Source organism: Robinsoniella sp. KNHs210, assembly GCF_000686105.1.
GTDB classification, from domain to species: Bacteria; Bacillota; Clostridia; order Lachnospirales; family Lachnospiraceae; genus Robinsoniella; species Robinsoniella peoriensis.
The window spans coordinates 2,710,001-2,940,686 of sequence record NZ_JMLZ01000002.1 but is presented as its reverse complement, the minus strand read 5'-3'; the positions used below and the strand labels follow the sequence as shown (position 1 = coordinate 2,940,686).

183 protein-coding genes, 1 tRNA gene and 2 riboswitches (1 of these 186 only partly in view) are annotated in these 230,686 nt (G+C 41.5%); of the genes, 145 read left to right on the top strand and 39 right to left on the bottom strand.

Annotated features, from left to right (window positions below; all coding sequences use genetic code 11):
* Positions 1–16 carry the 5' end (the start) of a YesL family protein gene (locus CD03_RS0119885; RefSeq protein WP_027295130.1) on the bottom strand. It extends 629 nt beyond the left edge of the window, so only the first 16 of its 645 coding nucleotides appear in the window; it begins with the start codon at positions 14–16; its stop codon lies off the left edge, out of view.
* Between the two features lie 710 nt (positions 17–726).
* Between CD03_RS0119885 and CD03_RS0119880 the strand changes: the two genes are divergently transcribed.
* From CD03_RS0119880 to CD03_RS0119870, 3 genes are all read left to right on the top strand, one after another.
* Positions 727–2,079 carry an ABC transporter substrate-binding protein gene (locus CD03_RS0119880; RefSeq protein ID WP_027295129.1) on the top strand — a complete coding sequence of 451 codons (1,353 nt, stop codon included), beginning with the start codon at positions 727–729 and terminating at the stop codon, positions 2,077–2,079.
* A 113-nt stretch (positions 2,080–2,192) separates the two neighbouring features.
* Positions 2,193–3,089: a carbohydrate ABC transporter permease gene (locus CD03_RS0119875; protein WP_027295128.1), complete on the top strand. Its 897-nt coding sequence runs from the start codon at positions 2,193–2,195 to the stop codon at positions 3,087–3,089.
* Between the two features lie 14 nt (positions 3,090–3,103).
* The gene (locus CD03_RS0119870; protein ID WP_027295127.1) at positions 3,104–3,934 is read left to right on the top strand and encodes a carbohydrate ABC transporter permease; all 831 of its coding nucleotides are present in this window, start codon (positions 3,104–3,106) and stop codon (positions 3,932–3,934) included.
* A 63-nt stretch (positions 3,935–3,997) separates the two neighbouring features.
* Here CD03_RS0119870 and CD03_RS0119865 read toward each other — a convergent pair whose 3' ends face one another.
* A complete protein-coding gene (locus tag CD03_RS0119865; protein ID WP_044289527.1) occupies positions 3,998–4,909 on the bottom strand; it encodes an AraC family transcriptional regulator in 912 nt (303 codons plus the stop codon).
* A 421-nt stretch (positions 4,910–5,330) separates the two neighbouring features.
* Between CD03_RS0119865 and CD03_RS34165 the strand changes: the two genes are divergently transcribed.
* Positions 5,331–6,236 carry a hypothetical protein gene (locus tag CD03_RS34165; RefSeq protein WP_044289526.1) on the top strand — a complete coding sequence of 302 codons (906 nt, stop codon included), beginning with the start codon at positions 5,331–5,333 and terminating at the stop codon, positions 6,234–6,236.
* Positions 6,237–6,404: 168 nt separating this feature from the next.
* Here the strand turns inward: CD03_RS34165 and CD03_RS0119855 are convergent, their stop codons facing one another.
* A complete protein-coding gene (locus tag CD03_RS0119855; RefSeq protein WP_027295125.1) occupies positions 6,405–7,727 on the bottom strand; it encodes an alpha-glucosidase/alpha-galactosidase in 1,323 nt (440 codons plus the stop codon).
* Between the two features lie 136 nt (positions 7,728–7,863).
* Here CD03_RS0119855 and CD03_RS0119850 point away from each other — a divergent pair, with 136 nt between their 5' ends.
* Positions 7,864–8,664 (top strand): AraC family transcriptional regulator, encoded by an 801-nt coding sequence (locus CD03_RS0119850; protein ID WP_027295124.1) that lies wholly within the window; start codon positions 7,864–7,866, stop codon positions 8,662–8,664.
* Between the two features lie 202 nt (positions 8,665–8,866).
* On the opposite strand, the gene CD03_RS0119845 is transcribed toward CD03_RS0119850, so the two are convergent.
* The 7 genes from CD03_RS0119845 to CD03_RS0119815 are packed head-to-tail and all read right to left on the bottom strand — an operon-like array spanning position 8,867 to position 13,792.
* Entirely contained in the window at positions 8,867–9,922 is a 1,056-nt protein-coding gene (locus tag CD03_RS0119845; RefSeq protein ID WP_027295123.1) for a type IV pilus twitching motility protein PilT, read from the bottom strand.
* 11 nt (positions 9,923–9,933) lie between these two features.
* Positions 9,934–10,452 (bottom strand): hypothetical protein, encoded by a 519-nt coding sequence (locus CD03_RS36275; protein ID WP_052377887.1) that lies wholly within the window; start codon positions 10,450–10,452, stop codon positions 9,934–9,936.
* Between the two features lie 14 nt (positions 10,453–10,466).
* On the bottom strand, positions 10,467–10,907 hold the full coding sequence (locus CD03_RS0119835; RefSeq protein WP_027295122.1) for a type IV pilus modification PilV family protein: 441 nt from the start codon (positions 10,905–10,907) through the stop codon (positions 10,467–10,469).
* Positions 10,908–10,924: 17 nt separating this feature from the next.
* Positions 10,925–11,422 carry a DUF4860 domain-containing protein gene (locus tag CD03_RS0119830; protein ID WP_027295121.1) on the bottom strand — a complete coding sequence of 166 codons (498 nt, stop codon included), beginning with the start codon at positions 11,420–11,422 and terminating at the stop codon, positions 10,925–10,927.
* An 11-nt stretch (positions 11,423–11,433) separates the two neighbouring features.
* Complete coding sequence (locus CD03_RS0119825) at positions 11,434–11,760, bottom strand: CHASE3 domain-containing protein (protein WP_027295120.1); 327 nt, start codon at positions 11,758–11,760, stop codon at positions 11,434–11,436.
* An 11-nt stretch (positions 11,761–11,771) separates the two neighbouring features.
* Positions 11,772–12,791 carry a type II secretion system F family protein gene (locus tag CD03_RS0119820; protein ID WP_027295119.1) on the bottom strand — a complete coding sequence of 340 codons (1,020 nt, stop codon included), beginning with the start codon at positions 12,789–12,791 and terminating at the stop codon, positions 11,772–11,774.
* Positions 12,792–12,826: 35 nt separating this feature from the next.
* Positions 12,827–13,792 carry a transglutaminase domain-containing protein gene (locus tag CD03_RS0119815; RefSeq protein ID WP_052377886.1) on the bottom strand — a complete coding sequence of 322 codons (966 nt, stop codon included), beginning with the start codon at positions 13,790–13,792 and terminating at the stop codon, positions 12,827–12,829.
* Positions 13,793–14,043: 251 nt separating this feature from the next.
* Between CD03_RS0119815 and CD03_RS0119810 the strand changes: the two genes are divergently transcribed.
* The 17 genes from CD03_RS0119810 to glnA all read left to right on the top strand — a co-directional run bounded on the left by CD03_RS0119810 (position 14,044) and on the right by glnA (position 39,939).
* Positions 14,044–14,691 (top strand): SipW-dependent-type signal peptide-containing protein, encoded by a 648-nt coding sequence (locus tag CD03_RS0119810; RefSeq protein WP_027295117.1) that lies wholly within the window; start codon positions 14,044–14,046, stop codon positions 14,689–14,691.
* 87 nt (positions 14,692–14,778) lie between these two features.
* A complete protein-coding gene (locus CD03_RS36270) occupies positions 14,779–15,579 on the top strand; it encodes a hypothetical protein (protein WP_156042968.1) in 801 nt (266 codons plus the stop codon).
* On the top strand, positions 15,580–16,560 hold the full coding sequence (locus CD03_RS0119800; protein ID WP_027295116.1) for a MucBP domain-containing protein: 981 nt from the start codon (positions 15,580–15,582) through the stop codon (positions 16,558–16,560).
* Between the two features lie 184 nt (positions 16,561–16,744).
* A complete protein-coding gene (locus CD03_RS0119795; RefSeq protein WP_160295874.1) occupies positions 16,745–17,965 on the top strand; it encodes a BTAD domain-containing putative transcriptional regulator in 1,221 nt (406 codons plus the stop codon).
* A gap of 11 nt (positions 17,966–17,976) precedes the next feature.
* Positions 17,977–18,420, top strand: a complete 444-nt coding sequence (locus CD03_RS0119790) for a hypothetical protein (protein WP_027295114.1) — start codon at positions 17,977–17,979, stop codon at positions 18,418–18,420.
* A gap of 141 nt (positions 18,421–18,561) precedes the next feature.
* A complete protein-coding gene (locus CD03_RS0119785) occupies positions 18,562–22,602 on the top strand; it encodes a fibro-slime domain-containing protein (RefSeq protein ID WP_027295113.1) in 4,041 nt (1,346 codons plus the stop codon).
* A gap of 12 nt (positions 22,603–22,614) precedes the next feature.
* The gene (locus CD03_RS0119780; protein ID WP_027295112.1) at positions 22,615–23,181 is read left to right on the top strand and encodes a SipW-dependent-type signal peptide-containing protein; all 567 of its coding nucleotides are present in this window, start codon (positions 22,615–22,617) and stop codon (positions 23,179–23,181) included.
* Positions 23,182–23,244: 63 nt separating this feature from the next.
* A complete protein-coding gene (locus tag CD03_RS0119775) occupies positions 23,245–23,760 on the top strand; it encodes a signal peptidase I (RefSeq protein ID WP_027295111.1) in 516 nt (171 codons plus the stop codon).
* Between the two features lie 121 nt (positions 23,761–23,881).
* Positions 23,882–24,502, top strand: a complete 621-nt coding sequence (locus CD03_RS0119770; protein WP_027295110.1) for a SipW-dependent-type signal peptide-containing protein — start codon at positions 23,882–23,884, stop codon at positions 24,500–24,502.
* Positions 24,503–24,610: 108 nt separating this feature from the next.
* A complete protein-coding gene (locus CD03_RS36265; RefSeq protein WP_052377884.1) occupies positions 24,611–25,219 on the top strand; it encodes a SipW-dependent-type signal peptide-containing protein in 609 nt (202 codons plus the stop codon).
* Positions 25,220–25,501: 282 nt separating this feature from the next.
* Complete coding sequence (locus tag CD03_RS0119760) at positions 25,502–25,681, top strand: hypothetical protein (RefSeq protein WP_027295109.1); 180 nt, start codon at positions 25,502–25,504, stop codon at positions 25,679–25,681.
* Positions 25,681–26,292: a TasA family protein gene (locus tag CD03_RS0119755; protein WP_027295108.1), complete on the top strand. Its 612-nt coding sequence runs from the start codon at positions 25,681–25,683 to the stop codon at positions 26,290–26,292. The genes CD03_RS0119760 and CD03_RS0119755 overlap by 1 nt, the downstream gene beginning before the upstream one ends.
* Positions 26,293–26,378: 86 nt before the next feature.
* Complete coding sequence (locus CD03_RS0119750; protein ID WP_027295107.1) at positions 26,379–28,118, top strand: S8 family peptidase; 1,740 nt, start codon at positions 26,379–26,381, stop codon at positions 28,116–28,118.
* 284 nt (positions 28,119–28,402) lie between these two features.
* Positions 28,403–36,088, top strand: a complete 7,686-nt coding sequence (locus CD03_RS0119745; protein ID WP_027295106.1) for an endo-alpha-N-acetylgalactosaminidase family protein — start codon at positions 28,403–28,405, stop codon at positions 36,086–36,088.
* Positions 36,089–36,454: 366 nt separating this feature from the next.
* On the top strand, positions 36,455–38,044 hold the full coding sequence (locus CD03_RS0119735) for a hypothetical protein (protein ID WP_027295105.1): 1,590 nt from the start codon (positions 36,455–36,457) through the stop codon (positions 38,042–38,044).
* A gap of 36 nt (positions 38,045–38,080) precedes the next feature.
* On the top strand, positions 38,081–38,425 hold the full coding sequence (locus CD03_RS36795; protein WP_063837253.1) for a helix-turn-helix domain-containing protein: 345 nt from the start codon (positions 38,081–38,083) through the stop codon (positions 38,423–38,425).
* Between the two features lie 83 nt (positions 38,426–38,508).
* On the top strand, positions 38,509–39,939 hold the full coding sequence (gene glnA, locus CD03_RS0119725) for a type I glutamate--ammonia ligase (RefSeq protein WP_027295104.1): 1,431 nt from the start codon (positions 38,509–38,511) through the stop codon (positions 39,937–39,939).
* Between the two features lie 84 nt (positions 39,940–40,023).
* Here the strand turns inward: glnA and CD03_RS0119720 are convergent, their stop codons facing one another.
* The gene (locus CD03_RS0119720; protein ID WP_027295103.1) at positions 40,024–41,316 is read right to left on the bottom strand and encodes a sensor histidine kinase; all 1,293 of its coding nucleotides are present in this window, start codon (positions 41,314–41,316) and stop codon (positions 40,024–40,026) included.
* Positions 41,309–41,989 carry a response regulator transcription factor gene (locus CD03_RS0119715; RefSeq protein WP_027295102.1) on the bottom strand — a complete coding sequence of 227 codons (681 nt, stop codon included), beginning with the start codon at positions 41,987–41,989 and terminating at the stop codon, positions 41,309–41,311. Before CD03_RS0119715 ends, CD03_RS0119720 begins: the two co-directional genes overlap by 8 nt.
* Positions 41,990–42,292: 303 nt before the next feature.
* Between CD03_RS0119715 and CD03_RS0119710 the strand changes: the two genes are divergently transcribed.
* The 8 genes from CD03_RS0119710 to CD03_RS0119670 all read left to right on the top strand — a co-directional run bounded on the left by CD03_RS0119710 (position 42,293) and on the right by CD03_RS0119670 (position 54,374).
* The gene (locus tag CD03_RS0119710; protein WP_027295101.1) at positions 42,293–44,656 is read left to right on the top strand and encodes an ABC transporter substrate-binding protein; all 2,364 of its coding nucleotides are present in this window, start codon (positions 42,293–42,295) and stop codon (positions 44,654–44,656) included.
* Between the two features lie 45 nt (positions 44,657–44,701).
* Positions 44,702–45,598: a carbohydrate ABC transporter permease gene (locus CD03_RS0119705; protein WP_242849129.1), complete on the top strand. Its 897-nt coding sequence runs from the start codon at positions 44,702–44,704 to the stop codon at positions 45,596–45,598.
* A 2-nt stretch (positions 45,599–45,600) separates the two neighbouring features.
* Positions 45,601–46,440 (top strand): carbohydrate ABC transporter permease, encoded by an 840-nt coding sequence (locus CD03_RS0119700; protein ID WP_027295099.1) that lies wholly within the window; start codon positions 45,601–45,603, stop codon positions 46,438–46,440.
* Between the two features lie 5 nt (positions 46,441–46,445).
* Positions 46,446–48,239: a hypothetical protein gene (locus tag CD03_RS0119695; RefSeq protein ID WP_027295098.1), complete on the top strand. Its 1,794-nt coding sequence runs from the start codon at positions 46,446–46,448 to the stop codon at positions 48,237–48,239.
* A complete protein-coding gene (locus CD03_RS0119690; RefSeq protein WP_027295097.1) occupies positions 48,236–49,258 on the top strand; it encodes an ABC transporter permease in 1,023 nt (340 codons plus the stop codon). Before CD03_RS0119695 ends, CD03_RS0119690 begins: the two co-directional genes overlap by 4 nt.
* 221 nt (positions 49,259–49,479) lie before the next feature.
* Positions 49,480–50,523 carry a tetratricopeptide repeat protein gene (locus tag CD03_RS0119685; RefSeq protein ID WP_027295096.1) on the top strand — a complete coding sequence of 348 codons (1,044 nt, stop codon included), beginning with the start codon at positions 49,480–49,482 and terminating at the stop codon, positions 50,521–50,523.
* An 11-nt stretch (positions 50,524–50,534) separates the two neighbouring features.
* A complete protein-coding gene (gene hflX, locus CD03_RS0119680) occupies positions 50,535–51,785 on the top strand; it encodes a GTPase HflX (protein ID WP_027295095.1) in 1,251 nt (416 codons plus the stop codon).
* 222 nt (positions 51,786–52,007) lie between these two features.
* Entirely contained in the window at positions 52,008–54,374 is a 2,367-nt protein-coding gene (locus CD03_RS0119670) for a ribonucleoside triphosphate reductase (RefSeq protein ID WP_027295094.1), read from the top strand.
* 267 nt (positions 54,375–54,641) lie between these two features.
* Here CD03_RS0119670 and CD03_RS0119660 read toward each other — a convergent pair whose 3' ends face one another.
* Positions 54,642–54,842 carry a cold-shock protein gene (locus CD03_RS0119660; RefSeq protein ID WP_027295093.1) on the bottom strand — a complete coding sequence of 67 codons (201 nt, stop codon included), beginning with the start codon at positions 54,840–54,842 and terminating at the stop codon, positions 54,642–54,644.
* Positions 54,843–55,166: 324 nt separating this feature from the next.
* Between CD03_RS0119660 and CD03_RS0119655 the strand changes: the two genes are divergently transcribed.
* The 6 genes from CD03_RS0119655 to CD03_RS34130 all read left to right on the top strand — a co-directional run bounded on the left by CD03_RS0119655 (position 55,167) and on the right by CD03_RS34130 (position 63,353).
* Positions 55,167–58,436, top strand: coding sequence for a PAS domain-containing hybrid sensor histidine kinase/response regulator (locus CD03_RS0119655; protein ID WP_044289525.1), 3,270 nt, complete (start codon positions 55,167–55,169; stop codon positions 58,434–58,436).
* 208 nt (positions 58,437–58,644) lie between these two features.
* Complete coding sequence (locus CD03_RS34140; RefSeq protein ID WP_081820308.1) at positions 58,645–59,184, top strand: shikimate kinase; 540 nt, start codon at positions 58,645–58,647, stop codon at positions 59,182–59,184.
* A gap of 256 nt (positions 59,185–59,440) precedes the next feature.
* The gene (locus CD03_RS0119645; RefSeq protein ID WP_027295091.1) at positions 59,441–60,733 is read left to right on the top strand and encodes a UDP-N-acetylglucosamine 1-carboxyvinyltransferase; all 1,293 of its coding nucleotides are present in this window, start codon (positions 59,441–59,443) and stop codon (positions 60,731–60,733) included.
* Between the two features lie 131 nt (positions 60,734–60,864).
* Positions 60,865–61,830: a Gfo/Idh/MocA family protein gene (locus tag CD03_RS0119640; protein WP_027295090.1), complete on the top strand. Its 966-nt coding sequence runs from the start codon at positions 60,865–60,867 to the stop codon at positions 61,828–61,830.
* Between the two features lie 124 nt (positions 61,831–61,954).
* Positions 61,955–62,914, top strand: coding sequence for a hypothetical protein (locus CD03_RS36260; protein WP_052377883.1), 960 nt, complete (start codon positions 61,955–61,957; stop codon positions 62,912–62,914).
* Positions 62,915–63,005: 91 nt separating this feature from the next.
* On the top strand, positions 63,006–63,353 hold the full coding sequence (locus CD03_RS34130; RefSeq protein WP_044289523.1) for a DUF1622 domain-containing protein: 348 nt from the start codon (positions 63,006–63,008) through the stop codon (positions 63,351–63,353).
* Positions 63,354–63,380: 27 nt separating this feature from the next.
* Here CD03_RS34130 and CD03_RS0119625 read toward each other — a convergent pair whose 3' ends face one another.
* The gene (locus CD03_RS0119625) at positions 63,381–64,208 is read right to left on the bottom strand and encodes a MerR family transcriptional regulator (protein WP_027295089.1); all 828 of its coding nucleotides are present in this window, start codon (positions 64,206–64,208) and stop codon (positions 63,381–63,383) included.
* 157 nt (positions 64,209–64,365) lie between these two features.
* Here CD03_RS0119625 and CD03_RS0119620 point away from each other — a divergent pair, with 157 nt between their 5' ends.
* Positions 64,366–65,697 (top strand): MATE family efflux transporter, encoded by a 1,332-nt coding sequence (locus tag CD03_RS0119620; RefSeq protein ID WP_027295088.1) that lies wholly within the window; start codon positions 64,366–64,368, stop codon positions 65,695–65,697.
* Positions 65,698–65,750: 53 nt separating this feature from the next.
* On the opposite strand, the gene pduB is transcribed toward CD03_RS0119620, so the two are convergent.
* Both pduB and CD03_RS0119610 read right to left on the bottom strand, forming a co-directional pair.
* Positions 65,751–66,464 (bottom strand): microcompartment protein PduB, encoded by a 714-nt coding sequence (pduB, locus tag CD03_RS0119615; protein ID WP_027295087.1) that lies wholly within the window; start codon positions 66,462–66,464, stop codon positions 65,751–65,753.
* 86 nt (positions 66,465–66,550) lie between these two features.
* A complete protein-coding gene (locus CD03_RS0119610; protein WP_027295086.1) occupies positions 66,551–67,147 on the bottom strand; it encodes a GNAT family N-acetyltransferase in 597 nt (198 codons plus the stop codon).
* 273 nt (positions 67,148–67,420) lie between these two features.
* A riboswitch (SAM riboswitch) is annotated at positions 67,421–67,519 on the top strand.
* Between the two features lie 171 nt (positions 67,520–67,690).
* Between CD03_RS0119610 and metK the strand changes: the two genes are divergently transcribed.
* The 7 genes from metK to CD03_RS0119575 all read left to right on the top strand — a co-directional run bounded on the left by metK (position 67,691) and on the right by CD03_RS0119575 (position 74,086).
* The gene (metK, locus tag CD03_RS0119605; protein ID WP_027295085.1) at positions 67,691–68,878 is read left to right on the top strand and encodes a methionine adenosyltransferase; all 1,188 of its coding nucleotides are present in this window, start codon (positions 67,691–67,693) and stop codon (positions 68,876–68,878) included.
* A gap of 102 nt (positions 68,879–68,980) precedes the next feature.
* Entirely contained in the window at positions 68,981–70,474 is a 1,494-nt protein-coding gene (locus CD03_RS0119600) for a sensor histidine kinase (RefSeq protein WP_027295084.1), read from the top strand.
* Positions 70,467–71,156, top strand: a complete 690-nt coding sequence (locus CD03_RS0119595; protein WP_027295083.1) for a response regulator transcription factor — start codon at positions 70,467–70,469, stop codon at positions 71,154–71,156. Before CD03_RS0119600 ends, CD03_RS0119595 begins: the two co-directional genes overlap by 8 nt.
* Positions 71,157–71,343: 187 nt before the next feature.
* Positions 71,344–71,712: a GntR family transcriptional regulator gene (locus tag CD03_RS0119590; RefSeq protein ID WP_027295082.1), complete on the top strand. Its 369-nt coding sequence runs from the start codon at positions 71,344–71,346 to the stop codon at positions 71,710–71,712.
* Positions 71,709–72,557: an ATP-binding cassette domain-containing protein gene (locus CD03_RS0119585; protein ID WP_027295081.1), complete on the top strand. Its 849-nt coding sequence runs from the start codon at positions 71,709–71,711 to the stop codon at positions 72,555–72,557. The genes CD03_RS0119590 and CD03_RS0119585 overlap by 4 nt, the downstream gene beginning before the upstream one ends.
* A gap of 11 nt (positions 72,558–72,568) precedes the next feature.
* A complete protein-coding gene (locus CD03_RS0119580) occupies positions 72,569–73,321 on the top strand; it encodes a hypothetical protein (RefSeq protein ID WP_027295080.1) in 753 nt (250 codons plus the stop codon).
* A 12-nt stretch (positions 73,322–73,333) separates the two neighbouring features.
* Positions 73,334–74,086, top strand: a complete 753-nt coding sequence (locus CD03_RS0119575) for a hypothetical protein (RefSeq protein WP_027295079.1) — start codon at positions 73,334–73,336, stop codon at positions 74,084–74,086.
* Between the two features lie 60 nt (positions 74,087–74,146).
* Here CD03_RS0119575 and CD03_RS0119570 read toward each other — a convergent pair whose 3' ends face one another.
* Complete coding sequence (locus tag CD03_RS0119570; RefSeq protein WP_027295078.1) at positions 74,147–75,082, bottom strand: calcium/sodium antiporter; 936 nt, start codon at positions 75,080–75,082, stop codon at positions 74,147–74,149.
* A 280-nt stretch (positions 75,083–75,362) separates the two neighbouring features.
* Between CD03_RS0119570 and CD03_RS0119565 the strand changes: the two genes are divergently transcribed.
* From CD03_RS0119565 to CD03_RS38960, 31 genes are all read left to right on the top strand, one after another.
* The gene (locus CD03_RS0119565) at positions 75,363–76,037 is read left to right on the top strand and encodes an RluA family pseudouridine synthase (protein WP_027295077.1); all 675 of its coding nucleotides are present in this window, start codon (positions 75,363–75,365) and stop codon (positions 76,035–76,037) included.
* A gap of 104 nt (positions 76,038–76,141) precedes the next feature.
* Positions 76,142–77,191 (top strand): AI-2E family transporter, encoded by a 1,050-nt coding sequence (locus CD03_RS0119560; RefSeq protein ID WP_027295076.1) that lies wholly within the window; start codon positions 76,142–76,144, stop codon positions 77,189–77,191.
* Positions 77,192–77,313: 122 nt separating this feature from the next.
* Positions 77,314–78,918: a response regulator transcription factor gene (locus tag CD03_RS0119555; RefSeq protein ID WP_027295075.1), complete on the top strand. Its 1,605-nt coding sequence runs from the start codon at positions 77,314–77,316 to the stop codon at positions 78,916–78,918.
* A gap of 3 nt (positions 78,919–78,921) precedes the next feature.
* A complete protein-coding gene (locus tag CD03_RS0119550; RefSeq protein WP_027295074.1) occupies positions 78,922–80,730 on the top strand; it encodes a sensor histidine kinase in 1,809 nt (602 codons plus the stop codon).
* Positions 80,717–81,703, top strand: coding sequence for a substrate-binding domain-containing protein (locus CD03_RS0119545; protein ID WP_044289522.1), 987 nt, complete (start codon positions 80,717–80,719; stop codon positions 81,701–81,703). The genes CD03_RS0119550 and CD03_RS0119545 overlap by 14 nt, the downstream gene beginning before the upstream one ends.
* Positions 81,704–81,761: 58 nt before the next feature.
* A complete protein-coding gene (locus CD03_RS38965; RefSeq protein WP_255348102.1) occupies positions 81,762–81,884 on the top strand; it encodes a hypothetical protein in 123 nt (40 codons plus the stop codon).
* Positions 81,885–82,570: 686 nt separating this feature from the next.
* Positions 82,571–84,064: a sugar ABC transporter ATP-binding protein gene (locus tag CD03_RS0119535; RefSeq protein ID WP_027295072.1), complete on the top strand. Its 1,494-nt coding sequence runs from the start codon at positions 82,571–82,573 to the stop codon at positions 84,062–84,064.
* Between the two features lie 18 nt (positions 84,065–84,082).
* Entirely contained in the window at positions 84,083–85,072 is a 990-nt protein-coding gene (locus CD03_RS0119530) for an ABC transporter permease (protein WP_027295071.1), read from the top strand.
* Positions 85,073–85,164: 92 nt separating this feature from the next.
* Positions 85,165–86,370 (top strand): ABC transporter substrate-binding protein, encoded by a 1,206-nt coding sequence (locus tag CD03_RS0119525; RefSeq protein WP_027295070.1) that lies wholly within the window; start codon positions 85,165–85,167, stop codon positions 86,368–86,370.
* 201 nt (positions 86,371–86,571) lie between these two features.
* On the top strand, positions 86,572–92,661 hold the full coding sequence (locus CD03_RS36790; RefSeq protein ID WP_063837252.1) for an Ig-like domain-containing protein: 6,090 nt from the start codon (positions 86,572–86,574) through the stop codon (positions 92,659–92,661).
* Positions 92,662–92,816: 155 nt separating this feature from the next.
* A complete protein-coding gene (locus CD03_RS0119515; RefSeq protein WP_027295069.1) occupies positions 92,817–93,257 on the top strand; it encodes an RbsD/FucU family protein in 441 nt (146 codons plus the stop codon).
* A gap of 334 nt (positions 93,258–93,591) precedes the next feature.
* The gene (locus CD03_RS0119510) at positions 93,592–93,822 is read left to right on the top strand and encodes an AtpZ/AtpI family protein (protein ID WP_027295068.1); all 231 of its coding nucleotides are present in this window, start codon (positions 93,592–93,594) and stop codon (positions 93,820–93,822) included.
* Entirely contained in the window at positions 93,815–94,204 is a 390-nt protein-coding gene (locus CD03_RS0119505) for an ATP synthase subunit I (RefSeq protein ID WP_027295067.1), read from the top strand. The genes CD03_RS0119510 and CD03_RS0119505 overlap by 8 nt, the downstream gene beginning before the upstream one ends.
* A gap of 79 nt (positions 94,205–94,283) precedes the next feature.
* A complete protein-coding gene (gene atpB / locus CD03_RS0119500) occupies positions 94,284–94,958 on the top strand; it encodes a F0F1 ATP synthase subunit A (RefSeq protein ID WP_044290142.1) in 675 nt (224 codons plus the stop codon).
* Positions 94,959–95,147: 189 nt separating this feature from the next.
* A complete protein-coding gene (gene atpE / locus CD03_RS0119495) occupies positions 95,148–95,414 on the top strand; it encodes an ATP synthase F0 subunit C (RefSeq protein ID WP_027295065.1) in 267 nt (88 codons plus the stop codon).
* Positions 95,415–95,454: 40 nt separating this feature from the next.
* Positions 95,455–95,970, top strand: a complete 516-nt coding sequence (gene atpF, locus CD03_RS0119490) for a F0F1 ATP synthase subunit B (RefSeq protein ID WP_027295064.1) — start codon at positions 95,455–95,457, stop codon at positions 95,968–95,970.
* Positions 95,958–96,509 (top strand): ATP synthase F1 subunit delta, encoded by a 552-nt coding sequence (gene atpH, locus CD03_RS0119485; protein ID WP_027295063.1) that lies wholly within the window; start codon positions 95,958–95,960, stop codon positions 96,507–96,509. The genes atpF and atpH overlap by 13 nt, the downstream gene beginning before the upstream one ends.
* Positions 96,510–96,596: 87 nt before the next feature.
* Positions 96,597–98,111: a F0F1 ATP synthase subunit alpha gene (atpA, locus tag CD03_RS0119480; RefSeq protein ID WP_027295062.1), complete on the top strand. Its 1,515-nt coding sequence runs from the start codon at positions 96,597–96,599 to the stop codon at positions 98,109–98,111.
* 29 nt (positions 98,112–98,140) lie between these two features.
* Positions 98,141–98,998 (top strand): ATP synthase F1 subunit gamma, encoded by an 858-nt coding sequence (gene atpG / locus CD03_RS0119475; protein ID WP_027295061.1) that lies wholly within the window; start codon positions 98,141–98,143, stop codon positions 98,996–98,998.
* Between the two features lie 74 nt (positions 98,999–99,072).
* On the top strand, positions 99,073–100,464 hold the full coding sequence (gene atpD / locus CD03_RS0119470) for a F0F1 ATP synthase subunit beta (RefSeq protein WP_027295060.1): 1,392 nt from the start codon (positions 99,073–99,075) through the stop codon (positions 100,462–100,464).
* Between the two features lie 54 nt (positions 100,465–100,518).
* Entirely contained in the window at positions 100,519–100,926 is a 408-nt protein-coding gene (atpC, locus tag CD03_RS0119465; protein ID WP_027295059.1) for an ATP synthase F1 subunit epsilon, read from the top strand.
* Positions 100,927–100,988: 62 nt separating this feature from the next.
* Positions 100,989–101,726, top strand: a complete 738-nt coding sequence (locus CD03_RS0119460; RefSeq protein WP_027295058.1) for a YwmB family TATA-box binding protein — start codon at positions 100,989–100,991, stop codon at positions 101,724–101,726.
* Between the two features lie 119 nt (positions 101,727–101,845).
* The gene (locus CD03_RS0119455) at positions 101,846–103,372 is read left to right on the top strand and encodes a hypothetical protein (protein ID WP_027295057.1); all 1,527 of its coding nucleotides are present in this window, start codon (positions 101,846–101,848) and stop codon (positions 103,370–103,372) included.
* A 247-nt stretch (positions 103,373–103,619) separates the two neighbouring features.
* Positions 103,620–104,771 carry a class I SAM-dependent methyltransferase gene (locus tag CD03_RS0119450; protein ID WP_027295056.1) on the top strand — a complete coding sequence of 384 codons (1,152 nt, stop codon included), beginning with the start codon at positions 103,620–103,622 and terminating at the stop codon, positions 104,769–104,771.
* A gap of 7 nt (positions 104,772–104,778) precedes the next feature.
* Complete coding sequence (locus CD03_RS0119445) at positions 104,779–107,220, top strand: hypothetical protein (protein WP_027295055.1); 2,442 nt, start codon at positions 104,779–104,781, stop codon at positions 107,218–107,220.
* 261 nt (positions 107,221–107,481) lie between these two features.
* Positions 107,482–108,597, top strand: a complete 1,116-nt coding sequence (locus CD03_RS0119440) for an aminopeptidase (protein ID WP_027295054.1) — start codon at positions 107,482–107,484, stop codon at positions 108,595–108,597.
* 78 nt (positions 108,598–108,675) lie between these two features.
* Positions 108,676–109,563: an AraC family transcriptional regulator gene (locus tag CD03_RS0119435; RefSeq protein ID WP_027295053.1), complete on the top strand. Its 888-nt coding sequence runs from the start codon at positions 108,676–108,678 to the stop codon at positions 109,561–109,563.
* Between the two features lie 173 nt (positions 109,564–109,736).
* On the top strand, positions 109,737–111,902 hold the full coding sequence (locus CD03_RS0119430) for a glycoside hydrolase family 3 C-terminal domain-containing protein (RefSeq protein ID WP_027295052.1): 2,166 nt from the start codon (positions 109,737–109,739) through the stop codon (positions 111,900–111,902).
* Positions 111,896–113,776, top strand: coding sequence for a sialate O-acetylesterase (locus tag CD03_RS0119425; protein WP_027295051.1), 1,881 nt, complete (start codon positions 111,896–111,898; stop codon positions 113,774–113,776). Before CD03_RS0119430 ends, CD03_RS0119425 begins: the two co-directional genes overlap by 7 nt.
* Positions 113,757–117,407: a glycoside hydrolase family 2 TIM barrel-domain containing protein gene (locus CD03_RS0119420; protein ID WP_044289518.1), complete on the top strand. Its 3,651-nt coding sequence runs from the start codon at positions 113,757–113,759 to the stop codon at positions 117,405–117,407. The genes CD03_RS0119425 and CD03_RS0119420 overlap by 20 nt, the downstream gene beginning before the upstream one ends.
* Positions 117,408–117,496: 89 nt before the next feature.
* A complete protein-coding gene (locus CD03_RS38960; protein ID WP_255348101.1) occupies positions 117,497–117,619 on the top strand; it encodes a hypothetical protein in 123 nt (40 codons plus the stop codon).
* 474 nt (positions 117,620–118,093) lie between these two features.
* Here CD03_RS38960 and CD03_RS38320 read toward each other — a convergent pair whose 3' ends face one another.
* Positions 118,094–118,291: a hypothetical protein gene (locus tag CD03_RS38320; RefSeq protein ID WP_156042974.1), complete on the bottom strand. Its 198-nt coding sequence runs from the start codon at positions 118,289–118,291 to the stop codon at positions 118,094–118,096.
* Positions 118,292–118,702: 411 nt separating this feature from the next.
* Here CD03_RS38320 and CD03_RS0119400 point away from each other — a divergent pair, with 411 nt between their 5' ends.
* From CD03_RS0119400 to CD03_RS0119380, 6 genes are all read left to right on the top strand, one after another.
* Positions 118,703–120,634, top strand: a complete 1,932-nt coding sequence (locus CD03_RS0119400) for an alpha-glucuronidase (RefSeq protein ID WP_044289517.1) — start codon at positions 118,703–118,705, stop codon at positions 120,632–120,634.
* Positions 120,635–120,678: 44 nt separating this feature from the next.
* Positions 120,679–121,656: an ABC transporter permease gene (locus CD03_RS0119395; RefSeq protein ID WP_242849128.1), complete on the top strand. Its 978-nt coding sequence runs from the start codon at positions 120,679–120,681 to the stop codon at positions 121,654–121,656.
* Between the two features lie 14 nt (positions 121,657–121,670).
* Positions 121,671–122,543 carry a carbohydrate ABC transporter permease gene (locus CD03_RS0119390; protein WP_044289514.1) on the top strand — a complete coding sequence of 291 codons (873 nt, stop codon included), beginning with the start codon at positions 121,671–121,673 and terminating at the stop codon, positions 122,541–122,543.
* 90 nt (positions 122,544–122,633) lie between these two features.
* On the top strand, positions 122,634–122,921 hold the full coding sequence (locus CD03_RS37295) for a group II intron maturase-specific domain-containing protein (protein WP_330377483.1): 288 nt from the start codon (positions 122,634–122,636) through the stop codon (positions 122,919–122,921).
* A 150-nt stretch (positions 122,922–123,071) separates the two neighbouring features.
* The gene (locus CD03_RS0119385; RefSeq protein ID WP_027295046.1) at positions 123,072–124,769 is read left to right on the top strand and encodes an extracellular solute-binding protein; all 1,698 of its coding nucleotides are present in this window, start codon (positions 123,072–123,074) and stop codon (positions 124,767–124,769) included.
* Between the two features lie 97 nt (positions 124,770–124,866).
* Positions 124,867–125,757: a helix-turn-helix domain-containing protein gene (locus CD03_RS0119380; RefSeq protein WP_027295045.1), complete on the top strand. Its 891-nt coding sequence runs from the start codon at positions 124,867–124,869 to the stop codon at positions 125,755–125,757.
* A gap of 13 nt (positions 125,758–125,770) precedes the next feature.
* Here the strand turns inward: CD03_RS0119380 and CD03_RS0119375 are convergent, their stop codons facing one another.
* Positions 125,771–126,673, bottom strand: a complete 903-nt coding sequence (locus CD03_RS0119375) for a helix-turn-helix domain-containing protein (protein WP_027295044.1) — start codon at positions 126,671–126,673, stop codon at positions 125,771–125,773.
* Positions 126,674–126,989: 316 nt separating this feature from the next.
* Here CD03_RS0119375 and CD03_RS0119370 point away from each other — a divergent pair, with 316 nt between their 5' ends.
* From CD03_RS0119370 to CD03_RS0119325, 10 genes are all read left to right on the top strand, one after another.
* The gene (locus tag CD03_RS0119370; RefSeq protein WP_027295043.1) at positions 126,990–127,739 is read left to right on the top strand and encodes an ABC transporter ATP-binding protein; all 750 of its coding nucleotides are present in this window, start codon (positions 126,990–126,992) and stop codon (positions 127,737–127,739) included.
* Positions 127,740–127,862: 123 nt separating this feature from the next.
* Positions 127,863–129,395, top strand: coding sequence for an AMP-binding protein (locus CD03_RS34115; protein ID WP_044289512.1), 1,533 nt, complete (start codon positions 127,863–127,865; stop codon positions 129,393–129,395).
* The gene (locus CD03_RS34110) at positions 129,392–130,480 is read left to right on the top strand and encodes an ABC transporter substrate-binding protein (RefSeq protein WP_052377882.1); all 1,089 of its coding nucleotides are present in this window, start codon (positions 129,392–129,394) and stop codon (positions 130,478–130,480) included. Before CD03_RS34115 ends, CD03_RS34110 begins: the two co-directional genes overlap by 4 nt.
* A gap of 18 nt (positions 130,481–130,498) precedes the next feature.
* Positions 130,499–131,284, top strand: coding sequence for an ABC transporter permease (locus tag CD03_RS0119355; RefSeq protein WP_027295042.1), 786 nt, complete (start codon positions 130,499–130,501; stop codon positions 131,282–131,284).
* A 36-nt stretch (positions 131,285–131,320) separates the two neighbouring features.
* Positions 131,321–132,754 carry an MBOAT family O-acyltransferase gene (locus CD03_RS34105; RefSeq protein ID WP_044289508.1) on the top strand — a complete coding sequence of 478 codons (1,434 nt, stop codon included), beginning with the start codon at positions 131,321–131,323 and terminating at the stop codon, positions 132,752–132,754.
* Between the two features lie 11 nt (positions 132,755–132,765).
* A complete protein-coding gene (locus tag CD03_RS38315) occupies positions 132,766–133,911 on the top strand; it encodes a hypothetical protein (RefSeq protein ID WP_027295041.1) in 1,146 nt (381 codons plus the stop codon).
* A 12-nt stretch (positions 133,912–133,923) separates the two neighbouring features.
* Positions 133,924–134,607, top strand: coding sequence for a response regulator transcription factor (locus tag CD03_RS0119340; RefSeq protein ID WP_027295040.1), 684 nt, complete (start codon positions 133,924–133,926; stop codon positions 134,605–134,607).
* The gene (locus tag CD03_RS0119335; protein ID WP_027295039.1) at positions 134,600–136,126 is read left to right on the top strand and encodes a sensor histidine kinase; all 1,527 of its coding nucleotides are present in this window, start codon (positions 134,600–134,602) and stop codon (positions 136,124–136,126) included. Before CD03_RS0119340 ends, CD03_RS0119335 begins: the two co-directional genes overlap by 8 nt.
* A 245-nt stretch (positions 136,127–136,371) precedes the next feature.
* Positions 136,372–137,163, top strand: a complete 792-nt coding sequence (locus CD03_RS0119330) for a ZIP family metal transporter (protein ID WP_027295038.1) — start codon at positions 136,372–136,374, stop codon at positions 137,161–137,163.
* A gap of 188 nt (positions 137,164–137,351) precedes the next feature.
* Positions 137,352–139,970, top strand: a complete 2,619-nt coding sequence (locus tag CD03_RS0119325; protein WP_027295037.1) for a diguanylate cyclase domain-containing protein — start codon at positions 137,352–137,354, stop codon at positions 139,968–139,970.
* Between the two features lie 82 nt (positions 139,971–140,052).
* Here the strand turns inward: CD03_RS0119325 and CD03_RS0119320 are convergent, their stop codons facing one another.
* The 5 genes from CD03_RS0119320 to CD03_RS0119300 form a co-directional block, all read right to left on the bottom strand.
* Positions 140,053–141,264, bottom strand: coding sequence for an ABC transporter permease (locus tag CD03_RS0119320; protein ID WP_027295036.1), 1,212 nt, complete (start codon positions 141,262–141,264; stop codon positions 140,053–140,055).
* Positions 141,265–141,266: 2 nt separating this feature from the next.
* Positions 141,267–142,040, bottom strand: a complete 774-nt coding sequence (locus CD03_RS0119315) for an ABC transporter ATP-binding protein (RefSeq protein WP_027295035.1) — start codon at positions 142,038–142,040, stop codon at positions 141,267–141,269.
* 18 nt (positions 142,041–142,058) lie between these two features.
* Complete coding sequence (locus CD03_RS36250) at positions 142,059–142,811, bottom strand: DUF3169 family protein (RefSeq protein ID WP_027295034.1); 753 nt, start codon at positions 142,809–142,811, stop codon at positions 142,059–142,061.
* The gene (locus CD03_RS0119305) at positions 142,798–143,016 is read right to left on the bottom strand and encodes a helix-turn-helix transcriptional regulator (RefSeq protein WP_027295033.1); all 219 of its coding nucleotides are present in this window, start codon (positions 143,014–143,016) and stop codon (positions 142,798–142,800) included. The genes CD03_RS36250 and CD03_RS0119305 overlap by 14 nt, the downstream gene beginning before the upstream one ends.
* Positions 143,017–143,157: 141 nt before the next feature.
* Positions 143,158–145,056 carry a PfkB family carbohydrate kinase gene (locus CD03_RS0119300; protein ID WP_027295032.1) on the bottom strand — a complete coding sequence of 633 codons (1,899 nt, stop codon included), beginning with the start codon at positions 145,054–145,056 and terminating at the stop codon, positions 143,158–143,160.
* Positions 145,057–145,456: 400 nt separating this feature from the next.
* Between CD03_RS0119300 and CD03_RS0119295 the strand changes: the two genes are divergently transcribed.
* From CD03_RS0119295 to CD03_RS0119280, 4 genes are read left to right on the top strand one after another with little or no spacing between them, the layout of a single operon-like run.
* Positions 145,457–146,407: a nucleoside hydrolase gene (locus tag CD03_RS0119295; RefSeq protein WP_242849127.1), complete on the top strand. Its 951-nt coding sequence runs from the start codon at positions 145,457–145,459 to the stop codon at positions 146,405–146,407.
* A 31-nt stretch (positions 146,408–146,438) separates the two neighbouring features.
* Entirely contained in the window at positions 146,439–147,890 is a 1,452-nt protein-coding gene (locus tag CD03_RS0119290; RefSeq protein WP_027295030.1) for a sugar ABC transporter substrate-binding protein, read from the top strand.
* A 19-nt stretch (positions 147,891–147,909) separates the two neighbouring features.
* Positions 147,910–148,803 carry a carbohydrate ABC transporter permease gene (locus CD03_RS34095; protein WP_052377881.1) on the top strand — a complete coding sequence of 298 codons (894 nt, stop codon included), beginning with the start codon at positions 147,910–147,912 and terminating at the stop codon, positions 148,801–148,803.
* The gene (locus CD03_RS0119280) at positions 148,800–149,648 is read left to right on the top strand and encodes a carbohydrate ABC transporter permease (protein ID WP_027295029.1); all 849 of its coding nucleotides are present in this window, start codon (positions 148,800–148,802) and stop codon (positions 149,646–149,648) included. The genes CD03_RS34095 and CD03_RS0119280 overlap by 4 nt, the downstream gene beginning before the upstream one ends.
* A 65-nt stretch (positions 149,649–149,713) precedes the next feature.
* Here CD03_RS0119280 and CD03_RS0119275 read toward each other — a convergent pair whose 3' ends face one another.
* Together CD03_RS0119275 and CD03_RS0119270 are read right to left on the bottom strand one after the other, a co-directional pair.
* The gene (locus tag CD03_RS0119275; RefSeq protein WP_027295028.1) at positions 149,714–151,870 is read right to left on the bottom strand and encodes a beta-propeller domain-containing protein; all 2,157 of its coding nucleotides are present in this window, start codon (positions 151,868–151,870) and stop codon (positions 149,714–149,716) included.
* Between the two features lie 24 nt (positions 151,871–151,894).
* Positions 151,895–152,398 carry an RNA polymerase sigma factor gene (locus tag CD03_RS0119270; protein WP_044289507.1) on the bottom strand — a complete coding sequence of 168 codons (504 nt, stop codon included), beginning with the start codon at positions 152,396–152,398 and terminating at the stop codon, positions 151,895–151,897.
* Between the two features lie 1,014 nt (positions 152,399–153,412).
* On the opposite strand from CD03_RS0119270, the gene CD03_RS37965 reads away from it, so the two are divergent.
* The 29 genes from CD03_RS37965 (at position 153,413) to CD03_RS0119115 (ending at position 185,738) form a co-directional block, all read left to right on the top strand.
* Positions 153,413–153,583, top strand: coding sequence for a hypothetical protein (locus tag CD03_RS37965; protein ID WP_156042966.1), 171 nt, complete (start codon positions 153,413–153,415; stop codon positions 153,581–153,583).
* A gap of 374 nt (positions 153,584–153,957) precedes the next feature.
* The gene (locus CD03_RS0119255; protein WP_027295025.1) at positions 153,958–154,698 is read left to right on the top strand and encodes a DUF445 domain-containing protein; all 741 of its coding nucleotides are present in this window, start codon (positions 153,958–153,960) and stop codon (positions 154,696–154,698) included.
* Positions 154,699–154,921: 223 nt separating this feature from the next.
* On the top strand, positions 154,922–156,010 hold the full coding sequence (locus CD03_RS34090) for a DUF2974 domain-containing protein (protein WP_052377880.1): 1,089 nt from the start codon (positions 154,922–154,924) through the stop codon (positions 156,008–156,010).
* A gap of 169 nt (positions 156,011–156,179) precedes the next feature.
* On the top strand, positions 156,180–157,004 hold the full coding sequence (locus CD03_RS0119245; RefSeq protein WP_027295024.1) for an undecaprenyl-diphosphate phosphatase: 825 nt from the start codon (positions 156,180–156,182) through the stop codon (positions 157,002–157,004).
* 53 nt (positions 157,005–157,057) lie between these two features.
* Entirely contained in the window at positions 157,058–158,383 is a 1,326-nt protein-coding gene (locus tag CD03_RS0119240; protein ID WP_027295023.1) for a CCA tRNA nucleotidyltransferase, read from the top strand.
* Positions 158,384–158,467: 84 nt separating this feature from the next.
* Positions 158,468–159,448 carry a CotS family spore coat protein gene (locus CD03_RS0119235; protein ID WP_027295022.1) on the top strand — a complete coding sequence of 327 codons (981 nt, stop codon included), beginning with the start codon at positions 158,468–158,470 and terminating at the stop codon, positions 159,446–159,448.
* A gap of 107 nt (positions 159,449–159,555) precedes the next feature.
* A complete protein-coding gene (locus tag CD03_RS0119230; protein ID WP_027295021.1) occupies positions 159,556–161,289 on the top strand; it encodes a phospho-sugar mutase in 1,734 nt (577 codons plus the stop codon).
* A gap of 1 nt (position 161,290) precedes the next feature.
* Positions 161,291–161,761 carry a MazG family protein gene (locus CD03_RS0119225; protein WP_027295020.1) on the top strand — a complete coding sequence of 157 codons (471 nt, stop codon included), beginning with the start codon at positions 161,291–161,293 and terminating at the stop codon, positions 161,759–161,761.
* 176 nt (positions 161,762–161,937) lie between these two features.
* Complete coding sequence (locus CD03_RS0119220) at positions 161,938–162,213, top strand: HU family DNA-binding protein (RefSeq protein ID WP_027295019.1); 276 nt, start codon at positions 161,938–161,940, stop codon at positions 162,211–162,213.
* A gap of 107 nt (positions 162,214–162,320) precedes the next feature.
* Positions 162,321–162,560 (top strand): RNA-binding S4 domain-containing protein, encoded by a 240-nt coding sequence (locus tag CD03_RS0119215; protein WP_027295018.1) that lies wholly within the window; start codon positions 162,321–162,323, stop codon positions 162,558–162,560.
* 150 nt (positions 162,561–162,710) lie between these two features.
* The gene (gene yabP / locus CD03_RS0119210) at positions 162,711–162,995 is read left to right on the top strand and encodes a sporulation protein YabP (protein ID WP_027295017.1); all 285 of its coding nucleotides are present in this window, start codon (positions 162,711–162,713) and stop codon (positions 162,993–162,995) included.
* A gap of 6 nt (positions 162,996–163,001) precedes the next feature.
* The gene (yabQ, locus tag CD03_RS36245; RefSeq protein ID WP_052377879.1) at positions 163,002–163,499 is read left to right on the top strand and encodes a spore cortex biosynthesis protein YabQ; all 498 of its coding nucleotides are present in this window, start codon (positions 163,002–163,004) and stop codon (positions 163,497–163,499) included.
* The gene (locus tag CD03_RS0119200; RefSeq protein WP_027295016.1) at positions 163,477–163,776 is read left to right on the top strand and encodes a septum formation initiator family protein; all 300 of its coding nucleotides are present in this window, start codon (positions 163,477–163,479) and stop codon (positions 163,774–163,776) included. The genes yabQ and CD03_RS0119200 overlap by 23 nt, the downstream gene beginning before the upstream one ends.
* Before the next feature lie 119 nt (positions 163,777–163,895).
* Positions 163,896–163,969: transfer RNA gene (locus CD03_RS0119195), tRNA-Met, on the top strand.
* Between the two features lie 222 nt (positions 163,970–164,191).
* Complete coding sequence (locus CD03_RS0119190) at positions 164,192–165,679, top strand: SpoIIE family protein phosphatase (protein ID WP_027295015.1); 1,488 nt, start codon at positions 164,192–164,194, stop codon at positions 165,677–165,679.
* A gap of 167 nt (positions 165,680–165,846) precedes the next feature.
* Positions 165,847–167,241 carry a tRNA lysidine(34) synthetase TilS gene (tilS, locus tag CD03_RS0119185; protein WP_044289505.1) on the top strand — a complete coding sequence of 465 codons (1,395 nt, stop codon included), beginning with the start codon at positions 165,847–165,849 and terminating at the stop codon, positions 167,239–167,241.
* Entirely contained in the window at positions 167,241–167,762 is a 522-nt protein-coding gene (hpt, locus tag CD03_RS0119180; RefSeq protein WP_027295013.1) for a hypoxanthine phosphoribosyltransferase, read from the top strand. Before tilS ends, hpt begins: the two co-directional genes overlap by 1 nt.
* Before the next feature lie 88 nt (positions 167,763–167,850).
* Positions 167,851–169,653, top strand: a complete 1,803-nt coding sequence (ftsH, locus tag CD03_RS0119175) for an ATP-dependent zinc metalloprotease FtsH (protein ID WP_027295012.1) — start codon at positions 167,851–167,853, stop codon at positions 169,651–169,653.
* Between the two features lie 290 nt (positions 169,654–169,943).
* Positions 169,944–172,079 carry a glycoside hydrolase family 13 protein gene (locus tag CD03_RS0119170; protein WP_081820300.1) on the top strand — a complete coding sequence of 712 codons (2,136 nt, stop codon included), beginning with the start codon at positions 169,944–169,946 and terminating at the stop codon, positions 172,077–172,079.
* A 237-nt stretch (positions 172,080–172,316) separates the two neighbouring features.
* Positions 172,317–173,741 (top strand): extracellular solute-binding protein, encoded by a 1,425-nt coding sequence (locus tag CD03_RS0119160; RefSeq protein WP_027295010.1) that lies wholly within the window; start codon positions 172,317–172,319, stop codon positions 173,739–173,741.
* A 72-nt stretch (positions 173,742–173,813) separates the two neighbouring features.
* On the top strand, positions 173,814–174,716 hold the full coding sequence (locus CD03_RS0119155) for a carbohydrate ABC transporter permease (RefSeq protein WP_027295009.1): 903 nt from the start codon (positions 173,814–173,816) through the stop codon (positions 174,714–174,716).
* Between the two features lie 3 nt (positions 174,717–174,719).
* On the top strand, positions 174,720–175,568 hold the full coding sequence (locus CD03_RS0119150) for a carbohydrate ABC transporter permease (RefSeq protein ID WP_027295008.1): 849 nt from the start codon (positions 174,720–174,722) through the stop codon (positions 175,566–175,568).
* Positions 175,569–175,688: 120 nt separating this feature from the next.
* Positions 175,689–177,551, top strand: a complete 1,863-nt coding sequence (locus CD03_RS0119145; RefSeq protein ID WP_152614291.1) for a sensor histidine kinase — start codon at positions 175,689–175,691, stop codon at positions 177,549–177,551.
* On the top strand, positions 177,551–179,110 hold the full coding sequence (locus CD03_RS0119140; protein WP_027295006.1) for a response regulator: 1,560 nt from the start codon (positions 177,551–177,553) through the stop codon (positions 179,108–179,110). Before CD03_RS0119145 ends, CD03_RS0119140 begins: the two co-directional genes overlap by 1 nt.
* Before the next feature lie 368 nt (positions 179,111–179,478).
* A complete protein-coding gene (locus tag CD03_RS0119135; protein ID WP_027295005.1) occupies positions 179,479–180,600 on the top strand; it encodes an RNA-guided endonuclease InsQ/TnpB family protein in 1,122 nt (373 codons plus the stop codon).
* A gap of 156 nt (positions 180,601–180,756) precedes the next feature.
* Complete coding sequence (locus CD03_RS0119130; protein WP_156042964.1) at positions 180,757–181,086, top strand: hypothetical protein; 330 nt, start codon at positions 180,757–180,759, stop codon at positions 181,084–181,086.
* A 243-nt stretch (positions 181,087–181,329) separates the two neighbouring features.
* Positions 181,330–183,450, top strand: coding sequence for a glycoside hydrolase family 3 C-terminal domain-containing protein (locus CD03_RS0119125; RefSeq protein WP_027295003.1), 2,121 nt, complete (start codon positions 181,330–181,332; stop codon positions 183,448–183,450).
* A 127-nt stretch (positions 183,451–183,577) separates the two neighbouring features.
* Positions 183,578–184,654: a DUF4340 domain-containing protein gene (locus CD03_RS0119120; protein ID WP_027295002.1), complete on the top strand. Its 1,077-nt coding sequence runs from the start codon at positions 183,578–183,580 to the stop codon at positions 184,652–184,654.
* 40 nt (positions 184,655–184,694) lie between these two features.
* On the top strand, positions 184,695–185,738 hold the full coding sequence (locus CD03_RS0119115) for an NAD(P)-dependent alcohol dehydrogenase (RefSeq protein ID WP_027295001.1): 1,044 nt from the start codon (positions 184,695–184,697) through the stop codon (positions 185,736–185,738).
* 177 nt (positions 185,739–185,915) lie between these two features.
* Here the strand turns inward: CD03_RS0119115 and CD03_RS0119110 are convergent, their stop codons facing one another.
* Complete coding sequence (locus CD03_RS0119110; RefSeq protein WP_027295000.1) at positions 185,916–187,466, bottom strand: nitrite/sulfite reductase; 1,551 nt, start codon at positions 187,464–187,466, stop codon at positions 185,916–185,918.
* A gap of 197 nt (positions 187,467–187,663) precedes the next feature.
* Between CD03_RS0119110 and tdh the strand changes: the two genes are divergently transcribed.
* Entirely contained in the window at positions 187,664–188,728 is a 1,065-nt protein-coding gene (gene tdh / locus CD03_RS0119105) for an L-threonine 3-dehydrogenase (RefSeq protein ID WP_044289502.1), read from the top strand.
* A gap of 1 nt (position 188,729) precedes the next feature.
* Positions 188,730–189,911 carry a glycine C-acetyltransferase gene (locus CD03_RS0119100; protein WP_027294998.1) on the top strand — a complete coding sequence of 394 codons (1,182 nt, stop codon included), beginning with the start codon at positions 188,730–188,732 and terminating at the stop codon, positions 189,909–189,911.
* Positions 189,912–190,005: 94 nt separating this feature from the next.
* Here the strand turns inward: CD03_RS0119100 and CD03_RS0119095 are convergent, their stop codons facing one another.
* Positions 190,006–192,099: an alpha-amylase family protein gene (locus tag CD03_RS0119095; RefSeq protein WP_027294997.1), complete on the bottom strand. Its 2,094-nt coding sequence runs from the start codon at positions 192,097–192,099 to the stop codon at positions 190,006–190,008.
* Positions 192,100–192,605: 506 nt separating this feature from the next.
* Here CD03_RS0119095 and CD03_RS0119090 point away from each other — a divergent pair.
* Complete coding sequence (locus CD03_RS0119090; protein WP_044289501.1) at positions 192,606–194,033, top strand: ABC transporter substrate-binding protein; 1,428 nt, start codon at positions 192,606–192,608, stop codon at positions 194,031–194,033.
* 29 nt (positions 194,034–194,062) lie between these two features.
* Here CD03_RS0119090 and CD03_RS40035 read toward each other — a convergent pair whose 3' ends face one another.
* A complete protein-coding gene (locus tag CD03_RS40035) occupies positions 194,063–194,140 on the bottom strand; it encodes a DUF6783 domain-containing protein (protein WP_377145986.1) in 78 nt (25 codons plus the stop codon).
* A gap of 122 nt (positions 194,141–194,262) precedes the next feature.
* Between CD03_RS40035 and CD03_RS0119085 the strand changes: the two genes are divergently transcribed.
* The 8 genes from CD03_RS0119085 (at position 194,263) to CD03_RS0119050 (ending at position 204,760) form a co-directional block, all read left to right on the top strand.
* Positions 194,263–195,246, top strand: coding sequence for a carbohydrate ABC transporter permease (locus tag CD03_RS0119085; protein ID WP_242849126.1), 984 nt, complete (start codon positions 194,263–194,265; stop codon positions 195,244–195,246).
* Complete coding sequence (locus CD03_RS0119080; protein ID WP_027294994.1) at positions 195,246–196,088, top strand: carbohydrate ABC transporter permease; 843 nt, start codon at positions 195,246–195,248, stop codon at positions 196,086–196,088. Before CD03_RS0119085 ends, CD03_RS0119080 begins: the two co-directional genes overlap by 1 nt.
* Positions 196,089–196,107: 19 nt before the next feature.
* Complete coding sequence (locus CD03_RS0119075; protein ID WP_242849125.1) at positions 196,108–198,810, top strand: glycosyl hydrolase; 2,703 nt, start codon at positions 196,108–196,110, stop codon at positions 198,808–198,810.
* Positions 198,811–198,925: 115 nt separating this feature from the next.
* Entirely contained in the window at positions 198,926–199,669 is a 744-nt protein-coding gene (locus tag CD03_RS34080; protein WP_052377877.1) for a FadR/GntR family transcriptional regulator, read from the top strand.
* Positions 199,666–200,847 carry a trans-sulfuration enzyme family protein gene (locus CD03_RS0119065; RefSeq protein ID WP_027294992.1) on the top strand — a complete coding sequence of 394 codons (1,182 nt, stop codon included), beginning with the start codon at positions 199,666–199,668 and terminating at the stop codon, positions 200,845–200,847. The genes CD03_RS34080 and CD03_RS0119065 overlap by 4 nt, the downstream gene beginning before the upstream one ends.
* 40 nt (positions 200,848–200,887) lie before the next feature.
* On the top strand, positions 200,888–202,009 hold the full coding sequence (locus CD03_RS0119060; protein WP_027294991.1) for a uroporphyrinogen decarboxylase family protein: 1,122 nt from the start codon (positions 200,888–200,890) through the stop codon (positions 202,007–202,009).
* 332 nt (positions 202,010–202,341) lie between these two features.
* Complete coding sequence (locus tag CD03_RS0119055) at positions 202,342–203,442, top strand: endonuclease/exonuclease/phosphatase family protein (protein ID WP_330377275.1); 1,101 nt, start codon at positions 202,342–202,344, stop codon at positions 203,440–203,442.
* A gap of 100 nt (positions 203,443–203,542) precedes the next feature.
* Entirely contained in the window at positions 203,543–204,760 is a 1,218-nt protein-coding gene (locus CD03_RS0119050; RefSeq protein ID WP_027294989.1) for a GNAT family N-acetyltransferase, read from the top strand.
* A gap of 23 nt (positions 204,761–204,783) precedes the next feature.
* Here the strand turns inward: CD03_RS0119050 and CD03_RS39575 are convergent, their stop codons facing one another.
* The gene (locus CD03_RS39575) at positions 204,784–204,963 is read right to left on the bottom strand and encodes a DUF6783 domain-containing protein (RefSeq protein ID WP_334291677.1); all 180 of its coding nucleotides are present in this window, start codon (positions 204,961–204,963) and stop codon (positions 204,784–204,786) included.
* A gap of 107 nt (positions 204,964–205,070) precedes the next feature.
* Positions 205,071–205,174: riboswitch (TPP riboswitch) on the top strand.
* Between the two features lie 139 nt (positions 205,175–205,313).
* Here CD03_RS39575 and thiC point away from each other — a divergent pair.
* From thiC to CD03_RS0119020, 6 genes are all read left to right on the top strand, one after another.
* Positions 205,314–206,627, top strand: a complete 1,314-nt coding sequence (gene thiC / locus CD03_RS0119045) for a phosphomethylpyrimidine synthase ThiC (RefSeq protein WP_027294988.1) — start codon at positions 205,314–205,316, stop codon at positions 206,625–206,627.
* Between the two features lie 101 nt (positions 206,628–206,728).
* Positions 206,729–206,923: a sulfur carrier protein ThiS gene (thiS, locus tag CD03_RS0119040; protein ID WP_197041680.1), complete on the top strand. Its 195-nt coding sequence runs from the start codon at positions 206,729–206,731 to the stop codon at positions 206,921–206,923.
* A gap of 3 nt (positions 206,924–206,926) precedes the next feature.
* Positions 206,927–207,748, top strand: a complete 822-nt coding sequence (gene thiF / locus CD03_RS0119035) for a sulfur carrier protein ThiS adenylyltransferase ThiF (protein WP_027294986.1) — start codon at positions 206,927–206,929, stop codon at positions 207,746–207,748.
* 59 nt (positions 207,749–207,807) lie between these two features.
* Positions 207,808–208,602, top strand: a complete 795-nt coding sequence (locus CD03_RS0119030; protein WP_330377274.1) for a thiazole synthase — start codon at positions 207,808–207,810, stop codon at positions 208,600–208,602.
* Positions 208,603–208,812: 210 nt separating this feature from the next.
* Positions 208,813–209,943 (top strand): 2-iminoacetate synthase ThiH, encoded by a 1,131-nt coding sequence (gene thiH / locus CD03_RS0119025; protein WP_044290125.1) that lies wholly within the window; start codon positions 208,813–208,815, stop codon positions 209,941–209,943.
* Between the two features lie 88 nt (positions 209,944–210,031).
* Entirely contained in the window at positions 210,032–210,640 is a 609-nt protein-coding gene (locus CD03_RS0119020) for a thiamine phosphate synthase (protein WP_027294983.1), read from the top strand.
* Here the strand turns inward: CD03_RS0119020 and CD03_RS0119015 are convergent.
* Positions 210,630–211,925, bottom strand: coding sequence for a sensor histidine kinase (locus CD03_RS0119015; RefSeq protein ID WP_027294982.1), 1,296 nt, complete (start codon positions 211,923–211,925; stop codon positions 210,630–210,632). The genes CD03_RS0119020 and CD03_RS0119015 overlap by 11 nt on opposite strands.
* Positions 211,918–212,598, bottom strand: coding sequence for a response regulator transcription factor (locus CD03_RS0119010; protein ID WP_027294981.1), 681 nt, complete (start codon positions 212,596–212,598; stop codon positions 211,918–211,920). Before CD03_RS0119010 ends, CD03_RS0119015 begins: the two co-directional genes overlap by 8 nt.
* Before the next feature lie 162 nt (positions 212,599–212,760).
* On the opposite strand from CD03_RS0119010, the gene CD03_RS0119005 reads away from it, so the two are divergent.
* The 3 genes from CD03_RS0119005 to CD03_RS0118995 all read left to right on the top strand — a co-directional run bounded on the left by CD03_RS0119005 (position 212,761) and on the right by CD03_RS0118995 (position 217,154).
* Positions 212,761–215,088 carry an extracellular solute-binding protein gene (locus CD03_RS0119005; protein WP_027294980.1) on the top strand — a complete coding sequence of 776 codons (2,328 nt, stop codon included), beginning with the start codon at positions 212,761–212,763 and terminating at the stop codon, positions 215,086–215,088.
* 97 nt (positions 215,089–215,185) lie between these two features.
* Positions 215,186–216,499, top strand: a complete 1,314-nt coding sequence (locus tag CD03_RS0119000; protein ID WP_027294979.1) for a hemolysin family protein — start codon at positions 215,186–215,188, stop codon at positions 216,497–216,499.
* 130 nt (positions 216,500–216,629) lie between these two features.
* The gene (locus CD03_RS0118995) at positions 216,630–217,154 is read left to right on the top strand and encodes a ferritin-like domain-containing protein (protein ID WP_027294978.1); all 525 of its coding nucleotides are present in this window, start codon (positions 216,630–216,632) and stop codon (positions 217,152–217,154) included.
* Here the strand turns inward: CD03_RS0118995 and CD03_RS0118990 are convergent.
* The 5 genes from CD03_RS0118990 to CD03_RS34075 all read right to left on the bottom strand — a co-directional run bounded on the left by CD03_RS0118990 (position 217,151) and on the right by CD03_RS34075 (position 222,115).
* Positions 217,151–217,948 carry an ABC transporter ATP-binding protein gene (locus tag CD03_RS0118990; protein ID WP_027294977.1) on the bottom strand — a complete coding sequence of 266 codons (798 nt, stop codon included), beginning with the start codon at positions 217,946–217,948 and terminating at the stop codon, positions 217,151–217,153. The two genes, CD03_RS0118995 and CD03_RS0118990, sit on opposite strands and share 4 nt — an antisense overlap.
* Positions 217,949–217,951: 3 nt before the next feature.
* Positions 217,952–218,956 (bottom strand): FecCD family ABC transporter permease, encoded by a 1,005-nt coding sequence (locus CD03_RS0118985; RefSeq protein WP_027294976.1) that lies wholly within the window; start codon positions 218,954–218,956, stop codon positions 217,952–217,954.
* A complete protein-coding gene (locus CD03_RS0118980) occupies positions 218,956–219,951 on the bottom strand; it encodes a FecCD family ABC transporter permease (RefSeq protein WP_027294975.1) in 996 nt (331 codons plus the stop codon). Before CD03_RS0118980 ends, CD03_RS0118985 begins: the two co-directional genes overlap by 1 nt.
* Complete coding sequence (locus tag CD03_RS0118975) at positions 219,948–221,024, bottom strand: ABC transporter substrate-binding protein (protein WP_027294974.1); 1,077 nt, start codon at positions 221,022–221,024, stop codon at positions 219,948–219,950. Before CD03_RS0118975 ends, CD03_RS0118980 begins: the two co-directional genes overlap by 4 nt.
* A 158-nt stretch (positions 221,025–221,182) precedes the next feature.
* Positions 221,183–222,115, bottom strand: coding sequence for a family 43 glycosylhydrolase (locus tag CD03_RS34075; protein WP_081820298.1), 933 nt, complete (start codon positions 222,113–222,115; stop codon positions 221,183–221,185).
* A 6-nt stretch (positions 222,116–222,121) separates the two neighbouring features.
* On the opposite strand from CD03_RS34075, the gene CD03_RS0118965 reads away from it, so the two are divergent.
* Positions 222,122–222,586: a hypothetical protein gene (locus tag CD03_RS0118965; RefSeq protein ID WP_027294973.1), complete on the top strand. Its 465-nt coding sequence runs from the start codon at positions 222,122–222,124 to the stop codon at positions 222,584–222,586.
* A 319-nt stretch (positions 222,587–222,905) separates the two neighbouring features.
* Here CD03_RS0118965 and CD03_RS0118960 read toward each other — a convergent pair whose 3' ends face one another.
* Complete coding sequence (locus tag CD03_RS0118960) at positions 222,906–223,298, bottom strand: DUF4279 domain-containing protein (RefSeq protein WP_081820297.1); 393 nt, start codon at positions 223,296–223,298, stop codon at positions 222,906–222,908.
* Complete coding sequence (locus CD03_RS0118955) at positions 223,295–229,924, bottom strand: RHS repeat-associated core domain-containing protein (RefSeq protein WP_027294971.1); 6,630 nt, start codon at positions 229,922–229,924, stop codon at positions 223,295–223,297. The genes CD03_RS0118960 and CD03_RS0118955 overlap by 4 nt, the downstream gene beginning before the upstream one ends.
* Between the last annotated feature and the right edge of the window lie 762 nt (positions 229,925–230,686).

The window sequence follows — 230,686 nt, the reverse complement described above, 5'->3', positions numbered from 1 at the left end:
GGTTTAAGAATCCCATAAATGGTCCCACCTTTCTGGTATCTCATACAGAATAACTGTATTTTTAATAAGAAATATAGTATAGCAGATGTTACAAATCATTGTCAAAAATTATAAGTACAATTTGGTAAAATAGCAATGGTATATTGTAAACAATCTATGTTAATTTGAAGAAAGATATATTCTTACACATTCTATAATATGTCCCGTTTATAATCAGAAATTGAAATTATGGCAGGTAATATGAGGAAAAACAGTATGATAAAGTATTTTATTTTGGAATCTGGCTAGAATAGTGATCAAGACGTGTGCCGTTTCTGTCAAAATATATTGTTCGATTGTGTAAAATGAAGAAGAATTTCAATAAAAATGCTATGGAAAAATGTCGGATATACATGGAATACAATAAAAAACATGGAAAAATGTGATATATACATGGTGCTAAAATATAAAAATGCACAAAAAAATATATGAAAGATAGCAATAATGTGCAAAAAACAAATGCACATTTTTGAAAATTTTAAAGGGAAACCCTTTGAGTGGTCAAAATGCACATAAAAAATAAGTTTATTTATGGATAAATAACATTTTGACATAAAAACACTACGATTAACCATTTAACATTTTACCATATTTGTTATAATAAGGACAAGTTAGAAAACACCGAATGAAAAATGGTGAGAAATTTGGAACTATAGACAATATTTATTTTTATAGGAGGAAATAAGTATGAAATTGAAAAAGGTAGTAACTTTAACTATGGCAGCAGCAATGGCTTTATCCCTTACCGCATGCGGCGGTGGTTCCGGAAGTACGGAAGGAACAAAAGCACCGGAGACACAGGCTGCGGGTGAAACTCAGGCAGCAGGTGACAGTGAAGCAGCATCAGAGAATACTGCTTCCGGAGATACATTATCCGTTATGATCTGGGATGCAAACCAGGAACCGGGTATCAATGAGATTCTTGGCGACTTCACAACAAAGACCGGAATTAAGACAAACCTTCAGGTAGTAACCTGGGACGAGTATTGGACACTGTTAGAAGCAGGTGCCCAGGGCGGAACATTACCGGATGTATTCTGGATGCACTCTAACGAAAGTTCCAGATATATGTCCAACGACATGTTATTAGATTTAACAGATAAGATTTCAGGCAGTGATGTGATCGACCCGGCGAACTATCCGGAAGATATCTGGGGCCTGTATACTTATGACGATAAGTATTATGCAGTGCCAAAGGACGTGGATACCGTAGCATTGGTATATAATAAGAAAATGTTTGATGACGCAGGAGTTGCTTATCCGGATGACAGCTGGACCTGGGATACTTTTGTGGAAACTGCTAAAAAACTCACGAAAGAGGATGGCAGCCAGTATGGTACCGCGATTCGTAATTCCAATAACCAGGATGGTTATTACAATATGATTTATGATATGGGCGGTAAAGTTATCAGCGATGACAAGAAAACTTCCGGCTATGACGATCCAAATACAATCAAAGGTATGCAGATTATCGAACAGATGATTAAAGATGGTTCTATGCCAAGCCAGGAGACAATGTCTGAGACAAATCCGGAAGCATTATTTACTTCAGGTAAAGTTGCAATGATTCCGCAGGGTTCCTGGATGGTAGCGTACTACCGTGACAATGAATATTCAAAAGCTAATGCAAGTTTTGCCGTTATTCCAAGTGCTGCAGACGGAACAAGAAAAACGATCTATAACGGTCTTGGATGGGCAGCTTCAGCAAATGGTTCCCATACAGATGAAGCATGGCAGTTAATCGAATATTTAGGTTCCAAAGAAGCGCAGGAAAAACAGGCTCAGTTAGGTGTAACCATGTCTGCTTATAACGGAACCTCTGATGCATGGGCACAGTCTGTACCGGAATTCAATCTCCAGTCTTTCCTGGATGTTATGAAACCGGAAAACATGGTTATCAGACCATATTCTACAAAGACAGTTACCTGGGAAAATAAAGTAAATGAAGTATTAAAGAGTGCATGGACCAGTGAAAAGAGCATGGAAGATGCTTGTAAAGAAGCAGCATCAGAAATGAATGCAATTCTTGCCGAAGAGTAATTGTTTTTACAAATAATGATATAGCTGAGAGCGTGGTGCTGGCGTAGTGGTAGAGCTGACGCCGGCACGTTTTCTCAGGATGAAATGCAATACATAGAAAGAGGAGTGAGAATATGGCAAAACCAGGAGCTAAAGGAACCGCACGTGCCCGCAATGAGTTTTTATGGGGCTGGGCATTTATATTACCAACAATGATAGGTTTGATTGTTTTGAATATTATCCCGATCATTCAGACAATTTATCAGAGTTTTTTCAAGACGGGTGATTTTGGTAAAGGTAATATTTTCGTTGGTGCAGCCAATTATACAAAACTGTTTGCAGACGGACAGGTATGGCAGGCACTGTTAAATACCTTTAAATATGCAATTGTAGAAGTACCTTTTTCAATTGCAATTGCCCTTATATTGGCTGTTTTGCTAAATCGCAAGATGAAAGGGCGCAGTGTATACAGAACGATTTTCTTCCTGCCGATGGTTGCGGCTCCGGCAGCGATTGCCATGGTATGGAGATGGTTATATAACTCTGATTTTGGTTTGATCAATAATCTGCTTCATACAAAAACAAACTGGATTTCCAATCCTAAAATTGCAGTATTTGCAATAGCGGTTATCGGGGTATGGTCTATAATCGGATATAATATGGTATTATTCTTATCCGGTTTGCAGGAAGTACCTCATGATTATTACGAAGCTGCAGAAATTGACGGGGCAACCGGAATCAAGCAGTTTTTCCACATTACCATTCCACTGATCTCTCCAACCATTTTCTTTGTACTGGTAACAAGAGTAATCGGCGCATTACAGGTTTTTGACCTGATCTTCATGGTTATGGATAAATCAAATCCTGCACTGGAAAAGACACAGTCACTGGTATATCTGTTCTACCGCTATTCATTTACGGAGAAAAATCTCGGTTATGGTTCTACAATTGTTGTGCTGCTCCTGGTGGTAATCATGATTATTACCGTATTCCAGATGATTGCGCAGAAAAAATGGGTTCATTATAATTAGAAGGAGGGAAAGTGATGGAAACAAAGAAAAAAGCTGTTTCAGTATTGATTCACGTAATATTGATTTTAATTTCTATTACCATGCTTGTGCCTTTCCTTTGGATGATAATAACGGCATTTAAATCGGTAACAGAGGCAACACAGGTAGACCCGTTTGTAATTTTTCCAAAGGTGTGGAGAACAGACGCTTTTAAAGCAGTGTGGAATAATATGAATTTCCTGCTGCTTTATAAGAACACCTTATTATTGATTGTTGGAAGAGTCTTATGTGCAGTAATTACGGCAACCATGGCAGGTTATGCCTTTGGACGACTGAATTTTAAAGGTAAAAACCTGATGTTTTCATTAGTGTTATTCCAAATGATGATTCCGGCGCAGATTTTTATCATTCCTCAGTACTTAATGATCAGCAAAATGGGTATGATGAATACGATTTTTGCACTGGTTTTCCCGGGTCTTGTAACAGCGTTTGGAACATTCCTGTTAAGACAGGGATACATGGGTCTGCCAAATGACCTGGAAGAGGCAGCCAGACTGGATGGTTGTAATATAGGACAGACATTCCTGTTTATTATGGCTCCGCTGACAAGGTCAGCGATGGTTGCACTGGGTATCTTCACAGCAGTATTTGCATTTAAAGACCTGATGTGGCCAATGATTGTAAATACAGACAAGAACATGCTTACCCTGTCTGCAGCGCTGGCGAAAATGCAGGGGCAGTATGTAACGAAATTCCCGGAACTGATGGCAGCGTCTCTGATTGCCTGTCTGCCGATGATCGTTATTTATGTAATATTTCAGAAACAGTTCATCGAAGGTATTGCAACCTCCGGTGGTAAATTATAATAGAGAATTACAAAAGGGGACGCATAAAAACGCCCCCTTTTACAATCTGAAGTTTATCCCGGTTTACAATGATCGTACATTTACGTAATCATTTTTTTTCTCCAGCGTTACAAGATGTTCCGGAATTTCCCGAAAAGCTTTTGGGCTGACGCTGTATTTTTGTTTAAATATTTTGGAAAAAGCCAATGGGTCGTCATAGCCTACCTGGATCGCAATCGTACTGATGGGTAAAGTGGTTTTTTGTAGGAGAGAAGCCGCTTTATTCATGCGAAGGCTGACCAGGAATTCCTGTGGTGAGACACCCATTGCTTTTTTAAAACTATTGGTAAGATAGCTTCGGTTAATTCCGATATAATTAGCCAGGTCGTTTATTTTTATCTTTTTTGAGTAGTTATGGGACATGAAATTAATAGCATGTTTTACGTAGACAGCTCCCGAGTAATCGTAGTTAATATGTTCCTGATCCCGAAGGGAATAGTCTTCGATTATAATAGCCATAAACTGCATCAATAAACTGCCCCGCTTTAGTTCATTTGCGTAAGTAAGCTGACGTGCATCCAGCATTTTTGAAATACAGGTAATCAGCTTGTCCGTACAATTTAGTGAGATAGTTGGTTCTTCTTTTGAAAAACCGGCATTTGCAATGCATTCATAGGATTTTAAACCGTTAAATCCTATCCAAATATAAGACCAGGGATCTTCTTTATCAGCCTCGTAATAGCATTCTACACCAGGTATAATTAAAAAAGCCTGATCCTTTACCAGAGGATATATTTCTTTGCCCACTTGAAAAAAGCCTTTGCCCTTGGTAATGACATGTATCACATATTCCGTACGCTTCTGCGGTCCAAAGCCAAATCCGGCTTCACAGTTCTCAATCCCACAATAGCTCAGGTACAAATCAACATAGTCACGCTGCAGGTCTTCCAGACACTTGTAGTTGGCAGAGTCGGTATAACCAACCTGTAATTCCATGTAATCCCCTCCTCTATTTAACTGTATGTTTATTATAATATAGCGGGGGAATTGCGTCAACTTAAAGAAAAGGACGATTAGCTGCGATCCCGCAAAGTCAGAGGGATGGAGAGTGGGGGATTGCAAGGATTCTGTCGGCTGGCAGCAGAATAGTTATTGACAGCAAAGCATTAGTTTGCTATTATCTAAATAAGATAATGGTTCAGTGCAAAAATTTATCTATTTTTTGATTATGTATTTATATTTATTATTAAGTTCTTAGTTTTAATTTCTTATTAAATTCCACGCTTATTTTCAAAGCGAAATTCAATTATAGTATGTAAATAGGAAAACCATTATCTTATAGTTTGGAGCAATTTCTGCTATGCTCTGTTTTTGAAATAGGTAGATTTCTGCATTGGAGTATAGAAAGTGAGGTTATATGCAGGAAGTGAAGCAAAAGCAGACCGGTGCTAATCAGATTGAAGATTCAGTAATGAAAACAATGGTACGTTTTTTTGCAGATGAGCTGCTCCCTTATTTGGGGATTAAAGGAAAGGTGAAGATGATTGCACCAACAGAGGAAATACATATGGAGATAAAAAGGCTGTATGAAGATATGAATCTGATTATGGATGACGGAACCTGGAAACATTTTGAGTTTCAGTCAACTAATGGAGGAATTACGGATTTAAAAAGGTTTCGGGTTTATGAGGCATTAACCAGCCAGGAGAATAAAGTGCCGGTTGTGACTTACGTTTTGTTTTCCGGAAAGATTAAGAATCCACAATATCAATTTACGGAAGGCATTAATACCTATCGGGTAATCCCTATTATTATGCAGAATAAGAATGCAGACCGGATCATAAAAAAACTCTTGAAAAAGCAGAAATGTGGAAAGCCTATAGAAAGGCAGGAACTGGTTGCCTTGGCGCTGACTCCATTGATGCAGGGAAAAATACCAATGAAGGACCGGATTAAAAATGCGCTCCAGATTGTCAGTAAAGAGATTTGTTTAAGAGCAGAAGAGTCCCAAAAGATACAAGCGGTTATTTATGCATTGGCAGAGAAATTTTTGAAAAATGAAGAGATGGATGAAATTAAGGGGGTAATGAATATGACAAGATTAGGGCAAATGTTAGTAGATGATGGGATTTCCCAGGGAATAGAGCTTGGGCTATCCCAGGGGAAGGCGGAAGCGATCGTGGAATTTTTGGATATAAAAGGAACTGTTTCAGACGATCTGCGGCAGAGGATTATATCGGAGAAGGATGTGGAAAGATTATCCGGGTGGATTAAAATAGCAGCAGTAACTCATACTATTGATGAGTTTCAGAAACAAATGTAGATATATTTTATTTCATGCTGTAGTCGTATCTGTCATTATGATGAATAAAGTCAGTAAAAAGTATTGAAATAAGCAGGGGACCTCTTGAAGTATGCATTCAAGGTGTCCCCTGCCGAAGAAAGGGGGGGAATTTATTTCAACAATCTGCATGCCCCCGATTTTTAATTATTACTGGAAATCTTTCATATAATCTCCATGAGCTTCGATTAATTCATCACACATCTTTTTGATGTCAGTAATATTAAGTTCAGCACCGGTATGTGGATCCATCATGGCTGCCTGATAAATGTGGCTACGGTCTTTTGTAACGGCTGCTTCGATGGTCAGAAGCTGAGGATTAATATTGGTCATATTCATAGCGGCTAACTGAACCGGCAGGCGTCCGACATGGCAAGGTGTTACTCCACTTCCGTCTACCAGACATGGGACCTCTACGCAGGCATCTGCAGGAAGATTATCGATTAAGCCAGTATTTAATACGTTACCGCCTATTTTATATGGTTTGTTCGTAACTACAGCTTCCATGATGTAAGAAGCGTATTCCAGAGAACGTTCGTGGGTGATCTTGCCATCCTTTAAAATAGAAGCCTTTTCACTTTCCCATTCAGCGATCTGTTTGATACATCTTCTTGGATATTCATCTAAAGGAATATTGTATTCTTCAATCATTTCCGGATATTTGGATTTGATGAAGAAAGAGTTGTACTCGGAGTTGTGCTCGCTGGACTCTGTACAGTAATATCCTAAAGTTTTAATATATTCATAACGAACCATGTCATTATGCTTTTCTTCCGCATTTTTCTTAGCAGCCCGTTCACGAATTTCCGGATATAAATCATTTCCGTCTTTATCACGGAGCTCCAGAAGCCATCCCATATGGTTGATACCAGCGATGAGTTCACGTCTGTCATCCAGTTTATCTTCCATGCCAAGTGCTTTCATAAGATCCTCTGAGCATTTTTGAACGCTGTGGCAGAGTCCTACGGTTTTGATTTTTGTATAACGCTGCATATATCCTGTTAACATCGCCATAGGATTGGTGTAATTCATGAAAAGTGTATCAGGGCATACTTCTTCCATGTCTCTGGCGAAATCAGCCATAACCGGAATGGTACGCAGAGCTCTCATAATACCTCCGATTCCCAGTGTATCCGCAATAGTCTGTCTTAAACCATATTTTTTAGGGATTTCAAAATCAGTTATAGTACATGGATCATATCCGCCAACCTGTATTGCATTAACAACAAAATTAGCATTACGAAGGGCGTCTTTTCGATTTTCCACTCCTAAATAAGTTTTAATAGTAGCTCGTCCTTCATTTACGTTTTTGTTGATTGCCTGTAAAATAATCTCAGAATCTTCAAGGCGCTGTCTGTCGATGTCATAGAGTGCGATTTCACTTTCGCATAAAGCAGGGGTGCACATACAGTCACCCAGTACATTTCTTGCAAATATAGTGCTTCCGGCACCCATAAATGTTATTTTAATCATATAGGACCTCCTGGTTTTATGTGGATAATATTTGTTATCTGTTGTAATTTATTATATAATAAATCATATGGGCAGACTATCCAAATTGTTTCGTAAAAATTGTTGATTTGTTGAAAAGTAATAGGAAGGAGATGCTATGGAAAGCAGGTATTCAAAATCCTTGTCGGTATTTTATGCGGGGAGGGAGAAATGTGAATCCGGTCATTTTTTTGGACCGGCATTACGCCCACATTATCTGATGCATGTGGTAGTGAAGGGAAAAGGGACCTATGAAACAGGAGGTCAGAAAATGCATCTAAAGATGGGAGATGTATTTTTGATTTACCCAAACGAAATGACCCTGTACAGGGCGGACGATCAGGAACCATGGGAATATGCCTGGGTTGCTTTTGACGGTTATGAGGCAAAGAGAATCTTAAAAAGAACGGGATTTCAGGGGCATAAACTGACATTTCAGCCGGAGCAGACAGATTTATTTATAGAAAGAATGCAAAGATTAGCTCAGATATTTTTGGAGCATGAAGAAGATGAGTTTGAACTTACCGGAATGTTTTATCAGGTAATGGCACTTATGGTACGGGAGTCGGATGAGCCAAAGGAAAGCTATGAGCAGCAATATTTCCAGAAAGCAGTGGATTATATCTGTCATAACTATGGCTATCCCATTAAAATCAGCGATATAGCAAAGTACGTGGGGATTGACCGGACATATCTGTATAAGATCTTTATGGATGTAGAGCAGTGTGCGCCAAAGCAGTTTTTAATTCAATTTCGGTTGAAGACAGCGATGAATATGCTGGAAACGATGAAGTACAGTATTACAGAGACTGCGTATTCCTGTGGGTTTAAGGACGCAGCCTCATTCTGCAATCATTTTAAGAAGTTTACAGAGATGACGCCAAAGCAGTATCAGCGTTATCAGAAAAATGTCAAGTAAAAAAAGCAATATAGTGATAGAAGCAGCACAGTAAAAGAAGCAGCACAGTAAAAGAAGCAGAACAGTAAAAGAAACAGAACAGTAAAAGAAACAGTATAGTAAAAGAAGCAGTACAGTAAAAGAAGCAGAACAGTAAAACAAACAGTATAGCAAAAAGTACAGTAGCAGCGAGGTAAGGTAAGTATGTCAATTGGACAGCAGCCTACAATTTACGCTGCATCATATCTGGTTTTACTGCATATTCTAAGGCGGTTTTGGATGTAATCAGCCCCTTTTTGCAAAGGCTGACCAGACTGGCATCCATGGAGAACATTGTATCCGAGGAAGAAGAATATAATGTTCCGTCAATCTGGGGGATTTTATTCTCTCGGATCATATTCCGGATTGCCGGAGTTAATGTTAAAACTTCAAAAGCAGGGATAAGTTTCCCGCTAACGGAGGGAACCAGCTGCTGGGATACTACTGCCTGTAACGCCATGGATAATTGAACGGTAATCTGGGTCTGCTGGCTTGGAGGGAAAACATCAATAATTCTTCCCACTGTATTCACAGCGCCTATAGTATGGAGGGTGGAAAATACCAGATGACCTGTTTCAGCTGCGGTCATGGCAACCTGTATTGTTTCAAAGTCACGCATTTCGCCCAGCAGAATAACATCGGGGCTTTGGCGAAGGGCGGCACGCAGGGCTACCAGATAACTTTCGGTATCTGTGTTAATCTCCCGCTGGCTTACTATACTTTTTTTATGGCGGTGCAAATGCTCCAGGGGATCTTCCAGTGTAATGATATGACGTTCTTTGGAAGAGTTGATGGCATCAATCAGGCAGGCAAGAGTGGTTGATTTTCCGCTTCCCGCAGGTCCGGTAACCAGAACCAGACCCTTGTTAAAGTCTGCAAGCCGCAGTATATTATTCCCAATGCCAAATTCCTGGGGATCAGGAAGATTAAACCGCACAATTCTGATTACGGCAGACAGGGAACCACGCTGACGGTATGCATTGATTCGAAATCGGGACAGGCCGGTAATGGAAAATGAAAAATCGTCATCGCCTTTATCCAGCAAAATCTGCATAGATCTGTTTCCGGCCAGTTGATAAATTTCCGTTATAATATTTTCGGTATCATTAGGCATAAGTTTGTCTGAGTCATCATGTACCATAGTGCCATTGACTTTATAGGACAGGGGAAGCCCGGCTACAATAAAAACGTCTGATGCCAAGGCTTTTACCGCATGTTCCAATAGTTCATTTATTTCCATTAAAGTTCCTCCTAAAATTCAGATTCAAAAGATCCGTTGAATACAGGTACATTACTTTCCGGTGCCCAACTGCCATCAGATTCGCTGTTCCAGGTTATAATGCGATAGAAGCGCTCTCCCGACTGTGTTGGGAAATTAAGCTCCAGAGTTACCTTTAACATCTGATCATCCGTAATTGGTACCGCATAATGTAATTCAGGTGACGGACGATCCTGGTCAAAGGTATATGTATCCTTGTCTGAGAGTACCTTTATTATTCGGGTATAATAAGATTGTGGGTCGGAAAAAGTCTGCGATCTGTACTCGGAATATAAAATGTCATCAATTTCAGACAGTATCTGCTTGGCCTTTTGGTCCGCCTTATAATAGGCACTGGTATGCTCGGCATTCTTCTTGCTCAATTGATAATCCATGTTGGCGTTAACGATTGAAAGAACAGCAAATGTTACCAGGCATAAAAGCACAAATACAAGCAGAATGGAAGAAGTTCCGATATTTAAAAAAGTATGTTTCTTTTTCTTTTTCATCATAAACGGCCTTTCTATTACTCAAGAGTATGAGGAATATTTATTTGGGCTGCAAGAGAATACAGCAGTTTTTCCGGTTTATCAGTTTCAAATGATGAGATGGAGACGTCCTTTTTACGGGAGTCCCCGGTAACTGTAGCGATGAGAGTAAACTTACTATCTGATTCACTGCATTTTTCCCAGGCTGTATCATAATAAAAGATTATGGAATCCCCATCAGTGACACTTTCCGGAAACAAAGACTGCACTTCTGACAGGGAACCGTTACAGCTTTCCAGTACTTCGGCTGTATTTGATACCAGTCGGGAAGATGTACTCAAATTTTTTGAACTCTGGCTCAGCAAAAAAGATTTTGAAAACAGCTGAATGCAGATACCGCTTGCAACGGTAAAAAACAGTATGGCTATGATCAATTCGATTAAAAATAAACTTGATTTGGAAGGAGTGTTCTTTTTCATATTGGAATCCTTCTTTCTTATTCAATGTCTTTAATGTCACTTCTGGGGTGGATATAGAGGTCAATACCATTCCCGTCCTCTGTAGAAACGGTAAAATGATAAAGCCCTTCCCTCACTTCTTCCATTTTAAGGGAGGTAATATCTGTAATGGACTGGCCGGATTCAACAGATACGGAAGTGTCTGCTTTTGCAAATAGTTCTTTTAACTCATTTTGATCCTCATAAATATAAGTTATGTAGTCCTGCCCGTCATATTGGTCTGTAAGAGCCAGGGCATCGGTGCCTGACAGTCTGGTAATGGTAATATCACCAATACCGTCCGCCTGCCGGATTTTTTCAGAAATATAAGAGAGTGCAGTATGGGAAGAATTATTTTCTGCCATTTGCCCGGCAGTAGAACGATAAACATTAGAACCGATCAGAACCACAAGCAGCGCTGAAGCTGCAAATACGCAGAACAGTGACAGGGTAAAAACGATATCAACAAAGTGTTCCTTTGACCGGAAATTCTTCATAAGGTGGCCTCCTATTTCTTAATAATGGTAATGTCAGGCATAATATTAGAGCCAAAAGGTTCATAATGAATAATAAATTTATCATCATCATATGCGACGGCATAGTGTGCCAAAAGGTCTTCCAGGGTATCCGGATAGGAGCCTGTCAGGGCATAGTTCTGTACGGCACACCGTCTTAGGGCATCGGCAAGGGTTCTCTGCTGTTCAGCGTCGGTTGTGGCAGAGATATTGCCGATTCCATATAGGAATAAAATCATAACAAGTCCGAAGGTACAGAGTGAAACCAGGAAACCGGCTCTTATTCTTCGATGAAAAGGTAACTGGTGAAAACGGTTCATAGAAATACCTCCTAAAGCGGTCCGATACTGGACATAATGCCCATAAGCGGAAGCATAACAGAGAGCAGAATAACACCCACAATTATAGATAGTGCAACTACCAGGGAAGGTTCCAGGATAGAGATCAATCTTTCGATCCGATTGTCGACTTCTTCTTCATACTGATCAGCTACTTTCTTCATAACTTCGTCTACGTTGCCGGTTTTAAATCCCACTGCGATCATGCGGGCATATACCCCCTGGAAAAGTTCGGAACTGGTTACTGCATGTGAAAAGCTTTCGCCTTCTTCCATGGAAGTCTGACACTTTTTAATCTTTTCCTGTAAATCCTGGTTATCAACCAGCTTAGAGGTCATGGTAAGACTCTGCTCGATGTCCAGACCGCTGCTCAGTGTAAGAAACATTCCGCTGGCAAATCGACCCTGGGCTATCTTATGCTGAAGAGTTTTGGAAAAACGTATCTTAGAACCATTGAAAAATAAGAAAGCCGTAAAAGCTGCGAAAACGATAATTACGGGCACTGCATAATGGCTGAGCATGTTTCCAAGGTTCAGCAGGCTTTTGGAAAATCCCGTCAGCTGGCTGCCCAGCTCAATGTAAACCTGATTAAAGACAGGCAGTACTTTCACAATGAGGATCACTACTATAAATAACAGAAGCCCGATCATAATGCAGGGATATGTAATAGCACCTTTAATTCCTTTAGCGATATTCTCCTCCCGCTCATAATATTGGGCTAAAGAGGACATGACATCGTCAAGCCGGCCTGATTGTTCGCCGATTTCAACCATATCTGTAAAATATTTAGGAAATACTCCGCAGTCTGATACCGCAGCATGGAAGTTCCCTGTTTCTTCTAGCGTGTGATAAATAGATTCCAAAACAATCTTTCCATCCGGACTGACGTTATCTTCCAGCATGATAGAGATGCCTTCAATAGAAGAAATACCCGACTGGAGAATCATTGCCATTTGATTACAGAAAAAGGATATTTCAGTATTGGATAATGGTTTGTTGGCTTGTTTTGCCATAAGAACTCCTTTCAAAACGCAAATTTAAATATCTATTAATAGGTATGTTTAGTGGTATAGTTCTTTGCGTCTCCAATGTATTTTTGGATTTTTTTGCTGTTTTTCCCACTGGCTGCGAAGGTTGGATCCATGAGTGACCAGCTTTTGCCGTCGAATTGAATAATGTCATCAATCCAGCCCTCCTCCTTTGTATAGACACTGATCCAGGCATGGACAACTTCCCCGGAATATCCGGTTTCAATTTTGGTGGGAATGCCCTGGGAACGCAGCATACTTCCCATAAGAGAAGCGTAGTCAAAGCAGATTCCTTTTTTGGTTGTCAGAGTATCATCCACATTGGGAATGTAATCAAACTGTACGCTTTCTGCCTTATCCGTATCATAAGTAATGTTATCGATGGTAAAATTGTATACAGAGGTAATGGCATCCAGATCTGTTGAAGCTCCCTTTACGAGTTCAGCTGCCTTTTTTACGGACTGGGAATCAGCTGTAAAATTGACATATTGGTTCGGATACAGAAAGGGACCGAATTCATTTGTTAATGTTACATCTGCGGATAAAGAGCTTACGATAGCGTATTTATCATTGGCCAGCTGTTCACAAACCATAATTTCATAGTTCCCGTTTCCCTGGGACAGGGGGAAAACCTCATAGTTTCCGGTATTTTTTATATTATAGTCATTAGTAGAATTATCGGAAGCTTTCACCCGCAGCTTCACTTTGGATGCATTGCCCAGGTACTTTACCATAAAATAGCCTTCTGACAGGCTGGATGTATCAATGGAAGCGTACGCATCAGTCTGTACCGTTGTTCCGGCAGCTTTTGGAGTCAGAACCTTTGGTGTATTCGGGCGGGAACCCGTGGAACTGATACCAGACCCGGAGGAACCCTTGGAGACAACGTGCTCCCGATCGTCTGAATTGCCGCAGGCTGATAAAAAGATACTGAATAAAAGCAGTATCATCAGAAAGGCATATTTATGAAGTTTGCAGGGATACATAGAAATACCTCCCTCTCAGTTTGCTGTAATAATGCTTATTATAGCAATGCTCAGATGTAAATACAATATATTTTATGAAAATGATTCCGTGTGACTAAAGTGTGACAAAAATCCATTATAATCTAATTATAAAGTGCATCAGTATCATTAAATGCAAGTACTGCATTGCATAAATAACTGTGGATAGCGGGTGCTGTATCACAGCTATTTATGCAACGCAGTACCAGTATATACAAGGAAGGAAAATAGCTATGAAAAAGAAAAATTTCATGATAATCGGCGCGGCGGCTGTGCTTTTAGCGGCGACTTTGATAAGCGGGACAATGGCATCCTTTCAGGCAGAAACAACTTCTAAAAATAAAATCAGTGCCGGAAATATTGGAATACAGCTTATGGAAGAAACGGCAAATGGCGGAAAAGAAATAAAGGAAGGCGATATCAAGAATATTACAGGAATGCCTGGAGATAAAATTCCGGAGGCCATTTATGTAGATAATATTAAAGATAACCCTTTGTACTTAAGAGTAACACTGCATAAGAGCTGGGAAGACCGCAGCGGTGAGAAAAATCCGGAAGCTGACGCAAATTACATTTCAATTATAACGAATCAAAAGGATGACTGGATTATTCAGGCTGACGATGAAAATGGTGAAGAAATGTACTTTTACTACCGCAAACCCCTGAATGAAAAAGAGTCTACATCGAAGATAATGGATTTTATCCAAATTGCCAACATCCCAAGCAAAGAACAAAATTTATATACCGGACTTTCCATCGCTTTTGATGTGGAGGCGGATGCGATCCAGGTAATCGGGGCAGCAGATGCCATGCTGTCAGAATGGGGATTAGAAGTTAAAATTGATGAAAACGGAGTTCTGCAGGAAGTAGAGGAAGAATAGAAGCGAATATTAACAGGAGGTAAGTGTTGAAAGAAAAATTTAAAGCAGAAAGGATGCCACATCATGATTCTTTCAACATGTTTTATAGTGGCAGTATTGCAGGCGGTTCTGCAATATGCGGTGGGTGAAAATATGAAAAAGAAAATATTTAGTTTTTTCATTATACTGACATTGCTTTTACAAATGAATATGGTGGTATTCGCTGACAGTGATACAAATGTTACTTTTGATGGTGATGCCAAAGAATTTGTATTTTTAAACGGAAGCAATGATCTGTTTGATAATTTTAAAAATATGATGCCCGGGGAGACGAGAACTCAGAAAATTACGCTGACAAATGATGACTATGAACAGATGAAATTTTACATGAGTGCTCAGGTGCTTCGTGAAATGGGAGCAGGCGGGGTGGTATTTGAAATTACCCTGAAAAAAGACGGGGAACAGTTCTATAAAGGAAAAATCGGCGGGCTGGAAAGCTTTGGGGAAGGTTATATGGGTGAGAATTTCCTGTTAGAAAGCCTTGGAAAAGGGGAATCAACGGATATAGATATGGAAGTCTATGTGGATGGGGACTCCATGGATAACAGCTACCAGGAAACAGAGGGTGTCATCCAATTTACGTTCCGTGTGGCACATGATGATTCTGCCGACCAGACAGAGCCGACCACAAATAAAAATCCGGGTAATTCAAATAATAATAACAATAATAACAGCAGCAATGGGAATTCCAATGGCGGCAGCGGTACAAATCAAACAACAAATAAAGTAAAAACTGGCGATGATACGCCGATTTTTCTGCTTGCAGGGACGATGGGTGCCTGTGTATGCGTAATGATATTTATAGCTGCAGGCAGACGGAAAAAGAATCAGAAAGGAGAGGAGTCATAAATGAAAAAAATAAGTATGTTGATAATGTGCTTTCTTATGATATTTTTGGCAGTGCCGGTACTTTCTGCAGAAGCAGCAAAAAACTATGAGGTTGTTTTTCGAGGGGGTTCTCACGGAACCTTAAGTGAGGGTGATGGAAAGAAAGTCGTTTATAATATCCCATATGGTGAGGGATTCCCAAATAGTCCCTATGCCATCCCGGAAACAGGATATGTCTTTAAAGAATGGAGCGAGGAACCCCAGGAAGCCGGAACACCGGTAACCGGGAAAAAAATCTATGTCGCTAAATATATTCCGGTAGTAAGTGGAGTAGAATACGCAGTTAAATATGTAGACACAAATGGAAATCAGCTTGCAACCACTAAGGTTACTATGGGTGAGAATGGAAATAAAATAACAGAAACAGCATTGCTGATCAGCGGCTACACGGCAGACCAAAAGTCAAAATCTGTGGTTTTGTCAGATAAAAATTCTGAGATTCAGTTTATTTATACATCCAATCAATCCGATGTACAGCAGACGGAGCCTCAGACAAATCCACCGGCGACGGAAGCACCAAATAACAATCCGGATAATAATACACCTGCTGCGCCAACAACTCCTGCAGCAAATAATACTCCGGCAACTACACCGCCAAATACCACACCAAATAATACCACACCAAATAATACAGTGGATAACAACGCAAATAATACTCCTAATAATGGTGAAAACAACCAACAGGCAGCACCGGATGAAAATAATCAGCCAGCTGCAAATGAGAATACGGTAGACATCCCGGATGAGCAGGTTCCGCTGGCGGATTCCCCTGAGACGGATTCTGAACAGGAAACGATCAGCATAGAAGACGAGGATGTACCGCTTTCAGCAGCTCCGGAGATCAAAAATGATTATACGGTTATATATATCATTCTTGGAATTCTGGCAGCAGCAGCGGCAGCTTTTGGAATTAAGACAGTTGTTTCCAGAAGACGTAAATAAAGGAATTAAATTATTAAGATTTATTAAAGATAGCAGTATAATGAGCCACGAAGCATTGCATCATATGAATATTAGTGCTATGATAAGATTAGAAAAATAATCGATATCCCATATCGCTGTTCTGATGATATGGGGTATTGGCATAAAATAATCAGAATGACAGGAATAATGTCTTATGGCTAATATGGAGAATAAATTGAACAAATTACAGGTGAAGATGTTTGGCGATTTTCATGTAACAGATGGAAAGAATATATTAAATGACGATAACATTCGTTCTGTCATGGTGACGAGGCTTTTGACATACTTTTTAAACAACAGAAACAGAATGATTCAGGTGCAGGAACTGGGTGATCTTCTATGGAATGAGGACGAAACGGATAATCAGGTAGGGGCATTAAAAAACCTGATGTATCGTCTTAGAAACATTATGAAGAAGTTACTGGGAAGTTCCGAATATATTCTGACAGGGCGTGGAGCTTATTACTGGAATCCGGATGTTACGGTAAAGGTGGATTGTGAAGAATTTGAAACCTGCTGTAAAAATGCCAAAAATCTGAAAGATGATATAGAAGGCCAGATTGTTCAGTACCGCCGTGCAGTAGATCTTTATGCCGGTATGTACTTACCTAAGATTTCATCGGAACACTGGGTTATTTCTTTATCAGCCTATTATCATTCAATGTTTTTATCAGCCGTGAAGAGCCTGGCGGAACTATATGAAGAAGCCGGAAATTTTGAAGAAATGGAAAATGTCTGCAGTAAAGCAATTTCTATGGATTCGCTGGATGAATATCTGTATTATCTGCTGATTAAGTCATTGATTGGACAGCACAAAGAGAAGATTGCACAGGAATATTATACAAGAGCCGTAGAGCATCTGTATGAAAATCTGGGTGTCAAACCTTCCAGTCAGCTGGAAGAAATATATCAGTCGCTGTTAAACGAAATGAACAGTCAGGAACTGGATATTAAGAGAATTCAGGAGGATCTGTGCGAAGCGGCAAAACCCCAGGGTGTATTTCTGTGTAAGTATGGGATATTCCGTGAAATATACCGGCTGCAGGCAAGGCAGGCCCAGCGATTCGGAATGGCTGTCCATGTAGCGCTGATAACCATAAACCCTCCTCAGTACATAGAAAAGGGGACAGAAACATATCTGTCAATGCTGAAACGGGCTATGGATCATGTGAAAGATGCATTTGGATGTCTCCGGGCAGGAGATGTTGCAGCCAGATACAGCGGGTCACAATATGTTGTGCTGTTACCTACGTGTACATATGAATCCGGTAAGATGGTATTGAAGAGGATCGAAGACAACTTTTATAATTCTGCTAAATGGAAGAAATTTAACTTAAGAAGCAGTTTGGAAGAAATTAGTTTTGGAGATATAAGTAACGAATAGGAGGAGCATTTGTGGAAAATATACAGCCTTATTACTTGATGAATGCTCTTAGAATATGTATAGATGAAAAGAAAGATATTTATTTTCAGGGAAGGGCTTATACAAGGTTATCAAAAGATGAAATTAAGTTTCAGGATCTTTCCAGCCTTTTAATTGAAGTAGATAAGATCTTTGATGAAGCAGGTTATCCCCAGGCATTTCAGGAAAAAAGAAGTTTTCAAAAGGAGCATTCAAGATCTTTTTTCTCAATGAATCCCGGCAGTGAAAAGGATATTGATGAGATTTTAAATCAAAAAGGTGTCATAGCAACCTTTGATGTTATAGTTATCAGCAGGAGGCATTCTACCTGGCAAGGGGAGGTATATGGCCTGCAGAGAGAAAAACTGGGCAGCTTTGAAGGTGCCATTACAATGATAGATATATTAACGAGCAATATGGTGATATCAGATCAGTGATATCGCCATATTTTTTTGGAAAAATGTTTGCTGTGACCAGTCTGTGACTTGATTTTGATATAGTAAATCTATAAAACGAAGAATTAACGGGATAAGTTGATATTTGAAAGAGAATAGATAGTATATCAGAGGAGGATCCACATGAAGACAAGAATGAAAAAAAGATTAACCGCAATCCTTTTATGTATGGCCATGATCGTGACTACATTAGGTTCCAATGGAGTAGTACTGGCGGCGGATAATACTGATCATACAGAAGTCCCGGGGACGGCAGCAGAGGCTGAACAGGTCAACGTAGTAAGCCCGGCAGCAGAGACGATTGAAAGTGAAGCGGCTGCTCAGACGGAACCTGTCGTAATGACAGAGATTCAAACAGAAGCTGCAGCAGTACCGGAAACGGAAATGAATTCCGAAGCAGGAACTGAAAATATTCCGGAGACAGAGATGTCCAGCGAAACAGAAGCAGAGAGCCAGGAAGAAATGCAATCCGAAATGACATCGGAGACAACAGAAACTGCTTCAACAGAAACAGAAAGCAGACCGGAAGAAATGCAGTCAAAATATCTTTTTGAAAATGAAGAGATGACAGCAGTAGTAGAATTGATGAATTCGGATACAGTTCCAGCGGATGCGGTGTTAGAGGTAAAGCCAATCTTAAATAAAATGATTTCAGATAACAGCCCTGAAACAGATAAAGCTGAAAAAGCAGAGTATGACAAAATTAATACTTTATTAAATGAAAAAGCGGAAAAAGAAGCAGCACCAATCGATGGATTTAATGCTTATGCAATTCAGTTTGAAAAAGATGGTGTGATCTATCCGGTCAAAGATGAAATGAAAGTTTCCATTAATTTTAAAAACGCAGTTCTTCCTGAAACCTTCAGAACGGAAGAAATAAATTTAAAAGCGGTTCAGGCGCAGGTATTAAAGTTTACGGCAGATGAAAATGAAGCTGGAAAAACAAATGTAATTGATTTGAAAGAAAAAACAACAGTTTTAAATTGTAATTCCGATTTTGCAGTTAATGAAGTAGCATTTGAATCAGATAATGTAAGCCAGTTCGCAATTGCTTGGAATGGTGAGGATACAACAACAGAATATACATACGATGATGACCAGGTGACGGTAAAGGCTGTTTTAAGTGAAGCGGGGATACTTCCCAGAGGAGCAGAACTGAAAGTTGTCCCGGTAGTAGACAAAGAGGAACTGGATAGAGTAGAGAGCCTGTTAAATAACAATGCAAAAGCAGAAGATGATACAATAACAGGATTTCTGGCATATGATATTAGTTTTGTAAAAGATGGTGTTGAGGTGGAACCTTCCGGTGAAGTGGCAGTGACTATGGATTTTAAAGAAGGAGTCAAACCGGAAAAAACAACAAAGAGTAATGCTGAAAAAGCAGAAAACAATGCAGAACAGAATGTTACGGTATACCATTTTAATGAAAATGGCAATCAGGATATAAATGTTGAAGAAATTAAACATGCCTCAGTAGATGTTAATAATAAAGCTGAAGTGGTAACAACCAATTTTCAAGTTAACAGTTTCTCAATATTTACGTTAGTTTGGAAAAATACTGCTGGTTCGGGTCAAGCGAATACAACGCAGAGTTTGAAAATTCACATTGTTGATAAAAAGGGAAATGATTTAATGAATGAACCTATTAGTTTTCAACATAAGACAGCAGTATCCTGGCCACAGGCTTCACCCAGTCAAATCAGTGAATGGATTCAGAGTGAAGATATGGATAATCATAAGACACTTGAAAATAAATCTTTTTGTCGTGCATATATGACTTCTGATTCATGGGGGGGACAAAAAGATGTCAGCAATGTAATGCTCTGGAAAAATGAAAGTAACAACGGATGGCAGGTAAAGTGGAGTTCAAATGACGTAACATACAATGTGCAGCCGGGCGATGAATTATATTTTGAATATACTGACAATCTTAAAACAGTTGATACCATCGACAGCAATAGCAAGGGCATTGAATTGAATATGTTTAACTATAGCGTTAATGAGCATCAGTTCTCGGGCGGGGAATGGAATGAAACTGCTGCCGGCCGCGGTGTTAAACAGGGGATGGTCCAGAATAAATTAGATGCAGATGGCTATCCCGTGTTTAGTGAAAAGTTTGGTCAGGCAATTAAAAAATTCGGAAGTAATAAGGATCTCAGAGGAACTACTTTAAAAGAATGGTTTAATCCACAGGGGAGCTATACCACTCAGGCAAATGCAAACCATTTATTTTTACAAAGTGTATATGATGAGAGTAAGTACTTTTACTATAGCAGTTTTGATAATTATGCTTATTTAAATCAGACAGGTGATAATGCAGGTAATTTTACTGTTTATCAACAGATTGGAACACCGGATAATGCGAATCAATTATATTATCAGCGTGGTAACTTTATGCCGTACAATAATATAGCGAATGGAAAACTTAGTAAAAATAAAAATTATTACGACGAACAGGGTAACCCATTAGACAAAAATGATTCCCGGTATGGAGAAGAATTATATCTTACCCAGGGAAAAACGTATCACTTTGGCATGAATATGAGCGCTTCCTTTGCACAGCCGCAAAATGGAATGGTAGATGGAAGCCCAATGGTTTTTGAATTTAACGGCGATGATGATATGTGGGTTTTCATCGATGGCGTTCTGGTGTTAGATATTGGCGGTTGTCATGATGCCCGCAGTGGAAGCATTAATTTCAAAACAGGAGATGTAAAGGTTCAGGGAGTTGCAGATACAAATATAAAAGCTTTATTTCAGAAAGCAAAGGCAGATACTTCTAAATTTGTAGAAGGCGGGAACTATTTTAAAAACTATACAGCTCATGAAATTAAGATATTCTATATGGAGCGTGGTGCAGGAGCATCTAACTGTAAATTGAAATTCAATATTCCGGCAGTTCCTAAGGGAAGTGTAAATGTTACAAAAGAAATTGGTAATATAAATGAAGGATCATTCAGTGATGTAAACTTTAACTTTAAACTTTATGTAGAAGATGAAAATGGAGATGTAACGCGCGATAATGATAATACAAAGTATAGCTTGGTTACAGATGGGGCATATACACTTATTGATGGAAGTAAGATAAAAGAAATGCAGACTGACCTTAATGGCAGTTTTACTTTAAAACATGGTCAGACAGCTCAGTTTACTCAGTTTGATATGGGCAAAAAGTATTTTGTGGAAGAAACGGATGTTATTCAGAGCCAGTATGATGAATTTGAAGTGAATGGTGTAAAGTTAACGACAGAGAATGGTTCCATAATTGAAGGAGACGAAGGATCAGATAAATATATTGTCAGAAGTCAGGCTTTGCTGGTTGGAACGGATCTTACCGTTAACTTTCAAAACTTCTGTACAGGAGATAACCTGCAGGATCTGGTAATTGAAAAAGTGTTAACTTCAGGATCTTCAGAAGATATTTATGAATTGACGGTTACTGTGGGAGGTCATTTATTTGAAGGTGAATTTATTCGAAATGAAGCAAAAGAAGATGAAAACCGTGAGCAGGCAGTCAAAGGAAAGATATATGTAAAAGCAGGTGATAAAATCAGGATTCCCAAGATTCCGTCAGGAACCAGTTTTGAAGTAAAGGAATCTAATTTAAATGAACTCAATCAGGCTTTTACAAAATATGATAAAGAAAACTATAAAGTAGTAAATGCAGAAGTTCTGGCGACTGATGAAAAAGCTTCCGGAAAATTATTGTTTAAAAAGAATGCAGAAGTTATTGTTACGAATACCTTGCTGTTAGGAAATTTGACAATTAAAAAGACTATAGATTCTGTAAATTATGACAATGGTGATCCGATTTTTACATTCCAAATTAAACATTTAGAAACGGGAAAAGTGTTTGAATATACAATGCGTTTTAAAAAAGATGAAGCGTTAACACAGACAAAAACCTTCGAACTTTTACCCCTTGGAAATTATGAAATAACTGAGTTAGAAACGATTAGATATGAATGTGTAGGTGGAAATGTAAAACAAACAGAATTAAAGAAAACTGCATTAAATCAGACAGTAGCATTTAAAAATATTCGTACGAATCCGGATAACTATTCCCATACAGATGTGGTAATTAATAAATTTACCATGGACAAAAATGGTAATATTGTAATTACTCCGGATCAGTTGGGAAAGTCAGAGAATAAAGAAAATTAAGGAGTGGATAAGATGAATCGATTTATAAAAAATAAAAAAGCATTGATGGCCACTCTGGTTATGGTATGTGTGGCAGCAATAGGTATTACCGGTATGACAATTGCGTTATACTCGGACGTTTCTACGGTAAAAGAAAATTCTTTTACCGTAGGTAATGTGACAACTGATATTGAAGAAAACATTGTTGCATCAGAAGGTATTAAAGAGCCCACAGTGAGAAACACAGGTAAAAATGCATGCATTATTCGTATGAGAATGACTATATCTCCTCAGAGTGCAGAGAGTAATGTAGGTGTCTCTGGCGGAAGCAAAGATGTATTGTGGATTTATAATGAAAAAGATGGGTTTTATTATTATAATGCCGTTGTTCAGCCGGGAGAAAGCACACAGGCATTATTCAGTAAATATGAAATAAAAGATCCGGCAAAGTTTGAACCATTTGATATGACATTATACCAGGAAGCGGTGCAGGCAGAAGCTGTTAATGATGCAGGAGATGTAATTTCTGCATTAGACAAAAATGGGAATTTTAATGTGGAATCAGCAAATAAAATATGGAAGATTTATAGTGCTGAATAAAGTATATTTATGTTATTTAAATGCAAAATACGACAAAAAAGTTAGAAGCTTGGAGGAAAAGAGATGTTAAAAAAAGTATGTGGGATATTAAGTTCTTTATTATTAATTATATTAGCATTAGTTGCAGCAGCGTTAATTGTACCACACTTTTTTGGATATCAAACGATGGCAGTCTTAAGCGGAAGTATGGAACCCAACATAGGTGTGGGTTCCATTGCTTATGTAAAGGAAGCTCCGTTTGATGAATTAAAAGTGGGAGATGTAATTAGTTTTCATATGGGAAGCGATACGGTGGTAACACATAGAATAAAAGATGTGGATCAGGAGAACCAGCTAATCACAACAAAAGGTGATGCAAATGAAGTACAAGATGCCGAACCGGTAGCAGCACCCAGCATTATCGGTAAGGTGGGATTTCATATTCCGCTCATGGGATATATCAGTATTTATGCTAAAACACCGCTTGGAATAGCGGGGATATGTGCCGTATTTATAGTGTTAATTCTGCTTGTTTTTTTACCTGAAATTTTCAGTAAAGACGAGAAAAAAGAAAATAAAAAAGATAGTAAAAAAGAATAAAAAAGTATCATGGAATTATCTCTGTATGACCAGTGTGTGACTGGATTGTTATATACTGGATACATAACATAGGAAGTCGAAAAGAACTTATAAATGGATAGAAAGAATAGGAGATAATGAGATGAAGAAAAAAAGTTTAGTTACGATGGTAGCAGCAGTTTGTTTGACAGGTGTAGTAATGGTTGGAGCAACTTTAGCGTACTTAACAAGCACGACAGATGTAGCACAAAATACATTTACAGTTGGTAAAGTAGAGATTGATTTAAATGAAAAAACCGGTGAAACGAATGAAGATTTTACGAAAGAAACAGAGTGGAATGATACGACCGATGGTAAGAATATGTATCCGGGACAGGAAGTTGCTAAGAGACCGGTAGTTACCGTCAATGCTGATTCTGCTGACTGTTGGGTGTATGTACAGGTAAGCGGAGCAGATGATTTAGTAAGTAAGAACTTTACTATTGATGGATGGAATACAGACTGGATTAAGACAGATGAAACTATAAGCTTAGATGGTATCTACAAATATAAAGATAAAGTATTAAAACAGAACAAAAATAATATACTTCCGGCTGTATTTACAAGCGTTAAATATAATGAAAAGGCAGAGGGTAATTTAGAAGGTACTGTTGGGACAGTAAATGTAGTTGCAGCTGCAATTCAGGCTGATGGTATTGATGAAGCGAAAGCACTGGAAGAAGCTACTGCACAGTTAAGTAAAGCATTAAATCCAGAGGCATAGACAACGAAAACATCATTAAATCAGCATATAATTTATTGTAAATATACCCCAAATATAACACTAAATATAACCACGGATATAATAAAGAGAGGATAGGTAAATATAATTATGAAAAAGAAAAAAATATTAACTATGGTAGCAGCAGTAGCATTAGTAGCAGTAATCGGAGTAGGGGCAACTTTAGCATATTTCACAGATAAAGACAGTAAGACAAACGTTGTAACCATGGGAAAAGTTGATATCGATTTAGAAGAGCCGGAGTTTAGTCAAAATCCGGATGATACAATTACGGACGTAAAGCCAAATCAGAGTATTGTAAAAGACCCTAAAATTACAGTAGCAGAAGGTTCTTTAGAAGCATATGTACGTGCCAAAATTGAGTTTGAAGGTTTAAGTGAAAAACAAATTGAAGATATTTTACCATTGATTGATATTGATACTCAAAAATGGTTTTTATCAACAGACGGATACTATTATTATCAGGCTCCAATGAAGGCTGGAGCATCAGATTATCTGTTCCAAACCGTAAAAATACCGGAAAACTGGGGCAATGAAGTATCTGGTTTGACATTTAAGATTAATGTTTTTGCAGAAGCTATTCAGGCTGATAGCTTTACTCCATATTCAGAACGTGGTTTAATTATGGGATGGAAAGATTCAGAAGGAAATGATATTCAGGCAGAAACAAATAAAACAGTTCCAACAGAAGTACAGTAAACAGGATAGCAATTAGCAGTAAATACTCACCAGAGCGTGTTTGAAATTCATCGCCTGATCTGATAGCTCCGCTAATCAGGGTGCAGCCGTGCAAATTAAGAACGTATCCCCACTACGCCGCCAATTTTGCACTGCCCTCCCGCAAGGTGGAGCAGTCAGCCGCATACGGGCAGTGTGAAAACACGCTTGAAGTTTATAAAATAACAAACTTCAGCAGCTTATTATATCAGCGGGAAAATCAGCCTGATGGCTCAACGGAAGAAAGGAATGGATTCGTGACGTATGGGTGGTTCAAATAAAAACGAAGAAAAGACGTTTATTGTTACAGTAAAAAGCAGAAAAAATCAGACATGGCAGGGAACGGTAAACTGGGTGGAAGAAAAAAGAATACAGCCATTTCGTAGTGCTTTAGAATTAATCCGTTTGATGGATTCTGCCATAGGTGTAGAGGAGGAAGAGTAATGGTTAAGAAAAAAATAGCGCTGTTGGTTACGACAGCTGCACTTATAGGTCTTGTAACCGTAGGAGCTACATTAGCGTGGTTCACGGATAAAGATACAGCGAATAATAAACTGGCAGTTGGTTTTGTAAGTGTAGAGATTGATGAACCAAACTATAAAGAAGAGAATTATCAGGCATTATTGCCGGGTGATCCAATTTGGAAAGATCCCACAATTAATCTGGCAGCTGAAAGCCAGGATTCCTATATCCGTATTGCAGCGCCAAAGGTAACCGTAAATGAGGTGGATTATCCTTTGTTTAATCAAGATGGATCTTCTGATTTTGGGTCGGTTTTAAATGAAAATTGGGTACTGAAAGGTGATTACATTTATTATAAGAACATTGTATCTGGAAATGATAAGGTTCCGCTGTTGAAAGAGCTGGGAAGCGAAGGCAATATCTATACAATGCAAATTCCTACATCATGGACAAATGCTTTTAATTCCGCGAAGATAGAGATTGTCTTTAATGTAGAAGCAATTCAGGCAAGGAATGTAACACCGGATTTTGGAAAAGACGCACCATGGCCGGTTAGCAGCCCGGATGAAATTATAGAATATCAGGCCAAATAAAATCATATAATGTATTAATATTTATTAAGGACGGAAGATTGTTTAATCTTCCGTCCTTAATTGCAGAATAAGGATGAGAATACGCTATGGCAACTGACCAAAAAATAGAAAATCTTCTGAATCTGGCGCTGGATGCCACTCCGGAAGAACGGGAAAAATCACTGACGTTAGATGTGGGGTATGATCCGGTGGACCAGAAGTGGGAAATTATCGTAAAGTACTCAGGGGATATCTCAAGGCTTGAGAGTGAAGACATTCAGGTAGTGGAATTAATCAATGAATACGCAATCATAACATTACCGGAATCTAAAATTGCTTACCTGGCGGCACAGCCAGAGGTTGAATTTATTGAAAAGCCGAAGCGGCTGTTTTTCTCGGTTAATCAGGGGAGGGCAGCATCCTGCATGAATGTGCTTCAGACACCGGCTTTTAATTTAAATGGGGAGGGCATTATTGTTGCAGTTATTGACTCGGGGGTGGATTATACACATCCTGATTTTCGAAATCCCAATGGAAGTACCCGCATATTAAATATCTGGGATCAGACGCTGCCGGGGAATCCGCCAAAAGGATATAAAATCGGGACTGAGTTTGACCAGGCACAGATCAACGCTGCGCTGAACCCTGAGGCAGAAGGGGAAAGGTCTGCACAGGCTGTGCCATCCAGGGACTTAAGCGGTCACGGTACGCAGGTACTTGGAATCGCAGCAGGTAATGGAAGGGCATCTAACGGCAGATACAGAGGTGTTGCCTATGCAAGTGATATTATTGTAGTCAAACTGGGTCTGGCACGCCCGAATTCATTTCCAAGGACAACAGAGCTGATGCAGGCGCTGGATTATGTAATTAGGAAGTCTATTGAATATCAGAAGCCCGTTGCCATTAATTTAAGTTTTGGAACCGTTTATGGTTCACATGATGGAAGCGGACTTTTGGAGACATATATCGATGACATTTCGAATCTGTGGAAATCTACAATATCGGTGGGGACGGGGAATGAGGGGAGTACCGGAGGACACACTTCCGGGATACTGAAAAACAATGTGCCTGTAGAAATACAGCTGGGGATAGTAAATAATGAATTGAGTATAAATCTGCAGATTTGGAAGTCTTATGTGGATGAATTTGAGATTACTATCGTGCATCCATCCGGGCAGGTTGTAGGACCATTACAGGAAGTACTGGGACCACAACGTTATATTGCAGGGGAGACAGAGCTTTTGGTCTATTATGGCGAACCCAGCCCTTATAGCACGTCCCAGGAGATCTACATAGATTTTATTCCCCGGGATACTTATATTGACAGCGGTATCTGGCGGTTAATATTTACTCCAAAGAGAATTGTAGAAGGGCGTTATGATGTCTGGCTACCGGCATCAGCAGCGGTAGGAATCGGCACGAGATTTTATCAGCCCACGGTTGAAACCACGTTAACTATTCCCTCAACTGCCAGGAAAGTTATTGCAGTAGGTGCCTATGATTCCAGACTTTTAACTTATGCACCTTTCTCGGGAAGAGGATATAACCGGGATAGCAGCCAGGTCAAACCGGATGTGTCAGCTCCCGGTGTTGATATTACAACTGCCACGCCTGGAGGGGGATATACCACTGTTTCCGGGACTTCTTTTGCAACACCGTTTGTTACAGGGGCAGCGGCGATGTTAATGCAGTGGGGGATTGTAATGGGGAATGATCCTTATTTATATGGAGAGAAAGTCAAAGCATATCTGATCCGGGGGGCGAGGCCTTTAAATGTAGAAAGGGTTTATCCAAATCCCACGCTGGGATATGGAACGCTCTGTGTAAAAGACAGCTTTCCGGGTTAAAAATGAATTTTATGTGCATTTTAACTTGACAATACACAATGATGAAAATGCAATATACAAAAGATATAAAATAGTATAACCTAAAGTGGAAAATGAGAGTGAAATTTAAGCCGCACTTGTGTAATCGAGTGCTTTTTTTGTGGAATATTGCTTATTTGCATAGAAGATATTGCTAAAATTTAGTATATAATTTATTCTGTGGGTAACAGTCTGGAACGTGTCCGAAAGCTATGATCAAACACGCTCTAAGATTCTGTAATAATAAGCAGGAGGAAAAAAGAGTTATGAGGAATAAGAGGAATCTGGCAGCCAGAATAATCAGCTTTACATTATCATTATGTCTGGTATGTTCCAGTGCTGAAGGTCTTTTCTCATCTGGGGTTGTGCATGCGGCAGAACTGCAGGAGAATGGGTCTGAGGTCATGGAGATACCAACAGAAACAGAGGTTGTAAAGGAAACAGAGTTGCAAAGTGAGATACCGGATATAGAGGAGACGGAATCAACAAGCGAAATAGATGGCGCCGATCGGGAAGAGGCTGCAACTGAGGCAGCGGAGACAGAGAGTGAATTGCAGGAAAAGAATGCTGCAACTGTGGCAGAAGGGGAAGTAAGTGCAGATGAAGCATTTGCCGGCCTGTTGGACGAGATGTATGCAGCAATGCCTGCAGGACAGGAAAAAGTCACTTATGGTAATAACTATCAGTCTAATCAGCCGGAACCATTTACTTATAAATCCGGTAAAGGAACAGCGACCGTAGATAACGGGCTGACTATGAAAATTGAATCTCTTACAGGCAATGAATTTGCAGCGACCTGGGATAATACACCATATCTTACCTCCGGTGTTATTTCCGCCGTTTTTAAATATCAGTCTGAGGGTGAAAGAATTGGCTTTTTAATTAAGGCAAATGATGATTCAAATGGTATTTCCGTAAGATATGATGTTGAAGGCACCTGGAATATTCAGAGCCAGAATGAAGGCGGAAAATGGAAAACATTTTCAGGACCTGTTTTAGAGCAAAATACGGAATACAGACTTCGGATAGGTTTCTATGGTGACAAGATAATCATTGCTTTAGATGATGCTGTTATCTTTAATGAATCAGTTCCGAATGTGTTGACAGAGGAGCTTATTAATCAAAGAGGACAGATAGGAATATTTAAATGGTTTAACGTACCTGCAACAGTATCTATCAGCGATTTTAAGGTAGAAGGTGTAGGAACAAAGGACAAGCCATCCAACGTTGTGGAATATGTTCAGGATTATGAAGATCCGGAATATACACCAAACTGGAGTAATAATGCTGCATCAATCGAAACAACAGATACCGGAAACAGAGTATTGAAAATTGCAGCCGGTAAAGCAAGAGTGGTAGATCTGGATTCACCGGATATCAAAGAGGGAACCTTATCACTTCGTTACAAAGCAGTTGCACCTGCGAACAGCACACCGAAGCAGTTTGGATTCCGTTTTGGCGCTAAGGACAATAAGTTCCGTGAGTTAAACTGGGACGGGGGACAATGGGTTGTAGAGAATCAGTCTGGTTATCCTTCCATCGATATGCAAAAACCAGTGAACGGAACCTGGAATGATTTAATCATTAATTTCCAGGAAGGATCGATCACCGTTTATTTAAACAAAGAGCCGGTAGGAACCTTTACACTGGATGTATTAAAAAATGGTGTGGCAGGTCAGTTCGGTATCCGTACCTGGGGAAGTACTGCCGTATTAATTGATGATGTTATCTACACCAATAAAATAATTGAGCCGGAAGCTATCGTGAAATATGAAAATGATTTCCAGGATGGCATCACAGGAACCTGGAGCCAGGGATCACCTGCAATTGTAAAGGAAGGATCCAATAAGGTTCTGAGTTTAACAAATGTCAGCGGCATGGCTGAATTAACAGATGCCGTAAAATTATCACAGGGAACCTATGGGGCAAAAGTAAAGACAGAACATGCAGATCTTGGTCTTAAGATCGGCACTGGAATTGTGCAGTATAATGTAAATAAATGGGAGTTTGTCTTAGAAAATCAGACGTATCCATTTACAGGCGAAGCAGAATCACCAAAGTTAAAGGCCTGGAACGATCTCGCAGTTTCATTTACCGGAGACAAAGTAACACTCAGCATCAATGGAAAAAAATCTGCTGCTGAGATACCGGCAGGAGTTTCTATTGGAATGGGATATCCCGGAATAACAGGAACCGGTAAGATTTATCTGGATGATCTGCTTTACACGGAAAAGTTCGAGGATATCTCAACAGCTCCGCTGGATAAAGTTTATTATGAAGAATACTATGATACAATTGCAGCGGTAAACTGGGAAGAATTCGAAACACCCCAGATTAAAAATGGCTATCTGGAAGGTGCAGTTGCAGGGAATGCGGCGGCTGTTAACAGTGATATCAGTATGCCGGAACATGGTGTATTCCAGGTGAAAATGCAGGCAGACCAGCTGAAGAGCGGTATTCAGATTGGAAATTTAAAAGTTTACAATACTTCTGCAACGGAATGGGTTTTGGATAATGGATCAGAAATCACACCGCTGGGAATCAGTAAAGCAATTGCGGCTGATGCAGATTATATTCTCAGAGTGGAAATAGTAAAGGGAAATCTAACATTAAAAGTGAATAACCAGACTGTTGGAACCGCAAATGAAGTTTCTTATGATAAGACACAGGGCGGATTCGGTATCTACAATCCAAATGCAGAGAAAATGAATGTAAAAATCGATGCAATGGGAGCAGAGGAATTAAGCGTATATGAAGAAACCTTTGGGGAATTATATAATCCTAACTGGGAATCCAGCAAACCTCTTGATAACAGTAATAATGCGATACATAATACGGAAGCAGGCACGCTGACAATAAAAGTACCGGGCGTAACCAGATTCTTAAATAAAGATTCGATTCCAATGAAGGATGTGCATACCACATTTGATTTCACACCTAGCGTTGGGGATGACATGCAGGGCGGACGTTATGGTTTCGTTTTCCGCGACACCGACTTTACCCAAGGATTGTCGGTAGAGGTTGATATCAATGGAAACTGGCGTGTAAATGTAGATGACAGTACCAAGGGATTTGGCAAGACATTTTCATTAAAAGCAGGTGAGACTTATAAGGTAGCAATTGACCTGATTGGGAACACCGTACAGCTGAAATTTACGGACAAAGATGGGCTTGTCACAGATATGGGTTCCGTTACCATGGAATCTATGAAAAATACACCCGGACTCTTTGGCATAAAGTCCTGGTATGGAAGTAAAGAACTGACATTTGATAATTTTGAAATGATAGAGGAAGCTTCTCTTCCGTTATTCTCTGCAAATGAGAAAACAGTTGAGATTCAAAAAGACGGACTGACAGCTATGATTGATCAGTCATTCCCGCGTATCCTTTCCTATAAGCTGAATGAAAAGACTATGAGAGGTCAGGAAGATCAGCTGGGAACCGTAGTGCTGAACGGAGAAAAAGTATCACCGGCTGTAACCGGAACAAAGAAAGATGACAGTACCTACGAGTACGTAATGGAATTTGCAGATAAAGGTGTAACGATGAAAGCAACACTTTCTGTAGCAGAAAATCATGTGGTAGAATTTAAAATTACAGATATTGCAGAAAACGGCAGCTTTAAAGTGAAAACATTTTCACTGGGCGAAAGCACCTGGGCTTATGCAGATGACAAGATGGAAGGCGCATCTTATGCCTGGACAAAATCAAATGGCCAATGGCATGGTGTATCCGAAGAATTAGCGGATGATATGTCACAAATGGAAAAGAGCGGTGCGGAAGGAACTACCATGGCAATGATCAGTGGAAATGGTCTGGCTGCTTCCATCGAAAACAACGTAATGTCCGGCGGAAATAAAGTGGTAATGGAAAAATCCGTAAAATCCCTGGTAAAAAAGGCTCAGATACGAAATGGAGAATGGACTTACCGTTATAGCGACACCACCGATAAAGAAGAATTGCCCTGGGCAAAAATTGTCATTACAGAAGATGCTAATGCAGATGAAAATGTTGACTGGCAGGATGCAGCAGTAGCACATCGGAAATATATCCTGGAAGAAGCATTTGGTGCCAAAGACATGGCAAACAATATGATGTACATTGCATTTAACTTTGCAAGCCAGGCAAACGACCCATTCCTCAATTCCTTAGAAACAGGTAAGGTATTGTACAATTACATGGATGGATTCGGGCAGATGGTACTTCATAAAGGGTATCAGGCAGAAGGCCATGATGATGATATTCCTTCCTATTCCAACGTCGGTGTAAGACAGGGTGGGGTTGAAGACTTTAAAACTCTCATCGGCGAAGGCGATAAATATAACATGAGCATAGGTGTGCATCTCAATGCCACCGAATATCACTTGGATGCAAATGAATTATATTATCCGAACTTAAGCGGTGCTACAGCAGCAGGATATCAGAGTGACAGGCTTGCAAAAGGCTGGGACTGGATTGATACTGCATACTACGTAGACCAGACAAAAGATGTTTTAACAGGACAGCTTCAGAAACGGTTCAAAGACCTTTATGATTTGACAAAGGTTGGAGATAAGGGACTTGATTTCTACTATATTGATGTATATACAGGTAATGATTATAATGCTTACAAATTAGTTGATTATATCAATGACCTTGGCGTTAAAGTAGGTACGGAGTTCTCAGGACCAATTGAGCCTGGCGTTACCTTTACACATTGGGGTACCGACCTGGGATATCCGAACAAAGGAAACAAGAGCGTTCTTTACAGAATGGTAAAAAATGATTTGGACATTTTTGTTGGAAACGCCTTATTCAAAGGACAGAAAATTCCGGTTGTAACCACCTGGGGAGATTCTAAGACCGATGTACAGCAGGGTGTGACCGTGTTCTACAACGAAGTACTGCCAACAAAATTCATGCAGCATTTTGGTGTTTTAAAATCAGAAACAGACCAAATTACATTTGAAGGAAATGTTACCTCCACAAGAAATAAAGAAACAAAGATGGTGGAATTGCGTCAGGACGGAAAGTTAATCTCTTCCTGGGCCGACACTGGAACCACAACGGATGAAGGAGAACGTCATGCAGGAGAGGCAAATTCCCTGATTCCGTGGAGCTGGGATATCAAAACAGGCGATAAGCTAGACATTAACGGAGGCGCAAAGTTGTATCATTGGAATACAACAGGCAATTCGACTACCTGGGAACTGACAGATGAATTTAAGAATGTTCCATCCTTTGACTTATATGAGACCACACAGCAGGGAAAAGTGAAAATTGGAACAATCGCTAATGACGGTGGCACAATCACCATCAACAGCAAGAAAAACACACCATATGTATTATATCCTTCCACAAGCACTCAGGTACTGAAAGCAGCAGGAGACTGGGGCGAAGGAAGCCCTGTAAAGGATTTTGCATTTAATGCAGAAAAATTTGCAGATGAAGGCGGCGTATGGGAAAAAACCGGAGATGCATCCATTGAGGTTGTACCGGGAAAAGTAAATTATGACATTTCCAAAGAAATGAGCGAAAACCGCTGGGACCGCTATGCACAGTTTAAGACAGAGGGCGGAACGCTGGCCCAGGAAATGACAGATCTGAAACCGGGACAGGACTACACCGTAGGTGTCTGGACAGAAACCCAGAACGGACGTAAAGCTTCTATTGAAGTGACAATTGGAGATCAGTCTTATACCAACTTTGTTACCGGTAAAGACGGAGTGCACCGCTCTTCCTTCAAATATGTGGGAACCAGATGGCAGAGAATGGATGTTGAGTTTACCGTTCCGGAAGGAGTAACCACAGCACAGATTAAGCTGACCGCAGAAAAAGGCGATGGAGTGGTTAACTTTGATGACGTAAAAGTATGGCAGCATACAACAACAGAAAATGATGTAAACAATTCAGATTATGTACTCTATGAAGACTTTGAAAACACCTATGAAGGCTGGGGACCGTTAGAATATGGCGGCGGATCCAGAAAAATTCATATCGCATCCGACAGAAGCAATGCAAATGATAATAACGAAATTGTAAAGCCTGGCGAAGACAAAGTAGGACCTGTAATGACCTGGGTTTTAGATGGAGAAAACTCCTTAAAGCTCAACGAAAATGAAGTGGGCAGATATGTAGTTACAAATGAAAGCGGCTTAAAACTCCAGCCGAACACTTCTTATGATTTAACCTTTGATTATACATTAGAGGATGGCTGTGATTATGTAGTCTATGTAAAACCGGTAAGCCAGGGAGATAATGGAAAGCTGGGATTCAAAGACCATGGAAATGCCACAGAAGTGAAACTGAGCCATACCCCAACTACCGGAGATAAGAAAACAAAATCAACATTTAAAGGTACGTTCACTACGGGAGATGCTGAGGATTATCAGATTTACTTCTATGAAAAGGCAATTTTAAAACCAACAGATTCCAATCCAACATCTGCATATGCGTTGATATTAGATAATGTAGGCGTCAAATACAATTATGAAGAAATGAAAAACAAGTTACAGCAATTGTATGATGCAAATAAGGATTTAAAGGAAGAAGAATATACAGCACAGTCCTGGAAAGTATTCAAAGAAGCACTGGATGCAGCCCAAGAAGCATTAGGCAGCCAGGAGTCAACGGCTGCAGCGCTGAAAGAAGCTTATGATGCTTTAGATAAAGCAGCAGCAGATCTTGTAAATTACGGTGATCTGGACAAATTGATTAAAAAGGCAGAAGCCGTTAATCCGGGTGAGTACACGGCAAACAGCTATGCAAGACTGGCATCAGCTCTGGAAAATGCAAAGAATGTAGACCGAAAAGATCAGGAAGCAGTAGATGCTGCAACAAAGAACCTGAATGATGCAATCAACGGACTTGTTAAAATCGTAGAAGCCCAGAAAGCATTGACAGAAGCTAAGAAAGTGGTACAGGGTAATTACACAAAAGACTCCTTTACAACTTTACAAAATGCAATCAAGGAAGTAGAGAACTTAATTGCCAACAGTACAGACCTGACACAGGCAAAACTGGACGCAGCCGTTGGCAGAATGACAGCTGCACAGAATTCACTTGTGAAAGTAGTACAAAAGAATGTAATCGATAGTCTGAGGACCATCTACAATACTTATAACGGAAAAGATGCTGCTTATACTTCTAACAGTTTTGCCGCTATGAAGCAGGTACTGGCTAGAATTGAAACGGTATTGGCAGATACCTCAAATGTATCTGAAAAAGAAGGTTCAGACTTACTTGTACAGGCAAAAGCGGCAGAAAGCCAGCTGGTAAAACGTGCAGATAAGACGAAGTTAAACAGCGCTTATCAAAGTGCGAAGGCAATTTCATTCAGTAAGTACACAGACAAAACAGTAAAAGCTGTAAAAGATCTGTTCTCACAGATTGATGCGGTAATGGCAAATGCGAATGCAGACCAGAAAACAGTAGACGCACTTTATAACAAACTGAATCAGGCAGTAAAAGGTTTAGTGAAAAAGAGCATTACATCAGTTAAATTAAATGTGAAGAAAAAGACGCTTGGAGAAAAAGAGAAATTTAAGTTAACTGTGAAGCTGAAACCATCCGGTGTCAGCGCCGGAACCCTTAAATGGAGCAGCAGCAATAAAAAGATTGTAACAGTAGACAAAAAAGGCAAAATTACGGCTAAGAAACCTGGTACGGCTAAAATTACAGTAAAAACAGCAAACAAAAAAAGTGCATACTGTAAAATTACCGTAAAGAAAAAGCCAAAAAGTGTTAAGCTTGTAGCGAAATCAGACAGTTTAAAAGTAAACAAGACCATGCAACTGAAGGCGAAGCTTTCAAAGGGAAGTGCAGGAAAAGTAACCTATACCTCCAGCAACCCTAAAGTTGCAACGGTTAGTGCAAGTGGAAAAGTAAAAGCACTGAAAAAAGGAAGGGTTAAGATTACGGTCAAAACTTACAATAATAAAAATGATTATGTTAAGCTTAAGATTGTAAAGTAAACAGTAAATTAAAGTTTAGAAATGTAAAGCAATATGATAGTAATATTAGGCTGGACATTTTAAAATGGATTGATTTAAAATAAGAAGGCAGCTGTTTCCGGTTAAATATAACCGGGGCAGCTGCCTTCTTTTTATAAAAATTTGTTGATCTGCTAATACAATTTGCTTTTTTATTAACTTTATAGTATCCTAAAAGAATAAATCACTCAAAATAAAATTTGAAAAAATAAAAATAAAAAAAGATACATAAGATATGAAAAATACCAGATCCCTTCTTTTTTTGAATTTGTACTTCAATGACTTCCTCTTTCAGATAGTCTATCATGAAATAGAAAACGATTATACGCATAAAAGAGGAGGAAGACTATGGGGATTCATATTTCACTGGACGTAGTTCCAGAAAAAATTGCAAAAGAGGAGTGGGAAAAAGTATACAAAGAAAGTCTGGTTCTGATTAAGAACTATCCTTTCTTAAACCGTGTATCCGCAAAGAAATACGGGCAGACATTTTCATTTTATGTCAAAACACGGGAGATTACAAATCAATATGGACATTCGGGCTGGTTTACCAGCGGCGATCTTGTGAGCAAAAAGAGGGGCGAGTCTTTCCGTTTTCCGAAAGAGCTGAAAAGTTATGGGGGAGGTATCCGGGATCAGCTTGATCAGGACGTGTTCTGGTCAATTTTATCTGCTAAGGCTTGTATAGAAGATGATGATAAACGGATTCCCGATATTCAAAGTTTATGGGGTGCAAAAACCCAGGGAGAACCATATCACTTATATTTACTGGCGGTAGGCTGTCTGGTAGAGGCGAGGCTGCCGGGAGCGGCTGTTGTATATGGAGATATATCACTGGGACAGTGTAAGCGTGCCATTCGCTGGGCCAACCAGTATCTGGAAATACCGATTGAATTAACGGACAGAGCTTGTATGCTTCAGCTTTATAAGCGGGTTTTGAAAATGAGTCTGGATGAAGATGAAAGATTAGATGCATTTTTGACACTGGCTATGGAGAAGAAAGATGAGAAAATGGGGGATTTTATACGTGAGCATTTTAACGAAGATACTATTAAAACTTATTTTCAAAAGTCTTTTAATGGATTTGCCCCGGATCAGATAGGATTTATTCATGAAATGAAGAAGTATTTCGCCATGGGATTTGATCTGGAGATGTTCTGTAAGCTGGTAAAAGAAAAGCATAAATCAACAAAAGCCCTTACGGCAGAAAGCATCATCCGGCGTGTTGTTAAGTCAAAGTTATATGTAAAAGAGAAGAACACTTATGATTACACGGAACATATTCAGGACAGGCCGGACAGTGAAGAAATTGAGACAATTAAAGACCAGATGTCCAAGGTTTTTGCATTAATGTCCGGTGCAGTAAATGAAAATGTCAGTGCATATCTTTCCTACGATGATATGATGACAGTTCTGGAAAAAAACTTCAAGGATGAATGTGATGTGAAAAAGATTGTAGAGCAGTTTCGAAAAGAAAATGAAGAAGAGCAGGAAAGCTTTCAGAGCCTGTTTTATGATAATAATGAAATTATGCTTAAAATGGGAAAAATGCTGGAGGAGGAAGATAAAGAAAATGAGGTTTACGATATTGTGGATTTTGAAGATCTTATGCAGTATGAGGAAGGAGATACCATGGAGCCTCAGCTGGAGCGGTGTGTGCAAAAGCTGATTAAGTTTATGAAAAAGGTCAGTAAAGATGAATATGACAAACAGTTTTTACCTCTGAATGTAAGGGAACGGTGCAGGATGCTTATATCAAATAATGTACAGTTCTTATTAAGTAAAAGATTCTGGAACCAGATCTTTAACCACATTCTGGATGACCAATATATGAAGAAATACTACCCGTTTTTCAGAGTGAAGGTGGTAAATGATGAGAGTTACCAAATCTATTATGCGTTGATATCCAATGAGGAATTGTTGGATCATTATTATTAACTGTGTTTCAGTATACATATAAAGAAGGGGGTTAAGGTGGTAATTTATCCGGTTATAGACATGCCAAAAACAGGGGAGAATATAAAATGTTTATGCGAAGGAAAAAATATTTCTGTAAAAGAATTGCAGGAATATATGGGATTTGCGTGTCCCCAGACCATATACCGCTGGTTTTGTGGAATGACGCTGCCAAATGTGGATAATTTGTTTGCCCTTAGTATACTTTTGGGGGTATCAATGAACGATATACTGATTGAACGTAATCGTGAGGAAGCAGAGCAAAGTAGAAAAAATAGAGATGATCTTACAGATATCTTATATAAAAGAGTAATAAAATATATGTTTATCCTTTATCGGGACTATAGTGGTACCGGCCAATAATTGTATTTCACTATAGAATTCTTATATATCCTATGCTAAAATTGATTCATGAGTCAGCTATAAAATGTAAATTGGAGGATAGCATGGGTAAAAGTGAAAAGGTAAAGCAGTTATGTACGGACAACGGTATCAGGATGATTGATTTTAAAATGACTGATCTGGATGGAAGATGGCGGCACATCACCATTCCGGCAGAGAGATTTGACGAGAAGATATTTGAATATGGAATAGGTTTTGACGGGTCTAATTATGGTTATGCCCCCATTGAAAAAAGTGATATGGTTTTTATTCCGGATCCTGCAACCGCAGTTGTAGATCCCTTTGTTACCATTCCGACATTATCAATGACAGGGGATGTATGTGTAATCGGCAAAGAGGAAAATACTCCATTTGATCAATATCCAAGAAACGTAAGCCTTCGTGCCGCAGAGTATATGAAACAGACAGGGATTGCAGATAAGATGATCATCGGTCCGGAATTTGAGTTTCATATTTTTGAGGATGTGCGGTTCGCTGTATCACCGGAGGAATCATTTTATTCGGTGGATACCAGACAGGCGCAGTGGAACAGCGGCATAGATGATGGGTTTAACAATGGTTATCAGGTACCGAAAAAGGGCGGTTATCATATTTCGGCACCCAATGATATAAATTATAACCTCCGCAGTAAAATGTGTATGCTTCTGGAAGATTGGGGAGTAAAAGTGAAGTATCACCATCATGAAGTGGGCGGTTCCGGTCAAATGGAAATAGAAGTGGAACTGGGAGAGATGGTGGATATGGCTGATAAAACCATGATTGCAAAATATGTGGTTAAGAATGCAGCAGTGTCGGAAGGAAAGACGGTAACCTTTATGCCAAAGCCGGTATACCGGGAAGCCGGAAATGGAATGCATGTACATATGCTGCTGCAAAAAGATGGCGCACCTGTATTCTATGACGAAAACGGATATTCCGGATTCAGTAAAACGGCACATTATTTTATAGGAGGATTATTAAAGCATGCGGCATCTCTTTGTGCCTGGACCAATCCTTCCACCAACTCTTTTAAACGTCTGGTACCAGGCTATGAAGCACCCGTAACGATCGGTTATGCTACTTCCAACAGAAGTGCGGTAGTTCGTATTCCGGCATATGCAAAATCACCGAATACAAAACGTTTTGAACTTCGCTGCCCGGACGCTGCAGCGAATCCTTATTATGCATATGCAGCTATATTAATGGCTGGATTGGATGGGGTTGAAAATCAAATTGATCCAACCGAAAATGGCTGGGGTCCCTATGATTTTAATCTGTACGATCTGGATAAAGAACAGCAGGCAAAGATTCAGTCGTTGCCCAAAAATCTGGATGAAGCACTTGATGCATTAGAAAAAGACAATGCTTATCTGACAAAATCCGGTGTGTTTCCGGAACGTCTGATTCAAATCTGGATTGAACGGAAAAGAGGAGAAAGTAAAGATATTAGCCAGATTCCTCATCCGGCTGAATTCCAGAGATACTATGATTTGTAGACAGTTCCAAAGATATTTGTAATAAGAAGATGAGGATATCTTATTCTCATCTTCTTCTACATTTAAAAAGTAGTTTTATGTTAATTAAGTCTGTGGCAGAGTTACAATAAAGGTTGCTCCGCCTCCCGGAGTATCTTCCACTGCTATTTTCCCTCTGTGCAATTTTACAATTTCTTTTGCGATACAAAGTCCCAGTCCAAAATGGGCTTTATCCTTATGGGCTTTGTCAACCCGATAGAACCGGTCAAAAATAGATTTTTTGGATTCATCCGGAACACCGGGTCCATTATCGGCTACATAGAGCTGTATGCGGGAAGCTTCTGTCTTTAGTCCAAGTTTTATCCTGCCGCCTTTTGGGGTATAGCTCATGGCATTGTCAATGAGGATGGAAAGTACCTGGGCTACTCTTTCCCCGTCACATGGATATGTGGGTGGTATATCTTCGGGGAGGTCAACATCCAGAACAAGACCTCTATCCCGGGCAATCCGTTCATATTTTTCATAGGTCTGCAAGAGCAATGTATCCAGTTCAATATCTGAAGGATGGATGCTCCAGGTTCGGTTATCGGCATTTGCCAGTGTCAGCATATCATCGATCAGACGGGACATCCGCTGCCCTTCGGATTGGATGGAATCAGCAAACTGTTCTGACTGGTTTTTATCTGCTACTTTCATGGCGGATAAACTGGTTAATATTACGGTAAGAGGAGAACGGAGTTCGTGGGAGGCTGCCGCTATAAACTGTACCTGACGTTCTCTGCTTTCTTTGATTGGCTGAATCATTCGTTTTGTGAAATGCCAGGAGAAAATCGTGAGCATTCCAATGGCAAGCAGGTCAAGAAGTGCAAAAAGAGCTCTTTGAACCATAATATCATGTTCCAGGTTGTCAAGGGGATACAGAACAGTAACCTTCAGATAACCATTATCTTTTGGTATTAATGCTACAGAGGAATAATAATTCTGCCCATTGCTTCCTTTCATCTTGAACTCCACATGCCGGGAGAGAATATTTGCCGGACTTATTCCGGCGTCATTAAAGTCATAGTCTGTTCTGGCTTTTTCAGCCGCCTCTTCAAAAATAACGGATACTTCCTGATCGCTATTCAGCTGTTGAGAGAAAAGCGGAGTATCATTATCCAGAATGTTCAGTTTAATATGATAATTCGCTTCCATTTGAAGAATCCATTGATGTGAAATAGTAGACTGGCTTTCAAAATGAGTCAACATGGTATTCAGGTTATCCAGAAAAGAAGTATAACTCCGGTCATTCATTCCACTTTCTACTATATAAAGGCAGAGTGTGGTCATAGTTACCAGGATTAAGCCGGTGATCAAAGTGCAGAAGAATGTCATCTGCAGGTGCAATTTTTTAAACATGTGTTTCCTCCAGGCAATAACCTACGCCACGGACTGTTTTCAGCCTCAGGATGCTTCCCACCCCCTTCAGTCGTCTTCTTAAAAAATGTATGTAGTTATCAAGGTTCCCCTCTTCCACATCTGCATCCGGTCCCCAGACCTTAGTCAATATGGTAAGCCGGGGGAGGGTCTGACCCGGGTTGCGGAGAAATAATTCCAGCAGATCCCCTTCACGTTTAGAAAGCGAACAGGAGGAGTCTGTTTTTATTAATTTTTTCAGGGAAGCATCATATGAAATATCTCCAAAATTCAATAAACCACTGCTTTCCCATTTTTGAGGGCGCCGAACAATACAGCGGATTCTAGCCATAAGTTCACCAAATGCAAATGGCTTTACGATATAATCATCAGCTCCGCAGTCTAATCCTTCAATTTTATCATCTAATTCGCCAAGTGCGGTTACAAGGATAACCGGAGTGGATATATTTTCGCCACGCATTTGACGTAAAACCTCAAGCCCGTCCATCAGAGGCATCATACGATCCAGAAGGATAATATCATGGGCCTTATCTCGAATAAGATGTAACCCGTCTTCTCCATTATGGCAGAGATCGACGCTGATATTCTCCTGCTCCAGCTGAATCTTTAGAGATTCGCATAATTTGACATCATCTTCTACAATTAAAATTCTCATAATAGCTCCTTTACAAATGTTTATTTTATTGTACTAGCATTGTCTGTGAAGTGCTACAATCATGAAAAATCAAATTAGAAAATTAAAGCTAGGGATAACTATTCCTAGTCGTTGATCTAAACATGATACTTCTATTAAAAATTATAGCATAGAAAACTGCTAAATAGAGTATAACTTTGAAAAAATTATTAAAAATATAGTTTTTTTGAAAAGTATATTTTTAGAGATAACTTAGAGAAACGGGTGCTATAATAAAAATCAAATCAAGTAAGGGATATTTTGATATAGAAAACAGGAGGATATATGAAAACAATATTAAAGAAAGTTTTAGCGCTGTCAATGGCAGGTGCCGTAGTGATCAGTACACTGACTGGGTGCGTTAATGGGAAAAGTGACAATTCGGGAGATGGTTCAAATGATACCAAGACATCTGCAATGGGGAGATATCAGGAAGAGGAAATGAAGCTTCCAGAAGGATTGAGCCAGATAATGAGTATGTCTAAATTAGCGGACGGTGGAGTAAGGATTCTGGCAAATAATGAGAAAAATAAACCGGGTATTTGGGATTCAAAGGATAACGGAAGTACTTGGACAAAAGTGAAAGATCTAACGGGGGATATTGTAAAAAGCGATTCACGGATTATAGCATCAGCAGTATCTGCGACGGGTGAGTCTGCAGTTGTGTTAATTGGGGAGATTAATGAAACAGGAGAAGTCCCAATAAATTATTGGATTATAGATAAGGATGGAAATACAAGTGAGTTGCCCATAAACTTACCCCAAAGTGTGCAAAATAACCCCACGGAGGGAAAAAATGGGGAAATGCAGGCGGATTCTTACGCCAATAGAATTGTTGAAGTTTCCTATACGGATAGTGGAAAGTTGTTAGGCTTAGATCAAGAGAATACCATACATTTATTTGATTCAAAAACAGGTGAAATCACAAAGAAATTTAGTGTAGTAGCAAAGGAAAATTATATTATTTCATATCAGGCTATAGGCGATGTTCTAATTGTAGCAACGGATAAGGAAGTACAGCTTTTTAACTTAAGTACAGGAGAGCAAATGGAAAAAGAGGTAGCCCTTAATGATCAAATATTTAAGGGTAAAGATGAATCGGATATAATGCAGATGTTAAGTATCGAGGGAAGTCCATTTTTGTTTGCAAAAGGGAAAGATGATAAATCTGTATTCTTTGGCAGTAAGGATGGAATGTACTCCTATTCAATAGGGGGAAATGTGATAGAACAGGTAATCAATGGATCCTTAACATCTATGGGGAATCCGAAGTTTTCATTTGTTTCCATTATTGCATTGGAAGATGGATCATTTCTGGTAGCAGGGACCGATGGATTTGATACCTATAAGCTCTACAAATACACATATTCTAAGGATACTCCAACAATCCCGAGTAAAGGGGTACAAGTATACAGTTTGGAAGATAATGTAGAAATTCGCCAGGCAATTGTACTTTTTCAGAATAAAAATCCAGATATTTATGTTACGTTGGAAATTGGAAGGTCAGGGGATGATGCGGTTACAGATTCAGATGCCCTTCGTACATTAAATACCAATATAATGGCAGGAAAAGGTCCCGATGTGTTGATCCTGGATGGCATGCCCATTAATTCTTACATGGAAAAGGGATTGCTGAAAGATCTTACAGAGATTTTAAAGCAAGAGGAAAATTCAGGGGATTTTATTGAAAGTATCAAAAAGACCTATTTGAATGGAGACAAAATTCAAGCGATTCCAACAAGATTTAAGGTGCCGTTGATTCAGGGAAGCAAAGGGGATATAGATGATATCAATGATTTAACTAGTTTAACGGATCAGATGGAGAAGCTAAAAAAAGAAAACCCTGATATGGGAATTTTCGGAGATCTGGATTTTGAAGAACTGTTTGAAAAATTGTATGTAAGCAATTCAGCAGCATGGATAAAAGAAGATGGAACGCTAAACCAAGAAGCGGTACAAGATTTTTTTACAAAGTTAAAACGAATCTATGGTAGTGATACGCATGAAACTAAAACAGAGAATTCGGCAGCGGCATTGACAGCAGCAGGAGATGGGGTAAAGCCTTCGCTCAATGGTATAGATGGTGGTATAGCAAATCTGATAGGGAAGAAAAATCTTATGAATATTGGTCTGTTAGGTGATTTTACACAATATACCCGGGTGGTATCTTCTAACAGAGCATTGAAAGATGGGGCAGTGAAGCTTCTGAACGGACAGTCATCGAACACATTTGTACCCATGTCAACAGTAGGAATCAGTAATAAGAGTTCTGATGTGGAGACGGCAGGTAAATTTATATCCTTTTTACTTTCGAAAGAGGCACAGAAAATAAATCAGGGTGGGGGTTTACCAGTTAATAGAGAAGCTTTTGATGAAGGGATAAAAGAAGGAACGGTTGTTTTGCCGGAAAAGATACCGTATATTGATGCCAATGGGCGGCAAAAAGATTATAAGACTGAACAGCCATCAAAAGAGGATATAAAATACCTGAATGATATGATTGATTCACTTACAACACCTTCTGTAGAAGATGCTGTTATTAAGGATAACATTAAAGAGCAGGCAGAACAATGTGTTAGCGGTCAGATAACTATTGAAGAAGCAGTAAAGAATGTAATGCAGAAAGTGAATCTATACTTATCAGAATAATAGTTAATAAAGTTTAAAGAAGAAAATCAGCGGCAGCGGTGTCCTATGGGAGTAAAAATGAAGATAAAAGACAGAAGTAAAGGCAGAAGGCAGGTTAAAGTTAAAACTAAATATCAATGGTCAGGCATACTCTTTATACTTCCGAGTTTTATAGGTGTTAGCATCTTTGTATTGATACCATTTATGGATGTTATACGCAGGTCGTTTACCGAAGCAATCAGCGGGGAATGGGTAGGGATTAATAATTATAAGACAATTTTCACAAATCCCGCCTTCCGTCTGGCTGCTGGTAATACAATTCGGTTTGTGGCAATTTGTATTCCCATATTGATCATATTATCATTGGTTATTGCAGTCTTTTTACATAGGCAGAAAAAGTTTGGAAGCTTGCTGAAAACCAGCTTCCTTATTCCGATGGCGATTCCGGTGGCATCCATTGTGTTATTGTGGAGGTTATTGTTTGATAATCACGGAATATTAAACGGTTTTATCCAGTCAATCGGGGGTACCACAGTAGATTGGATGAATTCTAAGCATTCATTTTGGATACTTGTGTTTAGTTATGTATGGAAGAACCTGGGATATGATATTGTTCTATGGGTTGCAGGTCTTTCAGGTATCTCAGAGAGTATATATGAAGCTGCAAGAGTAGATGGTGCAGGGGAGTGGAAATGTTTTTGCAAAATTACAGTGCCGAATCTGCTTCCTTCCCTCTTTACCATTGCAGTATTATCATTTCTGAATTCGTTTAAAGTATTTAGGGAGGCATATCTGGTAGCCGGCGACTATCCGGATCAGAGCATGTATCTTCTTCAGCATCTTTTAAATAATTGGTTCAGAGATCTGTCATTGGATAAGATGGCAGCAGCAGCGGTAGTAAATGCCCTGGTTATATTCCTGTTAATTATGTTACTGCAAAAAGCATGGGATTCTAAGGAGTAAGAATGAAGAAAAAAATTGTTATAGTCGTGCTATGTATGCTGGCATTGATTGCATGTTACCCCATTATTTTTTTGCTGACAGGATCATTTATGAGTGCCGGGGAATTAAAAGAATATTTAGAACCGGTTCTAACTGGAGCAGATGGGTATGTGATGTGGAGAATGATTCCGATGTCTCCAACTATGCGGTCGTATGTTGAATTATTAATTGATTCGCCGGAATTTTTCAAGATGTTTTGGAATTCAGTTAAACTAGTGGTTATGATTCTAATTGGTCAGTTGTTCATAGGTGTTCCTGCGGCATGGGGATTTGCGAAATTCCACTTCCCTCTCAAAAAAGCATTATTTACACTCTATATAATTCTTATGATGATGCCTTTCCAGGTACTTATGCTTTCCAATTATCTGGTTTTAGATAAATTGCACTTGATAGATACCCATCTTGGAATTATACTGCCGATGGTATTTTCCACATTTCCTGTATTTATCATGTATCGCTTTTTTGAGAGTGTACCGGATGCGGTAATAGAATCAGCTAAAATAGACGGAGCAGGAAATTTGCAAATATTTATATGGCTTGGAATGCCCCTGGGATCTGCAGGAATTATTTCAGCCATGGTGCTGGGATTCCTGGAATATTGGAATCTTATTGAGCAGCCGCTTACATTTTTAAAGGATAAGACATTGTGGCCACTTTCACTGTTTCTGCCGAATATTGGAATGGAACAGGCAGGGATTGCATTTACAACTTCAATTGTAACATTAATCCCTGCAATCCTGGTCTTCATGGGAGGACAGGATTATCTGGAACAGGGAATCGTAGCAGCGGCGGTAAAGGAGTAGGTGATATGAATAGAAAAAAGGTAATTAGTATTTTAGCTTCATTTTTAGTGCTGATGCTGCTGTTTACAGTGTTGTCCAGGGCGGCAGACAGTGCCAGTCTTGCAAATGTACAGACAAAAACAGCGCAGAGCATGACAATTGACCATAGGGTAACGGGGAATGGAAAAGTCATGCAGAATAGAGAACAGGCGGTATCCACAATAGGGGATCAGAAGGTACAGACAATTTATGTTAGTGAAGGTCAGACTGTAGAAGCAGGGGAATTATTATTTGATTTAGATATTGCAAATCTAAAAGAACAGATTCTTCTTAAAAAGCAGGAAATAGAAAAAATGGATCTTACAGAGGGGGATAACAAGAGTAAATCAAGTGCTGAGGAGCAAAAAAAATCCAGTACCAGGAACCGGGCAGAACAGGATGTCGGCCTGGCAGCGGGAAAAGGAAATGAAGCGGTAACCAGAGCCGCGGAAGCTTTGCAAAATGCACAGCAGAAGTTGCAGGAATATAGAAACCAGCAGGGAATCCCTACGGATGGGAATGATGCAGTATTAGCAGAACTTAACAAAACTCTGAAAGCAAAAGACAAGGCTCTGCAGCAGGCGCAGGAAGAACTAAAAGAACTGGAGCGCAAAATCGAACGGGAAGTAAATAAGGCATTGGATGCAGCAGAAAAGAAAAATCAGGAAGCACAGGCTCAGGCCGCAGCTTATACAGAGCCACAGACAGAAGCGCCGGCAGAGCCATCCATTGATGAGAAAGGATTAGTGTCCAATGGGTCAGCAGCACAGCCCCAGACTCAAACTCCGGCACCGGCACCGGCCCCCGAAACTGAGGATCTGGCTAAGGTAGAAAAGGCGGTCCGGGATCAATACAAGAGCGAGCTGGAGAAAGCAAATAAGAAAGTTGAGAAAGCGCAGAAAGAAAAAAGTTCTGCGGAACAGGCAATTGGGCAATACCAGCAGGAACAGGCGGAAAACCAGGCAAAAGGTACGCAGGAACAGGAACAGCTGCTGATTGATGACGTAAATGCTAAACAGCAGGCTTATGACGATGCAGTTAATGCAAGAGATGACAGCATACGTACTGCCCAGAGAGCTTTAGAGGATGCCAATGCACCGGAAGGAACGGACAGCAGCGGTAAGATCAGCAAACTTGATAAAGAGAAGCTTCAGATGGAATTACAGAAATTAGAGGCACTACTGGCAGCAGGAGGTCAGATAAAGGCACCTATCAAGGGAATTGTTACGAAAATTGCAATTACAACCGGCGATAAGACAATGGATGGAACCGCTATGCTGCTGGCGGATACAACAAATGGCAGTAAATTCGTAGCACAGGTACCGGTTGATCAGGAAAAATATATTGCGAAGAACGATCCGGTTGTATTAAAGCCAGGCAATAATGGACAGCCAATCGAAGGCCTGACGGTAGAATCGGTTAAGGCAAACGAAGAGAACAAAGATATGCTGGATGTTACCGTAAAATTACCGGCAGATACATTAGAGATAGGAACAGCGGCAGAATTCGAGGTGACAAGAACATCAAAATCCTATCCGACCTGTGTTCCCATTTCGGCGCTGCATGAAGACAACAATGAAAAATTTATTTATGTAATCCAGGAAACAACGTCTGTTCTTGGGGATGAATTAAAGGCGCAGAAAGTAGTCGTAAAAGTATTAGACCAGAATGAGAATTTTGCAGCACTTTCAGATGGAACCATCACAAATGACCAGAAGATCATTACCGGATCAGATAAGAATATTTCAGGAGGCAGTCGTGTGCGGCTGGCAGAGGAATGATGCTAAAAAAGTATTGGGCAAGAATAGTGGGCGCGCTGCTTATGATCTTATGTTATGGTTTGGCAGTTTTCTATAACGGTAAGATGATGAGCGATAATCCGGGGACAGCTACGGCTGTCCTGACGGATAACCGGTTAGATGCAAAATCTGCTTCTGATATCCAGAAAACAGAGCTTAATCAGGATAATCCACTGCTATTTACGATATGGGGAGAAAAAGAAAATGTCATGTTATCAAATAAGAAATACCAGCGTAATAGTTCCGCAACCGCTGTGCTGGTATGCAATAATCCCCAGCTTCTTTTTAATGGAACAGCAGCACTTGCGCCAGAGGATAAAAATGGCTGCTTAATTGATAAAAAAACTGCCTATGATTTATTTGGGAGCACGGATGTGGTGGGGAAACAATTGGAGTACCAGGACAGGAAACTGACCGTCAGAGGAATCTTAAACGGTATTGATGATGAGAGACAGATGGTGGTAATGCAGGCAGATGGTGATGCTCAGAACCTGGACAGTTTCACGGTAAAGGTTCCGGAAGGAAAAGAAGCCGAAACTATCGTTAATGAGCTTCTTATGCGTCATGCACTGGAAGGAAAAATCATGGATCTGGATCTTTTAAAAGGAATTACAAGAATATTCATACTGCTTCTTCCGATATTCTTTGCATTTGGAATCATGTTCACTTTTTTGCGATATGCAAGAGAAGAAAAAGGTCAGGGGATATCTGCTTATATCTGGTGGGGAGCTTTGATTGTGATGCTAATCATGACCATATGGGGAGTTTCCCGCTTTATAACAATCCCTAAGGAAATGATACCAACCAAATGGTCCGATTTTGACTTTTGGACAAATTTGTGGAAAAAGAAAGAAGAGGCATTCCTCTTCCTTATTCAATCTGCAAAGCACCAGCCGCAGATTGATATGATACTGGCATTCTTTCATTCCATATTCTTTAGCGTGGTATCCATTATTTTATATTTTATGAGTTTTCGAAAAAGACGGGAAATTCTGGAATAAAAGACATGTGGGTAAATTATAGTGAAAAAAGTACAATGAGTTTTCGACGGGGCTGATAATTTGCGGATTATCAGCCCCTTTGCAGTCTATATTGATCCCCGAATTAATAAAAAACCACTATATTTATGAGTCGATATCTGATATACTAGAGCGTATCTGAAAAATGCTTGCACCTGGCTAAAAGCGTGTTTAGAGAATATTTTTGTAATGGAGGCAATACCATGAAATATAAAAAGCTACTGTTAGTGATTTTGGCCGCATGTACACTGAGTGGATGTCAGCCGAAAAACGATCCCGATAGTTCTCTGAATCTGGGGATGGCGGCGGTGGAACAGCAGAAATATGAGGAAGCACTGAAAAGTTTTGAAAGTTCCATTGCAGAAGAGAAGGATATCGTTCTGGCGTACCGGGGTGAAGGTATGGCTTATATTGGACTTGGTGAATATGATAAGGCAATTACTGCATTTAATTCAGCCCTGGAAAATGCAGGTGAAAAAATGGTGAAGACCATAAAGGATATCAGGCTTTATAAAGCTTCTGCGCAATTAAAATCTGAAGATTACGATGGTACCATAGAGACCTGCAGTCAGATATTATCTGCAGATGAAGATGGCAGTGCGTATTATATGAGAGGAACCTGTTATCTTCAGAAAGAGGATGAAGCGAAAGCAAAAGCAGATTTTGACAAGGCGTCATCTATGTCACCTGAGGATTATGACCTGTTTTGGAATATTTATGAAGCATATAAAGATAAAAATCTTTCTGCTAAGGGAGATGAATATCTGCAGAAGGCTTTGAGCATCGGCGGAGAAAAAACAGAGGATTATTATCAGCGCGGACGCATATACTATTATCTGGAGAACTATGAAAAAGCAAAAGAAGAACTGCTAAAGCCGGTAGAGGAAAAGGACAAGACTTCTGCGCTGCTTCTTGGAAAAGTTTATCTGAAACTGGAGGATTCCAAACAAGCCAGGAATATTTACCAGCAGTATCTGAAAGATTTTGGAGAAGCGCCCGAGGCTTATAACGGAATAGCGCTCTGTGATCTTGCGGACAATGCTCCGGATGCGGCAATCGCAACGATACAAAAGGGACTGGCTTTAAATGGAGAGACCGGAAAGCAGGATCTGCTCTATAATGAAATTGTGGCATATGAGCGCAAGAAAGATTTCCAGACGGCAAAGGCCAAGGCGGCCGAATATATAGCAAAATACCCAAATGATGCGGCAGGTAAGAAAGAGTATGACTTCCTGTCCACACGTTGACAGGAGAGAATATGGCGGATTTATATGATATTGAAAAATTAGAGGAAAAAGTAATTCTGGTGGGTGTCAGCACATCTGATGATGACGATACTATGGAATCGCTGGATGAGTTGACAGACCTGGCATCCACAGCAGGAGCTGTTACAGTCGGGCGTATAATCCAGAATCGGGAACAGGTTCATCCCGGTACCTATATAGGCAAAGGGAAAATCCAGGAACTGCGGGAAATGGTATATGAGCTTTCTGCAACCGGAGTGATCTGTGACGATGAATTATCCCCTGCGCAGCTGCGTAATCTGGAGCAGGAACTGGATATAAAGGTTATGGACAGAACTTTGATCATACTGGATATCTTTGCTGCAAGGGCGTCTACAAGCGAAGGAAAGATCCAGGTGGAGCTGGCACAGTTAAAGTATCGCCTGGCACGTCTTGTGGGGCTTAGAAGCTCCCTGTCGCGTCTGGGAGGCGGAATTGGTACCAGAGGCCCCGGTGAAAAGAAGCTTGAGATGGACCGGCGTCTGATCAAGGACAGAATTGCTCAGTTAGGACGAGAACTGGCTGATGTGAAGCGCCACCGTGAAGTGGTAAGGATGAAGCGGAGTAAGAACCAGACATTGGTAGCGGCAATCGTAGGATACACCAATGCAGGGAAATCAACCCTTTTAAATCATCTTACCGATGCAAAAGTGTTGGAAGAGGACAAACTGTTTGCAACCCTCGATCCCACAACACGGATGCTCGCTTTAAACGGCGGACAGGAGATTCTGCTCACCGATACGGTAGGATTTATACGAAAACTGCCCCATCATTTAATTGAGGCCTTTCGCAGTACGTTAGAAGAAGCAAAGTATGCAGACATTATACTTCATGTAGTAGATGCATCTAATACGCAAATGGAAAAGCAGATGTTTGTAGTTTATGAAACATTGGCGAATCTGGGTGTCACAGATAAAACTGTGGTGACACTTTTTAATAAACAGGACAGGGTTATTGAGAAAGAAACTCTGCGGGATTTTAAGGCAGATAAAACTTTGTGCATTTCTGCCAAAACAGGGGAAGGCTTAGAAGAGCTCAAAAATATTTTAGAACAGATTCTGCAGGAGAAAAATATTTTAATAGAGCGGATATATCCCTATGCTGATGTGGGTTTGATACAATTAATACGAAAATACGGCCAGCTTTTGGAAGAAGATTACCGTGCGGAAGGGATCTATGTCAAAGCATATGTGCCTATGGAAATTTATGGAAATGTGACAGGCTAAATGTTGCAAAATAAAGAGGAAGTACTATATCTAGTGTTATGTGCCAAAAATAATACATAGATATAGTACTTTTTTGGCTTGACGGTCAATAATTTATTTGCTACAATAATTGCAGTCGCTCTCAAAAGAGAGAACGAATGGAGCTTTTTTTGACTGGAAATATGTCATTTACAGTTAGAACAATAGATGAGCTGATGTATGAGAATTGGAAGGAGCATGGGTATGTTTAGAGTAGTAAAGCGTGACGGGGAAGTAGCAGATTTTAATTTAGGGAAGATAAGTGATGCCATAGCAAAGGCATTTGAAGCCACACAAAAGGAATATAATGAGGATATGACCAATCTTCTGGGTCTTCGTGTGACAGCTGATTTTCAGGGGAAGATTAAAGACGGGGTCATCGATGTAGAAAGCATTCAGGACAGCGTGGAAAACGTTCTTGTTCAGGCAGGATACGGAGATGTTGCAAAGGCATATATCTTATACCGGAAACAGCGGGAAAAAATCCGTAATATGAAATCGACTATCCTGGATTACAAAGAAATCGTTAACAGCTATGTTAAAGTAGAGGATTGGCGTGTAAAAGAAAATTCTACAGTTACATATTCCGTTGGAGGCCTGATCCTGAGCAACTCGGGTGCGGTTACGGCAAATTACTGGCTGTCTGAGATATATGATGAGGAAATTGCAGACGCTCATAGAAATGCGGATGTCCATATTCATGATTTGTCAATGCTTACCGGATATTGTGCAGGCTGGTCCCTAAAGCAGCTGATTCAGGAAGGCCTTGGAGGAATCAAGGGAAAGATTACTTCCGCTCCGGCAAAGCATTTATCCGTACTCTGCAACCAGATGGTGAATTTCCTTGGAATTATGCAAAACGAGTGGGCAGGCGCACAGGCTTTTTCTTCATTCGACACATATCTTGCACCTTTTGCAAAAGCAGATAAATTGAATTACCGGGAAGTTAAAAAATGTATCGAGTCCTTTATTTATGGGGTAAATACCCCCAGCAGATGGGGAACCCAGGCACCATTTTCCAATATTACACTGGACTGGACCGTTCCCAATGACCTGGCGGAACTTCCGGCTATCGTAGGCGGAAAAGAAATGGACTTCTGTTATAAAGACTGTAAAAAAGAAATGGATATGATCAATAAGGCATTCATTGAGACGATGATTGAAGGAGATGCCAACGGACGCGGTTTCCAGTATCCCATTCCTACCTATTCGATCACCGGAGATTTTGACTGGTCCGATACCGAAAACAACAAGTTGTTATTCGAGATGACATCTAAATACGGTACGCCTTATTTTTCAAATTACATTAACAGTGATATGGAGCCAAGTGATGTAAGAAGTATGTGCTGCCGTCTGCGTCTGGATCTTCGCGAACTACGTAAAAAGACCGGCGGATTCTTCGGTTCGGGAGAAAGTACAGGCAGTGTAGGTGTGGTTACAATTAACATGCCGCGTATCGCTTATCTGGCAAGTAACAAAGAAGACTTTTATAAGCGTCTGGACCGCATGATGGATATTTCAGCTCGTTCCTTAAAGATCAAGAGAGACGTTATTACAAAGCTTCTGGACGAAGGGCTGTATCCATATACAAAACGTTATTTAGGGGATTTCAGCAATCATTTTTCCACTATTGGATTAATCGGCATGAACGAAGTCGGTTTAAATGCAAGATGGCTTGGTAAGGATCTTTCGGAAGAGAAGACACAGCAGTTTACAAAAGATGTGTTAAACTATATGAGAAACCGATTAATTATTTATCAGGAGGAATACGGCGATTTATACAACCTGGAGGCAACTCCGGCAGAATCAACCACTTATCGCCTTGCAAAACACGACAGAAAGCGCTGGCCGGACATCAAGACGGCAGGAAAAGACGGGGATACGCCATACTATACTAACAGTTCCCACCTGCCGGTGGAATATACCGCTGATATTTTTGAAGCATTAGACATCCAGGATGAACTTCAGACCTTATATACTTCCGGAACTGTATTCCATGCATTTTTGGGAGAGAAGCTTCCGGACTGGAAAGCAGCAGCGGCACTGGTACGTAAAATTGCAGAAAATTATAAGCTGCCTTATTATACACTTTCACCTACCTATTCGGTATGTAAGAATCATGGGTATATTGCAGGAGAACATTTTGTTTGTCCGGAATGCGGTGAGACAGCAGAAGTATACAGCCGTATCACCGGGTATTACCGTCCGGTTCAGAACTGGAACGATGGCAAGACGCAGGAATACAAAAACCGCCAGTTATACGATGTGGACAATTCCTGTCTGCATAAGGTTCACAGCAGCATTGTAACCATATCAAAAGATGATGTGAAAGTAGAGCCGGGCAAGGGAATCAAGTACCTGTTTACCACAAAGACCTGTCCAAACTGTAAGATTGCCAAGGAAATGCTGGGAAATGAGCATTACGTTGTAATTGATGCAGAAGAAAATCAGGAACTGGTTCAGAAATTCGGTGTGATGCAGGCACCTACACTGGTTGTGGTAGAAGGTGATAAGGCGAAAAAATATGTAAATGCTTCGAATATCAAGAAATATGTAGATACAAACCAGTAGAAGTTACGGTAATGTGTTTTGAAAGGTATTATGAAATGTGTCGTTGAAATATATGAATGATTTGTGTTCACGAGTCAGGAATATATTCTAAAAGCGCAGATGCGGCTGACAGCCTGTTAGAGGGCAGATGCTGCATCTGCGCTTTTATAAAACAGGCGGTCAGCTGTATCTGCGCTTTCATGTAAAAAAAATCGGCAAAAGAATAAGGCTGCTATACTAAATACATAGTATAACAACCTTATTCTGGTTTCGCTAGATTAACTGAAATTACATTTTTTCAACGTTAGCTGCCTGCATTCCGCGAGCGCCTTCTGTTAAATCATAAGAAACTGCCTGACCTTCTTCAAGAGATTTGAAGCCGTCTCCCTGGATAGCTGAGAAATGTACAAATACATCTGCTCCGTCTTCTCCTGTGATAAATCCGTAACCTTTTTCTGCGTTAAACCATTTCACTGTACCTTTGTTCATTTTGTGGTACCTCCATTAAAATATTGTGCTCTTGAAAATAAAAAAATTCACCAGCTATTACAGATTATATAGGTGTTAAATATAATCTCTAATAACTAGTGAATTACTTTACATCCAATAAATCTTTGATACAAGTCAAATTATAGTCGTTTAAGGGGAAAATGTCAAGCAAAAAATAAGGAATTTAAGGGCATTCTGAAAGGAAAATATTTAAGGGGAAATCCTCTGATTTTTCTCGGTGCGAACCTCTATCTATTCGTAAATAATTATGTTAAAATAATAAAATAAACTAGTGATTTTCTGGGAAAAAGGAGCTTTTCTGTTATGACAGATCATGAAAAAAGAGAAATTATAACCTTTGCAGACAATATTCTGGAAAGATACTTTTGCGAAGGCGATATAGACTATTTTATTTCAACGCTGAGTCAGGATATTATCTGGCTGGGAGCGGGGGAAAAACAGCGGGCGGAAGGCAAGGAGGAAGTCAGCCGCCACTTTCTGGAGGGAAAAGACGATCTGATTCTTTGTGATATGTGGGATAAGCGTTACGTGGTATCTGAATTGGGACCAGATTATTATCTCTGTGAAGGAGAAAGTATGCTGGAAGCAAAACCGGATACGGGCATGAACATGCATACCCGTCAAAGAATCACTTTTATATTCAGAAGAACGGATAAAGGACTTGAGACCATGCATATCCATAATTCAGTTCCTCTGTCAGCCATGGGTGAAGATGAATTATTTCCGGTGGAAGCTGCAAAAGAAGCATTTGAGAAGATGCAGGAGAAAGTGATTGAGCAGAACCGGCAGATTGAACTGATGATGTCACAGCTTCCCGGCGGAATGGCAGTCTGCGGCATGGACGAGTCGTTTACCGTCAAGTGGGTCAGCCCCGGGCTTTGCCGGATATTGGGATGCGGGAGCAGGAACACCTATGACGGAGAACTGCGGATTTCTTTTCGGGACTTTATATTTCCGGAAGACAGGGAAAGTGTGAGGCAACAGGTTGAGAAAGCTTTTGAAGCGGGTGATATTTATTCTTTGGAATACCGTATTTTGCGTCCGGATGGAAAAGTTTTGTGGGTAATGGATATTGGCAAAAAAGTTACAGATGGAATAGAGCCTTCTGTTTCCTGCTTTATCACTGATATATCGGAGCGTAAAAATCAGGAATTCAGACTGATAAAGGCTAATCAGGAAGTGAAAAGGCAGGCTGATTTCCTGACACAGCTCTATAATACAATTCCCAGCGGAATTATTCAACTGAGTACGGACCCAAGCCATAAAATTTATTATGCAAACAGACGTGCATGGGAAATCTATGGGTATAATGGAGAGGAATTTCTTCAAAATGGGAAAGACACTTTTGATTTAGTGCTAAAGGAAGAAAACCAGCATTTCAGATCGGTATTTGACAATTTAAAATGTACCGGTGATAAAGTCGCCTATGAAAGAGAAGGGGTAGGTAAAGATGGAACCAGGTACTGGGTCAGCGTATTCATGGAACGGCTAATAAATGCTAACGGCATAGAGGTTATTCAGGCGGTTCTGAATGATATCACAGAGAACAAGCTGCTTTCAAAGGAGCGGGAACAGGAACAGCTACTGGAAAACCAGATTTTACGAGCTGCCATTTATACAGCATATCCATTGATAATGAAGATAAACTTGTCAAAGAATACATATGAATGCCTGACTTCGGGACATTTTATTATGCAGCATGATGACCATGGGAATTATCATGAGATGATAGAAAAGGTATATCCCCTGATCTATCCGGCATACAGGGAAGAATATAAGCGAACATTTGACAAAGATGGGATTTTAAAGAGATTTGAAAGCGGCAGCAATGATATATACACGGAATTCCGGCAGATGGGAGAGGATGGGAGATATCACTGGGTAGCTAATCATGTTATATTTGTCGCTAATCCATACGATGAAGATGTTTTTGCAATCATGCTTTTCCGGGTTCTGGATGAACAGAGAGCAGAGAAAGCACGTCAGGAGCAGCTCTTACGTGATACGCTGGCCGCTGCGGAATCAGCCAATAATGCTAAGTCGGATTTCCTGTCCAGGATGAGCCACGATATCCGTACACCAATGAATGCAATCATAGGAATGAGTACAATCGGGCAGTTGAAGATAAACGATAAAAACAGGATGCTGGATTGCTTCCGGAAAATAGATGCATCATCCAGATATCTCCTTGCCCTGATCAATGATATTTTAGACATGTCTAAGATTGAACGGGGAAAAATGGTTCTTACCAATTCAAGATTTGAATTTACGGAGTTTATAAAGAACCTTACCGAAGTTATTTATCCGCAATCGGTAATGCGGGGGATTGATTTTGAAGTACACCATGAGGAACCGCTGGAACGCTTCTATATAGGAGATTCCCTTCGCATGAATCAGATTTTAATGAATCTGCTTTCAAATGCTATGAAGTTTACTCACTCAGGCGGGAATATCATTCTGGGTATCCGGGAAGTCAGAAGGTCAAATAGTATTGCAAATCTGGAATTTACAATCTCGGATACCGGAGTGGGAATGACTGAAGATTTTATGAAAAAATTATATCAGCCATTTGAACAGGAAAGTTCAGACATAGCCAGAAACCAGACCGGAAGCGGACTGGGGCTGTCTATTGTGCACAATCTGGTGCAGCTGATGAGAGGTACCATCCAGGTCAAAAGTGATGTAGGAAAAGGAACATCATTTCGGGTGGAAATTCCACTTGGATTGGCAGAAGATGATGCAAAGGAAGAAAATGACCGTAAATCAAAGGAACTGTTAAGGGGACTCAGCGTTCTTATTGTAGATGATGACAGTATTGTAGGGGAGCAGGCATCCATGATTCTTTCCAATATCGGAGCAAAATCCATATGGGTTGATTCTGGACAGAGGGCAATTGAGGAAGTAGAGACAGCACTGACAAATGAATGTTTATTTGATCTGGCTTTGATTGACTGGAAGATGCCGGACATGGATGGCGTAGAGACAACCAGGAGAATTCGGGAATTAACCGGTCCCAATACTATGATTATTATTATTTCAGCATATGATTGGAGCATGATCGAGGCAGAAGCAAAAGCTGCCGGGGCCGATTATTTTATTGCTAAACCATTATTTAAGGCAACCCTTTATGACACTCTGATACAGCTTCAGATTACGCATAATGAACCGGAAGTAAAAAAAGGGTATCATCTGAACGGACATAGTGTGCTACTCGTAGAAGACAATGTATTAAATATGGAAATAGCGAAATCGCTCCTTGAAATGCATCAGATGGAGGTAGACACAGCGGAGGATGGGGCCGAGGCACTGGAAAAATTCCAGAGTATGCCGGAAAACTATTATCTGGCAATCCTTATGGATATCCGAATGCCGGTTATGAATGGTCTGGATGCTGCAAGATCCATAAGAGGCCTGCTGAGAAAAGATGCAGGAGCCATTCCAATTATAGCAATGTCGGCAAATGCATTTGATGAGGATAAAAACCAGGCTTTTGAAGCGGGAATGAACGGGTATCTGGTTAAACCGGTAGATGTTGATAAATTGTTCCAGACCCTGGAGAAATATATAAGATAACCAGAAGCAGTCTTATATCGGTTCTAAAGCCTGATATAAGGCTGCTTTTGATTGTAAGCTTGCAACAAATGTGTATTTATGTTAAGATGGTACAACAATACCCCCTGTAAGCGGTGGGGTACCTGACCCCTGCGTCAGTTGCCGGATGGATTCGCAAGCGAACCCATCTGGCTCGTTGTTCGCAGGAATAAATGAACGAGGTATACAAATGAGTAACGTGGTTTTGATCGGGATGCCGGGCGTAGGTAAGAGTACCGTCGGGGTAATTCTGGCTAAAGTGCTGGGATATCATTTCGTGGATGCTGATATATTGATACAGGAGCAGGAAGGCAGGCTGCTTCGGGAGATTATTGAAGAAGACGGTGTAGATGGCTTTATTGAAATAGAAAACAGGGTGAACAGCCGGATTCAGGAAGAAAATGCCGTAATCGCTACCGGCGGCAGCGTAGTATACGGAAAAGATGCTATGGAAAACTTAAGCCGAATTGGAACAGTGGTTTATTTACAATTAGATTACATAGATTTATTTACCCGCCTGGGCGATTTAAAAGGGCGTGGTGTTGTTCTGAGAGAGGGACAGACCCTTCGGAATCTGTTTGACGAACGAACACCGCTCTATGACAAATATGCGGATATTGTTGTCAATGAGGCAGGATTAACGGTGGAAGAGACATTGGATGCAGTTGTGGAAGGTTTGAAGAAACTGGGGATTGCACCTGGAGACAGATCGAAGTGCAGAAAAAAATAGACAAATAGAAATACATAATTTTGTAACATTTTGCCATATTTTAGGGGTAATAGTGCACAGGAAATGCTATTTGATTGTATTTTTTTTGAAAGATATATGGAAAAAATTACTTAAATTTTAATTTTTGTTTACAAAAGTAAAGAATGTGATATAATATAGTTTAGATATTTTAAAGGGGTAACAGTAAGACAAAATTCGAGGGGTCGTTTTTGTCTATAAGAATTGAAGAGAGTATAAATAAGTATAGAGGTGTCCTATGGAACAATATATTATTAAAGGCGGTAACCCACTGGTAGGTGATGTTGAGATCGGTGGGGCTAAGAATGCAGCGCTTGGAATCCTTGCAGCCGCAATTATGACAGATGAGACCATACTAGTAGAAAATTTACCAGATGTACAGGACGTGAATGTGCTGTTAGAAGCTATCAGTGTAATTGGCGCAAAGGTTGAACGGGTAAGCAGGAGCGCAGTTTTAATTAATGGCTCCATGATTGGCAGTGTCAGCGTGGATTATGAGTTCATAAAAAAGATAAGAGCCTCTTACTATTTATTAGGAGCGTTATTAGGAAAATACAAGAAGGCAGAAGTACCTCTGCCGGGCGGATGCAATATCGGCAGCAGGCCGATTGATTTGCATTTAAAAGGTTTTAAGGCATTAGGAGCAAAAGTGAGCATTCAGCATGGAGCGATTGTTGCCCAGGCGGAGAGACTCGTTGGAAAACATATATTTTTAGATACCGTTTCCGTTGGTGCTACCATTAACATTATGATGGCAGCAACCATGGCGGAAGGATATACCATTATTGAGAACTCAGCAAGAGAGCCTCATGTCGTTGATGTGGCGAACTTCCTGAACAGTATGGGAGCAAATATCAAAGGCGCAGGTACTGATGTAATCCGTATCCGCGGTGTAGAGAAGCTTCATAAAACAGAATATTCCATTATTCCGGATCAGATAGAAGCAGGAACCTTCATGTTTGCAGCAGCAGCAACGAAGGGTGATGTTATGGTGAGAAATGTAATTCCAAAGCATTTGGAAGCCACAACAGCAAAATTGATTGAAATTGGCTGTGAAGTAGAAGAATTTGATGATGCGGTACGTGTTGTCGCATCAAAGCAGTTACGCAATACAAATGTAAAGACATTACCATATCCCGGATATCCTACGGATATGCAGCCGCAGATCGGTGTTACGCTGGCACTGGCAACAGGAACCAGTATTGTAACAGAGAGCATATTTGAAAATCGTTTTAAATATGTGGATGAGCTGGCAAGAATGGGAGCTACAGTCAAGGTAGAAGGCAATACGGCAGTTATCTACGGTGTGGACAAACTGACAGGTGCACAGGTGAGCGCACCTGATTTAAGAGCTGGTGCAGCGCTTGTCATTGCGGGGCTTGCAGCGGAAGGAATCACAATTGTAGATGATATCGTTTATATCCAGCGTGGCTATGAGTGTTTTGAAGATAAACTCCGTGGCCTTGGAGCTGAAATAGAAAAAGTTTCGAGTGAAAAAGAAATACAGAAATTTAAATTAAGAGTGGGATGAAGATACACTCTGACAATCGGGGACGGAGGATTTTAGCAATCCTTTGTCCTTCTTTATTTATTTTTAAATTGTAAACCAGCCAAAGGATTGATTTCTTTGGCTTTTTATGAAAGAGATGGAGGATGATATTTATGGGACAGGAAAAGATATTTCGCTTTGCTATCATGGGGGCAGGAGGTATTGCTGAAAAATTTTGTGATGCGGTTAACCGGCTGGAGAACATGGAAGTAATTGCAGTCGCCAGTAAGAGTCTGGACCGGGCATCCCGGTTTGCTAAAAAGAACAATGTAGCCCAGGCATATGACAGCTATGAAGAGATGTTAAAGGATGCAGATCCGGATGGAGTCTATATTGCAACGACGCCCAATTACCACTTTGAACTTACGATGCTCTGCCTGGATTATAAGAAACCGGTACTCTGTGAAAAAGCAATGATGGTAAATGGAGAGGAAGCAAGACTAGTATTCCAAAGATCCAAAGAGCTGGGAGTCTTTGTTATGGAGGGGATGTGGTCCAGATTCCTTCCTCATAACAAAATTGCTAAACAATGGCTGGATGAAGGTAAAATCGGTAATGTAGAGCTGGCCGAAATTAATATTGGCTTCCAGGCGGGAAATGATCCAAAGAACCGCTTTAATAATCCTGATCTGGCGGGCGGTGCGGCAACGGATATCACGGTTTATTGTTTTGAACTGATGACATATTTTTTAGATCGTCCGGTAAAAGATATACATACCTATATGATTCAATCTGAAACCGGGGTTGATAAAACCGAACAGATATCCATTTTATATGATAATTGTATTGCTAATATGCACGCAAGCATTGCTGCGAAGCTAAATGATGAAGCTGTATTTTACGGGACCGAAGGGAAGATTGTAGTACCGCTGGTTCACTATGGACAAGAGTGTTCCCTGTACCGTGACCGGGAAGAACCGGTACATTTTACAGATCAGACAGAGAATGGATTTATTTATGAAATCCAGGAAATGGTGGACTGCGTGAAACGTGGTGAGGTGGAGAGCAAGGTGACACCTCATGAAATGACAATCCGCTGCGCTACAATGTTTGATCAGCTGATGGGAAGAAAGGGTTAAGCACCAATTCATGCCAATCAAGGTTTATCCTAATAAAAAATTGAATTCTTCTTTATAAATATCATGATATATAGTATGATATTAACTGATACTGTTCATAATCAGAGTAAAGGAGAAAACGAACATGAAAAATAAAAACATGAAGTATATCATTGCCGGAGTTGTAGTGCTCGTTGTAATAGCAGTTGCTGCAGCTGTGTTGGTGACAGGAAATAAGAAAAAAAATTCTGAAGATAAAATGGGAAAAACGGAGCAGTCATCGGAAACATTGACAGAACAAAAAACAGAAAACTCATCGGAATTACAGACGGAGAAAAAAACTGAAAATTCATCTGAAAATCCAGAGGAAAATGTAATTACTGCCATGTATCTCACCTATGGAGAAGAAAACTTTATTTTTATCGATACAAAAAACGGAACACTTTTCACGGCACCGGTGCCGGAGGGCGGTCTGGTTGATAAAGATGGGAAACAGATCAAGCAGGAAGATCTGACCAGAGGAAATATTTTAAAGATTTATGGAAATGGAATAATGCTGCAGTCTTATCCGGGACAGTACCCGGGAGTTACAAAAATGGTGCTGGATCAGACCGGAAAGCCGGAGGATGCGGACCAGTATAATGAGATCATCGACCAGATTTACCAGGAGCCGGATCCTGCTGAGCCTCCATATCTTTCTGCTGAGTACACCCAGCCGGAAGCAGTCGTATCGGCAGCGATTACCCGGGGCGGATACGAGTGGAGCTACGAAAATGAGGATGGAACCACAGGTACTGCAAAAACAGATATGGCGCCGGTCCTTGGATGGAAGGAAATCAATGATCTTACTTTAAATGAACCTACGGATCTGAAACTGGACTTTACGAAAAAACCAGACACCATAGAAATTATCCGGTGGACGGAGGATGTACAGAAGCAGTATAGCGAAGGCAGCGATTTACCCGAGGGAGAAAAGGTAGAGCCGGAAGAGAAGGATGGAGTATTCATTATTCCGGCAGCAGAAGCAGGGTATACCTATCAGATAACCGCAAAATGGGGCAACGGAACAGTAGATTTTGGATTTGTGACAAAGAGTAAGAAATAATAATTTTAAAATGATTTATAGCGTGTTTGAAAACAAAGTTCGGACACGCTCTTGGGGGACAGAACAGATAAAGCTGAAAGGATAAGAAACAATGGTATTTTTGGAAAGCACATTGGTGTCCATCGTAAACCTGGCGGTGCTGCTCTTTGAGTACATTGGCGTGGGTGTCATCGCGTATACCGGAATTCAGGGAATTATTAATTATATCCGCAGAAAACCGGAGACGCGGCTCATGCTGGCAAAGGGACTGGCAATGGGGTTGGAATTTAAGCTTGGCAGTGAAATTCTAAGAACGGTAGTTGTTCGCCAAATCTCTGAAATTGTCCTGGTAGCAGGAATTATTGCTTTGCGGGCTATCCTGACATTTTTAATTCACTGGGAAATAAAAAATGAAGAAAAAGAATATGACCTTCATCTTAGTAAGAAGGAAGAGAATTGAATGGTTAAGAGATCTGAAGAGACTGAATCAGTCTCTTTTTTCTTTGACTAAAACAGAAATCTGAATCACATAATTGTCATATCCATTTACTGTTAGTTCATCCAGCAGATAATCTTCGAAGAAGAGTTCATCTAATTCCAGTGCATGTTCTCCTGCAAAAGTAAGCATCCGGCGATAAGTTTCTCCGATCTGTTTCCAACCGCCCTGATGGTAACCATATAAATAAGCCCCTCCCGGCTTTAAGGTATAAGAAACTCCCTTAGGCGGGGAATCCAGGAGCAGATAAATATGGCGGTAATCGTTGTATATACCTTGGTGAATTTTCGTTGCGTATTGCAGAAATCCGATCCCATAAGGGCTCTTAATTCCAAGGTTTTCCCCCAGACTAATCAGTTCCCCTATTTTTTTTGCCAGTTCTTTGTCATTATAAGTTGAAGTATGGGTAGGAATATAGTACTGGGGCGCTGTTTCTAATACCTCAATTCTGGAAAAATCTTTTTGCAGAGCTTTTTGAATAAATTCAGATTTAAACCGCAGCCATTTTTTGGTTTTCTTCAGTTTTGCCATTTTCCGGTCGATTATTTTTTCCTCTTCTTCTAAAAGTGATATTAAGGCTTGAGGGCTTTTATGATCCAGGTAGTATTTTATATCAGACAGGGGCATATCCAGCTCTTTTAAATTCCAGATCACATCAAACACATCCAGCTGGGAAATGGAGTAATACCGATAATCGTTGTCCAGCTTTATTTCAGGGGAAAACAGACCGATTTTGTCATAGTGAAACAGGGTGTGCTTGGTGACTCCGGTGAGTTTTGCAAATTCTCCTGTTGTAAAATAAAGATCTTTATTAATCATAAATCTCCCTTCCTTTCATATTTTTTTTAATTTAAATGATATATAAATTGTAAGCTCATATTTTTTTAGAATATAATTTTTCCTTGACTATAGGGTAACCCGATACCTTATGATAGTAAAGAAATCGCTAAAATGCAATAAAAAGAGGTGTTATATCATGAAAAATTCAATTACGAAAGATTTTAATTTTTTTTCTCTGCTGAGATTTGCTCTGCCTACTATGGTAATGATGGTGTTTATGTCCCTGTATACCATTGTGGATGGGGTTTTTATATCCAGGCTTCTTGGAAGTGATGCTCTGTCTGCTACAAATATTGTTTATCCTGCGGTGAATATACTGATAGCGGTTGGCGTTATGCTGGCTACCGGCGGCAGTGCAATTATAGCAAGAAAAATGGGAGAAAAGAAACCAGAGGAAGCCAGACAGAATTTTACTTTAATTGTAATTTCCGGATTGTTGTTTGGTATCTTGTCCTTAACGGCAGGCAATATTTTTATAGAGCCTATGGTAAAAGCGCTGGGGGCTACGGATAAAATACTTGGGAATAGTATTTCTTATTTACAGATTCTCCTTTTATTTGCGCCTGCATGTGTACTTCAGCTGTTATTCCAGTCATTCTTCGTGACAGCAGGGAAGCCTGTAATCGGACTGGGACTGACTTTGCTGGGAGGACTTACAAATGCTGTGCTGGATTACGTTTTTATGGGTCCGTTGCAGATGGGGATCGGGGGAGCAGCTCTGGCTACCGGAATTGGACAGGCAGTACCGGGTGTAGCCGGCCTTATCTATTTTTGGAAAATAAAGAGAGATTTATTCTTTGTTAAACCCAAAATGGATTTTGGCGTGCTGAAAGAAAGCTGTCTGAACGGTTCGTCAGAGATGGTTACCAATCTGTCTGCTGCAATTGTAACCTTTTTGTTTAATATTATTATGCTTCGGTTTCTGGGGGAAAATGGCGTTGCGGCGATTACGATCGTACTTTATGGCCAGTTCCTGTTCAATGCTTTATATCTGGGATTTGCAATAGGTGTAGCGCCTGTGTTCAGTTTTAACTACGGAAGTGGAAATGTGATTTTACTACGGCGGATATATAAAATCTGTACCCGGTTTATTGCCGTTTCCGCAGTTGTAATTACGATCATTGCGTTGGCGGGGGCACCCATAATTGTAGAAATATTTACACCGCGTACTTCAGCAACCTATGAAATTGCCAGCAGAGGATTCTTTCTGTTCTCATTCAACTATTTGTTTGCAGGGATGAATATATTCGCTTCCGGCATGTTTACTGCATTTTCAAACGGTAAAATATCGGCGGCGATATCATTTATGCGTACCTTTGGCTTTATAGTGAGCTGCATTTTGATTCTGCCTTATATCATAGGCGTTGATGGGGTCTGGATGGCAGTTCCCCTTGCAGAGTGTCTCACTGTATTTATCTCCTGTTTCTTCTTCCGCAGAAAGAGGGAAGTTTACGGTTATGCAGTATAAGAAAAAAGTTATCAAGATGATTACGTTCTTGATAACTTTTTTATTTACCATATTTACAGATAAGGTATGCCGGGAATCTCCGGGTAGCTGCCCATGGAAATCAATAATTCCAGCCCTACCTGTCGAGCGGCCAGAACAGCTTCCTTTACGGCGCTGGCGTTGCCGGATACAGCAAGAATGACTTCATTAGAGTGGCTGGTACCTTTATTCGGGGTCATATACTCGATTATATTTACGCCGGCGGCTTTCATTGCATTATCAGCCATTACAAGACCGATAGCAGCCGGTGAACCGCATAAGAAGCCAAACGCCTGGCCTGCGGGAGCGTGAAAAGCTTTGTTCAGTACCTGCCCAGCACTTGCAGAAAAAGCAAATTCCAGGTGTCCGGCTTCGCTGATATAAAGTTCCCCTGCATACTTATTTGTCAGTTCAAGAGCAATGGAAACAGCCTGCCTGACATCAGAAACACTGTTTCCGCCAAGTACAATGTAATTACCATGTCCGCCCCAGCCCTTGGTATCTCTGGGAAGTTCGATGGATAATACTTCTGTATTGGTGGCTTTCACTGCTTCATCTACAGCAGTGAGCTGTCCTGCCGCACCGGTTCGGGAACTGAAAACACCTATGGTATGATAAGCTTTTCCAACATTCATTTGTTCCAAAAGAGCATCATCGATTCCCGCAATCACCAAACCGATTGTGTCCAGTACCGCGGTTCCGATAAATTCCGTTCTTGTGCAGTTCATGCTGATTGATTTTACATCCATAGTTTTGTTTTCTCCTCTTTAACGATACTTTCATGCATTCAGTATAAAGAAAAAACAACAAAAAGTCAACGAAAACAAATATTGCTTTACAGATCTTTTTCAATAAAGTGAACAGAATATTTATCCCAGTATTTTTTATAAACCCGTTCATTTTGTCCATCGAAATTGAGCTGGTACATTCTGAATGTGGTTAATATATCCTTCGGCTGCCAGTGTTCTTCGTAAGAATATTGATAGTTCATGCCCAGGCGTCTCATGACTTTGCCGCTGCGGGAGTTTTTGATATCATGGGTAGCTGTAACATACCGGAATCCGTCTCTTTTTAATTGCTCTAATACGGCTTTTGCAGCCTCTGATACGATTCCCTTGTGCCAGAATTCTTTTCTCAGCCCATAGCCGAAATCATAGCTGTCATCCATGCACACATGTACATAACCAATGGGCACATTATCTGTTTTCAGGCAGACAGCATATCGGTATCCTTTCGCCTGCTGATATGATCTGGCATAGTTTTCTTTGAAAAAAGTTCTGGTTTCTTCCAGTGATTTCAGAGGAAACCAGGGTAAATAAGTATTCACTTCTTCATCTTTGTAGATGGAAAATAAGGCATCCATGTCATTTTCAGTGAATCTCCTTAATATCAGTCTGTCTGTTTCCAGTGCAGGTGTATTTTGAATCTGCATTTTACTCCCCTTTCCACAACCAGGCAAACGATTTTTATTCGTTGTTCCGATTGTTGTGCTATCTTATTGTACCGTTCCGCTTATCTGCTTGTTTCTTTACCATATTCTATCATTTGGTAATACTAAAGTCACGACATATCTGCTTCTATTGCTTTTTCTATATAATTTTTTATCAAATTTTTATCATTAGAGTAGTTTCCATAAAAAAGTACTTGACGAACAGGCGAATAAGCGTTATCGTAGTAGACGTAACAAAATTAAATATTATATTTTCTCTTATTCAGAGTGGTGGAGATACAAAGGATCTGTGAAACCACGGCAACCCCGTCAGAGGAAGGTGCCAACCTGAGCGAGTAATTCGAACAATAAGAGGATTTACTTATCATAATAGATAGGGGGTCCGCTTAGTGCGGACCTTTTTTAGTTTAAAAGCAGGAGCGGTTTTGTGAAGCGGGACATGTTCCCGGCCTCAAGTAAGCCTGCAGGATATGTTAAATCGATCTCGTGAGAAAATATAAATGCTCTTATCCAAAGGAGGATTCTATGGAAAAATTATTATTTACTTCTGAATCAGTAACAGAAGGACATCCGGACAAAATGTGCGACCAGATCTCTGATGCTATCTTAGATGCTCTGTTAGAGCAGGATCCCATGAGCCGTGTGGCGTGTGAGACTGCAACTACTACAGGCATGGTTCTGGTAATGGGAGAAATTTCTACAAATGCTTATGTGGATATCCAGAAGATTGTGCGTGATACGGTAAGAAACATTGGCTATACACGTGGAAAATATGGATTTGATGCGGAAACCTGCGGCGTTATCACAGCCATTGACGAGCAGTCTTCCGATATTGCCATGGGCGTTGACAAAGCGCTGGAAGCAAAGGAAAATACCATGACTGATGATGAAATTGAAGCAATCGGTGCAGGAGATCAGGGAATGATGTTCGGCTATGCGGTAAATGAAACGGAAGAATTAATGCCGTATCCAATTTCACTGGCACACAAATTAGCGCTGCAGCTTACAAAAGTTCGTAAAGACGGCACACTTTCTTACCTGAGACCGGACGGAAAGACTCAGGTCAGTGTAGAATATGATGAAAATGGCAAGCCATCCAGACTGGATGCAGTTGTTCTGTCTACACAGCATGATCCGGATGTAACACAGGAGCAGATTCATGAGGATATTAAAAAATATGTATTTGATGTAATTCTGCCTGCTGAAATGGTAGATGAGAATACGAAATTTTTTATCAATCCAACCGGACGTTTTGTAATCGGCGGACCACATGGAGACAGCGGTCTTACCGGACGTAAGATTATTGTAGATACTTATGGCGGATATGCAAGACACGGCGGCGGAGCATTTTCAGGAAAAGACTGCACCAAGGTAGACCGTTCTGCAGCATATGCAGCACGTTATGTGGCAAAAAATATTGTGGCCGCAGGACTGGCTGAAAAATGTGAGATTCAGTTATCTTATGCAATCGGAGTTGCAAAACCCACCTCTGTCATGATCGATACCTTTGGAACCGGCAAATTATCAGATGAGAAGATTACGGAAATCGTAAGAGAGAATTTTGACCTTCGTCCTGCCGGAATTATAAAGATGCTTGATCTTCGCCGCCCGATCTATAAGCAGACTGCTGCTTACGGACATTTCGGCAGAAATGATCTGGATCTGCCCTGGGAGAAGCTGGATAAAGTCGAAATTCTTAAGAAGTACTTGTAAATTTATGAAAAATTTATAAAAGTCCTTGTTTGTTTAGATGTAAATATGGCTCCTTTATGCTATACTGAAAAGAGAACGGTATAACATAAAGGAGTTTTTGCTATGAAATTAAAAACAAGGCTTATCATAGCCTTTTTTGTAATTATATGTGTCCCGCTTCTGTTAACAGGCGTAGCTCTGTTGGGTTTCAGTCAGTACCAGTTAAAATCCATAGAAGATAAATATGGAATCGACAATGTTTCCTATGACGCATTTTCTAATTCAGTACAGATGCTGAGCATAACCACGAAGCGTATTTTTGAGGAGATGAAGAAGGAAGCCGACAAAGATCCGGATCAGTTTCTGGATGTGGATTATCTGTGTACGATTAATGATAAATTGCAGGACAAGAATTCTTATCTCATTGTGCGCAAAGGAAGTTCCCAGTATTATTCGGGAACATCTGAAAATAATGCACAGCTTTTTAAAGAACTGCCGGGACCCAATACTTATACAACGTCTGCTGACAGCGGAACGTATATCGGAAAAGATGTAAGGGCATTTGTAAAGCAGATTGATGTTACATTTTCGGATGAAACAGCAGGAAGCATTTTCATTATAACCAGTATGGATAATATGCTGCCGCAGATGAAGTCACTGCTTCGGGATATGTTTATTACAATTGTTGTAATCCTGATTTTAACCGCAGGTCTTTTGAGTACCTGGATTTATTCGGGAATCAGTACACCGCTTCGAAAGCTTCGTGCAGCTACCCAGAATATCAAAGAAGGCAATCTGGACTTTACATTAGTAGCTGAAGGTGAAGATGAGATCAGCGAGTTGTGCCAGGATTTTGAAGAGATGAGGAAGCGGCTGAAGGAATCTGCCGAAGAAAAAGTAGAGTACGACAGGGAAAATAAGGAATTGATCAGCAATATTTCCCATGACCTGAAGACTCCGATTACGGCTGTGAAAGGCTATGTAGAAGGAATTATGGATGGTGTGGCGGATACTCCTGAGAAGATGAATAAATATATCCGTACGATTTATAATAAGGCTAATGATATGGACCGTTTGATTAATGAATTGACATTTTATTCGAAGATCGATACGAACCGTATTCCATATACATTTAGTAAAATTAACGTATCCAGTTACTTTGATGACTGCTTTGAAGAGGTTGGTCTGGATCTGGAATCTAAGAATATTGAGTTTTCTTATTTTAATTATGCAGATGAAGAAACCTGGATTATCGCTGATGCAGAACAGCTGAAGCGGGTAATTAATAATATTATAGGAAATTCCGTAAAGTATTTAGATAAGCCTAAGGGTTATATCAATATCCGGGTTAAGGATGTAGGCGACTTCATTCAAGTGGAAATTGAGGACAACGGAAAAGGAATTGCACCGAAAGATCTGCCGCTTATCTTTGACCGGTTCTACCGTACAGATGCATCCAGAAATTCTGCCCAGGGCGGAAGCGGAATCGGATTGTCCATTGTTAAGAAGATTATAGAAGATCACGGCGGTAAAATTTGGGCAAGCAGTAAAATGGGAACAGGCACAGTTATGTACTTTGTGCTTAGAAAATATCAGGAGGTACCTGTCAATGAGTAAGATATTGATTATTGAAGATGAGGAAAGTATCGCAGATCTGGAAAAAGATTATCTGGAACTGAGCGGTTTTGAGGTAGAGATTGAAAATCGTGGGGATATTGGACTTAAGAGAGCATTAGAAGAAGAATTTGATTTATTTATCCTGGATTTGATGCTTCCGGGAGTAGACGGATTTGAAATCTGTAAATCCATCCGGGACAAGAAGAACACACCGATTCTTATGGTTTCGGCGAAAAAGGATGATATCGATAAAATCCGCGGTCTTGGACTGGGAGCAGATGATTATATGACAAAGCCCTTCAGCCCCAGTGAGCTGGTAGCAAGAGTGAAGGCACATATGGCACGTTACGACAGATTAATCAGCAGTAATGTCCAGACAAATGATATTGTTGAGATTCGCGGTATTAAGATAGACAAGACGGCCAGAAGAGTCTGGATTAATGGAGAAGAGAAGACATTTACAACAAAAGAATTTGATTTATTAACGTTCCTGGCAGAACACCCGAACCACGTATTTACTAAAGAAGAGTTATTCAGCGAGATATGGGATATGGAATCTATCGGTGATATTGCAACCGTAACGGTTCATATTAAGAAGATTCGTGAGAAGATTGAGTTCAACACGGCGAAGCCTCAGTATATAGAGACGATCTGGGGTGTAGGGTACCGGTTTAAGATATAAAAACTGTTCAAAATTGAAAAGAATTATAGTGAGAGCTGTCCTGATTATAAATTGGGACAGTTTTTTTGTGTTGGGAAAATTATCTTAATTTTTCTATTTAAGGAGTTGACATAAACAAAAAAGTATGCTTTAATACATATATAGTTAATTAGTCAAGTAACTAACCAACAAACAAGAGGTGGTTTTCATGAAATTAAACTTTGAGGATGAAAAACCTATTTTTATGCAGATAGCGGAGGGCGTTGAAGATGCGATTCTGACAGAGGCTTTTCAGGAAGAGGGACAGATCCCCTCAATTACGGAATTTTCAGTAACTTATAAGATCAATCCGGCAACCGCCCTGAAGGGAATCAATATGCTGGTTGAGGAAGGCATTGTTTATAAAAAGAGAGGTGTAGGTATGTTTGTAGCAGTGGGAGCGGTAGAGAAGCTGAGACAAAAGAGGAAAGATCAGTTCTTTGAGCACTATATCAGTGGAATGATTGAGGAAGCAAAGCGATTGAACATTTCAGATGAAGAATTATTAGGGATGATAGAAAGGGGATTTAGGAAATGACAGGGATTGAAGTAGTAAATATCAGTAAAAGGTTTAAAGACACCGTGGCACTTGATCATGTGAATCTCCTTTTTGAGGAAGAAAAGATCTATGGACTGCTTGGAAGGAATGGTGCGGGTAAGTCTACATTGCTTAATATTATCAGTAACCGTATTTTTCCGGATGAGGGGCAGGTTCTTATGAATGGAGTACCGGTGAGGGAAAATGATCAGGCATTGGAACAGATTTATCTGATGAGTGAAAAAACATTATATCCGGAATCCATGAAAATTAAAGAAGTTTTCAAATGGAGTAAGGAATTCTACAAAAATTTTGATACGGATTTTGCAATGAATATGGCAGAGCAGTTCCGGTTAGATGTGAAAAAGAAGGTCAAAGGATTATCAACGGGGTATACTTCCATTTTTAAAAATATTATTGCATTATCGGTAAATGAACCTTTTGTTTTCCTGGATGAACCGGTATTGGGACTGGATGCAAATCACAGGGAACTGTTCTATAAGATTTTAATTGAAAAATATAGTGAGAATCCTTTTGCTGCAGTGATATCCACACATTTAATAGAAGAAGTTTCCAGCGTGATAGAGGATATTGTAATTATTAAAAACGGTCAGGTAATCCGATCGGAAACACGGGAAGAGCTTCTTAGCAGAGGCTATACGGTTTCCGGAAATGGAGCGCTTGTGGATACGTATATAAGAGGAAAAGAAGTAATTGGTACAGATGTTTTGGGAGGCTTGAAAACTGCGTATATCATTGGCAGACCGGATCGTGCTAATCTGCCGAAAGGATTGGAGATAACCGGGTTAGATCTGCAAAAATTATTTATCCAGTTGACAAATTAGGGGGAAACATTATGAAACTGAAGTCGGTATATAAATATCAGATGAGAGAGTACGTTAGTGCCGGAACAGGCTACGCTGCTGTAGTGCTGTCGCTGATTATCTTTTTCAGCGGGTTAGTAATATTTGGGCAGATTGATGCCGGCGGTTCTTTTTCCGGATTAGAATTTGGAAGCATTATATTTGGATTTGTAATGGGATGTTCCTGTTTCCAGGAGGGATTTTTACTTATGATGCAAAATGGAGTTTCCAGAAAGACAATTGTTTTCAGCAGAATTTTAACCATAATAACCAGCAGCATTGCGCTTGCTGTATTAAATGAGCTGATTACGCTGGTCTGCAGGATATTTGTACATTTCAATAAAAACATTATATTTGAAATCAATATTCTCCAGGTTATGTATCCCCAAATGCTGGGTGAAATGGAATCCCTGCCGTTATTCCTGATAAATATTCTGTTTTGGAGCCTGGCGCTTATGATGGCTACGCTGCTTGGATATTGTGTCAGTTCCTTACTGTATCATCTGTCAAGAACAACAAAGATTATTTTAGGAGTAGCCCTCTCTGTATTTGCTGTGGTTTTACTTCCAATTATAGATGTATTATTGGTTAAAGGGATCTATAAGAAATTACTCGACTTTTTCTTAATGGTAATGGGACAGAAAAGCCAGAATCCGTTTATTGCAGTGATTACATTTCTGGTAAGTACGGTAATTCTGGGAGGAATCAGTTATTTGTTAGTAATTCGTGCCCAGGTGCAGAAATAGAGGGAGAAAAATATGAGGTTAAAATCAGTTTTTAAATATCAGTTTCGGGATTACAAAATTTCCTATGTATTATTTTTTGGGATTTTACTGTTTCTGGAATTAGCAAACCTTGTTGGAATTAAGATAAGTGGCATGGAAGATAAGGGGATTTATTTCCGCAACGAATCAATGGTAGTATTGGCCGGGTTTATTATGGGAGCAAATTCATTTCGGGAAAACTTCCAAATGCTGATGCAAAACAATGTCAGCCGTAAAATGATAGCGGCAGGAAGAATTTTAAATACACTGTTAAGCGGGATTGTACTGGCGGTAATTTGCAGACTGGTTTCCCTGGTTTATGAACTGGCAGCATTGGGAGACGGTAATCTGCGGGCAGGAAATATCTTTGGCAAAATATACCCATCCTTTTGGGAGCAGGCAGGTGGATTGGAGAAGCTGGGAGTGGAACTTCTGTTCTGGTCAGGCTTTGTCATTCTATTTACGATGATAGGATATTTCTTCGGAGCGTTGTATTATAATCTGGGTAAGATTCAAAAGATGGTAATCAGCATTGGAGTTCCGGTATTCTTACTGATTGTGTTGCCGATCGTAGACCTGTATGCTGCAGGCGGCAGAATCGCAAAGTTCTTTTTGGGGATGCTTGCCCTTTTGTTAGGAGGCACGGGGGGGAATCCTGCATGGTCCTTCCTGAGTACTTTGACCGGTTCGGTAATATTTGGCGGTATTGCAGTACTGATTGTATTAAAATCTCCGGTGCAAAAATAAAAAAGAGACGCTATAACCTGTTCTTTTATTGGTTGTAAGCGTCCCTTTTCTTTTAGAAGTCTATCTTAAAATAATAAATCCCATAAATGCAGCATAGCCCAATAGCATGATCCACCCTTCCATACGATTCAGTATCTTGCTTTGCAATGCAAATATAAATACGGCAATGCTGGCAACGATCAGAATCATGATATCGTAAATAGAAAACAGATTGACTGCAACCGGATGGAGCGCTGAAGATGCGCCTAAAACCAGAAGGATGTTAAAGATGTTAGATCCTACCACATTTCCAAGTGCAATGTCGTTTTCTCCTTTTCGGGAAGCAACGATGGAGGTTACCAGTTCGGGCAGAGAGGTACCAAGGGCTACAATCGTAAGGCCGATCAGTGTCTGACTGAGCCCAAAAGATTCAGCTATGGAAACGGCACTGTTAACTACCAGATCCCCTCCGATTACTATGGCAGCCAAACCGCCGATGATGCAGATGCCGCTTAAGAGCGGGGATAACTGCTTGATACCGTCAGTAGAGTCTGCCTGAATTTCATTTCGGCTTTTTAGTGCACTTTTAACGGTGAACACCAGGAAGAGCACAAAGAAAGCAAGTAATATCCAACCGTCGATCTGGCCTACTTCATGGTCCAGAGACAGCAGAAGCAATACCGCGGTAATCACGATGGAGAAGGGAAATTCGCGTTTTAAAACGGAAGGTGTAATACCCATAGGCTTGATAGCAGCGCATATGCCCACTACAACCAGCAGATTAAAAATATTAGAACCAATAACATTACTTAGTGCCAGTTCATTTTGAGCCTCGATGGCAGCGGTGATACTCACGGAAGCTTCCGGCATGCTTGTACCAAATGCAACAACAGTAAGTCCGATGATGACACTGGGGATACGGAGAAGTCTTGCAATATTGGAGCTGCCTTCCACGAAGTAGTCGGCACCTTTTATCAGCAGTACAAATCCTATGATTAGCAGAACATAAGTTAACATTTTTTTCCTCCTTAAATGACCTGTTGTCATCATACTGAATTACCAGAAATTTGTCAAATTATTTTATATAATTTGTCAATAAATAGCAGGGTATCGGTTTTATGAAATAATTATTACCAACTATTGCAAAGAATTATGATCGATGTTATTATTTCCTATATTAAGCAAAAAACAACTGGAAAAATATTTACAGTAAAGGTGTTGTGTAATCAGTCAGAAAGTCAGATCCATACCGGCTTTTATTATTAAAAAATAAAATATGCGAAAGAGGTAATCCTATATGTTAAATATAATCTATGAAGACGGCCAGGTTTTGGTCTGTGAAAAGCCGTCCGGTGTAGCGGTACAAAGCGCGGGAATTGGAACAATGGATCTGGAAAGCAGAATAAAAAATTATCTGAGTACAGAAAATAGTGGTAATGGCGAGCCTTATCTGGGAGTTATCCACAGGCTGGATCAGCCGGTTGGAGGCGTACTGGTATTTGCGAAAACGCCGATGGCTGCTGCGTATTTAAGTAAACAGGCAGGTAATGGGGAGATGGATAAAAGGTATCAGGCTGTAGTATGTGGAAAACTTCCCCAAATCCAGGGAGTGCTTGTGGATTATCTGTTTAAAGACGGTAAAACCAATACGTCCAGAATTGTAAAAAAGGAACAAAAAGGTGCCAAAAGGGCGGAATTACATTATCAGGTTCTGGAAGAAAAAGAAGGCCTGTCACTATTGGAAATTCACCTGATTACCGGGCGTCATCATCAGATCCGTGTGCAGCTGGCTGGTGCAGGAACACCTTTGTATGGAGATAAAAAATATAATCCCAAAACAGCAGGTGACCAGAGAACAACTATCGGTTTATACGCCTGTAAGTTAAGCTTTTTACATCCAAAAACAAAAAAGCAGATGGCTTTTTCCTGTGAACCCAAAGGTGATGCTTTTTCAATATTCACGTCCAGATAAAAACATGGCGGATATTGCCATTTGTACCAGATTTCTGTCTTCTAATAATGAATAATCAAAATGAATCTGCACATCCTATTCTTACAATATAGGAGGGCGAAAGGATGGGCAGAGCAGAGAAATATAAAGAAGTACTTATCGTAATAGGGATTGCAATTGCAGTATTCGTTGGAATGAAATACCTGCTGCCATTTGTAGCCCCTTTTTTTATTGCGTATATTATCGTGCGGATACTGAATCCATTTGTAAAGCGGCTGCAGCGCAGGATAAAAATAAAGAAAGAATGGCTTGCGGCTGTGGTACTGGGATTCTTTTCAATTTTACTGATTGGCGGACTGTATTATCTGACAATCCAGCTGTTTGCGCAGATTAAAGCCATAGTATCCAATCTGGACAGTTATGAAAAAGAATTCAGACTGATACTTGGAAACTGCTGTTCTGCGATGGAGCAGACGCTGGGGATTCAGGCAGAAGCCATTGAAGATTTTGTATATCAGAATATTCAGGTTATGACAGACCGTCTTCAGGTATATATTGTGCCGGATATGTTTAATTATTCACTGCAGTATCTGCTTGGTTTTGTGAAAGCGGCAGGATTATTTTTTGCATTATTTGTATCTGTACTGCTTTTATTAAAGGATTATGACGAAATACATGATAAACTTAAAAAGTTTGAATTATACCGCAGAACAGCTACCGTTTTGAATCGGCTTTGGGGACTTGGCGGAGCCTACTTTAAAGCACAGCTCATTATTATGAGTATCGTTTCTGTTATCTGTGTTGCAGGACTGTGGGTGATTCGGTACCCCTATGCCCTGTTGGTTGGATTGCTGATCGGCGTATCGGATGCACTTCCATTTATCGGAACCGGAACGATACTGATACCCTGGGCGTTGGTATGTGCTCTGCAAGGTGATTTTGTACACGCTGCAGCATATGCCACGTTGTTCTTTGTTGCAAATACTACCAGAGAATTTCTGGAGCCTAAGATGATTGGAAAAAAACTTGGTGTTTATCCCATTGTAATTGCAGTTGCAGTGTATGCAGGAATCTGTATTTACGGGGTTGCCGGGGTAATTCTTGGACCATTGACTTTGCTGGCTATTGTGGAGATTTACAAAGAGATTAAGAGAGGGGAAGTAATGGAAGAGTAGATTTTACCTGTTTACCAATGGTTATCCATGTCTAACACAGCATCATTGACAATTCTATTGTATTTCTATATCATATAAGATAGAATAATAAAGAATTAAAATAAATGTTCAGGGAGGCAGATATGTACAAGGTATTATTAGTTGATGATGAAGCCCTCATTCGAGAGGCTATCAGTGAAAATACAAGGTGGAATGAATTGGGTTATGAATTGGTCGGTGCTTGCAAAAATGGGAAAGAGGCAATGGACATGATCATACAGAATCCACCGGATCTCCTTCTTACGGATATCTGTATGCCGCATGTGGACGGCATGGAGCTGACAAAGTTTGTATATGAACAGTATAAAGATACTAAAGTAGTGATTATCAGCGGGTATGATGAATTTGAATATGCAAAAAAGGCTGTAAAATATCAGGTTGTAGAATATATACTGAAGCCGATAACCGCTTTTGAACTTTCTGAAACACTGCTGAAGGTAAAAGAAGCTCTGGATGCAGAACAGCTGAAAAAACAGAATATGAAAAAAATACGCGGAGCCTATATCAGCAACCTCCCGTTGATGCGCGGGCGCTTTTTAATTGGACTTTTGCAGGGAAATGTGAATGAAGAGACAATTCAGGACAAGCTCATGGATTATCAGATCCAGTTAAACGGCAGCCATTTTATGGCAGCAATGGTACTGGGGGATGATCTTTCTCCGTTTTTGAACCAGGAAGCGGATACGAAGACCGATCTGGCTTATTTTGCTATTTATAATATATCGGCTGAGATTATGGCATCGTATGGTGCCGGAGTAACATTCCAGGCATTTGAAGAAAAAACCGTAATGATCTTTGCGGGGGATGAAAATCTGGAAGAGAAGGCATTGCGTGTCTGCGAAGAGATACAGGAGGCAATATTAAAATTCTTAAAAATTGAATCTACCATCGGTCTTGGCAGGGTGGTAAATTCTTTGTCTCTGGTCTACAGTTCCTTTAATGATACGAAAAAGTCAATGGAATACCGTTTCCTACTGGGTGGAAATCAGGTGATTTATGCCAAGAATCTAAGGGACAGCCAGGAAAGCCAGAATGTGGACGTCTCAAAGTGGGCAAATCAGATTGTACTGGCGATTAAAACCAACAATGAACATGAAATACGAAAATATGTACTGGGATTTGTACAGTCATTAAGAGATGCATATGTGACAAAAAACAGAAGTATTTTCTACGTACAGAACATGGTGCTGTCCATTATGAATGAACTGGATGCTTCTACATTAAGCGAAAGCGAGATCTTTATAGAAGAAAGAGAACTGTTGAATTCCATTTATGAAAAGGAACATCTGACGGATATAGCGGAAGATTTAATTCAGTTTGGCAAGACTCTGTCCCACAGTATGAAAGACCAAAAGGACAGCTACTGTAAGAAACAGGCACTGCAGGCGCTGGATTACATAGACAAGAATTATGGTGATTCTAAGATCTCCCTGAATTCCGTTTGCCTGCATCTGGCGATGAGTACCAGTTATTTCAGCTCTATTTTTAAAAATTATACCGGGGAGACCTTTATTGAGGCGTTGACTAAGAAGCGGATTGAGAAGGCAAAGTCTCTGATTGAAAATACAGCAAAGAAAACTTATGAAATCGCAGAAGATGTGGGATATAGTGATCCTCATTATTTCAGTATCACATTCAAAAAGATAACGGGGATGACTCCTACAGAATATGCAAAAAAGATGAGGTAATTTATGGATAAGAAAAAAAGGGGTGAGGCAGTACGGTTTCTATTTCACTTTAAAAGTATACGTAATTCGATGTTGTTTTCCTTTACGCTTGTGGTTGTGCTTGCGTTGCTGATATTCCTTCTTTTCTCTTTGAATTACACGGAAGAAACAGTTCTGGACAATTCAAAGGATTATACTAAGCAGTTGGTGGAGCAGGTAAATTCAAATATTGATTCCTATATTAGCTATATGGAATCCATCTCCCAGATGGTAACGGACCATTCCGATGTTGTGGACTATCTCTTTGGAGACGGCAGTACTGGGGAATCCTTAAAGCTTCGTCTGCTGGAACAGTTTAAGACCGTTCTGGATACCAGGGAAGATATTTATAATATAGCTGTTATCGCAGATAATGGGAAGATGGTGCTGAACCGTGGAGTAGCGACACTCAATCCCAATGGGGATATCCCAAATAAGCCCTGGTATTTGAATACGATTAAAGCAAATGGGGCTGCTGTAGTATCCGGTTCCCATGTGCAGAATGCATTTAAAGATAAATACCAGTGGGTAGTTACCTTAAGCAAAGGATTGATTAATCCGGCTACTAATAAAATTGAAGGGATTTTCTTTATTGATTTGAATTACAGTGCCATCAAAAGTCTGTGTGAAAAAATCGAGCTGGGTAATAAAGGATATATGTTTATTCTGGATAAAGACGGTAGCATCATTTACCATCCCCAGCAGCAATTGCTGAACAGTGGTTTGAAAGTAGAAGCAATAGACCGCGTTCTGGCACAGGAAAATGGCAGCTTCATTACAGATGAAGGTAATGGCAGTAAATTATATACGGTCAGTACTTCCAGGGAAACCGGATGGACCATAGCAGGTGTTTCTTACATAGGAGAGCTGATCAAGAACAAAGACGAAATGCAGATATTTTATCTGGTAATAGCTTCCGGGCTGTTTGCTTTGGCCATGATACTCGCGGTTGTGTTGTCGAAAGAAATTACAAAGCCTATTAAGGATCTCAAGGATTCCATGAAAGAAGTAGAGCGGGGAAATTTCCAAAATGCAGCATTTGTCAGCAAAGGGGAAAATGAGGTGGCAAGCCTTGGCAAATCATTTAATATTATGACAGGAAAGATACAGAACCTGATGGAGGAAAATGTACGGGAACAGAAGGAAAAGAGGAAAAGTGAGCTAAAGGTACTGCAATCCCAGATCAATCCGCATTTTCTATACAATACCCTGGATTCCATTATCTGGATGTCTGAGGGAGGGAAAAACCGTGAGGTAGTGCAGATGACATCGTCTTTGGCAAAACTATTGCGCCAGAGTATCAGTAATGAGGATGAAATTGTTACCATTGCAAAAGAGCTGGGATACACCCGGGAGTATCTCACAATTCAGAAAATGCGTTACCGTGACCAGCTGGAATTTGAGATAGACGTTCCTGCCCGGATTCAGAGAAAGAGTATCGTAAAGCTGGTGATTCAGCCTATTGTTGAAAATGCAATTTATCATGGTATCAAATATAAAGAAACAAAAGGAATGATCTATATCACCGGAGAAATGACAAAAGAAAAAATCATCCTTTGCATTCGGGATAATGGAGTGGGAATGGAACAAGAAGTGCTGGACCACGTTCTGGAAAACAAACGTCCGGACGAAGTATCTAATAAAGTTGGGGTCTATAATGTCCACAACCGTCTGCAGCTGTATTACGGTAAGGAATATGGTCTGGCTTATGAGAGCTCCCCGGGTATTGGTACAAGCGTATACGTAACGATACCAAATGATGAAATGGAGGAAGATACGTATGACGAAGAGTAAAAAATCCATCCTTGTCATCCTGACAGTGGGGGCAGTGCTCCTATTCACGGGCTGGGCGCTGATTGGACACTGGCAGGGGAAGACCAGCACGGTTAAGATAGTGTTTATCCCTAAAATTGTGGATGATTCGGATTTTTGGGGATCGCTCACAGAAGGTGCCCAGGTGGCGGCGAAGGAATATGATGCGAATATGACCATTACCGGAGCAGATTCTGAAAATGACTATATCAAACAAAGGGAGCTGCTGCTTCAGGCGGCAGAGGACAGGCCGGACGTTATCATGATTGCCCCCAGCAGTTTTACGGATATAACGGATGCAATTAAACAGACACTTGAGATGGGAATAAAGGTTGTGCTTGTGGATTCCTCTATCGACCAGGAACTGGGATTAACCCTGGTGGCAACCGACAATTTCCAGGCAGGACAGAAAATGGGAGATTTTATAAAAAAGAATCTGCCGGATAGTGACCCGGTGATCGGCATTGTGGCCCATGTAAAAGGTTCTTCTACCGCCATGGAGCGAGAGCATGGATTGCGGGACGGACTGGGAGAATACGAAGAAAATATTGTAGATACGGTATTTTGCAATTCCAATTACCAGAAGGCATATGAGGTTACAAAAGAAATGCTGGAAAAAAATCCCGGTATTAATGTCATAGCAGGATTAAACGAATATTCTGCGGTAGGAGCTGCCCGTGCGGTGAAAGACCTGGGTCTGGAAGGAAAGATTACCATGGTTGGATTCGACAGTTCTATAGAAGAAATTCAATTGCTGGAAGAAGGCGTCTTCAAGGGGATTATCATTCAAAAGCCCTTTAATATGGGCTATCTTGGTGTACAGAAGGCAGTGGAAATTGCCCATGGAACCGTCGTAGAGAAAGATGTGAATTCCGGATCGGAATTAATTACGAAAGATAATATGTATACTGAAGAAAATCAGAAATTGCTGTTTCATTTTCGGGAATCTAACTAGTGTACAATTTATTGAAATTGGGTCTGGCTGAGAAGGAGACGCTTTGTAGATGTAGGCAGTGCACGGAAAGATGGGTGTGGGAAACTGGCATGGGCTCCGTCAGCTGGCCGCAGAACTGGTATTTTCTAACCTTTCCGAAGCGCTTTTTGGCGGCACGCGGGCATTCACCGAGAAATCCTGATGCATTTCTCGGTTCAGTACCCGCTTAGTATCCGATGGGAGCCAGTCGAATACTATCCGCCAAAAAACACTCCGGAAAGGTAAGAAAATACTCAGCTCTGCTCTACGCTTCCTACGCCCATACCAGTTTCCCACACCCATCTTTCCGAGATAGCATTCGTTGATACAAAGCTGGTTTTCTCAGCATGGTGGAACCCCAGGGGGGTGGCATGCTGTACACTATTGGCATCGAACGTATAAAATGCATAAGGCAGCTTTAGCTTATCATTGTGGACTGGTTGTTCATTCTGCTAAATCTTAAGTATCTTATATACATAAAATCTTAAAATCTAAAAATATAAAAATCTTAAAATATAAAAATCTTAAAATCTAAAAATCTTAAAAATCTAAAAATCTTAAAAATCTAAAAAACTAAAAAATCTAAATATCTTATATTTCCAAACATCTGATACAATTGCAAACAGCGTCAGCTTGTCACAACCCAGAGTTTCTGCCTGTTGAGAGAATCGGCTTTAGGCAATTAAGTCATTTTGTACACTAAAAGGTAAAAAATTTATTATACAGTAAGATTTTTACCTTTTCTAAGAAGATATTCTATTGTTATATTCACAATTTAGACATATAATGTTCATTAGTTAGAAGAAAGTTATTTAATAACTGCAAAAAAAAGAAATGGAAGGTGAGAACGTGGGTGATGTAATACTGACAATGAAAGGCATTGATAAGTCTTTCCCCGGAGTCCATGCCTTAAAAGAGGTTAATCTGGAATTAAAAAAAGGTGAAGTTCATGCACTGATGGGTGAGAACGGAGCCGGTAAATCAACTTTGATGAAAGTATTAACCGGAATTTATGCTAAGGACAAAGGTACCATTACATTTGAGGGTAAAGAAGTAGAGTTCAAAAGCCCAAAAGAAGCTCAGACAGCAGGTATCGTTATTGTGCATCAGGAATTGAACATGATGAATCATTTGACTGTTGCTCAAAATATATTTATCGGACGCGAAAGCATGAACGGTAAAATGATCAATGACAGAAAGATGAATGTCGAAGCACAAAAATTATTTGATTTATTGAATATTGATATTGATCCTAAGGATACGATGGGACATCTTACAGTAGGAAGGCAGCAGATGTGTGAAATTGCAAAGGCTATTTCAACGGATGCAAAGGTGATTGTATTTGATGAACCGACAGCTGCACTTACGGATGCTGAAATCACTGACTTGTTTAAGATCATCGATGACCTTCGCAAGAAGAATATCGGAATTATCTACATATCTCACAGAATGGATGAAATTAAGCGGATTACTGACAGAGTAACAGTTATGCGTGACGGTGAGTATGTAGGAACAATCGTAACAAAAGATTCCACGAAGGATGATATCATCAATATGATGGTTGGACGTGTTGTTTATGAAGACCCCAAAGAACACAGCAATGTACCTCCAAATGCACCGGTTGTATTAAGTGTTAAGAACTTAAATGCCGGGAAGATGGTCAGAAATGTCAGCTTTGATCTTCACAAAGGAGAAATCCTTGGTTTCTCAGGACTTATGGGAGCCGGAAGAACAGAGACAGCAAGAGCATTGTTCGGGGCCGATAAAAAAGACAGCGGTGAAGTATATATCAATGGCAAAAAGGTAGAGATCAAGAGTCCTCAGGACGCAGTAAATGCGGGTATCGGATACCTGTCAGAAGACAGAAAGCGTTTCGGTGTAAATGTTGAAAAAACAGTAGCTGAAAATACGACGATGGCTTCCCTGGAGAACTTTACAAACGGTCTTTTCATCGATAAGAAAAAAGAAAAAGAAGTTACCAGGAAGTATGTAGAAGCTTTAAAGACAAAAACACCTTCGATTGAACAGAAAGTAAAGAACTTATCTGGCGGTAACCAGCAGAAGGTTGTTATAGCAAAATGGCTTACCAGAGACTGTGACATCCTGATATTCGACGAACCTACCCGTGGTATTGACGTCGGTGCAAAGAGTGAGATTTATGCTCTGATGAATGAACTTGTAAAAGATGGAAAATCCATTATCATGATTTCATCAGAACTTACGGAAGTACTTCGTATGAGTGACAGAGTCATCATCATGTGCGAAGGCCGTAAGACTGGAGAGCTTACAATTGAAGAAGCTTCTCAGGAAAAGATCATGCATGCTGCAACATTAAGAGAATAATCAGGAGGTTAAGAGAAAATGGCAGAGCAGAAAAAAGGAAAGTTAGGAAGTATTGGAACGCAGAAATTGGTAGCCGTACTGGCACTGGTTGTATTATTTATCTTCTTTTGTATAGCCGGAAGCAATTTTGCTCAATATAGTACATTTATCAGTATTTTAGATTCATCTTATTACATTGGATTTTTAGCAATTGGTGTAACTTTTGTAATTATTACAGGCGGAATTGACTTATCAATCGGTACAGTCTGTGTCTGCTGTGCATTGATCGGCGGTACTTTATTTAATAAAGCAGGTCTTCCGATGGCACTTTGTATGGTAGTAATCTTAGTTTTAGGTATCTTATTCGGTATGGCAAACGGCTTAATGGTTTCAGTAATGGGACTCCCTGCTTTTATCGCTACACTGGGTATGATGATGATCACAAGAGGTTTAGGTTCTATCGTAACAGCAACAGCAAGTGTTACTTTCCCACAGGGTGAGTCAGCAGGAAGCTGGTTTAGAAATATCTTCAAGTTCCAGGGAGAAGGGCTTCCGTTAGCCGGAATTCCAACAGGATTTATCTTATTAATTGTATTGGCAATTATTATGTCCATCTTCTTAAATAAAACCCGTCCGGGACGTTACATCCTTGCATTAGGAAGTAATAAAGAAGCAACCAGACTGTCTGGTGTAAACGTAGTAAAATGGGAAACATTAGCATATGTAATCAGTGGATTCTTTGCAGCATTAGCAGGTATCTCCTATGCAGCAGTTTACTTAACCATCATGCCTGGTACAGGTAATGGCTACGAATTGGATGCAATCGCCGGCGTAGTTATCGGTGGTACATCTCTTTCCGGTGGTGTTGGTTCCGTATCCGGTACTTTAATTGGTGTATTCATCATGTCCGTACTGAAAACAGGTCTTCCATTTATTGGATTACAGCCTCACTATCAGTTATTTATTACTGGTTTCGTATTAATCATCGCAGTATTTGCTGATGTTTATAACAGAAGAAAACAGGGTTAATCAGTAGCATCTATTAATGTTATTCAGTCTTCCTGCAATATGCAGGAAGATCAAAATAAAAACTTCAAATTCTATTAAGGGAGGATTTAACAATGAAGAAAAAAGTGATTAGTGTAGTATTAGGCGTATCTATGGTAGCAGCTTTAGCCGTAGGGTGTGGAAGTTCCGAAACAAAAACAACTGAAGCAGCAACAAAAGCAGCTTCAGAAAAAGAAACTACAGCAGCAACAACTGAGGCAGCAAGCGAAGCAGCATCTGAGGCAGCTACAACAGAAGCAGCAGGAAGCGAAGCAACTTCAGAAGCTTCTACTACAGCAGCAGCTACAGGGGATTACAGTGATGTTACAGTTGAAATCGTTGCAAAAGGTTTCCAGCATGACTTCTGGAAAGCTGTTAAGTTAGGTACCGAAAAAGCTGCAGAAGAACTTGGATTAAAAGGAACAAACTTCGTTGGACCGCAGAATGAAAGTGCTATTCCAGAGCAGGTTGAGCAGTTAAAGAATGCAATCAATAAAAAACCAAGTGCTATTTGTCTTGCAGCTCTTGATACAGAAGCAGTATTAGGTTCTTTAAATGATGCACAGGCATCAGGAATCCCGGTTGTTGGATTTGACTCAGGTGTACCAGATGCTCCGGAAGGTGCAATTGTTGCTAATGCAGCTACAGATAACTATGCAGCAGGCGAGCTTGCAGCAGAAAAATTATATGACCTGATCAAAGACAAAGTAACAGATCCAGCTGAAACAGTAAGAATCGGCTGTGTATCTCAGGATGCTACATCTCAGTCTATCGGTGAACGTACTGGCGGTTTCATTGATAAAATGGTTTCTTTAATCGGAGCTGACAAAACTTCTGTTGAAGGACATGACAAATACAATGCAAAAGTTGACGGAGCAAAAGTTATCATCGAAGTAGGTATTCCTGCAACAACAGATGATGCAGCATGTGTTACAGTAGCAAATACACTGTTAAACAAAGCTGACTTAGTAGCAATTTATGGTTCTAACGAATTCTCAGCTAAGAATATCGTTACAGCTAATGAAAGTTTACAGAAACTTGGCGCTGACAAAATCATCGCTGTAGGATTTGACTCCGGTAAAATCCAGTTACAGGCAATCAAAGATGGTATCTTCGCAGGATCTATCACACAGAACCCAGTACAGATCGGTTACCAGGCAGTTACTTTAGCAGCAAAAGCAGCTAAAGGTGAAGAAGTAGCTGATGTTGATACAGGATGCTTATATTACACAGCTGAAACTATGGAAGATCCAGACATCGCTCCTTGTCTGTACGAATAATCCGTAGATTGTACTGAACTACTTTTAACTCATAGTTTTAATTTAATATGCTTCAAAACGGAATAGAGAGTGGATTGTAAATTCCCTCTCTATTTTTGTATTTAAATTGCTTGGTAAATTGTGGGAATAATGGATAAAACATTCTGAATACTCAGAATTTTTTATAAAATAAACCAAATATACAAGAAAAGGAGAAGAGGTATGAAGAAAACGTGGAAAAGATTTGTGTCGTCAGCAATGACCGCAGCGATGATCGTACCGGGAGTTTTAGCACCGGTAAGCTCGATGAGCGTTAAGGCGGAAGCCCAGGGAGCAAACAGGGAGGGAGTCTACAGCATTGATTTGAGTGATAATGGAACTGCAGCGCCGGCTCCATGGGGGGTAACACCGAGCCAGAATCAATACGATTACCAGAAACAGGAATTAGCTGCGTTTTGTCACTTCGGCATGAATACTTATACCAACACGGAATGGGGTAATGGGAAAGAATCACCAAGCAGTTTTGCACTTGAAAATGATTTTGATGCAGATAACATGGTAAAATCATTGCAGGATGCAGGATTTAAGAAGTTAATCATTACGGCAAAGCATCATGATGGATTTTGTATATGGAGAAGCGAGTATACAGATCATGATCTGGAAAGTACTGATTATAAGGGGGACGTGCTGAAGGAAATTTCCGCAGCATGTACAAAGTATGATATGGATATGGGATTATACTTATCACCGTGGGATGTAAATAATCCGTCATACGGATATCGTGATGAACAGGGGAATCCAACTGATAAAGAGCATGACGTTTTAGATTATAATAAGTATTATAATAACCAGCTCCAGGAGATTCTGGGAAATAACGCATATGGAAATAACGGACATTTCGTAGAAGTGTGGATGGATGGAGCAAAGGGCGACGGTTCCATGGCTCAGGATTATGATTTTGACTTATGGTTTGATACAATCCAGAAAAACGAAGGAATTGCTTCTAAAAAATATGAATCTGATTGTATGTTATTTGGTGCACAATCCCGTACAACTGTACGTTGGATCGGGAATGAAAGCGGTTTTGCCAACGAAGAGACTTGGTCGAAGTCAAGAGTGGATAAAGAGAGAGATACCATTGACAGCAGACAGGTAGGGGGAGCAACCTCGGGATATCATGACGGCAATCAATGGACAGTTCCGGAGGTAGATGCAAAGATTACATCGGGCTGGTTCTGGGGACCGGGTAAGAAGACACCCCTCAGTCTGGAACAGCTATCCAATATGTATTTCGATTCTGTTGGACATGGTGCGGTTCTGTTATTAAATATACCGCCGAACAGGGAAGGCACGATTGATCAGCCTATTCTGGACCGGGTTGCCGAATTCGGAACGAATATCAATGAGACGTTTAAGAAGAATTTAGCTGCGCAGGAAGGCGTGACTATTTCTGCATCATCGGTAAGGGGCGATGATATTGCGTACTCACCGGATAATTTAAAAGATAATAATGATGATACCTATTGGACCATGGATGATGGCTCCACTACAGGTTCCATAACGATAGACCTTGGATCAACCAAAACATTTGATGTGGTATCCATAGAAGAAGCGATTAAGCTGGGACAGCGTGTTTCTTCCTTTACCGTGGAATACCAGAACCAGGGCGGGGAATGGAAAAAGTTTGCAGAAGGGACTACAATTGGTCCGAAAAAACTCTGCCGGAAAACTCCTGTAAAAGCAGATAAGGTACGCATTAATATTACCGGATCTTATGCAGTTCCTGTAATCAGTGAAGTAGGACTCTATAAAGCATCCCAGGGATTTGAAGTAGGTCAGGCGATCCCGGATGGCCTGGATAACATCGACATCAAAGATACGGATACGGCAGATGGAATTGGATTTGAAATCGGAAACGGATGGACTCAGGAAACCGGTTCCCAGTACACAAATGGTACGAACATGTGGGCAAATCCAAGAGCTGAAGTAACACTTAAGTTTAAAGGGACTAAAGCGTGGCTTTTAGGAACACAGGACCCGAATCATGGAACAGCAGATTTGTATATTGACGGTGCTTCAGAGCCTGTAACCATTGATACAAGTGCATCCAAGAGAGCAGTTGGACAGATCTTATATGAAACTCCGGACTTAGAGGATGGACAGCACACCATCAGACTGGTAGTGAAGAACAAAGCAATCGGACTGGAAGCGGCATTAGCATTAAATAATGGCGGAAAAGGAATGTTTGAATTAGCACAATCTTCCTATACCGTACCGGAAGATACGGTAAATGAGTTTGTGGTAAAACGTATCGGAGGTTCCAAAGGCAGAGCAACCGTTCTGTTCCAGGATAATCCGGGAACGGCAGTGCAAAGTGATTACATACCCACAGAGGGAATAGAACTGGTATTTGAAGAGGGAGAAACTGAAAAAACAGCTCATGTAACGACAAAACGCCAGACCTTAAATACCGGTGATCTTTACTTCAGCGTTGACCTGGTAGAGCCATCCGATGGCGCGGTACTAGGATTTAAGCCTTCTGCCCGTGTAACAATCACAGATGCTGATAAGATCACAAAAGATATGGTATCAGAACTGATTGCTTCTACTGATTCGCTGGTAAGTGCATACTACAAGGAAGACAGCTGGAATGCAATGATGGATGCGAAAAAAGAAGCTCAAAAGGTTGTGGATAATGAAAGTGCAACCGGAGTTGCAATCACAAATGCATATAATAATCTGAAAGCAGCGATTGACGGACTGGTGTCCAGAGATCCATATACAGAAGAAGATCCGTTTGCCTTCCCGGCATATAAAGATCAGTCGAAGCTTCTGGAAGCAGAATTTTTTGCCCTGGATCCGATTGAAGGGGATAAATATGTAAGAATTACAGAAAGTGACCAGGCAAGTAACGGAAAAGAAGTAAACTGGTTTGAACCTGGAAATAAGATTATACTTCATTATACAGCTGAAAAAGCAGGTACCTACAATCTGGAAGCTACCTATCGAAGCGGCAGGGCACAGAACAATCCAAATGCCTTTGTCTGGAGTGGTGAAAAGATTGAAAGCGGCAGCCAGGATGTATACGGTGAAGATGGAGCCACAGAATATCACAAAGTGGTACTTCCGATTAAGATTACAGAAGCAGGTGCCGGAACCCTTATCTTTACAGCGGATGCAAAAGCAGGACCGGTAATTGATAAGTTCGAGATTACACCAAATGAAATTGACTACGTTAAGTTCCAGATAGATGCATCAGCAGGAGAACACGGAAGTATCAGTGATGCAGGTGATAATGAGGTTTATCAGGGAACAGATAAGAAGTTTGTGATCACACCAGAGGCTAATTACAAAATTGATGATGTATTAGTAAATGGCGAATCGGTGAAAGACCAGTTAGTAGTGGAGGATGAAGCAGCAAATTCATATTCTTATACTTTTGTAAATGTTCAGGCAAACAGCACCATTGAAGCTTCCTTTGTATTTGACCATTATACAGAAGCTCTGCCATTTGCATTCCCTTCCGATGAAAGCACAGCTAATTTAGAAGCGGAGCACTTTACCTTGTATCCGGTGAATACGGATAAATATGTAAGAATTTCCGATAACGAGAATGCAAGCAATAAAAAAGAAATCAACTGGTTTGAACCAGGAAATGTAATTAAACTTCCGTTCACCGCAACTCAGGCAGGTACCTATACACTCACCGCAACTTACAGAAGCGGAAGAAACTCCTCAGCACCAAATGCATTTGTATGGAGCGGTACCAACGTAGTAAGCGGCAGCCAGGACGTATCCGGACCGGATGCAAATGTATATAAAACAGTAGCACTTCCAATTGTAGTGACGAAAGCAGGTGCAGGTGAACTGGTATTTACAGCAGATGCAAAAGCAGGCCCGGTAATCGATAAGTTCGATGTACAGTTTACAGCTCCGGCTGCACCGGTAGAAAGTGTAGAACTGGATAAGACCAGTGCAACACTGACCCAGGTGGGAGAGACCCTGCAGTTAACTGCAACGGTAGCACCTGAAAATGCAACGAATAAAAACGTAACCTGGGAGTCATCCAATCCAGAGGCAGCAACGGTAGATGAAAACGGACTGGTAACAGCAGTTGCAACCGGAACGGCTAATATTACCGTAACCACCGAAGACGGAAATATGACAGCGTCCTGTGAAGTTACAGTAGGGCTTCGGGTAACCGGAATTGCCTTTGACGTAACCGAAAAAACCTTAACGGCTTCAGGAGAAACATTCCAGTTAAATCCTGTATTTACACCGCAGGATGCAATGAACAAAGAATTAACCTGGAGATCTACAAATGAAAGTGCAGCAACAGTAGATCAGAGTGGTCTGGTTACAGCAGCAGCAAATGGGAATACAGAAATTGTAGCCATTACAAAAGATGGCGGCTATGTGGCTGCATGCAGAGTAAATGTAGAAATACCAGTGAGAGCAGAAAGTGTATCGCTGGATCGTACAACTGCAGAAATCACAACAGAAAATGGAAATATCCAGTTGACAGCAACCGTTAATCCGGAGAATGCCACCAACAAAAATGTAAGCTGGGTATCTTCTGATCCGGATATCGCGTCAGTTGATGGAAATGGTCTGGTTACCGCAGTTTCGGATGGGCCGGCAACGATTACCGTTACTACGGAAGATGGCGGATTCACCGCAGTATGTGAAGTTACCGTAGCAATTGTACCAGAGGTTATACCGGTAGAAGGTATCACAATGGATATTACGGAACACACCATGCAGAAAGCAGGCGAAATACTGCAGTTAAAACCGCAGGTTCAGCCGTCTAATGCAAGCAATCAGAAAATAACTTATAATTCCTCCAATCCGGAGGCAGCAACCGTTGATGAAAATGGCTGTGTAACAGCAATTGCAAATGGTGATGCAGTGATAACGGCAACAACAGAGGATGGCGGATTTGAAGCAGCCTGCACCATTAAGGTAGCCATTCCGGTTGGAGTTACAGAGCTTATCTTAGATAAGAAAGAAGCAACCCTGACAAAAGCAGGAGAGACGTTAGAATTACACGAAACAGTAATGCCGGAAAATGCAACCAATAAAAATGTAACCTGGATATCTACGATGCCGGAAGTTGCAGATGTAGATCAGGGTGTGGTAACTGCAGCAGCAGATGGAACGACTACTATTATTGCATTGACGGAAGACGGGCATTTTACAGCAACCTGCCAGATAACAGTTTCCATTGTGAAACCGGTAACCGGAATCTCCTTAAAGGAAATTCATTTAAAATTCAGCAAAGCAGGAGAGACCGCACAGCTGAAAGCAGTCATAGCACCGGAAGATGCCACCAATAAGAATGTTGCCTGGACCTCTTCCGATTCAAAAGTGGCAGAAGTGGACAAGAACGGTGTGGTAACTGCAATTGCAGATGGAAAAGCAATTATCACAGTAAAATCAGAGGATGGAGCATTTATGGCATCCTGTGAGGCAGAGGTTAAGATTGATAAACCTGTAATCTCCGTAAGCGGAGTAAGCCTGAATAAAACAAATGCTGTATTATACGGCAAAGGGGCAAGCCTTCAGCTGAAAGCAGAGGTTTATCCTGAAAATGCAGCAAATAAAAAGGTAACCTGGACGTCTAAGGATAAAAAAGTAGCAAAAGTTGATTCCAATGGAAAAGTTACGGCTGTATCTAATGGAAAAACGGAAATTATTGTGAAAACAGCAGATGGAGATATTACAGCAAAATGTACCATTACGGTTAAGGAGGATAATAAACCGGCAGTCGTAAAACCAGGCAGGGTTACGAATGTAAAAGTAAGCAATAATGCAACGCATTCAATGAAAGTGACCTGGAATAAAGTAAAAGGTGCGGATACTTACCGGGTATACGTATACAATCAAAAGTTCAAGAAATGGTCAAAGGCAGGAACTACAAATGAAACAGGCATGACAATTAAGAGACTGCCGGTTGGTATGGAATGCCAGGTCAAAGTTGCAGCAGTAAATAAAGCCGGAAAAGGTGCTTATTCAACTGCAGTAACCACAGCTACAAGGCCAAATAAAGTAACATTAAAGTCTGTAAAGAAAAATACGGCAGACAGTGTAAAACTTACATTCAAAAATGTAAGAAGCGATGGCTTTGCAGTTTACATGAAAGCAGGCAAGGGAAAATATAAAAAAGTTGATACAGCAAAAACCACAACAGCCGTTGTAAATAAACTGAAAAAAGGCACAACCTACAGCTTTAAAGTACGTGCGTACGTAAAAGCAGATGGAAAAACCTTCTATGGAAAATATTCCAATGTAATTACTTATAAAATGAAGTAATATCTCTTGAAATTGTTTTCCAACAGTGCAATAATAATAAAGCCATCATGGAATACGGTGTCTGGAAGTTTATAAAGGTTATATCTGATGCCTGATTATCAGGCATCAGTTGTATCATAAAATTAAATCAACGCATATGTTAGGAGGACAAACAAATGTTAAAAGGAATACCACAGATTTTATCACCAGAGTTGTTAAAAGTATTATGCGAGATGGGTCACAGTGACCGTCTTGTAATCTCAGACGGGAATTTCCCGGCAGAGTCCATGGGAAAAGATGCAATTGTTATCCGGTGTGACGGACATGGTGTACCGGAAATCCTGGACGCTATTTTAAAAGTATTTCCACTGGATACTTATGTGGAAAATCCGGTAAACTTAATGGAAGTAATGCCGGGAGATGATGTAGAGACACCGATCTGGGATACATACAAAGAAATCGTTGCAAAGTATGACAGCCGCGGAGATAAAGCCATTGGTAACATTGAGCGTTTTGCGTTTTATGATGAAGCAAAGACGGCTTATGCAATCATTGCAACCAGCGAGAAAGCTCTTTATGCAAACATTATGCTGCAAAAAGGGGTAGTAGTAGAATAGAAGAAACAGGTATTTACCTCACCCGCAAACTGTGACTCACAGCTCCCATATAGAAATTTTCAAACACGCTCTAGAGCTTTGGAAGGTATTCTAAAAAAATACCGGCCAAAGCTCTTATTATATAAGATATTATTACATCCATGTATAAAATTCCAATTTCTGCAAATATTATTTAGGCAATAATGTGTAAAAAATAACATTCCAGTTAAAAGTTTGTCAAATATATATAAAAAACACCGAAAGTTTTGTGTATTATTTAGTGAAATAACTAGACATTATCTGGAAAATGTTTTAAGATAATATTACGGTAAAATATCGTAAAGGAGGCAGGCGTGTGAAATATAAAAAAGATGTTTTTCGTTCACTGGCGATGATAACTCAGATTGGCATCAGCATGTTGGCCCCCATAATTTTGTGCGTATTTGTTGGATACTGGCTTGATCGGAAATTCGGCTGGAATACCACGATCGTTCTTCTTATTCTGGGTATCCTTGCCGGTGGACGCAATTGTTACATGCTATTAAAGGATATGGTGAATGCAGGAGGAAAGAAAAAGGATGATTAAGAAGTTAAATCCTGTATCAAAAGAGCTGATTCTTGGCATTCTAATATGTGGGGTTATATTTCAATTTTCACTAATATGGCTATCCGGTTCAAAGGTGCTCTATACTACCGGGTTGTGGATCGGAATTGCAATCTCTGTTTTTCTGGCGGTTCATATGAACTGGTCTATTGAAAATGCAGTGGAAATGGATGAAAAGGGCGCTGTCAGTCACATGAAAAAAATGTTTATGCTGCGGGCGCTGGTAGTGGTAGTAGTATTTTTTGGCACGTATCTGCTTAAACTGGGAGATGTTGTCGCAGTATTTTTGGGGTTATTTGGATTAAAGATAGGAGCTTATCTGCAGCCGGTTCTCCATCGTTTAATTCAAAAAATAAAAAAATAAAGAAAAGGAAGGTGAGAACGTGGGAAATGCGTATCTTTGTCAGGGCCAGCTGCTGGCTGCGGGCGGTGAGGTAGATTTTATGATTCACGGTCTGTTCAAATACAAACTGTTTGGACAGGAATTCTATATCACGACCACCCATGTCAGTATATTGATCGTTATGATCATTCTTCTGGTATTTGCTGTTATAGCAAACCGCAAGATGAAAAATCCCGATGAGATACCGCGGGGATTTCAGAATGCGGTGGAAATGATTGTAGAGATGCTGGACAAAATGGTACATGGAAGCATGGGAAAATACGCAGGCAAATTTGCAAATTACATCGGTTCCATATTTTTGTTTATCTTTGTCAGTAATATCTCCGGACTATTTGGCCTCAGGCCGCCCACTGCGGATTATGGTGTTACGCTGCCGCTTGGTATTATGACATTTGCTATTATTCAGTACAATAATATCAGATACAATAAGTTTGGTGCACTGACTGGCTTATTTAAGCCGCTGCCATTTTTGTTTCCGATCAATCTGATTGGTGAAATTGCGGTACCATTTTCACTGTCGCTGCGTTTGTTCGGCAATATTTTATCCGGTACCGTAATGATGTCACTGATTTATACGCTGCTGGCACCGATTGCAATCGGATGGCCGGGATTTTTACACATCTACTTTGATATTTTTTCCGGCGCAATACAGACCTATGTGTTCTGTATGCTAACGATGGTATTCGTAACAGATAAGCTTCCGGGTGAGGCATAGCTCATGCACGATTGTGCAGGGTGGCTATTGTGCAGGGTGGCTATAACGTAAAATCAATGATGTAAATTCGATGACGTAAAATTAATGAATTAAAATCAATGACGTAAGCAGAGCAGGAATAATGAAAGAGTTTTGAAGTTATCACGCAATAATAAAGAATTATAATATAAAGATCAGGAGGATTTCAGAATGAGCAATATAACAAATGAAGGTTTAATTTTAGCGTGTTCCGCAATTGGTGCGGGGTTGGCGATGATCGCCGGTGTAGGTCCTGGTATTGGACAGGGTATTGCAGCAGGTTACGGTGCAAGTGCGGTAGGAAGAAATCCGGGAGCAAAATCTGACATCACATCTACCATGCTTTTAGGACAGGCAGTTGCAGAGACAACCGGTCTTTACGGGTTGGCAATTGCATTTATTTTACTCTTTGCAAATCCGCTTCTTGGAAAGCTTTAAGAGAAATAGGTCTGAATAATAAGCGAAAGGAGGCGAAACCTTGGAACGATTATTTAATCTGGACCCGCAGTTGATTCATGACGCGGTGCTGCTTATGATCTCGATGTTTGTAATGTTTACTTTCCTGTCATATCTGCTGTTTAATCCTGCAAGAAATATGCTGAAAAAGCGTCAGGATAAGATCAAATCAGATATTGACACGGCTGCACGGGATAAAGAAGATGCGAAAAAGCTTATGGAGGAATACGACAGAAAGCTCAAAGACATCAATAAAGAAGCAGAAGAAATCCTGAGTGCTGCCAGACAAAAAGCACTGAAGAATGAAGCCAGGATCATAGAAGAGGCGAAGGAAGAGGCTGGCAGAATTATGGCCAGAGCAAATGCCCAGGTGGAACTGGAAAGAAAGAAAGCGGCAGATGATATGAAGAAAGAAATAATATCCATTGCTTCGCTTATGGCTGGTAAAGTTGTGAAGGCTTCTATCGATATGGAAGTCCAGGATTCATTAATAGAGGATACTTTAAAGGAAATAGGTGATCAGACATGGCAAAGTTAGCTTCGAAAGTATATGGCGACGCCCTGTTTGAAGTTGGATTGGAAAAGGCAAGATTAGGGGAATTAGAGGAAGAAGTTCTGGCTGTAAAGCGGATTCTTTTGGAAAATCCGGAATTTGAGCAGCTGATGCTTCATCCTAAGATTGACAATGATAATAAGATCAAAGCAATTGAGTCTGTTTTTAAGGACAGAATCTCGGACGATTGTGTGGGACTTTTAGTCATTGTTGTTACAAAGGGGCGTTACAAAGAGCTTCCCCGGATATTTGATTATTTTATTGCGAAAGTAAAGGAATATAATAAAATTGGAATTGCGCAGATTACATCCGCGGTTCCGTTAAAAGATGACTGGAAAAAGAAAATTGAGGCAAAACTGTTAGAGACAACGGACTATGTGAAAATGGAAATGAACTTTCATGTGGATGACAGTCTGATCGGCGGATTGATTATCCGGATTGGAGACCGTGTAGTGGACAGCAGTATTAGAAGTCATCTTGTGGATCTCACCGGGAAGCTTACCAAGATTTCCCTGGAAGCCTGAAATAATAGAAGTTCAGGAACAAGTGTGAAAGAAAATTCAAGAAATATTGATTTATGTAAATTGCAGGAAAGAAGGTGGCAAAGCCTCATGAATTTAAGACCAGAGGAAATTAGTTCCGTTATTAAAGAACAGATAAAAAGATATTCCTCCGAGATGGCCGTGTCTGATGTTGGAACGGTAATCCAGGTGGCCGATGGGATTGCCCGTATTCATGGTCTGGAGAATGCCATGCAGGGAGAACTTCTGGAGTTTCCGGGAGAAGTCCACGGTATGGTTCTGAACCTGGAAGAAGATAACGTAGGTGCTGTATTACTGGGAGATACCACCAGTATCAGTGAAGGCGATACTGTTAAGACAACCGGAAGAGTGGTTGAGGTTCCGGTAGGTGACGGAATGCTGGGGCGTGTTGTAAATTCCCTGGGTATGCCTATTGATGGAAAAGGTCCCATTCGGGCTGATAATTACCGGAAAATCGAACGCGTGGCTTTTGGTGTAATCGCAAGAAAATCGGTAGATACACCGCTTCAGACAGGAATTAAAGCAATTGACTCCATGGTTCCAATTGGACGTGGGCAAAGGGAGTTAATCATTGGCGACAGGCAGACCGGAAAGACGGCGATAGCATTAGATACAATCATTAATCAAAAAGGACAGGGTGTAAAATGCATCTATGTGGCAATCGGACAGAAAGCATCTACGATTGCCGGTATTGTTAAGAAACTGGAAGAATACGGAGCAATGGACTATACGACGATCGTGGCTTCAACAGCAAGTGAACTTGCGCCGCTGCAGTATATTGCTCCTTATGCAGGATGTGCAATAGGCGAAGAATGGATGGAGAAAGGTCAGGATGTATTGGTTGTTTATGATGACTTATCCAAACATGCGGCTGCTTACCGAACCCTGTCTTTACTTCTTAGAAGGCCGCCAGGCCGCGAAGCTTATCCGGGTGATGTTTTCTATCTGCATTCCAGGCTTCTGGAAAGAGCAGCCAGATTGTCGGATGAACTGGGCGGAGGTTCTTTGACGGCACTTCCGATTATTGAGACCCAGGCAGGGGATGTATCTGCCTATATACCGACAAATGTTATTTCGATTACTGACGGACAGATTTATCTGGAAACGGAAATGTTTAATGCAGGATTCCGGCCGGCAATCAATGCCGGATTATCCGTATCCCGTGTAGGTGGTGCGGCACAGATTAAGGCGATGAAGAAAATTGCATCCCCAATCCGTGTGGAACTTGCGCAATACAGAGAACTGGCAGCATTTTCCCAGTTTGGTTCAGAGCTTGACAATGACACCAGAGAGAAGCTGGCGCAGGGCGAGCGGATCAAAGAGGTGTTAAAACAACCCCAGTATAAGCCGATGCCGGTTGCATATCAGGTTATCATTATTTTTGCAGCTACCCGCAAGTATTTGTTAGATATTAATGTGGAAGAAATACTGGATTTTGAAAAAGCCCTGTTTGAGTATATCGATATTAAATATCCTGAGATTCCGGAAGAAATCCGAACGACAAAGCAGATTTCAGATGAGACGGCGGATGCACTTGTGAAAGCAATAGAAGAATGCAAAGCAGAGTTTAAAGAATCCAGATAGGATGAAAATCGTTTAGAAAGGGTGATACAATGGCTTCGATGAGAGATATTAGGCGGCGCCGGGCAGGTATAACCAGTATTCAGCAGATTACCAAGGCAATGAAGCTGGTATCCACCGTAAAGCTGCAGAAGGCAAGAGCCCATGCAGAACAGTCTAAGCCGTATTTTGAACGTATGTATGCTGTGGTTACCTCCATGCTGGCCAGGTCAGGCAAACTGGATCATCCCTATTTAAGACCCGGAAAGTCTCCGAAGAAAGCAGTGATAGTCATTACTTCAAACAGAGGACTTGCAGGTGGGTATAACTCCAATGTTACAAAGCTGATAACAGCAGGAGCGTGGGAAAAGGAAGATCTGGAGATATATGCAATAGGGCGAAAGGGTAAGGAATCCCTTGAGAAAAAGGGATATCATATCCGGGGGGATTTCAGTGAGGTGATAAATGCGCCGATGTTTCAGGATGCCCAGGAGATCAGCAAAGAAGTGCTGGATGCTTTTGCCCGGGATGAGATTGGTGAAATCTATGTTGCCTATACCTCATTTAAGAATACCGTAGTTCATGAACCAAAACTGATGAAACTCCTTCCGATTGAATTTGCGGAGGGCGAATTATCAAGGGAAGACAGGATGGCGCTTATGAATTACGAGCCTGATGAGGACGAGGCATTAAATATAATTATTCCAAAATATGTAACAAGCATCTTATATGGATCCTTTACGGAAGCTCTGGCTAGTGAAAACGGGGCCAGAATGCAGGCAATGGATGCGGCAACAAGCAACGCAGACGAAATGATAGATAAACTGGCACTTCAGTACAACCGTGCAAGGCAGGGATCTATCACACAGGAATTAACAGAAATTATTGCCGGTGCAGAGGCGATCAGCTAGAGCGTGTTCTAATACAGGCTTTTGCCTGCAATATGCAGTAAAATATGGAAAGAAAAAGGAGTGAGAACCAGACAATGTCAGAAAAAAACAAAGGCAAAATCACTCAAATCATAGGTGCAGTATTGGATATTAAGTTTCCGGAGGGGCATCTTCCGGAAATTTATGAAGCGGTACACATTAAAAGAAACGATGGTGAAATGCTGGTAGTAGAAGTTGCACAGCATCTGGGTGATGATACGGTCAGATGTATTGCGATGGGATCTACCGATGGTTTGGTCCGTGGAATGGAGGCTGTCGCAACAGGTGCACCCATAACGGTACCGGTTGGGGAACATACACTTGGAAGAATCTTTAATGTAACCGGAGATGTAATAGACAATAAAGAACCGCCTAAGGATGTAGCGTATTTGCCGATTCACAGAAAGGCGCCGTCTTTTGAAGAACAGTCCACATCAACAGAAGTACTGGAAACCGGTATTAAAGTAGTGGATCTTCTCTGCCCATACCAAAAGGGCGGAAAGATTGGTTTGTTCGGTGGTGCCGGTGTAGGTAAAACCGTACTGATCCAGGAACTGATTCGTAATATTGCAACAGAGCATGGCGGATATTCGGTATTCACCGGTGTAGGGGAGCGTACGCGTGAAGGAAATGACCTCTATTATGAAATGACAGAATCCGGTGTTATCAATAAAACAACTATGGTGTTCGGACAGATGAATGAGCCGCCGGGCGCCAGAATGAGAGTGGGGCTCACGGGACTTACCATGGCGGAATATTTTCGTGATGAAGGCGGTAAAGATGTATTGCTCTTTATCGATAATATTTTCCGTTTCACACAGGCAGGTTCAGAAGTTTCAGCGCTTCTTGGACGTATGCCTTCAGCAGTTGGTTATCAGCCCACACTTCAGACTGAGATGGGAGCCTTACAGGAGCGTATTACTTCTACAAAAAATGGTTCAATCACATCTGTACAGGCTGTTTATGTACCTGCGGATGATTTGACAGACCCGGCTCCGGCTACAACTTTTGCCCATCTGGATGCAACCACCGTATTATCCCGTTCTATCGTGGAACTGGGTATTTATCCGGCAGTTGACCCACTGGATTCTTCATCCCGTATACTGGATCCCCAGATAGTGGGAGAGGAACATTATGGGGTAGCCAGAGGCGTTCAGGAAATTCTGCAGAGATACAAGGAATTGCAGGATATTATTGCAATTTTAGGTATGGATGAGTTGTCGGAAGATGAAAAGCTGATCGTAAACCGTGCCAGAAAGATACAGAGATTCCTGTCCCAGCCGTTTTTCGTTGCCACACAGTTTACAGGGCTGGATGGAAAGTACGTGCCAATCAGTGAAACAATCCGGGGATTCAAAGAAATTCTGGATGGGAAACACGATGATATTCCGGAGAGTTATTTCTTAAATGCAGGCTCTATAGATGATGTTCTGGAGCGTGTGAAATAATAAGTTAAAAGGAAGCATTCATCAATGTCCATGTCTGGGACAGATAGGAGTTTTATGGCGGATGAAAAATTTTTTGAATTGGAGATCATTTCTCCGGACCGGATATTTTATCAGGGAAAGGCAAGTATGGTAGAACTCAATACTTCCGAAGGTGAAATTGGTGTTTATAAAAACCATATTCCGCTGACCACCATACTGGTTCCGGGAATTGTAACCATTACAGAAGCTTCCGGCAAAAAAGAAGCTGCTGTTCATGCAGGTTTTATTGAAATTTTAAAAGAAAAAATAACAATTCTTGCAGAAATTGCAGAGTGGCCGGAAGAGATTGATATAAATCGTGCAAAAGAGGCCAAGGTGCGGGCGGAAAGAAGAATACAGACCCACCCCTCGGATATAAATGTAACGCGTGCCGAAATGGCTTTGCGCAAAGCATTAATCCGAATTGAACTGGCTGGAAAATAAAAAAGAGAATAAAAACCCTCCGATTGGTGATACTTAGGTATTACGAATTGGAGGGTTTTTGTATGAAAAAAATATGGGTTGCATTTATTGTTCTTTTATGGGGCGTTGCAGGATTTCAGATCATACAGGGGAAAGAAGCAGCGGAAGAAAATAAGCTGATTGAGGTTTTCCATACAGTAGGCAGCGAACAAAAGACTAGTATGGTGGAATACTATGGAACATATGATAAAGAATATCTCCCAATTGAAGACCGGGAAGCACTTCTTCGGGAAGTGGCTTTGAAACTTGGAATTACGAAAGGTATGAAGGTAGAGCGGACATACGAAGAAAAAAGGCAGGAAGTTTCATTGACAAAAAAAGCTAAGCATGCTGTGACTACTCTGCGGTTTATCACAAATGAAGAAGGAAAAGAGACAAAACAATATATGATAGCCAGCATTGCTCTGGATAAAGATATGGAAAGTGCGCTGGCACATAAAAAGAAGCTGGAAAAAACGCTGGATGACTATACATCCCAGAGCAGAAGTTCTGCCAATGTAATCGGATCTTATGATGGTAAGCTGGATTTAGATAAGAGAAATGAAGTGGCAGACGAAATCCTTGGTGAAATGGGTGCCAAGATTGTAACTGAGCACAGGGATATGCAGCTCTATACCATTTATGCTTACACTACCTATGTATCGGATTATGTCATGCAGGAAGATCAGGCAGTGAATGTAAATATAGCCATGCGGTATAATGAAGAGGAAGATAAAACATATGTCTATGTGGCGACTCCGGTACTTGGGCTGGATTATTAGATATTTTCAAACACAAGCAGACTAATGGGTTTAAGTTAATATGATTAATTTCCCAGATAAGCTTCACTTTTTTACACAGCAGCATATATTATAGTAAATGCGTAATAAAGGAGTAGTTTATGGAGGAACATAAAAATTATCCCCATAACCAAATAGAAAATTGTCCGTGCTATCCTAATTGTGACGATATGATGCATAAGCAGGGCGGGGAACAGCCACAAAAGCCATTCTGGCCGCCTTTGCCATCACAGCCAATTCCACCGGTCTGGCCATCCATGGGGAGTGATTCAGAGCGTCAGGATCCGGGAAGACCGGATCCAGGCTGGGGCAGAACACAGCCGTGGCAGCCATCCGGAAATCAGCATGGAGATCCGGGCTGGGGCGGTCAACAGCCATGGCAAAGAATGGACGATCGTCGGGATATGTACAATCCGGGAGTACGGCCGTGGCAGCCGGGGGATGATTACCAGGGCGGATTAAATGAAGACAGACACCCATGGCAGTCAGATAATGAATGGAATGAGAGATCGTATAGCAGACCACAGCCATGGTCATCCGGAAACATGGAAATGGAAAGTGCCGGACAGCCTGGTAATTCAGATGCAGACATGGGATGGGATATGGAGTCTGACCAACAGGACATGAACATGCCGGAAAATCAAATGAGACCTGATATGGAAATGCCCCAGAACTGGGGAAGTCCATGGATGGATGAATCAGATATGTACGATATTCCGGAATCCGAAATGAATGGCGATATGAATATGCCAATGCCGGAAAGTCAGCCGTGGCCGGAGATGAATATGCCAATGCCGGAAAGTCAGCCGTGGCCGGAGATGAATATGCCAATGCCAGAAAGTCAGCCATGGCCGGAGATGAATATGCCAAATGGAAATACGTGGTCTGACTCAGCTATGCCGAACAACCAGGTATGGCCAGGAAGATCCATGCCAAATAGCCAGCCGTGGTCAGGAAGGCAAATGCAGCCGAACCAGGGATTTTCAGGAAATGGTATGAACAGAAATTCAGAAATGCCGGGAATTCAGGTGCGTCCGGATATGGGGAACGGAACAAACCAGATGTACCCCGACATGACAATGCCAGGCAATCAGATGTGGCCCGGTTCAAATATGGAACCGGATATGGAACAGGACATGGAATCGGACATGGAAATGCCGGGCAACCAGATGAGACCAGGATATATGTACTATCCGAATGGCTCCTCAGATAGAATGCGGGGAGTAATTAATCCGGTGTTCCGGAATGAAGAAATGGAAAAAGAAGAGCAGGAAACAGAACATGACCTGGAACGCTTAAAAGGCATGTATCCGGACATTGCTAAAAAAATCCAATTATTTGTAGAAGAGGCATGTGACGATCTGGAATATGCAGGAAGCCCAATGTTTGATGAACAGCCGGATAAAGTAAACATGATGAGAACGGTAAATAGTATTTATGATAAAGTAAGAGAAGATGTACCGGTAGAAGAGGAAGAAGATAAAGATGACCTCTTTGCAATGAATAAGGAAAGCAGAAGAAGATATCCGCCGGGAAAGAACTGGCTTCGTGACTTCGTAGAAGTAATGCTCTATCATGAGATGTTCCAGAGGCGCTGCAGACACCGCCATTGCCGGAGATGGTATTAAGCAATAAAAGTAATGTCGGACTGATGTAAGCGTCTGAAGATATTTAATGAAGAAACCGGTGGCTAACTTACACCGGTTTCTTAAAAGTGAGACAGCGATTGTGGTGCTAACCGCATTTATTGTCTAAAAAAGTTGCATTTAATAAAAATTTATGTTGAGGTTTTTAACTAAAGCCAGTACAATAGAGACATGGTCTATTCATGGGGAGAATCTATGGGACCTGTCTTGTCGTTAAGGGGAAATAATAATGGAAGAATTAATGAAAGTATTAGAACAATATTTAGATGAAAATATGCTGCAGGCGGTTGTAAGCGGGGCTAAAAAAGCGGACATCCCGTCAAAGATCAAAATCCGCCCGGTTTTAAATAAAGAATTATTAAAGTTTCAAACTGCAATTACAGATGGAAAAAAGGAAATACATAAAAATTTTGATAATCTAGAGATGAGAGAACAGTTAAAATCCTGGATGGAGTCTGATTATAAACAGTTACAGATGGATACAGTCGAATATGCGATTACAGTACTGGTGAGCAAAAAGGGGAAAATGACCATTAAGAAAAAAAGATGGGACAAGCCCAAAGAACCCGTTTCTCTACAGCATAACCGTAAAAAGAAGTATGTGTTAGAGGAAGGCACGCCGATTCCATTTCTGGTGGATCTGGGGGTCATGACTCAGGAGGGGAAGATTGTAAATTCCAAATATGATAAGTTCCGGCAGATCAACCGCTTTTTGGAGTTCGTGGAGGATATTATGCCTCAGCTGGACCGTACACGAGAGGTGACGATCATAGATTTCGGGTGCGGAAAATCGTATCTTACATTTGCGATGTACTACTATTTGAAGATTCTTCAGGGTCTGGATATTCATATGATCGGTCTGGACCTGAAGGAAGATGTCATTGAAAAGTGTAATGGACTGGCAAAAGGATATGGATATGATAAATTAGAATTTTATATAGGAGATATCGCATCTTACGAAGGCGTGGATCACGTAGACATGGTGGTAACCTTACATGCCTGCGATACAGCTACAGATTATGCCCTGGCTAAGGCTGTGAAATGGGGGGCAGAAGTTATTCTTTCCGTTCCATGCTGTCAGCATGAATTAAACGGGCAGATTCAGAATGATATACTGGAACCCGTATTAAAGTACGGATTAATTAAAGAAAGAATGGCGGCTTTGCTGACTGATGCTTTCCGTGCCGGCAGGCTGGAGGAAGAGGGTTACAATGTCCAGATTCTGGAATTTATCGATATGGAACATACGCCAAAAAATATTCTGATACGGGCTGTAAAGGCCGGTGTGCCAAAAAAAGTCAAAAATCTTGCTGAATGTATGGAATTGGTGGGGGCCAGACCGACAATAAATAAACTCTTAAATGCCAAAGAGGAGGCATGAGGCAAATATGAAAAAGATAATCATACGAATCAGCGTTTTGGTGCTGGTGTTTATAGGTGCGGTTTTTGGCATCAGTAAATATATCAACAGAGGTACAACGGAAACGGCAAAAGAAATGAAAGCAGCCACACTGCCCCTGGTCTATATGACAAATGAAGGAACGCAGCTGAATTGTCTGCATGGTTATGTACAACAGATGCCGGTAACGGCTATGAGAGATACACTGACGCCGCTGACGTCCGACCGGGTACTGGATATACAGATTCAGACCTTCGGAGTTCCCATTGATGATATTTATTTTGAGGTTCTTTCCGTAGACGGAAAAGAATCGCTGGAAAATACAAAGGTAACCAAATATCAGGAGGATGGGGAATATGTTAAAACATCCATAAAATTACAGAATCTCATTCTTATGAATCAGGAATATGTGTTAAAACTGCAGATTAAAAGTGCAGGAAAAGATATTTATTACTACACCAGGATCCTCCAGCAGGACGGACTGCATACAAAGAATTATCTGAGTTTTGTAATGAGTTTTTATGATAAATGCCTCAATAAGAATGAAAGCCAATGGCTGGCATCTTATACGGAGCCGGACGATACAGGAGATAATAGTTCCCTTGCAAGTATGGATATTCATTCCAGCATTGATCAGTTAAGCTGGGGAACCTTAAGTCCGCAGATCTATTATAAACCGGTTCCGGCGATTAAAGAATTAAATGAAAGTACGGCATCTGTGGTATTGAATTACATCATCTCTGCCAAAAATGATGACGGGCAGCAAGAGCTGTATAATGTTACCGAATTTTATAGAATGAGGGATGCAGATTCCAAAATTATGCTTCTGGACTTTGAACGGAAAACAGAGCAGATCTTTAATCCTGAAAATTCGATCATCACAACAAAAGGTGTAAATCTTGGAATTACCGGAAGAGATGTCACCTATATGACAGATGAAAAGCAGCAGTATTTTGCTTTTGTACAGGAAAATGAACTTTACAGTTACGATGTAAACAGCAATAAAGTCGCCCAGGTATTCACTTTCCGCCAAAAAGATAAGTCTGATTACCGGGATGTTTACAACCGCCATGATATCAGTATTATCCAGGTGGAATCCAATGGAAATATTTACTTTACAGTCAGCGGATATATGAACCGCGGCAGCCACGAGGGAGAGTCTGGTGTGGCGCTGTATTATTATGAAGCTGCTTCGGGATATGTCAGGGAGGGTGTATTTGTTAGCAGTGGAGAGTCCTATGAACTCTTAAAGAAAGACCTGGACATTCTGACATATGTCTCAGATGACCAGGAAGATTTTAACCTGCTGATTGATGGAGACGTCTATCAGGTAAATCTTTCTACCATGCAGGTAGAGAAGATTGTTAAGGATATTAAACAGGGATGTATGGCTGGATCCCAGTCGGGCAAATACTTTGCATGGCTGAAAGAAAATGAGGCATATGATTCCAGGACTATCATCATAATGAATATGGACACAAAAGAAACCCGTGAGATTTCCTGTCAGGATTCAGAAAGAATCCGTATTATAGGATTTATGGGCGAAGACCTGGTATACGGAGTTGCAGATGCGTCGGATATTAATACACAGCATGAAGGAAATGAACTTTTCCCAATGAAGACAATGCAGATTCAAAACAGCCAGGGAGAGACCGTTAAAGACTATACCCCGGGAGGTCTGTATATAACTAAGACAGATATAACGGAAAAGCTACTGACACTTACCAGGATGCAGAAGAACGGAGATACCTTTACCGAAGCCGCGGAAGATCATATTGTGAACAATGCCGCTGATGAAGATTCTGCATTTGGAATGACTACGCAGGTCACGGATAAGAAGCAGACGGAGATGATACTGAGAGTAGGACAGGATCTGAAAGTAAAAACACCGCAGGTGGTAAGAAGCCGCCAGGTCGTACCGGAGGGCAATCATACAGTATCCGTAAAGGCAAAAGAGAAGAGTGAGAATCTCTATTATGTATATGCCTACGGTAAATTAGACAGCATATATGCCAATGCCAACGCAGCTATCCGAAGGGCAGATGAAATGCTTGGAGTTGTAGTGGATAACCGTCAGAAATATGTCTGGGAACGTGGTAATAAAGAAGATGAAATGGAACTGGATATTACAAAAGTCCCTGAGATTATGAAAAACGGAGAAATGGATGTGGCAAAACTGAAACAGTCCCTGAGTGATAAGACCGTTCTGGATCTAAGCGGTTGTACGCTGGAGATGGTGCTCTATTATGTGAGCCACGGTTACCCGGTACTGGTACAGACTTCGGAAGGAGTCAGAGTTATGGTTGGTTATGATAACTATAATACAATACTGCTTAAGCCCGGAGAAGAAGAGTCCTATTATTATCCGTCGGATGACAGTAAAGAGTTATTTGAAAAGTCAGGAAATATATTTATAACCTATATTAACTGAGACAGGTAAAGGAACAATCAGCCGGTCACAAGCATATTAAATCATGAACCTGAGCGTGGAGAGTAATGGGGATTTAACAACAGGATCTGAAAATAGGAAGACGCCCTGGCTATCAGCTGGGGCGTTTCATATATTATAGAAGTAAATTCTGCTTTCCCTGAATGCAATTGCCAATATGTGGATATCCTAAAATAAACAGAAGACAACATACAAAATGCAAAGAATGGCATAATAAGAAATCAGAAAGAGAGGTAAATAAATATGGATGAAAGAATAAAAACGCTGGCACACAACCTGGTGAACTATTCCTGTGAGGTGAAAGAAAATGACAAGGTCTACATCCACTATATCGGGGAGGATACCCAGGAGCTGGCAAGACAGATTATAAAGGAAGTCTATGCGGCAAAGGGAATTCCATTTATCCGGTTTATCAGCAATAAAGTACAACGGGATATCCTGATGGAATGTACGCAGGAACAGGTGGAGCTGATGGCAGAGGTAGACGGACTGGAAATGTCTAAAATGGACTGCTATATTGGAATTCGCGGTTCGAATAATGTATCAGAATTATCGGACGTTCCGGCAGAAAAAATGGCAATCTATGATAAATACTACAATACCCCGGTACATCATGAAATCCGTGTTAAAAAGACCAGATGGGTGGTTCTTCGTTACCCGAATGCCTCCATGGCTCAGCTATCTAATTCCAGTACGGAGGCATTTGAAGATTTTTATTTTAAAGTCTGCAATCTGGATTATGGAAAAATGGATAAGGCAATGCAAAATCTCAAATCATACATGGAACGTACAGATAAGGTCCGTATGACAGGACCGGGGACAGACCTTACCTTTTCAATTAAAGGCATGAATGCAATTCCCTGCGCAGGAAAATGTAATATACCGGACGGAGAAGTATATACGGCGCCGGTCAGAGATTCTGTAAACGGGACATTGTCTTATAATACGCCGTCGCTGTATCAGGGATTTACTTATGAAAACATTGTTCTCACTTTTGAAAACGGGAAAATAATCAATGCAGCTGCAAATGATACAAAGAGGATTAACGAAGTCTTCGATATGGACGAAGGCGCAAGGTATATCGGTGAATTTGCTATAGGAGTAAATCCCTATGTTCTGGAACCAATGAAAGATATACTGTTTGATGAAAAAATAATGGGATCCATTCACTTTACCCCGGGCAGCTGCTATGACGATGCGTACAATGGCAACCATTCTTCCATTCATTGGGATCTTGTATGGATACAGAGAGCAGAATATGGCGGCGGAGAAATCTATTTTGATGATGTATTAATCCGGAAAGACGGAAAGTTTGTGGTTCCGGAACTGGAGTGTTTAAATCCGGAAAATTTGATTTAGCGTGCTTAAAATAGGACACAGAATACTGATTCTGTGTCCATTGTATTATAGAAATAGTCAAAACAGGGAGGTGTAGTTGTGATAGAAATCTTAAATGGAATGCATGAAACCATCAATTACGGTGATTCACAGGGATTTCGCCTGTATCATAATGTGGAATTTGAAGATTATGGGGATCACTGGCATACAGGTATTGAGATTATTATTCCGGTAAAGAACGGTTATACGGTAATTGTGGGAGAGCAGCGGCAGGGACTTGAAGAAGGGGATATAGCGCTGATTAATTCCGGGGTTATCCATGCATTGGAGGCTCCCCCAACCGGGGAACGGGTCATTCTTCAATTTGATACGGCATTACTCTATGGTTTAAAGGGTATGGAAACACTTTTATTTATGATGCAGCCGCTGATTTATATTCCAAACAGGAAAGATGTGGAAATTTGGCAGGTTATAAATGAGAAACTGAAGAAAATTATCTGGGAATATGATTCCAAAAGTACGTTTAGAGAGGCGCTGATTTATGCGAATCTGATTGAGATTTTTGTAGAACTGGGACGCAGGGAAGTTTATCTGATCGAGACAGCAGAAAAAATTCCTTCGGCCAAGAAGCAGGTGTACATAGAGGCTGTAATGGGAGCTTGTTCCTATATCAGCTCACATTATCTGGAAAATCTCACGCTGGAAGAAGTTGCAGAAGCAAGCGGATTTTCAAAATACCATTTTACACGCATTTTTAAGCAGTATATGAATATGACCTTTTATGAATACCTGAATTCCAAGCGGGTGAAAAGAGCAGAGGAACTGCTTTACAATCAGGAGATGAGTGTGACAGACGTGGCAATGAACTCAGGATTTTTTTCATTGAGCGCTTTCAACCGGACTTTTCGTGCAATGAAAAACTGTGCGCCCAGCGAGTTTCGTAAGAAATGGGAATGCCTTCAGTGTAAAGGCAAGGAAGACTCCTAAAGCAATATGTGGTGAGAATGGGGCAAGATTTGAGAAGAAATAGTTTGTGCAAAATGCTATCATCGAATTAAATGACAAATCAATATCTATTAAAATATAATCATTCCGGCTCTGTTTTACTGTTATTTACAGAGCTTCGGGATAACCAGAAAAATAGAAAAGAGGATAGCATGATGAGAGCAGAAAAAGTATTAGAATGCCGCAGACGGGCAAAAGAGCTGGTAGGGAAAATGACGCTGGAGGAAAAGGTTTCCCAGACGGTACACAGTGCTGCAGGGATTGAACGGCTGGGGATAAAAGCATATAACTGGTGGAACGAGGCGCTTCACGGGGTGGCAAGAGCCGGGGTTGCAACGGTTTTTCCTCAGGCAGTCGGAATGGCTGCATCCTTTGACGAAGAGCTTGTCTGGGAGGTGGCGGATGCCATTTCTACAGAAGGACGTGCTAAGTACAATATGCAGCAGGAATTTGGCGATCTGGATATCTATAAAGGGCTAACTTTTTGGGCACCTAATGTAAATATTTTCCGTGACCCCAGGTGGGGCAGGGGGCATGAGACATTCGGGGAAGATCCTTATCTGACTTCCAGACTGGGAGTGCGCTTTATAGAAGGACTGCAGGGGGATGACAGCCAATATATGAAAACTGCCGCCTGTGCAAAGCATTTTGCGGTCCATTCCGGTCCGGAGGATGAGCGTCACTCGTTTGATGCAAAGGTTAATGCCCGGGATTTATTTGAAACTTATCTTCCCGCTTTTGAGGCATGTGTCAAGGAGGGAAAAGTGGAAGCAGTCATGGGCGCGTATAACAGGACAAATGGGGAACCATGCTGCGGAAGCCGTACATTGCTCACTGAGATTCTGAGAAAAGGCTGGGGATTTGAAGGTCATGTGACGTCAGACTGCTGGGCAGTAAAAGATTTCCACGAATATCATAAGGTAACCTCATCCGCTTTAGAATCAGCAGCCATGGCAATGGAGAACGGATGTGATCTAAACTGCGGCAGCCTGTATCTGTACCTGACGGAGGCAGTTAAACGGGGGATGGTCAGTGAAGAGCGTCTGGATGAGGCAGTTACAAATCTGCTGAGTGCCCGGATGAAACTGGGATTATTTGATGAGGCAGCAACAGTATACAGTGGAATTACATATGAAGAAAATGATACTGCCGTGCATGGCAGGCTAAACTTCGAGGCTTCCAGAAAGTCCTTTGTACTGTTGAAAAATGAAGGGAATCTGCTGCCATTGGATAAAAATAAAATAAAGACAATCGGCATCATTGGACCCAATGCCAACAACAGAAAAGCACTGGTGGGAAATTATGAGGGGACAGCATCCCGGTATTATACTATTTCCGAGGGAATACAGGATTATGTTGGTGATGATATAAGGATTCTGTATTCCGAGGGATGTCACCTGTGTAAAACCCGTTTAAGCGGACTGGGGCAGGAGAATGACCGTCTGGCAGAAGTACGGGCGGTCTGTGCCCACAGTGATGTGGTAGTTGCCTGCCTGGGACTGGATTCCAGCCTGGAAGGAGAAGAGGGAGACGAAGGAAATGAATATGCAAGCGGAGATAAGCCGGATCTTGCTCTTCCTGGACTTCAGCAGGATATATTAAGAACTGCATGGGAGAGCGGGAAGCCGGTAGTTCTGGTACTTCTGTCCGGCAGCGCGCTGGCAGTTTCCTGGGCAGATGAGCATATACCTGCCATTATAGAAGGATGGTATCCAGGTGCTATGGGCGGAAAAGCCATGGCAAGCGTGATCTTTGGGGATTATTCGCCGGAAGGGAAACTGCCTGTAACATTCTACCGCACGACAGAAGAACTTCCTGATTTCAGGGATTATTCTATGGAGGGAAGAACTTACCGCTATATGAAGCAAAAAGCTTTGTATCCCTTTGGCTATGGACTTTCCTACACTGATTTTGCTGTAACGAAAGCTGCAGTCAGCCAGGATACAGTTCAAAAGGGTACTATGGTAACGGTCACTGCCGTGCTGACGAATCAGGGAAAAATGGGCGGTGCAGAAACCCTGCAGGTATACATAAAGGCGAAACGTCCGGGAACGCCTAATGCCCAGCTTAAAGCGCTGAAGAAAGTAGAGCTGAAGCCGGGAGAATCAGAGGAAATCAGTATGGAACTTGCCGACAGGGTGTTTGGCATTCGTGATGATAAAGGAGATCTCATATTAGGTGAGGGCAGCTATGAAATATATGTAGGAACCCAGCAGCCGGATGCGCGCAGCAGTGAATTGACGGGAAAACATCCGGTGTGCCTGGAGATAAAGGCTGATAAAACGGAACTGCTGGAAAAGGCGTGTGCAGCTGTATGTTAGAGCCTTCCATATTGTTTGGTGATGGCTGCGTCCTCCAACAGGGCGGAGAAACCAGAGTCTGGGGAACCGGCAGCCCGGGTATGGAAGTTGTGGTGGAACTGCAGAGCCAGACAAGAAGAGCAAAAGCCGGGGCCTCTGGGAGATGGGAGGTATATCTGTGCAACCTGACGCCGGGCGGTCCGTTCCGGATGAAAATAGAAAATGATGCCGGAGAGATGAGAATCATTTCAGATGTCTATGTAGGTGAGGTATGGATCTGTTCCGGGCAGTCTAATATGCAGCTGACCATGCAGAGGGTGAAGGACTGCTATCCAAAAGAAATGATAAAGAAAAATTCCTGGATACGGCATTTTAAAGTAGCGGAGCATTATGATTTCAGCCATACCCTGACCGATTGTGCAGCAGGGGAATGGAAAGAGAGTCATCCGGATAATACCGGCGAATTTTCAGCACTGTGTTACTTTTTTGGGCAATATCTGCAAAAGGTTAGAGAAGTTCCGGTTGGACTGATCAATGTAAGCGTGGGAGGTTCCAGAATTGAGGCGTGGATGAGTATGGAATCCCTGAATGGATATGAAGATATCTTAACGGAAGCCAGGCAGCTGGCAGACGTGGATGCAGTACAGAAATTTCAGCAGAATCAGGAGGATTCCATGAACCAGTGGATTTCCCAGGCAGCGGCTTCAACCGGCGGGCAGCCGGAAAGTGACTGGAAAAACATTCAGATTCCGGGGTATTTGTCCGATGCCGGACTTTCTGATTTTTGCGGCAGCATCTGGCTGCGGCGTAATTTTACCGTACCGGAAGCTATGTGGGGGCAGCCTGCAAATCTGTGGCTTGGCACTATGACTGACAGTGACAGGACTTATATCAATGGTACTTTTACCGGTGAGACAGGTTATCAGTATCCTCCCAGAAAATATACAGTGCCTGCAGGTGTGCTGCGAAAAGGGGAAAATAATATCTGCATTCATCTGATCTGTAATGACGGGCGCGGACGGGTGACACCCGGAAAGGATTTCTGCATTTTTCTGGGAACTGAAAGGGTTGACTTAAGCGGCAGTTGGGAGTACCGGATACACAAAACGATGAAGAAGGCTCCGGAGATGGATTTTTTATGCCGTAAAGCCGGGGGATTGTACCAGGGAATGCTGGCACCCTGCCAGAAATATACGGTAAGAGGAGTGCTCTGGTATCAGGGGGAATCCAATGATAAAGCACCCGGAGATTACGAAGAACTGTTAAAGAGAATGATTTTGTCTTGGAGGAAAAGCTGGAATCAGAAGAAATTGCCGTTTGTTGTAGTACAGCTTCCAGGGTTTTCCATCGATCTTCCTGAGGAAAACAGCGGATGGCCTGAGATAAGGGAAGCCCAAAGCAAAGCGGCAGAAGCTATCCCTGATACCGCGGTGACTGTAAACCTGGATCTGGGGGAGGATAATGACCTTCATCCATCGGATAAAAAGGAAGTGGCTTTTCGTGCCGTACAGGCAGCAAGGTGCATGGTATATGGAGAAAATATAACTTTTAAAGGACCGGTGCCAAGAAGCTGGTCTTGTGACAAGGCTAAGGTGAAAATCACCTTTGATGTGGGGGATGATGGAATTCTGATGACGAAAGACGGACAGAATCCCGGTGAGTTCTGTCTGGCTGGAAAGGACATGAGGTTTTATCCGGCTGTATGTGAACTGTATGGTAATCAGGCGGTTCTGAAAAGCGAAGCAGTCCGGGAAGCGGTGTCAGTCCGATATGCCTGGGGGAATGAGCCCAGGCAGGGGCTGATCTGTAATAAATCCGGAATTTTGGCAGCACCATTTCGGTTGGATAAAAGGAGTTTTGGCAGAGGAGAAGGCAATGGGGAAACAAGCTTATAAACAGATACAGAATACATACGGTACGCATCTTTATAACAATGGCTGGGAGTTTGTAAAACTCCCCATATCTGTCACAATAGATTCATTTGATGAGCAGCAGCCAATATTTACAATGATATCAATACCACATGACTGGCTGATCTGGCAGGCGGACAATCTGTATGAGGATGGTAGCGGGTGGTATCGGAAATATCAGGATTGGCAGCGGGAAGAGGATATGCGTCTGGTGCTGCGCTTTGAAGGTGTCTATATGGACAGCACCATTTACATTAACCGTGAAAAGGCTGCAGAATGGAAATATGGTTACTCTACCTTTGAGGTGGATATTACAGCCTATTTGAAAGAAGGGCAGAATGAGATTCTGGTCCGCGTGGCACACCAGGCTCCAAACAGCAGATGGTATTCCGGGGCAGGCATATATAGGGATGTATGGCTGAAAGTACAGCATCAGTCATACCTTATATCTGATGGCAGCTACATCACAGTAAAGAAGCAGGAAAATCAGGAGTGGCAGATTGACATCCGGACAGAATTATGTGTCAGTGCGAAAGAAAAAACCGGAGTAGAAGCCGGAATAGAAGGCGGAGTAGAAGCCGGAATAGAAGCTGGAATAGAAGGCGGAGTAGAAGCTGGAATAGAAGCCGGAGTAGAAGCCGGAGAAGAAGCGGAAAAAGATGCTAAAATGGAAGAAGAAAATTCTGAAACTGCATTCCGGGTGGAATATGAACTCTGGGATATGCAGACAGGAAAACGGACAGCGTTTGCCAGTGGAGAAGAAAGGGTATCGGCAAAGCCCCAGGATAGGGAAGGCTTCTGGCTGGCATCAGTAAGTGAGAGGGTATGGAATCCCGGTATCTGGGATGTGAAATCACCTGTCCGTTACAGGCTCAGAGTTCTGCTTATGGCAGATGGGAAACTGTGGCAGGAGGAGTTTTACACCATAGGATTCAGAACTATAGCATTTTCACCCGAATCAGGGTTTCTGCTTAACAATAGAAAATTAAAGTTAAACGGTGTATGTGAACATCATGACCTGGGATGTCTGGGTGCGGCATATCATTCTGGTGCAATGCGGCGGAAGATGGAAATTTTGCGTGAGATGGGGGTAAATGCCCTCCGCCTGACCCACAATATGCCGGCTCCCGATGTAATGGAACTTGCAGATGAATATGGAATGCTTGTAGTTTCAGAGGCATTTGATATGTGGGAACGTTCGAAAACACCTTTCGATTACGCACGTTTTTTCCCGGAGTGGTATGATAAGGATGTGGCAAGCTGGGTTCGCCGCGACAGGAACCATCCCAGTCTGATCATGTGGAGCATCGGCAATGAAATATATGACACCCATATCAGTGAAAGAGGGCAGGAACTAACCCGGGTATTGTGCGGGGAGGTGAGGAAGCATGATCCCCTCGGCAATGCCTGCATCACCATCGGATCTAATTATATGCCCTGGGAAAATGCAAAGAAGTGTGCAGATATTATCAAGCTTGCAGGCTACAATTATGCAGAAAAATACTATGATGCCCATCATCTTGAACATCCTGACTGGATCATCTATGGAAGTGAGACTGCCTCAACCGTCCAGAGCAGGGGGGTATATCATTTTCCATACAGCAGGTCTGTCCTTGCGGATGCTGACAGTCAGTGCTCAGCCCTGGGGAATTCCACTACCAGCTGGGGTGCCCCGTCCTCTGAGAGCTGTATTATTGCAGAACGGGACCATGAGTTCTCCTGTGGTCAATTCCTATGGACGGGTTTTGACTATATTGGAGAACCGACGCCCTATCATACGAGAAATTCTTATTTCGGGCAGGTAGATACGGCAGGTTTTCCAAAGGATTCTTATTACATCTATCAGGCGGAGTGGACAGATTATAAGGAAAGGCCAATGGTTCATTTATTTCCATATTGGGATTTTAATGAAGGTCAGCTGATCGATATCCGTGTCTGTTCAAATGCGCCGAAGGTAGCATTATTTCTCAATGGGGAGTGTCTGGGAAGCCATGAAATTGATCATAAAAACGGCAGAAATCTGCTGGGGTACTGGCAGATCCCATATACACCGGGTGAATTAAAAGCCTGCGCCTATGACTGCAAGGGCAGCGTGATCGCAGTTCAGACCCGCCATTCTTTTGGTGAAGCGGCAGCAGTTGTGATGAGAAGCAGCTGCACGCGGTTAGACAGGCAGGGGCTGGCATTTATCGAGATATCTGCAGAAGATACAGATGGAAACCCGGTGGAAAATGCGTCAAACCGGATATTTGTCAGGGTGTTGGGACCGGGATATCTTGTGGGCCTGGATAATGGAGACAGCACAGATACCGATGGGTATAAGACCAATTCCAAAAAACTGTTTAACGGAAAACTTTTGGCTGTGGCCGCACCGGGAATGGGAAAAGGAAGTGTGATTGTTGAAGCCGTGTCCTCCGGGCTGGTCGGAGCCAGGATTGAGATTCCGACAGATGATTTGTATGAGCAGGAAGGTATGGAAAAGAAAACCTTTGGAATAGAAATGGAAGAAATGAGAGCGGAAGCTGCCGAAGATATACCGGTTCGCGCAGTCAGGCTGTTTTGCCCGGAGGGAACCAGATTAAATGAAGCGCATCGGGAAGTAGCAGTATCAGCAGTTATTTGTCCGCCGGGTGCCAGTGACCGCAAAGTGGTGTGGTGTGCAGTGGATGATGGTGGTATCCCGTCTTCTCTGGCGGAAGTAAAAGCAGATGGCACGCAGGCTAGGGTAACGGCGAAAAGTGATGGGAATTTCCGGCTGCGCTGTATGTCCGAAAGTGGAAGCGGTCAGATAAGAATCATCTCAGAATTGAACTTTGAAGTGTGCGGTTTGGGTAAAGCCTGGCTTGACCCCTATCGTATGATTTCCGGCGGGCTGTATGATTACAGCAGGGGAGCAGTGGGAAATGGCAACGAACATGGAGTTGCTACAGCCAGAGATGGAGAGACTCAGATTGGCTTCCACGGTATAGATTTTGGAGAATTTGGATCAGATGAGATCACACTGCCAATATTTGCCCTCACAGATGAAGAATATCCGATACAGATCTGGGAGGGGATGCCGGGAGAAGCGGGCAGCAGCCTTGTGGGAGAAGTCATCTACCGAAAACCATCTGTCTGGAATGTTTACCAGGAGGAAACTTATCACCTGAACCGGAGGCTTCAAGGAGTGACCGGCATCTGCTTTGTTGTCCATCAGAAAATACATCTGAAAGGATTTTATTTTAAGCGCCTGAAAAAGGCATATCAAAGGCTGAAAGCCGTAGAATGCACAAGCGTATACGGGGATAGCTTTCAAAGGACAGACAGCGGAATTAAGCATATTGGTAACAATGTGACCATTCAGTTTGACCAGATGGATCTGGGGGAACCTGAAGCATTAAAACTAATTATCTGCGGATATACACCATTGGAGAAGAATGCCATTCAGCTTCGGTTTGCTTCAGGTGAGGGAGAATATGTACAGCTTCTGGAATTTGAACACAGAGATCAGGTTTCACAACAGGAGTTCCAGGTAGAAAACAGGAAAGGATACCAGTCTCTGAGCTTTGTTTTTCTGCCCGGCAGTGACTTTGATTTTTGCTGGTTCCAATTTATTGGAAGCCCAAATCCCGGTTAAATATCATATGGTGTATGTTTGGTATAAGCAGATAGTTTATCTTAAATTTGGGTTTCGCTGAGTAATGGGACGCTTTGTAGATGTAGGTAGTGTACGGAAAGATGGGTGTGGGAAACTGGCAAGGGCTCCGTCAGCTGGCCGCAGAACTGGTATTTTCTAACCTTTCCGAAGCGCTTTTTGGCGGCACGCGGGTATTCACCGAGAAATCCTGATGCATTTCTCGGTTCAGTACCCGCTTAGTATCCGATGGGAGCCAGTCGAATACTATCCGCCAAAAAACACTTCGAAAAGGTAAGTAAATACTCAGCTCTGCTCTACGCTTCCTCCGCCCATACCAGTTTCCCACACCCATCTTTCCGAGATAGCATTCGTTGATACAAAGCTGGTTTTCTCAGCAGGGTGGGACCCCTGGGCTGTGGCCGGCTATTCTTTATTAGATGCTGCGCAGTATGTTTCGGCTGTTTGCGTAAAAGAAGATGGAAGTTTGCTCCTTTTTCTGGTTACAGAATGAAATACAAATTCAGTTTTCAAGATCAGTTGCTTTACGCCAGTCGCGTCCGGCATGCCACACCCCCGGGGTCCCATCATTCTGAGAAAACCAGCTTTGTATCAACGAATGCTATCTCGGAAAGAGAAGGGGGCGGACCAGGACATTGGTTTGGAAGGCGTATAGCAGAGCTGAGCATTTACTTACCTTCCCGGAGTGCTTTTTGGCGGATACAATTCGACCAGTACTGCATTGCAAAATGCAGTACTTCTCCCATCGGATTGTAAGCGGGCAGTGAGCTGCGAAATGCATCAGGATTTCGGAGCGAATGCCCGCGGGCCGCCAAAAAGTGCTCCGGGAAGGTTAGAAAATGCCAGTTCTGCGGTAAGCCTTCCAAACCAATGTCCTGGTCCGCCCCCTTCTCTTTCCGTACACTACCTACATCTACAAAGCGTCCCCTTACTCAGCTAAACCCCAATATATATAAAAAAAAAGCCCGGTGCCCCCGGGTTTTTTTATTTAAAAGAATTAGGAATCTATTTTACAAAACATATTGAAAATTCACATTGCAAAAGAACTGTTTCAAATCCATATTTTAAGAAAAGAAACCGTTTTATATGCAATGATTTTAAGCTTAAAAATGAATATATTGCAAAAAGAAAGCAATATGTGGGTAGTGTTTGGCAAAAAATGCAATGCATTGAAAAATAATCTGCCCTATAATTAAGAAAAACCAAAGGAAAAATTGTACAATCTATCCAAAGTAAAACAGACATTGGATGTACGGAATATCAGAAAGGAGCTTGGAATGAGTTATGACAATGCATGGCTGAATTACAGGATGAGGCAGGATTGCCGTGATAAAAAGTATTTTAGTAAGGTGTATGCCGGGGATAACTGCCTGTATACGCAGACAGCAGTCAGGGAGCTGGAAATAGCGGCACGTGAGATACTGAATATTAAGACAGAGCGTGTGGGGAATTGTGAGACAGCAGGTATCTGGCTGAAGCTGGATCAGAATTCAGAGGCTGGAGAAGAGGGATACCATATCCGGGAAAAGGATGGGAGGATTATCATCAGCTCTGCAGGAGACAGAGGACTTTTATATGGGAGTTTCGCCCTGATCCGACGCTTGCAGCTGGAGCAGACGCTGGAAGGAATCTGCATTGAGCAGGTACCATCCAACCCTTACCGTATGTTAAACCATTGGGATAACATGGATGGCAGCATAGAAAGAGGATATTCCGGCAATTCGTTCTTTTTTCAGGACGAGATGGTTCTTGTAAATGAACGTACCCGTGCATATGCCAGGCTGGCAGCGTCGGCAGGGATCAATGCATCCGTAATCAACAACGTGAATGTAAGGGGAAATGCAACAAAACTTATAACGGATGTGTATGGGGAAGAACTCAGACAGATGTCGGAAATATTTGCACAATACGGTATCCGCCTGTTTCTGAGCCTGAATTTTGCAGCCCCTATGGAACTTGGTGATCTTGATACGGCAGATCCTTTGGACGATAGGGTGAAAGCCTGGTGGAAAGAGGCTATGGCAGATATTTTTGGAAGAATCCCCAATCTGGGAGGATTTCTGGTAAAGGCGGATTCCGAAGGACGTCCGGGACCTTTTACCTATGGCAGAGACCATGCGGACGGAGCAAATACACTGGCGGAGGCAGCAGCGCCTCATGGAGGAGTGATTATCTGGAGGTGTTTTGTATATAACTGCCAGCAGGACTGGAGAGACAGGAAGACGGACAGGGCTAAGGCAGGATATGAAAATTTTATGCCGCTAGATGGAAAGTTTAAGGAAAATGTAATCCTGCAGATTAAGAACGGTCCTATGGATTTCCAGGTCAGAGAACCGTTATCCCCCCTATTGGACGGGCTGCAGGATACAAATCAGATACTGGAGGTTCAGATTGCACAGGAATATACCGGGCAGCAGAGGCATATCTGCTATCTGATCCCCATGTTTAAAGAAATCTTAGATGGATCCTTCCGGAAAAATAACTGGGGCATGGCTGCAATATCCAATACCGGAAATGACGAAAACTGGACGGGGCATGATCTGGCGGCAGCAAATCTATATGGCTTTGGAAGGCTGAGTTTTGATTCTGAGCTTACCGCAGAAGAGATAGCAGAGGAATGGGCAGTATGTACTTTTGGAAAGAATGAAAAAGTAACAAAAACAGTTGTGAAGATGCTGCTTATGTCCTGGCCTGCATACGAGAAGTATACATCCCCTCTGGGAATTGGGTGGATGGTAAATCCAAATCACCATTACGGTCCCAATGTAGACGGATATGAGTATGACCGATGGGGAACATACCACAGGGCTGATCATTTGGGAATCGGTGTGGACAGAAGCTCCCGGGGTACGGGATATGCCCGGCAGTACCGGGAACCGCTTGCATCCATCTATGAAAATATCCTGACGTGCCCGGAAGAACTGCTCTTATTTTTCCACCATGTTCCTTATACCTACCGTTTGAGATCGGGAAAGACGCTGATCCAGCACATCTACGATACGCATTTCGAAGGAGCGCAAGATGCGGCTGAACTGGCAGTCCTGTGGGATTCACTGGAGGGATGCATTTCAGAAAAGGTATTTGAGCGGGTAAAAAAACGACTGGAACATCAGAAGGAACATGCAGGAGAATGGAGGGATCAGATTAATACCTATTTTTTCAGAAAAAGTATGATCCCGGATGAAAAAGGACGGCATATTTATGAATAAGTTAGAAAGGAAATCGCCCAAGCCAGCTTGCGCTATTCAGAGGTATGAAAATGAAAGAAAGTAGTGGTGATATGTTAAAACCAAAAGTATCCGGGAAGACAGTGACGTTTGGTAAAAAAGAGTCTCTGCTTCGCCATATAAAAAAGGAATGGAAGCTGTATACTTTCCTTATACTTCCAATACTGTACTACATATTATTTAAATATGTTCCGGTCATCGGAAATGTGATTGCTTTTCGCCGGTATAAAGGAGGACCAAACATTTTAGGCCAGGATTGGATTGGACTGCGCTATTTCAAACAGTTTCTGACCGATCCCTCGTTCTGGAATGCGTTCTTTAATACCCTGAGGCTTAGCATCGGTTATCTGCTGATCCGGTTTCCGGCGACGCTGATATTTGCCCTGCTGATCAATGAGATCCGGAAAAAAAGGTGGAAAAAGACGGTACAGACCATTTCCTACCTGCCACATTTTATCTCACTGGTTGTAGTATGCGGTATGGTTAAGGAATTACTGGCAACGAATGGTCCGGTTAACTCCCTGATTGCTTCTCTGGGATTAGACAAGATTCCGTTCCTCTCCGAACCGGGCTGGTTTGATGCTGTCTATATCGGTTCCGGTGTCTGGCAGGCATTGGGGTGGGGAACCATCCTCTATCTGACCGCCATGACAAACATAAATACAGAGCTGTATGAGGCGGCGGCAATAGACGGGGGCGGAAGGTTCAAACAGGCAATACACGTGACAATTCCCGGAATTCTGCCAACCATTATGACACTGTTGATTATGGATATCGGGGGTATCGTAACTTCCAGCAATATGCAGAAAATATTGCTGCTGTATAATCCATTGACCCAGGAACGCGCGGATATCATTGGAACACTGGTGTATCGAATGGGTATTGCAGGAGGAAATTTCAGCTATGCGGCGGCAGTCGGATTATTTGAGGCTTTAATTGGGCTGATCCTGGTAACCAGTGCAAACTTCCTCTCGAAGAAATTTACGGATACATCACTGTGGTAGAAAGGAGCAGAATTATGAATAGGAAGCCAACAAAAGGATATCTGGCATTTCAGGCGGTAAATACGGTTGTCATGGTGCTTGTGATCATCATCACCCTTTATCCGTTTATCTATCTGATTGCGCAGTCCTTAAGCAGCGACGCTGCTGTCAGCGCCGGACAGGTTACGCTGTTCCCCATTGATTTCAGCCTGGAGACATACAAGTATATATTAAGAGATGATTCATTTTTTAAATTTTACGGCAACACCATTTTCTATTCCATAGCCGGAACGGCAATTTCCGTATTCGGAACCGCTATCCTGGCATATCCCCTGTCAAAACCCAGGCTGCGTATGAATAAATTTTTTATTCCGTTTGTGGTGTTCACCATGTATTTTACAGGAGGCATGATCCCTAACTACATACTGGTAACACAGTGGCTGAAGCTGGGAGATTCCATATGGGCAATCGTACTTCCAGGAGCGATAAGTACCTTCAATCTGCTGTTGATGAAATCATTTTTCACAGGACTTCCGGAGGAACTGGAAGAAGCGGCGGCAATGGACGGCATGGGAGTCTACGGTGTATTCGCAAAAATTATTCTGCCTCTTTCCAAGCCGATCCTGGCTACGATGACATTGTTTTATCTGGTAGGGATGTGGAATGAATGGTTTGGACCGTTCCTGTATCTGGAATCCAGGAACAAATGGCCTATCGCGTTATGGGTAAGACAACTGGTAGAGGGGGCGAATCAGGTGGACATCGGTTCCACCGCAGAGGCAAGCAGCGTGCAGGCAACATTAAAATCAGCAACAATGGTACTCACTTCATTACCCATTATCTGTGTATACCCATTTGTACAGAAATATTTCGTGCAGGGTATGACAATGGGAGCGGTGAAGGGATAGGCGCGTCCAGAAAAGGGCAATTGGTTTAATGGGTGGAAATCCCATACGGCAAGGCGTAGCGAGCCACCGTTAGCGAGTCTTGGGTGCTGACTGGTAACAGGCAGGGCTAAGCGTAAGTGGCTGAAATGCAATCGTGCGATGCCATTGAAGGTATTGATGCCAGCACTAAACCGAAAGTTGGTGGGACACTACCGATACTACGGCTTAACGTATAACGTACAGTCGTTGGTGAAGTACCATTATTACACTACGCAACTGCTGTTTCAGTGGATGAACCGCAGAAGTCAGAAGAAAAGCTACAACTGGGAGGGATTCAAGCAGATGTTGGATTATTATCCGATGGTATATCCCAAGAGATATTTTAATCTCTATGCGTAGCTTGCAACTGTAAATGTTATTATGAAGAGCCGTATGCGGGAAAGCCGCACGTACGGTTCTGGAGAGGATTTCATATGGTGACATATGATTTTACTAAACCATCCGGAACTTAGTTGTGTAATAAAAATTATTATTCAAGGAGGAATTAATATGAAGAAGAGATGGACCGCACTAATGATGGCACTTGTTTTGGCAGGGACACTGACTGCATGCCAGGGAGGAGAAAAGGAATCAGCGTCAGGCAGCAAATCTGATCTGTCAGAATCTGCATCAGCCGGAGCACAGCAGGATTTGGATTACGAATTTGGAGAAGACGTAACCTTCCATTCAGATGAACCGGTTGAATATACCATGATGTATTCGGATCATGAAAACTACCCGGTTAAGGATGACTGGAGACTGTGGAGTGCAATTAAGGAAAAGTCAAATACAACTTTTAAACTGACCTCGGTAGCCCGGTCAGACTACAATGATAAGGTGACTGCAGCCATAAACAGCGGGAGCGCGCCGTATATTGTTCCGAAAATCTATGATTCAAAGCCATTTGAGGACAGCGGACAGATCGTCGCTGTCAGTGACTGGGTGCAGTATATGCCCAACTTCCAGAAACAGGTAAAAGAATGGGGAATGGAAGAAGATTTAAAACAGATACTTGCGGCAGATGGCAAATATTACCGGCTTCCGGGCATGTGGGAATCAGTGGCAGGCGGATACTCCTTCATTATCCGTAAAGATATCTTCGAGGCTGCGGGAGTAGACATGAGTAAGGAAGCGCAGTGGACCTGGGAAGATTTCTATTCGGCGCTTATGAAGGTGAAAGAATATACCGGCAAAGACAATATCTGGTCTGATCAGTTTCAGCTGGGGTGTGCAATGAACATAGCAGCTAATGTGTATGGCGTTAAGGCCGGAAATTCTGCTGACGGCGGAGACTGGGGGCTGCAGGATGGAATGAAATTTGATTTTGACAAGAATGAATTTTATTTTGCAGATACTACGGAGGACTATAAGGAATTTCTGAGATACTTTAATAAGGTCTATCAGGAAAAAATTCTGGATCCTGAGACCTTCACTCAGGACAGCACCCAGGCACAGGCTAAATTCTTCCGAGGTGATTCTTACGTCCTGACAGCAAATTACCAGATATTATCTGATATTCAGGCGCAGAACAAAATGCAGGTGGATGGTGCAGAGCTGTATTTTATGACAACCCCGTCAGGTCCAAAAGGAAATCTGAAAGTATCCAGCGCTTCCGGTCGTTTTGAGAATGGAATTGTGATTACGAAAAATGCATTGGACGATCTGGGAGAAGATGGGTTTATCAAAATGCTCCGCTTTATTGATTGGCTATGGTATTCTGATGAAGGGCACGAACTGACTCAATGGGGTGTTGAGGGAGAGACCTATACAAAGGACGACCAGGGAAATATTACCCTGAATTCAGATATTTATTACAATGGTTTTAACCCGGATGCAAAAAAACAGTTGAATGTGGAATATGGTTTCGGGGGCGGTGTTTTTGCATACGGAGGTAATGTACAGATTCAGCTTTCCAAATTCACAGAATCCGAAAAAGAGTGGAATGAGAGGATTAACGCAAATAAAACAGATCAGAAACTGGCGCCGCCCGTACTTGCTTCGGAGATGCAGAAGGAGGAACTGAATCTGATTAAAGTACCACTGATGGATTATGTGAATACTGCGGCACTGGAATTTATCACCGGTAAGAGAGATATTGACAAAGACTGGGCTTCTTATGTAGCTGACTGTGAATCCAAAGGGAGTACGAAATATACAGAAGAGGTCAACCAGATATTTTTAGACACAAAGGATATTCTGGGAATGTAAATCGTAAATATGCACATTCATACCGTGTGCAGGAAAGAGGGCTGGCATACCGCACAGCCCTCTTATTTGGCAGAGCAGACGATACGGAGGAAAACTTATGAAGCAAAGGAATACACATATAATGAAACCCGAAGATGAACGCCAGTATATGCTGAATGATAAATTTGAAATCATGGAAAAGTATGGGGTGCCTACGGGTGCCCTGCAGATTCATTTTCACAATTTTTATGAGATATTGTATATAGTGGACGGAACTTTTAACTGCCTTATTGATAACACCACATATTACCTGAAGCGCGGAGACTTACTCCTGATAGACAGAAATCATATGCATCATTACCAGTATGTGGAGAAACAGCATGAGGATTCCAAGCGGATACTGCTGTGGATTACAAAAGAATTCTTAAATGAGCTGTCGGGACCGGAAGTGGATCTGACCGGCTGTTTTACTATGGAAGGGGCACCGGCTTACCATTTTCCGGCACATCACGAAGATAAACTGGCAGATTACCTGTTTCAGATCCTGTTTGGTATTTCCACAGAAGAGGGGATAGACGCAGAACAGATGCTGATAGAAAAATCCTATCTGACTTTATTTTTTGTTTATTTAAACCGGCTGTGTGCCCGACAGAGGTTTCAGTTTACGGAAGAGGAAACCACAACCAGTGAAATGATGAAAAGAGTAATTGAATATATTGATCGGCATATCGCGGATGCCATAGCAATCGAGGATCTGGTAAACCTTACCAGCATGACAAGGTATCAGTTTCTGCGTACCTTTAAATCCATTACGAGTATGTCCATCCATGATTTTATTATAAAAAAGAGGCTGCTTGCCGCCTGTGAGCAGATCTGGCAGGGGAGCCAGATCTCTGATGTGTACAAACGGTGCGGCTTTGCAGATTACTCCTCTTTTTTTCGGAATTTTAAAAAGGCATATGACATGTCACCCCGGGAGTTTAAAACCTATTTTGAACAGGCTGAGTAGCAGTTTAAAGTGTTTAGCGTTCCGGAATCGACCAATGCTCCAGATAGGCAGCCTCCGCCGACGGTGGATAATACATCTCAACCCCAAAGGCGGCTGTACGGATCTGCTGTTGTTTTAACCAGCGTTCCATGAACTTATCCGCTTTGAACACCGCATCTCCGTACAGCTGGGAGATGTTTTCCGCTTCAAAACCACAGACCAGATATTCACAGGCAGGCATTTCGAAGGTCTGATAGCCATGGACTGTTGTACCTGGAATGATTTCTGCACCGGCCATGTAGATGCAGTTCCCCTCTTTTGCATTCCCCAGATACAGGGCACCAAGTTCATTGCCCTCCGGCAGCAGATTGGGAATGAGAGGCTTGATTTTATGAAAATCCTCCCAGAGTTTCGCACCTGCGGCAACTCCGGTAGTTTCGCCGCCCATAAGCTGGGCAATTGGAATCTCACCTTCAATGCCGGCAAATGTTCTCGGCTGATCCAGCTTCCGGCGGAAGATTTCAAGTACCATTCCGTCTGTGATTAACGGAACATTCTCGTCTACCATTACATAGTTTAATATGAGATCCGGTTTGATAAAATGATTTAAAACCACTGGATCAGCGCGATACTGTTCCGGAGTGATGCCAAAGGTTTCTTTAAATGCCCTTGTAAAATTTGAGTGGCTGGAAAATCCGTACTCCATTGCAATATCTACAATGCGGCTGCTGCTGGATTTAAGAATTTCCGAGGCTTTTGACAGTTTACGCATTTTTATATAATCATAAACTGTTTTATTTACGAGGCGGCTAAAAAGCCTCTGGAAATAGAATGGAGATAAAGCTGCGGTTTTTGCCAGGGTTTCGATTTGTAGTTCTTCATTTAAGTGTTCTTCTATATAATCGATCGTGGATTGTATTGATTCCCATGCGTGCATTACCTGCACCTCCTTTATTATTGTTGGCAATGAGCCAAGGCAGACATGCTTGCATGTCCATTTGGCGGCTGCCGCGATGGCTGGAGCGAGCGTGTCTTAAAATTGTTTTCTGGTAGCTGAATAGAATATACCATATCTCAAGTAAATTATGCTTATCAAAGAGTGCTCTTTTTTCCTTTCTTTTTTTCTTTCCTCAAATTTCTATCAATAATGTTAAGAAATATTAAGTAAATGTTACAATTGTGAGGGTATTACAAACTTATATCACAATATTTCGTTAAAATATTCCTATTCTGGAATGATTGGGGAGAAATAAATGGCGATCTTAATTAAAAATATTACAAAATCTTTTACAAAGAATGATGACACAAAAATGCTGGCAATTCTTGAGAACCTTTCCCTGAGTATTGAGAAGCAGGAGTTTGTTTCTTTTGTAGGGCCTTCCGGATGCGGAAAGTCCACGCTGCTGAGAATTATGGCAGGACTGCTGGATTCAGAAGAAGGTACAGTGGAGATTGGCGGAGAAGTAGTAAAAGGACCCAGCAAAGAAAGAATGATGGTATTTCAGGATTATGTACTTTTTCCGTGGATGACTGTTTACCATAATATAGCGATGGGTCTTAAAATTGGAAAAAATGATAAGGAAAGAATTCAGAAAAAAGTGGACTGGGCAATTGATCTGGTAGGGCTGAATGGATTTGAAAAATCCTATCCTAACCAGTTATCAGGAGGCATGAAGCAGAGAGTGGCAATTGCCAGGGCACTGGTTATGAATCCAAAGATATTGTTGATGGATGAACCCTTCGGGGCGCTGGATTCATTTACCCGTATGAAATTACAGGATGAGCTGGTCCGCCTTTGTGACAGAAAAGAGTTTACCACCTGTTTTGTAACCCACGATTGTGAAGAAGCTGTATACTTATCTGACAAGATAGTTGTATTTACAAACTCTCCTGCAGAAATTAAGGAAATCATTACGGTGGACCTGCCAAAGCCCAGAAACAGGACAAGTCCGGAATTCCAGGCGATCAGGAACAGGATTCTGGAACTGGGTATCGGTGCATGAAAGTATGGGGGATATTCCGGTACAGCGTGATGCGCAGCTGTCAGAAAGCAATTTTCAGACACGCTCAAGTACCTATTAATATAGGAGTATATAATTAAAATATTAACAATGAGGAGCACAGAAATGCAAACAGCAACGTTTAGAACATTGATTGGAGACATGGCGGAAAAATACCAGGATCGATGCTTTGTCACCTGCGCGAGAACACTTCGGTCCCTTACCTATATAGAATTGCGTGATAAGATTGATGCAATGAGCCTTCATCTTCGGGCATTGGGACTTCGGAAAGAAGATAAAGTCTTACTTATGATGGAAAACAGTATTGAGTTTGCCATAACCTATTTTGGAGTTACAGACACCGGAGCGGTGGTAATTCCAGTCAATACATATTTAAAGGAAGCGGAGCTTTCTTATCTCATCACGGATTCTCAGGCGAAAGCAATCATTACAACTGAGAAGTTCGTTGAAAATATCCCAAAAAAATATAGAATGAAACAATTGTCTATGGCAGATGGGCATATCTTCCTGAGCATTGGACTGAAAGCTGCCAGTACACCGGGAGCACCGGAAATTCCCGAAACAAAGCCAGAGCCGGATGACGTGGCAATGCTGCTTTATACATCAGGAACTACGGGGCATCCCAAGGGAGTAATTTTAAGTTACCGGAATCTGCTGGCGAAAGCAGAGCATATCGCGGCGGCCCATAAGCTGACAGAAAAGGATGTGGCGCTGTGTGTACTTCCCTGGTTTCATATTAATGGACTGGTAATCACCCTGATTACACCTTTATTCTCAGGCGGAAGTATTGTGATAGGCGGCAAATTCAGCGTGCGCAGCTTCTGGAAGGATATTGAGAAATATAAGACTACCTGGTTTAGCGGGGTTCCTACGATGTATTCCCACTTGCTGGCGAAAGGAATCCCGGAAGACGTGGATTTCAGTTCCATGCGTTTTGCAAGATCCGCTTCTTCGCCTCTGCCGGTAGCAGTTCTGGAGGAGTTTGAACAGAAATGCGGTATGCCCATAATAGAATCCTATGGTATAACGGAAGGCTGCAGCCAGATTACCACAAATCCCATGCCTCCCCTTGCAAGAAAACCCGGTTCTGTGGGACTGACATTTGGAAATGATATTAAAATCGTGGATACAGAGATGAATGAACTGCCAACAGGATGTCTGGGAGAGGTTCTGATTAAGGGAAATAATATAACCAGAGGCTACTATCATAAGGAGGAAGAGACGAAGAAAGCTTTTACGGGAGAGTGGTTCCACTCGGGGGACCTTGGATATCTGGATGAGGACGGATATCTGTTCTTAGATGGCAGAATTAAAGAACTGATTAACCGTGCAGGAGAAAAGTTCTCACCCAGAGAAGTAGATGAGATCATTTATCAGATGGATGGGGTAGAACTTGCCGCTACCGTAGGCGTTCCGGATGCAGTGTATGGGGAAGAAGTAGCTGCTTATATTAAAGTGAAAGAAGACAGCAGCCTGGAAAAAGAAGATGTAATCACCTACTGCAAAGAAAGGATAGCGAGCTATAAAGTTCCGCGGATGGTATTTTTTGTAGAGGATATTCCCAAAGGAGGAAATGGGAAAATCCAGCGATTAAAATTAGTGGAGATGTTTAAGAAAGGACAAGGGGTAAAGGAATGAGAAAGTGGAAGAAATTAGTAGGAATGGCAGCGGCAGCAGCAATTTTTGTATGTGGATGCGGAGCAGGGGAGACAGCAGCAACATCCGCAGAGACAGCAGGAATGACGGCAGAAGATGCTGCCAGTGACAGCACGTCACAGGAAGTATCAGACAAAGATACGGAACAGGATACCCAGGGCAGCAGTGAAGCAGCAGGCGGTGACAATGTAATACGGGTTGGCTCCATATTGGCACTGGGGACGGCAACTCCTTTCGTTGCACAGGAGAACGGGTTGTTCGAAGGAAGCGATATCTCTATCGAAGTAACCCAGTTTGCGGATGGTTCTGCTCTGATGGAAGCATTTGCAGCAGGAGAACTGGATGTTGCACTGTCCGGTGTCATACCAGTTGCTACCTGGATTTCAAAAGGTATCGACATGAAGGTAGTTGCTTCTGCCAATGGTGGCGGCCATGTACTAATGACCAGAAAAGATACGGAAATTACATCGGTTGAAGATTTAAAAGGAAAGACAATAGCCGAGCCAAATATCGCTACTGTGACTGATGCATTATTAAGAAGTAAAATTCTGGGGGATGCAGGTCTTGACCCGGATATGGATGTTACCCTGATTCCGGGTATGAAGCCGGCTGATATGGCAACAGTTCTGATGGTTACGAAGGAAGTGGATGCAATGATTACCTGGGAGCCATTTGCTGCCCAGGCTGAGAAAGATTATGAAGACATTACAGTTCTCTATGACACAGCAAAAGAAATTAAGGAAGAGACCGGAAGCAACGCGTTTTATCCTGTTAATGTAGTGGCGGCTAACCAGGATTTCATTGATAACCGACCGGAAGATCTGGACAAGTTCCTGGATATTTACAAGAAGACAGTTGACTATATCAATACAGACCCGGGAGCCAATGCAGTACTGGCAAAGGTTCTGGATATGGACGAAATAACAATCCAGAATGCCCGTGAACGTATTGACTATACATTTGACATAGATCAGGCAGCTACCCTGGAGACTTTACAGTGGGCAGCTGATCTTGGATATATTGACAAAGTGCCGGATAAATCAGAAATTTTTTACGAGAAAAAATAGAGAGGTTTGTAAAGTCTTATGAAATATAAAGCAAAACCGTTTTTACAGGGTTGTATAACCATCATTGTAGTAATCATTATATGGAGCATTGCTTCAAAAACGGGGCTGTTTGGGAAACTGGATCCGGATACCGCAAAGCTGCTTCTGCCTATGCCAAATGAGGTGGCGGCAGAGTTTGCGGACATGATAAGAAGCGGATATCTGCTCAGTAATATCTGGGTCAGTATGCAGCGGGTCCTGATTGGGTTCGGAATTGCAGCTGCAATCGGACTGCCCCTTGGAATCATCATGGGCATCAGCGAAAATGTCCGGAATTTTATTTACCCTCTGGTTCGTTTCTTTTCTCCGATACCGGGAGTTGCGTGGGTTCCACTGGCAATCTTGTGGTTTGGACTTGGAAACAATGCAGCGATCTTTATCATAGTAATGGGGTCGTTGTCTCCGATTATTGTAAATTCCCTCCAGGGGGTTCTGAACGTAGATAAGAAGCTCTATGATGTTCTCAGTATTATGGAGGCAAATACCTGGCAGGTTGTAAAATATTGTATCATCCCTAGTATTATCCCCTATATTGTTTCAGGGTTTAAGCTGGGGCTGGGATTTGCCTGGAGGGTAGTGATAGCAGCTGAAATGGTAGGCGTGCCAAAAGGTCTCGGCTACGTATTAAGCGTGGGGCGAAATACGGCAAATACGTCCGTTACGATCATCACGATTATCAGCCTTGGCATTATTATGATGCTCATGGAAGAAGTATTGTTCCGGTTTCTTGAAAGCCGAACGAATCAATGGAAAAAATGGCAGTAAAATAAGCCGCAGAAGATGCGGCGCTGGAGGAATTATATGATTTTTTCATCTTATCAATTTATACTGGTATTCCTGCCGGTAGTGGCGATTGTGTATGGCATACTGAATCGCTTCCATTACTATTACCTGTCTAAAGTATGGATGGTTCTAGCATCCATGTATTTTTATGCACAGGGAAGTCCGGATTTCTTTCCGTTCTTTTTGGGAAGTGTCTTTGCAAACTATATTGTAGGAACAACTCTTTGCAGAATGCAAAAAGACAAATACAGGTTAGAGCGTAAGATTCTTATGCTCGCAGGTGTACTGGGAAATGTTGCGTTACTTGGCTATTACAAATATTATGATTTTTTTATAGAAAATATCAATCAGATAGCAGGCACAGACTTTTTACTGAAACGGATAGCGCTGCCGATTGGTATTTCCTTTTTCACATTCCAGTTAATTGCATTTCTGGTTGACTCCTATCGGGGAGAGACAAAAGAATACGGAGTTTTGGAATATCTGTTATTCATAACATTTTTCCCGCAGTTGATTGTAGGACCGATTGTACACCACAAAGAAATTACACCGCAGTTTGAAAATGACGAGAATATGAAACTAAACTACCGCAATATTGCCCTGGGCGTGTTTATCTTCGCCATCGGCTGTGGTAAGAAAATGCTGCTGGCAGATCCGCTCAACAACAGTGCGGCAGATTTTTACAGCTCAATCAAAGACTCGGTAACCATGTGGGAATCCTGGTTTTATACCATAGAATATTCCGTATCCTACTATTTTGACTTGTCCGGCTATACAGATATGGCTATCGGACTGGGACTGTTTTTCAACATAAAGCTGCCGGAGAATTTCAATGCACCATTTCGGGCAAGTAATTTCAAGGTATACTGGCAGAGGCAGCACATGACGCTTTCACGATTTCTTGGGGGATACGTATTTAAGAATGTATTCCGCAAAGGCGTAAAATGGCGGAATTATTACATAGCTACCATGGTGACCTTCTTAGTGTCGGGTATCTGGCATGGGGCAGGATGGAATTTCATAATCTGGGGACTCATGAATGGTGTCCTGGTTTGTATTGGCGCATATCAGAGCTATCACAAAAAAGAACCGCCATACCTGATCGGTGTTATCATAACCTTTTTCTTTATCGTACTTACAAGGGTTATATTCGTGGCATCGAATATGCATGATACCTGGGTGGTATATAAAGGAATGTTTGACTTTAAAGCGCTGATAGATCTGGGAGCTTCCCAGGTATGGCAGGAGATCTCCCATTTTGTGGCGGATCACCAGACGGTGGGACTGATTACCGTAGTTGGGCTTCTGATCTGCTGGTTTGCGCCAACCACAAGGACAATGGCGGAGAGATTTAAGCCGAATGCTTTGCATTTCTTATATGCAGGGACGCTGCTTGCGATTTGTATCTGTAAAATGAATCAGGTAGTACAGTTCCTGTACTTTCAGTTTTAGGAGGACAGCGAATGAAGTATAAAAAATGGGCAGTCGGATTCCTGGTATTTGTGTTAGCGGTATTTGGATTTATCTGCGGAATGAATTATTTTGTAGATCCCTTTGGATATTTTGCATTTCGGGGAGGCGATTATGATGCCCTTGGTACGATTGAAGTGAATGACAATAGTTACAGCAGGTTCTTTAAAGCGGAGCATGTAAAAAACTATCAGGACCAATACGATGGGTATATCATAGGCGGTTCCAAGGCGGGAACCTATCTTGCGGAAAAAATGAGTGAGATTGACGGATACCGTTATTACAATATGTTTTCCACGGTAGGAAACTTTAACGAATATTATCTGAACACAAAATATCTGGTGGAAAATACAAATGTTAAAAAAATTGTGCTGAACATCAGCGGAGGTGAAGTCCGCAGGTTTGAGGCAGAGCATGTGGGAGACCTGTATAAGGTTCCGGCACTTATTTCCGGAAAGTCCCAGGCAATGGAATTTATTGATTTTATGTTAAAAGATGTCACGGTAAGCCTGGATGAGCTGAAAGAAAAATGGAAAGAGAAGGGGACACAGACATTCTATCCGGAAATCGGGGATGGTGCCAGGAACCTGGAAAAGTATTATTTAAGGAGAGATGAGAACCCTCAGAAATTCACAGAGAAGTTTGTTACAAATAAAATCGATAAACATTTAAAAACACTCTTTACAAAACCTAGTGAAAGGCCTTATTATGAAGAGAACCTAAATGCTTTCAAAATGATAAAAGAAGTGTGCGATGAAAATAATGTAGAACTGATGGTGATTATTGCCCCATCCTTTATCGGTGAGATGAGTGAACATGAGAGTGAAGACTACTGGCAGTTCTTATATGACATCATATCAGTATCAGAAGTTTGGGATTTTAGTGGTTATAATGATATTGATCTGAATCCCTATAATTTTTATAATGAAGGCCATTTTTTCTATGAAGTATACGATTTGATGGTTGATACAATAAAAGGCACACGTTCCTATGAAGGGTTTGGTACTTACGTTACAAAGCGCAATGCTTATGAGCATATTGAAGAACGTAAGAATGATTATTACAAATTGAAGAAAGAATATGAAGAAACAGGCACCGTGAAATTAGGTGGATTTGACGATGCCAGCAGAATTCGTTAGGAGTAGTGTGAAATGAGGAAAAACCGTATTTTAGTTGTTGAGGATGAATTAAAACTGGCAAGGACGCTGTCGGATTTTTTGAATATCAATGGATATGAGGTAATAGTTGCTTATGACGGTCAGCAGGCTGTAGAACTTTTTTATCAGAACATGCATAAATTAGATCTGGTGTTGCTGGATATTATGCTGCCGCATCTAAATGGATTTGAGGTACTGGGAGAGATTCGTCAGAAATCTGAGGTGCCTGTTATTCTGCTCACGGCTAAAAATGCGATTACAGACCAGTTGAATGGTTTTAATAAAGGTGCGGATGACTATATTACCAAACCTTATACACTGGCAATTATCAAAGCCCATGTAGAGGCAGTCTTAAAGCGTGCAGGAAAACTTAAGGATGTTTTATTTGCAGGAGAGCTTAAGATAGAGATTGCAAGCCAGAAGGTTTATTTAAAAGAAGAATTTTTGGAAACTACGCCAAAGGAATTTGAACTTTTGGTGTATTTCCTGGAAAATGAAAACGTTGTACTTTCCAGAGAAGCTATTTTGAATTCAGTCTGGGGTTACGATTATAACGGAGATACCAGGACGGTCGACACCATCGTGAAGCAGCTTCGGAAAAAATTGACGGATCAATGTCCTTATATTAAATCTGTCTATGGCGTAGGGTATCTGTTTGGAGTAGGAGAACATGATTAAAAAAATAAAAGGCAATATGATTATAATGCAGTGGGCATTCCTTTTGATCGTTGTTGGGGGAAGCAGTCTTGTATTCAGTCTTTTTGCAACAGATTACTATGTTGGACAGAAGAGCAAAATGATGGAAGAAGCATTTGAAGAAATAAAATCGGTGGATTTAAAAAAGATAGACAGCGACGATAAAAATTTGTTTAAAAGTTATGAAAATGAGAACTTTTCGTTCGTCATTGCAAATGCTAATTACGAACCTGTTTATACAACAAGGAAGTCAGGACCGAAAGCCCAGGTTTATAAAAATGTGAACCTTCATATTGAAGATTTTACGGAACAGCCCAAAATTCGAAGGAATATGTCAAAGGTTATGGGATTGATTCGATTTCCGGGAATTATCAAACAGGATGGAAATCTGTATTATGTGAGTATTAAGGAAGAGATTAAGTCAGCCTACAGCTCCTTTAAATATACCCAGACCTTCCTGGCAGTAGTAATTGTTATCTCCCTTTTGATAGGCAGTATCATAATGTATATACTGTCGAACCGTATTGCAAAACCGATTGAAGAAATTGGTGAGGTCGCGAAGCGGGTTGCCAAGCGGGATTTTACCAGAAAGGCTAGAACGGATACATCCTTTCAGGAAATTAACAGCCTCGCGGTAAATATCAACTCCATGTCCGAGCAGATTCAGGAATATGTGCAGAGCCTGGAGGGTGATAAGGACCGGTTAGAGATTGAAAATGTGCAGCAGGGCAAGATTGATGAAGTCCGTAAAGAGTTCATGGCAAATATATCACATGAGTTAAAGACACCACTGACGGTTATTTCCAGTCAGGTAGAAATGCTTCAATGTATGGGAGATGAGATTGACCGGGAATATTATTACAATTCAATTGTAGAAGAAGTGTCAAAGATGTCGGATATGATTGGGAATATGCTCAATCTTACTGTGATAGAGCATCATATGGATACGATGCAGATGGGTAAAGTAAATTTAAGTGAAATGATGCAGTACCTCATGTTTAAATACGATGCCCTGTTCAGGCAGAGCCAGATCAAATGTAGTTTCCATATTGAACCGGAATGTACTGTAATGGGAAATCGGGTATACCTGGAACAGGCAGTTGGGAACTTTATGATGAATGCTTTTAACCATACGCTCCAGGGCGGTCTGATTGAGGTCAGCCTGACCCGAAAAGAAGGAGATGTCTATATAGAAGTATACAATGAAGGAGAACCGATCCCGGCAGAGGATATAGATAAGATCTGGAGGAGTTTTTACATGAAAGGTGACAATGATATATCACCGCAGGAAGATAGATCTATGCATGCAGGGCTTGGGCTATATATTGTCAGAAGCATTGTAGGCTTACACCATGGTGAATGCGGTGCTGTCAACGTAGATAATGGTGTGGAATTTTGGATGAGGCTTCCTGGCAATTCGTCCGGAAATGAAATAGACGGAGATAAAAACCGCAGTAAAAAAGTGATCGGCAGAGGCTTAGATACGCAAACTAAGTTGTAACATATTCGAGAAAGATAGTTAAAACAGGATTAAGCCATAAGAAAAGTACAATCTGAAGGAAATCCGTAACCCGATAAAATGGGGGACGGAGGATTCGGACTGTACTTTTTTAGGTATATTTCTGATAAAAAATATTGAACTATTTTTCACGAAATGTATTATAATAAGGATATCCGGGTTTAGAGAATGAGAACGGGTAATACTAAGAAAAGTAATTTTTATAAAGAGAGAAAAGAGGTGTATCTATGAATTCAGTAATTTGGGCAGCAGGAGGTACCGGCTTCACATTTTTGATGACGACTCTGGGAGCTGCCATGGTATTCTTTTTCCGTGGGAAAGTAAATGATGGAATCCAGCGTATTTTTCTGGGATTTGCGGCAGGTGTTATGATTGCCGCATCCGTATGGTCATTGCTGATACCGGCAATTGATGAGGCGCAGGCACAGGGACAGATTGGGTGGCTTCCGGCAGCAGGAGGATTTTTACTGGGAGGCGCATTTCTTTTAATTCTGGATTCACTGCTTCCCCATCTGCATCCGGGAAGTAAAGAGCAGGAGGGAGTATCTGCATCCTGGAAAAGAACTACCTTGTTGGTTTTTGCTGTGACCCTTCATAATATTCCGGAAGGAATGGCAGTTGGACTGTCTTTTGCGTTAGCAGCCCAGCATGGCGGTGATACAGCATTATATGCCGGTGCCTTTGCTTTGGCGATTGGTATCGGAATACAGAACTTCCCGGAAGGCGCAGCTATATCACTGCCCCTGAAGCAGGAAGGCGTCAGTACGGGGAAATCATTTTTGTATGGAAGTATGTCGGGAATAGTAGAGCCGATTTTTGGTGTACTGACTGTTCTGGTGGCAAAAAATATAGAGCCTTATATGCCATGGCTACTCTCATTTGCAGCAGGTGCCATGATCTATGTTGTAGTAGAAGAATTAATACCGGAGGCACATTTAGGAGAACATTCAAATGTAGGTACGATGGGGGTTATGGCTGGATTTTTGATTATGATGATATTAGATGTGGCATTGGGGTAGTATGGCAGCGAACAGTTTGTGAACGGTCCGCCCCCTTCTCTTTCCAGAATGAAAAAGATAAATTTTTGATGAAAAATAGAAAATAAATATATTTTACTATTGTTTCCGTATCAGTGTCTGTTATAATAGAAAATATTGATAATGATGGCAGTTGTGTTGTAATTATATAACAGAGGAGCTTTGAGAGCATGGATATTGGAAATCAAGGTGTAAGTTTTGTAGAAAAGTTTCTTTATTATTATTATAAAGAGTGGAATCCTGAAAAAATAACAGATATGATGGATTGTGAAATTCTTTGGTTCGAGACGGGGATTGATACGTTCTATTCTGGTCAGGATGCAGTGCTAAAATTGGCAGAAGAAAAACGGACAGCAAATTTCCATAGCTATGAGATTACAGAGCCGTTATATAAAACTAAACGTCTGGGAAGAGACTATTGCCTGGTGTTGCTAAAGGCACGGCTGAAAGAGAAGTCAGCCGATAAGTTATGTAAAAGCCATGAAATACTGATTACAGCTATCTGCAGGTTAACAGATACGGAAGAAAAATTATGCTATTTTCATGTTTCTGCACCAGCAGCTGATATTGAGGCAAGGAATTTGGAACTACTGATGTTAACCAATAATGTTCCGGGTGCAATATTTTGCTGTAAATATGACGAACGCCTAACTCTGACGCAGATGAGTGAATCATTTTTGGAAATGTTCGGCTATACACAAAAAGAGATAGAGGAAAAGTTCGCGAATAGTTTTTGGGAAATGATAGACGCAAGGGATCGTGAGGCAACTCTGGAAGAGGTAAAAAAGCAGCTTGCCCTCAGCGATACCAAAGAAATAGAGTATCGTATCCGAAAAAAAGACGGCAGCGTTGCCTGGATTTTGGATAAGGGAAGATTGATCACAGCCAGTGATGGGAGTGGTATCTTTTATTGTGTATTGGTTGACATTACGAAAGGGAGACTTGCTCAGGAAGAACTGGCAATGAGTCTGGAACGCCATCAGATTATTATGGATCAGACAAATGATATTGTATTTGAATGGGATATTGAGAGGGACAGTTTAAGTTTTTCTGCTAATTGGGAAAAGAAATTCCATTATGAGCCTGTAAAAGAGCGGTTTTTCGCGTCGCTATCCTATAATTCTCATGTTTTTCGGGAAGATCTGCCCGCTTTTAGAAATGCATTTGATCAGATTCGAAGCGGTAAAGGTTACATGGAGATAGAAGCCAGGGTTAAAAAGACGAAAGAAGAATACATCTGGTGTAGATTTAGGCTTACTTCCCAGTTAAATAAAGATGGGATTCCCATTAAAGCGGTCGGGGTAATCATTGATATAGATAACGAAAAAAAGAATTCCCAGCAGCTTTTGGAAAAGGCTGAGCGTGACCCGCTGACGAAACTCTATAATAAAGGTACGGCGCATGCTTTGATTGATAACTACTTGCAGTGCAGTAATATGGGGAAGCAGTCTGCGCTGATGATTATTGATATTGATGATTTTAAAATGGTGAATGATACTCTGGGGCATTTATTTGGGGATGCATTTCTTGTAGAGATCACATCAGATGTGCGGAAACTGTTTCGTGAGTCTGATATTGTAGGACGTATAGGCGGAGATGAATTTATTGCTTTTATTAAGGATATTCCTGGCAATGCACTGGTGTTTGAGAAAGCACGTCAGGTGGTTGAGGCATTTCGCAATCTGCCTATGCAGGAGAGCTGGGATAAATCCATATCCTGCAGCATAGGAATCTCTGTATTTCCGAATGACGGTCAGCATTTCCAGGAGCTTTATAAGAAGGCAGATTATGCTTTGTATCAGGCGAAAAAGCAGGGTAAGAATCAGTATGTACATTATGACGATTCAATTGGCGACGGATTTCCGGGAATACCTGTCTCGATGCCAACGGCAGTAAATGAAAAAATTGACTCTAACGAAGGCATGGGGAACACCCTGAACAGTAAGCTGGTTGAGTATATATTTAAAATACTTTATAAATCCATTGATGTGGAAGCTGCGGTAAGCGCGATTCTGGAAATTGTAGGGCATCAGTTTAATGTAAGCCGCGCATACATATTTGAAAATACAGAGGATGACCGGTATTGCAGCAATACCTTTGAGTGGTGTAATACCGGCGTGAAGGAAGAAATTGATAATCTGAAGCATGTGTCTTATGATTTTGATCTGGGAGGAAACTATGTAGCAAATTTTAACGAAGATGGAATCTTCTATTGCAGGGATATTATGGAATTACCGCCGAAACAAAAGGCTATTCTGGAACCACAGGGGATTAAGTCTATGCTTCAGTGTGCCATAACAGACAATGGAGAGTTCAAAGGATATGTTGGTTTCGATGAATGCAGGATGAACAGGTTCTGGACCCAGGAGCAGATCACGACACTAATTTTTACCAGTGAAATACTAAGTACTTTTCTGTTAAAGAAACGTGCACAGGACAGTGTGGTTCAGACATTGGAGGGGATGCAGAATATCCTGGATAATCAGAATTCCTGGATTTATGTAATCGGTGCAGAATCTTATGAGATGTATTATATCAACCAAAAGACAAAATCGCTGGTGCCTGATGTAAGAGAAGGCATGTGCTGTTACCGTAAATTTTTTGACAGGGAGGAACCTTGTGAAAACTGTCCGGTAAAGGATCTGGATGATACTGTAAAAAACTGTACCAAAGAATTCTATAATCCGATACTAAATGTCTGGTCCAGCGCGGATGCTTCAAGGATCCGCTGGAAAGGGAAGGATGCAGTCCTTCTTTGCTGTCATGATATAACGAAATATAAAATATGAAAGTAACCATGAAAGCATTTATGAAAAGGTTAATGAAAACAGCGCGGAACATATCGTCCGCGCTGTTGCTGTCTGTATTTATTTAAGCATTAAACATGATGCGTTCGCTGCTGAATGCTTTTGCAATGATTGCAGTTACTGCACCGCCCACCAGAACGGTAATTCCAAGAGTCATGGCAAAGTGAAGTACAGTTAATTCTCTGGTAAAGATTTCGCCAAGTGCTATACTGCAGTTATAGATTGGTATCAGGTATTCGTAAGTTGCGTGTCCTGAGGATGGAGAAATCATGGTAAAAAGTCCTGCAACAATAACAATGATGTATAAAGGAGTTACATAAGATGCTGCTTCTTTCACAGTGCGGGCGAATACCGATACAATTCCAACCAGTGCCACATATAAAAATGCAAGAGCTATGATAATTGCAGCAATCATAATAATCTGCCCTGCAGTAAAGGTAACCGTCATATTTTCCGCACCCATAGATGCCATGGACTTGGGAAGAGAAACAGTTAAAGCAATAATATATACGGAAGCGGACATAATGGACAGCGTCATTAGTGCCAGAAGCTTGCCAAGGGCTATTTCAAAACGGCTGATTGGTGTTACTAACATGCTGGCCAGAGTACCGCGTTCTTTTTCGCCGGTAATCGAGTCGGTACCCAGTGACATCGTTCCTGCAAATAAAAGGATAGTTACCAGGTAAGGCAGCAGCATGGCAAGGAATTGACCGGAAGCTTTAGCATCATCCTGAATAATGGAATTCTGATTCGTGTTGTCAATTGTAAATATGGTTATCATATCCAGGTTACCCAGCCGGTCAGCCAATAATGCCTTCTGATATCCGTTCAGGGATGTTGTGAATTCGTCGTGGGCATGTTGGGAATAATTTTCTGACGGATTATAAAAAGTCTGAATGTCAGGAATCGGATCCCCCTCTTTATAATTTGCAATCTGCTGGCTGAAATCCTGAGGAAAGACTACCAGAAGATCGAGCTTACCGTTATAAATGTCATCTTTTGCAGCATCCAGAGTTTCGTCTGCTTTCAGATAGGAAACATTTGCTTTACCGATAAAATCCGCCATATGTCCGGCCATATCTTCCGGCGCATTCTGGATAGAAACCGTTGCAACATGCTCTTTGGTATTCTGTGATTCCTTATTGCCCAAATAACCCATGAGGCTGTAAATTCCAACCATAAGTACAACGGGAAGGATAAATAGTGAGAAGATCATTTTTGAATCTTTGAAGACACGCTTTAATTCTTTGCAATAAATTGCTTTTGTTCCGTTCATGTTTATACCGCCTTTCCATAAGTCTGGTACAGTTTAAAGAAAGCATCCTCCAGATCGTCACATCCTGTCTGGTTTAAGATATCTTCCAGTGTACCTTCTATTGTTAATTCTCCGTCAATAATAATCGCAATACGGTCACAGAGCTTCTCTGCTTCGGACATGATATGCGTAGACATGATAATTAATTTACCTTCTTTTTTCAGCTTCTGCAGATAATCAGTAACTGCACGTGCCGTAATGATATCCAGTCCTGTTGTGGGTTCATCGAAGATGATTACCTTGGGATCGTGAATTAAGCTTACTGCAATGGCGGCTTTCTGCTTCATACCGGTGGACAGTTCTTCTATTTTCTTGTTTTCAAATTCCTTTATTCCGAAATGTTTGAAAAGCTCATCCCTGCGCTGGTTGATGGTTTCTTCTGAGAGCCCGTGCAGTTTCCCGAAAAATCCCATGAGGTATTTTGGTGAAAACTGAGGATCCAGTTTGATCTCATTTGTTAAAAATCCTATATTTTCACGAACTTTGGCGGAATCCTTTATAGTGTCATATCCACATACGGATATGCTGCCGCTGGAAGGTTTCAGGAGCGTAGCCATACAACGAAGGGTAGTGGTTTTGCCGGCGCCGTTTGTACCCAGAAGGCCGAAGATCTCTCCTTCATGAGCCTCCAGATTAAGATCGGAAACTGCTGTTTTTTTAGTGTTCTTTGCTTTTTGTTCTTTTTGCTGCTTCTTGTTCAGGTGATAAATTTTAGAAAGATTTTTAATTTCAACCATAATATGTCCTTTCTGTTGCTAATGATTTTTGGGTTTTGAAAGTTTTAAAGAGGTAATGGAGTATACCATAACCTGTAATAACCATATTGCACCAACGATTAAAAAGGGAAGGGTTCCAATTTCAAATGATGGACCCAGCAGGATTAAAAAAATCAGGATGAACACATAAAAGATCTGTGAAATGCGAAACGCTTTGTAAGCTGACTTATAAGCAACTTGCTTTTCCTGTTCATCACAACTTTTCAACCATTGTTTCTGAAAGTTGAAATCCAGAGGATCCCCTTTCTTTTCCGGATTAATTTCCTGATCCAGCCCGATAATCTTCCGCTGAAGGAGTGCTAATGCAAGTGACAACGTGATAAATGCCAGCATGCAGATCAGCTGGGTGGCTGCGCCCCCTTTGTGAATGTCTATAATTCCGATACAGAAAGCGATCATTGCCAGAATAGGACCGATTTCACTTGCCATCAGGGAAATGGAAAGCTTTCGTTCCGTCTGAATGATGGAATCGGAATCTTCCTGATCCCACAACTTGAATTCCTTTTTAGAGATACGGTATAAAACGTAGGAAATCAAAAGGGCTATGGCATCAAACACAACACTCATATAAATGGAGTATCGAATCAAGATGCCGGATACCGTATTCCCCACACTGGTTAAACTAGCTTCAGTTGAAGCAAAAAGATAACCCGCGATTCCTCCGAGTACACCTGCCAGAAAAATGACTAGAAAAAAGCGGATTAAGACAATCCTTTTTCTATTCTTCATCATCTTCTCCCTCCTCATAACTAAATATTTCTTCAACACCAACCCCGCAGACTTTGGCTATTTTAAGTGCTAAAGTTACTGAGGGGGAATAATCGCCCCGTTCAATCAAACTGATTGTCTGCCTGGATGCACCTACCAGGCTTCCCAGTTGCTGCTGGTTAATTCCCAGCTTTGCGCGGAATTCTTTCAAGCGATTGTATAAGGGCATATGATCATCCCCTTTCTTATAACAATTTTTATAATCCATGGAGTGACAAAGAATTAGGTCAAAATGACAATTATTATTGTCAAAGACAGTATAGCAATGACAAGAATAGTTGTCAAGAAGAAAATTACAAGAATTGTAAATTCATCGATGTATCAGATCTGGTTCCACCTTTTTTATATAAGTTTCCAATGAGCTCCGGTCAATCAGCGCAGGTACAACCCCTTGCCTGGAAGTACAGAACCCTGCGGCATAACTGGCAATCCGTATGGCTTCATCCAGGCTGTAACCATACAGAAGATAAGAGGCAAGAGCAGATATGAAGGCATCTGCGGCGCCTGTGTTGTCAACAGATACAAAACCAACAGCCGGATAATAACGCTCAAGACCGTTTGATTTAACGTAGCATCCCCGGTGTCCAAGGGTGATAATCACGGTGCTTACGCCTTTACTTAGAAAACAGTCTGCCTGTTCGGGAAGTGTACGGATGCCCGGACAGAGAGAAATCATTTCGATCTGGTTTGGTATAAAAATATCAATATTTTTAAGAATAGAATCGGGTATCCGATCCAGAAGTGTTGGCTTTAGGATAGTCCTGGCGCCGTACTTTTTTGCGGTTTGTGCTGCTGTCTCAATAGTAAAATCAGGTATTTCGGTTGGCAGCAGGCAATAACCCGCATTTTCAAATAGCCGTTCATTATTTATAATATCCTGGGCTGTCACATTCTGGTTTGCCCCGGTAAGGATAGAAATCGTACTTTCCCCGTCATTTTGTACATGTATGTAAGCTTTTCCCGTGCTGGCGCTAAGATCCCTTCCGATTCCCTGTATATCTACACCATTTTCCTTCATAGCACTGTAAATCAGAGCGGAATCATAGTCAGTTCCAACCTTGCCGATCAGGGAGACGGGATGACCCAGGCGGGCAGCGCCGATTGCCTGATTTACGCCTTTCCCTCCCGGGAAAGTAGTGGAACGGCTTGTGCTGACTGCTTTTCCGGAATGAGGCAGCTCATCTAGATTTAATGTGACATCAATATTGATGCCTCCGACCACTACAATTTTCGGGGAACGGTTTGGATAGGGAACATCCAGGCTGGCAGTGTGGTCCAGTATGGATGTCTGGTAAAAGCTGAGATCAGAAAATTCTCTTTTTTCACATTCTTCAATCAAGTGTCTGCAAATAAATTTTCCAAATTCATAGTAAGGAACCGGAATACCGGAAATTCCAGGGTATTGAATTTCCCCCGGGACATCATCCTTCAGCGTAATGAGAGAAATATCATATGGAATCCGATAATGGAATTTGTCCAGCTGCTCGTAGAGAGCAAGGCATAATGAAAAGTGCGAACATAAAATGCCGGTGAGTTTCCGTGCGACAATATCTGAATACCAGCTTTCAGAATCTGTTGATAGAACCATGCTGTCGGTAAACGGAATCTGATTGTCGTACAGGCATTTTTTGAACCCTTCCAGAATGAGCTGTGAGCGGTGTGTGCCGGGTGACAGGAGACAGGCAATTTTATGATGTTTATATTCAACCAGAATCCTGGCGGCCTGGTACCCCAGAGAGGAAAAATCAATGCAATAGCTGTTATCCGGAGCTGATGGTCCACAAACAGCATATGTAATATTCAATTTTGCAAAATGGTGCCCGTGACAGAGGCTTTGGCTGCTTACCGGATCCCAGATAACACCGTCTACCTTGTTTTTACAGAGTGCAGTTATATTTTTCAACTCTTCCTGCGCGCTGTTAATACTGTCACAGATTAAAATATGATAGCCGTTTTCCCGTGCGGAGGACATTATTCCATCCAGCAGAAGACGGGATTTTGAGGCGGATTTTAATAATACACCCAATACAAAAGTTTTAGCAGTAGATGCAATTTTTGCCGAGGAATAGGGGGTATAATTATATTCTTTAACGATTTTCAAAACACGGTTTCTGGTTTCGGCATTGATGTTCTCATCCTTGCTGTTTACGATCTTAGAAACGGTGGAAATGGATACACCGGCTAAACCGGCAATTTCTTTAATTGTCATATCACTATTACTCCAAGTTTAAAAAAGGTTGTCAGGTGTGCTTGCAATGACATAATTATCATATATGAACTGTATTTTGTCAATTGCTATTTGACTTAAATTGTATAAATAGCACAAAAAACAATTTTCTGAAATAGTTATATCTAACAAAGTATGAGGAATAGTATTGACATAAAACGAAAACGTGATAAGATAACATCAAGAAATTGATTTAAGAAAATTATTTTCCTAAACTAGCAATTATATTTTGAAAGGAGGAGCAGAGGAACTTAATTGATGTTGCAGCTTATATTCTTGATGCAAAGTATAGAGCTGCAATTGTACACTAAATCTATCATCTTATATACACAAGAAAAATACGCATGTGATCTGCAGGACAGAATTTGCAGAAATTGAGAAGATGCGTAAAATAAAAATTCTCTTACAGGAGGAAGTTGAAATGACAGACCAGGAATTAATCAGAAAATTAGAAAGACCGGCAGGTCCGGTAGACGTTGTAATCGATACGGACACTTACAATGAGATTGATGACCAGTATGCTTTGGCTTATTTGATTAAGTCAGGGGAGAAATTAAGGCTGAAAGCAATCTATGCGGCACCTTTTCACAATGAAAAGTCTGCTGGACCCGGAGATGGAATGGAGAAGAGTTATCAGGAGATTATGAATGTGCTGGAGCTGATGGAACGGGAGGATTTAAAGGAAAATGTCTTTAAGGGGGCGGTTAAATATCTGCCGGATGAATCGCAGCCGGTAGAATCAGCTGCAGTAAGAGATCTTGTGGAAAGAGCTATGGAGAGAAAAGAGGATGATCCTCTTTATATTATTGCCATAGGTGCAATTACCAACATTGCTTCTGCAATTATAATGGAACCGGAAATTGTAAACAGGGTGGTAGTGATCTGGCTGGGGGGACATGCCTATGACTGGCACGATAACAGGGAGTTTAATTTATTCCAGGATGTTGCAGCAGCCAGAGTAGTGTTTGATTCAAAAGTACCGCTGGTACAGCTGCCCTGTATGGGAGTTGTTTCCCATTTTGCGACTACTGGTCCGGAACTTAAGTATTGGCTGTCCGGCAAGAACAAGCTTTGTGACTATCTGGTAGATGTAACGGCCGCGGAGGCGGACAAATATGAAGAAAGCGCCTGCTGGAGCAGGGCAATCTGGGATGTTGCGGCGGTAGCATGGCTGCTGGATGAGTCCTTTATGCTGGATCGTTATGAACACAGCCCGGTTCCGGAGTACGATGACCGGTATGCCTTTGACCGGACACGGCATCTGATTAAATATGTTTATGCCATTAACAGAGACCGGCTGTTTGAAGACTTATTTCATAAACTGACAAGTTAAATATAAGAAGAAAATGATGGAGGAAATTACGATGAAAAAAAGAGTTGCAGCAATATTATTAACGGTAACGATGACAGTATCTGCATTGACCGGTTGTGCAGGAACAGGTCAGGAGAAAGAGACGCAGGCGTCAGGAACAGGGGAAACAGCAGGCAGTGAAAAGAGAAGCAGTGATACCGGCAAGGAAGCTGAGTCTCAGAGCAGCGACGGCAAAGCCGGGGATTCTAACAAAGCAGATGCAAAGTCAGATACTGCTGAAAAGCCCTTTGAAGGGCAGACAATTACCTGGGTATCACAGGGAGTAGGTGACAATGCATGGGAAGGTCAGACAAAACCTCTGATAGAAAAATTTGAGGAAGAGACCGGAGCAACGGTAAAGACAGAGTGGTATTCATTTAAGGATTTATTTGAAGTAATAGAAGTGAAAGTGGGGTCAGGCTCCTCTGATTATGACGTATTAAGCGTGGATGTTCCAATGGTGGCAGGTTATGCTGACAGGGGCTATCTGGCGCCTATGGATGAATATTTTACCGAGGAAGAAAAAGGGCAGTTTATAGACTCGGCAGTGACAGCAGGCAGTTGGAATGGGAAATTCTATGCTCCTGCAATGAATACTTCTTCCCAGCTTCTCTGGTACAATAAGGCGCTGCTTCAAGAGGCGGGTATAGAAATGCCGGAGTCGGATACTGAGAACCGCCTGACCTGGGAACAGGTAGAAAAAATGGCGAAAGACACCCTTGCTGCAGTTGATCCGGATGGAACTATGGGAATTGCCGGGCTTATGTTTCAGCAGGTAAGCAGAACTTACCAGATGAATCCTCTTGCAAACAGTCTGGGAGGAAAAAATATCGGAGATGACGGATACGGGGTAGATGGTGTCATTAATGATGAAAGCTGGGTAAAAGCTTGTACCTGGTATCAGAATCTCTACCAGGAAGGAGTTTCGCTCAGAGGGATTACAGCAGATGAGGTTACGGATACCTTCACGGCTGGCAAAGTGGTATTTATGGTCGGCGGCACCTGGACGGAGGCAAATTGTGCACAGAAGAGTTTTGAAGACTATGGTTACTGCCCGGTTCCGGCTTTTGAAGGACATGAAGATCAGGTGGGAACTTCAACAGGAAGCTGGCATTTTGGTATCCCGGCTAATTCCCAGAACAAAGATCTGGCAGCTTATTTTATCAAATGGTTGTCTTTAGGAGAAGGAAATGACATGTGGCTTGATATTAACCATGACGTTCCATCCACGAAGGCAGCAGTAGATGCAATTCTGAATGATGACAATGCCGATGGTATTATGAAAATAGCAGCATATGAAGCAGCAAATACAGCTGTTCCAAGGGCACTTACCCCAGGTTACACCGAGTATGATACGGTAATCACAAATACCTGGGAAGATATTCGCAACGGTACTGATGTGAAGACGGCACTTGACAATGCAGTATCTCAAATCAACACTGCAATGGAAAAATACAAAAAATAGAAGGCACAGAGGTGATATCGTGTTTAATCTGACTAAAAAATACTGGTTTATTCCTTACCTTATGATACTGCCTGCATTTGTGCTTATACTTATATTTAAAATATCTCCGATTATAAGTACGCTGTTGGAGGGAATTATCATTGATTCAAAATTCACCTTACATACATATCTGACCCTATTTCAGGATCCTGTATTCTGGAATGCTTTATGGGTTACTATTGAAATTAATATTGTGATGATTCCACTTCAGGTACTGCTGGCATTCCTCATAGCTATGCTTGCCAATACTACCATTAAGGGCATTGGGTTTTTCCGCACAATATTTTATCTGCCGGTAACCATTTCACTGACAGTAGCCACTATTTTATGGAACATGATGTTTAATCCTAATAACGGTATTATAAACAGTTTATTAAGTGTATTTGGAATCCCTGCCCAGGGATTCCTGATCAGCAAGAGCCAGGCACTTTGGTGTATTGTTATTATTGCAACCTGGAAGGGTGTGGGCTACTGGATGATGTTTATCCTGGCAGGGCTTAAAAACATCGATACATCCATTTATGAGTCGGCCAGAATTGATGGTGCCGGTTGGATAAAGACAACAACCCGGATTACACTTCCTCTTATCAAGCGTGTTTTACTATTTGTATTTATTGCAAATACCACTGCAAACGTACTTCTGTTTGTACCGATGCAGATGATTACAAATGGAGGGCCTGAAAATAGTACAAACGTGCTGATGTTTGAGGCATACAAATCTGCATTCAAGTTTATCGACCGTCCCAGATCTTCTGCAATCGTAACTGTGCTGCTGCTTATCATCGTATTGATCTGCTGCCTGCAGTCCTTTATTTTATCAGATAAGGATGATGATACAAACGGGAAGAAAAAGAAAGGGAGGAAGAGGGCATGAGCAGAAGACAAAAAAAGATTATAAAAAATGTGGCAATATATTTTGGACTTGCCTGTGTGGTACTGGTTACGCTTTTTCCTTTACTGTGGGGAATATCCGCATCTTTTCGAAATGATAGTGAGTTATATAAATATGCGCTTCCGTTTTCCATACACACACTGCTTCCGGTTAACTTTACGGCAGAGGCTTATGTGAAGATCTTTACGGACTTTAATTTTCTGCAGCCGATTCTAAACACGCTGTTCGTAACGGTAGTATCTATATTCTTAGGCTGCATTGTTAACAGCGTTGCAGCTTTTGCATTTGCAGCATTTGATTTCAGGTTTAAGAAGATATTATTTGGTATCATATTGCTTTCATTTATGATACCTTTTGAGGCAATCGCGCTTCCGTTATATTCCATAGCAGATAAGTTCGGGCTGGTGAATAGCCGGATGGGAATTATTCTCCCCGGAATTGCCAGCGGTCTGGTACTGTTTCTGTTTGTACAATTTTTTAAGGAGATTCCCGGAAGTCTGGTAGAAGCGGCAAGAGTGGATGGTGCAGCTTTGCCTGCGATCTTCTTTAAAATCATTATACCACTGTCTGTTCCGGTATTTATAACCGCAGGGCTGATGATTTTTATGGATCAATGGAATTCCTATCTTTGGCCCCTGCTGATAGCCAGAACCAGAGAAATACGAACCATACAGATCTCATTGTCTTCTTTTCAACAGGAACGTTCCACGTTGTGGTCGTGCCTGTATGCAGGCTCCATGATATCTGCATTAATACCGCTGTTTTTATTCCTGCCCTTTCAAAAGTACTTTGTGCAGGGTATCACCAGCAGTGGTGTAAAAGGATAATTAACATCAGTTAGAAAAAAGCCCCTGCTTCTTACCTGGAAGCAGGGGTAATATAATGCAGTTTTCTATTTCGTTTTAAAGGATTCCAGCTGGGTAAAGTTATTATTTATATCAAAGCTTAAGATATGGTTTTGGGTATCCTGCCCGTATGACAGATAAAAGGTATCATTGATGTATAAGCCACGGGCGTTGTTAATGGCAAGGCTGTAATCTTCGGTGCCTTTAAAGGTATATACAAGTTTATTCTGAAACCCATCCCCAGGATCGTAAGAAAATACCATATAATTATCAGCATCGGTACGACAGTGAAAACCAAACAGATTTTTATCAGGATTAATCATAATAGCTTTGTAATTAATGAGACCTTGGGAATCATTTGCATCCTTAATAATGTATTTGTGAAGCTCTTTGACATTGGAGGGGTCCGAGAGATCAAACATTGACATTTTCATTCCTTTATAAGCACCGCTTTCCGGATCTACTTCATACCCGATCCCCAAAAGTTTATCTTTGCCATAAAAATGAAGGTAGGATGAAAAGCCTGTAATCTTCAGTTCCCCAAGGAGTTTCGGATGATTTGGGTCAGACAAATCTACAGAAAATAAGGGATCCATTTGTCTGAATGTGACAAAATATCCGGTATCACCCAGGAAACGTGCGGATTGAATAGTTTCACCCGGTGCCAGGTTCTCCAGTTTTCCACAGGGGTTCAGAGATTCGTCATAAATATACAGGTTATTTACACTTCCGGTATTCTCACTATAGGAGGTGGTAACGATCCGCAGATAACCATTGTGTTCATTCAGAGAAAAGGAGTTATTGAGCGCGCCTTTTGCTTCGGCGGCGCTTACTGGTGCGATACTGCCTTTCTCGTATTGAAACTTCATAATCTGTGTAGTATTAGTGGAACCATTCCAGTCATTTGTACAGATATATATATTCTCAGTGCTTACATAGTAAAGATAGGCCGCAGAAACGATTGCTTTCTTTGACAGTATTGTATCCGGCGATTTGATATTAATTGCAGTAATGATCAGATAGGCAGGAGAATTTAAAAACTCCGGGATATAAATATCTGAAGAAGAAAGATTTATGCCGTTTATTTTGGGAATAATGGTACTGTCTTCCCTGGTTTGTTTTAAAACCGGTGAATATTCAGAAAACAGATAAATGTAATCGCCTGTTTTACGGCTGGTCTGATAATGCCCATCCTGCGTGGTGGTTCCGGTCAGTTTGGGAGCACTTCGGTCTGAAATATCATAAGTATATAACTTTGTAATCAGATTTCTGTTAACAGAATAGATGTCTTTTTTTGCATCTGCGGAATCCACCCAGGCTATGTCGTCCTCGATGATACTTCCGTCAGATTCAGTTGATCCGCTCTGCATAGTGGTTGTGGATGCAGTAGTTATAATATTTAAAATATTCTTGCTAATATAAAATTCTTCTATTGTTTCAGAAAAGTCTTTGAAATCAATGGAACTGGATTCGTTTAGCTTGCTGCCGTCAGCGGCGATGATGTGGAGCTTGTTATCGTTCCCTAAAATATAGAGGTAATTTCCGTCTGTTTTTACCACGTCACCTTCATCCACACCGGTTTCCTGAATATTGGTAGACGAATAATCGCTGCTGTCTTTTGCTCCGGTATCCATTGCCTTCGACTCTGTATTTCCCCCGGCAAGTCCGTCTGCCATTTCTTTGCTGCTTTCCATATCACCGCCTATACCGGCACCTGTGCTGGCTTTTGCTTCATTCGTGATCCCTCCCTCCTGCATCGAAAAGTTTTTAACCAGGGTGTTGTAGAGGACATCATAATTCTGAATAGGTGTGACCTTTCCGTCGGGTGAGGTTTTTGGTTCAGAGATCACGGTATCATTACCGTTATCATCTACAGAGGATTCCTGACCGTTTTCAGGGGCGGTGGCAGCTTCTGTTAAACCTTCCCCCGCCCCCGCATCCTGATTACCGGAAGATCCGGAAGCTATTTCACTTATAGATTGATTTGGAATCCGATTCACTGTCCATACGGAAATCAGTGCAATTAAAAGTACGGCAGCGGCAGCGCCTAATCGATAAACAGGAAATTTCTTTTTCTTTCCGGCATCCAGTGGCGGTGTATAATGTTCCAACCGGTCTTTGATATGATCCGGATCCAGCGATTCAGGCGGTTCTACAGAATCAGCTGATTTTTTTATTCTATTTAAAAGGTCTTTTTCATCCATAATAAGACACTCCTTTCGTTTCGGTTATCGGGTAAGCATGTTTTCCATTTTCTTCAGTGCCCGGCTTTGTTTGGAACGTACCGTGCCTGGACTTAACAAAAGTGTATTGCCAATCTCTCGGCTGCTGTAACCACCAAATAAATTCAGGGCAAGAATGAGACGTTCTTCATCGTTCAGGGCTGCAAATGCTCTGCGCACGTCCATATCCTCACAGACATCCCGCTCACTGCCGGCGAAATCCTCGGGCAATTCCGCTGTTTTCTGTATGTACTGTTTCAAACGTTTCCTGCACTTATTTGCAAGAATGCGGAATATCCACGCTTTGAATGCTCCTGCATCCCTCAGGGAGCCTATTTCCAAATATGCATCCATTATCGTATCACTGACTACATCCTCTGCGTCATGACCATTCTTTAATGTATACAGAGCAAATCGGTATAAATCCTGATATACTAATTCATATAACTGTGCAAAGGCATCTGCTTGGCCAAGCTTCGCTTTTGATGCCAGTTCGGCAAAATCTGCCATAACCTCACCCCTTTTCCACAGAGCCGCGGCTGCGGGTTCTGTTGTTCTACATGTAGTTCATAGATATAGTGTAATATAAATAGTGGATTGTTGCATTAAAAATAAATTTTGATCTCAAATTTTCATAAACTATTAGTTGGGTATGAATTATAAATTAAAAATCATAATTTTGGATCATAAAATATAAATAGTTAGGTTGATTGTGAATAGTTACAAATTTTTAACTAAGTATAGTCCTATATTTTGTTGCATATTAAGTGAATATAATACTCATTAGACGAAATGCAATACCAATTAGACATTCTTTATTGTAAGTTTTGATAGTAAATGTTAACATTATATTGTTTCTCTATATACAGGTGAAACAATATCAGTTAGCAAAACTTATAGATCTCTTTTTGAAGGATTCATACAAAAATAGTTCATTATAAATAAACTTATGATGTACAACCGGTTTAATGTGATGTAGGTATTGATTATTATCTTTATAGATATATAATGAAAACAAGTTAATATTTCTTTTTATATAAGGAGGAGTTTTATGGATAGTCATTCTAATGACAATATTAATAAAAATATAAAATTTTATATTTTACATCTTCCTCTAAATGGGATTATTATATCTGTTGTATTAGCATTTTTTTTGATATTTAATAATGTGAAGTTTACTTTAATCGTATTTTTCTATATTTTGGTACCATTTTTGATTCACTTAATACTTTTTTTTGTTTTTAAACCTTTTACAAAAATTAATTTTAAGGAGATATCTAAAACATTATATATAATATCTGGTATATCGTTTTTAGTATTAGTTTGTATCATATGCTTTTATTACTTTAAGCCAAATCAATCCAAATTCATAAGTATAGAACCATCAGAATTAGAGTCAATAGAAAAACAATCATTAGGATCAGATCAAACATATATATTATTTTATCTTTGAGTCGCATTCATGTATTCTCTGCAATAACATGGAACCTGTATACAAGAAAGCTTTTAGTAAGATGAAAGGTAGTGACTGAAATTGAATGGGAATCATTTAAAAATATGTATGGTTTTTCTCAAACTCCTGCTATTATACATTTTAAAGAAAAAAAGAATATATCCTATATCGAATGGGATGAAAGGAATGGAATGCCAGAAGATTTATTAAAAACTTGGCTTGAAGAAAATGGGATTATGTAAAATCTATATTGATTAAAAAGAAGTAAGAGATTGTCGAACTTTAGTGGTACGGCAGTCTCTTTACTTTTTTAAGAAAAACTTATCGTTATTGAGTATGTAATCTTTTAAGTGAATATAAACGACAAACTGCAAACTACTTCAGTATCTCAGTAAATGTCTGTGTGTACCAAAAGAAAGTGTTAGTACTAAGATTTATGTGTTTACCGCTCGATCATTGTCATCTATTGTTTTGCCTGTACCTGATATCTAATTGCAAAGGCTCTTAATTGTAATAAGATCACCCTTGACTTTATTTCAGATATAATTTAGGATGAAAGAAAAGTGTTGAAATAATTTTTTTGGTACATAATTTATATAGAAGAGAGGGTTATAAAATGTTTGAAATACGAATGATAGCAGGGCCCGTGATTGGGGCGGTGATTGGGTATTGTACTAATTATATTGCAGTTAAGATGATGTTTCGTCCGCTGCATCCGGTTAAAATAGGAAAGTTTACCCTTCCCTTTACGCCAGGCATTATTCCAAAAGGAAAGGAACGTCTGGCGAAAGCCATAGGGGCGGCAGTGGGAAAACAGCTGCTGACCAAGGAGACAATGGAAGGGGTACTGCTCTCTGACAGCATCAAAGAGAAAGTGGGAGATGCCCTGGAGGGGATCATTGAGGTACAAAGCGAAAATGAGATGCAGCTGGGGCAGATTTCCGATGAGATTGGCAGCAGCGTGGCAGGAGAGGTAATCAAAGGAATACTGGAATCGGTACAGGGCAGTTTTCTGGCTATGATGGTTAATGAAAAAATGCTGGAGAATTTCAGGGAGCCGATTGCCAAAAAGGTAAATGAGGTCACGATTGGCAGAATGGTAACCATGGTAAAGGAATCAGATGTCCCGGTCAGAGCCTATGCGGTAGAAGCATATGAAAACCTGGTGGAAGAAAAACTGGGAGATATGATGGAAAATATTAATATTTCCGGCATTGTCCAGGAGAAAATCAATGAGATGGACGTACTGGAAGTAGAAGAACTGCTGATGTCCATTATGAAAAAAGAACTGAATGCAATTGTAAATCTTGGAGCGCTGATTGGATTTATTTTAGGGTTGATCAACTTGTTGTTTTAAAAACAACAATAGAATCATTACAACGGGATAATTACCAGAAGCTCAACTTGTTTAAAATTCTCACCTGCTGCTGCGAGAGCATTTTGAAGTATGTTCTATGCTCCGGTGATGGGATCGCGCAGGAACGAAAGCTTCACAGATATGTATATAGGAACGAAAGCTTCTAAGATATGCGTACAGGACTGAAAGTTTCACAGATATTTTGGAGAAGGGAGCAGGCAAAATGAATATTAAGGATAATACAATTAGTTATTTGAAAGAGTATGGTCATCTGACTTTTCAGGAAAAAGAATTCAACCTGGTTGACAGTTTAATATTATGCCAGCTATCCTATTTTAAACTGGATACAATTGTGGGAGGCTTAGAAGAGGGGAAGCGGCCTGTCTTCATCAAAAGCCTGCGCAGACATCCCCAATATGAACACCTGTATGGGGACACCAGATTTGAAGAGCAGTACCGGGCTTTTTATGTAGCGCTTTATAACAGTCCCAGGTTCCGGGATATTTCTATGAATTATTTTATGGATATTCTGGATGAAGATATGGAAATGCAGTTCTCAGCGGTTACCTTTTTTATGGGAGACTGGATCTATATTGCCTACCGGGGGACGGATGAGTCCATCGTTGGATGGAAGGAAGATTTTAATATGGCATTTATGAGTCCCATCCCCACACAGGTGGCGGCGCTTCGTTATCTGGAAAAGGCGGGGGATCTGTGGAAAGGAAAAATTGTACTGGGAGGCCATTCCAAGGGCGGAAACGTGGCAATGTATGCCGGGATGGAGTGCCGGGAGGAAATACAGAACCGGATTTTTAAAATAGACTGCTTTGACGGTCCTGGTTTTCGGGATGATGTGTATAAAGAAGAGGGATATCTGGCTGTTGCGGACCGGATACAGAAAATTGTCCCGGAGAAATCCTTTGTAGGAATGATGTTCCAGAATCAAATTGACTACAAAGTAGTTAAGAGCACCGGAACCGGAGTTCTGCAGCATGACCCCTTTACCTGGGTGATCAAAAATGGTGATTTTGAATATGTGGAAGAGATTTATAAGACCTCTCTTTACAAAGACGAAGCTTTTAATAAATGGATCTGTGATATTCCATCCGATCAGAGAGAGGTATTTGTGAATTCATTGTTTGAGATCATAAAAGGTGCGGAGGCGGCTACTTTAATTGAGCTTACAGAAGAATGGTATAAAAGTACCCTGGCGATGCTGAGTACCTTTAAGCATCTGGACAAAGATACGAAACGTTCCATACGTAAGATTATCTTACTTTTATTTAAAAATGGAAGAATCAGTAAAAAATAAGAATTTTATAAGGACGCAGGCTCATAAATTATGTTATACTATCAACGTTCGTCGTCCGGTTGGCATATTTATAACATTGAAGCTTTGAAACAGGCTCTTTCACCTGTTTGAACTTTTCCTGGCGGACAGATAGAACTCAATATAAGCTCTGAAAGCAAAGGAGAGGATTATGGATATAGTAGAAATTTTAAAAGCGGTGTTGTTTGGAATTGTGGAAGGAATCACGGAGTGGCTTCCAATCAGCAGTACCGGACATATGATTATTCTGGATGAACTTGTGAAACTGAATGTTTCCAAAGAGTTTTTGTCAATGTTCCTTGTGGTAATTCAGTTAGGCGCCATTCTGGCAGTAGTCGTACTATTCTGGAATAAAATCTGGCCCTTTTCAACAAAAGAACAATATTTTATTAAAAAAGATACCTTTGTAATGTGGTTTAAAATTTTAGTGGCATGTGTGCCCGCAGCGGTTGTGGGACTTCTGTTTGAAGAGCAGTTCGATGAATGGTTTTATAACTATCAGACAGTAGCCATTGCATTGATTGTATTTGGTATCTTGTTTATTGTAATTGAAAACAGGAACAAACACATAAGCCCTAAGATTAATTCTCTCGCAGAGATTACTTATACAACTGCCATCTGGATAGGTATATTCCAGCTGATCGCAGCAATTTTTCCCGGCACATCCCGTTCCGGAGCAACGATTCTGGGAGGTATTCTGGTTGGATTGTCCAGAACCGTAGCGGCTGAATTTACATTTTTCCTGGCTATACCGGTAATGGCTGGAGCCAGCCTTTTGAAAATCGTAAAATTCGGATTTAATTTTACAGGAGGGGAACTCGCTATTCTATTAGTAGGTATGGTGGTTGCGTTTGTTTCTTCCATTATCGTTATTAAGTTCCTGCTCAGCTATATCAAGAAAAATGACTTTAAAGTATTTGGCTGGTACCGGATCGTACTTGGTATCATCGTATTATTATTTTTTATGCTGAGATAATATGTGTTTCGGCACCCGGGGCGTAAAGCCCTGGAGCAGTTTGGAGGTACACTATGAAGATTACACTGCCTGAACAGGTGAAAACAATTATAGAAAAATTAGAAGAAAATGGATATGAAGGTTTCGCTGTAGGGGGGTGCGTCAGAGACGCTCTCCTTTTTCGTATTCCGGACGACTGGGATATCACTACTTCTGCGAAACCGGAGCAGGTAAAAGCGCTCTTTAAGAGAACGGTGGATACGGGAATCCAGCACGGAACGGTGACGGTCTTATTAGACCGAGAAGGGTTTGAAGTAACCACGTACCGGATTGACGGCGAGTATGAGGACAGCAGGCATCCCAGGGAAGTCTGCTTTACTTCCAATCTGACGGAAGACTTAAAGCGCCGTGATTTTACCATTAATGCCATGGCTTATAGTGAAAAACGGGGACTGGTAGACGAATTTGACGGTGTGGCAGATCTAAAGCAGGGCATAATCCGCTGTGTGGGAAATCCGGAGGAAAGGTTTAGCGAAGATGCACTTCGGATTCTGCGTGCAGTGCGTTTTGCGGCGCAGCTGGGATTTCGGATTGAAGAGGAGACGTTTTCTGCGATACGCAGGCTGGCACCTCATCTTAGCCATATCAGCGCAGAGCGGATTCAGACGGAGTTGTTAAAGCTCATCGTGTCCCCTCACCCGGAGACTCTGCGCCTTGCCTGTGAGGCTGGGATTACCGCAGTGATCCTTCCGGAATTTGACCGCATGATGGAAACCCCTCAGAATAATCCCCATCATATCTTAAACGTGGGGGAACATACCCTGAAGGCTTTGCAGGAGGTGCGGGCAGATAAGGTTCTGCGTCTTAGCGTATTGTGCCATGATTTTGGCAAAGCGGAAACGAGAACTACGGATGAGTCCGGAACCGATCATTTTTACGTACATGCAGAAGTGAGCAGCCAGATGGCGAAAGATCTGCTGAAACGGCTGAAATTGGATAATGAAACGCTATACCAGGTGGAAAAACTGGTAAAATATCACGACTATCACCCCGGGACCAATGCGAGGAGCGTCAGAAAAGCGATTTATAAAATCGGGGAGGATCTATTTCCAAAGCTGTTAGAGGTACAAAGAGCGGATGTCCTGGCACAGAGCACTTATCAGCAGAAAGAAAAACTGAATGACCTTAAGTGCATTGAGGAACTTTATCATAGGATACTGGAAGAAAAACAGTGTCTTTCCTTAAAGGATCTGGCGGTTACCGGAAGAGATCTGATCCAGGCGGGAATGAAACCGGGGAAAGAGCTTGGGAGATGCCTTCAGCAACTTCTGGAGATTGTTCTGGAAGACCCTGAGAAAAATAATAAAGAAGAACTGCTAAAAATCGCCCTGAAATATTAGTGTGCGTTTTTTTAAGATTCACTCCTTCATATTTTAGAATACCCCCGCATAAGATAGAGGGAGTAAGGGATTGGGGGGATTGGAGTGAACGATAGAGGTTTAAAAGTATTAGAACAGTATGACTTAAAGGTGGCCGCTACCAGGAGAGGCCGTGGCTCCTATATCTGCGAGACAGATAAGGGAAAGAAACTCTTAACGGAGTTTTCCGGTTCGGCAAAGAGACTTGCCTTCCAGAATAAGGTCCTGGCTTTGCTGAAGGAGAATGGGGTTTCAAATGTAGACTACATATTGGAAAATATGGAGGGAAACCTGGTTTCATATGACAGAGATGAGAATGGATATGTCGTTAAGGACTGGTTTGAAGGGAAAGAGTGTGATACAAAAAATGAAGAAGATATCGCAATTGCCATTAAGAACCTGGCAATGATTCATAAGGTAATGCGTATGGAGGGAACAGAGGAGGACATGGTCTATCAGGGCGGTGACCTGGTAGAGGAGCTGGAACGCCACAATCAGGAGCTAAAAAAGGTACGTGCCTTTATGCGGAGCAGGAGAGGTAAAAATGCGTTCGAATCTAAGTTTCTGGAAAGCTTTCCTGTATTTTTTGAACAGGCTGAGGATTCTGTACGCCGTATTAAGGAATCTACTTATGAGAAACTGCGTCAGGAATCGCTGAACAAGGGACAGTTAATACATGGATGCTACAATCAGCATCAGATATTGATCGGCCGCGACGGTGTTTCGACCACCAATTTTGACAAGTGCCGCTATGATATCCCGGTAACGGATCTGTATCAATTCCTTCGCAAAATCCTGGAAAAACAGGATTGGAATATTGCCCTTGGAATGAAAATGCTGGGGGAATATGGAAGCGTAAGGCGGATTTCCGACATGGAAATGGAGCATCTGATGCTCCGGCTGTATTATCCCGAAAAGTTCTGGAAACTGGCAAACCAGTACTATAATATGAACAAGGCATGGATCCCGCAGAAAAATGTCGAAAAGCTGGAAATCCTGATGAAACAACAGGATCAGAGAAATTGTTTCTTAAAAATACTGGAATAATGATTCCTTTTTTCCTGTTTCTATTATATAATGTACCCAGAGACAATTTTCAACCGTTAACGTGGAAAAGCGTCTGTATATTATAAACTTAGGCAGGAGGTAGTACAATGGATTACAAGAGTATTTACGAAGGATGGCTGAACAATCCATACTTTGATGAAGCCACGAAAGATGAATTAAAAGGGATTGCAAATGATGAAAATGAAATAAAAGAGCGTTTTTATGCGGATCTCGAGTTCGGAACAGCCGGACTTCGTGGTATTATAGGTGCCGGAACAAATAGAATGAATGTATATACTGTACGTAAGGCTACACAGGGTCTGGCTAACTACATAGCAAGCGTTGGCGGCAAAGAAAAAGGTGTTGCGATTGCATACGATTCCAGGAGAATGTCTCCTGAGTTTGCAGATGAAGCGGCACTTTGCCTTGCTGCAAACGGAATTAAGGCTTATGTTTTTGAATCCTTAAGGCCAACGCCGGAACTTTCCTATGCAGTTCGTAAGCTTTCCTGTATCGCAGGTATTAATATTACAGCCAGCCACAATCCGCCGGAGTATAACGGATATAAGGTATACTGGGAAGACGGCGCTCAGATTACGCCGCCGCACGATACCGGAATTATGGATGAAGTTAAGAAGGTTACTGATTACAGCACAGTGAAAACCATGGATAAAGAAGCTGCAAAAGCTGCAGGACTTTATACGGTAATCGGACAAGATATTGACGATGCATATATTGAAGAACTGAAAAGCCAGGTAATTCATTGGGATGCTATTAAAGCGGAACAGAAGAATCTGAAAATTGTATACAGCCCCCTTCATGGAACCGGAAATATCCCGGCAAGAAGAGTATTAAAAGAGCTTGGGTTTGAAAATGTATATGTCGTAAAAGAACAGGAATTGCCGGACGGTGAATTCCCAACAGTAAGCTATCCGAATCCTGAAGCGAAAGAAGCATTTGAGCTGGGACTTAAGCTTGCCAAAGAAGTGGATGCAGATCTGGTACTGGCAACAGATCCGGATGCAGACCGTCTGGGTGTTTATGTAAAAGATGACAAAACAGGAGAATACATTACGTTGACCGGAAATATGTCCGGATGTCTCCTGGCAGATTATGAAATTGGTCAGAGAGCTGCATCAAAAGGTCTTCCGGAAGACGGTGCACTGATCAGTACTATCGTTACCACCAATATGGCAGCGGCAATTGCCAGGGCTTATGGAGTGAAATTTATCGAAGTCCTCACCGGATTTAAATTTATCGGCCAGCAGATCCTTGGATTTGAAACCAGTGGCAAAGGAACCTATCTGTTTGGGTTTGAAGAGAGCTATGGCTGTCTGATCGGAACCCATGCCAGAGATAAAGATGCGATTGTTGCAACGATGGCACTGTGTGAAGCAGCGGCATATTACAAGAGCCAGGGTAAGACTCTCTGGGATGCCATGATCGATATGTATGAGAAATACGGCTACTACAAAGATGATATTAAGTCCATTACCTTAAAAGGAATTGAAGGACTTGCCAAGATCCAGGAGATCTTAGAGACACTGCGTAATGATCCGCCTGTACAGATTGGCGATTACAAAGTACTTTCTGCAAGAGATTACAAAAAGGATACGATTAAGAACATGGAAACAGGAGCAGTTTCTCCAACTGGTCTGCCTAATTCCAACGTTCTCTATTACGATTTAAATGATGATGCATGGCTGTGCGTCAGACCTTCCGGAACAGAACCAAAAGTAAAATTCTACTATGGTGTGAAAGGTACTTCCCTGAAAGATGCAGATGACAAGTCCGCAGCTCTTGGAGAAAAAGTACTGGCTATGATCCAGGAGATGCTCTAAAATGGACAGGCAGTATAGCTTTGAGGACTATTGCCGGATTATTGCCCGTCTGAGGGCAAAGGACGGCTGCCCCTGGGACAGGGAACAAACCCATGACAGCCTGAAGTCCTGTCTGCTTAATGAGTCTGCAGAATTGCTGGCAGCAATTGATATCTATAACGAAACAGGTGACAGTGAGAACCTCTGTGAAGAATTGGGGGACTTGCTGCTGCAGGTGGTATTACATACCCAGATTGCATCTGAAGAGGGTTTATTTTCCATAGAAGATGTAATCCAGTGTGCAGGGGAGAAAATGATCCGCCGGCACCCTCATGTATTTGCAAGTGAAAATGCCGGAACATCGGCTGAAGTCCTTGTAAAATGGGAAGATATCAAGAAAATGGAAAAACAAGGAAAATCAAAAGAAACGGAAGAAATACAAAAAAGAGCCTTGACAAAAGCGAAAGCGGAAATGGCGCAATATTTGTTGTGAATAAATTCTTAATTCTTGATGAAAACACCAATAAATAGCGGAAATTCCTTGACAAAATCTGTACGAGAGTTTATAAATAGACATAAGGACTTATCTTGCAAGGCGAGTTATAGAGTTCGAAAATATAAATATATTCTGTATAGAACAATAAGAGAAATCAGAGGAGGAATTATTCCATGAACAAAACAGAATTAGTTGCAGCTATTGCTGAAAAGACAGAATTATCCAAAAAAGATGCGGAAAAGGCATTAAAAGCATTTACGGATGTTGTTGCTGAAGAATTAAAGAAAGGTGAAAAGATCCAGTTAGTTGGCTTTGGTACATTTGAAGTGTCTGAAAGAGCAGCTAGAGAAGGAAGAAATCCTCAAACAGGCGAGACAATGACAATTAATGCATCTAAAGCACCTAAGTTCAAAGCAGGAAAAGCATTAAAGGATTTGATCAACGAATAATTCAGTAAAGATAAGATTAGGGGGACTTCGGTTCCCCTTTTTGCTTGTCGGCATGAATGGCAATTTGTGAGTATCATAGGATATTTACGATATGCATGGAGGTAATAATGAGACTAGATAAATTTTTAAAAGTATCCAGGCTGATCAAGCGCAGAACCGTAGCAAATGAAGCCTGTGATGCAGGCAGGGTACTCATCAATGAAAAAGTCGCAAAAGCTTCCACAAATGTAAAGGAAGGCGATGTCATTGAAATCCAGTTTGGCACGAAGGCTGTCAAAGTGGAGGTACTGGATGTCCAGGAAACAGTAAAAAAGGATGAAGCGAAGGAACTGTACCGTTATTTGTAGACCGGTGTAAGCCTGATAAGGGGTTCCTGACCGAATTTGCCTAACGATTTCAGGCATAAAAAATTAAATAGAAAAGCATCTGAAAAAGATGTATAAAACCCCGTTTTGGCTAATATATTAAAAAGAGATATTGCCAGGCGGGGTGATTCTATGGATGAAAAACAGATCGTAAGAGCACATAAGGTAACCATGAGTGGAAGAAAGACAGGAACCATCAGTGGAGTATCGGATGTGCTTTCTTTTGATGAAAACGAAGTGGTTTTAGAAACGGATCTGGGGACTTTACAGATAAAAGGAAAAGAGCTGCATGTGAACCGGTTGACACTGGAAAAAGGGGAAGTAGACATCGAAGGGAAGATAGACAGTCTGATTTATTCCGAAAACGGACATTCCAAGAAACAGGGTGACTCTCTGCTTGGAAGGCTGTTCAAGTAGGCGCTTATGAGTGAAGTAATTCAAAACGAGACATGGTTCTTTCTGACTTCGGTTGCCACAGGGGTTTTACTGGTATTTGCATATGATTTGCTGAGGATCTTAAGAAGGGTCTTCAAACACGGTACGATACTTACCGGAGTGGAAGATTTTCTCTATTGGTGTGTGACTGCTTTCGTCATTTTTTGTATGATATATGAAAAAAATAATGGAGCGATTCGCGGATTTGCCATCGCGGGAATTTTGCTGGGTGTCATTTTATATCACGAAAGCGTGAGCGGTTACATTGTCAAGGGGGTTTCCACCGCATTAAATTTCATATTCCACTGGGTTTCGACATTATTCAGCGTCATATTCCGACCAATTTCGAAACTTAAAAAATTCTTAAGAAAGAATTTGGTAAAAACATTGAAATCTGGAAAAAAAGCGGGTAAAATAAGACTACGTAGAAAAAAATGGGGAAAAATTAGTAAGGAAGGGTCATATGCGCAAAAAAAGAAGAGATAGAGGCAGCAACCGCCGGGGTATGGTTTGCATCTCAGCGGTGGTGCTTGTTCTTTTGGTGACACTGTTTGTTCAAAGTAATACTATAAAGCAGAAAAATGCCATATATACAGCACAGGAAGCACAGCTCCAGACGCAGCTTGAGGCAGAGGAGCAGCGTGCGAAAGATATTGAAGACATGAAGGCTTATATGCAGACGAAAGAATATGCAGAAAAGGTAGCCAGGGACAAGCTGGGATTAGTGTACAAAGATGAGATACTTTTCAAGGAAGATGAATAGAAGGGGAAGCCTTGAATTGGTCTTATGGAACGTATTTAACGAATTTACTCGAAAATTAAAAAAATTTCCAAAAATCAGTTGACAAATGGGAAAGAAATCGATATAATGGGTATCGTTGTGGCGGAATAGCTCAGTTGGCTAGAGCACACGGTTCATACCCGTGGTGTCGAGAGTTCAAATCTCCCTTCCGCTACTGAAATCAGGCATTATGGTTTATCCATAGTGCCTTTTTTGTATATACGTTTTAGTCGCGGGCAACGAGCCAGATGTACGAGCCTGCGGGTTCATTTGGCTCGTTGCCTGCGCGCATTTTGTCAAAAGATTCCTTGTTTTTGATCCTTGTTTTTGACAAATATTTTTCTTGCCCCGGTCTATAATACCACCTTAAGAGCAGAATTTCAGGGAGGTTAAGAACATGGGGGATTTCATCATAGCTGTTCTCGTAGTAAGTGTCTTATGGATACTATGGGATTTGTTAAAGCTGCTCGTGAGAGAAAAAGAAAAAGGCGAACCGGCGACAGAGTTTGTAAACGGACCGGGTAAGGAAATGATTGGAAAGATAGCAGATTCTTTTCAGGATCTTGCAAATACATTCCACAGTATGCCTTGTCAGAAGGAACGTCTGTCACAGGGTGATGTGAAAGAAATTTTTCATGAAGTACAGGACCGGATATGCAGCCAGTGCGCCATGTGCAGCAACTGCTGGGAGAAGGAACATTACAATACCTACCGCAGGGTCTATGACATCCTTTCAGCGATAGAAGAAGAAGGGGAAGAGATCAGTGCGGACAAGCAGGTGGAATTCATTGAGTACTGCATCCATGGAAGAACTTTTCTGGAAGAAATGGTACAAGTATTTTCAAGGGCTAAGCTAAACCTGCTGTGGAGCAACCGCCTATTGGAAAACAGATCCGCTGTTGCGGAGCAGCTCCATGAAACTGCTGATATTGTACGCAAGATTTCAGATAATGTCTATGATGTAAAAAATGTGGATGAGGATTTCAGAGAAAAGGTTAAGATGCGCCTGAGGCTGCGGTTTGTGGTGGTAAAGGACTTATGGGTGCTTCCGCAGGATCAGGACAGGCAGCAGATATTTATGACAATGAGGTCTATGAAAGGGAGATGCGTCTCTACCAAAGAAATTGGTATTGTTCTCAGTGAGATTTGTAAAAGCCCTATGGTACCGGCTAAAGATTCCCGGATGATGATAAACCGGGAGTACAGTACGGTACTTTTTGTATCGGATACCAAATTCAGTGTCTTAAATGGTGTGGCCAGGGTAACCAGAGATGGGGAAATGATTTCCGGTGACAATTTTGGTTTCTTAAGCAGGGATAATGGTCAGATGATCATGAGCCTCTCTGATGGGATGGGTTCCGGCATCGGTGCATGTAAAGAAAGTGAAAAAGTCATTGAACTGCTGGAACAATTTCTGGACGCAGGCTTCAATAAGGAAACAGCGGTCAGGATGATCAACTCAGCGCTGGTACTGCAGGGGGGAATGCAGATGTTTTCTACCATCGACCTATGCGCCATTGATCTTTACAATGGAAGCTGCGAACTGATGAAGATCGGAGCCTCCACTACTTTCTTTAAGCGGAATAACTGGGTTGAGGCGGTCACAAGTACAAGCCTGCCCGTGGGGATGCTGCAGACGGTTGATTTTGACTGCACCAGTAAAAAGTTAACTTCAGGAGATTTTATTATTATGATATCCGACGGGGTGCTGGATGCGCTGCCGCCTAAAAATGCGGAAGAGGTGATGAAGGAGCTGATTATGGAGATTCAGACAACGAATGCCAGGGAATTTGCCAAAGCACTTCTGGAAAGAGTACTTATTTATCAGAACTGCAGGGCAATGGATGACATGACAGTACTGGTGGGGGGAGTCTGGAAAAAGTAATTGATGCTTGCATTTTCCATAAGTATTCTTTATATTAGTAGTTATATAGTCGGAAGTATCAGAAATCCGGCATAAAAATACGGGAGAGCCAGGTTTGAAAGAAAAGCGCTTTCAAACTACCAGTACAGCATTGCGTAAGCTGGCTTGTAATATTCAGGGGGAGATGCATGCAGAAAGTGTTCCAATATATACAGAAATATAAAATGATTGAAGAAAATGACAGTGTTATAGTGGGCGTATCCGGAGGAGCTGATTCGGTATGCCTGCTTTTTGTACTGCTGGAGGTAAGAAAGAAAATTCCTTTTTCTATACAAGTTGTCCACATTGAACATGGAATTCGTGGACAAGACAGTCTGGATGATGCAGACTTTGTGGATAACCTTTGTAAAGAGAAAGGGATTCCTTTTTATTTATATTCCGTGGATGTGGTAAAAGCAGCACGGGATAAGAAAATATCTGTGGAAGAGGCAGGCAGGGAGGCTAGATACGAGGCATTTGCGGATGCCATGGAACGCCTTAATGGCAATAAGATTGCGGTTGCCCATAATGCAAATGACCAGGCAGAGACAATATTGTGGAATCTGGTACGTGGAAGCGGTCTCAGGGGGCTGTGCGGAACCAGACCGGTGCGGGATTGCATTATACGGCCGCTTCTAGATACATCCAGAGCCGAAATTGAGTCGTATCTCACAGAAAGAAAGATAGCGTACCGGACAGATATTACGAATCTGTCCGATGATTATACCAGAAATAAGCTGCGTCTCCATGTCCTTCCTTATCTGGAAAAGGAATTAAATGGGGCAGCAACTGCCCATATTGCAGAAACGGGGCAGCATTTGCAGAAGATAGAAGCGTATATGGAAGAGGCTTCCAGGCGGGAGGCAAAAGACTGTATCTGCATTTCAAACGGGAAAGCCTTAATTGATACGGCGATTTTTTCCCAAAAGCCGGAGGTGATAAGAGAATACCTCTGCCGGTTCTGTTTAAAAGAGATCGGATGCGGACTCCGGGATATAGGAAGTGTCCATATCGATAATCTGATGAAACTGCCGGATCTGCAGTCAGGGAGAATGATTCAGCTGCCGGGCGGGTATCGGGCGAAACGTCTTCCCGGCCAGATCTGCATTGCCAATGAAGAAGAAAAGCCTGTGGAAAAGGCGTACATGGGTTTACAGGAGCAGGAATTGCAGGTTCAGGTGCCCGGAACTTACGTTATCGGTGGAAAGCGGGTAATTTTTACCACGGAAATATATGAAAACCAAAATATTAAAGAAAAAGCATATACGAAATGGCTGGATTATGATAAAATATACAATGCAGTTTCTTTACGCAGCCGCCGAAGCGGGGATTATTTTATCACAAACCGGGAGGGCGGTAAAAAGAAATTAAAGTCTTATTTTATTGATGAGAAAATTCCTCAGGATGAGAGAGACCGGATCTTACTCCTGGCGGATGGCCCCCATATCATGTGGATTGTGGGATATCGCATCAGTGAGGCATATAAAGTTACAGAAGATACAAAAATTTTATTAAAGATACAAGTGGAGCAGGAGGCAGACTAATGGAAGATAAGATCCGTGTGTTAATACCGGAAGAAGAGGTAAACAAAAGAGTAAGAGAACTGGGTGAAAAGATCAGTGAAGAATATGCCGGTAAGAAAGTGCATTTGATCTGTGTATTAAAGGGCAGTGTATTTTTTACCTGTGAACTGGCTAAGAGAATTACTGTACCGGTGACAATGGATTTCCTGTCGGTGGGAAGTTATGGGGCAGGTACAGAGTCCAGCGGGGAAGTTAAGATTAAAAAAGATCTGGATGAATCCGTTGAGGATAAAGATATTATTATTATCGAAGACATTATTGATTCGGGAAGAACATTAAGCCGGTTGGCACAGATACTGAAAGAAAGAAAACCGAGCAGTATGACAATCTGTACGCTGCTTGATAAGCCGGAACGACGTGTTACAGATGTAAAAGTGGATTATGTGGGATTCAATATTCCAGATGAATTTGTTGTAGGTTTTGGTCTTGACTATGCGCAGAAATACCGTAATCTTCCATATATCGGAGTAGTGGAGCTGTAATTGTCGCAGAAGCTTACGTGGTGTTATATTAGTACATTATTACGCAATGAAGTACTACCAGAGAATTACAGAGAGGAGATTTAAGGCATTGAATAAGAGTTCAAGAAATTGGGGCATCTACATTGTAATTGCCGTGCTCGTGGTTGCAGCATTTATGATGCTGCGGGGCGGATTATCCATGCAGGAGACGTACAGCCTTCAGGAATATTCCACAGCGCTGGACAGCGGTAATGTGGTGAAAGTAGAGATTCATCAGAACAGCCAGGTGCCAACAGGACAGTTATATGTATATTTAAAAGATGGAACGACCAAGAAGCTGAATGTGTCGGACGTAAAAGAGTCCCAGGCTCAGCTTGCAGAAAAAAATGTTCCAACCGTTTTATTTGATATTCCGAAAGAAAGTATGTTTATGACAACCATTTTCCCGGTACTGTTGATGGGGGTTATGATGATATTCTTATTTAGTATGATGAATCGTCAGGCATCCGGCGGGAATAATAAAATGATGAATTTTGGAAAGAGCCGAGCAACCCTTACCACTCCGGACAGCAAGCGTGTAACCTTTAAAGACGTTGCAGGCCTGCAGGAGGAAAAAGAAGACCTTCAGGAAATCGTTGATTTCTTAAAGGAGCCAAAGAAATATCTTCAGGTAGGCGCCAGAATACCAAAAGGTGTACTGCTGGTTGGACCTCCGGGAACAGGTAAAACCCTCCTGGCGAAAGCAGTGGCAGGAGAAGCAGGAGTACCGTTCTTTAGTATTTCCGGTTCTGATTTTGTGGAAATGTTTGTAGGTGTCGGTGCATCCCGTGTCCGTGATCTGTTTGGAGAGGCCAAGAAGAATGCGCCTTGTATTGTGTTCATCGATGAGATTGATGCGGTAGCCAGAAGAAGGGGAACCGGAATGGGCGGCGGCCACGATGAACGTGAGCAGACTTTGAACCAGCTGCTGGTTGAAATGGATGGTTTTGGTGTAAATGAAGGCATCATTGTAATGTCAGCTACGAACCGTGTTGATATTCTGGATCCGGCAATTTTAAGGCCGGGACGTTTTGACCGTAAAGTGGGTGTTGGTAAACCGGATATCAGAGGCCGGGAAGAGATCTTAAAGGTTCATGCAAATGGCAAACCCCTTGGGGATGATGTAAATCTGGAAACCATAGCACAGACCACGGCAGGATTTACCGGAGCAGATTTAGAGAACCTGTTGAATGAAGCAGCAATTTATGCAGCAAAGGATAACAGAGGATATATTAAACAGGAAGATATTAACCGTGCATTTATCAAGGTCGGTATCGGAGCGGAAAAGAAAAGCCGTATTATTTCAGAAAAAGAGAAGAAGATTACCGCTTACCATGAAGCAGGTCATGCAATTTTATTCCACTTACTTCCGGATGTGGGTCCGGTGCATACCATATCCATCATACCTACCGGAACCGGTGCTGCTGGCTATACGATGCCGCTGCCTGAAAAGGATGAGATGTTCAATACCAAAGGGCAGATGCTTCAGAACATCATTGTAGATCTGGGCGGACGTGTGGCAGAGGAACTGGTCCTGAACGATATTACAACGGGAGCTTCCCAGGATATCAAACAGGCTACCAAGCTTGCTAAGGCGATGGTAACCCAGTTTGGAATGTCTGACCGGGTAGGACTGATCCATTACGGCAGTGACGATGATGAAGTTTTTATCGGCAGAGATCTGGCGCATACCAGAGCATTCAGTGAACATATTGCAACTACCATCGATGAAGAGGTGAAGAGGATTATTGACGATGCCCATACAAAGGCACGTTCTATGATTGAGGAGCATATTGAAGTGCTTCACAAGTGTGCAAAACTGTTGATTGAAAAGGAAAAAATTGGCCGGGAAGAGTTCGAAGCACTGTTTTAGTGAAAAGTGCACAAAAATTGATAAGCAAATTTGTGAAGTTTGTGCACACTTATTCGGACAATGATGATATACTAATCATCGTAAAACCCCCCCCCAATACATTATATAGTTTTTGCTACACCCCATAAGAAGAAATACCTTCTCCAAAAAAGACAGCAGATTACTGGCTGTCTTTTTTACTGTTTTGGGATAAGAGCGCGTTTGAAAACAGGCTCTGACAGCAAATAAGGCTTGTAGTAACTGTAGGAATGATATAGAATGGAATCAGGATATGATTAAGGAGTGTGATCATGGATAGTAATCAATTGGAACGGATACAGAGATCATGGCAGTATGTAATGCGGATGCGGCCTGTTTTCGATATGGAAGCATTGTTTAGTGATGAAACTGAGAATTACGTGATGCCGATGGAACCGGATCCCCATGAGACGGTAACAATACGCTTCAGAACAGCGAAAAATAATGTAGATGCAGTGTATTTTATCAGTGGCGCAGACAGGCTTATAATGCAGTTTGAAGAGAGCCTGGGGGATTTTGACTATTATAAGATTGAAATTACTGTAGGAGAGAATCCTTTACACTATTATTTTGAAATACAGACCGGAAAGTTTCGGTGCTTTTATAATAAAAGAGGTGTATCCAGGAATTTGCAGGAGTACTATGCGTTTGCTCTGGTGCCTGGATTTAAGACCCCTGACTGGGCAAAAGGCGCAGTTATGTATCAGATCATGGTGGACCGTTTTTATAACGGGGATAAAAGCAATGATGTGGAAGACAGAGAATATTTTTACATTGGAGACCATGCTTCCGGTGTGAAAGACTGGAACAAACGTCCTGCATATATGGGAATCCGGGAGTTTTACGGCGGAGACCTTCAGGGTGTAATGGATAAGCTGGATTATTTACAGGACTTAGGCGTGGAAGTTATTTATTTTAACCCGATATTCGTTTCGCCATCCAACCATAAATATGATATACAGGATTACGATTATATTGATCCCCATTATGGGAAAATTGTAAGTGATGGGGGACAGGTGCTGGAACCCTGGGATAAAGATAATACACATGCGACAAAATACATTAAGAGAGTAACCGACAAAGAGAACCTGGAGGCAAGCAATGCATTTTTTGCGAAGCTGGTAGAGGAAGTACACAACCGTGGGATGAAGATTATCCTGGATGGCGTGTTTAACCATTGCGGATCTTTTAATAAATGGCTTGACCGGGAACGGATCTATGAGAACCAGCCGGGATATGAAAAAGGGGCTTATATTGATAAAGACAGTCCTTACCGCAGCTTTTTTAAGTTTAACAATGAACATGAGTGGCCTTATAATGCTTATTATGACGGTTGGTGGGGGCATGATACCCTTCCTAAGCTTGCTTACGAGGAATCTGAGAAACTGTATGAATATATCATGAGGATTGCCGGGAAATGGGTTTCCCCGCCCTTTAATGTGGATGGATGGCGCCTGGATGTGGCGGCTGACCTTGGATTCAGCAATGAATACAACCACAAGTTCTGGAAGGAGTTCCGAAAGGTTGTAAAGAAGGCAAATCCAGACGCTCTGATCCTGGCGGAACATTACGGAGATGCAGGAATGTGGCTGAAAGGCGATGAATGGGATACGGTCATGAATTATGATGCATTTATGGAGCCGATGACCTGGTTCTTTACCGGCATGGAAAAGCATAGTGATGAATACCGTGAAGATATGCTGGGAAATCATGAGAACTTTGTGGGGGCGATGACCCACCATATGTCTAACTTCCTGGCGCCTTCCCTTCAGGTAGCCATGAATGAGCTGTCTAACCATGACCATTCCCGTTTCCTCACCCGTACTAACCACTGTGTGGGCCGTGTGGCGAATCTGGGATATGAGGCTGCGGAGAATTTCATTAATAAGGCTGTGCTTCGTGAAGCAGTGGTCATGCAGATGACCTGGCCGGGAGCACCGACGATTTATTATGGAGATGAAGCGGGTGTCTGTGGATTTACGGATCCGGACAACAGAAGAACTTATCCATGGGGACAGGAAGATCTGGAGTTGATCCAATACCATAAGGACATGATTAAGATTCATAAAGAAAATCCGGTGTTAACCCATGGATCTTTGAAGTTTTTAGACAGCAGACGACATTGCCTGAGCTATGGAAGGTTTTCGGCAGATGAGCAGATGATTGTTATTTTTAATAACAGCGATGGGCAGCAGGAGTTTTCCATACCTGTATGGCAGGCGAATATCGGAAATGCTGACCGTCTGCTTCGTTTAGTTCTCACAGATGAGAATGGATATACGATGGAACCGCTGGTATATGACATATGCAGGGGAAGTGTGAATGTCACCATGTCCAGGACTTCAGCAATGATCTTGAAATGTGTGAAAACAGAATGGCCGGATCAGGAACCCGGTGAGTGCTTTTAAAAGTTAATTGATTAAAAAAGAGAAAAGACAGTCTGATAGCTGTTTTTTCTCTTTTTTTATTTCTTTATCTGTTCTTTGATATTCTGTCTGATATGCTCCCATCTAATATTTTCCAAAAGGTAAGAAAATTATATATTTCAGACATTTTATTAAATTTCGCTTATCCTTATCATGTGATAATATGTATTTACCATATAACAAAGCAAGGAAATTGTAAAAGAAAAAGGAGGATACACAATGAAAAAGAGATGGAGAGCAGTTGTATCATTGTCACTGGCGGCAGCTATGACGGCAAGCTTATGTGCCGGATGCGGCGGTTCCGGAACTTCAGGCACAGGGGCAACGGATGCAGGAACACAGGCAGCTGCGGATGGGGCAGACACAGATGCAGCAACTGCTGATGGGGCCGGGGACGCAGGTGAAACCAAAGCGGCAGACGCAGGGGCGAATAATGACAGCAAAGAGATCATTTTCTGGAATATCGGTACGGAAGACCCGGATAAATCAATCATGCAGTATGCCGTAGATAAATTTAATTCCGAGACCCAGTCAGGCTATACCGTTACTTCTGTTCCCACACAGAATGATACTTACAAGGAAAAACTGGTTATTGCAATGAGCTCAGGTGAATGTCCGGATATGTATACCAGCTGGTCGGGAGGACCAATGTTTGAATATATCGATTCCGGATATGGCCAGCCTATCGATGACTTATTCAAAGGCAGTAAGGTAGAAGAAAAAGCAATGGATGCGGCAGTTGCACAGTCAACCTACAAAGACCATATTTATGCAGTACCTGTTTTGAATGTATCTATTTCCGGTATATTTTATAATAAAGAAATGTTTGAAAAATATAATCTGGAAGTTCCAAAGACAGTTTCGGAACTGGAAAAGGTTTGTGATACTTTTGTTGAAAATGGCATTACACCATTTGCCCTTGCAAATGCATCCAAATGGACCGGTTCAATGTACTTTATGAGTCTTGCAACCCGTTATGGCGGACTGGAACCATTTAGTAAAGCTGCGGACGGCACAGGATCATTCGAAGATGAATGCTTTAAATATGCAGGGGACAAGATTCAGGATTGGGTAAAGAAAGGTTATTTCCCGGAAGGTGTTAACAGTTTAAGCGAGGATGACGGACAGGCAAGACAGCTGATGTATCAGGAGTCGGCAGGAATGCTGTTATGCGGATCCTGGTATACCGGAAACTTCCAGAACGACAGTAAGGAATTCTATGAAAAAATTGGCTGGTTTTCTTTCCCGGCTGTAGATGGTTCAGATGCAGATGCGTCTATCCAGATCGGAACCATCGGAGATCAGTTTATTTCCTTTAACTGTACCGATGATAAGTTAAAAGCAGCTTTTGAATGTGCAGAACATTACTATGATGATGAAGCTACACAGCTGATGGTTGATAAAGGCAAAATCCCGCCTGTAAAGGGTGTAGAATCTTTGATTACAGATCCGGTAGCGAAAGATATCCTGACCGCAGCAAATGACGCATCATCCACACAGCTGTGGTATGACCAGTACCTTCCGCCTGCAGTAGCAGAAGTGCATAAAGATACCTGCCAGGAGATTTTTGGTCTTACCATGACTCCGGATGAAGCTAATAAGAAACTTCAGGAAGCAATGCAGAGCTATCTGGCTGATAAGTAAGTTAAACAGCAGAAATCAGGGGGACTCAGGACACACTTTAGAGTCCTCCTTTCAATAAAAGGAGGTTATTCGATGGATGGTAAAGAGGTTTCCCTGCTGAAACAAAGACAAAGAGCCACCAGGAAGGCAGCAGCCATTTTCCTGGCACCTGTAATTATTTTATTGATCGTATTTATTTTTTATCCTATTCTCGATACGTTTAACACCAGCCTTTATAAATGGAATGGGATCTCTTCCAGTAAGTCTTTCATTGGGCTGGGCAACTGGTCTACACTGGTTAAGGATGGAAGTTTCTGGATAGCGTTTCGAAATAATATAGAGATTATGATCCTTTCGATTGTGATTCAGATTCCAATTGGTCTGGCACTGGCAACATTCCTGGATTTTGGCGGGAAGAAAATGAATTTATTTAAAGTACTCTGGTTTATACCATTGTTAATGTCATCGGTAGCGATTGGTTTTTTGTTTTCTTATGCGTTAGCTACAAATGGGGGCATCATCAGTACCATCGCCAAAGTATTCGGGGGCGGCAACATTGACCTTTTGGGTAATCCCCGGACAGCGTTATTAACGGTTATCGGTGTTATCTGCTGGCAGTTTACGCCTTTCTACATGGTTTATTTTATGGCAGCATTCACCAATGTTCCATATGATGTATTTGAAGCTGCCCGCATAGACGGGGCAACAAGAGGACAATATTTCTGGAAAATAGCACTTCCATTATTAGTACCATCCATGAAGAGTGCAGCAATTCTGTCTATGGTAGGTTCCTTAAAATATTTTGATTTGATTTATGTTATGACCGGCGGTGGTCCCGGTACTTCTACGGAATTAATGGCAACATATATGTATAAACAATCCTTCAAGACGTTCAACATGGGGTATGGATCTGCGGTAGCAGGCGGTATGTTTATCCTGATTACCCTGGTATCCCTTATTACTATGAAAATATTAAATGGAAAAAAGGAGGCGTAATTCATGGATCAATATAAAAAATCAAAAATGAAAAGTGTGATTTGCTGGGTTATTGCCTTTGTTTTTGCTATCTTTTATCTGATAATATCATTTATGCCATTTGTGTTTATGGTGCTGAATTCCTTTAAAGAAAAATTTGAAATGCTGGTAAAAGGAATTTTCAGTCTGCCGGATGCTTTTAATCTGGATAATTACCAGGCGGTATTTGCGGGGAATTTCTGGAAGTTTTTTGGAAACAGTGTGATTGTACTGGCTGTTTCCCTGACAATACTATTATTTATCTCTGCCTGTGCATCTTATCCATTGGCCAGATTTAAGTTTAAGCTGGCAAATCCGCTTTATGCAATGATTGTGGCATGTATGTCTATACCGATACATATTACTTTAATCCCGGTATTTAAGATGTCCCAGAGTACCGGACTGTATGACAGCATCTGGGCATTGATCGGTCCTTATGTGGCGTTTGCAGTTCCTATCTCAGTATTCATTCTCACCAGCTTTATGCAGGGAATTCCAAGAGAGATTGAAGAGTCAGCGGAGATAGACGGATGTAATAAGTACAAGATGTTCTTTAAGATGATTTTACCGCTTGCAAAACCCGGACTCTCTACACTTGCAATTTACAACGGTGTTAATATGTGGAATGAGTTCAGTTTTGCCTATACCCTGACCCAGTCCACACAGAACAGAACCCTGCCCCTGGCAGTCTGGGAATTCCAGGGACAGTATTCTATGAATACACCGATGATTATGGCTGTACTGACCCTGACAGTTTTACCGATGATTATCATGTTTATCTTCTTCCAGGATAAGCTGGTAAAAGGTATGACGGCGGGAGCCGTAAAAGGCTGAAATGGACTTTTAGACAATTGTGAAATATAATAAGGGAATACAATAGCAGGAAGTTCATACTGCAAACAGAATCATGGAAAACCATAAGACGATTTCACCTTCAATCAGGTGGAATCGTTTGTGTACTTTAGAAGGATGGCAGGTGGTGCGATGTTTAAAAACTTGAGAATTTACTTTGAACGCATGAATTTTGATAAAAAGATGAAATTTTTCCTGTCCATGGCGGTAGTTGTCAGTACCATGTGTATTTTGAGCATCTCCACGATTTCTTCTGTTAAGTCTGTTCGTGAGAAGACGATGGCACTAGCTATGGAACAGATTAATACTTTGGCAGAGAATTATCAAAGTGGCTTGAATAATTACAAGGCAATTGCCTGGTCAATTGTCATGGATAAAAATGTACAGGCATATCTAAAGTATAATAATGCAGCCGGAAAGGACACTGACAAAAACAGTGAGCAAAGCAGCGAGGAAAAGGCGCAGTCTGCCATAACCCAGGTAGAGAATACCAACAAGGCCACCAATACCCTGTCTAACGTAAAGAATCTGCAGTCAAATCTGAATTTCCTGGGGGTGGTATCCAATACCGGCAGTTATCTGTATAAAGGGGATAACGGCCTGGCGGTAACAGGATTTGAGGAAACTTATCAAAAGGATTATGACAGCAGCAGCTTTGCCGGTTATGGGGAAATGCGTTATACCTATAACAATGCTTATTTTAAGGGCAGCCGATATACCCTTAATATTTATCAGCCTATCTATGATACCAGCTACGTAGGAAAAAAGCTGGGTCTTCTGTGTATGAATATCAACGAGACAACTTTGATTCAGATAGGCAGTAAAGCAAACCGGAAAATTGATTCTATCACCTGCCTGGTGGGGCTGGAAGGAAATGTAGTGACATCCTCGGAACCGGATTCCGTCATGGATGAAGTGGATTATAAAAATCTCTTGACTGGTACAGAAGGAAATTTTAAAAAATCCGGTAAATTATACCTCTATAAAAGACTTGGAATCTGGGATTTTTATATGGTGATGGTCATTCCGGAGTTTGAATTATACAGGGACAGCATTATGACTATGGCGATGTTATCCGTCGTGATTCTGTTTTTGGTGGCAATTGTACTTGTGCAGAGCAGCCGGATCGTCCATAAGGCATATCAGCCGCTGGATAAAGTGATCAGCAAGATGGACAGCGTATCTGAAGGAAAATTTGATACCCGTATAAAGGAAGAAAAAATGGGCCAGGATTTTCAGAAATTATCCCATGGATTTAACGAGATGATGGACCGGATTGTTGAGTTAATGGAGCAGGTGAAGGTGGAACAGCATCAGATGGAACAGATCCGCTTTAATGCACTGCAGTCCCAGATACAGCCGCATTTTCTGTATAATACGCTGGACTGTATCCACTGGCAGACGCTTGCCAACGGAGATCTGGAGAGCTCCACCATGGTGAAAGCCCTGGCAAGTTATTACCGGATCTGCCTGAGTAAAGGAAAGGATATTATCCAATTATCCCAGGAACTGGAGCATATTAAAAGTTACCTCACCATTCAAAATATCCGTTATGATCACATCATACAAAGTGAAATTGATATTTCGGAAGAGTATTTCAATGTCAAGATCCCCAAAATGACTCTGCAGCCATTGATTGAAAATTCTATTTACCACGGGCTGAAGATTAAGGAAGGGAAGAAAGGAAAGGTGACAATCCGCGCTAATCAAGATGGGGAGGATCTGATCATTATTATGGCGGACAGCGGAACTGGTATGACCCGGGATCAGATTGATGAAATGAATGCGTCTATCTCCCAGTATGATGAGACCTTTGGATATGGAGTGAGAAATGTTAATAAACGGATCGAGATTCTGTATGGGGACGGGTACGGGCTGCGCTACAGCTGCAATGAGCAGGGCGGTGTGACGGTGCGGATACGCCTGCCTCTGGAGCAGGAAATACAATACAAGGGGGTACTTTAATGTATAAAGTGTTAATTGTGGATGATGAAAAAATGATACGTATGGGAATTAAAAATATAATTCCATGGAATGCCATCGGTTTTCAGGAAGTATTTGCCGCCGCTTCGGGAAATGAGGCATTGAAGATTATAGAAGAGCATATGCCGGATGTAATGATTACGGATATTCAGATGACAGAGATGACCGGTTTGCAGTTGATTGAACAGGTAAAAGCCATTAAAAGTGATATGCGCATTGTAGTTCTGACCGGTTATGACAGCTTTGACTATGCCAGGGAATGCCTGAGGATGCAGGTAGTGGATTTTTTGTTAAAGCCCATCGATGAGGACCTTCTGACTCAGCTGATGAAGGATCAGGCGGAATATCTGGATCAGAAAAATCTGGAGGAGAAGCTCGCCAGCCGAATGCAGAGAACCCAGGGTGCATCTGCCCAGATGCAGCTGGAGGAATATATGCGGGATCTGGTACATAATCGTCTGGCAGATCTGTCAGGGTTTCAAAATCTGCTGCTGGAAAACCGTTATGCTGTGGAGCAGAAATTACAGATCGTGATATTGGTACCGACACTGTATGCGGATAATAAGGATATATCTGAAAATTTCCGTGCCATGTCCATCAAGAATATCTGCATTGGCATGGTGGATGCCAGAGAAGAAGGAATTACCTTCATGGATGACGATGGAAAAATTATTCTGGCATATTTTTCAGGAGAGCAGGCAGATGAGACAGTGGAGCGGGTAGAACAGCTGAATCATATTTTGAAAGATGAGTTCAACAGTATGCCAAAAGCTGTAATTGGCAGCAGTGTAGAGGGATTTAAAAATCTCTATGTCTCTTACAACGATGCCAAATATCTGCTGGAACATGAAAAAGAAAATATCCACGAAATTATCCAGTCCTATAATGCCCAGAGCAGAGTTTCCATGTTCCAGCAGATCTATATGGAGCTGAAAAATGTCATGACTGCAAATGTCGGTAACTCTGATTATGTATTAAAAGCATTCCAGACATTCTGCAAGGCAACAGAGTCATACAATTTATCCAGTGCGTATGTCCGCAGATGCTGTTTTGAGATAGCCGCAGTGCTGTACTTTTCTTATATCAGTGATTCCGGGGAAGCCACAGACAGTAAAATTAATGCCCTCCTGCAGTCCCTTTTGCATGCCCAGCGGGAAGAAGCCTGTGAAATTACACGTAATTATATCGTGCAGCTATTTAGTAAAGAAGAGTTAAACATTCATGAGATCGTATCAAAGGCTAAGAAATACATAGATCAGTATCTGGGAGAAGAACTGTCGGTAGCAAATATAGCAGCGGATCTCTATATTACCCCAAATTATTTTTCGCGGCTTTTTAAAAAGGTCTGCGGGGAAGGGTGCAACGAATACATCGTGCGCAAGAGGATAGAAAAGGCAAAATTCTTATTAGAAACATCAAATATGAAGACGGGGAAAATTGCAATGCTAGTGGGGTACCGGGATACGAATTATTTTTCATTGGCATTTAAGAAGCATGCCGGGGTTTCGCCTACGAAGTATAGGGAGAATGTGCGGGTGTGAGAATATTTCAAATTGTCTTTGGCGAAGGGGCAGGCTTATTGCATATTTTTTCTTGTGGCTTTCGGGTCCATCAGCGTAGTGATGGACCCGGATTGTACTGTAAAGGGAAAATACCCTATCCGAAACATTTCTTGAAAAACTGCTTGCGTATAAACACTCTCTTTGCTATAATAAACTCACCAGCGGCAGGAAGCCGCACCATTTCTGAAATTCTGATATATAAATTCTAAGGATTCTTAACAGTACAGTTCCGTACAATATTCCATTATCCTAATTAACGCACTTAAGGTATAAGCAGTTAAATTTGTGAAAGACCAGTTGTAAGCGAGCAAACCAAGCAAAGAAAATGATTTAGGAGTTGTTAGAAAATGATACGAGCCAAGAGAATTAGATTATATCCTACCGGGGAGCAAGAAGAAAAAATGTGGAAGTCCGTAGGTACTGCACGATTTATTTATAACTGGACACTTGGAAAACAACAAGAGAACTACAAACAAGGTGGTAAGTTTATATGCGATAATGAGTTAAGAAAACAAATTACCAATCTCAAAAAGAGCGACCTTGTTTGGCTAAACGAAGTGTCAAATAACGTGGCAAAGCAGGCTGTAAAAGATGGTTGCGATGCTTATAAGAAGTTCTTCAAAGGAATGACTGAAAGACCTAGGTTTAAAAGTAGGAAGAAAACGAAACCTAGCTTTTACAATGATACGTCTAAGCTAAAGGTAAATGCAAAAGCTGTTTTATTAGAGAAGATTGGTTGGGTAACTATTAGACCGAATCAATTACCTCTATCTCCATGTAAATACATCAACCCCAGAATTTCGTTTGACGGGAAGTATTGGTATTTGTCCATAGGGTTGGACCAAGAACAGCCATATGTAGAACTTACCGGAGAAAGCATAGGTATTGATGTTGGCATCAAAGACCTGGCCATTTGTAGTAACGGCATGACATTCAAAAATATCAATAGGACAAGAGTTATCAGGCAAATGGAGAAAAGACTGCGTAGGTTACAACGCAAGGTATCTAACAAATACCAACAAAATAAAAATGGAAAGGAGTATGTCAAAACAAGTAACATTATAAAACTTGAAAGAAAAATAAAGTTATTGCATAGAAGATTAGCCAACATAAGAGTGAATCACTTGCACCAGGCAACGAACAGGATAGTGAAAACCAAACCATCTCAAATCGTTATGGAAACACTTAATATCAAAGATATGATGAAGAACCGACATTTATCAAAAGCGATTGCACAGCAATGCCTGTATGAGTTTAAAAGACAAATACAATACAAATGTGAGTGGAATGGTATCGCATGTATAGAAGCTGATAAATGGTTCGCATCATCTAAGATTTGTAGTGGTTGTGGCAACAAAAAACAAAAACTTTCACTATCAGAAAGAGTTTACAAATGTGATAGTTGTGGTCTTATAATTGACAGAGATTATAATGCATCATTAAACCTTTCAAGATACGAATTAGCGTAATATCACTTAACGAAAATGCTAATATGTACCATTCGTTGTATGGGAATTTAAGGCTCTGGACTGTTATAGCAAACGAAAGTAGCTTTTAGCCAAATCGGACAGGGTGAACGAGCAATTAAACATAACTTTATAAAGTTCTATAAGGATTTGGCAACGGTGATGCAGGTGATTTTAACAGAATATGATGAGGATTGGCATATAGAGAATGAAAAAAGGGATAGTTTTGCAGAAGGCATGGAGCTTGGGCAGCGTAACGGCATGGAGATTGGGCAGCGTAAGGGTATGGAACTTGGAGTGCAAAGGGCAAAAGTGGAAGCTGTGAAGATTTTAATCGCAATCTGTCAGGAATTTTATTTATCACCGGAAGAGATAAAAGAAAAAATAAAGGACAAGTATAACCTGACAGAAGAAGAAGCGAAAGCAGCATTAGAAGCATATGAATCCCACGATGTTCCATTTCAGACGGATGAGGGAACCAATAAATAAACAGGATAATATTTTATAGATAATGGTCATTTTATTTAATGTTATTCAATTTTTCCCTGTGTTATAGTAGTGTTACTAACTTATAAAATTGTGCTCGTGAAGATAGTTGCACTGCAAGCAAAAAATGTGATAATGTTGGAGTATAAGGTTGGAAGAAAAATTATTTATAGAAAGGAAGCCACGCTGTAATTCTTTCAACCTGTTTTATTTGTGGCAGTATTACAGGCAGGCCTGTAATATGCAATGGGTATATTTATGAGAAACAGGGAAGAAGCAAGAAAAAAAGCAAAAGAGCTGGTAGCACAGATGACTTTGGAGGAAAAAGCCTCTCAGTTAAAATATGATGCGCCGCCGATTAAAAGATTAGGCGTTCCGGCATATAACTGGTGGAATGAAGCACTTCACGGTGTTGCAAGGGCGGGAACGGCAACCAGTTTTCCGCAGGCAATTGGCATGGCGGCCATGTTTGACGAGGAAATGTTGAAAAAAATCGCCGATACCATTGCAACAGAAGGACGTGCCAAATACAATGCATATTCGGCAAAAGGAGATCGGGATATATACAAGGGGCTTACTTTCTGGTCACCTAATGTAAATATTTTCCGGGATCCAAGATGGGGACGGGGACATGAAACATATGGGGAAGATCCTTATCTGACCAGCCGTTTGGGTGTTGCATTTGTAGAAGGGCTGCAAGGGGACAAAGAGGTGATGAAAACGGCTGCCTGTGCAAAACACTATGCCGTTCACAGCGGACCGGAAGCATTGCGCCACGAATTTAACGCTGTTGCCACCAGGAAGGATATGGGAGAAACCTACCTTCCGGCATTTGAAGCACTTGTAAAAGAAGCAGGGGTAGAGTCAGTAATGGGAGCTTATAACCGTACAAATGAAGAGCCCTGCTGCGGAAGCAATACTTTAATTCGTGATATTTTAAGAGAACAGTGGGGATTTGAAGGGCATTTCGTATCGGACTGCTGGGCAATAAAAGATTTTCATGAACATCATAGAATCACCCAGGATGCAAAAGAATCTGCAGCACTTGCGCTGAAGGCCGGATGTGATTTGAATTGCGGAGTTACGTACCTGTATATTTTAAAGGCATATCAGGATGGGCTGGTAACGGAAGAGGATATTACCCAGGCAGCAGAGAGGCTGTTTACCACCAGATATCTGCTTGGATTATTTGATGGAAGTGAATATGATGAAATACCATACGAAGTAGTGGAATGTAAGGAACATATACAACTAGCCCAGGATGCAGCCAGAAAGAGTGCAGTTCTACTAAAAAATAATGGGGTATTGCCGTTAAAGAAAAATGAGATTAAGACAATTGGTGTAATTGGTCCGAATGCAGACAGCCGTGTGGCTCTGATTGGAAATTATCATGGTACGGCATCCAGATATATTACAGTACTGGAAGGCATTCAGGATGAAGCGGGAGACGATATCCGAGTTCTGTATTCGGAAGGCAGCGGACTCTGGAACCGTAAAACAGAGAGCCTTGCATGGGATCAGGATCGAATATCGGAAGCACAGATTGTTGCGGAACACAGCGATGTGGTGGTATTGGTGGTAGGTTTGGATGAAACGCTGGAAGGGGAAGAGATGGATCAGGGAAACCATGTGGGTTCCGGAGACAAGGAAGATCTGAAGCTCCCCGCAGTACAGGAAGAATTGATAGAAAAAGTCCTGGAAACCGGCAAACCAACCATTGTGGTACTGATGGCAGGGAGTGCAATTGATTTAAGTTATGCAGACAAACATGCAGATGCAATCCTGCAGGCATGGTATCCGGGCGCAGGCGGAGGAAAAGCAATTGCCGACCTGTTATTCGGTAAGGCATCACCTTCCGGAAAACTTCCGGTAACGTTCTACCGGAATCTGGAGCATATGCCGGCCTTTGAAGACTACAGCATGGAGAACAGGACCTATCGGTATATGGAAGAAGAAGCATTGTATCCATTTGGGTATGGTCTCACATACGGAAATGTGGAAGTGGAAGAAGCCGGATTTACCATAATGCCGAAGAAAAATCAGGATTTTGAAGTAGAGGTAACCCTTGCCAACCGGGGCGGTACAGCGGTTGAAGAGGTGGTCCAGGTATATGTGAAAGATATGAAATCTGCTTTGGCGGTAAAAAATTATAGCCTGTGTGCATTTAAACGTGTGGCTCTGGCTTCAGAAGAAACGGTAAAAGTAACGTTAAGAGTGCAGGCATCGGCTTTGAAAGCAGTTGATGAAGATGGCAGAAGAGTTTTAGACAGTGATGAATTTACGTTATACGCCGGAATTTCCCAGCCGGATCACAGAAGCGTACAGCTGATGCACAGTTCACCAGTGGAATTGAAGATTAAATTGTAGGTCACAAAGCATAGCAATCTTACATAGCCATGTGCCCTTCATTTGAAACAAATCTCCCGGAAAGTGTGATGCTCAGTTGTCAGAAAGCAAATTTAAAACACGCTCTAAAGCAGAAAAGAGGCTTAAAATGAGAAAACGACATTTATTAGGTATCGCCTTATTAATGATATCGGCGGCAGTGTGTACATTTGGGTGCAGCAGTTCTGGCGAAATAAAGGAATCACAAACTTCGGCTGTCAGTAAGAAGGAAGGGCAGTCAGTGACATCTAAGGCTCCTGTGGCGGAGGAGTCAGAAGAGCATACGGCCAAACAGAAGATAGAACTTAAAAGCGCAGAAAAACCTGAGTTTGCCGCAAGTGAAGTCAGACGTGCTGCAATTTCTGTGGGAGGAAAGGATGTATTTGAAATAATCTATGCTCCAAGGGAATATAAAAGTAATTTTGCGTATTGGGATATTATTACGCCATATAAATCACTGGTAATGGTGGATACGGAAGAAATGTTCAATCTGTATAATACTCTTGCAGCGTGGAAATTCAGCAATACTGCTCAATTAAAAGAAGGGGAAGACACGGGACTGTCAGACCCCGCGGCAAGTATTGCCATAGATTACTGTGATTTGAAATCGGAGTCGGATACTGCCAATGCCAATCCGGACACTACCTGTCTGATTAAGTTCGGTAAGAAAGATGAACAGGGCAATTATTATGCTCAGATCGAGGGATTTGACACCGTTTATAAAATTTCATCCAGTGCGGTAGATCCGGTGCTCATGGTAAATCCATACGATTATATTTTGAAGATCTGCTGTCTGGTGGACTATACAACAGTGGATAAAGTGGAAATAAATGCTGGTGAAAGCTCACATGTTATAGATGTGAATGCCGCACAGAAAAAATATGCATTTGATAAAAAAGAAGTTGATGAGAAAACATTTTCAACATTATATCAGGCATTGATGGGAGTCATTGTTAAGGGCGAGCCGGAAGATAAAAAGACAGATAAAGTAAAAGAAGAAAAGCCGGTTTTACAGATTGATTTTCAGAGGAATATGGAAAATGCGCCGGATATCACGGTTGCTTTTAAACCCTATGACGATGAATACTGCCTGGCAAGTATAAATGAAAATGAATTTTTTCTCGTATCAAAAGAAGATGTGGAATTATTGGCACAACAAGTAAAGGAAGCATTCCATAATGCTTAAATTAACAACATTCTGACACAGGATCCAGGGAGGACAGAACATGGAAGGTATCATGAAGACAGCAGTTATGACAGGTATCCGAAAAGTAGAATTAACGAATCGGCCGATTCCGGTGCCTGCAGAAAATGAGGTATTGGTAAAGGTAGAGTATGTAGGAATCTGCGGTTCCGATCTGCATTATTATGAAGCTGGAAGAATAGGGGATTTTATCGTAGAACCACCATTTATACTTGGTCATGAAGCAGGAGGAATCGTAGTTGAGACAGGAAGTAACGTGAGGAATCTGAAAGTTGGGGACCGTGTTGCACTGGAACCGGGGAAGACTTGCGGAACATGTGAATTTTGTAAGAGCGGCAAATATAATCTTTGTCCGGATGTGGTGTTTTTTGCTACGCCTCCTGTAGACGGGGTATTTCAGGAATATGCCGTACATGATGCCGGACTTTGTTTTCCGATTCCTGATAATATGAGTACAATGGAAGCAGCGCTTATTGAGCCGCTGGCTGTGGGGCTACATGCAGCGATACAGGGCGGTGCAGGTATCGGACAGACTGCAGTAGTTACCGGGGCAGGCTGCATTGGTCTGGTAAGCCTGATGGCGCTAAAAGCTATGGGTGTATCACGAGTGTATGTGGTGGATGTAATGGAAAAACGGCTTCAAAAGGCATTGGAATTAGGAGCAGACGGAGTCATAAATGGAAGAGAAGAAGACGCTGCAGCTAAAATTATGGAATGGACCAATGGTGCAGGGTGTGATTTATCCATTGAAACTGCTGGAACAGAAATCACAACTACACAATTAATCCAGATGGCAAAAAAAAGTTCCACCATTGTTTTGGTTGGCTACAGTGCATCCGGAAAATTAACCCTGCCGGTTAGTACTGCATTAGATAAAGAACTGACTTTTAAAACAGTTTTCCGGTACCGTAATATCTATCCGATGGCGATAGAAGCGGTGGCTCAGGGAAAGATTAAAATTAAAGATATTGTTACGAATATTTTTGAACTGGATGAGATTGCAGATGCGCTGGAGCAGAGTGTGGAAAAGAAGGCAGATATAGTGAAAGGTGTAATTAAAATATAAATTATAGAGAAAATCTTGGATGTAATATTGATTTAAATGATAAAATATTAAATATTAAAGTAAAAAATATGGGTTTTTGGATAGTAAAAAGCATCCGAAAGTCCCATATTTTTTAACTGCAAAGTTTACCGGAAAGGCAGATTTTCAATGTCCCTTTTCGTTTTGGGAATATTTTTGTTAAATCAGATATTTCCCGGCTAATTCCATAAATGCTTCTCTTTTCGATTCATAAAAATCAGTAAAATCTTTTTGCTCAGTAAGCAGATTCTTGGCAAGGGCAGCCATGAATTCCGGGATAGACAATGCAGCCATGACGCCCAGAATCTCACCCATTTCTGTAACATCTGCACCGATCTTTCCATTTACCTGAATTTCAAATGCATCAATTACTTCGTTATTGACCCGTTTTTTCTTACCGGCAAATCCAATCTGCGCCATCTGGTGTCTGGAACAGCTGTTGGGGCAGCCACTGATATGAACGGACGGCAGTACGTCTTCCTGAATGCCGGCTTCTTTCAGTTCCGTTATGATACCCTGGCACAGAGACTGGCTTTGCATAATGCCAATCTGACAGGTAGGCGTTCCCACGCAGCTTACGCTCATTTGTATTTTGGTAGTCATTAGTTTACTTTCTGCAAAATGTAAAAATTCTTCTGCCTGGGATTTGTTTAGATTGCGTACATACAATTCTTCATTCATGCTCAGCCGAAGTTCGGCATCGGGGCATTTTTCCAGAAGTCCTGCCAAGTTTAAAAGTGCATTTTTTTCCAGCTGACCGCAGAGGGGATGAAGAACTACGGTGTAATAACCGGCCTGTTTTTGGGGTATGCAGATATTGGACGGAGAGAGTTCTGGTTCCCATGGGTTTTCTTCGGAGCGTTCTGCTTTTATTTCATCAAATTTTACTTTTTCTTTTATTTGGAAGAGATATTCCCTGTAAGTTTTTAAGAAATTTTCCTCACCCATTCGTCTGGGGATAAATCGAATGCGGGCTTTCGATTTGTTCTGATAATCGCCCTCTGCTTTAAACAATTGTGTTATCGCTTCGATATGATACATTACATCTTCCGGTGGAATTGGTTCATCATATGGAATTCCAGCTGCCGGACCGCTTCCAAGACCGCCAGCAAGCCAGACGCGGAACATGGGTTTTTTATTTTCTTCAATAGCCATAAATCCAATATCCGTTAAAGTTGCACAAGCGGTATCTTCCGGACCGGATGAAAAAGCTGCTTTTAATTTACGGGGAAGCTTGTAGTGGGGAGCATTGACCGTAAAGTAACTCCCGACCTGCAGCGCATAAGGTGTCACGTCAAAAGATTCTCCCTTCTGCACACCTGCCAGAGGAGAAAGCGCTACATTACGCGGGAAATTTCCACCGCCGCCTCTGGTGAAGAGACCATGGTCGATAGCATTGTCCATAATATCGCATACCTCGTCCAGAGAAAGGTCATGCAGCTGTACAGCCTGTCTGGTTGTGAGATGTATTTTATCAAGATTATATTGATCTGCATAATGCAGTATAAGATTAAAATGTTCCCGGCTGATTACTCCGGACGGTGTTCTGAGCCTTATCATAAATTTGCCGTTTTCTTTCTGGGCATAACAGCCCATCCCACCTGATTTTCCTTTGAATTCCATGCGTGAAATTTCACCGTTTAAAAAAGCATGGCCTGCAGAGCGAAATGCGGGGATTTCATCTTTGAGCAGTTGTTTACAGGATTCCATTTATACTACCTCCAATTTCATATGTCTGTTAAAAATATATTATATCCCATTCGATGTGTAATAAAAAGTTTTAATTTAATTTTTTAAAATGCCTATTGATTTTTTTTACAGAATATGCTATTTTGTATTTGAGAGAAAGACAAAAACTTGGAATATGTGCGCTATACAAAGACAAATATCTTCTTAGGAGGGAACGTATGCAGAAAAAAATGTATGCACTTGTAAAAGAAACCAGGGGTCCGGGGCTGGTTTTAAAGAAAGTTGAGGTACCGCCAGTAGGAAGGGCGGATGTGAAGATTAAGATTCATTATACGTCGATCTGCGGAACGGATCTGCACATTTATAATTGGGATAAGTGGTCCCAGGAGACGATAGTACCGCCGCTGACTATCGGACATGAGTTTGTAGGTGAGGTAGCAGAGCTGGGAGATGAAGTGACCGGCTTTAAGCTGGGGGATATTGTGTCGGGAGAAGGGCACATTGTCTGTGGATCCTGCCGTCACTGCAAAGCCGGAAGGTGGCATTTATGCAAACAGACACAGGGAGTCGGCGTGAACCGTTCCGGTGCATTTGCGGAATATCTGGTCATACCGGCAACAAATGTGGTGAAATGCGAAAAAGGAATCCGGGAAGAACTGTGCTCCTCGTTTGATCCATTGGGAAATGCAGTCCATACGGCACTTACCTTCAATCTGGTAGGTGAGGATGTTCTGATTACGGGAGCAGGTCCGATTGGGATTATGGCGGCTGCAGTGTGTAGACATGTAGGTGCAAAACATGTTGTTATTACTGACATTAATGATTACCGGCTTCATCTGGTAAGAGAAATATGTGATGAATATGTTTATCCGGTAAATGTGGCAAAAGAGGATATCAGGGAAGTGATGAAACATCTGGGTATCTGTGAAGGCTTTGATATTGGTCTGGAGATGTCCGGAAATGGATCCGCATTCAATATGATGCTGGATAACCTGTACAATGGCGGCAGGGTAGCAATGCTGGGAATCCAAAGTGACAAAACATTAATCGACTGGAATAAGGTCGTATTTAAATGCCTGGACATCAAAGGCGTTTATGGAAGAGAAATGTTTGAGACCTGGTATAAGATGATGTCCATGCTGCAAAGCGGATTGAAACTGGATAAGATACTAACCCACAAATTTTCATTTCGGGAATTTGAAAAAGGGTTTGAAATAATGAACAGCGGTAATTGTGGAAAAGTTGTATTAGACTGGACAAATGCAGGAATGGAGGAAGTGTGAGATGAAAGCAGCGTATCAGATTTTTCAGGATACATTACAGGAAATTAAAAATGATGGTACATATAAAAATGAAAGAGTGATCGTGACACCCCAAAAAGGACATATTGATACCGACATGGTAAAAAACGTCATAAATATGTGTTCCAACAATTATCTGGGTCTGGCGGATAATAAAGAGATTATCGAAGCGGCAAAGAGCAGCTACGACCAGTGGGGATACGGATTATCCTCCGTACGTTTTATTTGTGGTACCCAGAAGATTCATAAGGATCTGGAGAAGTCCATTACAGAATTTCTCCATATGGATGATACCATATTGTACTCATCCTGTTTTGACGCAAATGGGGGCTTATTTGAAACTTTATTGACGGATCAGGATGCGATTATCAGTGACAGCCTAAATCATGCCAGCATTATTGACGGTGTTCGTTTGTGTAAAGCTAAGAAATTCCGCTATAACAATAATGACATGGCTGATTTGGAACGCTGCCTGCAGGAAGCACAGGGAATGCGGATCAGGTTAATTGCAACCGATGGCGTATTTTCAATGGATGGCATTATTGCAGATTTGAAATCCATCTGTGATCTTGCCGATAAATACGATGCTTTGGTTATGGTAGATGACAGCCATGCAGTTGGATTTATGGGAGACACCGGAGCCGGAACACCGGAATATTGCGGGGTTTCCGACAGAGTGGATATTATAACAGGAACACTTGGCAAGGCATTGGGCGGTGCCAGCGGCGGATACACCAGTGCAAAGCAGGAAATTATCGATTTACTGCGCCAGAAAAGCAGGCCATATCTGTTCTCCAATACTCTTGCTCCGGCAATTACCTGCGGTGCAATCAAGACACTTGAGCTGTTAAAGGAAAAAGGGGAGCACAGAGAAAAGCTCCATAAAAATACGGCTTATTTCCGTGAAGAGATGAAGAAAATGGGATTTGACATCGTAGAGAGTACCCACCCTATTGTAGCCGTCATGTTCTACGATGCGGTGACTGCGGCACGGGCAGCAGAGCGTATGCTGGAACTGGGCGTATACGTAGTAGGATTCTCCTATCCGGTCGTACCGAAAGGAAAAGCGAGAATCCGTACCCAGGTGTCAGCTGCACACAGCAAGGAAGATCTGGACTTTGTATTAGAGTGCTTTAAACGGGTAAAAGAAGAAATGGGAATTTAACATAGATGTAATTTTAAAGCAAGTGATATTTAAAGCAAGTGATATTTAAGACAGATGTTGCTGCCGCAATAAAAGCGGCAGCAGCATCTGTCTTTTATTTCTTTTTACACAATATAATCTGCTGCAGGGTAAACGGAGGCAGTGCTGCACAGGTTCCGTTGCCTGACAGTGTGAGATCCTCCTGCTGTGGATAGACCAGTTTTGCACTTTCCACAGGATTCTTAAACATGATTTCGCCTGCGGGAATCGGCGGAGTATCTCCATGAAAGCGTTTTGGCAGCATGGAAATCTGGTGTATGATATATTCTGTTTCTGTTTCAAAAAATGCAGTCCGAATGATATCAGGCGTATCCGTTCTGTGGCGGACGGGCGGCTGTATTTGGGCTTTTAATAAAAGATCGGTAAATAAATCGTTTGTGTAAGGGTATTTTTCCGTTCCCGCCATTGTAAAAAAGTCAAATGCCAGATAAAATACATGCCCCTTTTGAAAGAGGTGGTGAAGAAGTGCAGGATAATTTGTTTTTTTACCGGGCGGAGGGCTCCACCAATTTACCCAGTGATCAGAATCGCATGATACACAGGGAAGGTCAAAATGCAGCATTTCCATAATAGAAGATTCCGCACTCTGGCTGCTTTTTTCAGAAAGTGCTTCGACCTCCAGAAAGTGCTCGCTGACCGGAGGGGTGGTGCAGGCGATGAGCCCGGTAAAGGGCTGGGATGAATCTGGGCGCAGGTAAGCGGACCAGCGGTTGGAAGTATATTCCCGGTGAACTTTTGCGGGGCCGCATCCGAACAGCCTGTGCAGGGCAGAACACTCCCGCAGGGTGGAATCGGCATTCCAAAGTCCGGTCTGTCCGGAGGAGATAAGGCAGCCGCCGGCGGCCACATAATCTTCCAGCAATGAAACTGTTGCTGACTGTATGACATAGACCTCCGGCAGCAGTAGCATGTCATATTCTTTCAGAAGAGATTTCGTCAGACAGCTCTCTGGCAGAATGTTATAGGGGATCTTGGCATATTCACACAACTGCATGGCGCCAAGAATGGCGTTCAGATGCGGGTTATGCCGTTTCATCCGCAGAATGGCATCCGCACTGAGCGTTGGCATGTTGACAGCCTTGGAACAGTCACTTTGCAGAATACCAATGGATTTTACCGGGGTACGGTTTGTTAAATACGGTTCCATTTCTTCCAGAGCAGTGTAAACAACACCAAGCCGCTTTGCCTCTTCCATGTCCAGAGTACCATCTGCGTGCTGGGAACCGCTGTACATGCCAACCCGGCATCCCTGCGCTGCAATGGAGCTTAAGTCACAGAGATATTGGGAAACTGTATCGTAGTTATATACCTGGGAGGCTTCTCCCGGAACCAGGATAGGGTATTGTCCGATTGCGGTATCTCTGGCATAAGCAGAAGAAAACCAGTTATCCTTTAGAAGAGGTTCGGAAAACTGATAGTCCAGCAGATCTCTGACCGGTTTCGGATAATGGCAGGAGAAATTAACGGTTATGGCTAAACCGGGATCCACTGCTTTTAAGCGCTGCTTCACATCCAGCAGAAATTCTTGGGCATTATCATCTAAGAAATCTATCATGTCCGACATATGCAATCGGATGTCAGCCTCATCAGAAGGCAGGTCATAGCCATAGGCCGAATGAAACTTTTCCCTGCATTTCTCGCAATAACAGAGAGAAGACCCAAAAATATCCATAAATAAAGCATCCGGGTTATAATTTTGTACAATTTCTTCCATCTGGGACAGACAGTACTCCCGGTAACCTGTCTGATAACAGCACAAACTCCACCGGGCAAATTCATCTTCCCGGATCAGGGGAGCGCCATCCGGCTTTCTTGCCCGCCACTGGGGGAACTGCCTTGCAGCACCTTCATCGTATTCAATGCAGTAATAGGCAATAAATTCAATCTTTTTTTTCTTTAGAACGGTGCTGATTTCCTGTATCCAGTCCGTCTTTAAGCCCTGATGTTTCCGGGCGCCTTCCACTTTACTGTCGTAATAAGTAACACCCCAGTGGTCTTTGCAGTAAACCATAAGGGAATCAATATGCGAGGTATCAAAGAATTGCTCATATTCTGTAATATTCAGTTGGTCTAAAGTTACAACAGGAGGTTGGGGGGAATGATGATCGATCAGATAACAGCGCTTGCTGTTCTTGTATTTGCTGCTCATATTAGGTATCTCCTTTCAGGATAAAATGCCCTTGGGCAAAATGGAACCGGCATCCCAGTATCAATATCCAGATAAGAGTACATGCAAAAAAGAGTGTGTGTTATTGCCAGTATATAGAAGATGAGAGGGAAAGTCAATAACATAAATTTAATCTACCATATTGTCACCTTATCCCTGATAAAAGCCTGAATTGTACACAAATAAATACACAAAACCTTAAATTGAATTTATAAAAAATTAAAATGTATCTACAAAGTTGTCAGATTTAAAAATAATAGTGGGTAATTGAAAGATAAAAAATAGAAAATATGAAAATTACGTTGACAAAAGAGCTGCTAAATACTATAATATGCATATCAACTGGTCAGACCAGTCAAACCAATTAAAGAGAACGGCAAAAAGTGAATAAAGGAGGGCAGATTGTTTCACAGAAGATGTGTGCAGGCAGTGAAAATTGTGTTTTGGGGACATGATTTTTATAAAAAGTAAAAGGAGAAGGCAGTATTATGAAAAAGAGAATTTTAGCGGTTTTATTGGCGGCAACAATGGTTACGGGAATGATCCCCGGATGCGGCGGATCAAATCAGAAATCAGATGGCAAAACCACGGAAAAGTCTGCAGATTCTGAAAAGGCAGGAGAGACCGGAGGTGGCAAGGAAGCAGCGGGTACGCAGAAGTCGGATATTACGCTGCGGTTTATTGATGTAAATCCAAGCCCACAGAGACAGGCATATTATGAAGGCGTTTTTGAGAAATTCAAAGGCGAAACCGGAATTACCGTGGCTTATGAAAGTGTACCCTGGGATGATGCGGCTAATAAACTGACGGTACTTGGCACATCAGGCCAGCTTCCGGATGTAATGACAACCCATCCGTTATGGCTGGGACAGTTTACGGAATCCAACTGGGTACTTCCCATTGATGAATATGCAGAAGAGCATAAAGATGAATTTGTAGATATTATCAGTAAAAGCAACTGGGTTAATGAAAAAGCAAACTATGGACACATATATACCATTCCGGATGGGTTTATGGTAAAGGGTATTTTCTATCGCAAAGACTGGGTAGAGGAAATCGGATATGAGATTCCTACCGGAGACGACTGGACTTATGAGGCATACTTTGACTTAATAAAGGCATTGACCGATAAAGAGAAAAAGAGATATGGCAACTCTTTCAGAGGGGCAAGAGGAGCATTCGATCCGCTGTTAGTTTATTTACAGACATTTACCGGTGGTTATGTGTACGATGAAGAAGGAAACTGCCTGTTAAATAAGCCGGAATGTGTAGATGCATTTGAAAAATGGTGTGCAGTATACAAAGATGGCTATGTACCGGAAGATTCCATTAACTGGGGATTTGTAGAGATGGTGGATAACTTTACAGGAGGATTAACCGGCACAATTTCCAATGACTCAGAAGTAGCCGTAGCATGTGAGACCAATATGAAACCGGAACAGTGGGGAGTACTGCCCATGCCGGTATCTACAGTTGACCACAAGCTATTGAATACTTCCAGCAGTCCTTATTCCTACACAATTTCAGCCCAGTCAGAACATCCGGATGAAGCGCTGATGCTGATGGACTACCTTGTAAAACCGGAAAACAATATTGAATATTGTAAGCTGGGCGGCTTGATTCCAATCAAAAAAGAAGCATCCAAGGATCCCACATATGGAGAAGACGGACCGTATGCAGCATTCTTAAACCAGTTAAATGATCCTGATTTTACCGTTCCGCCAATGTATGGACCATTTAACTACACCGATTTACATCAGGATACATTCCATGCAGAAATGCAGAAGTATTTGCTGGGCAAACAGTCTGCAGAAGATGTGCTGAATAACATATCCAATGAGTTAACAAAGAGAATGAAGGAATATCTGGCTGCAAATGAAGGCTCCGCCATAGAGAGCCCAAGAACATTACAGTAAAGCAAGTTCCATAAAGCAGAAAGCAGTTTTCAGACACGCCGGTCTACGTAACCTGAATTCGGGACAAATATGCCGCAAAGTGGGGCATGCAGATGGCGGGAATGAATTTTCAGACACGCTTTGGGGCGTATTAGATAATTGTAGCAGATAAACTGTCATATAGCACAGGGAGGGGACGGTTTAACCGTCCCCTTTGTGAATCCGGCTGATAGAATGGAAGGGAGATAAGATGGGAGTATTAATAGCATTCCTCGTTATTGTTGTAGTTGTTTGCGGCGCCATTTTCTGGCGGATGCATGTGAGGTCCGGTCAAAGAGTTGTGATAGGAAATCGGACTAAATCCAAAATGGAGCCATACTTATTTATTTTGCCTGTATTTGTACTGCTGTTAGTTATGTTTGGGTATCCTCTGATTAATAGTTTCATTATGGCATTTCAGGATTATAAGCTGACCGGTTCAGGAAAAGCTGCTTTTAATGGGATTGAAAATTTTAAGAAGCTCTTTGATGATACCGATACTTTTATGATTGTAAAAAATACATTGATTTATGTTTTGATTTCTGTGGCAGGTCAGTTCCTGTTAGGGATGGTTCTGGCAATGGCACTGAAAAAGCAGTTCAGGGGAAGAGGATTGTATCAGTCAATCGTATTTCTTCCATGGGCATTTTCCGGATTTGTCATAGGATTAATGTTCCGCTGGTCTTTTAATGGAGAATATGGAGTGGTAAATGACATACTGCTGAATCTTGGGATTATTAAGGAATCCATTGCCTGGCTTGGGACACCCGGAGTATCCCTGGCGGTTATCATTATGGCAATGATCTGGATGGGAATACCATTTTTTGCAATTATGATTTTAGCTGCTCTGCAGTCCATACCGGCAGACGTTTATGAGGCGGCAGATGTGGACGGATGCGGAGCAATCCGAAAATACTTTCAGATTACACTGCCTTACATAAAACCAACTATTATTACTACCATTCTGCTTCGTACCATCTGGATCTTTAATTCCTTTGATCTGGTAGTCATTATTACAAATGGGGGGCCTGCAAATACTTCCCAGACACTTCCGGCTTACATGTATTCCAAAGCATTTGGAACCTATGACTTTGGGTTTGCAGCGGCGATTGGAGTGCTGCTTATGGTTGTTCTGGGCATCTTTGCAGTCATCTTTCTGCGTGCTACAAATTACAATAAGGCAGGTGATTTCTAATGAAGAAAACGGGAAAAAAAAGAGCATTAGGATTTGGAAGATTTTTTATTTTAGCATTTTTTCTTGCACTTGTGGTACTTCCGATTTATTGGATGACCATTACATCCTTTAAAACAAACGGGGAAATTATCAATATGCAAAATATCACTTATTTTCCGCATACCTTTACAACGGAAAATTATACCGGACTGTTTGAGATGTTCGACTATGGTTCTTTATTGCAGAATAGTGTAATTGTCTCGGTTTCTTCTGCCTTAGTAGTTACCATGCTGTCTATATTGGGCGGTTATTCCCTGGCAAGATATAAATTTAAAGGAAAAGGTGCGATGGTGCTGTTCTTTCTGGTTACACAGATGATCCCCGGCATATTAGTTATCATCCCCCTATACCTCATATTTTCCAAGATCGGTCTGATTAACACCCATGTTGGGCTGTTCATTTATTATGTCATTGTAAATGTGCCGTTCTGTGTAGTAACTATGCGAAGCTTTTTCGAAAGGATTCCGGTAACGCTGGAAGAAGCTGCCAGGGTTGACGGATGTACGAAAATGAAATCTTTGATAAAAATTGTTCTTCCTATTATGTTCCCGGGGATTGTTTCCGTATTTGTATTTGCATTTATCGGTGCATGGAACGAATTGATCGCAGGAACTATTTTCATCAGTACGCCGGATATGTGGACGATTCCGGTTGGATTAAAGTCACTGATTGGAAAATACAGCGTGCAGTGGGGAGCTCTAATGGCAGGAGGTGTAATGGCACTTCTTCCAACAGCCATTATGTTTGCCGGAATGCAGAAATTCATCGTAGAAGGAATGACTGCCGGAGCAGTCAAAGAATAAGAACTTAAGGGAGAAAATTATGGGGTTAAAAAAAAGAGCGCAAGTGGAACATCAGATACTGCATCCCAGAGAAGATACAAGAGGTTATACCAGATGGTGGTGGTACGGTTGTGCAGTAAAAAAGGATGAATTGATAAGAGAATTGGATTTTATGAAGGATGCCCGGATGGGCGGAGTGGAACTTCAGATACTCTATCCGGTTACAGCAGATGATAAAGATAACGGGTTAAAAAATTGTACCTATTTATCCCCTGAATTTCTTGAATTGATTAAATTTGCCTGTGAAGAGGCGAATAAACGAAATATGAAATTTGACCTCACCTTAGGCTCATCCTGGCCGTTCGGAGGACCTTTTGTTCCCGTTGAGTTAAGCGGGCCTACGGTGATACCCTATACCATAGATGTGAAAGGACCCTGTGAATTAACATACGACTTCACTACGAGACTGTATGGCGAGGCTGCAGCCTGTATTATGGGGCGTATGGAAGACAGTCAGATGGTACCGGAATCAATTGTCGATATTACCGATAAAATCATGGATAAGCCTCTGTTTGAATGGCCCTGGGGAAAGCAGCTGGAAAAAGTAACCGTCCCGGAAGGAAATTATAAGATTGTGGTAATGGTATCCAGCGATAAACGTCAGACCGTATTAAAGCCTCTTCCGGGAGGCGATGGACTGATTATAGACCACAACCGGAAGGATTCCGCCAGATTATTCTTTGAACATGGGGGCGACCCGATTGTGAATGCTGTAGGAAAGGGGAAGATTCAGTCCTTTTTCTGTGATTCCATAGAAGTATTCGGACACAACTGGACAGATATTATCTATGATGAATTCCGAAAAAGAAGAGGTTACGAATTGCGTCCGCTGGTTTATGCTCTCTGGGGAGAGGTGCAGGGAATGACGGACCTGGTTCGCTATGATTTCCAGAAGACCATGGCAGAATTAACGGTAGAGAATTTTTTCCGGGAGATGACGAAATGGTGCCATGAAAAAGGAGCCCTTTCCAGAATACAGGCTCATGGATCCTGGGGGGATATTCTTCAGGCATATGGTGCCGCCGATATACCCGAAGGGGAAACCTTTTCCGCCTTTGACCGGTATGAAGTCAATACGGTTCACAGAAAACTGGCATCTTCTGCAGGACATGTCTATGGTAAAAAAATTATCTCTAACGAGTCCTTTACCTGGCTTCGGTTTCCCAGATTTGTGGTTACCCTTGAAAATATCAAAGCTGCTGCAGACAGCATTTTTTTAGACGGCATGAATCAGATTGTGAATCATGGATACTCCTACAGTCCTGAAAATGAAAATGAACTGGGATGGCCATTTTACGCTTCATCCCAGATCAACCATACGAATACCTGGTGGAAATATTACAAACCCTTAAGTGTCTATTTCAACCGGGTATGTGATTTCCTGCGCCGTGGAAAGACGAAAGTAAAGCTGGCAGTTTATCTTCCACAGTCTGATATCTGGGCGGAGAATCCACTGTCGGATATTCATATGTGTATGAAATTAGAAGAGCGGATAACCACCAGGACTGCAGACCGCATTCATAAGGAAGGATTTTGGTTCGACTATGTAAACGATGATGCCGTGGAGCGCTGGATGGATTATAATTACGAAATCCTCGTGCTCCTGGAATGTGAGCGGATGCCCCTGCAGACAGTTTATAAGCTGCAGGAATTTGCAGACAGCGGAAAAAAAATCATCTGTAAAGGGCCTGCTCCCGCCCGTTCCTGCGGATTACTATCTTATCAGGAAAACACCGGAAAAATCCAACATATAATGGAAGAGATGCAAGAGGCTGGACAGTTAATTATTACGGAGAAAAATGATGATGATTTGATAACGGAACTGACCCGTAATTTAGTCCCCGATGTAAAGGTATATTATAATAAGGAAGAAATCGGTTATGTACATCAGGAAGACGGAGTCACAGATATTTATTTTCTGTCCAATATCAGCGCCGGGAACAAACAGGAAAAGATAAGATTTTCCGACCAGAAAAATAACTTTTATGTTTTTGATCCTTTGACTGGACAGGAAAAAGGTATTCGCAGCAAACAGAAAGATGGGGCGGATACCATAGTGGAACTTGAATTTGAAGCTTTCCAGTCCCTAATCTTTGTATTTTCGGTTGAAATGGAAGATGAAACTCCGGTTCAGAAAGAACATAAAAAGGAATTCTCCCTGGATCTGTCCGAAGATTGGAAGTTTTCCGCAGATAGCGGCTGTTTTACAAAGCACTACGATGAATTGGAGAGCTGGGAAAATGAAGAAAGCCTCCGTTACTATTCCGGAGAAGGAATATACTGCAAAGAGGTTTCTATAGAAAAAGAAAAATGGAACCGGATGCAGGAAACGGGCATGGCAGAGCTGCAGTTTGAGCATATCGGTGAAACGGCAGGCATTTTTGTAAACGGACAGGAAGCAGGAACATTTATTAAACGTCCCTATAAAATGAATATTTTAAAATACCTGAAAGAGGGTAGCAATACTCTGGAGGTCAGAGTTTCGAACCTTTTGATAAACAGGGCGATAGATCCCAAATACCCGGAAATGGATTATCCTGAACCTGTTATAAGTGAATGGCCCTATTCTACCGCGGCATTAAACCGCTGCCGCAGGGAGCGGGTCTATAACTGGAGAGAACGTGAAATGATAGCAGAGCCACTTCCTTCCGGAATATGGGGGAAGGTAGGGATATATTGGTAAATACCTGCAACTGGCAGGTGGTTTTGGTTGAATAGCGTTGGCAGTTCTTATATAATGAATCTAAGTAAAATACAGTTATAATTGTCATAATAAGATTAGTAAAGGAGTATGTAGTGTGGCTAAATTAAAGACGAATATTGCACAATTAGGTTCGACAAGATTGTTATATTCAAGAATTGCGGACAGCATATGTGAATACATTACGGAAAATAAAATAGGCATAGGGGAAAAACTTCCAAGTGAGCGGGAATTAGCCGTGATGTGGGGGGTAAGCCGGTCATCGGTGCGTGAAGCAATACGTGAGTTAGAAAATCAGGGACTGTTAAGTGTGGAAGCAGGCAGAGGCTCCTTTGTGATTGGTGAAGTCTCTGACAAATCCATGATGTTTAAAATCCAGAAAAGGAATTTTTTCGAACAGTTTGAGATTAAGACCGTTCTGGAAGAGTATATGCTGAAAAAGATCACCCCGGTGATATCAGAAGAGGTATTATCGCAATTGGAACACATTGCAAAACAGATGATAACTATGTGTGATAACGGAATCTTCCCGCAGGAACTGGACAACCTGTTCCACAAAATTTTATTAGAGTCTTACGGTAATAAGGAAATGATCAATCTGGTGGAAAATATGATCCATGTATTTGGTGAATATAACGATGTTTATTTCCATCTGTGTGAGGGTGTGGTCAATGAAACAAATCAGACTATTTTAGATACCATCCCTTACCATCTGGATATGGTCCGGATGATGAGAGCAAGAAATGTAAAAGAAGTAATTAAAATCTATCGGAAAATTATTGAGCTGGATATACAGCTGTACAGCATGGTGAATCCGGCGGACCAGAAGGAGACATTATGATGGATGACCTGTTAAGCATGACCCATTTAGGCGATGAATACGATAAATATTTAAATGCAGTAATCCCGCCTGTTTTTATGAATTCCCTGCATGTATTTCCCACGTTTGAGGAATATGCCGGATGTGATGCTTCTAAGAAAGGAGAATTTAAATACGGAAGAGTTTCGAACCCTACCGTGCATATTCTGGAAGAAAAGGTGGCTGCATTAGAGCATGGATGCCGGGCGGCAGCTTTTGGAAGCGGGATGGCGGCAACATCAGCAGCGATTCTGGCAACCTGTAAAGCAGGAAGCCATATAATCTGTATGCGGGATGTATACGGGCCTGTAAAGAATATTTTAAACCGGTATATGATTCCTAAGCTGAATATGTCTGTTACTTATTGGTCAGGAGAGAGCCTGGATGAACTGGAAAAGGCAATCCTGCCGGAAACAGATCTGATTATGATAGAAAGCCCGGCTACCTTTGTCTTTACTGTGGTTGATATCGCAGGCGTAGCAGCAATTGCAAAAAAGCATGGGGTGAAAACGTATATTGACAATACATACTGCACGCCGCTTTATCAGAAACCGCTGGATCTGGGGATTGATCTGGTTATGCATACCCTTACCAAATATATCGGTGGGCACAGTGACATTATGGGCGGTATTCTCACATCTGCAGATGAAGAACTTATGATCGAAATCCAGTTCACCGTCCGTGAGCTTTTTGGAGCTAATATGGGACCCATGGAAGCCTGGCTTGCAATCCGGGGACTTCGGACTATGGCGCTCAGAGTGGCAGAACATGGCAGGACGGCACAGATAATTGCAGAATATCTGGAGAAGCATGAAAGAGTGGAACGCGTCTATTATACCGGTCTGCCGTCCCATCCCCAGCGGGAGTTAATCGAAAAACAGCAGAAAGGACACACAGGATTACTAAGTTTTGTGCTGAAGGATTCCCCCGAGGAAGCGGTAAAAGTAATTAACAAATTAAAATTATTTGGAAAAGGCTGTTCCTGGGGAGGATTTGAAAGTCTTGCCCTCTGTCCGCTGTATACGGCAACGGAAGAGGAAATAAAATTTTTAAATCTGTCAGATCATGACCGGGGGCTGATACGTATCCATTGCGGTTTAGAAGGCGTGGATAATCTGATGGAAGACTTAGAAAATGCATTAGAACGTGTCTTAAATTGAATTTTTATCAGGATGAAAAAGAAGAAATGGGGTGGCGGCAATGAATTACAGAGAAAATATTATGGCGATTCTAAATTACAAGCCTTATGAAAATATGCCGGTGGTGTCCTTTGGGTACTGGGTGGAAACGCTGGACAAATGGGCAGCGGAGGGACATATTACCAGAGAAGAAGCAGAAGGTTACCGGAAGTTTGGGGACAATTCTGAGGCTGATAAAAGTGTGATGAAAAAACTTGGGTTTGATTTTAACTGGAACTCCTGCGTAGGATGCCAGGTGGACATCTATCCAAGATTTGAAGTGGAGGTAATGGAAGAAAGGCCGGATGGCTCCAGGATCATCCGGGATGAGCTGGGGCTGATTGTACTGGAAAAACCGGGGACAGTTTCCATACCAGCAGAGATTGGAACCTCAATGACCGACCGTCAGGCATGGGAAGAACATTATCTTCCCCGTCTGCAATGGTCTAAGGAACGTATGGATGAAAGCCTGTTGAAATCACTGCAGGATACCTCCGGGCGTGAGGTTCCCGTTGCAATACACTGCGGTTCGCTGCTTGGCAGGATGAGGGATCTGCTGGGGGTAGAGCAGTTAAGCTACTTATATATGGATGACGAAGAGCTGTATGCAGAAATAATCGATACCATGGCAGGGCTGTCTTACAAGTGGGTCAAAGCGGCGCTGGAATCCGGAGCAAAGTTTGATTATGCCCATTACTGGGAAGATATCTGTTTTAAAAATGGTCCGCTGGTGATACCCGGTGTGTTTGATGAGTACGTAGGTCCTCATTATAAAAAGACAACAGAGCTGTTAAAACAATATGGCGTAACCATAGTTTCAGTGGATTGTGACGGTTTGATTGATTCCCTGATACCTACCTGGCTGGAAAATGGCGTCAATACTATGTTTCCCATTGAAGTAGGCACGTGGAATGCGTCCATAGAGCCATGGAGAGCAAAATATGGAAAACAGATTCGCGGTGTTGGAGGTATGAATAAAACTATATTTGCCAGAGATTATAAAGCCATAGATGCAGAGATAGAGAGACTGAAGCCGCTGATAGAACTGGGGGGATACATTCCCTGCCCGGATCATCGGATTGCCCCGGATGCCATATTTGAAAATGTACAGTATTACTGCGAACAGATTCGCAGGATCATTTAAAGGAATTTGTGCAGCAGCAATTCTGGAACTGCTTACCGCTGGACAAGTAAAGGAAAAGTGGCAGTACCCGTACAGCATTGCGTAATTAACTGTTAATTGCGCGAGCTGTACGGGTACTGTTATTTTTGTGGGAAATGGATGCCCGTTTAAACGTGCTGTCTGATATTTAAGGAAATCTCGCTTTCTCTTTCTGCATATGATAGAATAGAAGAAAAAGCAAGTATCGGATACTGTATGGATTGAAGTGAAATGCAGGCAGTAGGATGTCAGGGTTGCAGAAAAATATGAATGGAAAGGAAGCCACGCTGTGATTTCTTCAACCTGTATGATTTGTGGCCGTATCCCAGGTAAGAACGGGATGCGTTATCGGTGTGAAAATGGCAAAAATGATTTTAAAAGTGATTATTGGTGTAATGGCGGTGGTATTTCTGATAGGAGCAGCCGGTGTAATTTACCTTACTGTAAGGGAATACAGACCAAAGAAGAATGAAAAAGTAGAAGTTCCCAAGGGAAGCAGGAAGCTTTCGGTATCCGATAAACTAACATTCCTGACATGGAATACCGGATATGCCGGTTTAGATAAAACCCAGGATTTCTTTATGGACGGTGGTACGAAGGTGATGCCGGATAAAAAAGAAGAGGTACTGGCAAATATGGAGGCAATTTCCCAGACATTAAAAGAGAATGCGGCGGATGTCTATTTTCTTCAGGAAGTGGACATTTATTCAAAACGTTCCTACTACCAGGATCAGACAGCATTTTACAGAGAAGAACTTGGGATGGGAAATATGTTTGCCTATAATTTTAAATGTGACTTTGTTCCTTATCCGCTGCCGTTCATCGGACATGTGGAATCGGGCGTCGCAACATATACGCAGCTGGGGGCAGCAGAAGCCAGTCGTATAGCACTGCCGGAGTCTTTTTCCTGGCCGGTGAAAACATGTAATTTAAAGAGGTGTCTGTTGACGACCAGGATACCTTTCGAGGACTCAGACAAAGAGCTTGTACTTGTAAATCTCCATCTGGAGGCTTATGACGATGGGGCAGGGAAGAAGGCGCAGAGTGCGCTGCTGGCACAGGTTTTGGAAGAAGAGTATCAAAAGGGAAATTATGTGATTGCCGGAGGTGATTTTAATCAGACCTTTTCTTCGGTAGCCAAGTATCCAATCTGGAATAAAGATGGATGGGTACCGCCCAAAATGGATGAAGACAGCCTTCCGGAAGGTTTCCGCTTTGTTATTGATGATTCAGCGCCTACCTGCCGTCTGCTGGATGCACCGTATACCGGTTCGTATGATACTTCCCAGGTATATGTTCTGGATGGATTCATTGTTTCTGAAAATATAATGGTAGAAACGGCGGATGTAGTTGACGTAGGTTTTGAGAATACAGATCATCAGCCGGTGAGAATGACGGTGAATCTGAAGTTCTAACGTAGATTGGACAATTACATTTCCCTGTGTTAGAATAAAAAAGATATAAAGACACGCTATATATATATAAGATAAGTTTTGACAATTTCTTGGAGGAAAGATGAAAAACGAAGATATGTTTCAAATGCGGCAGTTAAAGGACAGCGATCTGGAGGAGTTTAATGCGCTGCTTCGCTATGTATTTCAGGTTACAGGAGATGAGTTACTAAAGTCAGGCTGGGAAGAAGATGAAATCCAGCGTGCAAAAGCACCAATATTAAAGCAGTCCTATATACTGGGCTATTTTCATAAAGATAAACTGGCATCCCAGATAGTAGTATACCCCATGGAAGTGAATGTCTATGGAGAGATCTATAAGATGGGAGGGATTACAGGGGTTGCTACCTATCCCGAATATGCCGGCAGAGGATTGATTCATACCCTGATGCTGAAAATTCTGGAGCACATGAGGGAAGAAAAGCAGTCTGTTTCATTTTTGTATCCATACTCTATTCCTTTTTACAGGAAAAAGGGATGGGAAATTGTATCAGATCAGATTAAGTTCAGCATTAAGGATACACAGCTGCCCAAGAAGCAACCCGTTCCCGGTATGGTAGAAAGAGTAGAATGGGATCATGAAGACTTAAAGAACGTTTACCGGTACTTTGCAGTCCAAAGACACGGAGCTTTAATCAGGGACGATCTGGCATGGGAAGAATACTGGCGCTGGGAATCCGATGATGTCATTGCGGCAATCTATTACAGTGAAGAGCATAAACCGCTGGGGTATATCGTATATTCTATTGAAAATGAAGTATTTAACGTCAAAGAAATTCTCTATCTGAATATAGAAGCAAGACATGGAATCTGGAATTATATCAGTTCTCATTTTTCAATGATTACTGAAGTAAAAGGATATAATTATACCGGGGAACCCCTTGCTTTTCTTCTGGAAGACAGTGAAATCACCGAGACCATTGCACCTTATATTATGGCAAGGATTGTAGATGTCCGGGAATTCATTCTGCAGTATCCATTTCAGGTAATGCCGGAAGACTTTCATATTCATTTAATTGTTCATGATAATATGGCGCCCTGGAATGAAGGAGATTTTCAGATTTACTGGAAGGATCAGAAGACATATTGTGATCAGGAAAATGATCTGCCGCTTACGAATATCGTAGAGTTAGATATACAAACTCTGACCACAATGTTAATGGGATACAAAAGGCCTTCGTATCTGTATGAAAATGACAGGCTTGATATGGAATATTATATGGTACAGATATTAGAACGGCTAATACCGGTGGGAAAACCATATTTTTCCGATTATTTCTAAATTAGTGATATCCCGTTCTGTGCTTATAAAATAAGGGCTGATATTACAATAGAGCGTGTTTTAAAATTGCTTTCTGGCAGCTGTGCGTCACAGTTTGTGGGAGATTCGTCCCGGATGAAGGGCGCGTAGCGGGCTACGTAACCTGAATTCGGGGCAAATATGTCGCAAAGTGGGGCGTACAGATGGCAGGAATGAATTTTCAAACACGCTCTAGGTGGATTTCGGCCTTTATTTTAATTTCACAGGACGAAAAGATTCATCCCCCCCTATTGACATTTAAATCCCACACGCCTATAATAACACTAACTGAATAGCTATGCAGGGGAACTAATAATAGTTGAGATTGATATGTATATATCTAACCCTTTGAACCTGACAGTTAACACTGTGGTAGGGAGCATTCGATGAGTAATAGTTGGATGTTCACTTTTTAGTGAACATTTTTTTATGAAAAACAGAGTGAACTGGCAGGTAAGCAATTACCTGTCTTTTTTCATGCAATAAACCAGGCATTTGCTATTCGTTAATACAAACACATAAGGAGGAACAGCAAATGCGCGCATATTACACGCAGATGGAAGCAGCAAAGAAAGGAATTGTAACACCGCAGTTGGAGATTGTAGCGGCAAAAGAAGAAATGGAGGTTCCCAAATTAATGGAACTGGTGGCATCCGGACAGGCAGTAATTCCGGCTAATGTACATCACACCTCTCTCTCTCCGGAGGGAATCGGAAGCGGACTTCGCACTAAGATAAATGTAAATCTGGGAATTTCAGGGGACAGTAAGGATTATGACCGGGAATTGAAAAAGGTGCAGATGGCAATTGATTTTGGAGCAGAAGCAATCATGGACCTGAGTAATTATGGAAAAACACATGACTTCCGGGAAAAATTAATTGAGATGTCTCCGGCAATGATTGGGTCGGTACCGATGTATGATGCCATTGGTTATTTAGAGAAAGATTTGTTAGAGATCACGGCAAAGGATTTTTTAAGAGTGGTAGAAGCACATGCAAGAGAAGGCGTTGATTTTGTTACTATCCATGCCGGATTAAACCGCAGAGCGGTGGAGAGCTTCCGCAGGGCAGGACGGAAAATGAATATTGTTTCCAGAGGAGGTTCCCTGTTGTTCGCCTGGATGGAAATGACGGGAAACGAAAATCCATTCTTTGAATACTATGATGAAGTGCTGGATATACTGCGGGAACATGATGTGACAATCAGTATCGGAGATGCTCTGCGTCCGGGATGCATTGCAGACAGTTCCGATGCGGGACAGATTGCGGAGTTAATAGAAATCGGCAACCTGACTAAATGGGCATGGGAAAAGGATGTGCAGGTATTAGTAGAGGGGCCGGGACATATGGCAATGGATGAGATTGCTGCAAATATGAAAATGGAAAAGAGAATCTGCCATAATGCCCCATTCTATGTTCTGGGACCTCTGGTAACGGATATTGCACCGGGGTATGATCATATTACATCCGCAATCGGAGGCGCAATAGCGGCTGCAAACGGAGCGGATTTCTTATGTTATGTTACTCCGGCGGAACACCTGCGCCTGCCGGATGTGAGTGATGTAAGAGAAGGCATTGTAGCCAGCAAGATCGCAGCTCATGCAGCAGATATCGCCAAAGGAATCAAAGGAGCCAGAGATATTGATAACCGTATGGCAGAAGCAAGGCATAAGATGGACTGGGATGAAATGTTTGACATCGCAATTGATGGAAAGAAGGCAAAAGAGTATTTTGAAAGCACGCCTCCGGCAGACCGCCATACCTGTTCCATGTGCGGAAAAATGTGTGCAGTCCGAACTACAAATATGATACTGGAAGGCAAAAAGGTAGAATTCTGTACGGAAAAGTAAAAATTTATATTAGATCCTCACGGCAGTCTCCCAATTTACATATAGGCAGGTCCGCTTGCCGCGCTGCTGTGGGAATAAAGAAACAGGACGGGATATAAATCATGAAAATAAATGGACAGACAGCAGAACTAATAAAAACAATAACGCTGGAAGAATTTCTGATAGAAAAAAATTATAATCTTTCCAGAATCGCTGTAGAATTAAATGGAGTAATCGTACCAAAAGGGAAATTTGCAGGCATTGTTTTAAATGATGCGGACTGCCTGGAAATCGTCAGTTTCGTAGGCGGAGGTTGAGCAATGCAGATAAAATTAAATGGAAAGATCACCAAAATTCAGTGCAATACCCTGGCGGAATTAAAAGGACAGTACGGCAAAGAAGAGGATATCGTAATCTTAAATGGTTTTTCTGTTCCCATAGAAGAATTCATCAGTGGGACAAGAACATTAAAAGAGATGGATGAGGTGTTTTTTATACATAGAGGGGTGCTGCCGGGGCAAGAGGAGCTGGAGGCCATGATGGCATCCAGGCACACCCCCGGGGTCTGGGAAAAAGTGAACAATGCCTGTGTCGCAGTAGCGGGACTGGGCGGCCTGGGATCTCACATTGCGGTGATGCTTGCAAGGACAGGCGTAGGGAAGCTTTTGCTGGTAGATTTTGATGTAGTAGAACCGAGTAACTTAAACCGCCAGAACTATCTGGTTTCCCATCTGGGTAAGAAGAAAACAGAGGCATTAAAAGAACAGATTGCCCAGATCAATCCTTTTATCCAGGTAGAGACAATAGACAGAAGGGTAACCTCACAAAATGCGGCGGGTATATTTGAGGAATATCCCATTATATGTGAAGCATTTGACAGGCCGGAAGCCAAGGCGGCTCTGGTAAATGCGGTACTGATGGAACTCCCGGAATCCACAATCGTTTCCGCATCCGGGATGGCCGGATATGACAGTGCCAATGAAATAAAGACCGTGCGTAAGATGTCAAGGCTCTATGTGTGCGGGGATATGGAAAATGAAGCAAAGGAAGGAAGAGGGCTGATGGCACCCAGAGTCCAGGTGTGTGCCGGACATCAGGCCAATATGGTTCTGCGTCTGATACTTGGAATCACGGACGTATAGTGCGCGGTCTGCATCAATAGAATATCTGCGGCAAACGCAGGAATACAGGTTCATCATAAATGTTTCGAAAGGAAAAGGATACAGAAATGGAAGATAAATTAATCATAGGCGGTCATGCCTTTGAATCCAGGTTTATCCTGGGATCAGGCAAATTTTCATTAGAGATGACCAATGCAGTTATTAAAAATGGAGGAGTGGAAATGGCTACACTGGCACTTCGCCGTGCCAATGTAGGCGGGGAAGAAAACATCCTGGACTATATGCCGGAAGGCATTACCTTACTGCCAAATACATCCGGTGCCAGAACGGCGGAAGAGGCGGTCCGCATTGCACGTCTGGCAAGGGAAATCGGCTGCGGTGACTTTGTAAAAATTGAGGTTGTGCACGACTCCAAATATCTGCTTCCGGATAATTATGAGACAATCAAAGCAACAGAAGTACTGGCAAAGGAAGGATTTATTGTAATGCCCTATATGTACCCGGATTTAAATGCAGCCAGAGATATGGTAAATGCAGGAGCAGCAGCCATTATGCCTCTGGGAGCTCCAATTGGAAGCAACAAGGGTCTGTGTACCAGGGAATTTATCAAAATGCTGGTGGAAGAAATTGACCTGCCGATCATCGTTGACGCCGGAATCGGAAGGCCTTCCCAGGCATGTGAGGCAATGGAAATGGGGGTAGACGCCATTATGGCAAATACCGCAATTGCAACGGCAGGAGATGTGGCACAGATGGCAGCAGCATTCAAGCTGGCGGTAATATCAGGAAGAATGGCATATCTGGCAGGACCAGGCCGGGTATTGGAACAGATGGCGGAAGCATCCAGTCCATTGACCGGATTTTTACAGGATTAGAGCACGTATGAATATGATAGAATCAGAGAGCATTTGAAAATTGCTTTAATTAAATATGAATGCTCTGGCAGCTTGCAACTTAAGATTTCGAATGAAAGAAAGGAAACTAGAGTGTGTTTGAGTACAGAAAATGAGAAGAAACCGGAGTATCCCAAAGCAGGGTTCTCCGGTATTAGATCCGGCAGGTTTATCACGGAAGAGACAAACCATATGGAATATCAGCCGGGAATGGAAGATTTACAATCCGATATTATGGATAAGGTTCTGGAAAAGGTCAATATATATGATTATGAAGCTTACACCGCCAAAGATGTAAAACTGGCGCTGGCAAAGGAAAGCCTGCTTCCCGAAGATTTTGCGGCGCTTCTTTCCCCGGCGGCAGAACCCTTTTTAGAAGAGATGGCGAGAAAAGGAAAGGCAGAGACGGGAAAGCATTTTGGAAATGCAGTTTCACTTTTTACTCCATTGTATATTGCAAATTATTGTGAAAATAACTGCATTTACTGTGGTTATAATTGTAAAAACCGAATTCTACGGGGAAAACTTTCCATGGATGAAATAGAAGAGGAATTAAAGAATATCGCATCCACCGGATTACAGGATATTTTACTATTAACAGGAGAATCCAGAAAGGCATCTGATGTAAACTATATTGGAGAGGCAGTCAGGATAGCAGCCAGGTATTTTGCCTTAGTGGGGGTTGAAATTTATCCTTTGAATACGGACGAGTACCAATATCTGCATACCTGCGGTGCAGATTACGTCTGTGTCTATCAGGAGACCTACAATCCCATAAGGTATGAACGGCTCCATTTAAGCGGTCCCAAGCGTATTTATCCATATCGCTTTCATGCCCAGGAAAGAGCCCTGAAAGGAGGAATGCGTTCCGTAGCCTTTGGCGCCCTTTTAGGCTTGGATGATTTTCGTAAGGATGCGTTTGCAACCGGAATGCATGCCTATCTGGTTCAGCAGAAATATCCCCATGCGGAGATTGCTTTTTCTCCGCCAAGGCTTCGTCCAATTATTAATAATGACAAGATCAATCCCAAAGATGTTCACGAAACCCAGCTGCTTCAGGTCATGCTGGCATATCGCCTGTTCATGCCATTTGCAGGGATAACCATTTCTACCCGGGAAAGGGAAGGCTTCCGGGATCATGTCATTGGTATGTGCGCCACTAAGATATCAGCGGGGGTAAAGGTAAGCGTTGGAGGGCATGGAGAAGAGGCAAAAGGCGATGAACAGTTCGAAATATCAGACCCCAGAAATGTAGAAGACGTGAAGCGGGCAATTATTGCCCAGGGACTGCAGCCTGTCTATGTGGATTATATCAGAGTGTAATACATGGACAAAATGCATGTTTACAGGTTTTATGCAGGGGGCGTGTAGTATATATAATCTCAATTGTGGAAAACCCGGGAGGCAGAAGATGTATTTGTGTATAACTAACAGAAAACTTTGTACAGGAAATTTCTTAACGAAGATAAGGGAACTGGCGGATAGGCAGGAGATAGAGAAAATTGTATTGCGGGAGAAAGATCTTTCTTCCGATGATTATGAAGCACTGGCAGAAAAATGCAAAGAGATCTGTCAGGAGTATGGGAAACCGCTGGTAATCAATCAGTTTATAGAAACCGCTCAAAAACTGCAGAATCCGGAAGTGCAGATCTCTATGGAGATGCTCAGGAAATATACAGGAAATACAGTACAGCAAAGAGTGAATACCGGAGCAGGCAGCACCTGTAATTTACAAAGTACTGTACTGGGAGAGTTTCAGGCGGTGGGGGTGTCGGTTCACAGTGTCCCAGAAGCAGAAGAAGCACAGCTTCTGGGTGCCGGATATTTGCTCGCAGGGCACATTTTTCAGACGGACTGTAAAAAAGGAATTCCCGGGCGGGGGCTTGCATTTCTAGAAGAAGTTTGCCAAAAAGTAAGTATTCCGGTTTATGCCATTGGGGGGATATCACCGGACAATATACAGGAGGTAATCCGCGCCGGAGCAAAGGGCGGATGCATGATGTCAGGTTTTATGAGGTAACAGGCAGCAGTATCATAATGCTTGTCCCGCCTCCTGGGGCATCCTCAATCCAGATCCTTCCTTTATGCAGTTTTATTATTTCCTTTGCAATACAGAGACCAAGTCCAAAGTGCTCTTTATCTTTATGGGATGCATCTACCCGGTAAAACCGGTCAAACACCGCTTTTTTATTCTCATCCGCGATGCCGGGACCGCTGTCGGTCACGGCAATCTGGAACTTGCCGGAACCAAATGTAAGGGAAATACTCACTTTTCCGCCTTCAGGAGTATAGGAGAAAGCATTGTCCAGCAGTATGGACAGAATCTGACCAATCCGTCCCGGATCACAGAGAAGCGGGGGAATCGACTGCTCTGGAATATGAAAGGCAAAATCCATATTCTTATCCAAAGCCTGGGGCTCGAATTTTTCATAAGTTTCTAAAACCAGTGTGTCAAGTTCCGTGGGCTCCCGCTGAATGGTCCAGTTTCTGGCATCTGCATTTGCAAGGGTAAGCATGTCATTGATCAGCCTTGCCATACGGGCCGCTTCTGATTCCATTGCGTGGATAAATCGTATGGCATCCTCTTTGCCTGCAATTTTCAGTGCGGACAGACTGCTTGTAATAACCGTGAGGGGAGAGCGGAGCTCGTGGGATGCAGAAGCGACGAATTGTACCTGCTTTTCCCGGTTTTCTTTTAATGGGCGAATCATATGGCGTGTAAAGAGCCAGGAAAAAATACCGAGAAGTATAATAGCGCACAGATCAACAAGTACAATAAGCATACGTTGGCGAAAGATCTGAGATTTCTGGGAGGTAAAAGGAGAGATGGCAGTTATACTAAGATAACCGCTGTCTTTGGGAATCAGAGCTACCGAGGCATAATAAAGTTCTCCATCCTCTCCTGTCATTTTAAATTCTTCATGTTTGGACAGCACACTGTTTTTTCTAAAATTGTCAATATCCAGTCCGAAGGTCTGCAAAGCAGTTTCGTTTGCCTGGGCAGTTAGCTTTTCGGCAGCGGGAGATGGATTCAGGGAGTCGAATACCAGATTGTTTCCGGTGTCTTTTATCTCCAGCTGTATATGGTAATTGTATTCCATCTGAGTAATCCAGGTATGAGTAATGACTGATTGGTTCTCAAGATAAGAGTAGAGTGAATTTATGTTATTTATAAAAGAGGAATAACTGATATCTCTGATGCCGGATTCAGCTATGGTCAGACAGATGCAGGACATGGCGACCAGGATGAGTCCGGTCACCATAGTACAGAAAAGTGTCATTTGATGGTGTAATTTTCTAAACATTTGTATCCTCCAGGCTATATCCGATCCCGCGGATCGTTTTCAGGGTAAGGGTGCTGCTGACACTGGTAAGACGCCTTCGCAGGAGATGGATATAATTATCCAGATTCCCTTCCTCCACAGAGGCATCCGGTCCCCACACGCGGGTTAACAGGGTCATACGGGGAAGAATTTTACCCGAATTATTTAAAAAAGCCTCCAGCAGGTCACCCTCCCGACGTGACAGGGCACAGGTCAGTTCTCCCCGTGAGAGTTTTTTCTGTGACGCATCATAAGAGATATCGCCATAGGTAAGGGGTTTGTTTTCATTCCAGCCTGCAGGCCTTCTGCTGATGCAGCGGATTCTTGCCATTAACTCTTCAAATGCAAAGGGTTTTACAATATAATCATCGGCTCCAAGATCCAGCCCCTGCACACGGTCATGTAAATCACCCAGTGCAGTCACCAGAATCAGAGGTGTGGATATTTGCTCCGAACGCACTTTCTTCAGAACGGCAGTACCGTCCATTAAAGGGAGCATACGGTCCAGCAGAATAAGATCATGGACATTTTCACGTATATAGCGAAGTCCGGACTCCCCGTCGTGGCAGACATCCACAGAGATGCCTTCGTGTTCTAACTGGTATTTTAATGAATCACATAAAATCAAATCATCTTCAATTATTAATATTCTCATAACATTTCGCCTCCTGATCCTATTATAATATGAATTGTATTAAAATAAAGCAGAAAATAACTTAAGAATCATTAAGTTTTAATTTTTAGAGAGTAGCTAGAGAAAAGTATGCTATTCTGGCTCCATCAAAACAAATTAATATCATTATGAGGAGGAATAACAATGAGAGGTTTTTTAAAAAAGGGAATATGTCTGACAATGGCGGCGGGGCTGGCGGCTATACCGCTGGCAGGATGCCAGAGTGGTACCGATAGTGTATCGGATACACAAGGGGGAAATGAGGCAGCATCCGGAACCAATACTTCAACTGGTTCAGAAGCAGGTGCGATGGGACGCTATCTGGAAGAAGATGCGGCATTGCCTGAGGGAACAGCTATGATACTGGATATATGCAGGCAGACAGACGGAAGTGTGAATATGGCGATTAGCAATGAAGCAGGCAGCAGGGAGATATGGAGTTCCAAAGATGTGGGAAAGACCTGGGAAAAAGTGTCGGATTTCCCGGCAGATATTCTGAACGATGATGTGGCTTATTTATATCATATGGCTTTGTCACCGGATGGTGCGATTGGAGCTGTAAAATATTCGGAAGATGGCAGTTTCCAGCCCTTGTATGCCGACAAAGATGGAAATGTAAAAGTATTTGACCAATTATTTGGCGGAGCAGAAGCAAATGCCCAGGCAAACCTGTCCGATGTAAGCTTTACGGAAGACGGTAAACTGCTGGCAATGGGAAGCAAGGGCGTATTTTTAATAGATACAGAAAAAGGAACTGTGGCACAAGAGTTCGCAAAGGGTACCTCTCCCATAACCATTGGAACTGCAGGAAACGTACTTCTTGTAGTAACTACGGATGAGGTGCAGCTTTATGATATCACAACTGGTAAACTGATGGATAAGGATAAAGTTCTGGATGAGCAGATAGTGGGAAAAGACTCCCCGGGACAGTTGGAGGGCAGTTCCAGTACAAAGTCGGTGTTGTTCCAAAAAGGGAAAGAAGGAGAGTCGGTATACTACTGCAATTCCAATGGTTTCTATAGCCATACCATTGGGGGAAGCATAGCAGAACAGATTATGAATGGAGAGTTGAATTCCCTTGGAAGCCCCAGCACGGGACTGGTGTCCATGGCATCCATGGATGATGATTCTTTCCTGGTTGCCTGCATGGATGGAAGCGAATATAAATTATTGCGTTATGTGTACTCAAAGGATACACCAGCCGTACCAAGTAATGAGATAAAGGCCTATACACTACGGGATAATCCTGAAATCCGCCAGGCAATAGCCCTCTTCCAAAAGAAGTATCCGGATACCTGTGTGACGCTGGAAGTTGGATTGTCGGGGGATGATGCAGTAAATACATCCGATGCACTCCGTACATTAAATACAAATATCCTGGCGGGGAAAGGACCGGATCTGCTTCTTTTGGACGGAATGCCAATTCAGTCGTATATAGAAAAAGGAATATTGACAGACCTTGGCAGTGTGCTGGAACCGATTTCCTCTGAAGAGGGATTTATTGAAAACATTAAGAATACCTATGAAAGTGATGGGAAAATCTATGCTGTTCCAAGCAGATTCCAGATACCGGCGATTCAGTCCACTAAAGAGACGGTTGATGCGGCAGTAGATCTGAAATCCCTTGCAGATCAGGCTGAAAAAATGAAGAATGAAAAGAGCTATATGAGAGTACTCTCTCAGATGTCCATGGTAGACCTGGCATTGGAACCGTTATATAATGTAAGCTCACCTGCATGGGAAAAAGAGGACGGAACCCTGGATAAGGATGCACTGACAGAGTTTGTTACACAATTCAAGCGTCTCTATGATCTGGAGGACCACAGTCAGGATCAGGTCGATACCTATGTGGAAGAAGACATTAAAAATTCAACGGCAAGTTCTTTCTTAAGTGTTTCTATGGGAAGTATGGGCAGAATGGATGACAGTATGGGAATCAGCATTGGAAATATTATGTCTATGAACGATTTGGCTATGGTGGTTTCCTCAATCAAGCAGATAGATGGAGAAACTTATGGATTGCTGAATGGGCAGTCAAAGAATGTATATGTACCGGGGACGGTTATCGGAATCAGCAGTAAAAGTACAGCGCCGGAGCAGGCTGGGAAATTTGCATCTTTCCTTTTGTCCAAAGAATCTCAGATTGTCAATCAGGGAGGGGGATTCCCGGTAAATAAAGCTGCATTTGATACAGTGATTAACGACAAACCGGCAAAAGGGTTAGGAAGCTTAAGCAGTGGAAGTAGCCAGACGGGGGAAATGGTCTCCCTGGATATTGAGTGGCCTACAAATGAAGAAATTAATACCTTTAAAGGTTTTGTAGAGTCTCTGGATAAAGGACCGCTGTCTGATAATGTAATTAAAGAAACCGTATTTGAGCAGGTGAAACGATGCGTAAAGGATAATGTTTCCGTAGAGGATGCAGTAAATACCATTCTGCAAAAAGTAAATCTGTATATTAGTGAAAGATAAAATTTTTATTAAATCTATTAATTTTCTATTATATAGTTGTGCAGGGTGAATATCCTATGATATAATCGGACTAAAATTTTTTAGGAGGAATTATATCATGGATTTAGACCCTGACCCTGGTGCGACACAGATTGCACTGCAACTATTATTTTTGGTGTTTTTAACATTTGTAAATGCGTTCTTTGCAGGAGCTGAGATGGCAGTGGTATCTGTCAATAAGAACAAGATCAAACGTCTTGCTGAGAACGGTAACAAGAAAGCAGTTTTGATACTCAGACTGATGGAGGATTCCACAAAGTTCTTATCTACGATTCAGGTAGTGATTACTTTTGCAAACTTCTTCTCCAGTGCATCAGCAGCATCCGGTATTTCGAAGATTCTGGGAGGATGGATGAGCAAGTTCAACGTCCCATTCAGCGAAACCATCGCACTTGTTATTGTTACTATTTTACTTTCTTTTGTAACCCTTGTATTGGGGGAACTGGTACCGAAAAGAATAGCTTTGCAGAAAGCGGAAGCCTTTAGTTTATGGACAGTAAAACCGATCTACATTGTATCAAAGGTAATGGCGCCGTTTATTAAGCTTTTGTCTCTGTCTACGAATTTCATATTACGATTAGCTGGTATGAAAACAGAGAATATAGAAGAGCGTGTGTCGGAGGAGGAAATCAAGGCCTTATTAGAATCAGGCAGTGAACAAGGTGTGTTTAATGAAATTGAAAAGGAAATGATAACATCGATTTTTTCTTTTGATGATAAAATAGCAAAGGATGTTATGGTTCCCAGAAAAGCAGTTTATGCAATTGATATAGACGAGCCGCTGGAAGACTATGTGGATGAGCTGTTATCCAGCAGACATTCCAAAATACCGGTCTATAAAGAAGATATTGACAATATTATCGGTGTTCTGCATATGAAGGATTTCATATTGGCAGCCAAGGAAAGCACTTTTACCGGTGTAAAGGTAGAAGAGATAATGCAGGAGCCATATTTCGTACCGGAGTCTAAGAATACGGATGAATTATTCCGTGACCTGCAGACGAAGAAAAATCATATGGCGATCTTAATTGATGAATACGGCGGATTCTCAGGTATCGTTACAGTAGAAGATCTGGTTGAAGAAGTAATGGGCGAGATCAATAATGGATATGAGGAAGAAGAGCCTGAATTTGTTCAGGTTGATGAGAAAACATATGTAGTAGATGGACAAATGCTGGTAGATGATTTAAATGATAAATTGCACCTGAAACTGGAAACGGAAAATTATGATACGATGTCCGGGTATATGGTAGAACATCTTGGATTTATCCCGAAAGATGGAACTCATCCGGAATTAAAAGCGGATGGCGTGGTTCTGCGGGTGGATCAGATGGAGCAGAAGGCAATTAAAAAAATAAGGATTATGCTTTAAGGGCATAAAAAGTTGAAAAGGCTGCTGCAGGGAACTGCACAGTCTTTTTTAATTAAATAGAATGCATGTCATTTTTCAGGTTGGGAGACATATGATAGATAATAAATGAAGAAAACAGAGGTACATAGCCATGATGCAGAATAATTCCGGGAGTACCAGGCCCGTTGCCAATCCGGATCCTTATCCGCCGATTAAAGTAAGCAGGAAAAATCCATATTATGCGGAGATGCTTTATCCGGCAATAAGGGCACAGGAAAGTGAAATGACCGCTATTACCACCTATTTATACCAGCACTGGATTCTGTCAGACCGGTTTTCCGATTTGGGGAAGACATTGATGGCTATTTCCAAAGTGGAAATGTTCCATCTCTATACGATCGGAGAATTGATCACTATGCTGGGGGGAGATCCTAGGCTTGCCAACAATGCATGTGAATGCTGGAATGCTGATGCCATTGACTATTGCCAGGAGGTCCATCATATACTGGCAGCAAATATAGCTTCTGAAGAAGGAGCTGCCGCATTCTACCAACAGACTGCAAAAGAGATCAAAGATCCTTGTGTCAGCGCTGTTTTGAATCGCCTGGCACTGGACGAAATACTTCATGTACAGATCTTCCGAGAGTTTCTGGAGTCGGATAAAAGAAGCGTTTAAACATGTTCCAGTGTATCATAGTCAACGCAGATAGGATAGTCGCCCGTTCTGCTTTGCTCCAGCCGGGCATTAATTCCGTAAAGCTGAACTAAGTTTTCTTTGGTAATGACATCAACCGGTTTTCCTTCGAATATTACATTGCCCTTTTTCATCCCAATCAAATGGTCTGCAAACTTAGAAGCATGGTTCAGTTCATGAATTACCATAATAATTGTACGGTTGTTTTCACGGTTCAGTTTTTTGAGAAGTTTTAATATTTCAATCTGGTGGGACATATCAAGATAGGTGGTGGGCTCATCCAATACTAATATCTCAGTTTCCTGTGCCAGTGCCATGGCTATCCATGCCCTTTGACGCTGGCCGCCGGACAGGGATTCCACCATCTTTTCTTTCAATTCGTAGACTCCGGTGGAATGCATTGCCCAATCGATCATCTGAAGGTCATGTTCATTCAGTCCGCTCATCGGGCGCTGGTAAGGAAAACGGCCATATGCCACAAGTTCCTTCACCATAAGCCCGGTGGGTACGCAAGGACTTTGAGGCAGAACAGCCATTTTGCGGGCAATGGATTTGGAAGCCTGTCTGCGCAGCGACTTGCCATGTAATAATATCTCGCCATGGCGGCTGGGAATAATGCGGGATACGGCTTTTAACAATGTTGATTTTCCACATCCGTTAGAGCCGATCACCATTGTAACTTTCCCCTTGGGAATTTTCAAATTTAATTTATTTATAACAATCTCATCTTCATATCCAATCTGCAGATCTTTCGTCTGTATACATTCTTGGTTCATAGTCTATTTCTCCTTTAACATTAAGTATATAAAGTATGGTACGCCTACAATGGAAAGTGTAATGCCAACCGGAACCTCTAAAGGTGAGAAAAGATTTCGGGAGATGCTGTCGGCAGCGATAATTAATGCAGCGCTGATCATGGCACCGGTAATAATCTGCCTTTTATGAGCGGCGCCTACCAGCTTCTTGGCAATATGAGGACCGAGTAATCCAAGAAAAGCAATATTACCTGCAACTGAGGTTGCAAGTGCTGAAAGTGCAACAGCCAGAAGTAATAAAATTCTGCTTTCCCGTTGTACAGAGACCCCTAATCCACTGGCGGTTTCGTCTCCAAGAGCATAGACATCAAGGGTGCGGCTCTTATAAAGGACAATTATAGTAAGGAGCAGAACTGCGGGGGCAAGAAATATAAAATAAATCCAACTGCTCCCCCAAAGACTTCCGCTAATCCAGGTCAGTGCCTGATTATAGTCACCTTTGGACATATTAAGCTGATATAAGGTAATAAAAGCATTAATTCCTGCATTTACACCAATTCCCGTTAAGATCAGCCGATTCGGCGAAATCCCCTTTTTATATGCCAGAGAATAAATCAGCAGAGAAGAAAGCAGGGAGCCAGCCAAAGCGAAAACAGGTATCATAAATACGGTAGCGGCAGACAAAGCGGAATAATACGCAGTACTTTTTATGGAAATAAAAAGTACAACGGCAAGGGCTGCACCTGCATTAATACCAATCATACCAGGTTCCGCTAAAGGATTACGGGTCACACTTTGCAGAACACAGCCTGCTGTAGAAAGTGCGATTCCGACAAATAGGGCTATACAGATTCTTGGGAGACGCAGCTGGAATATGGTGGTGTTTTGCAATTTACTGCCCTGTCCGAAAAGAGTGTTGAATACATCTTTTACCGAAATAGAATAAGTTCCCCATATGAGAGAAATAAGCATGGCAGCAAGCAGGAAAAAAGCAGTAACGAATAATACAATATGAAATCTTCTCTTCATCACCGGCTCTCCTTTCTAATCATCAGGAGAAATACAGGAACTCCAATCAGAGCAGTAAAAAGTCCAATAGGGGTTTCGTATGGCGGTTGAACCATTCTGGCTGCAATATCCGCCCAAATCAGGAGCGCACTTCCAAATAAAAAAGATAGCGGTATCAATTTACGGTAATCATTCCCGGACAGTTTGCGTACAACATGAGGAACAATCAGACCTACGAAAGCAATATTTCCGGCAATTGCCACACTTACGGCACACATGGGAATCAGCAGAATCATTGTAAGAATCCGGATTTTAACAGGATTTACGCCAAGCCCTGTACAGACATCATCTCCCAGGCTTACAATATTTATCTTGCTGCTTATAATCAGAGCAGAGATAAGGCAGGGAATGCTGACAATCAGTAATATGTTCATTTGATCCCAGGAAGCCGTACGAAATCCGCCGGATACCCAGAAGGCCAGTTCCTGTGAACGGTTGCCTAACAAAGCGATGACAGATGCCAGAGACAGGAAAAAGGTTCCAAGTGCTGTTCCGGCAAGAATAAGGCGGGAAATATTCATATTAGAAGCGCTTTTTAAACTGAAAAGCAAAACGCAAATACCGCTGATGAAAGCGCCGAGCATTGCTGCCGCAAAATTACCCAGTATACCATAAAGGGAAGTATTGACACTTACGACAGCGACGGCAAGGGCAGCTCCCTGGGTGATTCCCATAATGGATGGCTCTGCAATAGGATTGCGGGTTACTCCCTGCATCATGGCACCGCCCATTCCAAGAAGACCGCCGATGATAGCACTTGCAAGTGCCCTGGGAAGACGAATATTTCTTACAAGCTGCATATCCAGAGGAAGCTCCTCGGGCTTTCCGGCTGCAAATAAACTATTCAGAACAGTTTCCGCTGGTATATTTTTTGCACCTGCGCAAGCAGCGGCCATTAATCCGGCCGCCACTAAGAGGATACTGAAGAACCATGCACCTGTTAACTTACGATTCATTTTAATTTCTCCATCAGGGATGATGCTTCATCCAAAAACAAAAATCTGCCGATGCAGCTGTAACCCTGGTTAAAATAAGGGCTGGAAGGAAGCTCCAGAACATTTCCGTTCTTCACCGGATCCATATTCTTCCAAACTGGATTTTCCCGAAGGGATGCGAGATCTTCATCTGTACCGATAGCCAGAATGCGGTCTGCATCAATCTGGGCAAGTCCTTCGTAGCTGACAACCGGGAGGCTGATATTTTCCTGAACCGGCATTCCTTCAGGCCGTTTTAAGCCCATGTCATCGTATAAGATGCTGCCAATACCGGCCTTATCAAAGATAAAAATTTGTCCCCCGCTTGCCAAAAGAGCGAGGTAAGTAGTGTCTTCGCCATAAGAGCTGCGGATTTCTTCACCAATTTTTAATGCTTTTTCTTCATAAGAAGAGAGCCACTGATCCGCTTTTGCGGTTTTATTCATAATACCGGCAACGCTTTTGACATCTTCTTTCCAGTCTGTCTGGGCAAGTTCTAACATAACAACCGGAGCGATTTCAGATAGCTGCTGGTACATTTTCTCCTGAACAGTAGAGATAATGATCAGATCCGGTTCTAATGAAATAATTCCTTCTACATCCATGGTATCCTGCATGCTGTAGCCCAGAATAGAAGCTCCTTCCAGAACATCTTCCAGATAGGAAGGGAATTTCGTATAGTCATAAGCATCAGAATTCGCAGTTCCTGCAACCTTATATCCAAGCACAGATAAGATATCACTGTTTCCACTTATATCTACAATTTTCTGTGGGTTTGCCGGTATTGAAATTTCGCCTCTGGCATCTGTAACGGTAATATTATCTCCGGTTTCAGCAGAAGTATTAGCAGTTTTGTCTGTATCCCCATTAGTATCCTTATTCGTATCCTTTTTAGTATCCGTATTTGATTCTGCGCCGGTTTCGGCACTGGAATTCGTGGCTGCAGTCTGGGAACTGTCCTTTGCAGTATCCGGTGAGCTTTGACACCCGGATAATAACAGCATCGCCGCACAGGACAGTACTGCAAAATTTTTTAATAGATGTTTCTTTGACATAATAAATCCTCACTTTCGAAAAATGGATAAAAATGTTAGCATAAGCTAACCACCTTTGCCACGTATTATATACAACATTCTCAAAAAATGCAAGGATTGGTTTCTTATTGATAATTTTATCAATAAGAAACCAATCCCAAAGGCATCGCTATCTGATCTTAGATGTCTTTTCCAGTGTAATGAAACCAATCAAAGTCTGCATAATTTGTGGAAACGGATTTATTGCTGCTGGCGTACATGCCAATGTAAACACCCGTAAATCCTTCATTTACGGTAGAACTCAGAAGAGCTGCATCGATATCCTCCGCAAATAGTTTTAATTCGTGTTCATTTAGCCCATAGAAGAAGGCATATGTTTCACAACGCCCCTGTACACTGAGGCATAAGCGCCCGGTATTTTCGAGCGGAAGTTCTTTGATTAAAGTGCGTACCCCATTTTCTGTTCGGTGCAGTTGCAGGACAGCGCGGTTATTACGGAATGTCTTAACAAAAACCAGATTGTAACGGTTATCCTGGATTAATACAATGCCTGCTTCTTCCAAATCATTTGCAGGAGTAAACTCCATTGCAGCAGAAGCCATAAATACTTTATGCTGCTGACGTCTGCCAATAAATGACGGGTTGCAGATTTCCTGAATCACTTCTGGTTCCAGTGAGAGGCGCAGACATCCCCTGCGTTTGGTCAGAGAATAAAAATCTCTCTGAGGCGTATGAATCATGTTCCAGATCATAGAAAGTCTGTCGGAGTCAAAATTGTCATTCGAATCGGTAAAAGGACAATAAAAGCTTGGAAGATCAGGCAAACGCTCTTCTTTATGAACCAGTCCGTTTTCAGTGTCAGGCATAGGCCATTCGTCTTCAGACCATACAATTGGAATCATAAAGGTTTCTCTTCCAAGATTATAATGGAAGCCTTTATAAGGCCGGACGCCCAGCAAAACCATCCACCATTCCCCATTTTGTGTTGTTACGATATCTGCATGCCCAACCACAGAAATCTCATTTAACAGTGATAAATGACGATGGGTAACTATGGGATTACGTGGGCATATCTCATAATCCCCATCAATCGTCCGGCTTCTTGCCATCATAACACTATGATTGCAGTAAGTTGTGTAGGTGGGATTTGTGGGGCAAATGCTCGCATTATAGAAAAAAGTTTTAACTGTGGTAAAATTTCTGCAATTAAAGGTGAATGGTATGGAATTGCGGGAGGTATAGCCGGCGATTCAGGTATAATACAAAATTGCTATAATTTAGGTGAAGTCAATTCTACATCAGTTATACCGTATTGTGGAGGCATTGCGGGAAATGGAAGAGAAATAGAGAATTGTGTTAATATAGGAAAAGCAACAGCTGGTATTATGGCAAGTAATGATGGATATATATTAAATTGCTATTGGTTAACTACTGCATCTAGTTACTGCACTATTAATATTAATGATGGCGATTGTAAGTGTTTTGAACTTACCGGTAGTCAGATGGCAGAACAATCTTCATTTCCAACTTTGGATTTTGCATCAGTCTGGAAAATGTCAAGTGATTACCCAATATTAAGATAATAAGTGCATAAAGTTTGGATTAAAACTAACTACCCTGTATGTCGCGACAGGGTAGTTTTTATAATTGCATGTCTTGTGGGCAAGGAGTTCCCCAGCATGAAAGTTCCACATCTCAAAATATATTGAAAATCAAGTTTAGCGGAAAAACAGGAAAGACGAAGCCGCACTTCCTATTGAATTAAAAAACTTTTGGCTCCTGAGATGAATTTTTTACCTATATTTTTTTAATCCACTAGGGTTATGGTAACACAGGGTTGCCACCAACATAGACATACTGGTATGTCTATGCTGGATCTGCATTTAGAAAACACATGCCTATCTACTCCACTAATCCATATGATAAAATATGGAAATTAATGTTTAACCCCAATTCTCGTATTCTTATTATTTGTTCAACCGTTAATGTAAATCCAAATTGCCCCATTTCTGAATTTAAATAACAATTTAACTCTACTTTTTTTGTTTTTAGAAGATCATTAATATAATTCTTATATGAATCTATATTTAAAAGAAAACAATTAATTTTATTTGTAAAATCTTCATCTATAAAATTTATCTTATAAATCCACTGTTCTTCAGATACTTCCATATTAAGAGCCACTCTTTGTCCTTTTTTTACAGTTTTAATTGGTTCTAAACTGATGTTTTTACTAATTTCATCAAAGTCTAAACACTTTCCTGAAATTGTAAGCGCTATATATCCTTGCATCATTTTCCTCCAAATCCTTTAAATTCCTTCGCTAGTTCTATCAGTTCCTGGTAAGAAAAATTTTCATTCGCTTTTCTACCCAGATCTGATTTCACTTCATGTATAAAATTTCCAAAATCTGTTCTATTTACGCCTATCTGATTTGCCACATCTGATATCTGTTTTAAATCTTTCTTAGCAAAGTATTGCAAATCCATTTTCAATAATCCAGATTTAATATTTGAAACACTACTTTCTCCACCATTTTTCGTATCGTTTAAGGTTTCAACCAGTTTTGCTCCAGCAGTTATAGAACCTGGCTCTCTTGTTCCTCTATATAATGGACTGTTTGGGTTCATCATCTGTCCTGTTAGGTAACTAGACCCATAGCTTGCTGCCCCAAAAGGCATACCAATAAATCCACCTGCTAGTGCTCCTGATTGGAAACCTGAAGCTGCTCCATCTAATGCGGCTGAAAATGACCCATCCCAGCTACCTGTGTTCTCACGATTGGCAACAACGGCCGAATATGCACCTGATCCGGCTCCGATTGCTCCGGCTGCCGATGAACCTATCAGCGCGCCCTGTGCTATTCCGCCGGCTAAGCCAGCCGCAGCTCCTCCGGTTGCTAACGTAGCTATTCCAGCTATGGCAATTACAGAGACACCAACTGCTATTTTCCCACCAGGGGTTGACGCAAATTCTTTAATTTTTTTTCCAGCAGACGAAGCCGCACTTCCAATTGAATTAAAAAAACTTTTGGCACCTGAGACGAATTTTTTACCTGTATTTTTCACATCATCCCAGAATTCACTGAAAGACAATCCACTGGGGTCATGGTACAGCACAGGGTTGCCACCAGCATAGGCATACCAGTTTGTACCTTGTTTTGCTGGATCTACATTTAGAAAACGCCCCAGTTTGACATCATAATACCTCGCCCGTAAATAAATGTACCCTGTTTCTTTATCGCGGTATTCTCCTGCATAACGGTATGGGTTTTGATCAACATGGCTACTACCGTTTTGTCTGGCTTCCTGTTTTTCTGCTGTTTTATTCTCTCTATTCTCTTCGCCTTTGGGATTTCCATATGCGTCATAATCATAGCGTTGTGACACCTGATCATTCTTTACCAACTGAACAACATCCCCATGGGCATTATATAAATAAATTCCATAATCTGATTCGATCAGGCGGTGGCCATGTATATAATTTACATTCTTTCCTTCCTTAAAGTCAACCTGTATTTCACCGTTTGACCAGATATGGCTGGTAGTAACACCATTCACAGTCTTGGATGCGCGGTTATTATCCGGATAATAGGTATATTCTGCTGTATTGCTTCCGTCTGTCCAGGAAATCAGGCGGTTCAACGCATCATATATCTGGATTTCCTCTTTTTTATCTTCTGATTTTGTCAGCAAGTTGCCGTTCCGATCATAAGTATATGCTGTTTCACCATCCGGGGTAGATTTTGTTAACAGCCGATCCAGCTGATCGTATGTATATGTCTCCCATTTAAGCCCAGTTCCAGTTATCTTTTCCATCCTAATTCGGTTTCCATTTTCATCATATTCATAACTGGTTGTTTCCACTTCTCCAGTATTGGTATGTGTTTCTTCGATTAAACGGTTTAAACCGTCATATTGATAGGATGTAGATCCACCGGCATCTGTTTTGCTGAGCTGATTGCCATCGACTGCATAGGTATACTGGTATTCGGAAATAATTTTTCCAGAAGCATCTTTGTTTACAACGGATATCGGCATGTTACCATCATTGTAAGCAGTTGATTCGGTGATTCCATTTTCATATTTTGTAGTCAACAGACGGGACTTTTTATCATAAGTATAGGATGCTTTGCGTTTTCCGTTTTCGCTTACACTTGTAAGCCTCCCTAAAATATCGTAGGTATTTTTTGTATTCCGCAGTTCTCCTGTGCTGTCCGAAATCCGGACAGATAATACAGCTCCGCTATGATCATACTGATATTCTTTTTCTGTGGAGGCGCATTCTTCATGTACCATCTGTCCCAGACCATTATATGTAAAGTTTACCTGATCACTATTCTCCGTTGTAGAGATCAGTCTTCCCATACTGTCATAGGCAAATGTTTTCCGTATGGCTGTTTTCCCAGAAAATGATTTTGATTCTTCGGTTTTACGGCCTAAAATATCATAGGCTGCCTGATAGGTACCCCCTCCCTGTTCCTTTGTCTGTAACAGGTTTCCGGCACTATCATAGGTGTTAGTCTCCATCTGACCGGCACTGTCAGTCATTTTTGAAACTTTACCCTGGTAATTATATTCATATTTTGTTACCGTATATACATCATCACCGTTTGTTTTTATCTGGTCAAGTCCAGTGATGGTTAATGGCTCTGACAATCCTTTGTATTCTCTTAACAGGTGTCCTTTGAAGTTATAATATCCCTGTACATAACCTACCGGATTATCCCCATCATATTGTATGGTCTTCAGAAGATTATTCCATGCATCATACTCATATGCCGTTTTCCTAGATGTAACTGAGGAACTTCCTACTGCCTGGTTTGATACCATTTCTGTAAGCATGTTGCCAGCTTTGTCATAGGTATATACCGTCTGCGAATAGGAATCTCCGTCAAAAGGAGATATCAGGCTTGTTAGGTTTCCCAATGCATTATAGGTATAAGTAGCTGTTTTTCCATCGGGATCTGTTTCGGATAAAACCTTTCCATCACCTGTATAGGTTTTACTGATGGTATTACCATCAGCATCAACAGCCCTTATAATTCTGCCGGCAAAGTCTGTTATCTCAGTAGTCACTGCTGTACGTTCTTGATCCAAATAGGAAGTTTTGGTTGTCTGCAGATTTTTTCCTGATTGACTGTAACTTTGTTCTTCTAAAAGAATTTTTTCGGATGTGGTACTATCATAAAACATAGAACTTGTTTTCCTATCCAGGGCATCATATGTATATTCTTTATAGGAACCATCTGAGTCTGTTTCTTTTAAAACATTACCATATAAATCATACACATAAACAGTGGTGTTTCCCTGAGCATCCGTTTTAACAGTTTTCTGTCCTGCCTCATTATAGGTAAAGTTGGTTCCGGGACCTGTATAAATATCGCTTTCCAAATCATCTAAAGAAGAATCATAAGACAACGTTCCTGCCTCGATTACCTTATTTCCCATATTATCATAAGAATAACGTTCCTGAGTCTTCTGTTTCCCGTCTTCACTTATCGTTGTTTTCCGGGTTATTTCATTATGTTTATTATAGTCATACTTTGTAACAATGCCGTCTGGAGCAGTTTCCATTGTAGGAAGCCATTTCTCATTATACTGATATGTAGTTTTATAAGGTTTCCCATCCATATAGGTAGTCATGGCAATTGTCTGTCCTTTTTGGTTCCTTATATATTCTATATAATTTTTATTATCCCCAAGTGGATTTGTTTCAGTTAGAAGGAGTCCTTTGATTTCATGATCCATGTCATATGTATAAGTAGTAATGGCAAAATTTTCTTTATTAGCACCATCATTATAAATACTGCTTCCATCCAGCGGAGTTGCTTTTTCCAATAGGTATAAGCCAGAATCATCATAAACATAATAAGTAGCTGTACCATTTTTATCAATACTTTTACTTATATTGCCATGATAATCATATTGTGTGATTTCAGTTGATCTATCTGGATAAGTAACCTTTGTTACACGACCTTTATCATCTCTTTCATAAAAGGTATCATTTCCATATACATCAGTTTCCGATTCTACTTCGCTGTAATTATATATCCCATTTGTCTGAGTATACTGAGTATGGACAGTTTCACCTAGTGCATTAGTAGAGTCAGTTAATTTATAATTAAAATCAAACTTCTTTGTTACAGATCGTCCGTTAGAATCCGTAATAGTAGTTTTACGTAAGATATCATCATATAGGTACGTATCTATATTACCAATCATGTTTTTTACTGTAGCTACTTTTTTATCGTGTATTCCGCCATTGATATAGGTGATTTCCTCAAAAATACTGCCATCGTTATTTATAATTTTAGTTAGTAACCCATTGGAATTGTACTCATATCCAGTAGCCTTACCATTCGCATCCGTAGATTTTGAAAGTTTTCCTTCAGTAAATTCAAAACTGGCTAATTCTCCGGTTTCTTCATTTTTAATACTTTTCAGTAATTTTCCATCGTAATGAAACGAAACATTTGTGCCAGAAGAATCTTGCATCAAAACTATATTCCCGTTATCATCTACTGAGTAGGTTATTCGATTGCCAATATTATCTTCCATATATTGTATATGTCCGTTTTTATCAAAAGCAAATTTCGCCTGGTCTGGTGTTCTTAACTGAAAATCCCCATATATCTCAATTAGTCTTGCTCTAGAATCCAGTGCATCATATTGTTCATTGCTGTTTTTCTGAAATGTATACCGGGAACCATCCGGCAAAAATATAGTCTTCTGCTCTGAATCCAGAACCTTTTCTGATGTCATCTTTATATTTGGGCTAAACCAAAAACCTTTTCCAAGAGCCCCATCCTCCTCACTCATGGAGTTATAAGAATGCGTGATCTCAAATGGTCCAAGGGCGCTTTGCACTGTTATGTCAGAGAAAGCCTGTGCATAATTTCCAGTAGCTGCATTTGTTCCAGGTTTACCAAAATACTTGGCTGCTATACGTTCCGTCATCTGATCTGTTTCTACTGCCAGATAGAGATTTCCCCATATGGGTTGTTTGGTAAAGGTATAGTTCCTGCTGGGATCAATCCCAAAGTTTCCAAAAAAAACCTTCGCTTTTACAGGAAAGTTTACATTATGGTGGTAAGCCCCCCTTATCTGAATAAAAGCATTCGCCAATGAACTAAATGTGCTTTCTGTACTTTGGATAAAATCTCCTTTTATATCCAACAATCCGTGATCGATACGCTGATCCTCTAGGGCATTATTATATAAAGAGCCCTTTACTGCGGTGACTGCGTTATCTTCATACATCCAGAGATATCCATTTCCTTCAATAAATAAATCCCCATCAATTTTCAATACCCCGCTGATAGATGACGGACCTGATAAACTTAAGTTTCCGCTGCATTTAAATGCTCCGCCCAAATGAAGCTTACCAGCTATACTGGCATCTCCTTGTAGATCTAATACGTGACCGATGCCAATTTCATATATTTTAGCATCATTTTCTATCTTAACATCACTAGCAAATTCAACCATACCACCTGTACAATTTAGCGCCAGGCTTGGACACGATTCATTTTGAATAATATTTAACAAATTTGCTTGATTGGATTCCATTGTAATTTGTTGCGTTTCATTACCAGCAAAAATTACTGTTCCAAAATGAGCGACATCGTTAAATCCGTAAATTCCATATAACACAGTAGGACCCAATTGATAAAAATCGCCATATAATTCTAAAATAGCTCCTGGCTTTAAACTATTATATTTAGAAGCACTCTGTGTGTAAAAGTCACCCTTAACAATAATGCGTGCCCCCTCTTCAGCACCAAGCACACACCCAGTCTCTTCATATCCACCATCCACTGACTTTTTCTGGAGCCGATAATCCCCACCTATATGCAGTACAGATCCTTTGTTCAGTATTAGTCCATTTTCTAAGTAATTATTATCAATTTTTAAATTGTAACCATTGGTATTACCTGTAAGGCTCACCTCTTCCCCGCCTATTACCGTATCTTGTATCAATTCAATATCCCACAATATGGTATCAGCATAAATTTTTCCTTCCTTATTAGATACCTCTATGCGTCCTAAAAATGATATTTTAGATGGATAATTAAGCAAAGGCATTGAAATATGCTGGTCTTTTTCCCCTGCAAATACCAGTTTTCCATAGTTCTTGAAATAACTTTCGTCGACTTGGTTAAAGTTCCCATGCAGTTCCAGTACTGATCGATACCGGTCAATTTCATTCGAATTATTCGTACTTTGGGTATAAAAGTCTCCTCCCACTACAATATGAGTACCCGAGTTTGCATGCAAATGTGCTTGTGTGCTACCATATTCGCCTCTCTCATCCTCAGATTGGATACGGAAATCACCATCTACATAAATAGTGGATTCATTTGACTCCAATGCCCCGGATTGAAAAACTATATTTCCAGTTACCCTAATTGTACTATAACTAAAATTAATACGGTTATCAATATACACATTTCCTTTATATAATATTTTTTTCTTATAATATTCTCCTCCACTAAGAACAGTATCTCCTTCTATAATCTCATCGTAAACAATATCTTTAGGAATAGTCTTGTTGACATAATCAGACTGCCGGTTATCACCATTATCCTTTTTTTGACCTTCTGTTTGAAACAAATCTGTGTCTTCTTCTACATTTGTTTCCGAGCTCTCAAATTGTTCACTTTCCGTTTCTGCTTTTAGATCAGATCCGCTATTTGGTTCCGTAATGATACTTGACTCCTCTGATTCTGTTTCAGTATCTTTTTGCTTAATTTCCGTTTCTTCTGTTTCTTTCAAAGTCATTAACTGATCTGGATTTGGGTTAGCCATAACGTTTAGTATAAGTCCTAAATTAGGGATATCTGAAACAAATACCAATGTTGCTATAGTTATACATATAATTGACTTTAAAAATCTTTTTCTTTCTTTTTTCTTCCACATATCATTTTCTCCCTTTTCATATAAATTTAAGAGTACATTATAAAATAATTTTTGGTGTTTTTGATGTGATATGTACTGAAATGTAAAAATCATGTCATCAAAATGCTAATATTAGCAATAAATGATTACCCACTACGGGAACTTTTCGTATAGACAAGCAGGGTACCATACTTTTATTCAATAATTTTAGAACAAAAAATAACCTCCCAAATACTACAAATAGTATTTGAAAGGCAAAAAAGATTATCTTTCTAAGAATTAAAAATTGTAGACGAAATCTACATCTACTGTTTTAAGTACTTTTACCGTACCAGTTCTGTTTTTTCCTATTGCTTGATATTTTGTATATTTACCATTATATATTGGCATTTAGCATTGTTATTAACTACAGTATAGAGAGCGTAGGAAGGAAAGTAAATATAATAATTTATCCCAAATCTTAAAAAAATAGACGTAATTCAGTATGCAGCCGGTTATTACAATATAGTTGAAAATTAACAGTTGATTTCATAACAGATTAAAATATGTTGTGAAAAGAGGTACAATTGACAGGATGCATTGGATAGGGGAGAAAAAAACAGTAGAATACAGTAGAATTAATAAATTGAATCAATTGTGCAAAAAATATGAAAAAATTACAAAATAAGTGTTGACAGATCGGTTTCCAGGTGGTATCATAACAAAGTTGTCTCAAACAGACAGCAAAAAACAAAATCCGACACGAATGTAACACGAGAAATCGACTCGAATAAAGTTGAAAAA

Bases quoted from the DNA above. Each gene is read 5' to 3' on its own strand.
- CD03_RS0119880 (WP_027295129.1), top strand. From the start codon at position 727: ATGAAATTGAAAAAGGTAGTAACTTTAACTATGGCAGCAGCAATGGCT.
- CD03_RS0119875 (WP_027295128.1), top strand. From the start codon at position 2,193: ATGGCAAAACCAGGAGCTAAAGGAACCGCACGTGCCCGCAATGAGTTT.
- CD03_RS0119870 (WP_027295127.1), top strand. From the start codon at position 3,104: ATGGAAACAAAGAAAAAAGCTGTTTCAGTATTGATTCACGTAATATTG.
- CD03_RS0119865 (WP_044289527.1), bottom strand. From the start codon at position 4,909: ATGGAATTACAGGTTGGTTATACCGACTCTGCCAACTACAAGTGTCTG.
- CD03_RS34165 (WP_044289526.1), top strand. From the start codon at position 5,331: ATGCAGGAAGTGAAGCAAAAGCAGACCGGTGCTAATCAGATTGAAGAT.
- CD03_RS0119855 (WP_027295125.1), bottom strand. From the start codon at position 7,727: ATGATTAAAATAACATTTATGGGTGCCGGAAGCACTATATTTGCAAGA.
- CD03_RS0119850 (WP_027295124.1), top strand. From the start codon at position 7,864: ATGGAAAGCAGGTATTCAAAATCCTTGTCGGTATTTTATGCGGGGAGG.
- CD03_RS0119845 (WP_027295123.1), bottom strand. From the start codon at position 9,922: ATGGAAATAAATGAACTATTGGAACATGCGGTAAAAGCCTTGGCATCA.
- CD03_RS36275 (WP_052377887.1), bottom strand. From the start codon at position 10,452: ATGATGAAAAAGAAAAAGAAACATACTTTTTTAAATATCGGAACTTCT.
- CD03_RS0119835 (WP_027295122.1), bottom strand. From the start codon at position 10,907: ATGAAAAAGAACACTCCTTCCAAATCAAGTTTATTTTTAATCGAATTG.
- CD03_RS0119830 (WP_027295121.1), bottom strand. From the start codon at position 11,422: ATGAAGAATTTCCGGTCAAAGGAACACTTTGTTGATATCGTTTTTACC.
- CD03_RS0119825 (WP_027295120.1), bottom strand. From the start codon at position 11,760: ATGAACCGTTTTCACCAGTTACCTTTTCATCGAAGAATAAGAGCCGGT.
- CD03_RS0119820 (WP_027295119.1), bottom strand. From the start codon at position 12,791: ATGGCAAAACAAGCCAACAAACCATTATCCAATACTGAAATATCCTTT.
- CD03_RS0119815 (WP_052377886.1), bottom strand. From the start codon at position 13,792: ATGTATCCCTGCAAACTTCATAAATATGCCTTTCTGATGATACTGCTT.
- CD03_RS0119810 (WP_027295117.1), top strand. From the start codon at position 14,044: ATGAAAAAGAAAAATTTCATGATAATCGGCGCGGCGGCTGTGCTTTTA.
- CD03_RS0119800 (WP_027295116.1), top strand. From the start codon at position 15,580: ATGAAAAAAATAAGTATGTTGATAATGTGCTTTCTTATGATATTTTTG.
- CD03_RS0119795 (WP_160295874.1), top strand. From the start codon at position 16,745: ATGGAGAATAAATTGAACAAATTACAGGTGAAGATGTTTGGCGATTTT.
- CD03_RS0119785 (WP_027295113.1), top strand. From the start codon at position 18,562: ATGAAGACAAGAATGAAAAAAAGATTAACCGCAATCCTTTTATGTATG.
- CD03_RS0119780 (WP_027295112.1), top strand. From the start codon at position 22,615: ATGAATCGATTTATAAAAAATAAAAAAGCATTGATGGCCACTCTGGTT.
- CD03_RS0119775 (WP_027295111.1), top strand. From the start codon at position 23,245: ATGTTAAAAAAAGTATGTGGGATATTAAGTTCTTTATTATTAATTATA.
- CD03_RS0119770 (WP_027295110.1), top strand. From the start codon at position 23,882: ATGAAGAAAAAAAGTTTAGTTACGATGGTAGCAGCAGTTTGTTTGACA.
- CD03_RS36265 (WP_052377884.1), top strand. From the start codon at position 24,611: ATGAAAAAGAAAAAAATATTAACTATGGTAGCAGCAGTAGCATTAGTA.
- CD03_RS0119760 (WP_027295109.1), top strand. From the start codon at position 25,502: ATGGGTGGTTCAAATAAAAACGAAGAAAAGACGTTTATTGTTACAGTA.
- CD03_RS0119755 (WP_027295108.1), top strand. From the start codon at position 25,681: ATGGTTAAGAAAAAAATAGCGCTGTTGGTTACGACAGCTGCACTTATA.
- CD03_RS0119750 (WP_027295107.1), top strand. From the start codon at position 26,379: ATGGCAACTGACCAAAAAATAGAAAATCTTCTGAATCTGGCGCTGGAT.
- CD03_RS0119745 (WP_027295106.1), top strand. From the start codon at position 28,403: ATGAGGAATAAGAGGAATCTGGCAGCCAGAATAATCAGCTTTACATTA.
- CD03_RS0119735 (WP_027295105.1), top strand. From the start codon at position 36,455: ATGGGGATTCATATTTCACTGGACGTAGTTCCAGAAAAAATTGCAAAA.
- glnA (WP_027295104.1), top strand. From the start codon at position 38,509: ATGGGTAAAAGTGAAAAGGTAAAGCAGTTATGTACGGACAACGGTATC.
- CD03_RS0119720 (WP_027295103.1), bottom strand. From the start codon at position 41,316: ATGTTTAAAAAATTGCACCTGCAGATGACATTCTTCTGCACTTTGATC.
- CD03_RS0119715 (WP_027295102.1), bottom strand. From the start codon at position 41,989: ATGAGAATTTTAATTGTAGAAGATGATGTCAAATTATGCGAATCTCTA.
- CD03_RS0119710 (WP_027295101.1), top strand. From the start codon at position 42,293: ATGAAAACAATATTAAAGAAAGTTTTAGCGCTGTCAATGGCAGGTGCC.
- CD03_RS0119705 (WP_242849129.1), top strand. From the start codon at position 44,702: ATGGGAGTAAAAATGAAGATAAAAGACAGAAGTAAAGGCAGAAGGCAG.
- CD03_RS0119700 (WP_027295099.1), top strand. From the start codon at position 45,601: ATGAAGAAAAAAATTGTTATAGTCGTGCTATGTATGCTGGCATTGATT.
- CD03_RS0119695 (WP_027295098.1), top strand. From the start codon at position 46,446: ATGAATAGAAAAAAGGTAATTAGTATTTTAGCTTCATTTTTAGTGCTG.
- CD03_RS0119690 (WP_027295097.1), top strand. From the start codon at position 48,236: ATGATGCTAAAAAAGTATTGGGCAAGAATAGTGGGCGCGCTGCTTATG.
- CD03_RS0119685 (WP_027295096.1), top strand. From the start codon at position 49,480: ATGAAATATAAAAAGCTACTGTTAGTGATTTTGGCCGCATGTACACTG.
- hflX (WP_027295095.1), top strand. From the start codon at position 50,535: ATGGCGGATTTATATGATATTGAAAAATTAGAGGAAAAAGTAATTCTG.
- CD03_RS0119670 (WP_027295094.1), top strand. From the start codon at position 52,008: ATGTTTAGAGTAGTAAAGCGTGACGGGGAAGTAGCAGATTTTAATTTA.
- CD03_RS0119660 (WP_027295093.1), bottom strand. From the start codon at position 54,842: ATGAACAAAGGTACAGTGAAATGGTTTAACGCAGAAAAAGGTTACGGA.
- CD03_RS0119655 (WP_044289525.1), top strand. From the start codon at position 55,167: ATGACAGATCATGAAAAAAGAGAAATTATAACCTTTGCAGACAATATT.
- CD03_RS34140 (WP_081820308.1), top strand. From the start codon at position 58,645: ATGAGTAACGTGGTTTTGATCGGGATGCCGGGCGTAGGTAAGAGTACC.
- CD03_RS0119645 (WP_027295091.1), top strand. From the start codon at position 59,441: ATGGAACAATATATTATTAAAGGCGGTAACCCACTGGTAGGTGATGTT.
- CD03_RS0119640 (WP_027295090.1), top strand. From the start codon at position 60,865: ATGGGACAGGAAAAGATATTTCGCTTTGCTATCATGGGGGCAGGAGGT.
- CD03_RS36260 (WP_052377883.1), top strand. From the start codon at position 61,955: ATGAAAAATAAAAACATGAAGTATATCATTGCCGGAGTTGTAGTGCTC.
- CD03_RS34130 (WP_044289523.1), top strand. From the start codon at position 63,006: ATGGTATTTTTGGAAAGCACATTGGTGTCCATCGTAAACCTGGCGGTG.
- CD03_RS0119625 (WP_027295089.1), bottom strand. From the start codon at position 64,208: ATGATTAATAAAGATCTTTATTTTACAACAGGAGAATTTGCAAAACTC.
- CD03_RS0119620 (WP_027295088.1), top strand. From the start codon at position 64,366: ATGAAAAATTCAATTACGAAAGATTTTAATTTTTTTTCTCTGCTGAGA.
- pduB (WP_027295087.1), bottom strand. From the start codon at position 66,464: ATGGATGTAAAATCAATCAGCATGAACTGCACAAGAACGGAATTTATC.
- CD03_RS0119610 (WP_027295086.1), bottom strand. From the start codon at position 67,147: ATGCAGATTCAAAATACACCTGCACTGGAAACAGACAGACTGATATTA.
- metK (WP_027295085.1), top strand. From the start codon at position 67,691: ATGGAAAAATTATTATTTACTTCTGAATCAGTAACAGAAGGACATCCG.
- CD03_RS0119600 (WP_027295084.1), top strand. From the start codon at position 68,981: ATGAAATTAAAAACAAGGCTTATCATAGCCTTTTTTGTAATTATATGT.
- CD03_RS0119595 (WP_027295083.1), top strand. From the start codon at position 70,467: ATGAGTAAGATATTGATTATTGAAGATGAGGAAAGTATCGCAGATCTG.
- CD03_RS0119590 (WP_027295082.1), top strand. From the start codon at position 71,344: ATGAAATTAAACTTTGAGGATGAAAAACCTATTTTTATGCAGATAGCG.
- CD03_RS0119585 (WP_027295081.1), top strand. From the start codon at position 71,709: ATGACAGGGATTGAAGTAGTAAATATCAGTAAAAGGTTTAAAGACACC.
- CD03_RS0119580 (WP_027295080.1), top strand. From the start codon at position 72,569: ATGAAACTGAAGTCGGTATATAAATATCAGATGAGAGAGTACGTTAGT.
- CD03_RS0119575 (WP_027295079.1), top strand. From the start codon at position 73,334: ATGAGGTTAAAATCAGTTTTTAAATATCAGTTTCGGGATTACAAAATT.
- CD03_RS0119570 (WP_027295078.1), bottom strand. From the start codon at position 75,082: ATGTTAACTTATGTTCTGCTAATCATAGGATTTGTACTGCTGATAAAA.
- CD03_RS0119565 (WP_027295077.1), top strand. From the start codon at position 75,363: ATGTTAAATATAATCTATGAAGACGGCCAGGTTTTGGTCTGTGAAAAG.
- CD03_RS0119560 (WP_027295076.1), top strand. From the start codon at position 76,142: ATGGGCAGAGCAGAGAAATATAAAGAAGTACTTATCGTAATAGGGATT.
- CD03_RS0119555 (WP_027295075.1), top strand. From the start codon at position 77,314: ATGTACAAGGTATTATTAGTTGATGATGAAGCCCTCATTCGAGAGGCT.
- CD03_RS0119550 (WP_027295074.1), top strand. From the start codon at position 78,922: ATGGATAAGAAAAAAAGGGGTGAGGCAGTACGGTTTCTATTTCACTTT.
- CD03_RS0119545 (WP_044289522.1), top strand. From the start codon at position 80,717: ATGACGAAGAGTAAAAAATCCATCCTTGTCATCCTGACAGTGGGGGCA.
- CD03_RS0119530 (WP_027295071.1), top strand. From the start codon at position 84,083: ATGGCAGAGCAGAAAAAAGGAAAGTTAGGAAGTATTGGAACGCAGAAA.
- CD03_RS0119525 (WP_027295070.1), top strand. From the start codon at position 85,165: ATGAAGAAAAAAGTGATTAGTGTAGTATTAGGCGTATCTATGGTAGCA.
- CD03_RS36790 (WP_063837252.1), top strand. From the start codon at position 86,572: ATGAAGAAAACGTGGAAAAGATTTGTGTCGTCAGCAATGACCGCAGCG.
- CD03_RS0119515 (WP_027295069.1), top strand. From the start codon at position 92,817: ATGTTAAAAGGAATACCACAGATTTTATCACCAGAGTTGTTAAAAGTA.
- CD03_RS0119505 (WP_027295067.1), top strand. From the start codon at position 93,815: ATGATTAAGAAGTTAAATCCTGTATCAAAAGAGCTGATTCTTGGCATT.
- atpB (WP_044290142.1), top strand. From the start codon at position 94,284: ATGATTCACGGTCTGTTCAAATACAAACTGTTTGGACAGGAATTCTAT.
- atpE (WP_027295065.1), top strand. From the start codon at position 95,148: ATGAGCAATATAACAAATGAAGGTTTAATTTTAGCGTGTTCCGCAATT.
- atpH (WP_027295063.1), top strand. From the start codon at position 95,958: ATGGCAAAGTTAGCTTCGAAAGTATATGGCGACGCCCTGTTTGAAGTT.
- atpA (WP_027295062.1), top strand. From the start codon at position 96,597: ATGAATTTAAGACCAGAGGAAATTAGTTCCGTTATTAAAGAACAGATA.
- atpG (WP_027295061.1), top strand. From the start codon at position 98,141: ATGGCTTCGATGAGAGATATTAGGCGGCGCCGGGCAGGTATAACCAGT.
- atpD (WP_027295060.1), top strand. From the start codon at position 99,073: ATGTCAGAAAAAAACAAAGGCAAAATCACTCAAATCATAGGTGCAGTA.
- atpC (WP_027295059.1), top strand. From the start codon at position 100,519: ATGGCGGATGAAAAATTTTTTGAATTGGAGATCATTTCTCCGGACCGG.
- CD03_RS0119460 (WP_027295058.1), top strand. From the start codon at position 100,989: ATGAAAAAAATATGGGTTGCATTTATTGTTCTTTTATGGGGCGTTGCA.
- CD03_RS0119455 (WP_027295057.1), top strand. From the start codon at position 101,846: ATGGAGGAACATAAAAATTATCCCCATAACCAAATAGAAAATTGTCCG.
- CD03_RS0119450 (WP_027295056.1), top strand. From the start codon at position 103,620: ATGGAAGAATTAATGAAAGTATTAGAACAATATTTAGATGAAAATATG.
- CD03_RS0119445 (WP_027295055.1), top strand. From the start codon at position 104,779: ATGAAAAAGATAATCATACGAATCAGCGTTTTGGTGCTGGTGTTTATA.
- CD03_RS0119440 (WP_027295054.1), top strand. From the start codon at position 107,482: ATGGATGAAAGAATAAAAACGCTGGCACACAACCTGGTGAACTATTCC.
- CD03_RS0119430 (WP_027295052.1), top strand. From the start codon at position 109,737: ATGAGAGCAGAAAAAGTATTAGAATGCCGCAGACGGGCAAAAGAGCTG.
- CD03_RS0119425 (WP_027295051.1), top strand. From the start codon at position 111,896: ATGTTAGAGCCTTCCATATTGTTTGGTGATGGCTGCGTCCTCCAACAG.
- CD03_RS0119420 (WP_044289518.1), top strand. From the start codon at position 113,757: ATGGGGAAACAAGCTTATAAACAGATACAGAATACATACGGTACGCAT.
- CD03_RS0119400 (WP_044289517.1), top strand. From the start codon at position 118,703: ATGAGTTATGACAATGCATGGCTGAATTACAGGATGAGGCAGGATTGC.
- CD03_RS0119395 (WP_242849128.1), top strand. From the start codon at position 120,679: ATGAAAATGAAAGAAAGTAGTGGTGATATGTTAAAACCAAAAGTATCC.
- CD03_RS0119390 (WP_044289514.1), top strand. From the start codon at position 121,671: ATGAATAGGAAGCCAACAAAAGGATATCTGGCATTTCAGGCGGTAAAT.
- CD03_RS0119385 (WP_027295046.1), top strand. From the start codon at position 123,072: ATGAAGAAGAGATGGACCGCACTAATGATGGCACTTGTTTTGGCAGGG.
- CD03_RS0119380 (WP_027295045.1), top strand. From the start codon at position 124,867: ATGAAGCAAAGGAATACACATATAATGAAACCCGAAGATGAACGCCAG.
- CD03_RS0119375 (WP_027295044.1), bottom strand. From the start codon at position 126,673: ATGCACGCATGGGAATCAATACAATCCACGATCGATTATATAGAAGAA.
- CD03_RS0119370 (WP_027295043.1), top strand. From the start codon at position 126,990: ATGGCGATCTTAATTAAAAATATTACAAAATCTTTTACAAAGAATGAT.
- CD03_RS34115 (WP_044289512.1), top strand. From the start codon at position 127,863: ATGCAAACAGCAACGTTTAGAACATTGATTGGAGACATGGCGGAAAAA.
- CD03_RS34110 (WP_052377882.1), top strand. From the start codon at position 129,392: ATGAGAAAGTGGAAGAAATTAGTAGGAATGGCAGCGGCAGCAGCAATT.
- CD03_RS0119355 (WP_027295042.1), top strand. From the start codon at position 130,499: ATGAAATATAAAGCAAAACCGTTTTTACAGGGTTGTATAACCATCATT.
- CD03_RS34105 (WP_044289508.1), top strand. From the start codon at position 131,321: ATGATTTTTTCATCTTATCAATTTATACTGGTATTCCTGCCGGTAGTG.
- CD03_RS38315 (WP_027295041.1), top strand. From the start codon at position 132,766: ATGAAGTATAAAAAATGGGCAGTCGGATTCCTGGTATTTGTGTTAGCG.
- CD03_RS0119340 (WP_027295040.1), top strand. From the start codon at position 133,924: ATGAGGAAAAACCGTATTTTAGTTGTTGAGGATGAATTAAAACTGGCA.
- CD03_RS0119335 (WP_027295039.1), top strand. From the start codon at position 134,600: ATGATTAAAAAAATAAAAGGCAATATGATTATAATGCAGTGGGCATTC.
- CD03_RS0119330 (WP_027295038.1), top strand. From the start codon at position 136,372: ATGAATTCAGTAATTTGGGCAGCAGGAGGTACCGGCTTCACATTTTTG.
- CD03_RS0119325 (WP_027295037.1), top strand. From the start codon at position 137,352: ATGGATATTGGAAATCAAGGTGTAAGTTTTGTAGAAAAGTTTCTTTAT.
- CD03_RS0119320 (WP_027295036.1), bottom strand. From the start codon at position 141,264: ATGAACGGAACAAAAGCAATTTATTGCAAAGAATTAAAGCGTGTCTTC.
- CD03_RS0119315 (WP_027295035.1), bottom strand. From the start codon at position 142,040: ATGGTTGAAATTAAAAATCTTTCTAAAATTTATCACCTGAACAAGAAG.
- CD03_RS36250 (WP_027295034.1), bottom strand. From the start codon at position 142,811: ATGATGAAGAATAGAAAAAGGATTGTCTTAATCCGCTTTTTTCTAGTC.
- CD03_RS0119305 (WP_027295033.1), bottom strand. From the start codon at position 143,016: ATGCCCTTATACAATCGCTTGAAAGAATTCCGCGCAAAGCTGGGAATT.
- CD03_RS0119300 (WP_027295032.1), bottom strand. From the start codon at position 145,056: ATGACAATTAAAGAAATTGCCGGTTTAGCCGGTGTATCCATTTCCACC.
- CD03_RS0119295 (WP_242849127.1), top strand. From the start codon at position 145,457: ATGCGTAAAATAAAAATTCTCTTACAGGAGGAAGTTGAAATGACAGAC.
- CD03_RS0119290 (WP_027295030.1), top strand. From the start codon at position 146,439: ATGAAAAAAAGAGTTGCAGCAATATTATTAACGGTAACGATGACAGTA.
- CD03_RS0119280 (WP_027295029.1), top strand. From the start codon at position 148,800: ATGAGCAGAAGACAAAAAAAGATTATAAAAAATGTGGCAATATATTTT.
- CD03_RS0119275 (WP_027295028.1), bottom strand. From the start codon at position 151,870: ATGGATGAAAAAGACCTTTTAAATAGAATAAAAAAATCAGCTGATTCT.
- CD03_RS0119270 (WP_044289507.1), bottom strand. From the start codon at position 152,398: ATGGCAGATTTTGCCGAACTGGCATCAAAAGCGAAGCTTGGCCAAGCA.
- CD03_RS0119255 (WP_027295025.1), top strand. From the start codon at position 153,958: ATGTTTGAAATACGAATGATAGCAGGGCCCGTGATTGGGGCGGTGATT.
- CD03_RS34090 (WP_052377880.1), top strand. From the start codon at position 154,922: ATGAATATTAAGGATAATACAATTAGTTATTTGAAAGAGTATGGTCAT.
- CD03_RS0119245 (WP_027295024.1), top strand. From the start codon at position 156,180: ATGGATATAGTAGAAATTTTAAAAGCGGTGTTGTTTGGAATTGTGGAA.
- CD03_RS0119240 (WP_027295023.1), top strand. From the start codon at position 157,058: ATGAAGATTACACTGCCTGAACAGGTGAAAACAATTATAGAAAAATTA.
- CD03_RS0119230 (WP_027295021.1), top strand. From the start codon at position 159,556: ATGGATTACAAGAGTATTTACGAAGGATGGCTGAACAATCCATACTTT.
- CD03_RS0119225 (WP_027295020.1), top strand. From the start codon at position 161,291: ATGGACAGGCAGTATAGCTTTGAGGACTATTGCCGGATTATTGCCCGT.
- CD03_RS0119220 (WP_027295019.1), top strand. From the start codon at position 161,938: ATGAACAAAACAGAATTAGTTGCAGCTATTGCTGAAAAGACAGAATTA.
- CD03_RS0119215 (WP_027295018.1), top strand. From the start codon at position 162,321: ATGAGACTAGATAAATTTTTAAAAGTATCCAGGCTGATCAAGCGCAGA.
- yabP (WP_027295017.1), top strand. From the start codon at position 162,711: ATGGATGAAAAACAGATCGTAAGAGCACATAAGGTAACCATGAGTGGA.
- yabQ (WP_052377879.1), top strand. From the start codon at position 163,002: ATGAGTGAAGTAATTCAAAACGAGACATGGTTCTTTCTGACTTCGGTT.
- CD03_RS0119200 (WP_027295016.1), top strand. From the start codon at position 163,477: ATGCGCAAAAAAAGAAGAGATAGAGGCAGCAACCGCCGGGGTATGGTT.
- CD03_RS0119190 (WP_027295015.1), top strand. From the start codon at position 164,192: ATGGGGGATTTCATCATAGCTGTTCTCGTAGTAAGTGTCTTATGGATA.
- tilS (WP_044289505.1), top strand. From the start codon at position 165,847: ATGCAGAAAGTGTTCCAATATATACAGAAATATAAAATGATTGAAGAA.
- hpt (WP_027295013.1), top strand. From the start codon at position 167,241: ATGGAAGATAAGATCCGTGTGTTAATACCGGAAGAAGAGGTAAACAAA.
- CD03_RS0119170 (WP_081820300.1), top strand. From the start codon at position 169,944: ATGGATAGTAATCAATTGGAACGGATACAGAGATCATGGCAGTATGTA.
- CD03_RS0119160 (WP_027295010.1), top strand. From the start codon at position 172,317: ATGAAAAAGAGATGGAGAGCAGTTGTATCATTGTCACTGGCGGCAGCT.
- CD03_RS0119155 (WP_027295009.1), top strand. From the start codon at position 173,814: ATGGATGGTAAAGAGGTTTCCCTGCTGAAACAAAGACAAAGAGCCACC.
- CD03_RS0119150 (WP_027295008.1), top strand. From the start codon at position 174,720: ATGGATCAATATAAAAAATCAAAAATGAAAAGTGTGATTTGCTGGGTT.
- CD03_RS0119140 (WP_027295006.1), top strand. From the start codon at position 177,551: ATGTATAAAGTGTTAATTGTGGATGATGAAAAAATGATACGTATGGGA.
- CD03_RS0119135 (WP_027295005.1), top strand. From the start codon at position 179,479: ATGATACGAGCCAAGAGAATTAGATTATATCCTACCGGGGAGCAAGAA.
- CD03_RS0119125 (WP_027295003.1), top strand. From the start codon at position 181,330: ATGGGTATATTTATGAGAAACAGGGAAGAAGCAAGAAAAAAAGCAAAA.
- CD03_RS0119120 (WP_027295002.1), top strand. From the start codon at position 183,578: ATGAGAAAACGACATTTATTAGGTATCGCCTTATTAATGATATCGGCG.
- CD03_RS0119115 (WP_027295001.1), top strand. From the start codon at position 184,695: ATGGAAGGTATCATGAAGACAGCAGTTATGACAGGTATCCGAAAAGTA.
- CD03_RS0119110 (WP_027295000.1), bottom strand. From the start codon at position 187,466: ATGGAATCCTGTAAACAACTGCTCAAAGATGAAATCCCCGCATTTCGC.
- tdh (WP_044289502.1), top strand. From the start codon at position 187,664: ATGCAGAAAAAAATGTATGCACTTGTAAAAGAAACCAGGGGTCCGGGG.
- CD03_RS0119100 (WP_027294998.1), top strand. From the start codon at position 188,730: ATGAAAGCAGCGTATCAGATTTTTCAGGATACATTACAGGAAATTAAA.
- CD03_RS0119095 (WP_027294997.1), bottom strand. From the start codon at position 192,099: ATGAGCAGCAAATACAAGAACAGCAAGCGCTGTTATCTGATCGATCAT.
- CD03_RS0119090 (WP_044289501.1), top strand. From the start codon at position 192,606: ATGAAAAAGAGAATTTTAGCGGTTTTATTGGCGGCAACAATGGTTACG.
- CD03_RS0119085 (WP_242849126.1), top strand. From the start codon at position 194,263: ATGGGAGTATTAATAGCATTCCTCGTTATTGTTGTAGTTGTTTGCGGC.
- CD03_RS0119080 (WP_027294994.1), top strand. From the start codon at position 195,246: ATGAAGAAAACGGGAAAAAAAAGAGCATTAGGATTTGGAAGATTTTTT.
- CD03_RS0119075 (WP_242849125.1), top strand. From the start codon at position 196,108: ATGGGGTTAAAAAAAAGAGCGCAAGTGGAACATCAGATACTGCATCCC.
- CD03_RS0119065 (WP_027294992.1), top strand. From the start codon at position 199,666: ATGATGGATGACCTGTTAAGCATGACCCATTTAGGCGATGAATACGAT.
- CD03_RS0119060 (WP_027294991.1), top strand. From the start codon at position 200,888: ATGAATTACAGAGAAAATATTATGGCGATTCTAAATTACAAGCCTTAT.
- CD03_RS0119050 (WP_027294989.1), top strand. From the start codon at position 203,543: ATGAAAAACGAAGATATGTTTCAAATGCGGCAGTTAAAGGACAGCGAT.
- thiC (WP_027294988.1), top strand. From the start codon at position 205,314: ATGCGCGCATATTACACGCAGATGGAAGCAGCAAAGAAAGGAATTGTA.
- thiS (WP_197041680.1), top strand. From the start codon at position 206,729: ATGAAAATAAATGGACAGACAGCAGAACTAATAAAAACAATAACGCTG.
- thiF (WP_027294986.1), top strand. From the start codon at position 206,927: ATGCAGATAAAATTAAATGGAAAGATCACCAAAATTCAGTGCAATACC.
- CD03_RS0119030 (WP_330377274.1), top strand. From the start codon at position 207,808: ATGTTTCGAAAGGAAAAGGATACAGAAATGGAAGATAAATTAATCATA.
- thiH (WP_044290125.1), top strand. From the start codon at position 208,813: ATGGAATATCAGCCGGGAATGGAAGATTTACAATCCGATATTATGGAT.
- CD03_RS0119020 (WP_027294983.1), top strand. From the start codon at position 210,032: ATGTATTTGTGTATAACTAACAGAAAACTTTGTACAGGAAATTTCTTA.
- CD03_RS0119015 (WP_027294982.1), bottom strand. From the start codon at position 211,925: ATGTTTAGAAAATTACACCATCAAATGACACTTTTCTGTACTATGGTG.
- CD03_RS0119010 (WP_027294981.1), bottom strand. From the start codon at position 212,598: ATGAGAATATTAATAATTGAAGATGATTTGATTTTATGTGATTCATTA.
- CD03_RS0119005 (WP_027294980.1), top strand. From the start codon at position 212,761: ATGAGAGGTTTTTTAAAAAAGGGAATATGTCTGACAATGGCGGCGGGG.
- CD03_RS0119000 (WP_027294979.1), top strand. From the start codon at position 215,186: ATGGATTTAGACCCTGACCCTGGTGCGACACAGATTGCACTGCAACTA.
- CD03_RS0118995 (WP_027294978.1), top strand. From the start codon at position 216,630: ATGATGCAGAATAATTCCGGGAGTACCAGGCCCGTTGCCAATCCGGAT.
- CD03_RS0118990 (WP_027294977.1), bottom strand. From the start codon at position 217,948: ATGAACCAAGAATGTATACAGACGAAAGATCTGCAGATTGGATATGAA.
- CD03_RS0118985 (WP_027294976.1), bottom strand. From the start codon at position 218,956: ATGAAGAGAAGATTTCATATTGTATTATTCGTTACTGCTTTTTTCCTG.
- CD03_RS0118980 (WP_027294975.1), bottom strand. From the start codon at position 219,951: ATGAATCGTAAGTTAACAGGTGCATGGTTCTTCAGTATCCTCTTAGTG.
- CD03_RS0118975 (WP_027294974.1), bottom strand. From the start codon at position 221,024: ATGTCAAAGAAACATCTATTAAAAAATTTTGCAGTACTGTCCTGTGCG.
- CD03_RS34075 (WP_081820298.1), bottom strand. From the start codon at position 222,115: ATGATGGCAAGAAGCCGGACGATTGATGGGGATTATGAGATATGCCCA.
- CD03_RS0118965 (WP_027294973.1), top strand. From the start codon at position 222,122: ATGATTGCAGTAAGTTGTGTAGGTGGGATTTGTGGGGCAAATGCTCGC.
- CD03_RS0118960 (WP_081820297.1), bottom strand. From the start codon at position 223,298: ATGATGCAAGGATATATAGCGCTTACAATTTCAGGAAAGTGTTTAGAC.
- CD03_RS0118955 (WP_027294971.1), bottom strand. From the start codon at position 229,924: ATGTGGAAGAAAAAAGAAAGAAAAAGATTTTTAAAGTCAATTATATGT.